The sequence below is a fragment of the Alkalispirochaeta americana genome (assembly GCF_900156105.1).
In the GTDB taxonomy this organism is placed as follows: Bacteria; Spirochaetota; Spirochaetia; order DSM-27196; family Alkalispirochaetaceae; genus Alkalispirochaeta; species Alkalispirochaeta americana.
Genome location: NZ_FTMS01000002.1, coordinates 57,672 through 275,921, shown reverse-complemented (window position 1 = coordinate 275,921; position 218,250 = coordinate 57,672). Strand labels below are relative to the sequence as shown.

Genomic DNA, 218,250 nt, shown 5'->3' with positions numbered 1-218,250 from the left:
AAAGGATTCTCTGCGCAGTCCAGGATTCTTTCGCCGATCGAACCCCACAAATCGGGTTCCCCAATCCCGGGAAATCATATCTTTCCCAAATAGGGTGTGCCGTCCTCGGGAGCCCGGGATGCCCCAGGCGTCCTAACGCCGCGCTCTGCGGAAATTTAGGAGCGCCAGCGAGTAAATTTTCCGTAGCAGCGCATTGTTATGCCTTTGCTCCCAAAATTACCTCTGCGAGCTCTCCGGCGATTTCCTCAATGCTCTGCAAAGAAGTGTTTAGCGCTACTTTATCCGCAAGTGCTGGGCTAAAATTAATAACTTCATTCTTTGTTATTTTGTGCCATATCGGCAATATCATTTTATGTCCATTCATTTCCCGCGCAACCATAGAGTCAAGCTCGTACTGTGTCCAATTCTTCGAGCAAAAAGCAGATGATAGAATCACTGTTCCAAATCTCGAGTTTACCAACCCTTGATCGATACTTTTTCGCAAGCTGTCACCAACTTTTAAAGTAAATTCGTCATACCATACTTTAACCCCAATATTTTCTAGCGTTTCAGCGAGCGGGCGAACAAATTCTTCCTTATCTTCTGATGCATGGGATATAAACAAGTCATATTTCACAATATTTGTATGCGAAATGTTTTGGGTGCTCGCCAACTCTTTCACAGAAGCAGCCATATTCGCAGTTTGATTGATCTCTGCTCGCAACCGGCGCTGATATTCAAGCTGCTCTCTCTGATGCCTCTTTTCTATATCTGCTAGTTTTTTCCTTTCTCTCTCATCGGCAACAGCTTGCTTTTTACGTTCCTTTTCCTCTTCCTTAAGAAGATCTTGCTTAGCCTTTAGCAACTGCCCTTCTTTGTCGGATAGCTTTTTATAAAGACCCGCTTTATTTACTTGTATCTTAGCTATTTCAGACTGCTTTCTTTGGACTTCAGCGCTTTTGCTTTTCAGAGTGCTATTACTAGTGCTTTTGGTAATGCTCCTTTCAATTTGTCCGATCCGATTCCCACAATCAGACTCCTTTTTTGTCTCCAAACTCATTTTGTGATGGAGATCTGATATTTCTTTTTGCAACCTAGCAATCAAACTTGAAATTGTTGAGATAGACATTCTTACTCCATTGCCTGTTTTAATCTTGCATAACGCTGGCTTAACCGGCAATGCCTGACCAGCGGAGCGGGGTGGCGCGGTTTGTGCATAAGCGAGCGAAGCGAGGTGCACAAACCGTGACAGAAGGCATTGTCCGGTTGAAGCTGTTGTTAGAACGCCCGTGACCCCCGATAGCATCCAACGAACACCAGGGGAAATCAGGCACCGCCTTGGTCCTTTCTGGTTCTGCATCTCTGAAAAGAAATCCTCTTTTCCAGATCCAGTGAAAATGATCCGGGTCCATTATCCGCCGAATATATCGATTTTTCCAGCAGAAAAGACTTTCTCGCTGACCAGATTGCCTTCACCGATCGCCCTTGAACAGGCGGTTTCAATCCCTGGATCGTGCAGCTTTCCGAATAACGAGTGCCGTCCTCGGGAGCCCAGGATGCCCCAGGCGTCCTAACGCCCGGCTCTAGGGCTGCATGGAGCGGAGCGTAATGCAGTCCCTAGCAGCCGCTTGTTAGATTTAATCGCTTGATCCATCCACGATAGCTTCATATTCAAATTCGTATTGTCCCGCTGGCAGTCTCTCTCCATAATCCGTGGACTTCATATGGATATTAAAATCGAATTTCGTGCCGGTACCACATCGTACAAAGTTATTCGGAGTACCAGTAGGAGAGTTGACTAGCCTTGCTTCAAGAATTGGCACCCCGTTCATTTCCGGCTCAAACCGACCGCTACAGGTAAATTTATATGCTGGCTCACTGAGTGTTACGTTCAATGTTCCTGTGGCCATATCTGCGTCACTTATTTCATCATCCTGATCTATTTGGCTTACTAAAGGCGTTTTTCTTGATCTCTGCCGCACAAATTCTCGAATTTCTTCAACTGCCTCAACATTGGCCGCCTCACCAGAGGTTTCACCTGAATATTCTAAAAATCTATCAGTTCGATAAAGCAAGAATCGCTGCCCTGTCTCTTCGAAAAACTCCTTCAATAACTCATATAGCGGGCCAATTGTTTTACCTGATGATTTTTCCCACCAATCCTCTTTTTGCTCAGAGGTTACAAATATAAGTGGCTTATTGGCCTCCTTTATGTGATCCATTACTTGGCGCCATATTATATAATCGCCATAAGGCTTAACCCCGTCTTTGGATGAATCTTTGTAGCCGGGTGGTATTTTGCTATCTTTCCTTCGCTTAGCCTCCTTCAGGACTTCAGGAAGCTTATCTTTCGAAAATGATGAGCCGACCTTTTCATCAAACAAATTGCAAATATTGTCTAATATCGGGTCATTAACTCTGTAATCAGGATATTTGTCTCTTATTTCTTGGACTTCTTTTATTGCACTTTCTGTCGCAGATTTTATAGCCTGTTCAAGCCGCTCTTCTAACTCATCCGGTATTATTCGGTTACTTTTAATTTTTTTAAGAGGCTCTTCGATAGATTTTTGGACTTCAGAAATATTTTTCTCTGCATCGTTAAATGCGCTATTTGATGAGAGTATGACGCTATTCCTATTTCTGAAAAACTCTTCCGCGACCTGATGGGGAATCCAAGCTCTACCGTCAAAGGAATTAATCGCAGCAAGCAATGTTTCCCTAGTGTCTTCGTGGTACCTATAAAGATCTAAAAGCACGTTCGTATCAACTGTTAGAATTCCCTCTTCCCATATTTTTCTAATATCGTCATCGCTTAGAGGGAAATACCACTTAAACAGTTCTTTCATAAAATCTCCGATATGTGGACAAATCTAACGTTTGCATAACCTGCGAGACGTAAGCTGGCGTGGTTTTTGCCCGGCGAAGCCGGAACAGCAAAAACCATGACAGTAGGCGAGTCAGGTTCATGTTTATGTTATAAACCGAAACCCAAACTCCCGCTCTTCTCGAAAGGCCGTGAATAATCCCGACCCCTAATTATTCATGAACCTCTGAATAAGTATTCGTCCAATCCGTGGCTATTGCCAGGCTGTCTTCGTTAATCTGCATGATTGATGCGAGAGTAAGATTTCAGACCCGAGCGATCAGCAGCAATGCCACAGATTGTACTTCTCGCGCTGCTGATCGCCCCCGCTTGCAGGGGAGAAGAGCCAGCTCTTAAACAACTAGAAGAATCCTCTTTAAAAACCATTCTCAAACATGCAGCTTCTGGTGCCGTCCAGAATGATACCCCAGCGTTTATAACGTTTGCATAACCTGCGAGACGTAAGCTGGCGTGGTTTTTGCCCGGCGAAGCCGGAACAGCAAAAACCATGACAGTAGGCGAGTCAGGTTCATGTTTATGTTATAAACCGAAACCCAAACTCCCGCTCTTCTCGAAAGGCCGTGAATAATCCCGACCCCTAATTATTCATGAACCTCTGAATAAGTATTCGTCCAATCCGTGGCTATTGCCAGGCTGTCTTCGTTAATCTGCATGATTGATGCGAGAGTAAGATTTCAGACCCGAGCGATCAGCAGCAATGCCACAGATTGTACTTCTCGCGCTGCTGATCGCCCCCGCTTGCAGGGGAGAAGAGCCAGCTCTTAAACAACTAGAAGAATCCTCTTTAAAAACCATTCTCAAACATGCAGCTTCTGGTGCCGTCCAGAATGATACCCCAGCGTTTATAACGCTGGCTTAACCGGCAATGCCTGACCAGCGGAGCGGGGTGGCGCGGTTTGTGCGCAAGCGAGCGAAGCGAGGTGCACAAACCGTGACAGAAGGCATTGTCCGGTTGAAGCTGTTGTTAGAACGCCCGTGACCCCCGATAGCATCCAACGAACACCAGGGGAAATCAGGCACCGCCTTGGTCCTTTCTGGTTCTGCATTTCTGAAAAGAAATCCTCTTTTCCAGATCCAGTAAAAATGATCCGGGTCCATTATCCGCCGAATATATCGATTTTTCCAGCAGAAAAGACTTTTTCGCTGACCAGATTGCCTTCACCGATCGCCCTTGAACAGGCGGTTTCAATCCCTGGATGATACAGCTTTCCGAATAACGAGTGCCGTCCTCGGGAGCCCAGGATGCCCCAGGCGTCCTAACAATAACTGGACTGGTCCAGGATAATGATTGGAACACTGCAAAACTATCCGCGTATGCAGAATCCTTTTTCAACAGGTTGCAGGCCAACTCCCCCCCTAACCAGGGATTAGGAATGGTCTCCCACGATCCCCGGGATGTTATACGGATACTTGTAAGCACCTTAGCCTCCTAATCCAGCCCATCAAAGGGGCTTCGGACTCCCGAGGGGCCCTTGTTGAGCACGTGGGTGTAGATCATCGTTGTCTTTACATCACTGTGCCCCAGAAGCTCCTGTACCGTTCTTATATCGTAGCCGTTCTCAAGAAGATGAGTCGCAAAGGAGTGGCGAAAGGTGTGGCAGGAAATGCGTTTTTTGAGCCCCGAGGCAATGACCGCCTGCTTTACTGCTCGTTGAACAAGCGATGGATCCAGATGATGGCGTCCTTCTTCGCCTGTAGCACTATTGCGCCATCGTCTTCGCTGGGGAAATACCCATTGCCAGTAAATCTCCTGGTCCGCCCTGGGATATTTTCGCTTCAGGGCCTCGGGCAGGGCAACACGCCCCCAACCATCGGCAAGGTCCTGGTTGTGCAGGGTTTCAACCCGGGCGATTTGTTTGTTCAGTGGTGATATCAGAGATTCCGGCAACATCGTTACACGGTCCTTCGCTCCCTTGCCGTTGCGGACCAGGATCTCCCGGCGGGCCATATCGATATCCTGGACCCGCAGACCGATCGATTCTGCCAGACGGAGCCCCGTTCCGTACATGAGGGCTGCCAGAAGCCACATATCTCCCGAGAGCATCGCCAATACTGTCTTGACTTCGCTTTTGCTCATGACAATGGGGAGGCGCTGTGGTTTTTGGGCGCGGACGACCGAGCCCAGATCACCAATCTCCCGCTCAAGAACGTGGCGAAAGAAGAAGAGCAGGGCCGACAGAGCCTGGTTTTGGGTAGAGGCGCTTACCTTTTTCTGAACAGCCAGGTGGGTGAGAAAGGCATTCACCTCCGAGGGGCCTGCTTTGTCCAGGGGGGGATTTGTCGCGGAATGCAAGAAACCGTTGGACCCATTGCAGGTACGATTCTTCTGTTCTGGGGCTGTAGTGGCGGGCCTGGATTGCGTCCCTGCATTGGCACAGGAGCTCTTTGTCGTTTTCCTGTCCGGAGCTGCCTGGGGAGGGGCCGGGTCGGTGCGTTTTTCCGTGGGGATATTCAGGAGATTCCGGTGCTCTGAAGAGCCCCGTAGCCCAGAGCTCTTCCAGAAGATGAGCGCTGTGGCGCTGTGTTCCGGGTACAAGCCAGATTCGATCTTCCTGTATCCACCGCCGCCCGGGAACCCGGCGAAGAGCGGTTATTATGCGCCGATCGTAGGGAACGGTTACAGCCAGGGTGCCCTGGGGGAGAACTCGGATTTCAACACCCATGGTTGGTAACCCTCGAAAATTCCATCAGGAAAATAATAGTGCTGTCACAGCAATCCTGCAACTCCTTTTATCTTGAATCTTTCAAATATAGAAGAAAAATTGCAGAGAAAGAGAAAAAAAGAATATTGGAACTTTGTGAGGATCTCTGATACAATCGGAAACCGCTATGACAGAAGCTGAATTTGATTCGTCCTTTGAGTCGCTGGTTCTCCCCTTTGCAAATGAACTTGCCCGGGAGGCTCAGCAAACGATCGTCATCACCCATAAAGAGAATCTCCCCCTTCCGGCTGTGCTTCATACAGCGGCGGGACGGCCTCCTGTGATCTATCATGCCGCCCGGGATGGTGCGGCTCTTCATGGTATTGTAACTCAGTTGGGGACTTTCGAACGGGTCCTTCATGCTCGCAGAGCAGGGGTCCAGCAGATTTTGCGTCGCGATCAGCGTTTTTACAACCGGTTTCAGGATTCCTGTTCCGCCAAGATATCCTCCATGCGTCAGGCCGGCATACCCGATGCCCGGATCGCTCCCATCGTGGAAGGCTGGTTTAACGGTCTGGTGAACAATCTCCTGGGTACGCCCCTGCACCTTCTGGTAGAGTTCTCCCTGGCCCGGCGATTCCCCGAGTTTGAGGAGTTGCAGCTTCAGGGGATGGATGGTCTCGTGCGCCAGAGCGTGCCTTTTGTCCGTGCTCTGCTGGAAGACAAAAACGTTCCGCCCTTTGTTTCCCAGGCCACGGCTGTGCTGGCTCTGGTCATGGCTCTGGCTTTGCGCGACCGGGCTCGGGAGCGTGGGGCCGATCAGAAATCTTTCGATCATGTGGCCGATTTCGGTGCCTCCCGCCCCCGGAAGGCTCAGGCTCAAGAGCTCCTTCAGGATCTGCGTGATCGGGTAGAGGGGCCTGCCGGTGTGGAATGGGAGTTGGTTCATTCCTGGGCAGCAACGCTTCGCCTGGAGGCCTTCTTCGAGACAGCCCCCGATCCGGCGCCTCCCCAGGGGGCGGGTTTTATTCCAGGATACCCCCCCGTGATCGTGGGGGAACTCCCGCCACAGGAAGATTCTCTTCAAGACGGGCAGGAGGACGACGCGCTTCTGGTGGAGGCTCTTGCATCGGCGTTGCGGTATTTCAAGGCGCTCTCCCAGGATCAAATCAAGCGGATCACTCTGGAGATGGCCGAGATCGGGTCCGCCGGTTTCAATCCCCGGGATACGTCCCGTCGCTATACCCTTCCGGCGATTCCCGGTACGGAGTTTACAGGCCAGGAGCTTCTGGCCTGGACCTACGCGGGGTTTCAGCTGGTGAACCCCGAGGTCGAGACGGGGCTTGATTTTTCCCGGGCTTATGAGCAGGCGCTAACTCTGGTGTAAGAGGGCAGCCAATCCTCCCTGGCGGAGCACGCGGCGCTTCACCGCCAGGGTCAGGGTTTCGGGGTTTGGTTCCACCAGGCTCAGGAACGTCTTTGCTCTGGTAATCCCGGTGTAGATCAGTTCCCGGGTGAGTATCTCCGCCGGGGTGTCGGGCAGGACCAGTACTGTATGGTCAAATTCGGATCCCTGGGATTTGTGCACCGTCATGGCGAAGGCTGTTTCTGTTTCCTGGAGTCGCGCAGGGAGAACCCACCGAAGTGTTCCTGGTTCGTCACCGGGGAAGGCCGCCCGGAGGGCTCCGGGAAGGTCCAGGACCAGACCGATGTCCCCGTTCATGAGCTGCAGGCGGTAATCGTTGCGTGTGATCATCAGGGGCTGGCCCGGGTACCAGGTCTGCTCTGCCGGGATCAACCCTTCCAGGACCAGTTCTTCCCGGACCCGTTGGTTAATCTGTTCGACTCCCCAGGGGCCCTGTCGGAGGGCACAGAGAATCTGGAATCTTCCTCGTTCTTCCAGAACTGTCAAAGCCCAGCGCTCCCAGGCCTCAAGCGGTGCATCCTGGGGAGGGCGGCTTTCGTTCATCCTGAGCAGGTAGGCTCCTGACGTTCGGCATATCCTCCGAAACTCCTCGTCGCGGTTGGTTCGGGGAACAATCCGATGGACCGTCTGATCTTCCTGATGGTTTTGCGGGAGTCTTCCTCCCCTGACCGAGGTGGCGTAGAGGCCGATTCCTCCCGTTGATGAGAAACGAAAGCTTTTTCGCAGCATGGTGATCTGCTGATCCAGGGGCGATCCCTCGGTGCTCTGCAGTGCTTCGGGCAGGGTAACGCCGGTGCTCTCCTGAATCCATCGGGCTGTCTCCGGGGTGTAGTATCCGTCTTCGGCCCGGGAGCAGAGGTCGGCCAGGACCGAGCCTGCCTCAACCGAGGCAAGCTGGTCCTTGTCTCCCAGCAGAATCAGCCGTGTCTCGGGGCGTAGCGCTTCAAAGAGGGCTGCCATGAGAGCCACGTCGACCATGGAGGCCTCATCCACGACGACCAGGTCTGCCGGCAGGGGAAGAATCGGGCCGTAGGCAGGCTGCCCCCTTCGTCCCATCCCAAGAAGCCGGTGAAGGGTGGTAACATTCCGGGGAATGGTCTCCCGGACGTCCTCGTCCAGATCTTCGAGACGGGAGTGGATCGATTCCTGGAGCCGCACTGCGGCTTTGCCCGTGGGGGCCGCCAGGCGTATCCGCAGAGGTCCTTCCAGAGCGTGAAGCAGGGCCAGAACCGAGAGGACCGTGGTGGTTTTTCCCGTTCCCGGACCGCCGGTTATTACGGAAAAGCGGTTTCGTGCTGCCACGGCAGCGGCAATTCGGGGCCAGTGCGTGTCATCTTCCTGAAAGAGGCCTTCCAGGCGGGGGCGTATCCGGGCAGGGTCCAGGGAAAGGGGCTCGGCCCGTTGGGCGATTCCCCGGAGAATCGCCTGTTCCTGCCGGTAAAACCGGCGGAGCGCCAGCCGGGGCGAGGGGCTTTCCAGAAATACCAGGGGAGATGTGCTCTCGGGGTCGGTGAGGGGGCTCTCCCGAAGTGCCCGGACCCATTCGTCCAGGTCGATCGTCCCGGGCAAGAGAAGGGGAATCGGTTCCTCCCGGGACGATTCGTCCCGGGAAAACAGGGCCTGTTCCGGCGCTGCAGCGGCTTCTTTCAGATCAAGGCAGCTGTGGCCTGCTCCGCTGGAGCAACTCACCAGGAGCGCCCCCAGGAGAACCAGGGGGTCTGCCTCAGGAGCTTCATCCCGGAGAAACTGCACAAAACTGCGGTCTATGTCTCGGATCATTCCAGCTGCCGCCCAGCGATCCAGGGCGTGGAGGAGGTCATTTTTACGCATCAATAGGGTGTCCTTCCCTGGGTATTTCCTTCTGTTGGCCCTGAAAGAGTTGGTCCAGTTCTTTCAGGAGAGCCAGATCGGGGGGATAGAAGAGAGCGCCCCGGGGTTCTCCCTCAAGGCCCCGCAAAAAGAGGTAGATCGCGCCACCCAGGTGGTCCTCGCAACGGTAGCCGGGCAGCCGTTGTTTCAGATGGCGGTGAAGTGCCAGATTATAGAGAGCCATCTGCACGTCGTAGCGTTTTGTGCAGAGTTCTTCCTCCAGGGCATCCCGGGAATAATCACGGTTCGCTTCTCCCAGGCGGTTCGATTTCCAGTCGGCCAGGTAGTACTTGCCCTGGTGGAAAAAGATCAGGTCAATAAAGCCCTTCATCATTCCCGAGAGCAGGCGCGGTGCCAGAGGAGGACGTTCCCGGTCTGGCAGGAAGCGCCGCTGGATCTCCCGGTCCAGCTGTTCCGTGGTGAGGCGCCGTGCCGGGAAGAGAAACTCCAGTTCTGCCTGATACACGGTGATGTCGGCCAGGGAGGGATTTCCGGGCAGGGGAAGAGTCACGGTAACGATCTTTCGGGTCCAGTCAGTCAAGGCGGGAGTCCACTCTTCCCACCCCCGGAGGAGACATTTTTCCTGCAGGGTTTCAAGCAGTTCCTGGGGGAGCTCGTCCCGACATCGGGAGAATCCGGCCTTTCCTGCCTCTTCCAGAGCCTCATGGAGGAGGGTTCCGGCCCGGGCTCCTGCGGGAAAAGCATGGAAGGCTGGGGTGCCGGGAGCTGCAACGGGAGCGTTGCGGGGCGAGGCCAGGTGAGGTTCTTCCTGGGCCAGGGCCTGAGCTGCCACTTCCGGTTCCCGGGGAAGGTCTTCGGCGGAGGTGATGTGCAAGGCTGAGTAGCTGGCAATCCACCAGGGGGTTCCCGCTTTTCGGTGGGCTCTGCGAGGTTCTCTGGCGGGTCCCTCTCCTCGGGCCGGCAGATGAAGCCGGCTCTCCTCCTCCGGGGGATCTGCTTCAGGGGGCAGGACGACCAGTTCTATCTCCCCGGGTGATTTGGCCAAGCTGGTGATGCCTTCCATCATGGCCTGGGCGTTTTCGGGCTCGTCTTCTCCCGAGATCAGGTAGCCTGCTCCTGTGGCGTGATTGGCCGGGCTCTTTCTATTTCCCGACGACACGGGAGCCAGGGCAGTGAAGGCGGCGATCCGCGAACGCGTGAGAGTGACGTAGAGAAGCCGCATTTCTTCGCTCAGAACTTCGCGGGCGTGCGCTTCCTGAGCTTTCGGGTAGTCTCCGGAGAGCTCGACCAGCGCCGTGTGATTCTCGTCGTGCCAGACCAGGGGGGTCAAAAGATGTTTTCGTCGTGGCCCCGGGGTGTGGGGCAGGCTCAGGAAGGGAGCGATCACCAGATTGTATTCGAGTCCTTTCGCCTTGAATATTGTCACGATCCGAAGGCACTCCTGATCGCTTTCCAGACGAAGAACCTGCTCGTTGCCGGGATTCTGAATGCGCTGGGCCAGGAGGCGGATCAGCTCTTGCCGGGTGTGAACGGTAGCGCTCATCTGATGGAGCCACTCTGCGCCATGGAGCAAGTTGGTGATCACTCTCTCGCCCCCGGGTGAGTCCCGGTGGCGCGCTGCCACGCCGTACTCCTGCAGGAGTCGCCGAATCGCCGGAAGGATTCCCTCCTGTTGCCATAATTCTCCGCAGGCGATAAACCGATCTGTGTCGTTTTGCCGCAGTAGATCTTCCCGGGCGGAACGTTCCAGTTCCTCCAGGGGAATGGCCATGGAGGATGTGGCCAGGGCCTCCCGAATACGGGTTTCTTCCCCCGGTGAGGCCAGGGCACGAAGCCAGATCAGGAGATCTTCTGCTTCGTGAGTTTGAAAAAGCGAACTTCGTTCCGATAGGTACACCGATGATATTCCCCGGTGCCGGAGTTCCTCCTGGATTGCCAGGGCTTCTTTGGCTGATCGTACCAGCACGGCCAGGTCCGAGGGTCTCACGGGGCGTTCCAGGGAGTTTTCCCTGATGATTCCCCGGGGGTGTCCCTGATCGTCCTGCGAGAGCCACCGGAAGATCTGTTCTGCTCCAATACGGGCTGCGGTGGATCGGAAGGCTTCAGTTCCCATGATTGAGTTGTCCGGGCCAACCTTGAAGGTCCAGATGGTGAGGGCCGGGACCGGAGTGCCGTCTATCAGAAAGATCGGCTCTTCTTCGGCCGATCGGTCGGGCCGGGCGCTGGCTGGCAGAAAGGGGATCTCCCCCTCGTCGCCGGAGCCGAAGAGAAATGCCCCTTGCCGGTGCGTGTCTGCTGTGGTAAAAACCCTGTTTACTGCCTGCACCATGGATTTCCGGGAGCGGTAGTTTGTGGTTAGAGCGTAATGACGGCCCGCTGTGGCACGGCGTGCTACAAGATAGGTAAAGATATCGGCGCCCCGGAAGCGGTAGATCGCCTGTTTGGGATCGCCTATCAGAAAGAGGCCCCGATCGGGACAGTTTTCGGCAACGCGGTATATCCTGTCAAAGATCTGGTATTGGGCTTGATCGGTATCCTGAAACTCGTCCACCAGGGCCACAGGAAACTGCGTGGCGATCCTCGTTGCCAGGCGGTCTGATCCTTCCCGTTCCCGGTCCAGCGCCCGGGCCAGGTGAAGCACCATGTCCTCAAAATCCAGAAGCGATCGTTGTTCCTTCATGCGCCGGTAGCGACGCCGGGTCTCCTCCAGGGCGTGCACGGTCAGGTTAGCCGCTTCGTGATGGAAGTGCTGATGATTCCGCTGATCCAGCTCTTCCAGGGCTTTGCCCAGGGTCAGGAGCGGCGAGGATTCAGGGATGGACCATCCTTTTTTGAGTTTGATTTTTTCCGGCGCCAGTTTCTTCATGAACGGGGGCGGATCTTCTGGCTGACCTTCTCTGGCCCAGCGAATGCATTCATCCAGGGCCTCCTGAAATTCTTCGGGTGTCCTGGCTTCCTTGAAATTTCTTTGGTTCAGCCCCTCCTGGATGTTCCGGAGATCCTCCAGGATCTCTTCTTCCTGTCCTCTCCAGTATTGCTGGAGATCTTCTCCTGCCTGGCGGTGCAGCCTGCGGGTCTCGAGGATACTCTGGAGTGTTTCCCGGGGATGCCGGGGAGTGCCCAGGGGGCTTCCTTCAAAGCATATTGTGGGAGAAACGATTCCCTTCAGGGGAGCCATAGCGTCTTCCAGAGCATCGGGGGTCAAGAATATTCCTTCCAGGGCTGCGGCTTCTTCCGTGGTGAGGCCGTAGAAGGTGGCCCGCCAGTAGTCCCGAACCGCCTGAGACCAGAGATCTGTCGGATCGGGGGTGATCTCCTGGTGAAAAGAGAGCCCGCTTTCGAAGGCGTTTTCCTTCAGTGTGCGTTGGCACCAGCTGTGAATTGTGAAGATCGCCGCCTGATCCATCTCTTCGGCGGCCTTTTCCAGCAGTCGGGCGGCCCAGGGATGTTCCTCGGGAGGGATCGAGTCGCGAAGTTCTTTCAGCAGGGGGTCCTGCGGGAGAGATGATTCCCGGTGAGGTCTGCGAAATACCTGGCCGGCTTCGACCAGGCGCGATCTGATCCTGTCGCGAAGCTCCATCGTTGCCGCCTCGGTGAAGGTCACCACCAGGATCTCCGAGGGAGCCAGGGGGCGTCCGAAGGAGGTTTTGCCCGTGCCGTGGCCCAGAATCAGCCGGGTATAGAGTTGGGCGATGGTATAGGTTTTGCCCGTGCCCGCGCCGGCTTCGATCAGACGGCTTCCCTTGAGGGGAAAGGTCATGGGGTTGAGTTGTTCCGGTTTCATCGGGGCCTTTTCTCCTTGGCGGGTAATTTCGCTGGTGACTTTGCCGGGGATCCTGCCGGAGGTTGTGAAGACGTGTGGTGATAGAGGGGAAAGTAGAGACGTCGGGCTGTCTCCGCAAAGGCCGGGGCCTGCCATATCTCCTGCCACGATGACCAGATTCGCTGGAGGCGGGTGCTCTGGTTGTATTCGTGGTCCAGGGAGGTTTTTTGCTGTGTTTTTATCCTCTTCAGGAGTGTTTCATCCCACAGGGGGGAGCCTGTGCTGTCGCAGGAGCAGTCCAGAGAGAACCAGGCGAAGGCTGTCGCCGGGGTTGCCGGCAGCGGCTGTGCAGTTGCCTCGTGCCAGAGCTCGAAGAGATCCTCAAGATAGCGGCAGGCTTCTTCCGGTGGCAGGGGGTGCAGGGTTACGGTGGTATGGAGCCCTGCCACGGTAGTGGTCATGGCCTCACCGGCGGCGTTGGCTGCCAGGTGTCCAGGCCAGTACGAGAGAAGCTTCTCTCTCCGGAGCCGCTCTGTTTCTGGTCCTTTGGAGTTCGTCAGGCGCGTGGGTGTCAGGATCAGGCGTTTCAGAAGGCCCCCGTCCATGGTAAAGACCGGAAAGATTTCTTCCTCCAGAATGACCTGGCCCCGGCCTAGGGTAATTCGGGCTCGGATGCTCCCGGGGAGGAGGTCGCTCTCTTCGGAAGGAAGTTCCTGGCGGTATCGGGAGATCATATCTTCGCCATCGGCGAGACAGGCCTCCTCCAGGGAACGGTGAAAGGGAGGAACCGGTGTCTTTCCTGCCAGGACCAGCCGGTTGAAGTGTTCCTGCGGCGTTTTGCCGGGGTCCAGGAGGATATCCTCGATTAGTTCCTGTTGAAGGTGCCACCGGTCCAGCCCGATTGCTGAAAAGGGTTCTTCCTGGGGAAGCTCCTTCGTGTCATGGCCGAAGGATGTCACATCCAGGCCCTCGCTGAAATAGACCTGGCAGGGCAGGCGGAGCAACTGCTGAAGGTCTCGCAGCGAGGGGGTGCGGGCTTCTCCGGAACGAAACAGCAGGGACGGCAGAGGTTTTTCTTCTTTCGGGGGATGCCACCATTCCCGGGCGTAGGTAAAGAGCTCTGTCCCTGGGTCCCTGTAGGCATTGCTAAAGGGCTGCAAGGGGTATTCCCTGGTGAGCGATGCAGAGACACCCGGGCTGGGCTCAGGAGATTCTGCCGGCGTCGGGCTCGTCCAGCCCCGATCCAGGTGGTCACGGAGGCGGCTCACCAGAATCGAGGGTGAGCGCAGACTGTTGTCCTGGATGCTCCGTCCTGCCCAGCTGATGTACAGGCGTTTTCGGGCCGAAAGCAGAGCCTCCAGAAAGAGGTAGCGGTCATCTTCCCGGCGTGATCGGTCTCCTGTTCGGGTGTTTCCCCGGAGTTGCATCAAGTCAAACCCCAGGGGCTGCTGCTGCCGGGGGTATTCCTTGTCGTTCATTCCCAGAAGGCAAATCATCTTGAAGGGAACCGCCCTCATGGGCATGAGGGTGGCAAAGTTTACGGCTCCTGCAAAAAATCGCTGTGTCAGGCCGGGCGTGTCCAGCCGTTCCATCCATCCCTGCCGGACTACAGTGAGAGGGATCTCTTCCTGGAACCCTCCCTGTCGGCAGGCTGCTTCCCAAAGGTGCAGTGCTCTTCCCAGGGCTTCCAGCGTTTCTTCTTCCCGGGGCTGACGGGGGCGGAAAAAGTCTTCCAGGAGTCCCCTCAGAAGTTCGCTCCATTCCTGGGGAGGGCGGGGGGTGGAGATGTCTTTTCTGAAACGATCCAGGCGCTCGATCAGGCGAGCCAGCTTTCCCAGGGACTCGGCTTCAAGGCCTGCTACTCCCTCGAACCCCGCAATCCCCTGCCAAAGCGAACGCTCCCCCGTGGCGTAGCCCAGAAGCATTCGCCGCAGCCCGAAACGCCAGGTATTCTGTTCGATGCGGTGGGGAATGTCGAACTGTTCCCGGTGGGCCCCGTCGATTCCCCAGCGGATGCCCGCCTCGCAGGCCCACTGCTCCAGGATCGAGAGGTCCTCCTCGTTCAGGCCGAAGGCTTCCCTGAGAGATGGGGTTTCCAGGAGTCCCAGGATCTCTTCCAGAGTGGCCCTGGACGAGGAAATGTCCAAAAGGGTTTCCAGGGCGCTCACCACGGGATCGGTGTCCCGCAGGGTTTGGTCTGAGATGGTGTAGGGGATCCGCCGCAGATCATCTCGCGAGTGCTGCCCGAAGACTGCCGATACGAGAGGCGCGTAGCTGGTAATATCGGGGACCATCACCATCACATCTCGGGGTTCCAGGTCAGGGTCCTCTTCAAAAGCCTCCAGCAGGTTGTCGTGGAGAATCTCGATTTCCCGCAGTGCGCTGTGGGCGTTGTGGAACGTGAGGGACTTGTCCGGGATCGACAGGGGATCCTGCCAGCGTTCCCGGGTCTCTTCCAGAGAGCGGAGTTCGAAGATGTCTTCCTGAAGCTGATGGAGAAGGCAGGATTCGCCGGGCGAGCGAAAGACTTCGGACTGTCCCGTCTCGTCCAGGGAGTCCAGCAGGCCGATGTAGTCGCGTCCCTGCATTCCCCAGGATATCAGGAGGGGATGACCATGAAAATGGAGGTCTTCTTCCTGGAGAGAGTCCCTGCCGGGTCGGCTCCGGCGCCGCTGCCGGGTGAGGATTCCCCGGGGTTCGCCGATCTCCGTCCAGTGGTACCGGCAGGGGTTGTGAACAAAGAGCAAAACCTGGCTGAAGCGACTTGCTGCTTGCAACGCTTCGATCACCGGTGCCGTGAGAGTGCTCATCCCGAAGGCGATGATCCGGGGGGGGAGGCCCTGTGGCGCCTCGCGGCATGTCCGGAGGTAATCCAGACATCGCTGGTGAATCGTGGCGCGGTCCGTGCCGTGGAGCTCCAGGGGCATATCCTCACAAAGACGTTGCCACAGGCGAGCCTGCCAGTGGTGCTCCTCGGGGAAGACTTCAGGTCCCTCCAGGCGCCCCTCCTGCCAGGCCGAGAGCCAGTCGGCCCGGTAGACCTGGTATTGATCAAGGAGGTCGGCTATTCGCAGGGCCAGCTCGTAGCGCCGCAGAAGATCGGCGGGATCGGCCAGAAAGCGCTGGAGTTCCGTGAAGGCCGGGTCCGGAAGGAGCTCGGGAAGAATCCGGAGTATGCGCCAGACCAGTAGTTCTTTATCGTAGGGGGAGATCGCCGGGACAGCCTCGTTTCCCGGCGTGGCGCGGTAGAGCCGCCACTGCAGGCGGGCCGGAAGGGTTATCTCCAACCCCATGGCCACGCCCGATTCGGCCAGGGCAAACTTCAGCCACTGACTGATGCCGTTGCTTTGAACCAGTATTGTCTCCGGTTCCAGAGGCGGGAGCGGGGCTTCGCTGATCCACTGCACCATGAGATCCCGCAGATCTTCCAGAAGGTTGCCGTGAATCACGTGGAATCCGGGAGAAATCCCTCGCCAGGGATACTCCGGGCTGGGGGGGGACGGCGTTGCCGGGTCTTTTTTGATCACAGATAGTACTCTACAGCCTTGGAAGGGTCTTCTCAAGGGAAGAATACTTCACGAGTTTCTTTCTTGAGGCTCCCCGGATGGATTATGATTCGGGGGTGTTGCATTTCAGGGGTTGGAGTGAAATCTCAAGGTCTGGTATTCTGGATCACCGAGAGGGAGAGTATAGGTTATGTTTATCAGGTTGCTGTTGCTGTTTACGGTGGTTCCTGTGGTGGAGCTCTATTTATTGATTCGTCTGGGAGCGAGCATTGGAGCAATTCCCACGGTGCTGCTGGTGATCGTTACAGGCATCCTGGGCGCACGTCTTGCCCGCTCCCAGGGGTTCTCGGTGCTTCAGAAGATCCGCGATAAAGCCTCCCGGGGGGAATCCCCCGCGTCGGAGATGATCGATGGTCTTTGTATTCTTGTGGCCGGAATCGTGCTTCTTACTCCGGGGATACTCACCGATCTGGCGGGTATGGTGTTGCTGATTCCCGCATCCCGGGCGGTGGTAAAGAGGGGGATCTCGCGTTACCTCGCCACGGCCGTAGCGGCGGCGGGAACGGTCTCGTTCACCAGCAGCTTTCATGATCCTCCAGGTTCCGGGTATTCCGGTGATCCCCGAGGTGCCCGGACCGAGCGTCCCGTTGGGCAGGGTGAGGCCACCTTTTTTCGAGATCATCCCCGGAGCGATTCCGGCGAAGGCGAAGACGGCAATAATGAAGGAGAAACACGAGAGTGACCGCACAGACCGATCTCTTCGCGCAGGAACTCTGCCGGTTTATTGATCGGGGAGCAACCAGCCTGCACAACGCCTGTTCCCTGGCCGATCACCTGGAGCATGCCGGTTTTACCCCTCTCGACGATACCCCCCTGAAACCGGGGGACACTCGCTATCTCAGGCGTGAAGGAGCTCTGCTGGCCTGCCGGGTTGGCACGGCACCGCTTCACCAGGGAGGGGTCGTGATCGCTGCGGCTCACACCGATAGCCCCGGACTGCACCTGAAACATCGTTCGGCCCGTCGGGCCGATGGGTTCCTGCAAGTACCGGTGGAGGTCTACGGTGCCCCCATCCTGGCAACCTGGCTTGATCGCGACCTGGCGTTGGCTGGCCGGATCGGCCACGATCCTGTAGACGGAAAAGCCCGGGGAGGGCTCTCGTTGATCTCACCATCGACAATCACGGCGGTGATCCCTAACCTGGCGATCCATTTAAATCGGGAGATCAACGACGGAGCCGTCTATAATCGTCAGGACCATCTCAAGGCTCTCTTCCTGGATGCCGCTTCCGATCAGGAACCAGAGGAGGCTCTGCTCGCTCTGGCTCTTGCCGGCACCGGCATTGATCCCGGGGTGGTTCGCGACGCAGAGCTGACTCTGGTTCCTGCCGAACCCTCCCGGGTTACTGCTCAGGGACTTCTCCTTGCTCCCCGGATCGATAACCTGGCGGGTTGTTTTTCCCTTCTTCAGGCTCTCCTGAGGGTCCAGGCGGCGGCCCAAACCCAGATGGCAATCTTCTACGATCACGAGGAGATCGGGAGTGTCACTGCCACCGGCGCGGCTGGAGCCATGACCGAGCATTTTCTGCGTCGCCTCTGCCGCCTGGCTCCGGGCGGAGAGATTTCGCTCGAGGATCTTCTGGCCAGGACGGTGTTGATCTCCAACGATGCTGCCCACGCCCGACATCCCAACTACCGGGACAAACACGACGACGGCTACGCGCCGGTTCTGGCGGGAGGTCCCGTGGTGAAGAAAAGTGCTATCCGACGCTACGCAAGCGAACTCCCCGTGACGAGCTGGATTGCCGGAGTGGCCCGACGGGCGGGTGTCCCCGTGCAGTACCTGCAAAACCGTTCCGATATTGCCGCCGGCTCCACGATCGGTCCGGCCGTGGCTTCGCGCCTGGCGATTCCCGGGGTTGATCTGGGAGTGCCCATTCTTGGCATGCATTCGATCCGGGAAACGGGAACGGTGGGCGACATAGAACAGATGACAGCTCTTATCGCTGGAACGTACAAGGAAGATCTGGATGAAATATTTGACTCTCCTTCGCCACGCTGAAGCTGAACGGGGAGGCCTGGCCTGTCCCGACGAGGCGCGCCCCCTTACGGAGGCAGGAATAGGTGATGCCCGGCACCTGGGAGGGGTGCTTCGCAATCTGGGGCCTCCGCCCCAGGCGGTTTATACCAGCAACGCCCTGCGGACCCGGGAAACCGTGGTCCATCTTCTGGCAGCCTGGCCCGGGATCTCGCTGGAGCCGGAGGCAGAACCGGATCTGTACCTGGCCGAGGCCTCCACAATCTGGGATGTGGCCTACTCGGCGTTGCTGCAGTGGGATCACGTCTGGATCTGCGCCCATAATCCGGGTATCACCGAGAGTGTGGAACACCTCTGCGGCAACCGGATCGAGCAGTTTCCTCCGGCGGGGGTGGTGCGAATGGTCTTCGAGGATCTCCTTCCCACGGGTACCAACGGTTCCCTCCTCCTGTATCACGCTCCTGATGTGGGGTGTGTCAGGAATCACTCCTCTCCTGGAGGTGTAGCATGATCGATATTGCAATTGTTCTGGTCGAACCCGCCCGGGGTGGAAACGTGGGGGCCTCGGCCCGAGCCATGAAAACCATGGGATTCACCGATCTGCGGGTGGTGGTGCCTCCGGAGCATTGCCAGGAACCGCTGCGCTCGTCGGTACGCACCAGCGAAGCCAAATCCTTTGCCCACGGTTCCACGGATATTCTCGATTCGGCGCGCCTTTTCCCCTCCCTGGAAGAGGCTCTGACCGATCGGGATCTGGTAGTTGGAACCACAGCGCGACGCCGGGGAAACCGGGACGATTATTATCCCCCGGCGGAACTTCGGGAGATGCTTTCCGAGGGAAAGCGGGGCGAGCGGATCGCTCTGGTCTTCGGCCGGGAAGAGAGCGGGCTCTCTAACCGGGAGCTTTCCTGTTGCCATGTTACTACGGCGATTCCCATGCGCGCCTCCTACCCGTCGCTCAATCTGTCCCAGGCGGTTATGGTCTACTGTTATGAGCTTTCGCCGCTCTGTTTTCAGGTTCACCAACCCCGGCAGGATGCAGACCAGCCAACCCTGGACGCGCTCTCGCGGAAAGCTGCGTCCACGCTTTGGCGCTTGGGTTTCGATCCAGGCAGGGCCGTCTCCCGGAGAATCATGGAACGTCTGGGGGCGCTCCAGCGGATCGACACCCATTTGGCGCTCTCGGTTATTAACGCGATCGACCAGCGCCTTCCTGGAGCGGACCATCGCTGCGGTGAAGGTCTCCCTGTTGAGGATGATCTTCCCGGGGAGTGATCTCCATCTCCTCCCGGGAAGAAAGACCGGTCCCGGGAACGCTGAGCGCCTCGGTTACGCCCTGCCAGATTCCCTGGGCCGGGAGATCGGCTGCGCAGATCAGGTTTTGTCCGGAAAAGAGGGGGTGGGGCATCGCCAGGTACCAGGAATGGAGGGCGATACTCCGGTCTCTCAGGGGGCGCCGCGCCCCGTAGCGGGCATCTCCCAGAACGAACCACCCCCGGTGGGCCAGTTGCGCGCGTATCTGGTGCTGACGGCCCGTGCCAAGCTCCACAAGGAGGATGGTGTGGTGGCGGGTGTTGCCGATTGTCTCGTAGCGCAGTGTCGAGAGTCGCCCCCCGGGGGTGCCTTGGGAAACTACCCGGGTATTTCCTTCCTTGCTTCCCTTCATTCCTCCAGGCAGAAGATAATCTTCCAGGACCCCCCCGGCCGGTTCGGGGGGCGTTGTTACAACAGCCAGATACCGTCGTTGGATCGCTCCCTCGGCCAGAGACTGGTGGATTCGCCTGAAAGATTCGGGCGTTCTTGCGAGAATCACAGCGCCGCTCACGGGCTGATCGATTCGGTGGACCGGCTGAAGGCCGGGATCTGCCAGGGCTTCCCGAAAGGTGGCTACCACTGTCTTCTGTCGGGTGTCTCTGGTCTGAACGGGCTCGCCAGCAGCTTTTGCGACAACAGCAAGCCATGAATCAAGATAAAGTAGGGTGCTCATGCGGGTCAGGAGTGTAGCGGGAAATCCCGCTATGATCCATAATAGGGGCGTGAGATGTGTTCATATTTCTGATATTCACCTTGATCTTGTGACCAGGACGCCCCAGGGGGTCCCCGTGTGGGATCATTTTTTCTGGGCTCGAAAAACGGCAAGAAACCTTAACCCCGATCTGGTGGTTATCACGGGGGATCTTGCTCTGGATCAGGGCTCGGAAGAGCTCTACCAGGAGCTTGCCTCTCATCTGGTTTTCCCTGGTGCCCAGGTATTGCTGTTGCCGGGAAACCACGACAAGCGGGAGTATTTCCAGGGAGCCTTTGGTCGGCGCTATGCTCTGGACCCCCGGTGGCCCCGGCTGGATCGGGTTGTGGAGATCGGCGGCCGCACCATGATCCTCCTGGACACCGCCGATGGCGAGATCTCCCGGGACACCCTGTCCTGGCTTGATTCCCTTCTGACGGCTTCCGCTGCGGCAGTCAAAAGGGGGGAGCAGAACGGTACGATCCTCATCTGGATGCACCATCCACCCCTGGGAGGGTTTAACACGTTCATGGATGCCAACTACCCCCTGCGAAACGGCCAGGAGCTGGTGTCGCTCCTCACGGGGTTCGCCGGGGTTCTCCGGTTCCACCTCTTCTGCGGTCACTATCACACCGATGACCAGCGTCACCAGGAAAATCTTACCCAGTATTCTACTCCCTCGACATGGATTCAACTGGATGCAACGACTCCTGATTTTTCCGTGTCCTCCAGGCTGGCGGGATTGCGTCTTGTCGATATCGATTCCTCCGGGACGGTGGAAACCCTGGTGATCGAACAGGCCTCGGAAACCTTGTCCAGTCCGGCCGATTCATGAATACTATCGCCGTGAGACCATCAATAGCGGCAATCCCGGCCGAGACACGGGTTCTTCCGGGGGCTCGCACCCTCCGTCTTGAGCGGGAAGGAGCCTCCCGGGCGGTTCTGGTCCTCCACGGTTTTACCGGCTACGTGGGAGAGATTCGTTTTCTGGCGGAACATCTGCATCAGGCGGGGTTCTCTGTGCTGGCACCCCGTCTTCCGGGCCACGGAACAAACAGCCGGGATTTTCGCGCCTCCGGCGGCAACGACTGGTGGCGGGCTTCCGTGGATGCCTATCTCGATGTGGCGTCTCGCTACGATCAGGTGATGGTGGTGGGGCTTTCCATGGGAGGGGTTCTCTCGGCCCTTCTGGCGGCCCAGTTCCCGTTGGCCCGGGCAGCCCTTCTGGCACCGGCCCTGGAGATTGCTCATCCCCTTGTCCCGCTGACACCCTTTCTGCGGCACCTTGTTCCTCCCTTGCGAAAGCCCGAAAAGGAACCCAGCGAAGACCCCGAACGGGAATATCTGGCCCGGGAGTACTGGAACTGGCAATGGCCTCGGGAAACCTCGGAGTTATACCGCCTGGTGAAATTGGGCCGAAGGGCTTTGGAGAAGATTACCTGTCCAACCCTCACGGTGGTCTCTGCCCAGGATGACACGGTTCCCCTGTCGGTTGCCGGGAGGATTGAGCGGTCCATCGCTGCAACGGAACGGCAGACCCTGGTTCTGGAGGAATCGGGCCATGTTATTACCGATGGTCCCGAAAAGGAAACGGTAGCCCGGGCGGTATCGGAGTGGTTCTTGCGCTGAACCTCGGGGCAAAAAAGGCCGATAGATAAGCTATGAAACGGATTATCCAGCCCCTTGTCCGAACCTGGGCGCCCTTTTGCATGACCTTCCTGATGCTTTTCACCCTTTCTGCCTTCTCTTCTGGGGCGGCAGAGATCTCCGGGGGGCGAACCCTGGTAAACGGTGAGCGACTGCTCTTCGGTTTTATCCTTCTTCCGCACCAGGCAGTGGAGGGGAGAGATCTCTCCCTGGAGGAGGACATTCTGATCCTTCTGAGGGATCACCGGAACTCCCTGCGCATGGTTGCTCCCGAAGGAATGGTTCCCATCCCTGATCAAAAGGGAGTTCTTCTGGGGTATTTCGCCGGCGATTCCTCGGCGGTCTCCTTCCGTGTTGCCCGGATCGATCTGGAGGAGGGGACGTTGCCGGTGCGGGTAGACCGTTCCCAGCTGGTAGAAACCGAGGGAGGTCGGCGGCTTCATCTCTCGCCCTGGGATATCCCCGCCTGGCCCGAAGCGATCTTTCCCGACGGGCTCGACGACGATTGGGAAGAGATCGCTCCGATTCGATCCTTTTCGGCGATTGCCCTTCCCGAACACCTGGAGATTCGCTCCGATCTGGTCGGCCTCGATCCAGGAAGCTTCTCAGCCCCCCCCGAGGGGAAACTCCTCGGCGTAGCGGGCGATGATATCGCCTCGGCCCGTTTCTGGCGCTTGGGGGGAACCATGATCCGCCACCTCTACAGCTATGAAGGCCGGGATTCCTGGTTTCTTGCCCTGCGGACCGAGGAACGAGTTCTGGATAACACGGGCTACCATTTTCAGATATCTCCCAATGCGGAGCTGGTGGTGCTGGTGGATGGTCGCAGCGGTCCAGTGGTGTATCGGCGTCAGGGGGAGCATCCCCAGTGGGCAGGGCAATACACCCTGAACAATCGTTTTGTGGAGATTCAGCTGGACCGCCGTCTCTTTAGTCAGGCCCTCGCCCAGGCAGGCGCCGAAGCAGGAGAGCCTCTCCGGGAACTTTCTCTGGTTACGTCCCACCGTACGCCATCCCGGGTGGAGCGCTTCTATCTCTCCCGCTTTCCCATTCCTCCGGGGTTGCGCGAGCGATGAGCCCCGGACCGAAGCGGCTGCCTGCGTCGTCGGCCCGAAAGTTTTTCTGCGGGAATTGCGGACGCGAGGTGGCTGAGGATGACACGATCTGTCGTCACTGCTCGGCGCTCTTTCGCGCCATCAAGTGCCCGCAGTGCGGCTATCGGGGCAAGCAACACCATTTTGCGCAGGGGTGCCCCCTGTGCGGATTTCTTGCTCCTCCGCCGGAAGAGCGGCGGGATCAGCCAGCAGGAAGATCATCAGGGAAGTCGCTTCTTGCGAAGGCTCGCCGGGTTCGTTCCCGACAGGCTTCGAACTGGCAGCCTCGAGGTGCCGGGAAGCCCCCTCCCGCCTGGGTTTTCTGGTTCTTCCTGGCCTCCCTGGTGGGAGGATTTCTGGTATTGAGCCTGCTTTATCTTTATATGTAGGCTTTTGTGGTGAACGTGCGCCGGTGCGCGGTTTATGCCGTTGGCCTGCCGAGGCGTTTTGTCAAGACAAAAAATCCTGCAGGAGCCGGCGACGAAGACTGGCCCGGAGGACCCTGGAGATATACACCGGAATGAACCACGTGGCGAGAGAGGGAATGACCAAGGCAATGAAACAGGGATCTGGCCCCTTCCTTTGTATGATGTTTCTCCTGATGTTCTTCCTGATGTTCCTGACACCGGGGGAGCGGATATCTTCCCAGGAGGTTCTTCAGCGCGGATTTCGGGCGTTGACCCTGGGGCTGCCCTTCGAGACGCTTCAGGATCGGCTGAAGGAGGACTCCTTCTTTTTCTACCGGGGCGAGCCCGATGTCTCGATGCACCTGACCAGTGGTGAGTATGTGATCGATGTCAGGGGCCGGCGCTATCTTGAACGGGGCCTCTTCCAGTTCCACCAGGGAGAGCTCTACATTATTACCCTCTACCCGAACCGTCAGCTTCTGGATTACTTCCAGATCTTCGAGCGACTGCGAAGCCGTTACGGGGAACCTCGGGATCTCGATAATCGTCGGGCGTTCTGGGAGGATGGAACCACCAGAATAGAGCTGGAGAGGCCGCTCATCGTGAGATATCTGGACCTGGAGCGGTTTCTGGAACGCCGTCAGGAGAGGCAAATCAGGGAGGCTTTGGAAGATGTTTCGCGGGAACAGTTTCTTGAATCCTTTTAGGAAAGGCCCTCTGGTTGTGGTCTGGGCGGGCTTTTTTCTCGGGTGCGGGCTTTTGTCCTGCAGCTCCGGTGAACCACCCCGGGTGGCACTCGATGTGGGGGGACACACCTTTCAGGTAGAGCTTGCCGAGACCGAAGAAACCCGGGCTCGAGGCCTTATGTTCCGGGAGAACCTTGAACCCGATCAGGGAATGCTCTTCGTCTTTCCCGATTCGTCGATCCGGGCCTTCTGGATGAAAGACACGCCCCTTCCCCTCTCGATCGCCTATATCTCCGCCCAGGGGGTGATTCTCGAGATCCGTCACATGGAGCCCTTTTCGCTGGAGCCGGTTCAGTCCCGATATCCCCTGCGATTTGCCCTGGAGGTGAACCAGGGACGCTTTGAAGAGCTGGGGATATCCCCGGGAGACCGGGTCGATCTGGCCCCCCTGGGCTTTTAAGGTTCCTTGTGCTCTTTGGAAGGGCCTGTCCCCGAGACGTTCTCCCCCGAGTGGTCAGTGCCGTGGGGTCTCAGCTCGGGGAAAAGTTCCAGCACGGGCGGTTCGGTATCCTCGGGGCTTTCAGGTTTATTCACCAGAATCTGGATGCGCCGCTCCAGTTTCTGCAACTCTCCCTCCAGGGAGCGGGCCAGGGTGAGGCCCTCCTCAAAGAGGGATGAGGCTTGATCGATGGGGATCGTGCCGTCCCGAAGCTTTTCGGCGATCTCCTCCAGCCGTTCCAGTCGTTCTTCAAAGGGTTTCATGGGTTCTTCCTTGTCATATCTTCTTCGGCTCTTTTTCGGAGCCGTCTTGCCGCCGCACCGTGACAGTGGCATCGTGAAATTGAAGGTCCAGCAGATCCTCGGAGATTCCTGCGGCCCGGGTGGTAATCTCCCCCGAGGAGTGGCCCCGGACAATCGCGTAGCCCCGTTGCAGGGGGATAAAGGGCGAGGAGCTCTCGACCCGCTCGCGGCTTATCGCCAGGCGGCGGTGCGTCTCGTCAAAACGTCTCTGCAACGCTCCCAGGAGGTTTTCCCGGGCTGAATCAACTCGTTGATACCAGGGTTGTACGTAGTTCCGGTAGCGGTAGCGAATTTCCTCGGTCGACACCCGTTCCAGGCGGCGTTCCAGCCCCTCCAGGCGCCCCAGGTACTCCCGAACCATGCTTTTCCCTGCCCCCCGCAGACGGTTCAGGATCTCTTCTTCGCCGGCACAGACCACCTCGGCTGCGGCCGAGGGAGTGGGGGCCCGGTAGTCGGCGGCAAAATCGGAAAGTGCCCAGTCTATCTCGTGACCCACAGCGGAAATAACCGGTAGCTCGCTGGCGGCGATCGCCAGAACTACCGATTCTTCGCTGAAGGGAAGCAGGTCCTCCAGTGAGCCCCCGCCCCGGGTTACCAGGATCACTTCTCCCAGGCGGTGGTGGTTGGCGTAGCCGATCATTCGTGCGATCTGTTCCGCTGCGGCTGCCCCCTGAACGGCGACAGGAAGAATCCGTACATCCACCCGGGCGCCCCGGCGTTGCAGAATCTGCAGGATGTCCCGGATCGCCGCCCCGCCGGGCGAGGTTACTACGGCCAGGCTCCGCGGAGCGTAGGGCAGGGGACGAGCGCGGTCGAAGAGGCCCCGGGATGCCATACGGCGTTTCCGCTCTTCCAGAAGAGCAAGGATTCGACCCTGACCGGCCCGGCTCATGCGCCGTATGATCAACTGGTAGGATCCTCGGGGGGGGTAGACGCTCACCGAGGCGGTAACCCGCACCAGATCCCCGTCGCGGGGGTCGAAATCAACCCGGCTGGCCGCTCCGCGAAAGAGCGCGCACTGGATCATGGCCGAATCATCCTTGAGCGAAAAATACCAGTGCCCCGATGAGGCAGGCCGGAAGTTTGATATCTCGCCCTCCACAGTTACCTCGGGGAAACGGTCCTCCAGGGTGAGCTTGATCGCCGCTGTCAGCTGGGAAACTTGCAGTACCGAGTTCCAGTTCTCATCGCTCATGGCTCAGGAGCTTATCTGACCCTCATGACACGCTCAACCCCTGTCGATACAGTAGGGAGGTATGGATCATCTCATTCTGGCTTTTCCACAGCTCTCGCCTTACCTTGACCAGGCCTTCCCGGGAGGAGTCACGCCCCGAGAGGAAGTGGTGGAGCGCCTTCTCGGGGTATCCCGGGGAACTGTTCCTGTAACGGTGGTATTCCCCGTCGGAGAAGAGTCCGGCAGGGAATGCTCCGATCAGGCGAAGGCGGTCTTTCCGGCCTCGTGGCACATCCTCCCCCTGGAAGACACCACTGCGGCGGGAGCCCTTGGGGCGATTGCCCGAGCCCTGCCTCCCGAGACGGAGCACCTTACATGGGTTGATGGTAATGCGCCGTTTTTCTCGCCAGCCCTCACGGGATATCTGCAAACCTTACACAGCCGCTCCTGGTGTGATTACACCTTTGGTGATGGTTTTCCTCAGGGGTACGCGCCTCAAATTATCCGGCGGGATACCTTGCCCGTTCTGGCAGCCCTGGCCGAGGGACGCGACCTGGTCTGGAGTAGCAGCGTTCTCTTCGATACGATCAGTCTCGATATCAACGCCTTCGACATAGAAACCGAAGCAGCCTGTGACGACTACGCCCTGCTGCGTCTCTCGCTTACTGTCGATTCCCGGGCAAACTATCTGCTCTGCTGCGCCCTGGCAAAGCGAGGCCTGGGAAAACCCTGGGATCCTTCCCGCAGTTTCGATCCCTTCAGGGAACGCTTCCCCGACGGAGAAGACCCCCTCTTGCAGTGTCTCAAAGAGGATCGGCTTTTGGGGAGAACCCTCCCCAGGTATATACAGATTCAGTTGACGACCCGCAGGGACCAGCAGCCCCTGTTTCTCCCTCCTGTGCCAGGGGCTCCCCCGGCAGGCGACCCTTCCGGAGAGAAGTCGAAAGAAAACCACCGGGATATGACCCCCGAAGCGTTCGGGGCCATCCTGGAGGACCTCTCCCGATTTTCCCCCGAAGCGGTCATATCCCTGGGATACTACGGAGAACCGGGGCTCTCGCCCCACCTGCCGCAGCTTCTGGATTCCCTCGCTCTGGTGCCCCGGGCCACGGTCTATCTGGAAACATCCGGCGTGGGTTGGAGTCAGGAGAACCGGGCTGCCTTGCTGGCCAGTCATGATCAACTGCAGGCAGTCATCGTCGAGGTGGATGCCGCTCGGGAGGAAACCTACCAGGCCCTGCGTGGCCAGGGGTGGGAGGAAGCCCGGGCCTTTATAGAGGAAATCCGTCACGTCCTTGCCGGGCGAATTCATATCCAGGCTACCCGCATGATCGAAAACGAGTGGGAGCTTCAGGAGTTTTTCCAGTATTGGCAGGATCAGACCGGCCTGCGACCCCTTATCCAGAAGTACAACTCCTGCGCCGGAGTGCTTCCGGAGCGTCGCGTGGCTGACCTCTCTCCACTCAAGAGAACTCCCTGCCGCCATCTGGAACGGGATCTGGTTATTCTTGCCGACGGCAGGGTTATTGGCTGCCTTCAGGATCTTCAGGCCAAATCCCTCCGGGGCATATGTCCCGGTGATTCCCTGGAAACGGTCTGGGAGCACGGCCGGGAGGATTATCGCCGCCACCTCAGTCAGGACTATCCCCAGCTATGCAGGAACTGTGATGAGTACTACACCATTAACGCGTGAACGGAAAATTCCTTATACCGTCGTAGGCCACCGGCGTCAAAAGGCGGACCCTTCTCTTCCGGCCCTGGTCCTTCTCAACAGAAGTTCCCGCCTGGTTCGGCGTGATTACATTGCTGCCATCGTCGAACAGGGATTCTCGGAAATTATCTCGGTGGAGCTGCGGGAGAACGCCTTTACCGTAGAATCCCTGAATATTGAGTTTCCGGCTGTCCGTTTTCTTCTTCTCGATACGCCCCTGAACCCCGGCGCGCAAATTAACCTGGCCCTGGGCCTGATTGTTGCCGAGACGGTTATGGTCATGTGGTCCACCATGGAACTGCCTGGAAATCTTCTGCGGGCCCGGGATTCCCTTTTGGCGGGAAAATCGCTCTGCCTTGCCCCATCCTTGAGAGGGGAGAGAGGCGAGCAGCTTCCCGTGGTCCAGGTCCCCGCTCTTCATCGGAGGGCTTTGCGGGTTATGACACTGCCCCTCCGGACAACTCCTCTAGCTACGCTCTTCCCCTTCGATTATGTAGGGCTCTACCACCGGCCCCGGTTTGAGAAGGCGGGAGGATTCGATGAAGAAATCGAGCGGCCCTTCTGGCAGTGTCTGGATCTGGGGTTCCGCATCGCTCTCTGGGGAGGGCAGATTCGTATCGACCCTACCTTCCGGATGAGCTATCGCAGCATGCCCGAGCCGGAAGACCAGACCGCAGGAGGTGGCTACGACCGCTTCTATGCCCGCAATCTGGCCGTTCGGTTGCGGGAGAAAGGGCCCTGCGTCTCGCCTCTCCAGGCGATTCCCTTCTCCCTGCGCAGCGGCTGCGGTCTGCTGGAAACGCTTCGGGTTTTCTCCGAAGCTTCCCGGTGGGTCGAGGAGAACCGGGAGCGGTTTGTCCGCGATGCCAGGACGGTAATTCGTGAGTGGAGCGTCGACCATGAGTAAGGAGACCATCACAGTTCCTGATGGAGGTATTTCCCCTGATGGAGGTGCTTCCCCTGATCCAGGCATCTCTCGCGACGAGAGGGTGATCCGAAAAAAGACAGCTGTATTCCTGCAAGTCCGCCTGGCCTCGTCACGACTGCCGGAAAAAGCGCTCCTTCCGCTGGCGGGAAAACCGGTGGTGCTCCACGCCATGGATTCGCTGCGGTCCCTTCCGGTGGAACAGTTCTGGCTGGTTACCGATGAAGAGAGCGCTCCGCTCCTGGAACCCTGGGCCCGGAAGGGGGGCTTTCGGGTCTTTGCGGGCGATGCCCGGGACGTGCTCCTCAGATTTTGCCAGGCCGCAGACCATACCGGAGCAGAGGTAATCCTCCGTGCTACGGGAGACAACCCCCTGGTCTCCCGGAAGGTCGCTCTGGGGGCCCTGGACCTCTTTTTCCAGGACCTCCCGGACTACGCTGCCCTGCGGGGGAGTCCCCTGGGCACAGGGGTTGAGGTGATACGCTCCGAAGCGCTGGACGATCTGCGCCGTTTTTCATCCTCTGCCTACGACCACGAACACGTAACTCCCGGGCTGTACGAAAATCCCCAGCGCTACCGTCTTTCCATTGAGGAAGTCCCCCGGCAGTGGCAGGCACCCTCCTGGCGTGTCACCCTGGATACCCCCGAGGATTATCAGGCTCTTCAGAGCATTTACGACGAGCTGTATCGAGGGTCTCCCATTGCCCTGGAAGATCTTCTTGCCTTTGGTTATAGCCGGGTGTGGTACAGTGCCTAGACAGATTCTTGTGGTTGTGGAACACCGGCGGGGCCACGGAACGGGCCACCTGCGGCGGTGCGCTGCCCTTTCGGCACATCTTGAGGGAGATATTTTCTGGTTGCTCCCGCAGAACAAAGGAGATGGCTGGTATACCCGTCAGGAGGTGTGTGAAATTCTGGCTCCCGCCGGGTCTCCCCGATGGGTAGAACACCCTCGGGGAACCTACGATCTGGTTCTGGTCGACTGCAGGTCTTTTTCCGGAGAGGACCTGAAGACGCTTCCCCCAGGGGCGGTGGTGATTGGCCTTGATGCGCCCCCTCCGCTACGGCGCTATGCTTCTTTTTTAGTTGATTCCTTGCCTGCTCCACCGGGAGCGCTCCCCGCCAATATTACCGATCCGGGGTTTCTGCCCCTTCCTGAGCGCCTCCGTCAGGACTGGCCCCGGGATATTTCCCGTATCCTGGTAGTTTTTGGCGGCGAACCCCGGGATGATCAGGTTCGAAGGGTGGCAGCTCGGGCTCTGATTGCTTGTCGACAGAGTGGCAGGCAAGACGTCGTGGTCGAGGCCATTCTCGGAGAGCCCGCACCGATGAGGGAGATCCCGCAGCAGATGCGGTCGGGAGAGGGCTCCTTTTCAGGAGTTCGGGAGATTCCCCTTTGCCAAAATCTGGCTGAGACCCTGGCAGATTACGATCTGGTTATTACCCATTTCGGGCTGCTCGCCTGGGAGGCCCTCTGGGCCAGGGTTCCCGTGGTCACCGTAAACCCCTCCAGGTATCATCGAAGTCTGTCCCGGAGAGCTGGCATTACCACAGCGCGCTCTTTGGGAGACCTCGCCCGACTGATCAAGCGGGAGTATCCCCGGATACTCCAATCCTCCCGGGCGGTTCGTCCCCGGGAAAAACGTTCCCTTCCAGAATTCCTGAATGCCCTTGTTTTGCCCGAACGGGTCACCAGTCCCTCGGAATCTTCCCGGGAGGGGCCACGCCAGCCGGCCCTCCAGCGTTTTTCCGATCGAACCTTCTTTCGGAACCTTCCGGACGGCCTGGTTTTTCTTCAAAATTTTGTTCCCCAGCAGATTGATTACAGCCGGGATTATTTTTTCTCTGAATACCAGGCGCAGTACGGTCGCACCTATCTGGAAGACTTCGACGCGATCGCCCGGATGGGCGATCGGCGAATCGCTGATATCCTGGGTCGTTGCCGATTTTCCTGGAAAGCTCCGAAACTCCTCGATATAGGCTGTGCCTTCGGCCCCTTTCTGGTAGCGGCTTCCCGGGCAGGATGTCGTGTTTTGGGTTTCGAGATTAATCGCGAGGCGGTTCGCCATATCAGGGATGAGCTGGGTCTGGAGGCTCACCAGGGTGATCTGATGCACCTGGAAGAAGTAGCACCCCAGGGCCCGTTTGACATCGTCACCCTCTGGTACGTTATTGAGCATATCCAGGATCTGGATCTGTTCCTGCAGAAGGTACACACCCTTTTGCGCCCCGGCGGTATTCTCGCCTTTTCGACACCCCACGGTCGGGGTATCTCGGCGCGACGGGATCGACGCGCCTTCTTGAGCAACAGTCCCCGGGACCATTATTCTGTCTGGGACATTTCCTCGGCCCGCCGTGTCCTGAAGAAATATGGCTTTTCCCTTCGGGCTCTTCGGGTTACCGGGCATCACCCGGAGCGATTTTCCCCCCGTCTGTCCCGACGGTGGTATCCGTTCCTTTCACGCGTGTCCCGGATTGCCCGCCTGGGGGACACCTTTGAGGTTATTGCAGAGCGTCTGTGAGCGCTGTGACATGCAAATTGACTGGGGAGTGGTGTTGGATATATGAAGAGTGCAAACAAGACAACCAGCCCCGGAGACGGCTCAGGCCAGCGAGCAGTCTTCATTCTTGGAGGGGGGACGATGCAACTGCCGGCCATAGCCGCCGCCCGGCGGCTGGGGTGTATCGTTCATGTGGCAGACGGAAATTCCTCATGTCCCGGCGCGTCCCGGGCTGACCGGTTCCATCACATCGACCTGAGGGATCAGGAGAATCTTGTGGCCTGCGCCAAAACGATTTCGGGTCTTCAGGGGGTTTTTACCGCCGGAACCGATTTTTCCACCTCCGTTGCAGCCGTGGCGGAAGCCATGGGTTTGCCGGGAATCTCTCCCCAGGTGAGTGAACAGGCCACGGACAAGGGAAGAATGAGGCGGGTTCTGGCCGATGCGGGTATTCCGGTACCCCGGTTTTTTACCATCGGGAGTTCCGGGGAGTGTCCTTCCCGGGGTGAAAGCCTGGACTTTCCCGTGGTGGTAAAGCCCGTGGATAATATGGGCGCCCGGGGGGTTATCCGGGTAGAGAGCCCCTCCGGGCTCGATCAGGCAGTATCCAGGGCTCGTGGCCTTTCCCGGCGGGGAACGGTGATTGTGGAAGAGTTTATCCAGGGCCAGGAATACAGTCTGGATGCGATTGTGGTGGATGGGGCAGTGCATATCACGGGAATCGCCGAGCGTCATATTTTCTTCCCTCCCTTTTTTGTGGAACTCGGCCATACCATCCCAGCCAAAATGACTCCCCGGGAAGAGCACGTTCTGAGCGAGACCTTTCGCGAAGCAATCGCAGCCTTGGGAATCACCCGTGGCGCTGCCAAAGGAGACATCTTCCTTGATACCCGGGGTGATGCACCCCGGGCCGTGGTGGGGGAGGTGGCGGCACGTCTCTCGGGGGGCTATATGTCAGGCTGGACGTATCCCCTGGCTACGGGAGTGCCTCTCTCGGAGATCGGGTTGAGGGTCGCCTTGGGAGAGTCTCCCGGCGAAAAGCTCTTTACCCCCTCGATATCACAGGTGGTGGCCGAGCGCGCCCTTATTTCCTGCCCTGGACAGGTAGTTTCCCTGACCCCTCCTGACCCTGCAAATCTTCCCCCCGGCGTGGAGGAACTCTTTCTCTGCTCTTCCCCGGGGGAACGGGTCGCTCCTCCTTCGAACAACGTTGAAAAGGTGGCCAACGCGATCGCCCGGGGTTGCGATGCCCGGGAAGCGGAAGAACGGGCCCTGACAGCGCTCGACCACATCGATCTCCATCTTGCTCCCGGTGACGAAGAAACTGAGGCTTTTCTTTTTACACCCTTCGGAGCAGGGGCTTTCCAGCGGTATCGCCTCAAGAATCTTCAGGCCGAAGAGGTCTCGCTCCAGGATATTCCCCTTTCCTGGTACAGCGGTGATGGCCGTGCCCTCTGCCGGGCCGTGGCGGCGGGTGAGCCTCTGCCAGTGATCCCTCTTCCGGAAAACCTGCGGTGGGAGCGTTGTTATCCGGTCCGGGAGGCCTGCATGGTTCTTGCTGACTGCCTCAAGAGGGGGCTGGTAACATTTGAGGGCCACAGGGGCGAGTCCCGGAATGGCGAAGGCCTTGCCAAAACAGGGGGTGCGGGACGTCTCTTCTGGAGTGCTTTCTCTGCAGCCGGTCGCCAGGGGGTCGTGTATCTCCTGGATTGTTTGCGAAGCGGCCGGATTCCCCGGGAGTTTTCCTCGTGAGGTTTCGGCACGGGGTCATGATGGTCCTTCTGGGAGCCTTTCTTCTGGGGGGAGGAGATCTCTTTTCCCCCGGAACCCGGTCCCTGAACGAGGCAGCCGCCGACTCCCGGACACATCGCGATTTTTCCCGTGAAGTCTCTCTGGAAGATCTTCTGGAACGGGTCTCGGCGCATCTTGAATGGGACCCCTATCGAGGGAGAGGCTCGATTGTTCGTGGAGGAAGGGCCCTTTCTTTCGGAGTAGGCGTCAACTACGCTGTGGAAAATTATTCTCGTCTTCATGCCGTGACTCCCCCTTTCAGAAGAGATGGTGCGCTTGTTTTCTCTGGAGGCTTTCTTGACCTGGCCTTGCGGGTTTTCCCGCCCCCCGACACACTTCGCAGTGTAGGGGCCATTTTTATCGATCCAGGTCACGGGGGGCGTGATCCCGGGGCTATCGGGCGTCACCAGTTTGGAACGGAACTGAGGGAGTTGCGAGAAAAGGATCTCGTTCTCGATGTGTCTCTGCAATTGAGAGATTTGCTGAAACAACGGTTTCCCGAGAAAAAAATTGTTCTCTCCCGGGATGATGATACCTACATTACCCTGGAGGACCGAACCGATCAAGCCAACGAGATCCCTTTGGCTCCCCACGAATCGGTTCTTTTTGTATCGATTCACGCCAATGCATCCCTGAACAGTCGTGCCAAGGGATTCGAGGTCTGGGTTCTTCCCCCCGAGTTCCGGCGCCGCGATCTGGTGAATCCCGAGCGGGTAGGCGTGGAGGACCCGGAGGTTCTCTCCATTCTGAACACCATGAGAGAGGAAGAAATTACCCTGGAGAGCGAACTCCTGGCACGAAACATCCTCTCCGGCCTCGATGCTGCTGTGGGAGAAGAGTCTCCCAACCGGGGAATTCGCGAAGAGAGCTGGTACGTGGTCCGCAACGCCCGAATGCCCTCGGTCCTGGTGGAGATCGGCTTTGTTACCAACCGTGAAGATTTCAAGCGCCTGGAAGATCCGGCCTACTTGCGACGGATTACACGAGGAATCTATACTGGCGTCTTGAACTTTATCGAGAACTTTGAAGAGGTGGGCCGTGATTAGGGTGCGGATAATGAACAGGATTGGTGCATGGTGGCAAAACAGGAAAGCCCTTGGGTATACTCTGGGAGGGGTGCTTCTTGTAATGCTTGTAGGAACACTCCTGGTTCTTGCCCTTGCGCCAGGGCCAAGGCGTCGCGTTGTGTTCTGGTTCCCCGATACCGCCGGAGCCCACGCGAATGCGGAGTGGCGGTATCTGCCCCGCAGAGAGACGCGCCGGGAGTTTCTGGAGCTCTATCTTGCAGAGATGCTCCTGGGGCCCGTCCGCATGGGGTCTGCTGCGCTGGTCCCTCGTGGCGTTGGTTTCCGGATTATCGCCCTGGGAGAGGAGGGCAGGCTCTTTTTGGACCTCTCGCCGGAAAATTTGATCGGCCGGGAAGAGGAAGTTGATATAAATCGTTTATTTGAACTTATTGAGAAAAATGTGTTGCATAATTTCAGGTTTGTGAAAAATATCATAATTACTGTTGGAGGTGATCTGCCGAATGTTCCCCGGTTTTCTTTCTCGCCGTTGACAAAGCAGAATGGCGCGTTATAATTTGATTGCAGTAACGTAATAACCCGGACTTATGAAGTAAAGGAGACATGGATGAGACGTTCCGTCCTATTCGTTTTAGTTTTTCTGCTGGTGTTGAGTGTCGTCGTCGCTGACGAGGCAGTTCTCGTTGATTTTGCTACGCTCACAGCGGATTACCCTGCCGACAATCCGCGTCACAACGAGCGGACTCTTGTGGACTACAGCATCGCCGCAGGGACCAGCTTCACGGAGGAGGAGAAAGCGGAGATGCGAATCTCTCTTGCTATCGACTCTTGGGAAGTCGACCTTGCTTCATCGTCCCGAAACGTGACGACCATAGGAGACAGCATGGTCCGTTCCGCTCCCGTTCGAGCCGGCGCAAGCCGTTACGAGGGTGAGACGGTCATGGGTGTGCGGGTGCGGTTCCCCACGGAACCCTTTAATTCCTGGGCGCTGATCCGGCCTCCTTTCGAGATTCCGGCTTTTGCAGATCTTGAGGTTGTCGATGACACAGGGCAGCTCGCAGTTCCCCAAGAGGAGCAGGGTCGCGGCCGAAAGTTTGATAACTTTGGCGTGGTCAAAAACGTGGGCGTCTTGCGGTCCGTTTCCATGAATGTTCACGGCCTGAACTTTCCTCATGCGATCGCCATCGTCCTCCAGGACGAGAACAACCGGGAGCATGAGATTCTGATGGGTAATCTGCAGTTCGACGGGTGGCGAACACTGGAGTGGAGAAACCCCAGTTATATCACCGAGGTTCGCAACCGCGAGGTTCGTACCATGCCGCTCTATCCCAACCTTTCCCCCATGCGTAAGCTCATTGGCATTCGGGTGTATCGGGACGCATCGCAGGTGGGGGGTGATTTCATCACCTACATCAAGGACATTTCGCTCACCTACGATCGGGCTGTGTTGCAGCTTGAACGGGATATCGATGACGAGGCTGTCTGGGGCATTCTGCAGGTCCGCGAAGAAGCTCGTCGTGATGCCGAACTGATACGCCTTGGCAATATTCAGGTCCTTCGGTACCTGGAGGATCGGAAGATGCACGATCCCGATGCCATCGATGGGTAACCGCTGGGCAGTGGGGTGAAACATAGTGGCCCTTCGATGGAAACATCGAAGGGCCTTTTTTCGCTTGACTGGCGTTTCCAAAAGCACGAGAATTAGGGCAATATGAGCGACTATCTTGATCCGACAAACGAAGAACTGCTGAAAGATTTCTTCGTAGAGGCTGAGGCACAGATCGAAGTACTGGAAGGAAACATTCTGGTGCTGGAAAACGATCCCTCAAACAGCGACTCGATTGACGAGCTCTTCCGGGCGGCCCATACCTTGAAAGGTGGCGCCGGTACTGTGCAAATGAATGAGCTCGCGGAGTTCACGCATCTGGTTGAAGATTGTCTGGATATTATCCGGGAGGGTAAAATCCGGATTCAGGAGTCCACCGTTGATACGCTCCTCATCGCAACCGACGTCATTAAGGCCATGTTGGAGGAGCGGCGTCACGGCAAAATCTATGCCGAGGATGTCTCAAAGATCGAGAAAGCTCTGCGGGACATTCTGAGCGAGGCTCAGAGTCCTGGCTCTGCCTCTGCTTCTTCCGGGAGCAGCACGGCTTCTGCTGATTCCGCAGGAACCAGCCAGCCAGAGGCGTCTTCGCTGCAAGCTCCTGGTGTCGATCCCGACGCCTTGTCGGAATACGAGCTCCTGGAGCTGAAAGAGGCTGCGCAAGGGAGCGATATCCTCTACGCTGTCCGGATAGTCTTTCGGGAAGATAACCCCATGAATACCGTGGGGGGTATCCACCTTTTTTCGGTGCTGAAAAGTTTTTCCACCGTCCTGAAAACCACACCGGACTTCGACGCGCTCTACCAGGATATGTTCCATCCTGTAGTAACCTACTACATTGCAACGTCGGTCGACCCCGAGTTGCATCGGAAAAAACTTGAAATATCCGATGTGACAGAGAAGGTCGAGTTCACGGAGGTTTCTGACTCATCAGCTTCTTCCGGCTATCAGGAGACTGCCATATCCGCCGTATCCAGTGCTGGATGGGGTGCTCTGGAGAGCGACGCCCCTGCGCAAACAGCACCGATCTCGCGCCAGCAAGGTTCTGAGCAGAAAGCTGATACACTCCCCGACTCGGAAGATGAGGCGCTGACCCTTCCGGGGCTTGCAGATAACGGGTCCGATGACCCGGCTTCGTCTCCCGACGCCCGAAAGAGGCAGCAGTCGGGGTCGGTTCTCCGCGTAGACAGTCGACGCATTGATAATCTGCTGAACCTTGTGAGTGAAACGGTTATCAACAAGGCTGCTTTTAACCAAATCAGTAATGATTTCGCCGATAACTTCTCAGCCTTTCAGGAAGCGGAGGGTCAATATCGCGAGCGTTTGAAGGAGCTTTTTGATTCTCTCCCCGACTACCTTGAGCAAATCCAGCACGGCCGGGTTGTGAAGGAAGTAAAATCCGAGATCAATGAGCGCTTTGCCGATCTCCCGAGCGTCTTTAACGAGTTCCAGGGCGACCTGAAAGGTTCTGTTGCCAAGTTTCGAAACGCCTCGCAAAACCTGGGGCGTATAGCAGGGGAGCTCCAGGAGGGAGTTATGCGAATCCGCATGGTCCCCATATCGCAGATTTTTTCCCGCTTTCCCCGGTTGGTGCGGGATCTCTCCCGGTCTCTAAAGAAAAAGATCGATCTTCAGATCGAGGGAGAAGACACAGAACTTGATAAGTCTGTGATTGAAGATCTCTTGGATCCGCTGATTCACTGCGTACGAAACAGTATAGATCACGGTGTCGAAGATCCTTCCTCGCGACGTGAGCGGGGGAAAGACGAGACAGGCACCGTTACCCTGCGCGCCAGCAACGAAGGCAACATGATTCTTATCGAAATTGTCGACGACGGCCGGGGAATCGATGTTGACGCTGTTCGACGCAAAGCGATTGATCGGGGCATAATCCATCCCAGCAAACAGCTCTCCGATGTGGAGGCTTTCAACCTGATCTTTGACCCCGGGTTTTCCACGGCTAAATCAGTAACGAATGTCTCGGGTCGGGGTGTTGGTCTGGACGTGGTCAAGCGGCAGATCGAAAAACTCAACGGAACGGTTACGGTATGGTCCGAGCACGGTCGCGGAACACGTTTCACGATCAAAATACCTCTTACCCTGGCGATCATTCAGGGGCTCCTGGTTCGGGTTGGCAAGGAGATGTACGCAATTCCCATAACGTCCGTCATAGACAGTCACCGGATTAAACCCTCGGAGATCAAAATGATCGATAACTACGAGGTCTTTAACGTCCGGGAAGATGTGGTCTCGCTTATCAGGTTGAGCAGGCTTTTCAGGATTCCTACAAATGAGAGTCCTGATTACCACTACGTGGTCATTGTGGGAACAAACGAACGCAAAATGGGACTCATCGTTGATTCCCTTATTGGCGAGGAAGACGTGGTGATCAAGCCCCTGCGGGATCACTTTACGAATTCCCCGGGCATTGCGGGGGCAAATATTACTGGTGACGGGAAGGTTTCGCTCATCATTGATGTCAGTCAGCTGCTGGAACTGGGTCTTCGCAGGGAGAAGGAAGAACGGGCCCAGCGGGAACTCAAAATTGGATCCTGACCGGAGAGGATAATGGCAACAACGAATACGATTGAAAAGTCTTCGAGTGAGAGCGATCAGAAACATTTGGCACAGGAAGTCATAGATTTCAAGATGGTCACCTTCACTCTGGGGGGGAAGGACTACGGCATCGATATCATGCGGGTGAAGGAAATTGCAAAATTCACCCAGTTTACCTATGTGCCAAATACCGCTCCCTATGTCCGTGGTGTCTACAACCTCCGGGGTGACATTATTTCCATCATCGACCTTCGGCTGATGTTCAATCTCCCGGCAGAGCAAAAGGCTGAAGACCAGGCTGAGAACGGCTTGATTCTCCGGCTGGAAACAAATATGTTGGGAGTCATCGTCGACTCGATCGACAAGGTCGTTGGAATATCTTCCGCTCAGGTTCAACCGCCTCATCCGATCTTTGGCGATATCAACATCAAGTTTATCAGCGGTGTTGCCGAGTACGATGGTCGTCTCTATATTATCCTCGATGTGGACAGGATTTTCAGCCGCGACGAGGAAGAGAGCCAATCAACCTCGGAGGAGCGTGCCTTTGCTGCGCCGGTCTCAAAATCTGCCCAATCCTTTCACCATCAAAAGAGTCCCCAAGGCTCGAGTGAAGATGGCAAAACAAGATCGGCCGATCAGATAACACGAGATTTTATTATCGAGGGGCTTCAGGCCTTTTCCAAGTTTTATGTTTCACCAGTCAACGAGCACTGGTTTTCCGGGCGCTTGAATGAATGGCAGGATTCACGAAAAGATCAAGGAAAGGATCCCCAACTTGCCGATCTTGAGGATTCGCTGGATTTTCTGAAGCCTTTCCATTCCCACCAGACCGGTGCCTTTTGGGATGACCGGTACATGGAGAAGCTGGCATCGGCGCTTCCTGAGGTGGAATCCTCAATTATACACGTCTGGAACCCAGGATGCGGAGATGGTCACGAGGCCTATAGTATTGCTGTGATGCTTCGGCGCCGCTACCCGGAGAGACAAATCAAAATTTGGGCTGGAGACACGGATCTGCTCAAGATATCCACGGCACCGAACCTCGTTTTTCCCCGCGAGAAGGCCCCCCAGAGCTGGGATGAGTATCTGATAAAAGGGAAAAACGGCTATACCCTGGCACCGGTGATCAAGGATATGATCCTCTTTGAGTTCAGTGACATGAAGAACGCTTCTGCCCTGCCAAAGATGGATTTCATCTTCTGTCGCGATGGGCTTTCCTTTTTGAGACCCGACGAACGAAAGAAGCAAATCGCTATCTTTGAAGAAACCATGAAGCCTGCGGGGTTGTTAATCCTGGGTGATAACGAAAACTTGTTGGAAGACGGTGCCTGGGAGCCGTCGGACGATTTTATCTCAATGTTCCGTTATAGGTAGGAGTAAATCATGCGAGTGGAATACATCAACCCTTTTGTTGAGTCGGCGTACAATATTCTTACGGAAGTGCTCAACGAGGAAGTCAAGCGGGGCGATTTGTATTTAAAAAATACCGCCATGCCAATGCTGGGTATTGCCGCGATTGTCGGTCTTGCGGGGGACGTGGAGGGGCGTGTTCTCTTTGACATGACCCACGACACGGGAATAAAAATTGCCTCCGCCATGCTCACCAGCATGGATATGGAGCCGGTAACCGAGATGAATGATATGGCTCGGGCGACCCTCACGGAGCTTGCAAATATGATTACCGGGCAAGCCGTGACAAAATTGCACAACCTGGGTTTCAAATTTGATCTCACGCCTCCGGCCATTTTTACCGGGGACAACATGACAGTCTCTGATCCAAGTTTTGAGGCTCTGATCGTTCCCATGGAGCTTCCCATGGGCAGGATCGAGATCAATGTAGCTGTCAGGGAGAGGACCTAACAATGAAAACAAAACAAGATTTTCCCAGCATCAATGAGCGCGAAGCGGCGGGGGTCAGTCCTGATGGAAAGCCCTATCGTGTGCTCATCGTTGATGACTCCATGTTTGTTACCAAACAGATTGGTCAGATCCTTACATCGGAGGGATTCGAGGTTGTTGCTTCGGCAGCCGACGGTGTCGAGGGAGTTGAGAAATACAAGGAACTCTATCCTAATATTGATCTTGTGACTATGGATATTACCATGCCAAAAATGGATGGAGTTACGGCTCTTGAAAAAATTATTGAGTTTGATGCAAACGCACGGGTTGTCATGATAAGCGCCCTTGGAAAACAGGATCTTGTGAAGAAATCCCTGCTGGTAGGGGCAAAGAACTATATTGTGAAGCCCCTTGACAGAAAAAAGGTTTTAGAACGAATCATCGCTTCCATCAGGTAGTTCTCCTCTTCTCGAACAGAGATTTCCTCTTTCCAACATTTCGGCTGAACGGGAGGGTGTGGTTCTTGGTTAGCCCGTCACTCGACGGGCACGGAATAGCAATGGTGCTTGACTGACCGAGACGTTTTGCGTATTCTTGTGGAGTACAATGTTTTAGGGGGTGTTCCGGATTCGATTGAGGTGGTCCCGTGTAACTCGTTGCAGGTGGAGCGTCATCTCCTGATTGACATTTTTTTATCTGCCGATGAAGCAGACTTTCTCCCTGTTGCTGCGTAAGTAGCTAGGGCGGGCGCGGGTTGCGCCGTTCTGAGCAGCCCGTTGCTTGACAGAAACCAGGACTTGCCACCGGTTGTTTCCGGCTGATCGGTGGGACTCTTTGTCGGAATAGAGTAGCGTAAGGTTTGTTCGAGCACCAAATACGTTACCGACACATTCAAGCACGAACTAAACCTGTAGAAGCGTTTTGCCGGCACCTTAAGACGCGGGTTCAACTCCCGCCACCTCCACTGTCCAAAACCGGAGAGCTTGACGCCACAACAGTGACGCCAGGCCCTCCGGTTTTTTTGTCTGAAAATTTCCCCCGTAATCCCGGTTACGACATTCTCGCCGGTTCTGTTGTCTCAACCGAGATAGTAGCCGTCTGGATTTTGAGGCCTCGCACCCGAAAAAGTTCCTGCACAGCTGAAGTTACGCTATTCCTGACCATAACGGTGTTGGGACGTTCAAACCACACTCCCAGAAGAATGGCCCAGCCATGAATGCTTTGCTCCTTTACCATGACAATCGGCTCGGGCTCTTCCAGAGCCAGGGCGCATTGGCGAGCTGAAACGCGAAGAGCCTCCAGAGACTTCTCGATCGATTGCGTGATTGGAATTGTTATTATGAAATCCAGCCGCCGGACAGGGAAGCGGGTTATATTGGTAATCGTCTGTTCAAGCAGGTTCTGGTTGGGTATTCTCAGAAGGACGTTATCAAAGGTTCTGATCTTTATCGAGAGCAGATCCACCGAATACACCGTGCCTACTTGGTCTCCCACCCGAAGAACGTCACCTATTTCGAAGTATCGCTCGGAAACAAGAAAAAAGCCGCTGATAATATTGCTCAGACTCGTCTGGCTCGCAATACCGATGGCAATACCCAGAACACCAGCTGCACCCAAAAGACCTGAAACACTCACCCCGGTAGCGTTCAGAACGCTCACAAAGAGGACAGCGGTTCCGGTATAGAGAAAAACTTTTCGGAAAATCTCTCTGGTCTGTTCACGAAGGCCCTTAGCAAAGCTGCGAAGGAGAATCTGCGAGACTATGCGGAGAAAAATGATTCCCAGAAGAAAGAAAAGGAAGCCAAGAACGATTTTTTCCCAATCAGCGGTAGTTCCCACAGAGAGGTTCCTGAAAAAACTGGGGAGAGCGCTCATACTGCCAGATCTCTCAGCCAGAGAAAGCTCTTGCGTATCAGATCCCCCGATGAGGGCTGTCGCTGCGAGGAACATTGTCTGGCCCCGCCTCGGCGAAGGGCCTTCCCATCCCCATAGGTTATCTGACTGAACTGATCAGCTCCCCGAAAGGCAACTTTCACATGATTGCTCACAATACCATCCTCGGCCTGAAACAGATCAAGATGAATAACGCGGAGCAGAAATCGCTCAAACCATAGAACCGAAGATGAATCATTAGAAATTGTCAGAGGTACCATGTACTGATCTGCCGGTTGATCTGGAACATCGAGTGGCGTAAAACGATGTTGGTACGCTGATTCGCCCGATTCAAAGGTTCCGAACCAGGTTCGTTTGAGTGGGGATGTGGGCAGATCCAGGAACGCCTCCCCTGAAAGAATCTGCTGGCCCAGAGGCGCTGTCACCACCTGTATCCAGAGGGGGAGAAAGACCTGATAGTGCACAGATGTTCCAGGAGCAAGGGCGATGGGATGGGCCGGGCGTAACAGGACTGGCTTATCATGAGTAGCAGGAAGAAAATGAGGAAAAGAATTACGCGCCGGAAGAATAACTCGATGCTCCGTGACCGTGTCAGTCAGGAGTATTCCCCGGTTTTCATATTCCAGATTCCAGTCTGTGAGGGTTCGTGTGCAGGTAATTCGCAAAGAACCCCAGGAGAATTCCCGTGACTCGTGATGGTCAAGATTGACCGGACCCCAGACACGCATTGCTCCCCCCAAACGGGGCAGTGCTACACTGCCAGAAGAATAAAAAAACCGGCCTGAGGCCGGTTTTGGGCGGTACTGGAGTTGAACCAGTGACCCCATGCATGTCAAGCATGTACTCTAACCAACTGAGCTAACCGCCCTTTGAAGATGGCTCATAATACGTGAAAATCCCCGGCTGTGTCAAGATATTTCCAGGGCTTTTGGTGACCTCTTCGGTCCTTGTTTTCAGGAGGTGCCATGCTTGAGGGCCAGCACTTCCTGCTGAAGCGCTTCGCTGGAGCAGGCCAGCGCACTTGTTCCAATCGCAAGGGTTTCCCCCTCAAGATTGCAGAAAGCACCTCCTGCCTCCCGCACGATCACGCCCAGAGGAGCAATATCCCAGGGTGACATGACGGGGTCGGTCATGATATCTATTGCGCCTCGCGCGAGGAGCATGTAGCCATAGGCATCGGCCCAGGTTCTGCCTGCCAGGCAGCGCTGTAACAAGGCGATGCTGAGTTCCGGATGGTGGTTATAAAGATCGACCGGGTCCGTGGTGGCGTACCAGGCATCTTTAAGGGTCGTGGTCGATGAGACTCTCACAGGCCGGCCTCGCTCGTCGTGGGCTCCATGCCCCAGGGCGGCGCTGACCATCTCTCCCGTAGCAGGAGCGTAGATCACTCCCACCACAGGCTCTCCCTCCCGCAAAAGCGCGATCAGTGTTGTGTAGAGAGGAACTCCCCGAATGAAGGTCTTTGTCCCGTCGATGGGATCTATCACCCACTGAAAGCCCTGGCCTCCCATGGTTCCGCCTTGTTCTTCCCCGAGGATCGCGTGATCTGGGAATCGTCGGGAAATCTCCTCCCGGATTGCCTCCTCCGTGGCCTTGTCGGCAATGGTAACAGGACTGTCGTCGCTTTTCTGTTCGACCGCCAAGTCCCGGCGGGCAAACCAGTCGAGGGAGACGCTTCCGCCGATTCGGGCAAGATTTCGTGCGAAGTCGAGGTACTCCAGGAGCTCGGCCTCGGGGTTTTTTTTATCAGGTTTGGCATTCATCGGCTATAGTCCCTTTCTGAGTTCGCGGTCCATCTCCCGCTTCTGATCCTTTGCTTTGAGCGATTCTCGTTTGTCGTAGAGCTTCTTGCCTTTACAGACACCGAGCGCCATTTTTATCAGCCCCTGTTTGAGATAGAACTCCAGAGGCACCAAGGTGAACCCCTTTTCATCGACGCGGCGGCGAAGCCGATCGAGTTCATCAGCGTGGCATAATAGTTTTCTTCGTCGAGTAGGGTCGTGATTGAAGAGATTCCCGTGGGTATATTCGGTGATATGGAGGCCCACGAGCCAGAGCTCGTTCTGTATGATGCGAGCATAGGCGTCGGCAAAAGAAAATTTTCCCCGCCGCATGGATTTTACCTCGGTCCCTTGCAGAATGATACCCACTTCCAGGGTGTCCTCTACCTGGTATTCATAAAATGCTCGACGATTCCGTGCGAGAGTTTTGCGTTCAGCCATTGTCGCTCCTGATGCAGTTGCGTTGCTCTCGGTCCTGTATCATGAAAACCGGAGGCCTGGGGAAAAAGATTTCCCGGGAAAAACATCCTTGGGGGGCCTTCATTGGCTTTCCTCAAGAAGGACCAGCCTGAAGCCCAGGAAGGGTGTTGCCCAGTCCGGCGGTTGGCTGCCTCGAACCACCGGGTCGAGGGTGGGGGAGTTTGCGAAACTTCCGCCCCGTACCGTGGCGTGATATCCCCGGGAAGGGGTAAGGGTCTGATCATTATTTCCGTACCAATCGCTGGTCCACTGCCAGAGAAACCCTCTCATTGAAACAAGCCCCAGGACCCCGGGAGGAGACCGGTGGAAGGACTCGAAGCTTCCTTCCCGTTGTGGTCGGGAGTTTGTGCCGGCGGGGGATTCTTCCTGGGAGCCGTTGAGAAATGCTGCGTATTCCCATTCTTCCGAGGAGGGCAGACGAACTGTCGCATGTGAAGGTATCTGACCCTCCTCACGGGCCCTGTCCTGAACCCATCGGGCAAAGGCCTCTGCTGCCGGACGAGGGACAAAGCGCAGGGGTTTCTCTGCTTCGGGTGGGCTCTGACGAACCGGAGCTGTGTGGACCCAATCGCGCCATGTTTCGGGCCAATCCTGCAAATACCCCGGATCGTCTCTGTTCTCGGGTGCCCACTGGGGATTCTCGGTGAGGAAACGGGCGAAATCTCTCCGGTTGACTAACCTGGTCTGTATCCAGAAGGAATCGGGAAAATCGATGACCTTCCCCGACGATCCTTCCTGGTGAAGTGGGTAGCCAGTTATGTAGGGGCCTGGGGGAACTTTGGAAAACGTAAGTTGTGCTGCTTCTCGGGTCTGGATGTCATGGGGGGGCCTCTTTTCCAGAAATCCCGAGGTGGCCAGTATGGTGGTGGAGCGATTATCCTCGCGTGTCCGGGACCACTCGGCGACGGCATTAGAGAAGGAGCTCTCCGACGTTGCCCGCAGAAGATCTTCAGGAAAGAGATCCTCAGCGAGGCGGTAAAATCCCTGATATTTATTATCAAGATGTATAAAAAATTGTACTGCCTTTGCCACGGAACCGCCGTGAAAAGAACCTCCGGGGTTTTGAATACGAAGTACGGCTCCCAGAAGATCGGCAATCTGATGGGGGCGGGCATGGGCAACGAGGTTCCGGAGATGTTCCGTCTCAAGCGGGGTGCCTTCGCCCTGAGGAGATCCCGGGGCATCAGGTGGGTCGAAGGAAAGAGCCGTCCAGAGTCGGCGTGCTCCGTCTCGTGCCACGGGAGGGTGCTGGAATTGCCCCCCGGGACCGGTACCCAGGGACCAGGCTGCAAAGTCGGCAACCGTTTCAGTCCGGATTTTGCCCCGGTCCGCCTTGGCAAAACGAACGGTCAGGGTGGTTCGTCGAGGAGCCACGAGACTTCCCAGACGACGACCGGAAATCGGGACGGTTTTTCGTACCGTTTCGAATCCCGCCAGTTCTGTGCGGATCTCCCTCTTTCCTGCGGGGAGAAACGTCTCAAGAGGTGCTTTCCCCTGAAGAAAACCGTCAATATATACCGAAGAGCCTGCCGGAACGGTCTCTACAGTCACCATGGAGCCATAGCGACGGAGCCCGGGGAAAAGCAGAAGAAAGAAGAGGAGCGTTACCAGGGCAAAAGCCCACATGAGGGGAACGTAAACCAGAGGTTTTACACCAAAAAGGGGAGGCAACGTAACAAAAACCGTTTTAAGCTCTTCTTCGGAGGTAATATTTTTCCAGGTGTTTTTCATATTCTTCCCATGTTCTGGTGCGGCTCGATTCAGGGCAGTTCCAGCTAGGGAGTATAGGTAGCCCCTTCGGGCGTGTCAACGAGCGATGTGCTTGTCAACCCTTCTATCGCGTGATAGCCTCCGTCCCATGCGTGCGTTCTCTCTCCGCTTGGTACAGTTTACGGAATATCTACTCACCCTGAGGGCTCGCAGAAAGGCAAAAAGTCGTCTGAAACAGGCTCGCAAGCATCCGGTTCGAGACTGGGTCGAGGCCTTCTTTCAAGCGGCGCTTCTTGTGCTGGTGATCAATCAGTTCTTTCTTCAGGCCTATCGAATTCCCTCGGGATCCATGATTCGCACCTTTATTGAAGGCGACAGAATTTTCGTCAACAAGATGCTCTATGGTCCGGAGCTCCTGCCGGGCCTTCAAAAATTACCCGGTCTTGTAAGGCCCCAGCGCAACGATGTGCTCATCTTTCTGAACCCCTCCTACATCAGTAGAGGAACACTCTTTACCATCGCACAGCGCACTATCTATATGTTGACGTTATCGCTGGTCGATATTGACCGGGATGCTATCAGCGACGAGGCCCGTGCGCAACTCTTGATCAAACGTGCCGTGGGAGTTGGCGGCGATCGGTTTCGCAACGATCTCTACGGAAACCTCCAGGTTCTCCCTCCCGGTGGGGACCGCTGGGTTCCCGAGGAGGAGTTTCAGGAACTCACGGGAAAGCATTACACCCTGCAACGCCTCCTGGATGATTCCGACTACGAGATACTCCACGAGGGAGCCCGGGCCCTGGCTTACAGAGATCTGAATATCTCCCTGTCAAGGAAAGAATCTGAGGCCCTGGCACGTCTTCAGCACAGAGGAATACGAGACCCCTTTGCGTTCGAGCTGGTTCGTCAGGGCACGCTTTTTTCGGCGGCACCTCACAACACCCGCTATCGTCAGCGCTATCAATTTATCGAGAATGGATGGTATGTGCCCCCGGAGCGCATTTTCGGCCTGGGAGACAACCGGGACAATTCCCGGGACGGGCGTTACTTTGGCCCGGTTCATGAAGAGAACGTTCTGGGCCGATCCATGGTTATTTACTGGCCACTCGACAGAATGGGGCGTATCCACTGAGGCCTTTCATGATTTCCCAGAGTTGGTACGGCTGGATTGTGAGCATCTGCTGTGAGCGTCTACTGTGAGCGATAGATCAAAACGCAAAGGTCTCCGGGGCATTCTGGTGTTGCATCTTCTCTTTGTGGTGGCGGTCTACGTGGGATTTCGATCCTATGGCCCGGCCTTGATATCCGTCCAGGGAACATCTCTTGCTCCACTTCTTGTCGAGGGAGATCTGGTGCTGGCTCACCGCGACACCAAGGTTCTTCAAAGAGGAACCCTTGTGTTTGCACGCGCACCGTTTCGGACAACACCTACCTTGCGGGAACGGATCGCCCGGTTTCGTAGCGATGGCCCCCGGGAACCCTATCCGCATCCTGTGGGTGGCCCGGTTTTGAGATTTGTGGCAGCCCTGCCCGGCGATCGTGTCATCTGGGATCATCAGGGGGTCTCTGTGGGATCCGCCCGATACACGATTCCCTACCTTCATCGTGATCTTCCTCATCGCCAGGAAGAGATCCTGGTTCAGGAGGGAGAGGTTTTCCTTCTCGCCCTGGAACCAGGAAGAGCCGATTCGCGGGTTGTCGGAGTGGTTTCTGAGGAGGATCTGCTGTTTCGCGTTCAGTCCATCGTATGGCCTCGGGAGCGCAGAAAGGTTCTGTATCCCCGGAAGGAGCAGCAGGCAGCAGAAAACCTCCCGGAGATGTAGCCATGAAACCACTTGAGATGTCTCCTGGTATTTCCGGTATTTCCGGTATTTCCCTGAGGGCACTATGCCGTTGAGGGCTTTGTGAACCTGATTGGTGGCCACCTCTATATCCATATCCCCTTTTGCAGATCCCGTTGCGATTACTGCGATTTCTATACCCGTTGTGGCGTCTCCGAAAAGCGTCAGAATGAGGTGGTGGAGGCAATTTCCCGTCAGGCTGAGGAACTCCTCCCGCTCCTTCTGGATGAAACCCCTTCGGATTACCCCCCCGGGCAGAACGGGCTACCCGGGCAGGACGGGCTGTCTGGCTCTGTCCCTGGTGCGTCTGCTCCGGATACACCCGCCTCGGGTGGCGCCCCTCTTGCCACGATGTATCTTGGCGGGGGCACGCCTTCTGCGCTGGTTCCCACAGCACGGAAGAAGCTCTTTGCCCTTGTGCGGCGTTTGGGTCTTGCCAAGGAGGCTACTCTGGAGGCAAACCCTGAAGACATAACGCCACAATTTCTGGAAGAAGCCAGCCAGGCAGGGATCAACCGCCTCTCTGTGGGAGTACAATCCCTTGACGCAGGGGCGCTTCAGCGAATCGGCCGGAAAATAGATCCCGACACTGTCCAGCGGGGTATCGATCTGGTGCACAATCACTGGCGAGATGCGGCAGGCAAACAGCGACGCTGGAGTGCTGATATCATCGCCGGAATCCCCGGCCGAAACAACAGCGCCTTGCAACAGGATCTTGAGGGGGTCCTTGCCGCCGGTGCGGATCATCTTTCGGTCTATGAACTCACCCTGGAACCGGAAACTCCCCTGGGTCGGGATCTTCGCCGGGGAACCTTCCGGACCGCTCCCGAGGAAGAGATTCTGGCGGAACGAGCCTTTCTGGATCACTTGTTGCGTGGTCGGGGGTTTTCCCGTTACGAGGTTTCAAGTTACGCCCTGCCTGATAGCGAGAGCCACCACAACTGTGCCTACTGGCAGATGAGACCTTACTTGGGGATCGGTCCTGGTGCGGTGGGAACCATCCTCTCGCCCTCACCACGCCGTCTTACCAATACCCGTGATCTGGCCCTCTACTGCTCTGATCCTTCCCGGGGACTGGAGATTGAAGAAATCTCCCCGACGGACTACCTCAAGGAGGTAATCATGATGGGCTTTCGCACGCGCCGGGGGATATCGCGCAGGACCTTCCTGGATCGCTTTGGGGCTCCCCTGGAATCGTTTATCCCCGAAACACTCGACCGCTGGAAGGTTCCCATCCCTGGGGCCAAAGAGGACCGCAAAGAAGGCGATGCAAGCGAAGGATGGTACCGCCTTGCCCCCCGGCACTGGATGCTTCTGGACACCTTTCTCAGGGAGGCCTTCCGGGAAATCAACGAGACCGGAAACGCTGCCCGATGAACCGCTGAAACCACACCCCCCGAAACTGCCAAAACCTTGACACCTCCGGGGTCAAGTGATAGTTTCCTTTCACCACTCCAGATACCCAGAGGAGATTTCATGTCCGGCCATAGTAAATGGGCCACAATACGGCACAAAAAAGGCGCGCAGGATGCAAAGCGCGGAAAAGTTTTCTCAAAGATAATCAAGGAAATAACCATCGCCGCGCGTCTCGGGGGTGGCGAACTCGAGAGCAATCCCCGCCTCCGCACGGCTATAACCAAAGCCAAGGGCGCCAACATGCCCAAGGACAACATAGACAGGGCGATAAAAAAAGGAACCGGCGAGCTTGGTGGAGCCGATTACGTGGAGCTCTCCTACGAGGGCTACGGACCCGGTGGGGTTGCGATCCTGATCGACGCCCTGACGGATAACAAGAACCGCACCGCTGCCGATGTTCGAAGCATTCTTGCCAAGAACGGGGGAAACCTGGGGGAAAACGGCTGTGTCTCCTACCTCTTTAACCGCAAGGGTGTTATCGCGTACAGCGCCGAGCGGTACAGCGAGGACGAAATCATGGAAGTGGCCCTTGAGGCCGGTGCCGACGACGTCGCCGACAGTGGCGGAACAATTGAGGTAACCACCGCTCCCGATGACTTCGAGGCGGTTCTGGAAGCTCTCGGCTCGGCAGGGTTTGAGCACGATATGGCAGAAATATCGCGGGTTCCCGATGCCACGGTCTCCCTTGATCCTGAGAAAACCCGGAAGGCCATCCGGCTGATAGAGCTTCTGGACGATCATGACGATGTCCAGGAGGTCGCTACCAACCTGGATATCCCCGACGATTTCGATCCCGAGGGCTGATGGCGGTAATCCTCGGCGTGGACCCGGGCCTTGCCTCGACGGGCTATGGAATTATCCGGGAAGCCGGGGGTCGTCTGGAATGTCTCGATTTCGGAGTGATCAAAACGTCGGCTCATGCTTCATCGGGTGAGCGTCTGGAAACCATATACTCTGTGCTTTCCGATCTTCTTCGGACCCACAGGCCGGACTATGCCGGGATTGAAGGGCTTTACTTCACAAAAAACGTCACCAGCGCCATTCCCGTGGCCCAGGCTCGGGGGGTGGTTCTTTTGGCGCTTGCCCAGTTTCGCCTTGATGCGCAGGAATACACCCCGCAACAGATCAAGCAAGCCGTTGTAGGAAACGGTCAAGCCGATAAGGAGCAGGTTATCCAGATGGTCCGCGTTATTCTGGGGCTAAAGGCCCCCCCTCGGCCTGACCATGCTGCTGACGCGCTTGCAGCCGCTGTTACACGCCTGCATAGTTGCTTTGGGAGGTGATCGATGTTTCATAGCCTGACAGGACGGATCTCGGGGCATCAGTTTCCGTTTCTCTTTCTGGAAACTGGCGGTATCGAGTGGGAACTTGAGGTGAGCGCCGCGACCTTCCAGGCGTCTCTGGCCGCAGAACGAAGTGAGCCCGTCCGACTCCTGGTGTACCTGCAAACTCGCGAAGATCTCTTGAAACTCTTCGGATTCTGGACCGATTCAGAGCGCCAGGCCTTTTTGCAACTCATCACCGTTCCCGGCATAGGACCGCGCCAGGCCCTGAAAATCCTCTCGGGAACTACCGTAACGCAGCTTACCCAGTTTCTGGAAGAAGAGGATCTTTCGTCCCTGACCCGAATTCCGGGACTGGGGACCAAAACGGCCCAGAAGATGATTCTCCAGTTGAAAGGGCATCTGGTCCGGGAGGAACCTTCCGGCAAGGCCTCTTCACCCGCTCCGGCAGGTCCCCTGGAAGAGCTGGCCACGGCACTGGTAGATATGGGCTACGATAAAGGGGCGGTTCGAAAGGTACTGGATCGTCTCTACGGGGAGCTAAAAAGCCTGTCACCCCCCGACGGGGAGTCTTCCCGGAAGGGGAGCGCCTCGGCTGTCACCGATCAGCAGGAACAGGAGCTGTTCCGCCGGGCCATCAGGGAGTTGAGTTCATGACATCCAACGACGAGCATCCTCTGCGACCCGACTTCGAAGAGCAGGACCACCGGGAAAACGAGCTGCGGCCACGGTTGCTGGAAGACTTTTTGGGTCAGGAGCAAATCAAGGCGAATCTGCGTGTTTTTATCCAGGCGGCCCGGGAGCGGCAGGAATCGCTGGACCATGTTTTCCTCTCGGGGCCGCCAGGGCTGGGAAAAACCACCCTGGCCAGCATCATCGCCCACGAGATGGGCGCCGACCTGCGGGTTACGGCGGCGCCGGCTCTGGAAAAGCCCAAGGATCTGGCCGGTATACTGACGTCACTCCAGGAGGGGACGGTCTTCTTTATCGACGAGATTCACCGACTGAAGAGCTCTCTGGAAGAGATGCTCTATGTGGCCATGGAGGACTACGAGATCGATTGGGTGATCGGGCAGGGGCCCAGCGCACGCACCCTGAGAGTTCCTCTGCCGCGTTTCACTCTGGTGGGAGCAACCACCAGGCCCGGCATGGTGGCAAGCCCCCTGTATACGCGCTTCGGAATCCCTGTCCGTCTGGATTACTATACTCAGGATGAGCTCGCGGCAATTATCCGCCGCACCTCGTCCATCCTGGAAATAGCTATTCGGGAAGAAGCGGTTCTTCTTCTTGCTGATACCTGCCGGGGAACCCCCCGGGTGGCAAACCGTCTGGTCCGGAGGATGCGCGACTTCGCCCAGATTCTGGGTGAGGGAGTAATTACCGGGGCTGTTGTCCGGGAGGGGATGGAACGGCTTAACATCGATCAGTACGGTCTCGAAGAGCAGGATCGGCAGATCCTTCGGGCTATCGTGGAAATGTATCAAGGCGGGCCTGTAGGAGCTGAGACGCTGGCTATATCGGTGGGGGAGGAGCTGGACTCCCTGGAAGTTTTTTACGAGCCCTTTCTTATCCAGCAGGGCCTTCTTCAGCGTACCGCCCGGGGCCGGATTGCCACGCCTCGAGCCTACGCTGTACTCGGGCTTCCAGGAGATGAAACAGGTGAAGACCAGCGATCTCTTTTTTGATTTACCCCAGGAACTGATCGCCCAGGAGCCGCCCCGGGAGCGGGGTGCGAGCCGCCTCTTTCTGGCTCACCGGGCAACAGGTGGTGTAGAGCATCGGGTCATGACCGATATCATCGACGCGGTAGCGCCCGGGACGGTGATGGTCTTCAACGATTCCCGTGTCCGTCGTGCCCGGGTCTATGCCAGGACGGTGGATACCGGTTCCAGCCAGGAATTTCTTCTGGTGGAGCCCCGCGGGGAAAATCGGTGGCTTGCGATCGGCCCCAACACAAAGAAGCAACGTCTGGGACGTGTCTTTCGCTTTGATCCCTCGGGGGTCACAGCACGGATCTCTTCTGTGGAACCACCCTACCGGGAACTCACCTTCTCGCAGCCTGTAACGGATCAGTGGCTTGAGGAGCACGGTCACATTCCGTTGCCCCCTTATATCCACCGGAGCGATTCCTCCGACGATGCCCAGCGATATCAGACGGTCTATGCCCGCACCGTGGGAAGCGTGGCGGCCCCCACGGCGGGGTTGCATTTTACCCGGGATATGCTCCAGGCCCTGGGGGATCGAGGGGTTGAGATCCACTTTGTTACCCTTCACGTGGGGATCGGCACCTTTCTTCCCGTAAGGACGGAGGTCCTTGAAGAGCACAAAATGCACAGTGAGCGCTACAGTGTCTCTCGGGAGACAGCCCGGGCGATCGGGAAGGCAAAGGACGAAGGACGGCCCGTCCTTGCTGTGGGAACCACGGCGGTGCGCACGCTGGAGTCTGCCTGGAACGAGGCTCTCCAGAGGGTGGAGGCGGGAGAAGACGAAACGGGAATTTTTATCTACCCCGGTTACCGATTCCGGGTGGTGGATCAGCTTTTTACCAATTTTCACACCCCCGGGAGCACCCTGCTGGCTCTGGTAAGCGCCTTTGCCACTCCTGAGGATATCAAAGAGTGGTACCGCCAGGCCGTGGAAGAACGATACCGCTTTTTTTCCTATGGCGACGCCATGCTGATCAGGTAAGGGGTGCCGCTACGATGCCGGTCAGTAGGTTGATTCGTCCATCGCTTCAAAAGCCGAGCGAACTTCAGCCACCCGGTCCAGGTGGCGTTCGATGATTCTGCCGTAATTCAGCGATCCCCTGCGTATCCGGTGGTGCTGGTCTTCCCAGTACTGGATGCGGTCCAGGCTGATGAAACGGATCGGTGCTGCTTCCTGACTCCATCGCTGGGCCTCATCCCAGTAGACCAGGGCGTAGCGAAAAAGTTCCTCGGCTCGCTCCAGACTCTCAAGATTTTGTCGTTGCCAGGGGGCGTTGTAAAAAAAAGCCTCGAATTTCATGTACTGTGTGCCCCATTGCAGGTACAGTTCAGTAAGTTTCAAGTTGATATGCATCGAGAAGAGGTAGCGATACCATTCCCACTCCCGCTCGTTAGAGATCCTTGCCAGGGCGTAGAGGGGATTTGCAAAATCGCTTCGCAGGGCCTGCTCCAGCCAGTAGATGTTTTCTGCGATTCGCTGGGGAGAGGCGTAGAAATGCTGATGATAGAGTCGGTATAACTGTTCCCGGTAGATCAAGCGGGACGAAGAGACCCCTGGAAAGGCCGGGGTCAGGAGAAAGACCCCCGCCAGGGTCCACAGGAGGAAAAGACGAGACCTCATAGTGCTCCTATCGGCATGCCTGGAGGGAAGCACAAGTGATGATTCGAGGGTCTTCACGGGAAACCAGGAGGATTCCTGTCTGTTTCAGGTTCTTCAGGTTCTTCAGGTTCTTCAGGTTCTTCAGGTTCTTCAGGGTCTTCAGGGTCTTCAGGGTCTTCAGGTTCCGCCTTCAGGTCTGTGCTCCTCCAGGGACAGGGCGGCCAGAACATCGTGGAAGATATCGTCTTCGCTCCGGTCTCCCGAGAGGGTATGGATTTTCATGTCGCCCCGCTGAACAGGAGGAAGAAGGGAAAAATCCCTGATAACCCGACGGTATCGAAGGGCAACCTGTTCCTGAATCTCCCGTGTTTCAAGGGAGTCCCGCTCTTCACGGAGCGATATCCTCCGGTGGGCCTCGTCCAGGGATGTGTCGATAAAAAAGAGGTGCTGCGGCAGGGGGAATCCTGCATTCAGCCGTTCCACGAGTCCGGTTTCTGCCAGGTATCCCTGATACGCCAACGAGGAGAAGAGGTATCGATCGCATACAACCACATGCCCTGCGGCCAGGCGGTCTTTTATTCCCTGGTTCGGTCGGAAAAGATGTTCGTTCCGGTCAGCCGCAAAGAGGAGCGCCAGAGTTTCGGGACGAACGTATTCAGGCCCTTTCAAGAGACGCCGAATGACGGTGCCTGTTGCAAAATCTGTGGGCTCACAGGTAAATTCAGCCTGACCTTCGCGGCCAAGATATTCGGTCAGACGTTGTGCCTGGGTTGTTGTCCCGGCCCCGTCAAGACCCTCGAAAACAATGAAATCCGGCCAGACATCTTCGGACCGGGAAAGGTGCGGCATCGTGCATGCTCCCTGGGTAATGTGATACCATGACTATACGGGATTGAGGAATGAACAGGAAGCAACTCACTCGAAACATTCTGCTCTTTCTCGTCATGTCCGCGGTAACGGCGTCCCTGGTTGCTGGGGTGTTCTGGCTCATCCCGCGCACCGAGGTTCGTCTTTTGGAAATTCGATCTCTTCTGGTGGAAGAGTTTGAGTCAGCGATCGCCCAGGACGTCTCCTGGGACTCGGTCAGCCCCTCGGTTTTGCGGGGAATCACACTCCACGGGGTGCGGCTTTCCGATGGAGCAGCCTCGGCCCAGGCTGTCTCTGTTGGCCTCAGCCTCCCCCATATTCTTCGTGGCGACAGGCACCGCATGATTCCTGAAGTCCGGCTCCGCTCGCCCCAGGTCAGGATTTCTACCCTGAAGGAGCAGGAGCAGTGGTTGCAGACGATCGCCTTCTTTCGCGGAGACGGTACGGGCCGCCGGGAAATAAAAATCTTTGTAGAACAGGGCTCGCTTCACCATGCCCTCTTTTTTCCTGATACAGCTCGTCAGGAATCGTTGCAGACGGTTCTCCTGGAGGGAGTCTCGGCCGAGGTGGAGCTTGGCCGGACTTCCCTGGAGGGATACCTCCGGGCAGAGAGCTCCCTGTTTACTGAAGTGCAGGGAGATCCCTTTGTGGTGCAGACCCGTCTTTCAGCAAGTTTTAGCGGAAGCAGGGCCGGTGATGTAGCAGGAGTTACCCTGGAGCTAGGCGCTATCGGCGGAAGCCACTTTACAACCCGGGATTTGACGCTCCGACTGGAACGACATGGCGATTCCCTCAGGGTAGAGCGAATACGAAGTCACGATGCTCTGGACATCATCGCGGAGATTGATCTGTCCCGGGAGACCCTTCAACTTCAGCTTCAAAGTGAAGGCTTTCTTCCCGCTTCACTGGTGCGATTTCATGGCCCCTGGAGTCCATGGAACGAGTGGCTGCGAAGTCCGGTAACAACCCGATCGTACGTAGTGTTCGATGGTCACGAGGGGTTTCAGGAGGCCCGGGGAGAGATCTCGGGAACCGTGCGACACAAAGCCCTGCCTGAGCCGCTACCCCTGGTGGCAACATTTCAACTCACACCGGACCTTCTGAAGCTTCCGTCGCTCACACTCCGGGGAACCCGGGGACGAGCGTATTTTTCCGGATCCTGGAGGCGTCACGCTCAGGCTCCCGACGGAAGAGTCAGTTTTTCCGGTTTCTCCTACGCAGGATCCCCGCTTTTGGACGGGACGGTCTCTGTGAGCGCCTCTTCCGATACCTTGGGGCTGAGCGCCGAAAAGCTTCAGGTCAACGGGCTCCCTTTCTATAATCTGGCAGGGCATCATTTGCGGAGGGGCCGCTATAACTCGCTGGATTTTGCTGTTTCTCTGGAAGAGGACGTTCCGGGACAACTTCGAGGCTCGGCGCGATACGCTGCCGGGGGAAATATCCTGGACGACATTACGGGAGAAATAGAACTCGATCAGGTAGATCTCCTGGGCCTGGTCTCGGCAGCCGAGGCGCTCCACCTGGAGCTTCCCTTTCCGCTCCCGCATTCCGCCCCTGGTGCTCCCGATTATCGTGCGAGTGGAACTGCCCGTTTCGACCGGCGGGAAGGGGATCTTTTGGTCCGCGTCCCGTATCTGTCAGTTTGGGACAAGGCTATTCCCCAGCGCCAGGGGGTTGTCTCGGCAACCTATCGGAATGGCCAGCTCTCTATAAGACAGTTCTATCTCCGGGAAGGGGACATTACCATTGCCGGGTCCGGTGATGTGGATCTCCTCAAGGGTGATGAGATTACTTTCTCGGTTGATTTCACCGTAAACGGGTTCCCCTATTTTCTGGACGGTATTTTCTTCTCTGAAGGCGTTCTGGAGCTGCGGGGGCCCCAGGGATTTTCTGCAACCCTGCGGCGCACCTCGGGAGGAGCCCTTTCTCTGACTGCACGCACTCGCAACACCCCCTTGCCCGTGGGGAATCTCCGGATGACTGCGGATTTCGAGGCGCTCTATTATAACAGGAGTGATTGGTACCTGACGATTCAGGATGCAGACCTTCGAAACCTCCCTCTGCCAAACCACCGCCTGGGCCGGGCAACCTTTGCAGCGGCCTTTCATCCCGAGACCTTTCATCTGGCCGTCACCGAACTGGATGATCAGGTGAGCACCCTGGCTGGTTCGATTCAGGCGCGATATCGCCTGGAACGGGATGATCTGGAAGTGTCGTTGACGGGAGGCTTTTCCGGGCTGGATTCCCCGGAACAGTACCGACTTGCCGCCCGTTACGCCGGGGAAAATATCGCTCTGGATCTTCGCTTCGCCGAGGCTCCAGCCAGACGGCTCTCACCCCAGGTTGAGGAGGGAAACCTGACCGGCACCGTTCAAATGGTGGGCGATCCCGGGGCTCCCGATTTTCGGGTTTTTCTGGAATCGGAGTCGCTCCTCGTGCGGGGTATTCCTCTGGCCTTCCGTTTTTTTGTCCAGGGTGATCAGGAACGTCTGCGGATGAACCAGGGAACATTCACCTACGGCACCACTCACCTTGAAATCCCTCAGGCTGTGTTAAACCGGAAGAGTGGGGCGATCGAGGGCGAACTCTACGCGCAAAGACGAAGACAGGAGCAAGAAGATCAGGAGATCGATCTCGTCTTTTCGGGTGAGACAGCTCCGCTGGAAGTACTTGAGCTCGATGTTCTTCGGGAGATGCCCCTCGATCTTGTTCTGACTCTGAAGCAGCCCGCAGGAGAGCCTCCCGTGGATCCTCGCTCCTTGCGGTATCGTCTTCTGCGAACCGCCGAAGAGACCCTCCTGGAGCGCCAGGACCGGGTCATTCGCATGCATCTCACCGACCAGGGAGAGATCGACTTCCTTGTGGCGGGAGACAGGCCCTTCCGGGGGCGGGCAAAAGGATTTGTCTCTCCCGAACGGATCGAGCTTACCATCTCGGATATCCACATCGAGATGGACCATCTCGCCTTGCCCCCGATTCTCCAGAGCTTCAATCTTGAACAGGGGACGATGAGGGGATCCCTGCGAGCGATTGGCCCCCCCGGTGATCCCGACCTGTTTGGAACGCTGGCAGTGCGGGATGCGAAAATTGCGACCCCCTTTTCTCCTGACTCCGTGGGTCCCTTGAATACCGTCCTTATCTTCGAGGGGAACCAGGTGCGAATGCAGCGCACTCAAACTCCCGCAGGACTGGCCTCGCTCTACGTCTCGGCTCAGATTCTTCTGAATAATCTGGACTTTGAGGAGTACCGGATCGATCTGGAGATACCGGGCGAGACTGGTGGCCGTGTGGCTGCCACCTTTGGGCCCATGCACGTCGATGGTTTTGCCCGGGGGTCCATGCGGGTGGCCGGGACACTCCAGGATCTGGATCTCACCGGTGCGGTGACGCTCTATGGAACGGAGCTTGCCGTGGCTGCCGATTTTGACCCCGAGTTGATGGAAGGCCCCCATATGACGACCGATCTGCGGATCAGCACAGGCAGGGGAGTCCGGTTCATCTGGCCTGATACGGATATCCCCATCCTGCGGAGCAATTTTGCTCTTGACCAGGGGGTTCAGCTCGTTCTTGATACCCGGGAGGGCGTCTTTTCCCTGATGGGTGTCATCGATATTCAGAGTGGCGATGTCCTCTATTTTGACCGGAGCTTTCTCTTGCGCGAAGGTTCTGTAGAGTTCAGAGAGAGCCACGTGGAGTTTGATCCCCGAATCACCCTGCGGGCAGAGCTGCGCGAGGCCACCCCGGAGGGCCCGGTGCGAATCTATCTCGTAGCCAATCGTCAGCGTTTGAGCGAGTTCAGCCCCCGTTTCGAGTCAAACCCGCCTCTGGATGGAGCCGAGATTGTAGCCATTCTCGGCGGCAATATCTTTCAGACCACGGGAGAGAGCGCTTCCAATGTACCCTCGGCGCTTCTTTCCACCACCGATCTGGTTACCCAGTTCGGGTTTTTTCGTCAGTTCGAAAACGCTGTCCGGGACAGGCTTGATCTGGATTTGTTTGCAATTCGAACCAGCGTGATCCAGAATATCCTTCTCACGGCGATCACGCCCGTTGAGGAGGAAGCCCTTCAAACGGCACCCACTCTGGGAACCTATCTCAATAATACGTCCATTTTCTTTGGTCGCTACATTGGCGATAGCGTCTTCGGCCAGACTGTTATCCAGATGCGGGCCCGGGACCCCGATATGTTTGGCGACAATCAGGGATTTCAGCGCGTCGGAGGGGTATTGATAGATTCAGAAATTAGTTTAGAATGGCAGACGCCATTTTTTATGCTGGAGTGGAATCTTGCTCCGCAGAATCCTGAGGAGCTCTTTGTAAGAGATAACACCTTCTCGTTTCTGTGGTCATTTTCATATTGATTATTTTTAGGGAGCATGAATGCGACTATTGCGCTGCGTCCTGCTGCTTTGTGTAGTTGGCGGGGTATTACAGGCTGAAGAATCCCCCGACTGGTATTTGAACGAACCGATTCGAGAAATCCGTTTCGAAGGGTTGCGAACGGTCACGGAGAATGAGCTCTTTCCTGTGATTGAGAGCTTCATCGATGAGCCTTTCACGGAACAGAAATTTCTGGAACTTCAACGGCGTCTCTACGCGATGGATCTCTTCGAGCAGATCATTCCGAATGCGGTCCGTCCCGAGGATCTGCCGGACGGACCCGAGGACGGAATGGTTCTGTCCTTTGATGTCCAGGAGCGCCCTGTTATAACAGCCATCCAGTTTTCGGGAAACAACCGTCTGGGGCGCAACCGGCTTCGCGACGTCATTCTCCTGAAGCAGGGTGATATGGTCACACGATCAAAGCTGCGGATGGACGAAGAGGCGATTCGCACCCTCTATCTCGAGCAGGGGTTTCCCAACGTCTCTGTTTCTTCGGAGTTTATCCAGGAAGATGAGGACGAAAACATTGTCCGTTTCACCATCGACGAAGGGGCTCAACTCTCGATTGAATCCATCCGCTTTGCAGGAAACCAGTTCGCCTCCGATACAAGCCTGCGCGGCGTCATGCAGCTGCGGGAACGAAGCATCTTTAACCGGGGCCTTTTTCAGGAGGCTCTCCTGGAGCAGGACAAAAACAGGATCCGCCGATTCTATTACGAGCAAGGATACATCGATGCAGAAGTTGTCGATGTGAGCAAGGATGTCCGCGAGGAGCCAGGAGAGAATCGAAGTTATCTCACCCTTACGGTGGGTGTCGACGAGGGCGCGCGGTACACCTTCGGGGGAATATCATTCCGGGGTAATACAATCTTTTCCGATGAGGATCTCGGCGGGCTTGTCCGGCTTGAGCCAGGAGATGTCCTGGATCTGGTCCGGTTCGAAGCTGACTATCAACGAGTGGCTGACCGGTACTACGAGAGCGGATATATTTTCAATCAAATAACCCGTCGCGAAATCCGGGATGAGGAGAGCAAAACCATCTCCTTTGAGGTGGTGATCGTGGAGCGCAACCGGGCACACATCGAAAATATCATCTTTCGGGGAAACGAAAAGACAAAAGACTTCGTTCTTGAACGGGAAATCCCCCTGGAGGTGGGGGACGTGTTTAGCGCCACCAAGATCCGCGAAGGGCTTCGAAACCTGGCAAACCTTCAGTATTTTTCAGCTATTGCCCCCGAGACGCCTGCGGGGAGTACCGAGGGGCTCATGGATCTCATTATCAACCTGGAGGAGGGGAGTACTGCCGATATCACCTTCGGTCTTGCCTTCGGTGGAAACCAGGATTTCCCTGTCTCTGCCCAGATTCAGTGGCAGGACCGCAACTTCCGGGGTCGCGGCCAGATTTTCGGGATCCAGGCCACAGCTTCACCGGTAAACCAGCGGGTAACTTTCAATTTTCGTGAACGCTGGCTCTTCGGACGGCGCTGGTCGGGGGGGCTTAATCTGAGCTTCGATCGATCCGTGATAAACAACGTTCCCCAGAACGCCCGGGCACCACTCTACGCCGATGGCGATGATGACGCTGTGCCCGATCCGTATAACCATGAAGACTATGTTTTTACCAAAGACGGTACCGATTTCAATGGTCGGACTTACAACGCTGGCGACCGCTTTCCGGGAACCCCTTCGTCCACGGCTGTTGGCAAGTACAACCTGGAAAACGAGTACGAATACCTGGGGGGGAGCACGCGCAACATTCCCTCGGAAAACCTCATGAGCTACGACGCCTACAACATCCGTCTGGGCGCCAATACCGGATACACTTTCCGCACTCCCCTGGGGCGATTTACCCCGCGCACCTCGATCAGTACGGGAATCCGCTACCTCACCTACGACGATTCGATCTATCGCCCTGCCAGCGATACCACCCGGGACAACCACGAGCGATGGCGGTTTATCAACACCTGGGGGCTTGGAGCCGCCCTGGACCGACGCGACTTTATCTACAGTCCCTCCAGCGGATACCGCCTGGATCAGCAGTTCAACTTTACCGGAGGGTTTCTGGGCGGTGAACGCCACTTCACACGCTCCGAAACCACCGCCGAGGTCTTCTTCACCCTCTGGGACGTCCCCCTGGGCGACTGGAACTGGAAGATGGTTCTGGGAATGCAGTCGAAACTCAGCTTTATCTTGCCCAACTTCCTCTATTCCGAGGGTGACGACAAGTATTTCAAGATCGAGCAGAGCGACACGCTCCGTCTGGACGGGATGTTCACCTCCCGGGGATGGTCCTTCCGTAGCGACGGTGCCACCACCTGGAATAACTGGGTCGAGTTGCGAATGCCCCTCTCGGAGCAGGTGATCTGGTGGGACACCTTCTTTGAAGCCGCTGTGATGAGAGAGTTCTCCTCAAACCTGGCCAACTGGGACGACCGGCAGCGCATGAGCGACATCGAGAAGCAGGACTGGCAGTTCACCATCGGCACGGGTATCCGCTTCGTTATTCCCCAGTTTCCTATCCGGCTCTACCTGGCAAAACGCTTCGAGTACGACGAGAACGGAAACATCGACTGGAAGACAGGAAACCTCTTCAACGGGGGAGATTCCGACAGCGGCCGGGGAGTCGATCTGGTCTTTACGATCGGGGCGGAGTTCTTCTAGGAACCCCTCCCCGAAGCAGGCGATGGATGCGAGACAGCATACACGATATACCTTTGAAGGAGCATGAGCGATGAAATACTATACTAGTCTTGGACAGACCGGCAGGATAATCCGGTTCCTCCTGGCGGGAGGAATCCTGCTCCTGGGAGGGGCCATTGTTTCGGCCCAGGGTATCTCCACGGTGGGGATCGTCAACATAAACCAGGTCTACAACTCCTTTTACCGCGATTCCCAGGCCGTGCGGGATCTGGAACGGCTTCGTCAGCAGTACCAGGAAGAAATTGACGAGCACTTTCTCGAGCTGGAGAGCCTGAAGGATCGCCATGTGAGCGCCCGGGAAGTAGGCAACCGGCGGCGGGCCGATCAACTGGAAGATCAGATTACCGAACTTCAGCGCTTTCTTGAGGACCTCACCCGCCGACGCCGTCAGCAGCTGGAGCACCGGCAGTCCCAGTTGCTCTCGGACGATTTTCTGCAACGCCTCCAAAACGCGATCCAGTATGTGGCGGAGACTGAAGGCTTCACCCTGATTCTTCGCTCTGATACGGAAGGCATCCAGTGGTGGTCTTCCGAAATCGATGTGAGCGATAAAGTCCTTCAACGGCTGATCAGAACCTCCAGCCGCTAAGGCATCGGACACCCCCATGTCTACCCCGATGTTGCGTCAATACGAGGCGCTCAAGTCTCGTCACCGCGACGCGATCCTTCTCTTCCGCCTGGGCGACTTCTATGAGATGTTTGGCTCCGATGCCCGGGAAGGAGCCCGACTCCTGGGTCTCACCCTGACCCAGCGCCAGGGGGTGCCCATGTGCGGGGTGCCTCACCACGCCTCCCGGGGCTATATCGGCCGGTTGCTCCGTCAGGGGAGAAAAGTGGCGATCTGCGAGCAGATCAGCCCTCCCGCCGATGGGAAAGGTCTGGCCGAGCGGGACGTGGTGGAGGTTCTTTCGCCGGGAGCGATCTTTGATCAAGATTATCTGGACCCCGATTCCAACAACTACCTGGTAGCTCTGGGAAAAGAGGGAGAGCATCTCTGTGTGGGCTGGTGTGATGTCTCCACGGGAGAACTCACTCTGGCAGCCTATCCTGCCCGGGATCAGGAATCGCTAATCCAGAGAGAGATTGCACGGCTCCATCCCCGGGAAATCCTGGTCCAGGAATCTCTCCTGGAGCATTCCCGTTACCTTTCCTCTTTGTCGGGCAACCCCGCAGGGGGGGCTTCAGGAAACGGCGGGGTCCAAGGGTGCCACGATGTGGTGGTAAACCGCATCCCCGACTGGGGATTCTCCCGCGAGTCTGCTCTGGAGCGGCTGTGTCTCGTCCTGGAGGTAGAAAACCTCCGAGGCTTCGGGTTTGATTCTTCCGATGCGGCGCTTCTTACGGGGGGCGCTCTCCTGGATTACCTTGAGGAAAACGCCCGCCACGTTTTGGGCCACCTCCACAACCTTCGTCGTCACCACGACGAGGATGTCCTTATCCTGGATGACGCCACCCTGAGGAATCTTGAAATTGTTGCCAACATGCACGACGGAGGACGGGCCTTCACACTCTTGAGCGTGCTCGATCAGACCCAGACCCCCATGGGAAGCCGCCTGCTTCGTCGTCGCCTCATTCTGCCAACCAGAAATCATCGTGAAATAGAAAAGCGCCTGGATCAGGTGGAGGAGTTGTACCACCGGCAACAGGATTTGCTCCGGTTGCGGGAGCTTCTGGATCAGGCCTATGACCTGGAACGGCTCACCTCCCGGCTGGGTGTGGAAAAAGCCCATCCCCGGGATGTGGAGGCTATCGCCGGAACAATCGGCGTTGCCGAAAACGTGGCAACAATTCTGCCTGACTGGTTTGGTCAGAACGCCGCATCGGGGCTCCTGGATTCTCCGGAAGGCTGGCAGAAGGCCCTGGACCTGAGGGATCGCATCGCCAGGGTTCTCCAGGATGATCCCCCGGTTTCCCTCACCGAAGGAGGAATAATTCGCGATGGTTATGATGCAACGCTGGATCGGTTGCGTCAGCTTCAGAGGGGAAGTCAGGAGGTTCTGGCGGCCTATTTGGAGGAACTGCGGAGCGAGACAGGACTGCAAGCCCTGAAGATCAAGTACAATCGTCTTTTGGGCCATTTCTTCGAAGTCCCCCGGTCCCAGGCAGAACGGGTTCCCCCGTTCTTTATCCGCCGACAGAGTCTGGCCAACGCCGAGCGGTATACCACCACCCGTCTCAGCGAACTCGAAGGGGAGATCAACAACGCCACCGAGGAGTCCGTGGCTCGGGAGCAGGCACTCTTTCTGGAACTGCGGGCCCAGGCGGCGCAGGAGATTCCCCTTCTGACAACCCTGGCAGATCACCTTGCCAGGGTTGATGTGGCGGCGGCCCTGGCAAGAGCCGCTACTTTGCAGGGATACCGGCGCCCCCGGCTGATCCAGGAGCCCGAGGTACACATTGCCGGGGGGCGGCACCCCGTGGTGGAAGCTCATCTTCCTGCAGGGGATTTCGTGGCCAACGATCTCGTGCTTGATCAGGAACAAACCCGCTTTGCCCTTATAACAGGGCCTAACATGGCGGGGAAATCCACGGTATTGCGGCAGACGGCGCTCATAACGCTCATGGCTCACGCCGGTAGTTTTGTGCCGGCTGAGACCGCTGAAATCGGCCTGACCGACCGTATTTACTGTCGGGTTGGTGCATCAGACAATATCGCCCGGGGTGAATCGACCTTCCTGGTGGAGATGAACGAAACCAGCAATATCCTGCGGAACGCCACCGAAGCAAGTCTGGTGATCATGGACGAGGTCGGGCGGGGCACCAGCACCCATGACGGCCTGGCTATAGCTTGGGCAGTCTGCGAGTATCTTCTGGAGAAAATTCGCTGTCGAACTCTTTTTGCAACTCATTATCATGAACTGTCAGGCCTTCAGGGGACTGGCTTCTCTCGCCTCACCATGGCTGTGCAGCACTCAGAGCGGCACATCGTCTTCCTGAAGAAGCTGCAGCCCGGTTCAGCCGATCGATCCTACGGAGTGGATGTGGCCCGCATGGCGGGTATCCCTGAGCAGGTTATCGAACGGGCCAGACAGCTCCTGGTTCACTTCGAGGGATTATCCCGGGATGCCCGGGACCGGGAGGGCGCCCCTCCCGCAGCATCTGCGCCCTTCAGTAATGATGCCGGGACAAAGACAGGAACTGGCCAGCCCCAGGATGAGCTCTTTTCTCCCCTGGACCTTGTGACGGCAGAACTCGCCGGACTGGATATTGACCAATGCACGCCGCGGGAAGCCCTGGATCTCCTGTACCGCTGGCAAACTGCTCTGGGTTCGGGAGAATAACCAGCATCGCGGGGAATCTTCGCGGCCCCTTGAAGCGCCAGGGTTCTTCAGGGCCTCCTGGAAGGTATGAAAAGCCTGTGTCCGCAGTCCTGGTTCACCCCGTTTCGAAACCTTCCGGCGATTCTGCGCACCGACTGTTGCGCCCTCTGCGGCACCACCACGCTGCTTCAGGAGAAATACGGCGGCTTTTGTGACAATTGCATAGCAGAAATATCGGGTGCCCCCGGGCCATTTCTCCTGGAATCTTCACCAAGAATCTGGGCCGCCCGGGAGTATTCCGGAGTCATTGCCCAGGCGATCGGGGTTCTCAAAAATCCTGGCCGGCGGGAGGTTGCCCCGGTTCTGGCCCGGATGCTCCTGGAACCGCTCTATCGGAACCTTCAAGAGAGCTGGAAGACCCGAGAGGCCCTGAGGATCGTTCCCGTTCCTGCCAATCGCTTCAAACAACGTTCTCGTGGATTCGATCAGGCGCAGCTCCTGGGGAGGGCTCTCTCACCCCGTCTGGATCGTCTGGTAGCGCGATCACACGGAACGGCCCAGAAGGTGCTCACTAAATCAGAGCGAGAGAAAAACGTTCACCATCAGTTCTTTCCCGCCCGGAAACACCACGGCAGCGTAATTCCTCAACAGGTTGTCCTGGTGGATGATGTGATAACCACCGGATCGACACTTCATCGGTGTGGCGAAATTCTTGTGAACCTGGGGGTCCGGGAATGGGCAGCCCTTCTTCTCGCAGCCCGGCTCTAACCCGCTCTGGTCCGTCCACCCCCTGGACTCTGTCGCCCGGTTGGCGCCCGGTTCCTGTACTTGACCATTGCGGGATTTCAGAATAGAGTAGCCACGACAGCTCACGGCGTGGACAGCAAAGAGTCGCTTCTGCCGGCTCTTTTTTTGTATACTGCCAGACGCAAGGAGCTCGTTGCCGGAACAGTCCTGGCAACACCTGAAGAGAGGAACTCATCATGCACAACCGGAAACCGGAAGGGCCCGTGGCCGACGCAGTCCGGGAGATCATTGAACCCCAGGGATATCGGTTGGTGTCCTTCTCGTCGGAAATGATCAGAAAGCGCCTTCACGTACATTGTGTGTTGCATCATCCTGAAGGGATCGTGCTCGATGCTCTGGCGAGTCTGCATCGCGCGCTGGAACCTCGTCTGGAGGTCCTGCTTGAGAGCAGAGACCTGCGGGTCGAGTTCAGCTCCCCGGGGATATCTCGGGTTTTGGCGAGTTTTCACGAGTTTGCCGTGTTTTGCGGCTGCCGGGTCCAGGTGCTTCCCCGGGAAGCGCCGGAATGGATCTCAGGGGTCATTGCATCAGCCGATGAGGCTGGCTGCGTGATTCGTACAGACGAAGGTCGGGATGAGACCTTTTCTCCTGAGATGATCACGAAAGCACGGTTGACTGAATAGAGGCGGGAGGAATAAATGGCGACAGGACTTGCGGATGCTATCCGCGCCGTGGTAAGCGACAAAGGTATTTCCGAAGAGCTGCTCATTGGTGTTATTGAGGATTTTCTCCTCGCTGCATATAAACGAAAATTCGGCCACGATGAGAACGCTGTGGTCCAGTTCAGCGATGATGGAGCTGAAGTAACGCTCTATGCTCAAAAGAAAATTGTCGAAGACCTTGAGGATGAAGTTACCGAGATACCCCTGGAAGAAGCCCTTCTTCTGAACGAAGAGTGTGAGGTCGGTGATGAGCTGCTCATAGAAATAAACCCCCAGGAGTTCGACCGTGTCGCTATTCAAACGGCAAAGCAGCGTGCCCGTCAGCGCATACGGGAAATCCAGAAGGACACCCTCTACTCCGAGTTCATAGATAAAGTGGGAGAACTCGTCATTGGCTACGTTCAGCGGGAACGCAACGGCAACGTTTTTATCGACCTCGGAAAAGCCGAAGGGATACTCCCCAAGCGATACCAGTCGCCACGGGAGATCTACCGCCCCAATGACCGGATTAAAGCGCTGATTGTGGATGTTGCAAAGAGTGGCACCGGTTTGCAAATTGCCCTGTCCCGGACACACACCGATTTGGTCAAGCGCATTTTCGAGATCGAGGTGCCCGAAATCTACGGAAAAACCGTGGAAATTGTCCGAATTGTCCGCGAAGCGGGGTATCGGACAAAAATCGCCGTCGCCTCCAATCGGGAAGACGTGGACCCCGTGGGAGCCTGTGTCGGACTCCGGGGGGTTCGGATACAGGCTATCGTCCGGGAGCTCGAGGGTGAAAAAATCGATATTCTTAAGTACGATTCAGACCCGCGAATGCTGATAAAAAACGCCCTGTCTCCTGCCGAGGTTTCCAACGTCATCGTTCTGGACGAGGCCCGTCGCCAGGCCCTCGCGATTGTTCCCGAGGATCAGCTCTCTCTGGCAATTGGCAAGCAGGGTCTCAACGTCCGTTTGGCGAATCGTTTGGCCGACTGGAACATAGACGTGAAAACCCCTGATCAGTTCGACGAGATGGATCTGGCCGCAGAATCAAAGCGGGCCATGTCCATGCTCTTTGGCGATAACGACGATATCGACAACGAGATAACCGATATTTCGGAGCTTCCCGGCATCAGCCACGAAATGGTGATCATTCTCAAGAAAAATGACCTCACCCTGATTGAGGAGGTTGTGGGACTCTCCCAGGAAGCCCTTCGCGATCTGGAGGGCATGACTCCCGAGATCGCTGAGGACTTGGGGAAGATTATCGCCGACAACGTGGAAATCGTTGAGCAGGACGCTTCCTACGACGCCTATGACGACGAGGCCGGTTATGACGACGATGATGACTATGAGGACGAAGAAGAAGAGCAAGACCGGGATGATAGCGACGATGAGTCTGACGAGGAAGAGGAGGGCGAGATCATTTCCTCGATTAGCGAGCTGCCCGGGATTACCGATGGTATCATCGAAAAACTTCGCATGGCAGGGATTGCAGAGCTTGAAGAACTCATAACGCTTGATCCCGCGACAATCGGATCGATAGAGGGCCTGGATTCGGAAGAGGCGGAGACAATCCGTATGATCCTTACCGAATTTGTGGAGATCGTAGAGCCCGAAGATGAGGCTGCTCTGGACGAGTAGGCCTGTTTACAGAGGGCCCGGGCATTCTGTACAATTAGGGAAAGGACGCATATGGCAGAGGAACAGGACAAGCAAAAACCGAAAGCAACACTGATTAAAAAGAAGCCCGAGAAGCCTGAATCACAGGCTGAAGCCTCCCCCGAGAAGAAAAAAGTTCGGGTGGTGGTGAAACGCAAGCAAAAGCCCAAGGAGGCTCCGGCAGCTTCCCAGGAGGCAGCCCGAACCACCTCTCCAGAAGCTGCTTCGAAACCGGCGCAGCCCGTTGCAGAGAAGGATCCGGGACAGCAAGCACGTCCTGAGCCCCCTGTTTCTGCCACGAAGAGTAGCGATGCTTCCGGGGGTTCCCCGAAGACAGAAAGCGCAGCCTCTGCCCAGGCTCCGGCCCAGGCAGACACGCCGACCCCTTCGTCGGTAAAACGCCCCTCTTCTCACGGCGAGACGCCTGGCGATTCCGCAGGCAGGGCGGAGCCAGCCGCACAAGCTTCCAGAAGTGAACCGGGAAAACCCGAGGCTCCATCACCACAGGCAGCAGGCGAAAAACCGGATGCTCCGGAAAGACCTGCCCCGGGAGCATCAGGCCAGCGTCCTGGCCCTCGTGATCAATCCCGCGATCAATCAGGCGACGGAGGCCCCCGCCGCCGACCTCCCCAGGGAGGGGACGATCGTTTTCGCCGGGGACCCCGCAGTGGCGGTCCCGGCGAAATGTCCGATGACCGTCGGCGTCCTGGTGGAGCTCCGTCAGGTCCCCGCTATGGCGGTGGCCGAGGCCCCGGTGGTGATACTCGCTATGGCGGTGGCCGAGGTCCCGGTGGCGACACTCGTTATGGTGGAGGCGGTCCGGGTGGGCCTTCCAGAGGTCCCGGCGGTCCCGGCGGCCCGTCAGGGGGCACCCGCTACGGTGGGGGTGGTCCTGGCGGACCCTCAAGAGGTCCCGGCGGCCCGGGTAGTGGTCCGCGCTACGGCGGAGGTGGCCCCGGTGGACCCTCAAGGGGACCAGGCGGTCCGGGAGGCGGTCCTCGCTATGGCGGCGGAGGCCGTGGTCCCGGTGGGCCCGGAGGTCCTCCTCGTGGTCCCGGTGGCCCGGGTGGAAGCCCCCGCTACGGTGGAGGCGGCCCCGGTGGGCCTGGAGGTCCCCCTCGCGGGCCCGGAGGTTCTCCCGAAACAGGGCGGCAACCGGGGAAGAAGTTCTACAAGAGCAAGAAAACCCGTGGCGGCGGATTCGATCGGGACGACCGGGTGCCCGAAAAAGAGTTGCGCTATAACCGCAAGAAACCTCCTGTAAAGGCGAATCCGGTACCAAAAGAGATCGATATCATGGAGGTCATCACCGTCAGCGAGCTGGCACGGAAGATGAATCTCAAAGCCAACGCCCTGATCGGGAAACTGATGAGCATGGGCATGATGGTGACGATAAACCAGCAGATCGACGCTGAAACTGCCGAGATCCTGGCCAGCGAGTACGGGTGTTCTGTCAGAATCGTCTCTCTCTACGACGAGACGATCATCGAAACAGAAAAAGACCGGCAGGAAGACTTGCGGCCGCGATCACCCATTGTGACGGTTATGGGACACGTCGATCACGGAAAAACGAAACTCCTTGACGCGATCCGCTCGGCCGATGTTGCCAGCGGAGAGCAGGGGGGTATTACTCAGCATATCGGTGCGTACCAGGTCGCCGTTGAAGAAGGAACTGTTACGTTCCTCGATACCCCCGGTCATGAGGCTTTTACACTCATGAGAGCCCGGGGTGCGCAGGTAACGGATATTGTTGTCCTGGTCGTTGCTGCAAACGACGGGGTTATGCCCCAGACAGTGGAAGCGATCGACCATGCAAAAGAGGCAAAGGTTCCGATCATCGTAGCGATCAACAAGGTTGATCTGCCCGAAGCGAATATTGACCGGGTGAAGCAGCAGCTTTCCGAGCACGGACTCATAGTAGAGGACTGGGGTGGCGAGATTCCCGCTGTAGAGGTTTCAGCTCTCAAGCGAGAGGGCATCGGAGATCTGCTCAGCACCCTTCTGGTTCAGGCTGAGATCATGGAACTCAAGGCAAACTTCAGCCGCGCTGCCGAAGGGAAAATAGTCGAGAGCAGGATCGATCCCGGCCGTGGCACGGTGGCGACGGTGCTTGTAGAAAATGGCACCCTTAAGGTGGGTGATTCCTTCGTAGCAGGCATCTACCCCGGAAAAATCCGGGCCATGTTTAACGATCGGGGCCAGAAAGTCGATCTTGCCGGTCCGGCCATGCCGGTAGAAATCATCGGCCTCGATGGGGTTCCCGATTCAGGCGATCCTTTCCAGGTGACCGACGGCGAGAAACTCGCTCGTCAGGTTAGCTCCAAACGCCAGGAGCTGAAACGTGTCGAGGCAGCCCGGAACGTCAAGAAAGTGACTCTGGACAACCTTTACGACAGTATTCAGGAAGGCGAGGTCCAGGAGCTGAAGGTCGTGATCAAGGGTGACGTTCACGGTTCCGTGGAGGCCCTGCAGAACGCTCTGGAGCGTCTCAGCACCCGGGAGGTCCGCCTTGTGGCGATTCACGCTGCGGCAGGGGCGATCAACGAGGGCGATGTTATGCTCGCCAGCGCCTCGAACGCCCTGGTTATCGGATTTCATGTCCGGCCAACCCCCCGGGCCATGGTAACAGCCGAGAAGGAAAAGGTAGAGATCCGAAAGTACAGCATCATCTACGATGCCGTAGAGGACATCCGCTCGGCCATGGAGGGCATGCTTGCGCCTGACCTCATGGAAGAGGTTTTGGGAACAGCCGAGGTCCGCGAGACCTTCAAGGTCCCCAAGATAGGGGTCGTTGCTGGTTGTTATATTACCAGTGGCAAGGTTACCCGCAACGCCAAGGTTCGAGTTTTCCGGGAGGAGATTCAACTCTACGAGAGCAAGGTTAATTCCCTGAAGCGCTTCAAAGATGACGTGCGAGAGGTTGATACCGGCTACGAATGTGGAATTGGTGTGGAAAAAATACAGGATATCAAGACAGGTGATATTCTCGAAGCATTTATTGTGAAAGAGGTTGCCAAAAAACTCTGATGGATGAAACCCGACATGCCCGGCTGGAATCCCGGATTCTCCAGGAACTGAGCACAATGCTCATGAAAGGGGAGATTAAGGACCACCGGGTCGATACCCTCGTCTCTTTCAGTTATATCAAGCTGGCAAAGGACGCGGCCACAGCACGCATCGGCGTCTCCACGATTCTTGACAACAAGAACCATGCGGCCCGGGCCGTGGAAGGGCTGAACTCCGCCGCTGGATATCTCCAGGGGCGGTTAGGAAAACTCTTGAAAACCCGCACGGCCCCGCTACTCCATTTCGTGGAGGATCACAGCCTGAAAGAAGCCCAGGATGTGATCAGCACTATCGATGCTGCGGTTCGAGCTGACCAGCAACTCTCGGGAGGGACATCTCCCGGCCAGAAAGACCATGACCAGCGGGATCCTGCTGCTGAACAAACCTCCGGGGATTAGCTCTGCCCGGGTTCTGGGGCCGCTGAAGCGCTGTTTTTCTCCGGGAAAAATCGGGCATACCGGGACACTGGACCCCTTTGCATCGGGGTTGCTGGTGGTGCTGGTGGGCTCCGGAACACGTCTCTCGAAATGGTTTACCGCGCTCGATAAGCAATACACGGCGATTCTCCGCTTTGGCGAGGAGACAGATACTCTGGATCCCGAGGGATCAGTTGTTGCCACAGCACCCATTCCGAAGGAATCGGAGGTGCGGGCCGTCCTGGATAGCTTTGTGGGAACCATTGAGCAAGTTCCTCCGGCGTACTCGGCAATTCACATCGATGGCAAACGGGCCTATGAACGAGCCCGTAAAGGCGAAGTTGTCGAAATTCCCTCCCGGTCCGTTACTGTAACAGATCTGTCAATCGATCCACTGGATCCCGACGCGGGGCGTTACCGCTTGCACGTCTCCTGTACAAGCGGGACATACATTCGGTCCCTGGCCAGGGATGTGGGGAGGGCAGCGGGATCGGTGGCCTCCCTGGAATCGCTTGAGCGAAGTGCTGTGGGGGCCTTCTCCCTGGACAATGCCCAGGGACGGCAAGAGATTCTGGATGCTCCGGATCCCGGAGCGTTTCTCCTGTCTGTTCCCGAGGCGTTCCCGTTGCTTCCCGGGACCAGGACAATGACAGTTCCCGAGAGTCTGGAAGATCCTCTGCGTGTAGGAACTCCCCTGAGCCGGCCCGTAATGAATCCGCTGGTAGGGGAGTTGCAGGATTTGGGGCTGGACGATGCCCCTGTTCTCCTGGTCTCTTCCCGGGGCAGGGAGCTTGCTCTCTGCGAGAAGGATCAAGGTCGATGGACCTACAGGGTGGTTTTTCCGGCATGATCGAGAGTCTGCGTTACTGGACTCATTTCGACGATCTCCCCCAGCCTCTCTCCGAAGACAGCCCCACCACTCTTGCCATGGGAGTCTTTGACGGAGTTCATCGGGGACACCAGGAGCTATTGCGACGGGTTATCGCCGAGGCGGAAAGGACACCTCGGGGAAGGGCGGGTGTTCTCACCTTCGAACCAAATCCGGCGGCCTTTCTCTTCCCTGATTCATTCCCTGGAGCACTCTCGCCCCTGTCAGAACGGATTGAGCAGTTTCGCCGGTTCCGATTCAAGGACGTGGTGGTGGTAGAGTTCTCGCGAAACTTCGCAGATCTTCCGGGAAAGATCTTTTTGGAGCGTTTTCTGGAAGTTTTTCCCCGTCTGGAAAGCGTTGTGGTAGGGTTTAACTTCCATCTTGGGCACAATCGCGATGTAAATTCCCGGGAACTCAGAACCTGGCTGCAGGGTCGGGGAATCAGGGTTGACATCGTTCCTGCCCTAAAAGATAATGAGGATTCGATTAGTAGTTCCCGTATTCGTCGTGCCGTCGCGGCTGGGGATCTTGACTTGGCAAGCCGGTTGCTCGGGCGCCCCTACTGCATTGCGGTTTCTGGAGTTGGGGGTATCAGGGCAGGATCGTCGGCGCAGTTATTCCCTCCTCCAGGCAGGTATCACTGCACCTTGGTGGGGGAGGACTCAAGCCGCGAGGGCATGATGGAGATATCCGAGAACGGGAATCTCTGGTGGGAACAGCAAATCGATCAAATACATTATGTGATCCCTAGGTGTGATCTCAAGGAGTAAAGGAAGATGCCAATCACAGCAGAGCAAAAGCGCGCACTTGTCGAGGAGTACGGCAAGGATCAGAAAGACACGGGAAATCCCGAGGTCCAGATCGCAATTCTCACAACCCGAATTCAGGAACTTACAGAGCATCTGAAGGTTCACAAGAAGGACCACCACACCCGACGAGGGCTGCTTAAGCTTGTAGGACAGCGTCGGCGACTCCTTCGATACCTGAAAGGAAAAGACCTGGAAGCGTATCGGGCATTGCTGGTAAAGCTTGGAATACGTAAGTAGTATCGCGCCTGCGTGCCGTCCCAAGGCACGCAGGACCATGTAAGGAAACAGTGTACATGCAAACAGTGACTATCCGAATTGGCGAGCAGGATCTTGTGCTGGAAACAGGACGGATGGCGAAGCAGGCAAATGGAGCAATTTTTGCTACCTATGCCGGAAGCGCCGTTCTTGCCACCGCAACCTGCTCCGATGAACCGAGGGAAGGGCTCGATTTTGTTCCCCTCTCGGTGGAGTATAACGAAAAATATTATGCTGCGGGCAAGATTCCCGGCGGTTTTCTGAAAAGAGAAGGGCGTCCCAAAGATAAGGAAGTGTTGGTCTGTCGCCTGATTGACCGCCCCATGCGCCCCCTTTTCTCCAAGAAGTTCATGCGGGAGCTTCAGATCGTTCCGACCACCGTTTCCGCCGACCGGGTAAACCCTCCCGATGTAGTGGCCATGGTGGCTGCCAGCACGGCGGTTCATATCAGCGATATCCCCTTTGATGGTCCCGTGGGGGCTGTCCGGGTCTGTTCGGTCCAGGGCGAGCTCATAATAAACCCCACCTTTGATCAAATTGCCGAATCCGAGCTGGAGATCATTGTAGCCGGAACCAAAGACGGAATCACCATGGTTGAGGGTGGTGCCCGGGAGGTCGGCGAAGAGCTCATGCTGGCAGCAATCGATAAAGCCCGGGAAGTCATCCTGGATATTTGTCGCGCCCAGGACGAGCTGCGGGATCTGATAGGGAAAGAAAAGCTTCCTCTCGTCGCTGACCCGCCTCCTCTGGCCATCGCCGATGATATCCGGGCCTTTGCAAAACCCCTCTACGAGGAGGCGTGCTTTGTTAAGGAGAAAATGGCCCGGCAGAAGGCCGTGAAAGCCGTAAAAGAGAAAAGCCTGGAACATTTTGCCGAAGCTCTGGGAGAGGAACTCCATCTGCAGCAGGCAAAATCTCTCCTGGGTGATATTCAGCAAGAGGTGGTTCGTCATTCAATTCTGGAGAAGAAGTACCGCAACGACGGTCGCTCTCTGGAAGACATCCGGCCAATCACCTGCGAGACCAACATCCTTCCCAGAACCCATGGAAGCGCTCTTTTTACCAGAGGCGAAACCCAGGCTTTGGCGGTGATAACGCTTGGAACGATGTACGACGAACAGATCATGGACGATATCGACGGTGATCGTCGCGAAAACTTCATGCTTCACTATAACTTTCCGCCCTTTTCGGTGGGAGAAACGGGCCGTTTGGGAACAGGCCGTCGCGAGATAGGTCATGGCCACTTGGCGCATCGGGCACTTGAGGGTGTTCTGCCAAAGAAAGAGGCCTTTCCCTATACCCTGCGTCTGGTGAGCGAAATTCTCGAGTCCAACGGATCTTCTTCCATGGCGACGGTATGCGCCGGCTCGCTGGCCATGATGTCTGCAGGAGTTCCCATCAAAAAACCTGTTGCCGGCATTGCCATGGGGCTTGTCACCGATGGTGATTCCTTTGCAGTTCTGAGCGATATTCTCGGGGACGAGGATCATCTGGGAGATATGGACTTTAAGGTTACCGGTACCGAAGAAGGCATCACGGCCTTTCAGATGGATATCAAGATCAAGAACGTCACTCCCGAGATCATGAAAGCCGCTCTTGATCAGGCCAGGCGGGGCCGGATGCATATCCTGGAGAAGATGGCCGAAGAAATCAACAGTCCCCAGGATGAGCTCTCGGAGCATGCTCCCCGGATCATTACTTTCAAGGTGGATCCCGATGAAATCGGTCTGCTCATTGGAAGCGGCGGAAAGACAGTGAAAGCCATTTCCGAGAAGTTTGGCGTTCAGGTGAACTTCGAAGATAGCGGAAGCGTCACAATCTATTCAAAAGATAAGGCTGCGGCCGATCAGGCAAAGGCTGCTTTCGAGCAACTTCTGGTTGAACCCGAAATCGGCGTGGTCTATCCCGGAATTGTGAAGCGCATCACTGATTTTGGCGCGTTCATCGAGTTCCTCCCGAGTCGCGAGGGGCTGTGCCATATCAGCAAGATGTCGGCCCAAAGAATCAACTCTGTCGAGGATGTTCTCTCCATGGGCCAGGAGGTCGATGTCAAGATTGTCGAGATCGACAAGATGGGCCGCGTCAACCTGAGTCTCATCTACGAAGGTATGAGCGAAGGATCCTCTTCTCACGGATCAGATCGCGGGCCTCGGCCTTCGGGAAACCGGGGAGGACGTGACGGTGGCAGTCGCGGGGGAAACCGGGATCGTGACAGGCGATGAGACTAAGCCCGTCCCGGTGCGCTGTACAGCGCACCGGGGATGCCTCCCGGAGTACGCTTCGCCAGGGGCCGCCGGTGCTGATCTGCGAGCATCCCTGAGCGAGCCCGTCTTGTTGCAACCGGGGGAGCGGAGCATGGTTCCCACGGGCGTGCGCCTTGAAATTCCTCGTGGATTTGAAGGCCAGGTCCGGCCCCGATCGGGCCTGGCGGCGCGACAAGGGATCACTGTGATTAACGCACCCGGAACAATTGACTGCGATTACCGGGGAGAGGTTATGGTTCCGCTGGTTAACCTGAGCGATCAGGAGTTCCGGATTGAGCCCGGTGATCGGATCGCACAGCTTGTCCTGGCTCCAGTGGTTCAGGCCGAATTCATAGTTGCCGAGGATCTTTCCGAGACCGGGCGTGGTAGCGGTGGATTTGGTTCCACCGGCGCTCGATGACCTTGCCCAGGCGCGGTGTCCCGGCGCTTGTGTTCCGATATATCGGGGGGGAGTTTTTTATATCCTTCCTGGTATGTTTCGCTTTTTTCTTTTTCATTTTCTTCGTCAATCAACTGCTTCTCCTGGCAGAAGATATCCTCCAGAAAGATGTCCCTCTTACCGATGTAGCCCTGCTTATTCTCTACTCCCTTCCCTCAATAATCGCAATTTCTGTCCCTTTTGCAACCCTGGTGGGCGTACTCATGACTGTGGGCCGCCTCTCCACAGACAATGAGATGGTGGCTTTTCAGGCGAGTGGCTTTTCTCTTGTTCGCATCTTCTTCCCGATTCTGGTGGCATCCCTTGTCCTCTCGGGGCTCTCCTTTGGTGTGAACGATTTTCTCCTTCCCCGGGGCACGCGGAATTTTGCCCGGCTCTATCGGGATCTGCTCTATTCTAATCCCGCCCTGGAACTCGAGCCTTTCTCGGTCAAACGCTATCAAAACGATACCCTCATAACAGGAGCCGTTTTCCCCGGAAGGATAGAAAATTTTGTCATTCTTGATACCGACGGTCAGGGGTTTCGCCGCGTTATAACGGCAGCAGAAGCACGCCTTGTACGCGAAGGCGACCTCAATTCAATAGGGCTCGAACTCACCGACGTTGTCACCCATTCTACCGAGGGAGGCATACGGCATAACTACAGCTTTGCCGAAACCCTGCGATATAATATCCTTCTGGAAGATATCACCGTGGCGATCCGGGCCCCCGGCCCCCGGGAGATGAGTGCCCGGACTGTGGCCGAGGAAATCCGGAAAAAGCAGGACGCTCTGGAACCGAGAATCAAGGAATGGCAAAAAGAAATAGCCCTTGAATCTCACGAGTTGGGTTTGCTGGCCCTGGATCAAAATCTTCGACATCCCGACGCCCCTCCGGTGGATAGAGCCTCTTTGAATCGACAGGCCCGTTCTGTCCTTCGAAGAATCGAGAGAAAGCCCCATGATCGCTCTCTGCAGATCCACCGTCTGGAATACTACAAGAAATTCAGTATACCCTTCGCATCGGTTTCCTTTGTCTTCCTTGCCTTTCCGCTGGGGCTCTTTAGCAAGCGGAGTGGAAGAAGTGTAGGATTCGGAATTGGCTTGCTGATCGCCACCGGATATTGGGCGCTGCTTATCGCGGGTCAAACTTTTGGAAGCCAGCGACCAGAGGTCTCTCCGCTTCTGGCCATGTGGCTTCCGAACGGCCTCTTCTTTGTTATTGGGGCAGTTCTCTTTTTCCGGAGGATGAACCGATGAAGATATTCAGTCGCTACCTTCTGCGGTGCTTTCTGTCAACACTGATTATCTCGCTCTCCTTCTTTGTCCTGATCGTTCAACTGGTCGAGCTCTTTGCAAATTTGGTGCAGTATCTGGATCTGGACGTTCCGCTGCGCGCAATCCTTCATGTCCAGGTGCTTTTTCTGCCCCAGGCGGTGATTTATGCTCTCCCCATGGCGCTCCTTTTTGCCGTTGCTTTCACCCTGGGCTCGCTCTACGCTCACAACGAACTTGTGGCTGTCTTTGGAGGAGGGCTCCCTCTCTGGAAGTTTACCCTTCCCCTGATCATCCTGGGAGTTGCTCTGAGCGCAGGACTCTTCTTTTTTACAGAACGGGTGGGTATCGAAAGCCTCCGAAGAAAAAACGAGCTCTCTCGGGAGCTTCTCCATGTCACACGAACCCACAGCAATACCGATATAACCTTACGCGACCCCCGGGGAAGATACATCTATTCTGCCGAGTACTATAATGATCGTACAAAATCGCTTTCCCGTGTCACCGTGGTTGAACGGGACCGGCAGGGGAAGTTTCAACGAAGAATCAGCGCGACCACGGGGCGATGGAACGGAGAGCACTGGATCTGGGAGGAGGGCGTTCTCTTTTCCCTCCAGGAATCAGAGTCTGGAGAGATTATAGAGGCAGAGCCCTTTGAGACGCTCTCGGAACCGGTTTTTGTTCAACCTCCCCAGAGTTTTCGCCGAATAACGCAGGACATCGACGAGATGGAACTGCGCGATGCCCGAGAGTGGGTCATAACGCTCCGCAATGCAGGCCAACCTTTCAGAAAAGCTCTCACCGACTATTATAGTCGCTATTCCTACGCCCTGACTCCCCTTGTTGTGGTCCTTCTCTCAAGCTCCCTGGGGGGGAAGTTTCGGAAAAACATTCTGCTCATGAGCCTCCTTGTCTCTTTAGTGGTAACTGTGGTCTACTACGTGTCGAGCATGATCCTGGGGCTCATGGCGGGAACCGGTCTTATCTCCCCTTTAGCAGGAGCCTGGGCAGGAGTGGGCCTCTTTGGCCTTCTGGGTGTTTTGCTCTTTCGCTTCGCGAAGACCTGAAGCGTTTCCTGAAAATCGATAATATCCGAGAGATACAGCTATGAAAATTTTTACTATTGATGCCAACGACAAGAATTGCGCCGCCCGCACCGGAACACTTCTGCTTCCCCACGGTCCTGTTTCTACCCCGGCGTTCATGCCCGTGGGTACGGCAGGAACGGTAAAAGCTGTCGATCATGATCAGCTCCACCAAATGGGATACCGCCTCATTCTTGCCAACACCTATCATCTCTTTCTCAGACCCGGGATGGATACAATTGGATCTTTCGGAGGCCTTCATACCTTCTCGAGCTGGAACCACAATATTCTTACCGATTCCGGGGGATACCAGATTTTTAGCCTGGCGCCTTTTCGCAAGATTACCGATGAAGGCGCCTCCTTTCGTTCTCATCTGGACGGCAGTCGCCATCTTCTCACACCGGAACGAACCGTTGACATCCAGGTGACAATTGGAAGCGACATCCAGATGGTTCTGGATGTCTGCACGGGCCCGGAGATTGATCATCGGGCCGCTCTGGAGGCTCTCACCACCACCACCACCTGGGCTGCCCGGGCGCGGCGTCGTTGGGAAGAGCAGCAGGAAGAAAGCGGCTACGCCGGAGCGCTTTTTGGAATCGTGCAAGGAAACTTTTTTCCTGATCTCCGAACCCAGGCGGTTCAACGCACGGAAGAACTTGATTTTCCCGGCCTTGCCCTGGGAGGGCTTTCCGTGGGAGAACCCTTTTCCACCTATTGCGACATTCTGGCTCACACAGCACCGCAGCTCCCCAGGGAGAAACCTCGTTACGTCATGGGGATAGGCACGCCTGAGTACATTCTGGCGGCGATTGAACAGGGCATTGATATGTTCGATTGTGTCTTCCCTACACGGGCGGCCCGAACGGGAACGCTCTTTACTACAGACGGACGGATTAACTTCAAAAGTGCTCGCTACGCCCGCACCATGGATTCTCCCGATCGACAGATCGATTCATTTGGCGGACGTCAATACAGTTTGGGATACTTGCGACACCTGACAAAATCGAATGAGATTCTCGGGTGCATGCTTGCCGCTCAGCACAACCTCCGCTTCATGAAATGGTTGGTTGATCAAAGTGCCCGGGCAATCCGGGAGGGGACTTTTCTGAGCTTCAAGAAGGATTTTCTGGAACGCTATACCGAGGGAACCAAAGCGGCGCGGGAGGCCTCTTCCCCGTGAAAGACCATCGCTCATCTCCCACCGGGCACCGTCACCATGTTGTATCAACAGCTATCGTCATGGCCTCCACCCTGGTTTCCCGGCTTCTGGGGTTTCTTCGGATCGCCGTGATAGGGGCTGTCTTTGGTGCTTCGGGTCAGGCTGATGTTCTGAACCTGGTGTTCAACATTCCAAACAACTTGAGAAAACTTCTCGCCGAAGGGGCTCTCTCGTCGGCCTTCCTTCCCGTACTCACCCGGACTCATCTGGAAGATGGTTCCGGTGCGAGTTCCCAAAAAATTGTTCGGCAGCTCCTGGGACTGCAGTTCGCCCTGCTTATTCCGCTTCTTCTTCTGGCGACAATCTTTGCTCAACCGATAGTTGATACTATTCTGGCCTTTCCTGAACCGGAGCGGCAGCTCCTGGCGGCCGATCTTTTCCGTTTCCTTATACACTACGTATTACTTGTTTCCATTGCGGCGGTGCTCATGGGAACGCTCAATTCCCATCAAAGCTTTCTCGTGCCTGCCCTGGCACCGTTGCTCTTTTCTTTCGCGGTCATTGGCGCGGTTCTTCTCTTCCATTCCCGTTGGGGAGTTTTTTCCATGGTCTTCGGAGTCCTCTTGGGAGGCTGTGGTCAGCTTCTGCTCCAGATCTATCCCGTGAAACGGCGGGGTTATTCCTTGAGGCCCCTTTTTTCCTTTGGAGACCCCCGATTCTCGCGGATCCTGCGGCACTGGATTCCCGTTGTTACCACAGCCAGCGTCTTTGCAGTGGATCAGCAGGTATCTCTCTTTTTTGCCAGTGGTCTGGCTGACGGTAGTGGCTCTGCCATGACAAATGCCCTGGTGTTTTGGCAACTTCCCTTTGGTATTTTCGGGGCTTCGATCACGACGGTTCTTTTTCCTCTCATGAGCCGCCAGGTTGCCCAAGGCGATATTTCCGCAGCGGGAAAAACTGTTTTCGGGGGCCTTCGGGCTCTGGCGTTGCTCCTTATTCCTGCCGGGGTGGGGCTGGCTCTTCTTGGTCGTCCTCTTATCGCGGTAGCCCTCCAGCGGGGAGCGTTTTCTGCTTCCGCTACCCATTTGGCCGCACGGGTTCTTGTGGGATACAGTCTGGGGCTCTTCAGTGTCGGGGCGTTCACCTTTCTGCAACGCTTTTTCTATGCCCTGGGTGAGTATCGGGTTCCCCTTTTCGTTGCGGGAGCTACCATGGCCGTTGATATTTTTCTCTGTCTCCTCTTGAAAGAGACCGTTCTGGCCGTAACGGGACTTGCTGTCGCAAATAGCATCGCCTTCACCTTCGGCCTGGTATTATTGGTGCTGGCCCTTCGGTCCCACATCGAGATATCTCCTTTGGTTGATCTCGGGATCGCAATCTTCAAAGCACTTCTGGCCTCCTCCGTAGCGGCAGGCACCGTCCTGACGGTGCGGTGGATACTTCATCTTCAGGGCCTGGGGGAGTGGTGGATCGAAGGAAGCAGCCTTTTTGCTCTTGCCTTGCTCTGTGCCGAAGCGCTTCCGGCACTGGCTGCTCTGGTGTTAACCTACCGGGTTCTTGGTATTTCTGTTCTCTCCCTTCTCCGGCGCAATTCTTCTGCGGTGATGGAAGCATGAAGAACAGCAACGGACTCGTTTAATCTCAAGGAGGTCTTGTGATTCCCTCAAAAAACAACACTCGCCCCGTTACATTTCCACTCACCATGACGGCCTGGATCGTCGTGGTTTTTATGTTTCTTCCCGTTATTCTTCTTGGTGAGGATTTCGACGAAGAACGACAACAGAAAGAGGAGGAGGCCGCGCCGCCCACAATCTCCCAAGCAGAAGAGTGGCGCGAAACCCTGCGCTTTGGTATTAACTCGGCTGTGGCAGAACTGATACCAACTCTTACCAGCAACAGAGAGGAGGAACTTGCTCCGGACGTGCTCGCCGTTTTTGAGACGAGCAATGATCCGGCCGTTCTTCGAAGTTCCGTCGATTATCTGCGACAACTGCAGATTGCGGGAGGCGAGGAGCGGGGATTTCAACTGATTCAGGAATACTACGACCGTTCTTCAGAGCTGATCACAATGGTCCTGGGATACCTTCGGGAAATCAAGGCGGAACCGGATCAAGCTGTTCGGGATATTCTGATCGAGATAAGCAGGATGATGCCTCCCTCACGGGCCGTTGCAGCGATCCGATACTATGCAACCGCCGAAGGAACAACAATCGAAGACTTGATCGATCTATACCAGGAACCGGGCCTTTCCGAGGACGCCCAGGGCCAGGTTCTGGTAGAGATAGGAACCCGTGGCGATGTCCGGGCCTTTGACTTTGTGGCCGATATCCTGGGGGATGACGAAGAAGCTACCACAGTCCTCCAGCGATTTGCCATCGACACCTTGGGAAAGCTGGGAGATGAACGGGCCATCCCAATCATCCTCCGGCAATTCTCCTCGCCTGATTCTCTTACCCGGGCCTACGCAGTGAACGCCCTGACAAATTTTGACACCCCTGAAACCGACCAGGCCCTTTTGGCTACCCTGCGGGATGAGTTCTGGAGGGTTAGGTTGGCTGCGCTGAAAACGGTGGCAGAGCGCTCCATGGCCGAGGCGCTTCCGGCGGTGCTCTTTATGGTCCGCCGGGACCCTGAACGACCTGTTCGTCTTGAGGCACTCCAGACAGCCGCTGCACTCAACGATCCCCAGGGGTGGGAACTGTTGTTAAACCGCCTGAAAGACCCTCGGGGAAACGAGGAAGAACGAGGTGTCATCGCCGACCTGGCGATCAGAAAAAACCTTCAAGACTCCATGGATGTTCTGAAAGAAGTCGTCCAGAAGGAGTGGGAACGGGAAAACAGCAGGATTCTCGATCGGATCGGGCGATCCGTCTCGGAGGGAGCAGACAGGGACCTGGCCCCTCTGGTGGAACTGCTTCTGAACCACCCCAATCCGATCATCCAGGTCTACGGGATGCGAGGCGTAGGCGAGAGCGGTCTTCGGCAGTTCGCCGAGGTGCTGACAGAGCGTAGAGGGGAAGGGAATCATCCCCTGGTTCGCCGCACCGCCGAAAATGCCCTGAACAAGCTCGGTCTGGACTAAAAAAAATCCCCGACAGCGATTCCTGGCTGGAATACGTTGCCGGGGACTTTCCAAGATTCCGGGGAGTTCTCTCCCCGGAGAAAAATCGCTCAATAATCTCAGAGCTGGTCCGATACCTCGATAGACTCGACCCGGAGGTGGTAGCGGCGCTCGTTGATCTCGAAGTCCAGCTCATCGCCGGCCTTGGACCGCAGAAGGCGATTCCCCAGAGGGGAGAGGTAGCTGATAACATTCCTGTTCGGATCTGATTCCCAAGGACCCAGGATGGTGTACTCCAGCTCTGTATCCTCCAGAAGATCCCGAAGCCGAACATGGGTTCCTACGGAAATCTCGTCGTTCTTGACCTCGGCAGGATCGATTTCCCGAGCCTGTTCCAGTTCACTCTTCAGCCGGGCCGCACGGTTGTTCAGGCTGTCCTGGCGCTCCATGGCTGCCTTGTATTCGGCATTTTCTTTAAGGTCTCCGTAGGAGCGGGCAACTTCGATCTCCTTCGAGTTCTGGGGAACTTCCACCTGCTGAAGATGGTTGTACTCGGCTTTCTTGGCCTCATGCATCGCCACCGTGCAGTAGAGAACCTTCCGTGTTGCTGCCTGATCGATTTCTCCCTCACCGTAAAAGTGGAAGTCGGGAAAGCGGTTCAGAACTCTCTGTTTCAGATCAATATTGATCTTGGGGTCCAGGTCCTTCACATCGGCGATCAAGGTGAAAATACGCGACACTGATTCTTCGTCAGACTCGTCTATGAAACGAGAGAGCCGCTTGTCCCGGAAGAGAAAGGAGTGGATCTGCTTGTTGATCTTCCGGTTCAGGCTGACTTCCTTGCGGTTGTCAATATCCCGAAAGGTCAGATCGTAGAGGTGAATCATGGAAAGGAGAATCTTCTCTTGTGTAACTCCCATTTCTTCAAACCAGGGGTCATCACCGCAGTGGCGGACCAGCCACACAAAAGTTTCTCGCATGCTTCGATAGTTTTCAAAAACCCGGGAGAAGAAATCCAGAACGATGGATCGTTTTCCGTGTCGCTCAAGTTCAAGCAGGACTTCGCGACTCAGGTAGTAGGGGAGCAGCTTTGCATAAACCTCAGCCCAGTTGTTGTCCACAGCCCGAAGATGCCCCAGGAAGCGCTTTTTCAGCCCCGTCGATTCAATTCGGGAGAACACCTCTTCGACGTTCTCTATTTGCTCGTAGGCCGAGAGAAAATCAAGCTCCAGATCCTGCTGAAGGAAGGGGTATTTTGTAACCAGATCCGTGAGAACGATCAGCGATGAGATGCTGTACTCGTTGGAACTGCCGCTGGACCGAATGGTGGCAGCGAAATAGTCAAACATTTCACGGAAAAACTCACTGTCGAGCCCTTCGGCCCCCTCTTCATCGACGTAGGCCAGAAACTCTTCCAGAGTCCGCACCCGGTCAAAGAAGGTCTTGTCGCCTTTAAACTTGTTGTAGGTCTTTTCCTCGAACGATACAGGTTGATCCCGGACGGTGAAATGATCGGCCTTATCCGGCAGCATTCCAAAGTCGGGGTTTGTTCGCAACTCCTCCCGTGCTTTGGTGCTCCAGGAGGTCCATTCCCCGGGGCTCAGGATGGAGGGAACCAGCTCTGCCTTTATTCGCTTGATATCGGCGGCGTTTCCCAGACTCCTGATGACTGTTTTAAGAGCCCATACGGGGTTCTTTTTCACCAGATTCTTTAGCTTGTCCCGCTTCCAGACCGCACGGAGAACCCAGATGTGCTCCTTGGGCAAGACATCCAGGGCATTCACCGCCATTTTCAGGGACATTCGGTGTCCCCGCTTCTTGGCAAAATCGATAGTGATATCGTCACCCTTGATCTCGCGAATGCGTCCTATCCCCCAGCTGCGGTGGAAGACAAAGTTCCCTGTGTCAAAAGCAATATGCTTCTCGAAATCCGCAATGGCCTCGTGAACAGGTCTCCAGCTTTGGTGGAGGTTGCTGATTCTGATGTATTCGGTCAGATTGCTGTGATCGCTATAGTGTTCTTCAAAGCAATGGATGATCTCCTTGCGAGCCCAGTGGTTTTTGGGGTCATAGCCCAGAACGCGCTTGAGGAGTTCAATGGCACGGGGCCAGTCCCCGCTTTCTTTCATGGGGGGGTAGAGGTCTTCCAGAAGCTGTATCGCCCGGTCGGTACTGATCTGCCGCGCAATTTTGGTTTCGGCGTGGTAGAAAAACTCCGTTTCATTGGGAGAGAGCACAACAAGCCGGTGCCATATGTCTTTTACGTTGGAGAAGTTTTTTTTCGTTATATACCGATGAAGAGCTTTCTTGTAGTAGCTTGTTGCCTGTTCAAGATCGCCGGCTTCTTCCTTCAGTTCGGCCAGACGCCGCACAATGTCAGCTTCTTCGTAATCAATCAGGATCAACCGTTCCCAGGTCTGGTGAAGCTTCTCGGTCTGGTTTTCATCGTGGTAGACCTCGGCCAAAATTCGAAGAGCCGTGCGGTTTTCTCCGAACTCCAGAATGCGGTTGCAGAGAAACTCTACGATGGTCCACTTGTGGTTATCCAGAAATATCTGGGTCAGCATAACCAGATTGGTATCGTTTACCGACTGACGCGAGGTATCAAGGACACCTGCGATATACAAGGCGATGATGCTATTTTTGGTGTGCTGCAAATGTTCCTCGCAGAGGGCACGAGCCTCCTCCTCAAGGTCGTTTTGCTGCATTTGCTCAATGATATCGTCCAGCTCGGTGAAGTTGCCGACGGTATAATTGTTGAGCGTCGCCCGGGTCCACTTCTCCTGATTGAGAAGTTCGTTTAGTTGCTGAATAAGATCAGGCATTGTACTGGTGGTAGACATTGGCATCGACACTCCGTATTTTCAGTAATACTTCTTCTACTTTCCCCTGCGATTCTTTTACCGCCACATAGTGATCGATTAACCAGAAGTAACGGTTGATCAATCGAGGTCGGATCAGATCCGCCTCACCGGTATTTTCTCGCAGCTCCCTTTCCAGCTCGTAGATCGACTGCTTCAGGCGGCCGAACTCGATAGACCGAAGCTCCCGTTTGACGGTGAGAACGCCGAATAAAAACCCGTAGACGGGAATCCACTCGAGAAGGGCTGGCCCTTCAATTCCGCGTTTCTCCACCGCGCGAACCAACCGCCGTATGAGTTCTGACTCAAGTCGTGCGATCTCGATCTTCTGCGCATTAACAAAAAAAGCCTCCCGAAAAAAAGCCTTCGCCGGCGCCGTCTCGTTGACGAGGGCCAGGACGTCAGCCAGTTCCGCAAGGATTTCCGCATCTTCCGGCCGTTCCGCTGTAGCAGCCTGCAGGAACCTCCGGGCCCGGTCGTAATCCCCGGCTCCCTTGTAGCACCGCGCGATGCGCACCAGCAGGTCCGCATCACGATTTGCAGCATCACGGTAGACCTCCCGGTAGAACTCCAGGGCTTGTCCGAAAACGTGTTGCCGGAAAGCGTTAATCACGAACTCCACAGGCCGGCCAATTCGTTGAACAAATCCAAGAAAAACAGCCCACTGAGCAAGCAGGTACTCTCCCCGCTCAAAAGGATCCGTCAAGGCAAGGACCCGCTCGTGGCGATCGTTCCAGAAATTCGTGTATTTCAACGATGCAACCACCTCGGTGTTCTCAAAGTCGATCGAGAGGGCCTGGTCAAGCCGCTCAAGCGCCTCCGTCAGTCGGTGTGTTGCAATGCAGGCCGCAGCGCTCTGCAAACATTCTGTTACCTCTTCGGTATGACTCTCCAAACTGCTTGCGTCCTTACTACACTGCGTTTGCCCCATTATATCACTATTCCGGGAAAGGTCAACGAACCCCCCTCCAGGGCTTCTTTTTGCCCCGCTTGTATTTGCGAAGAACCGCAATATAAGATAGTATAACGGGAATGAATAATTCTGTCATTACAGCACCGTCTATACTCGCTGCGGATTTCGCGGACGTGGCAGGCGGGCTTCGTCGTATCGAAGATGCTTGCGCTCAGTGGATTCACATGGATGTAATGGATGGGGATTTTGTTCCAAATATCAGCTTTGGCCCCAAGATGGTTCAGGATACCCGAGCCCGCACCTCCCTGCCTCTGGATGTTCATCTCATGGTGAACCAGCCTGAACGGTATATTGCCGAGTTCATAGCTGCCGGAGCCGATTATCTCACGGTACATCTGGAGTCAACCGTCCATGTCCATCGGGTTATCCAGTCAATCCGTCAGGATGGGGCTCGGCCTGGCCTGGCCATTGTGCCGTCGACTCCTGTCCGGGCTACGGAGGAACTCCTGGATGATATCGATCTGCTCCTGATCATGACTGTCAATCCCGGTTTCGGAGGACAGGCCCTCATCCCCCGGGGAATCGAAAAAGTAGCTCAGGCAGCACAGATCCGGAGTGACCGGGGCCTGTCGTTCAAAATCTCTGTCGATGGCGGGGTAAACCGTGAAACCGCGCGAGCCCTGAGAGAGGCCGGGGCAGACGTCCTGGTGTCGGGGTCTGCTTTTTTCAATTCCCCTGATCCTGCCCAGTATCTCAGGGATCTTTCCGGAAGGTAGGAGGGCGAGAGGGCCGGTCAACTTCTTCGGCCCTGCTAAACCTGTGCAAAGAAGGAGCCGAAGATAAAGACGGGAGAACGATCACGATGAAACAGTCAGTACGCCCCCTCTTTTCCGCTGCTCTCCTGTTTTTTATGATAGCGGCACCCCTCTTTTCTCTTTCTCCGGCGGAGGAAGCTTTCCAGGATGGCCTGGAGGCCTTTCGGAACAGTCGTTTCTCTCTGGCAGAGCGTCATTTTCAGGAGATCCTGAAGGCAACTGATGATGAGGACCTGGAAGCGAGTGCTCATTTCTGGATCGCCAAAACAACCATGGCCAAGCACCAGCTGGAGGAGGCTGAACGACATCTGGAGCATTTTCTGCAACATTATCCCCGTCATGCCATGGCAGCGGAAGCACGGTACCAGCAGGGAAGGCTTCTTTTTTTGCAAGACCACTTCGATGAGGCTATTCAGGCTCTGGGGCGCTTCATGGACCGCCACCCTGATTCTCCCTTTGTCGCAAATGCGGTATATTGGACGGGAGAAGCGTTATTTAATCTGGGGCGCCTTGACGAAGCTCGCCGCATCTTTCAGACCGTGCTTCGGGATCACCCCAGAAGCTTCCGTGTGGAGGCAGCCCGCTACCGGATCGCCGTGATCGAACTGACCTTCCGGGAGCACGAATTGCTGGAGCTGCTTCGGTGGAGTCATGAGGAGTATCTGCGTGCAGTGGATGAGTTTCAACGACAGGAGTCTGCGTACCGTGACGCCCTGGCATCGTACCGACGGCGCCTGCAAAACGCAGCGGATGCCGATCTTCAGGAGGAGTTGCTTCGCCTTAACACCGATATCCAGGTGCTCCAGGAGACCCTTCGCAGTCGTGATGCCCGAATTCGTCGCTTGGAAGAGCAGCTTACTACGTTGCGCTCCGAGACTGCCCGGCCCCGCTAAAGGAGTGGTAGCGGCGTTTCCCGGGAGGGCTTCGTGAAGCGCTCTACCAAAAATCTCGATGTTGCACAACGTCTGTATCGCCGGCGTCGCTATGCCCAGGTGATTACGTTGCTGGAGTCGCAGGTCTTTCTGTACCGGAATAACTACCGCTACTACTATCTCCTGGGCATGAGCTGTCTGTATACCGGTGATTACGCAGGAGCCTTCTCGTACGTGCAGCGGGCACTCGATATAGAGGAAGATCCCGAAGGCCTCCTTGGACTTGGAGCGATCCTTCTTCGCCGGCGACAAACGGACCAGGCCTTGCGGACCTATCTGGACTTGATCGACCTCGACCCCCATAACCGCCGGGGGCAACGGGCCCTCCAGTGGCTGCGAACCATGGAAGACCCCGATGATGTCCTTCAATGGTTTGAAGATCGCCGGATACAGAAGATTCTGCCCCGTCGGCCCATAGCGCTGCCAGCAGCTTTTTTCCCGGTTCTGCTTGCAACTGCCCTGGCTGTTCTGGTAGCAGCAGCCTTTTCTCAGGGAATACCCCAGCAGTTTTTTGCTGCTCCCGAGCCTCGAGCCGGATCTGAGCTGGTGCGTATTTCGGGACACGCCCCGGATCAACTCATTGATATCTCGGCCAGCGAGGCCCGATTTGATCTTACGCCACAGGAAGTGGAGGCGCTTTTTCGGCGGGTAGGGGATCTCTTCCAAAAAGGGCGCGATAACCTGGTGAGAAAAGAATTGAACCGCATTGCAGCGTCCAACGCAGCTCCCGGAATAAAAGCCCGGGCAGCAACGATTCGGGACTATCTGCAAAGACCGGATTTTTCTACCTTTCAGGACGGCTTCTCGTATACCGAGGCAGCCCGGGATCCTCGATTGCACGACCAGGTCTACGTTCGCTGGCAGGGCCGGGTTGCAAACCTTCATATTGGGGAGTCTCTCATCACCTTCGACCTCCTGGTGGGATACCACACGGGCCAGGTCCTGGAGGGAATAGTTCCGGTCTCTCTGGATTTTGCAGTGCTCCTGGAAAACAACGCCGCCGTGGAAATGATCGCGCTTCTCTCGGTCAAGCCTGATGGATCCTTTCACGCCCAGGCCTCATCAATCAGGATCCTCTCTCCCCGGGAGACCGCGTCCTGATGCGGGCCTTGCTTCAACGGGTCTCTCGGGCCTCGGTATCTTCCGGCGGGATCGTCACAGGAGAAATAAACCAGGGTTTGCTGGTTCTGTTGGGTGTCGCCTCGTCCGATACGGATCAAGAACTTCGCTACACGGCAGAAAAAATTCTGCACCTTCGAATCTTCGATGATGACCAGGGAAAGATGAACCGCTCTGTTCTTGACGTGGGAGGATCTATTCTGCTGGTTTCCCAATTTACGCTGTACGGATCAATCAAGAAAGGGCGGCGGCCAGGATTTCACGAGGCAGCTGAGCCGATCCGGGCAGAAACTCTCTATCAGGAGATTAGAAGCCAGCTTTCCCGGTTCGTTCCCGTTGAAACAGGGGCCTTTGGTCAAGTCATGGAGGTGGAGCTTGTCAACGATGGCCCCGTGACGATCATGATCGACAGCGCCGAGAAGTTCTCTGCCTGATCACGCCGTCTTCCACGAAGGGTAATCGCACACCGCCGGGTATCTCGACGCCCCGTTACTTCAAGACAGGAACAATCTCCGGGAGGACCTAGAGAAAAAGCTTCAGGTTCGAGAGGTAGTGTCTGGGATCAAAGGTATCGAAAAAGGGAGAAAGTGATTGCTCTTCGTGAAGATGCATGATGATTTCTGCACTCAAACGCGCCGATGAAACCACTTCAAGAAAGGGCATCGCTCCCTGCATCTCGACAGGCACATCAACAGAATCGGTGACAACCACTCGATCCAGCATGCCTCGATCATGCAAATCCTGGAGCCGCTCTGTGGCGGGATCCGAAAATACCGGGTGGACCACGGCAATATTGACAGTTTGTACGCCCCGGTGCTTCAGTTCCTGCACCAGGTTGAAAATACTTCCGCCGGTATCGATCATATCATCCACAATCCAGACCTCTTTCCCCTCAATGGGGGTATCGGTGAGGATGTTGATCGATTCAACGCTGTTGGTCTTGTCGTAGTTCCTCTGCTTGTGGGCTATCATCAGACGCGTTCCAAAGGCCCGGGCAAACTTGCGCGCCACGCTCTCGCCACCCGCATCGACAGAGCAAAAAAGCCAGTCATCCTTGACCGTTCCGTTAAGGACATCCATCTTCCGAATATAGTTATCGGTGATATACTCTTTCAGGAGAGGGCTGCCGGGAACGTCGTCAATCGCGCAGATGCAGGGATCCACCACGGTTTTTGATTTATCCGAGTGGAGCTGGTAGGTGATGATATGATCCACCCCAAGGCTGGCCAGCGTCTTGTAGTGTATCCAGAAGCCAACACTGTTCCTCCGGGTAGTCCGGTCGGAGCGGGAGCTGGTGCAGAAGGGTTCAAAGAGGGTGATTCTGCTGGGCTGAGCCCGGCGAATCGCGTCGATGGCGTGGTACATCTCCATCTTGTTCTGTTCAACTGAATAGCCACCGGAATTTCGCCCTGCCGAGGCAAAGAGCACCACATCCTTTCCGCGAATAGAGGTATGTACCTCTACCTCCATCTCTCCGTCAGCAAACGTGATCGTCCGAAGCTCACCTCGGACTCTCTTACTGTATCCTTTTCCGTAGAAGTCCGGAAACGTTTGCATCTCGTAAGCAACCCGGTCAGCGTAATCTTCCATACTACGCGTCGCGAAAATGACAAGTTCTCCCCGCATTGCTTAGGTATACTACGTTTCATCGGGGAAGGTCAAAACGTTCTTGCTTTCATCGCTGCGAAAAAAGCGATATACTCCTCGGGACGGTACTCATATATAGATAATCAGCTCTCAGGAGCACGCGAAACGAGGAAGATATGGCTGCACAGAAACCAACCGATTCGGAAAAAACCACTGCAATTGAGGCGGCCCGGCTACAGATCGAGAAACAATTCGGAAAAGGATCGATCATGAAGCTGGGAGAGAACAGGACACCCGCAGGAATAGCAACAATTCCCAGTGGATCCATCATTCTTGACGAGGCCCTTGGTCTGGGCGGGTATCCCCGCGGAAGAATTCTTGAGATCTATGGTCCGGAGTCATCGGGCAAGACCACCCTGGCCTTGCACGCAATCGCCGAAGCCCAGAAAAAGGGTGGGGTTGCCGCCTTCATTGACGCAGAACACGCCCTGGACCCAATCTATGCAAAGAACCTGGGCGTCGACACAGAGTCACTGTGGGTTTCCCAGCCCGATAACGGCGAACAGGCTCTGGAAATAGCCGAGGCTCTGGTCCGTAGCAAGGCTGTTGATATCATTGTGGTCGATTCGGTGGCAGCTCTCACGCCCAAAGCCGAGATCGAAGGAGACATGGGGGACAGCCATGTGGGACTTCAGGCGCGCCTCATGAGTCAGGCCTTGCGCAAGCTCACAGGGATCATCTCCAAATCCTCAACGGTGCTTATCTTTATCAACCAGATACGGATGAAGATCGGCGTTATGTTCGGAAACCCAGAAACCACTACCGGTGGCAACGCCCTGAAGTTTTACAGCTCCCTTCGCCTGGAGGTCCGCAGAATCGAGACAATCAGCAAGGGATCCGATGATGCCATTGGAAACCGGGTTCGCGTAAAGGTGGTAAAGAATAAAGTGGCGCCGCCTTTCCGGAAGGTGGAAATGGAGATAATCTTCGGGAAAGGCATCTCTGCAACGGCGAGCCTTCTCGACGCGGCCCTGAAATATGATCTGGTCCAGAAGAGTGGATCCTGGTATTCCTATGGAGACGACCGGATCGGCCAGGGTCGGGAGAATGCAAAACAGTTTCTCGATGACAACCCCGATATTGCTGAAGGGCTCGAGAAACAACTGCGGTCCATCATGTTTCCAGATACCTCGGCCTCGACCGAGACCGATTCAGCCCTTTCCTCGCAGGAGGATGGCTCTGTAGTTGCCGAAGCCCCGCCACAGGAAAAACCTGCGACCAAAAGCAGGAAAAGCGCAGCAAAAACGGACGATTCTTCGGATGAACTGTTCTGATTCCAGAGATGATTCCAGGGTAACGGGGTGGCTTGTCCTTTTGGGATTGGGAGCAAACACGCCGGGTCCGTGGGGAGGGCCCGAAGAAACGCTGGCTTGGGCCGTGTCCAAGCTGACCGGTCTCCTCAGGGAGGTCTCCTGCTCATCGGTCCATTATACCGCTCCGCTCCATTACAGCGACCAGCCTCATTATTTCAATCAGGTTCTTCGGGGGGTCAGCAGAATTGGTCCCCACGGGTTGCTTTACACCCTCCGCGACCTGGAAAAACAGGCGGGCCGGTGTCGGATCGGGGTGCAGCGTTTCGGGCCGCGCTCTCTCGATCTGGACATTCTTACCTTTGGCGACTACACCATTTCATCCGCCGATCTCCAGGTGCCACACCCGCGTATGCATGAGCGACGCTTTGTCCTTGAACCGCTTCGGGAAGTGGCTCCTCGCGCCCGAGATCCTCGGAACGGCGCCCCCTGGGCTTCCTATCTTCCCAAGGCAAGCTGAACAGCTGAACAAAGAGGCCTCGCCATATTGCATGGCGAGGGGGTGATTCGCGGCAGATTTCAGGAAAATTCTTTCTCTCGCATGAATAACCTCAACAAAGGTCTGGACCCTCTCGAGAGAGGGCCGTATACTGGGTCATCCATGGATCAAGACGAGTCGCAAACCACGGCCCACACTGTTCAGCTGGATCAGTTCGAGGGCCCGTTGGACCTCCTCATATTTCTGATACGAAAAAACGAGGTAAACATTTACGATATCCCGATTTCGCGGATCACCGAGCAGTATCTGGAGTACCTGAAGTATGCAACTCGGGTTGATCTGGAGAATGCGACAGATTTTTATGTGATGGCAGCAACCTTGTTGTACATAAAATCGCGCATGCTTCTACCGGTCTCGGAGACATCGGATGACGAAGAGATGGAGGATCCCCGCCAGGAACTGGTGGCCAAACTGATCGAGTACCAGCGCTTCCGGAAGCTGAGCGATCTCATGGGAGATCGGGAAGAAGAACTGGAATACACTCTGGAGAGGAAAAGCTCCCAAAACACTCTTCCCTTTGGAGAAGATGAGCCCCTCTGGGAGCAGCTTGACGTATGGGATCTGCTTAAAACCTTTTCCAAACTTATGAACAACCTGAGCGCCGATCACCTTGTGAGCCTTCACGAGGAAGTAACGGTGAACGAAAAGCTGACCTTGATCGACGAGCTCCTCGAGAGGCGGGGCGAGTTTTCCTTTACCGATCTGATCGGAACGACGAACTCCGTAATGGATATGGTTTGTGCTTTTATTGCGATCCTGGAATCAGCCCGACAACGAACGATCAGGATCTTGCAAAATAAAATGTTCGGCGACATTAAAATAGTCGCGGGGGTGCCACTCCAGGATTCTTCCCTCGAAGCGGAAAGCGATTGGGAAGATGAACATCCTGATGGTTAGGTCCGAGATCTGGTTCTGAGGTGTAGTGTGGATATGGAATCTGAAAAAGCCCTTATCGAAGCAATATTATTCCTTGAGGGAGATCCGATCGATGTGAAAACGATCGTGAAAATTTCAGGGCTTTCCCGTGAACAGGTGGAGCAGGTGGTGGAAATGATTCGCGAGGATTACACCGCCGATGATCGAGGCATGGAGTTGATTTCCATTGATGGAGCGCTCCAATTGGTGCCAAAGCGGGAATTATGGCCCCGATTGCGTGAACGCTTCGGGAAAAAGCGGGAAAATCGGCTCTCCCGGGCAGCCATGGAAACGCTTTCGATAATTGCTTATTCCCAGCCGATTACCCGGGGAGAAATAGAAACGCTGCGAGGAGTGGCTGCCGACACAATGATCCGGCAGCTTCTCGATCGCGGCCTTATCAAGGAAACGGGGCGAAAGGATGCTCCGGGACGTCCTGCCCAGTACGGCACGACACGACATTTTTTACAGCATTTTAATTTAGAGAGTATCGCGGATCTCCCGCGGCTCGATGAGATCGAACAGGAGCGATTTAGTCTCAATGGATAAGGCAGGACACAACACACGGCGTCTCACAATAGAGGCGATGCGGATCAATAGATATCTCGCTCTGGCAAACCAGGGTTCAAGGCGTTCCTGCGAAGACCTGATTCGCGCAGGCAGGGTTCAGGTGGATGGCGAAACGACAACAGATCTCTCCTGTCGGGTGGGGTCTGATTCAGTGGTGCGCGTGGACGGAAAGATCGTCTATCCCGATAAACAGACCATTGTCTACGCCTTGAACAAACCCGTGAGGGTTCTTTCAAGCGAAGCCGATCCACAAGGCCGGCCTCTGGCGATTGATTATGTACGCCCTCTCTATTCAGGGCATCTCTTCTCGATCGGCAGGCTGGATTTTCTCTCAAGTGGTCTACTTTTGTTTACAAACGACGGAGATCTGGCCCAGCGCCTCATGCGCCCCGAGGCAGGGATCGACCGGGTCTACACCGTCGAGACTGCTGCTCCCGTGCCCGACGAGATGCTGGAACAGTTCACCCGGGGAGTGGTGGTCGAGGGGATCCGGTACCGGTGCCGGGAATATCGCCGCCATGCCGCGCGTCGGGTCTCGGTCATTCTCCAGGAAGGAAAAAACCGGGAAATTCGCCGGGTTTTTGCGCATTTTCGTATAAAAGTCCACCGGATTTACCGGGTTCGCTACTGCTCGGTATCCCTGGGCTCGCTTCCTGAGGGAGAAGCTCGTCCCCTGACCGACGAGGAAGTCCGGCGTCTTCAGGTTCTTGCGAACAGGAAGGCCCAGCGGCAGAAACCGAAGCCTCAGGAGAAGCATCTCTCTCCAGAGAAACCATCACGAATGAAAACCGCCCGACAAGTAATTGTGCGGAGAAAAAAGATCGTTCACAAATCCTCATCGCCCGGGTCTGCACCCCGTTCGTCCGGCAGAAAGTCGTCCCGTACGGGCACTCCTTCCCAAGGCGGAAAAACCAGATACCGCAGAAAGGATGCTTCCCATGGTAGTCGCGATTGATGGCCCCGCCGGGACGGGTAAAAGCAGCGTCAGCCAAATGGTCGCCCGGTCGGCGGGATTTTTTCACCTTAACTCGGGGAAGTTCTACCGTGCGATCACCTGGAAAGCCCAGGAGCTCCAGTGCGAACTGTCCGACGAGGAGAGTGTCCTTGCCGTAGCCAGAAATATTTCCATTGTTCTGGAAGGCGATGCCTTTCTCCTCGACGGACACCTTCGGGATGAGGAGCTCCATACTCCCCGGGTCGATCAGGCTGTTGCGCCCGTCTCGGCCTTTCCCTCGGTTCGCCAGGAGGTAAACCTGCGCCTTAAGGAGATCGCCGGTACGCGGGATCTGGTCGTGGAGGGCCGTGACATGAGCACCGTGGTGTTCCCCGATGCCGAGGTGAAGGTTTTTCTCGACGCCGATCCGGCAGAGCGCGCCCGGCGGCGCTACGAACAGAACGGTCGACAGGGCGACCTGGAAGAACTTGAAAAGGCAATACGGGAACGAGATGCGATTGATCGGGCGAAAGAGACCGGCCGGCTTGCGCAGGCGCCCGATGCGGTTTACCTCGATACCACGCACTTGACCCTACGTCAAGTTTGTGACAGAGTTGTTGCCATTATTTACGACAAAACTAATCACGGCAGGAGTAACTAGGCAATCATGGCAGATAAGGAAGCACAATTCGCTGACTCCTCTTCGGCGGAGGCCCAGTCCCAAGAGATGCAAATGCAGTTCCTGGATGCACTGGACGCGCTGGAAGAGGGGCAACTCGTCGAAGGCACGGTCATTCAGATCAGTGGCGACGAGGTGTTCGTTGACATCGGGTACAAGGCCGAAGGCCGCATCCCCATGGAGGAATTCGAGACCGTACCCGACGTTGGCGGCACGGTGGAAGTTGTGCTTCTGCGGAAGGACATCCGGAACGGTGGCGTTGCGGTTTCGAAGAGAAAAGCCGATGAAAAACGGTTCTGGAAAGATCTGAAACAGGCCTTCGAGGAACGAATTCCTGTTTCAGGGAAAGTTGTTCGGTCGATCAAGGGGGGCTTCGAGGTTCGCCTTCAAGGGAACGTTCGAGGGTTCAACCCGATTTCCAAGATCGATATCCGGCGCGTCGACGATCCGGAAGAATACGTCGGCGTTGAAGACAATTTCTTCGTAGAGCGGATCTACAGCGACAACCGCGTCAACATCGTCCTCTCCCGCAGAGCATGGCTTGAACAGGAGACAGAGAAGAATCGAAACCACTTCTTCGAAACCGTAACAATCGGCGACGAAGTGGAGGGTGTCGTCAAGAGCTTTACCTCTTTCGGTGCCTTTATCGATCTGGGCGGGTTTGACGGCTTGTTGCACATCAACGACATGAGCTGGGGTCACGTGACGCGGCCCAAGGATTATGTCAAGAAGGGCGACTCGATCCGGCTCAAAGTCATCAAGATGGATCCCGACGAGCGGAAGATCAACCTGAGTTTGCGGCATATGACGCCCGATCCTTGGGAAACCTTCGAGGACCGTTATTGGGTCGATCAGGTGGTAAGTGGTAACGTCACCAAACTCACGGACTTCGGGGCCTTCATCGAGTTGGAAGAGGGCATCGAAGGCCTCGTCCACATCTCCGAAATGTCCTGGGTTCAGCGAATCAACCACCCCAAGGAAATCCTCCAGCCCGGCCAGGAAGTAGAGACCAAGATTCTCGATTACGACATTCAGTCGGGACGGGTATCGCTGGGACTCAAACAGGTTCTGGCAAATCCCTGGGACGATATCGATGCCCGGTATCCCGAGGGAATGCGCATCACCTCGGTGGTGAAAAAGATCACGGCCACCGGAGCGTTCCTTGAACTGGAGCCCGGTATCGATGCGTTTCTTCATGTCGATGACTTGAGCTGGACAAAGCGCTACAAAAATCCTGGTGCAGCAATTCAGGAAGGCCAGGAGCTTGAAGTGGTGGTGATCCTCTCGGATCCTGAAAACCAGAACATCCGGGTTGGTCTCAAACAGCTTGAGGATGATCCCTGGAATCAGCTTCGTGAGGCCTTTCCGCCACGCAGCATCATCGATGGAGAGATCACAAACATCACCGAGTTCGGAATTTTCGTCCGTGTCCAGGGTGGTGTCGAGGGTCTGATCAACAAGATGAACGTGGCCGATCCCCGACAGTTGAGCTACGAGGAAGCCGCCGAAAACTACAAAGTGGGCGATAGCGTCCGTTGTGTGGTCACAGAGGTTAATCCCTCCCGGCAGCGTCTCTCCCTCTCAATCCGGGAACTGCACCGTCAGGAACAGCGTCAGGAGCTGGAGAAATACATCCACGACGATGACGAAAACGCAACGGTGACACTTGGCGACATGCTGAAAGAGAAAAAGGACAACTGACCAGACGCAGCCTGGTCGACGAAGTGACATGAAACTGGCGCAGGTCGATCTCGAACGGTTTCAAACGCTCATAGAGATCAACGCCCTGATCAATTCGGATTTTTCCGATCTCAGGGCGGTGCTCAAGAGGATTGTCGAGTCTGCAACCAGGCTGACTGAAGGGGAGGCGTCGTCGCTTCTCCTGGTCAACTCCCAAAACAACCGACTCTATTTTGAAGTTGCCCTGGGTTCCAAAGGAGCCCAGGTGCAAAAATTTTCCCTGGAGATCGGCGAGGGCATTGCCGGATGGGTTGCCCAGCACAACAGGTCGCTCATTGTGAACGATACCGGCGACGATCCGCGTCATCGCCGGGATATCGCCCAGCAAATCGGCTACACCACCAACAGCATTCTGGCTGTTCCCATGCGCATTAAAGATCAGTGCGTCGGGGTGATCGAGATCCTCAATAAAAAAGGAAACAAACTCTTTGATCAGGACGACCTGGAGTGGCTGGAAATTTTTGCAAACCAGGCAGCCATGGCTGTTCAGAACGCCCGAACGTTCCAGAAAGTCCGGGATCAGGTTGACGTCCTGCGGGATCAGGTGAATACCGATCAGGGATACCACACGCTGGTCTGGAAAAGCCCGGAGATGGACGAACAACTAAGCCTGGTCGATCGAATCGCGCCTACTGACAGCACCGTTCTTATCCTGGGCGAAAGTGGCGTGGGGAAAGAGCTTATCGCCGAGCAGATTCATCTGCGATCGCAGCGGGCACAGCAACCGTTTATCCGGGTAAACTGCGCAGCCTTGCCGCCCACACTCCTGGAAAGCGAACTCTTTGGTCACGTCAAAGGAGCTTTCACCGACGCCGTATCGGACCGGCGGGGGCGCTTCGAAGTAGCTGACAAGGGAACGATCTTTCTCGATGAGATAGGCGACCTGCCATTGCTGCTTCAGGCAAAGATGCTTCGGGTTATCCAGGAAAAGACCTTTGAGCCTCTGGGCTCCAGCGAATCGATAACGGTTAATGTCCGAATCATTACCGCCACAAACAAGAAGATAGAGCAACTCGTCGAGTCAGGAGAGTTCCGCAGCGACCTCTACTACCGGCTGAACGTGCTGCCCCTCACCATTCCCCCCTTGCGGCAGCGTCGGGAAGATATTATCGAACTGGCCTATTTTTTTCTCCGTCGTTTTGTTCTGGAGACCAACAAAAGGATCAGTGGCTTTACCGATGAAGCCCTGGAGGCGTTGATCTCCTACGACTGGCCGGGAAACGTTCGCGAGTTGGAGAATGCGGTGGAGCGAGCCGTGGTGATCTGTCAGCAGGAAACAATTTATCCCGATGACCTTCTGCTGCGGGGCCACGACACCGCCGAACCCTCAAGATACCAGGGAAAGGGCCTCAAAACGGGGCTTACTCTTTTCAAGAAGCAGTTCATCCGGGCAGCACTGGAGCGAAACAGCTGGAACCATACCGCTACTGCCCAGGAACTGGGCATTCAGCGCTCCTATCTTTCGAAGCTCGTAAAAGATCTCGATCTGAAACGAAAAAACTGAATCAACTCATGAGGAGATACCCCGCCTATGGCAGATGACAAAAAAACGAATCGTGAAAAAGCTTCACTGTCCGAGACATTGAAGGTCTATCTTGGCTCTCACCGGAAACTGATCTTTGGTATTACCCTTGGCCTGATAGTTCTGGTTTTCGGTTCTGTGGTGGCCTACCAGATCCATCACAACCGGCAGGAGCAAGCCACACGCCAGGCAGAGGAGATCACCGAAGCGTGGATTTCCTGGCAGCAAGAGCGTGACGATCAGGCAGAAAGGGAAATCCGCGAAGCTATCGAAGCTGTTCGCTCGAGCTATCCCCGGAGCTACGGGGCGCTACGGGCCCTGCACGTATTGATGCTCATGGAGTGGGAGTTGGAACAGTTCTCGGAAGCGCGAAAAACGGGGCTCATGCTGGCTGATGGATTCCCCCGGAGTCATTTGGCAGGAGCTGCCCTGGCTTCGGCTGCCGCCGCCGCCGAGGAAGAGGGGGATCTCGAAGAGGCAAAAGCAATACTTCTTCGAATCGCCCGGGGAGAAGGAGCTCCCTCGGCAGAAACGGCCAGGGCGCTCTTCAATCTGGGACGCCTCTCGGAGGAGCTCAAAACCTACGATGATGCGCTGGATTTTTATAACCAGCTTGCCGGAGAACACCCCGAAAGCAATTGGACAAAACTTGCCAAGAACCGTATAATCTGGCTCACGAGTCAGGGAGGCTCTTCGAATACCTGACGGGTAGGTGGAGCGGCCCGAGAGGAGTTTTTATGGCGACAAAACGGGCCGCTTCAACACGTTTCCCCTTTTTTTGGGTTCCTATCGCCGCAGGTGTGATAGGACTCATCCTTCTTCTTCAGGCCACCACCACTGTTCTTGACCGTCTTGAACTGCGAGTCCAGGATGGCCATTTCGCCTTGAGGCAGGTCTTCCGGAGCGAGCGTGTTCAGGAAGGGGTGAGTCTGGTCGAACATAACCCCCATATTTCACCGGATATTCTTCTGGTGGGTATTGATCCCTCCACATTGGCCCGTTTTGGGAGATGGCCTTTCCCGCGGGGCCGTCATGCCGATCTGATTGACTCCTTCACCCGTGTTTCCAATCCTGATAATCGTGAGCGAGCCCTCTTTCTGGACTTGTTTTTTATTGAACCCAGCGAGAGTGCAGTGGACGATGCGTTGCTGCTTCGCTCGATCCAGAATAATGACCGGGTCTTTCTCGAAACGATCGTTGAGCGATCAGCTCCGCTTCAGGAGCATTATCAGGAGTATTTTGCCCGTCACGAGGCGCTCTTCCAGGCAGCGGGAAGGATCAAGAATGTCCAGGGAGACTGGAGCAGGATGCCATCCTTTTTTGGTATCCAGGCGCCGCTTCAACCCTACGCCCGGGCGGTGCGGGGCTACGGCCACGCGAATATCTGGGATGATCACGATGGAATCCTCCGTCGGCAACCAATGATTGCCCGCGTATCGGAACGGCTTGAGAGCTACCGATTTGATACGCTTCTGGAAGATTATGGCAGTCTCTCCCTTAACCCGGATGCCTTTGAACGCCTCATCTGGTTCGATCGTTCAGGGAACGATCACGATGTGGCCTTGCCCCTCTCGGAAGAGCGCCTGCGAGCGCTCCTGCACCGTCTGGACGCCGAAGCACCCCGGCTGCCGATTGACACAACCGGTGACGGCGATCTTGACGGTTACACCTTTCTGCTTCACCACCATCAGGAGCAGTTTATCCCTGCCATTACGCTGTCCCTGGCGCTGGAATATTTCAACAAATCTCTGGATGATATCCAGGTCCGCCTGGGAGAATCTATCGTTATCCCTGCGCCCCAGTCGTTCAACTCCCGGGAGGGAGTCTGGGAGCCCTACCGTATACAAACCCGGCCTCCCGTGATCGATGAAAACGGCCAGGAAATACAGGAGGCGCGGTACCGTCCTGTTGAAGAGATCGCCATCCCCATCGACGAAGATGGTGCCATGCGAATCAACTACATGGGACGTCGTTCCAGCCCCGCCCGGGACGGCTATCAGACCTTTCCCGTGCGGCCCTATCACGGATACGCCGGGCGCATCCCCGATCCTGATCCCCAGAGCTGGCCTGCAACACGGGCTGTGGAAAACAAGATTGTCATGGTGGGAGCTTTTGCCCAGGGCATGGCCGATGACGAAAAGATGACTCCCTACGGACTTATGTATGGTGTCGAAGTCCACGCAAACGCTCTGAATACCATTCTGATGGATCGTTTCATCTATCATCTCCCGGGGTGGGGGAATACTCTGATTCTGGCAGGAGGGGGCCTTCTTGTGGCGCTTCTGGCGGCATGGTTCTCCACTATCTGGGCCATGGCAGGGACCCTGGTGCTTCTCGTGGTTTTCTTCTTTTCCACAACGATCGCCTTTGATCTCAACTCGGTGGTGATTGCCTTTGCTGCGCCGGCCCTGACCATGGCGCTGTGCTTCGTATCAGTGGTGGTCTATCGCGTAACCCGGGAAGAACGGGACAAACGGCGCATTCGCGATGTCTTTGGCAAGTATGTCAGTCCGGCCGTGGTCTCCGAAATTCTCCAAAGCCCTCCCGAACTGGGAGGCGTGGACAAGGAGTTAACAGTTTTCTTCAGTGACATCCGGGGGTTTACGACTCTCTCGGAATCCCTTTCTCCTCAGGAACTGGTAAATCATTTGAACCTCTATCTGACCGCCATGACTGATACGATTCTTGCCTACCAGGGGACGCTGGATAAATATGTGGGCGATGAAATCATGTGTTTCTGGGGCGCCCCGCTTCCCCAGGAAGACCATGCCCTCCTGGCCTGCAAGTCAGCGCTCAAGCAGCTTCAGGTGCTCGATCAGATGAACAGCGAATGGCCTCCAGAGAAAAGAATAAATATCGGAATCGGGATAAACTCTGGCATTATGACGGTAGGAAACATGGGAAGCCTGGGGCGCATGAATTACACCCTGATGGGTGATAACGTAAACTTGGGGGCGCGCCTGGAGGGAACCAACAAGGAGTATGCCACGCGGGTCATAATAAGCGAGCACACCTACGGACTGGTCCGGGACAAAATAATTGCCCGGGAGCTTGACAATATCCGTGTAAAAGGGAAAAACAAGCCCGTGGTGATCTATGAGCTCATTGATGTTCCTGAAGGGCTTGATCCCGGGAGCGTGGTCTCTGGACGATCCTGATTCGCGGGGAACCCGATCGCCCGCGGGTTCCGGCCTTTCCGCCGCCACCGTGGCAGCGGTTCTCCTGGTGTGGCTGGGGGCAGGGTGGTTTGGTTCCTGCGGCCTGCCAACCACGGAGTATCTCGCGCCGCCCCGGGCTCCGGGAGCTGATTCGCCCGGAACTGACGGGACTATACTTTTTTTTAGTCATGATACCGATAATAACAATAATTTCTTTTTAGGCTACGATATCTGGTACAAACTCTATAACGAGTCAACGGGCACTATTGATTCCGACGAGGACTTTATAGAGCGCACGCCCAGACCTCCGGGGACGACCAGGCTCTCCCAGCGGGGATTTCGCCGGGCTGTGGCCTTGCGGCCCGGGAAAACCTACGACGATGACGCGGCCCACATAACGAAAGGTGATGTGAGCGGGAATTCCCGCTTCTATCTGGACCTGAGAGACCCCGATTTACGGGGTAATCAGGAGGGAGCTCTGGAACGGGAGACAGAGATCGAATTGCGTGGTGGCGATAGCGAGGGCCTGCTCGTGGCGAGGCTGCGGCGTCGTCATGTGCTGCGCCCCCAGGAGCTGGGGGGCGATATTACCGATCACGATACAGGTGCAGCGGGTTTCTGGAACGCTTCGCGTTACGCCGCCAGCGACCACGACGTGGGACAGGCCGTTGCCCAGACAGGAAACGCCGGGGACACGCTTTATCTCGTTATCTATGTAATCGCCCGGGGCAGGGATGCAAACTTTCAGCCCTTTTTCAGCGAGCCCCTGCGCATGGTCGACTACGGCGAGATTAAGCCAAAGGATTGACCAGGGATTGATCCGGATCAGGTATCCCCGGGATATCTGAAGAAGCCCACCAGAAACTTCCCATTTTTTCGCTTCTGTGGTACTAATGACTGCGTGACAACAGTAATTCTTGCCGTTGGACTCAGCTATGTTGTTATTGCTCTTGCTATAGCAATGGTCTATGTCTACGGCTTCAAACGACGGTTCGCAGGAAACTTCTGGGGCGCCCTGGTGGTAGCCATCATCGGCACCTTTGCAGGGGGCCTTGTGGATTATCTCTTCTCTGATATTATCCGGCACCTCAGCTCGGTCAACGGGATTCTGAATATTTTCCCTCCCATCATCGCGGCTACGATGGTTCTTTCTCTCTTTGCCTTCCTGAGCGAGAGAAAAGATCATTATGACTGAATTATCACCCGGATTTTTCTCCGGGGGGTGCTTTTGGGAGAAGATAAGGCGCCACAATGAAAATTTACGCACCAAAACAACTTCGTATAATGAATATTCTGTCTACTTGATTGTGATTGATGGTGAGGTAGTTGTTGCATCGAGGGTCTCGGGGCTGGTTTTGAAACCCCGGGGTGTTGGGTAATATGGATATGGCTGTACGTTAAAATAAAGGGAGCAAATCAGGATGAAGGAAAAATCAAGGAACACCACCGCAGATCTCCCTCTGGACCCTCAGACAGAGGAATGGATTGATCATGATGAAGGCCTTCTGTTCTCCCGGTACGCAGCGATTATCCGTCGCCTGCGGGCTCCCGATGGCTGCCCCTGGGACAGAGAGCAAACACTCCAAAGCTTGCGACGCTTTATTGTAGAAGAATCCTTTGAGGTGCTGGCAGCGATCAACGATGCCCTGGTCGATCAGGAAACTCCTGAATCACTCGAATTAGTGAGCGAAGAACTGGGCGATGTAATTTTGGTAACCATGCTTATGGCCGATGCCCTACACCGCCAGGGAGGACCCTCGTTCAGGGAGATCCTCCTGGAAAACGGAGCAAAACTTCTCCGCCGTCACCCCCACATTTTTGGCGCCGATGACGCTTCCGATGCCGCCCAGGTGGCCCTCCTTTGGAATAAAATAAAGGTTGAAGAGGAAAAGAAATCAGCCTGCGCCCTTGAAGTAAGCCCGGGCCTGCCTCCTCTGGAACGATCCTGGGAGATTCAGAAAAAAGCTGCCTCTGTGGGGTTTGATTGGGATAACCCTGCTCCGGTTATTGCAAAGATCCGGGAAGAGATCCTGGAGCTGGAAGAGGCTCTTGAGAAGGCTTCTGCGAAGGGATCTTCCTTCCGGGACAATTTGTCCATAGAATCCGAGGTGGGAGATCTCCTTTTTTCCGTTGTAAACCTTGCCCGGAAAACAAAGACCGACCCCTCGGTTGCTCTGGCTGGAACAAACGAGCGATTTCTTGCCCGCTTTTCCTGGATAAAGGAGCGCCTGTCCCGGGAGAATCGTTCCATGGAAGATTGCGACCTGGAGACACTTGATCTCCTCTGGGAAGAAGCAAAGAAAGAGAGCCCGCCCGAGTAACGCCCCTTGCACTCAGCGAGGTTCGGCATAATTCTCTTCGCGGCTTCGGTACCAGTCAAACAACGCTTCTCCCTGGGGGGCCAGAGATGCCAATCGACGCCCCCTGATGATTCCTCTCCCGCCACATTCCTTGAGGAGACGCCCGAAACCAGGAGCTTCCCTGGGCAATAAAACCTCTGCCTTCAGCGGCTCCTGGCCTCTGATAACCCCTCCTTCTCTTGCACAGCCCTCCAGGAATTGTTCCAGAACAGCCTGGCTGCTCCGGCTTTCAACCCAGACCAGAAAGAGCGCTGCATTATAGAGCTGCATGGGGGCAGGAATTCGCGACTCATTCTGAACGTGCCGGAGAGTAAGCGCTTTCAGGATTTTCAAACCCTCCGGGAGAAGCGATGAATCAAAGAGCCGATCAGAAAATTCCTCAAGTTGTACATTTTTTTGTAAATTGACCACCCCTATCTCGTCGAGGCTCTCGATTCCGATAGGAAGTGGTTGCCCAAAACTCATCTTTGGTTTGGGGTGATGCCCCAGAGAAAGTTCCACCGGAAGACCCAGGCGGTACCATAAGCGCTCGAACGTGCGAACCACCGCGAGGTGAGGCAGGAAAGCCGCGCTTCCTTGCTTGGTGTAAGCCAGGAGGAGTTGATGGCTACGCCCCTGCTCAGGGTCTGTTTTCGGAGCAATTGCCACGGCCTGTGCTTTTGGGGTTTCAGTATCTGGAACAGACACTGCTGCTGGTTCGGTTTCGGGCGATGCCAAATGAGCCACCTTTGTGTCGGTCCTGCAGACACCGCAGCGATCCTGGCAATCCGGGAGACACCGTTCTGTCAGGGTTGCCTTCCGCGCCCGCAAATGCTCCTTTTTGAGCCAGCCCGAAGAAATCCCCAGGTCGATCCTGTTCCAGGGGAGGGATTCATCAAGGGAAAAAGCCTGAACACCTCGATCGCTTCCGGGGACCTGAGAAACACACTCTTTCCAGATATCAAGACGCAAATAATCAGTCCACGCATCCAGGCGAGCCCCCTGGTTATGGGCGCTTTCGATCACCTCCCCTACCCGATCATCGCCTCTGGCAAGCACCCCCTCAAGCCAGGACATCCAGGGATCGTGCGCTTTCAGCTTGGTTCCCCGGGGCAGACCTGAACGAATTTCACGAAAAAGTTTTATCCCTTCTTCTGGATCGAGCTGGGCTTCCCATTGAAAGGGTGTGTGGGGTTTTGGAACAAAGGTTCCTACATTCACAATGTATTCCATCGGGACGGCCCTGCGTAGCTGGCAGACGTACTCTACGATCCCCTGGGCTTCCCGGGCTGGATCCGGACCAGGCAGGCCAATCATGAAATAGAGTTTTGCCCGTCTCCAACCCCTGGCTCGTGCCTCCCGGGCAATAGAAATAATTTTCTCCAGGGGGACCCGTTTGTTTGTCCAGGTCTGATGCTCCTCACCAGCACTCTCTACGGCAAAGGTAAGCCCGGCTCTACGGACAGTGCTCAGTTGCTCGAGAATAGGTAAGGTAAAAGAATCCACCCTGAGCGAAGGAAGTTGCAAACTTACCCCTAACCCCCTGTATCGGGAGTTCAGTGCGCCCATCATTTCCTGGAGAGGGCCATAATCCCCACTGCTGAGCGACGAAAGAGATATCTCCCGGTACCCCAGGGTATGAACAAGCCAATCAGCCTCACGGAGAATCTGCTCTATGCCTTTCATCCGATAGGGTCGGTAATAGACCCCGGCATGGCAAAATCGGCACCCCTGCGGACAGCCCCGCATAATCTCGACAACGCCGTGATCCTGCACAACAGGAATCGACGGCACGGGAAAACCCGCACCGAAAGCAGGAGGTGGTGTCACCGGTTTTGCAGAGAACGATCCTTCCTGAAGGGAAAATCCTCTCCAGAGAGCTCTCCTGGTGCCAGTTGTTTTCCCGGAGAACCAGACTGATTCTTCGCTCTGGAGGACATGGAGCAGATCATCTCGCGAGGCCCCGCTGCTTTTCAGGGTTGCCAGTTTTTCTGCTAACTCGATGAACCCCTCTTCGGCTTCCCCGATAAAAGCTCCTTCAATAAACCGCCCGTAAGGAGCAGGGTTGGTTGCGCCAGGCCCGCCAATCACAACCAGGGGGTTTCCCGCCCCCCGATTATGGTGGTGTAACGGAATATGACCCGACTTCAGAAGAGTCAGCAAATTCGTCGCCAAAAGCTCGTAGGAGAAGGAGACTGCCACCATATCACAGGAATTCAGGGGGCATCCCGTTTCCAGCGTGTAGAGAGGAATTTGACGCCGCTCAAGGGCAACCTCAAAATCGGGAGCGGGCACAAAAACACGCTCGCAGGATACCTGGGGGATTTGATTCAGAAGACCGTAGAGGATTTTGATAGCCGTATTGGACATGCCAATTTCATAAAGATCCGGAAAAGCCAGGGCGATCCGAAAGGGAGCGTCGGGTTTTTTTATGGAGCCAAACTCGCCTCCTATATATCGCCCAGGCTGTTCTGCCTCATTGAGCTCACGAAACAGATCCTGCTGGGGTTGTATTCTTCCGGCTCTCACCCTGACCTCCTGCCTCCGGATATGTGTCCTGGAGAGCTTCCTGAATTTATAAAATGAAAATTAACCATCAATACTGGTAGCGGTGTTGATAGACACTCATAACGATACCCAGGCCGATCAGAGCTGTCCAGAGTGAGGATCCGCCAAAGGAGAGCAAAAGCAGGGGGAGTCCGGTAACTGGCATGAGACCAATCGTCATACCGATGTTTACCAGAAAATGAAAAACCATCATCGCTACAATACCAGCCACAACAAGCGAAGAGAACCGATCGCGCGCCGAGACCATGACATAGAGGGACCGTATGACGATCACTACGAAGAGGAGAAAAACCACCGCAGCCCCGATGAACCCCCACTCCTCGGCAAGAATCGAAAAGATGAAATCTGTGCTCTGGGCTGGCAAATATTGATAGTGACTTTGGGTTCCTCTGAGAAAGCCTTTTCCGAAGAGCCCTCCCGACCCGACCGCCGTTATAGACTGAATAATATTCCATCCCGCTCCCTGGGGATCCACATAGGGGTTAACAAACACCACCAGGCGCATGATTTGATAATCTCGTAAAACCGTCCTGGCAAGATAGGAAATCGGGATCGATCCCATCACAAGAGAAAGGCTATAGTTTATCCAGAAGAACACCCTTTGTCGCGTTACATACAGGCCGATACTGCTTGCCAAAAGTGCGGCGAAGACTCCTCCCAGAAGGTAACGCATGAATCGGGTCTCGGTGAGGATGAGAATCGCCGCTGTGGGCCGTTCCATCACGTGTTGCACCCAGAACGGAACGACTGTAAAGAATCCTGCCAGACAAAAGAAAGCGGTTACATAACCCAGATGCATCAGTTTTGCGCCACTGAAAAAGGCAATCACCAGAAAGATTGGAAGGTACACCAGAGATGTCCCCAGATCAGGCTGCAGAAGCACCAGGAAGCTGGGCAGACTCGTCCAGAAAAGCCCTGTCAGGAAGGTTTGCACTCGTCGAACCTCTTTTTTCCGGTCCCCAAAGTACCGGGCCAAAAAAAGAATGAGAGCCAGTTTGGCAAACTCCGAAGGCTGTACCCCTGCTTGCCATACGCCGATCCAGCGTCGCGCCCCGCCAACCACACGACCAAAAAGAAGGGTTGCCATAAGCAGAAATAAAACCACGAAAAAATATGTGGGGGCCAGGCGATGATGCAGGCGATAATCAACAAAGGTAACGAGGAACATCAGAATCAACCCGGATACCGCCCAGAGGATCTGACGAAGGTACTCCCTGTTGGCAATCTCCCCTGTGGCCGTCACCCCGCTGGAGAAAACGAAGAGGATACCGATCACCAGAAGCAAGAGGGTAGCCACCACAATATATACATCCATTTCAAATATTGAGCGCGAACGCATCAGGCGACCTTCCTATTCAGATATGCCATCATCACATGTACCACAAGTAGCGGGGCCCCCGGCGCAGATCTGCCACTGCTTCTTCGTAATCAAGCCCCTTGAAATAGCCGTGAAAGATAATATTTGAAGCCTTTGGAGCCCACCATTCCCATTCGTTGGCTGCATCGACCATAACAACCACCACAATCTGCTCTTCCGGGGAAACATCCTCACCGTGGGGGCCGTAGGCTGCAAACCAGCTATGGTGACGCCCGGCAATACCAACTTGGCCGGTTCCTGTTTTCCCCGCCACGTCGACAGCGTTGGTTGTTATTACTACCTGGGCGGTTCCCTCGGTGATGACGGACCGCATCTGGGAGCGAACTTCCTGAAAGGTGGCCGCACTGATATCAGAAGAGCGTACTACTTCCGGTTGCTGTCGCTCGACCAGATTTCCCGTGAGGGGATCCCTGATTTCCCGAAGCAGGTGAGGCCGGTAGGTGACTCCGTCGTTCAGAATTGTTGCGACCATGGAGGCAACCTGGAGAGGTGTGACCTGCAAGTACCCCTGGCCGATGGAGAAATTCACCGTGTCTCCCCCGACCCACCGGGAATTTCGATTATGTTCCTTCCAGGCTGGCGAGGGGACAAGGCCGGGATTCTCTCCTCGCACGTCAATACCAGTAGCGGAGCCAAAGCCGAGACGGTAGGAATAGTCAATGATCTGATCTACCGAAAGATGGTGAGCGCCAATGGTGTAATAAAAAATATTGCATGATTGGGCCAGCGCCGAGGTGATATCTACCGCTCCGTGACCAGATTCCAGCCAGTCATGGAAAACCCGGTTTCCGTAGGGGAATTCTCCGGTGCACTCGATGGTCTCGTCGGAGGGAAAGGCCTCTTCTTCCATGATCGCGATGTTCATGAGGACTTTGAAAACCGAAGCCGGGGCCGCGGCGCTTTGAACCGGACGGTTCAGGAAAGGGGCCCGTCTGTCTCGAGAAAGCCTCCGAAACTCACCATCCCCCCCGGGACCGATAAAGAGATTCGGATCATAGCGCGGATAAGTAACCAGGGAGAGAATCTCCCCTGTGGCCGGCCTCATAACCACGGCAGAGCCGATTCGGGGGCCTAATGCCTCCTGAACCAGCTGCTGTAGCTTTGCGTCAATGGTGAGAACCAGGTTGGACCCCTGCTCGGGGAGACGCATCTCATCTCCGTCCCGAACATGGCGGCCCTTGGCATCAACCAGGCGAACTCGCCTGCCATCGGTTCCGCGCAGATACTGATCATAGCGTTGTTCGATCCCGCTTTTCCCGATGATACTTGACGACGTGTATCCCTCGTTAAAGAGAACTTGCAGTTCCTGGGGTGTGATGTCTCCTACATAGCCGATCACGTTGGATGCAAGAGGCCCCGCAGGATAGACGCGCTCAGGCTTGCTATACCAACTCACACCGGGAAAGGAATCAATTCGTTCGGCCACCAGGGTCAGCTCTTCCAGAGTGAGATTGCTGATTACTTCAACGGGAACAAAGAGACCTCTGGCGGCACTACGGTAGCGTTCCAGCACCTGCCCGGGATCTCTACCCAGGAGCCGTGCCAGTTCTTCTATGATGGTGGTTTGTTCTCCTCGCGGAAGGTCTGCTGGAACAATAGTTATGGCAAAGGAATTGCGGTTTGTTGCAAGGGGTTGATTGTAGTGGCGGTCGAAAATCTGCCCTCGTTGCGCGAAAACCGGTTCGCTGCGCTGTGCTGTGGCTTGGGCCCGGTGCAGATAGATATAGCCGTCCAGGACCTGCATCTGAAAAAGATGGAACAGGTAGAAGGCCGCGATGATTCCCAGGACCAGAGAGAAAGAGAAAAGACGCTGACGGCTGATTACCTGCTTATTGTCCATCCAAAATACCGTCCTTACCCCGAACGTGGCGAAAGGCGTCTCAGGATCATTCTGAGGACCATAAACACCGTGGGAGCAAAGAGGATGGTCAGAAAAAACTCCGTAAGGGTGGGCCAGGAGAAGATCCGGGGCGCCACGTGGTCGAGCCTCAGGATAAAACTCACCAGGAGCGTTGCACCGATTTTTATGGAGAAAGCAAGACCAGCCAGGGCCATGGGCATAACAAAGGCATCCCCACTGATGGATCCCTGGGTGAAACCCGCTACGGCGCTGTGGGCCAGGCGGATTGTCGCCGAAAAACCCGGGGGGGATGCCCCCAGGGCATCTTCAGCAAATCCCACAGCAAATCCGGCAATCTGCCCTCGTTGCACACCCTGGTGATGCGCGGAAAAGGTGAGAACCAGAAGGACCAGATCGGGACTGAACCCTGCCAGATAGAGCCCCGAGAACCAGGTGGTCTGGAGAACAACCAGCCCCGCCGCGATTGCAGCAAACCAGAGAGAGATCACAACTCCGTCCTCTCTGAGGGAGCGCCACCCTCGCTGGTCATTGAACCCCCTTCAGTATGCATGCTCTGTCCGGAACCGGATCGAGCCGTTATCACGAAAACATACTCAAGCTTGGAAAATTCAACCAGAGGTGTGACACTTATTTCCAGACTTGGTTCAAAGGAGAGAGCATCGACCCGCTCTACCCGACCTATGGGCAAACCTTCAGGAAAGATGGAGTTCAATCCGCTGGTTACAACCATATCCTGATACTGGATTTCATTTCGTGCACCTCGAGGAACATAATGCATAACCAGGGGGGTGTCCCTGTTTCCGCTTCCCTGGACCAACCCTTCGTGGCGGGATGTGTCAAGACGACCCGAGACATAGGACTCAGCCGAAAAGACGGGGAGCACCACCGAGGTATTCAGGGAAACCGATGCCACTTTTCCCGCCAATCCTTCCCGGCCGGAGACGATGGCTACAACGGTCTGGTCCGGCTCTATACCGTGGCGCCGCCCCCGGTTGATAGTAAAGGATGCGAAATACTGCGACGCTTCATGAGCGATAACCCTGGCTGAGACGACGGGAGCCTGGGCGCGGGCCGCAAAACCAAGCTGCTCCCGCAGACGGGCGTTCTCCCCTTCCAGTTGCTCCAGGCGTCCCCGCAGATTACGATACTCTTCAAGCTCGCCCAAAAGCAGCTCGTGCTCCCTTCTCAAGTCACGGAGCGTTCCCACGGCATGGAAGGTCCCGGATACTCCCCGGCCGATGGCGAAGGCTCCCTGCTGCAACCCCACCATAACCCCTCCCGCAAGACGGTCGGGACGAAAGGGAACATCTCCTACGTTCAGGGCAGCCAGAAAGATCCCCCCCGCCACCAGCCCGACGGTAGTAAGTGAGGTTCTTACGACAGGTTTCATGGTCGAGCTCTAGAGATTTGTGTAATCATTCGCCCCATTTCTGAGGTTTTTGTCATAATCGAAATACATTCCTGCCCCAATGGCTACACAGTTCATCGGATCCTCGGCACGAAACACGGGGACTCCTGTCTCGGCAGCGATCAGGACATCGAAGCCTTTCAGGAGGGAGCCCCCTCCGGTGAGGACGATCCCCCGCTCAATAATGTCAGCGGCCAGTTCGGGGGGGGTGAGACCCAAGGTGCGTTTAACTTCTTCCACGATGGCCGTAATCGGCTCTTGAAGGGCGTCCCGCACCTCTACGCTATCGATTTCCAGCCTTCGGGGAAGACCGGTGATCGCGTCGGTTCCTTTGATCTCCATCTTTTCGATCTTTTTGTCGGCCGTGGCGTTTCCGATCTGCTTCTTGAGGCCTTCGGCGGTTCCCTCTCCGATGATGAGGTTGTGCACCGTCCTTACGTGCTTGATGATGGACTCGTCGAACTCGTCTCCGCCAAGGCGAATTGCGTTGGTAACGACCATTCCCCCCAGGGATATAACCGATATTTCGCTGGTCCCGCCGCCGATATCACAAACCATGTGCCCGGCCGGTTCAAAAATGGGGATGTTCGCGCCGATCGCTGCAGCCAGAGATTCGTCAATAACACGAACCTCTCGAGCTCCGGCCTTTTCTGCGCTTTCCACAACAGCCCGTTTCTCTACATCGGTGATGCAGGAAGGAACCCCAATGACCATTCGTGGTTTAACAAACCAGCGACGCTGAAGAACTTTCGAGATAAAATACCGGATCATTTTCTCCGTAGTCTCGAGATCGGCGATGACTCCGTCCCGAAGCGGGCGAATTGCGATAATGTCGCCGGGTGTTTTCCAAAGCATTCGCTTGGCCTCTTCACCTACGGCAACAACTTTTTTGGTTCCCCGCTCAACGGCCACAACCGAGGGTTCACTGGCAACAATGCCCTTTCCCCGGATATATACAATTGTGTTGCACGTGCCAAGATCAATTCCGATATCAGTGGAAAAGGCGTTCAGAAAATTGTTTTTGCCCATGAAATTCAGTCCCCTCCAAGGTAGTGTTGCTAATATTCCTGCAAACGTTGAAAAGATTCAATATGATTAGGGTTCAATCGGAGGGCTTCCCTCCATTCGTAACGAGCTCGATCCCGGTGGCCCTCGGCCAGATGAATCTCGCCCAGTCGATATCTCGCCTCGGCAGAGGTGGGATTCAGCTGGAGCAACTCCTGGTACGTTTCCCGGGCCTTCTCGTACAGCTCCTGGTCTTTTCGAGAACTCCCCAAGGTTAGATAGGCATGCTGCCGAAGGACCGTATCGGTGTCTTCCGACAAAAGCCCCAGGAGTAGTTGTTCAGCTTCCTGGTGTCGCTCCTCCTCAACAAGAAGGTCAGCCAGCATTACCTGGTGAACAGGCTCCCGGGACTCCTGGAGGAGTTCCTGAAAATACCCGATTGCTTGCTCACGATGCTTCAACTCGCTGTGTGCAAGAGCCAGATACTCCAGAAGATCGCTCTTCCTGATTCCCCGGGCTCGGGCCTGTTCCAGCTCGGCAATAGCTGCATCGTAGAAGTAACCTCCCCGGTGGTAGTAGGCCTTCCCCAGAATGTATCTGATCTGCGGTTCAAAGGTAGAAGACGGGGTCAGCAAGGCCCGTCGCAGATCCTGCACGGCGGCAACCAGCAGCTCCTGCTTTTTCTCATTGTCCACCGTCTCCAGGGCCAGGTAAAAGCGGGAAAATCCCCGTAGCGAGAGCGGGAGCTCATCCAGGGGTCTGGCCTGGAGCTGAGCCGTAGAGAGGGCTGCAACTTTTTCGTAGTCCCCCGCCTGCCAGTATTCCACCGCCGAGAGTGCCCGATCTGTTTCTGTAAGTGGCAAAACAGGGGACCGCGCAACAACGAGAAAGGTCAAGCCTGTTCCCATAACAACCGCACCTAGCGCGACAATACCCACGGTGAAGATTCTTCTTCCGTGTCGGGAACGATAGGCGGGGACTCGGGACTGAGGTATTCTCATGCGCTTACTTCCTGTGGACAAAACTTCCTGTGGACAAGAGAAGAGGTTTTCCGCGTGCAGAGAGGCCGGTAAGCCGGATTCTGTCGTGGGTCACCATCTATCTACACAGACTATCTCCAGCCTGCTCCAGCAACCTACCCGCGGGCTCTGGACGAGCAGCCCACCCGCTGCTTGGTTTTGCTCCCGGCAAGGTTTACCATGACGCCTCCCGTTACCGGAAGACCGGTAGGCTCTTACCCCACCGTTTCACCCTTACCCCGATAGATCACTCGGACCAAACCGGGGCGGTCTTGTTTCTGTGGCACTTTCTCTTGTCGCCAGGGAAACCCTGGCGGCCGCCGGGAATTACCCGGTGCCGTGCTCTCCGGAGTCCGGACTTTCCTCCCGGCTGTCACAGACAGCCGGGCGATGACCTGGCCTCTCCACACTCGGAAAGAGCTGACTGACGTTTAGTCGTCCAGCTCTTCTTCGTCCTCTTCTTCGTCGAAGTCTTCTTCGTCTTCCAGAACCTCATCCTCTTCGTCAAGAAGCGAGTCGTCCTCCTCATCGAGGATCTCCTCTTCTTCGTCCTCGTCGTCGTCATCATCATCGGTCATGTGACTCATCACGCGACGATCGGCGGGTTCATAGCCGACCAGCTCGTCTTCGCCAAAGAGGTCCTCATCAAAATCATCATCCACCAGATCAGAAAGACCTTCCTCGTCGGAATCGGAAAATCCCGGTTCCTCGAACTCGTCGAGATCGTCACTAAAAAAGACAATCTTCGAGCAGTAGGGGCAGAACTGAATCTCGTTTCCCATGCGAACGTCGTTCACAAACTGATTTGGTAAAATCATCTGACATCCGTTGCATACACCGTTTCTGATTGGCACGATACCCTCACCGCCCTTGCTGCGAACGATGCGCTCGAACTTGAAGAGCAGATCTTCTCCCAAACCAGGAATCGTCTTTTGTTCCTGGTCCTGCAACTCTTCCAAAAGGCGATTACGTTCCTTTGTGTCAGAATCGATCTTTGCCCGTTCTGCTCCCAGGTCCTCTTCCTCAGCCTTGATCATTGTTTCTTCCCGTTCAAGGCGGAGCTTCTGTTCCTGGAGATCTTTTTCTTCACGCTGAAGATCCTTGCGATACTGCTGTTCCCGGTCCGAGGCGTCACGAATCTCTTTTTCCAGAGCATCGTATTCCCGTGCCGTGGTGATCTGGTCCATCTGGGATTCGTACTTTTCCCGGTCAGCTTCAGCTTCCTGCAAGCGCACCCGGAGATCAGCAACGCTTCTGCGGCATGTCTCATAGCGCTCATTTTTTTCAACAAAGGATTTTTTCAGCCTGCTCACCAGCTCCTTCTTCGTAGCCAGTGTTTTCGGCAATTCGTCTATCTCCCGCTGGACAGCAAACTTCTGGGAGAGAATATCCTGAAGGACCTTCAGTTTTTCGATCGTGTCTTCTATCGTTGTCATGGTCATCCTCTTATTTGGTCATTCTCTTAATTATCAAGATAATCTTTCAGCCGCCTGCTCCGTCGCGGATGGCGAAGGCGGCGAAGCGCCTTTGCTTCGATCTGCCGGATACGCTCCCGGGTCACGTTGAAGTAGAGTCCCACTTCCTCCAGCGTGAGTGAATAGCCGTCTTCAAGGCCGAAACGCATTTTTAACACTTCCTGCTCCCTCGGGGGAAGCGTGTCCAGGACTCCGCTCAGCTGCTCCTGGAGGAGAGTGAAAGCGGTCTGGTGCGCAGGATTCTCCACCTCCTTGTCCTCGATGAAATCTCCCAGAAGCGAGTCTTCTTCCTCGCCGATGGGGGTCTCAAGAGATATCGGCTCCCGTGCCACATTCTTGACTGATTTCACCCGGGGGACGGTCCAGCCGAGCCGTTCCGCAACCTCTTCGTCTGAAGGTTCTCTGCCCAGAACCTGCATGAGTTGACGCGATTCTCGCACAACTTTGTTGATTTGCTCAATCATGTGAACAGGAACCCGAATCGTACGAGCCTGATCGGAAATCGATCGGGTAATGGCCTGCCGTATCCACCAGGTGGCATAGGTAGAAAACTTGTAACCCTTGCGGTATTCAAACTTCTCTACTGCCTTGATCAACCCGATGTTTCCCTCCTGCACCAGGTCAAAAAAGTGCAACCCCCGATTAGTGTACTTCTTGGCGATACTGACAACCAGCCGAAGGTTTGCCTGGATAAGCTTATCCTTGGCGGTCTGCATCATGACGCGGCCGCGCTCTATTTCCTGGGCCATTTCAAGAATGTTGTCAATGGAGTTCTCGAAGGTGAACTCCAGTTCCCGGAGCTTTTTCTCCGTGACCTGGATCTGGCGGATCTTCTCTTTTATCTGATCCGCAGAAAGGCCCAACTCGTCTTCTATGGATGCCCGTTTGGAGGTTACTGCCAGACCTCTACCCAGGGTCCGCAGCTCCCGCATGTTGGAGACGCGCAGCCGCTTTTCTACACGGGCCTGTTCCTCGCGAAACCGATGGATGTGGCGGGACGCTCTGGCAAAACGATCACTGAAACGGATTATTTCGTCCTGGTGGATATCGACCTTTGAAAGCATGTCCAGAAGAACGTCCCTGCGACCCGCCAGTGCGTCGTCGCGGAGAATGTCGATTCCTTTTTCGTAGGTTTTTCGCTTCAGCTCTATGTAGGATCGGAGATCGCCCAGGACCTCTTTCATTGACTCCCGGTAGAACTGATTGAGACGCCGACGTTCCGCCAGATACTCGGAGATTTCCTTTTTTGAGAAACCCAGTTCACGAGGGTCCTCTTTTTTAAAAGTTCGTTCGGCCAGGTCGTGAAACTCGGGGATGATCATTCCGCTACAGCGGATAACACTCTTGATTATCCCCTCACCCTCCTCCATGCTTTTGGAGAGCTCTACCTCCTGCTCTGCCGTGAGAAGGTTTTCCCGACCGATCTCCCGCAGGTACAGCCGGATGGGGTCGTCTATTGCAGCGTCCTTGTCTCCTACGATGACCCGTTTCGTGCGATCGGGCGTCGCGACGGAATTAACAGGCGAATCGACAGCCTCTTCTTCGGTGCTGTCCTCGTCGTCGCTGTCGGATTCCTCCAGATCGCTCTCTTCATCGTCGGAATCAGAAGACTCATCTTCCGTGGCTTCCTCCAGAACAACATTGTGCTTCGCCAGAAGCGCCAGGACACCCTCGATTTTGTCAGAGTTCACTATCGATTCGGGCAAAAAATCGTGGACTTCATCGTAACTAATGGATGTCTTCGATTTTGCATAATCAATCAGACGTTCAACAGCAGGTTCATTTTGCAGATCAGTCATCAGACCTCGCCTTTACCTGTAACAATTCCTGATCAACAACTATCTTCTGTTCCAATAGGTGCCTCATCTTTTGCGGGTCGCTTGTTGTGACCGCCCGTATTGCAGATTCCAGTTCCCGTTGCTTTGCTTCAAGCTTTCGAACGTGAATGTTCCGAACCGCCCCGTCTATATCTTTCTCGCTCCATCCCTGATATTCCCCTGAAGTGAGGCGTAGCAGGACCTCTTCCCGGAGAGGATCCTCCTGAAGACGGTCAAGAACGCCCTGGGGAAGCGGCTCCTCATGGCGAAGGGAATCATCGGCCAGGAGAAAGAGACGTCGCGCATCAGGATCGCTCACGTCTTCAGAAGTGACCGACTGTCGCAGATATACAAAAAGCTCGCTCCGTTGCATACAGGCGAGCACCAGTGTGTAATCTCGACGCTGTTTTCGCTCTGTCGGCCCGGTGCCACGCTCCCCCACTTGCCCCTGTCCCCGACGATGCGAAGGGGCAGTATTCCCGGAGATCCACCGCTGCAGATCGGCGCGGATCGCTCCGGCAGAAACACGCACCACATGACTTGCCTGCTCAAGCATAGCTTCGCGACGAACCTCGGATTTTACCATGGTAATATACGGAAAGACTTTACGCAACAGCAAATCTCTGCTTCGATCGTTCTGGGGGTCAAAGTCCCGTGAAGCCATCGCAAGGAGATATTCAAAGGCAGGAACCCGATCCAGAGCCTTTTTTCTCAGCTCCTCAGCCCCTTCGGTGCGATATATATCAGCAGGGTCTCTTCCCGACTCCATAGAAAGAACATAACACCCGAGCTCCATCTTTTCCACAATCAGGGCAGCCCGAAAACTGGCCTCAATTCCTGCAGAGTCGGCGTCAAAAACCAGCACCACCTCATGAACCCAGCGCTTGAGAAGCCGGACCTGTTCTTCCGTGAGGGCCGTCCCCAGGGGAGCCACAACGTTTTTTATTCCGCTCTGGTGCAGAGCGATCACATCAGTATAGCCTTCAGCGATATAAACGCAGCGGGTTGATCTCAAGGTTTCCAGCGCCTGGGGCAAGCCGTAGAGGACCTGTTTCTTGTTATAGATCAGGGTATCGGGGCTGTTCATGTATTTTGCCCGATCCTCGGGGTTCATGGACCTCCCCCCAAAAGCTACCACTCGCCCCCGATTATCGGCGATGGGAAAGATGATACGGTCCCGAAACAGGGGGTACTGGCTGTGCTTTTTCGAGAAGAGTCCGCTTTTCTGGAGAAAATCCGGGCTGTATGATTTTGACCGTAAAAATCTGTATAACCAGCTTCGGGAATCGGGCGCATAACCCAGCTCGAAGGTTTTGCAAGCCTCCCCCCCGATCCCCCGCTCTTCCAGATAACGGGCTGCCGCAGCACCAGCAGGCTCGCCAAGAAGCCAGGAAAAGGTGCGAGTCACTCGCTTGTAGAGTTCGTAGAGGGCAACCCGATCTTTCTCCTGAGGATCGGGCTCCTCCTCTTCCGAGAGGGGAATCCCCGCCTTTTCTGCCAGGAAAGCCACAGTTTCAGGAAAGGAGATCCCCTCCATTTCAGCAATGAAACTGAAGAGATCCCCCCCTTTTTGGGTGGCAAAGCAGTAGTAAAAACCCTCCTGGGGTTTTACCGTGAAAGAGGGAGTCTTCTCCGTCTTGAAGGGGCTCAACCCCCACCAGCGGTCCCCCTTCTGCTTGAGTGAAGTATAGGCGCTTACCACCTCCACCAGGTCAAGGCGATCGCGTATCCGCTGGAGCAATTCCCGGGAATACTTCATCGTCACCGATTCAGGAGAAAATCAACACGACGGTTTTTCCATCGCTGCACCTCATCGTCGTGAGGAACCAGAGGGTCACTCCCTCCCCTCCCCTCGGCAGAGAGGAGCCGTGCAGGAACGCCTGCATCGATCAGGGCAGCTCGAACCTGAAGGGCCCGTTCGCGGGAGAGCGGAAGCAATTCCTGACGATGCTCCCGATCAGTTCCGCTCAAATTCACGGCATGGCCCTCTACAAGAATTGCGTAGTCGGGAAAACGACGCAGGATCTCGGCCAGACGATGAACAACAGCACGATTCTTTGCTCCTGTCTCGGAGTCAGGATCGAGATCAAGCGTTGCTGAATCAGGAGGAAAGATGATGCTTGGTATTTGAATGCGGTAGCCCGTTCCGAAACGCTCCAGGAGGATATCTACCAGAAGAACTCCTTCCACCACCCGAGTATTCCCAAGAACATCGGCAACCTCCAGGCGCCAGGGGTATTCCTCAGCAGACATGACAACCTCACCGTTGCGAGCTCTTCCGTCCCAGCGAACTCTCCCGGGGGGGGCTCCGCGCCCGCCCACATCGTAGAAGAACTCACCGGCTGGATCAAAAATTTCCAGCATCCAGTACTGGATCGGGCTCTTGTCGTCGGCAAGAATTTCAAAAGACACGATATCATCAACACCATCACCATCGGGAGAAAAGGGCTGAGGGGATACCTCTACGACAACCTCAGGAGGCGTTTTGTCGAGCAGGACCGGTGGTGATGTTGCCTTTACTTTTGGGCCATGGCGATAGACTGCTTCGAGTCTGGCTACATAGGACGCATCGGCTGCAATCGTTCCGCTTCGATGGTCGGTTCCATCCCAGACGATCGGCCCAGGCGGATCTTCATGGTCTCCCTCCTGGAAAAACAACCGTTCACTCTGGCCCTCTTCATCCTGAGAAGCAACAACCTCCAGAGACCATCGAAGAAGCCCTTCCTCTACAGGAAGCACGGGAGTAAAGACAACTTGATTCGTTGATGGCGATTCGGGCGAGAACGCCCCCGCGCTGATGCGGACAAAGCCACTCACGGGCCTCGTATCTACCTGAAAGGAAACCCTGTCGGAACGTCCCAGGTTCCCTGCTTCATCCTCTGCCTCCAGCACAATCTCGTAGTGACCATCGGGAAGGATTGTGCCGTCCTGGGCACGGGGAGTCCAGATATATTCTCCCAGGGATGGATCCGGGAGCCGGGCGTCTATTTCCCGGCCTCCCTCCCGGGCATCTTCCCGATTTTTGCGGAAAAGACGATACCGGGCCGTTGATGCGCCCTCCAGGGAGGGAGTCAAAATCAGTTCATCCTGCCGCCCGTCGCCATCGGGAGAGACAATCTCGGGTTGTGCCTGGAAAGAGACCTTCGGTGGATCGGTCTTTAATCGAAAGGGCACCGATTCTGTTCGAAGAACGCCCCGCTGGGGAATGGAGACTTCCAGAAGCGCGTAATAGAATCCATCGGGAGCGGGCATCCCCTGATCGGTTCTGCCATCCCATAAAATCTGGGGCGGCACAGGAAGAGATCCGGAAAAGCGCCGGATCTCCTGACCCGTCTCGAGGGAGTGAACCTCCACTGAGAACTCTCCTCCCTGGTCGAGTCCGGGCGAATCAGCCAGAATCAGGGGCATCACATCAAACCGGCCGTTTCCGGTCGGGCCGAAAACAGAACGGGCCGGCGCAAGAGCCACTCCTCCCAAACGTTCCAGAACGGTCAGAGACTGATCCTGGGAGACGCCAGTGTTTCCCGCCCGATCACGGGCGTAGAGGCGGAGTGTATAATCCTGAGGGGGCAGAAACTCACCTGCCTGGGTAAGCAGATCCCAGTAATAGCGCTCGGGCGGAACCTGCCAGGATCGGATGAGAAGAGGCTCTCCTTCTCCCTGGGGGGAGCGGGGAATGGCATAGAGTTCCGTTACCACCGCTGTGTCATCCCCTTCGAGATAGAACGTAACGATCCCCTGTTCCTCGGGCTGAACCCTGAGGCGATCAAGGGCAAAACCTGCTGCGGGAGGGACTGTGTCCACTATGATGGAATCAGAGACGTACTCCGCCTGGACTCCGCTCCGGTAGTAGCTGTATCCCTGAACCGTATAAATGCCATCGGCGGGAAAGGCCTCTGCCCCCAGGCGGATCTCTTCCGGCGGCAAATCAATACCGCTCCACCGGGCAGTAACCGTCCCTTCTTCGTCCACTACACGAATTGACCATTCCCGGAGACCGATCACTGGCTCAAGACGAGGGGTCAGGAGAATTTCACTCCGCAACCCTCCTCCCGAAGGAGAGACGATCGTATCAGAGAGGGCAACCGTAAAGCGTGGCCGCATCGACTGAAGAAAGATCGGCGGCGTTATTGCCGTTCCCTCATTGCCCAGAGCATCGGAGGCTGAAACATGTATCCGGTAGGATCCTTCGGGAATCCGGTGGCCCTCCCGATCGGTCCCCGCCCAGCGGATTGCAAGGGAATGATCCCCGTTGGCCCTCCCGGGCTCTCCCGTAAGGGGAAGTATCTTTCGTCCCGCCTCGTCGATTACATGGACCGAGAGGCGCTCCACGTCCTGATAGCGAAGGACAACATCGATCTCCTCCTGGGGTGCCACCAGGATCTCTTCCTCCCCGACCCCGGTATCATCGGAAAGAGCCGCGTCGGAAGAATAAAAAAAGCGTTTCTCCCCTCGGGATGACCCGTCCAGCGAAACCGGCACAATGGATCCTTCCACGCGGGGCGGTGTGCTGTCCACCCGGATAACCCAGGGGGAGAGCTCGGTTACATTTCCCGAGCGATCCTCAGCCAGAACCTCCAGATAATAGATACCATCGGGGACATCGTCATAGACATTCCAATGGATGGATCCGGAAATTCTCCGTGGCCACAAATCCGATGTAAGCCGTTCCGTGACCGTCCCTGTGGGAACCGTCGAAACCAGGGGAGTAAGGGTCCATTGCCGCAGGATCGCTCCCTCCTGATCAACCAGCAAAGAGCGGACTTCCCGGATTCCCCGGCTATCCTTTGCCCTGATGGAGAGGGACAGTTCGGCATTTCTGCCTCGGGAAGAGAGTGCTATCTCCCGATTACCTTCTTCCCGAGGGGATTCCATCAGAGCTGTCACTCGGGGAGGAGTCAAATCGGTCGTATCAAAGCCCACATCAAGCTCGGCGCCAAGAAGGACATTGCCATCACGGTCAGGCTGAATTACACCATACACACGGGGTTCAGGTGGTGCGCTGGAAGATCCCCGGCCCAGAGGAAAGGACATGCCCAGAGAAAATCCGGGCCACAGCGCCCCCTCGTCCTCACCCAGAGTTCCTCTCCACCCGATGTGTGCTGTGGCACCGCCAGAAAACACCAGGGCGGCGCCCAGATCGAAGCCGATCCCTCCAAAAGCTGGAGCACGGATCGCACCGGAAAGATCAAGTGTGATCTCCTCGGACTCCACCGCACGGGCACGGAACCCCACCAGGGGGGTGAAGGCAGGAATCAGAGGATCGTAGGAATCCCGGGCAGCAGCCAGGCCGATATTCAGGAGAGCCGCATGGAGGTCCACTCGGGAAACATCGCGAAAAACTCCCAGATCATAGCGCAGGCCAAGGTCAATTCCTGCTCCGACATTGGTCCCGTCATCGGAATCAGCTACCACAATTCCGCCGCCGGCACCGCCCATGAGGCGGCTTCCCAAGGGACGGGCCAAAGAGAGAACGCTTCGCAGATGATACCCCGTGTCATCGGCAAGAAAGGAGCCTCCTCCGTTCCAGACGGCCCGGCGACCTGGCACAACCGTAGCAATAGCGCCCCCGATCCGTTCGGTTCCTGCTGTAACACCGCCTCCCACGGCAAGACGTGCTTCCTGGGCCAGGCCGTGCAGGTGAGGTAAAGAAAGTCCGCTCAGGGGATTGGATTGACGATACTGACCTGCCAGAGGAACCCCCACCGACGAGGGATGCCAGAGGGTCCAGGCCTGATCAGCGGCAGGATCCTGGCCATCGGCGAAGAGAAGGTCAGAGCCGACCCAGAAGAGGCATCCCAAGACAAGCGCCAGGCGAAGAAACAACCGGGGTAACCTCATGAGATCCCGCCCTTCCGGCCTGATATCCTCTGGCGGGATTGGCTGTGACCAGACTCACTGAGGTTGGTTCGTTGGCCCTGACGGGGACGGTGGGCACTTTCCATCAGAGATTCCATTTCCTCGATAGAGTGAACGGCAAAGAGTCTTCGTTCAAGGCGTAGAAGAAAATCTGCCAGCACCGGTTCGATTATTTCCTCCTGGGTCCTCAAATGCTTCATCAACGCCAGAGATTCCTCGTGGGAAACAGAAAAAAATTCAACATCAGACATCTACGGTCGCTCCCTCCCGAGCAAGAAAAACAGTCAGATCCTTCCCTTGAAGACCTGCAGCATACTGTCGGGCAGCCTGGAGATTCTGTTCCAGCTTGCGGTCGCTGTACCGGGGTTCATGATGGAACAGGTACAACGTTTTTGTTTGCCAGGCCTTGGCAAAATCCACCGCCAGGCTGAAAGACGAATGGCCCCAGTTTATCTTTTCGATCGCCTCGTCGAGGGTATACTGAGCATCAAGGATCATAGCGTCAATACCCGAAAAGAACTCTTTGTTGTCCTGGTTCTGGAGGAAATACTCGCCGGTTAACTCCACATCGGTCACGTAGGCGAAGGCCTTGCCCCGGTAGTCCACGCGATATCCAAAGGCGCGTCCCGGGTGGTTCAGTTCCCGCCACCGCAGGCGCGCTCCATAGAGCTGAATTCCCCGGGCATCCAGTTTGTGAAAGATCAGATGAGGAGTCATGGCTCCTGCCATGGTAACGGGGAAATAGGGATCTCTCATCTGGTTGCGCACGATAGTTTCCAGGTCATCCCGGGGGCTGTAAAAATGAATGGTCACGGAAGGATCATAGGCCGAAAGAAAAAAGGGAAGCCCCTGGATATGATCAAAGTGAAAATGGGTAAAAAAGATATGCACCTCCCTCAGGGGGTGCTCCAGGTAGTGATGGCCCAGGTTTATGATGCCCGTTCCCGCGTCAAAGACAATCTGCCGATCCTCATCAAGCTCAAGCTGGACGCAGGCGGTGTTTCCGCTGGTCGTCCCGAAAAGCCACGCCGGAAGAGAGGCAAGAAAGCGCTCCCGGGATTCGGCCGAAACAAGATCCACGGGACGAACACGCTGAATGACCGTAGCGATCTTGCTTTGAACCGCTGCGGGTGTCAGTGCAGTGGGGTGGGAGCCCCGGCTACCCCAAACGGTGAAACGCATTATTTCCTCCCTGCCCCTGACTCGGAACGGGGGCGTGTAACAGGCTGTTCACGCTGACGTTCTCGCAACGACCGTTTCTCTGCACGGAGAGAAACCCGCCGTCCGATACCTATGCCCGGACAGGATTCCGCCTCCTGATTCCAGCCCTGGGGTTCTTCCAGAATATGTCGCCACAGCGGATAGGTGCGACACTGGAGAGGGCGCGCTTCGTACACGAGGCAGCCTCCGTCACGCCAGAAAACGCAATCGTGGTTGGGCTGTTCTCGCAGCGAAAGCTGATCCATTGCTCCCAGGGGAACCCAACGGCAATGTTGCTCCACCACCTGATCCTGTTCTTCTCCGAGAAACGAGGCCAGCCGTTCCAGGTCCCGGGGTGAGAGAAAAACAAACCCTTCCTCGTAGCGACAACAGATTCCACACTGGGTGCAAAAAAAACGCTTCTCCATCGTCTGCAATGATACCACAAAGGGGAAAAAAAAATCCCTCTTGCCGTGAAGAACTCCACGATAAGAAGGATTTTTGCTTGGGGAGTGAAGGATTCGAACCTTCGAAGGCTTAGCCAACAGATTTACAGTCTGCCCCCTTTGACCGCTCGGGAAACTCCCCGTTCCTGATGTCGGGCAGACCATAGCATACCCCGGAAAAGTGTGTCAACTCTTCCAGGGATCTTCGGAGACGATCCTCAGCAGATAATGTCCCTGGAAATGGCCCCCGCAAACCAATCAGATCCCTGTTGCACCAGAATATTCCGCCCCATGGATCCGGCAGTTCTATTCTTCTGGAAGGATCTCCCCCCGGACAAGAATCTCCACCCGACGGTTGCGATCCTGCTCGGCAGGGAGGCGGGTTACGGGACGGTTCGCTGCGTACCAGAGCGGAGTGACGTGCTCCGGCTCTATCCAGGAGGCCTCCTGGAGAATTGCCTGTTTTGTGTTGTGCGCACGATTTCGGGAGAGCTCCTCTCTTCCCGTTTCTGTTCCCGCGAGAGCACAATGCCCTTCGATGGTGATTGCCAGGTTCGTAATTGGTCTCAGGGTCGCAACAAACTGCGAAATCTCGTCGCGGGCTTTTTGGGTCACGAGGGGGCTGTCGGGAGTGAAATAGATTACCGTATCCCGGGAGACTGGAATCGGCTCGGGGGGGGGCGCTTCACCGGATTCACCGGGTTCGGAATCAGAAGGAAGGCCGGAAACGTCTGGAGGCGCGATCTCTTCCGGGACGGTATCATCCGGGGGAGGATCCAGCGACTCGGCCACGGGTGCCGAGTGTTCCGGCTCCCTCGCGGAATCAGAAACATCCCGGGAGGAAACTGCCTCAGGGATTTGCCCGGCCCTGCCCGGGGGAGGCGTAACAGAGGATTCCTTGAAGGGTGATACCAGAAAAAAACCCGCTATTCCCAGCAGGAGCAACACCGCCAGAAGGAACAACACCATGAACACTCGCCCCTTCCGGGGTGGAGAGATGTATTTTCGCAGGTCCAGAGATGCTTCCTGGCGATCCCCCCGGGACTGGAGAACGATTCCGGCCCGACGAAGGCCGTCAAAGTCACAGGAGACAGTGAATCTGGGCTCTCCCTTGGGTTGCCGGGGAAGATTATCAAGAAAGAACTCCCGGAGCAGAAGAGGTTCTGCATCACAAACCACGAAGAGCCGCACCCGGGCCTGACGCTGATTATCCACCAGGGTAGTCAGCCGGAGCGAACGGGAACACCGTCCCTGATCAAGAGGGACCAGGGGCTCTAATCGCCTTCGCTCGATTTCAACAGCGAGATATGGAACTTTGCCGTCAGAAGAACTTCCCACGACGCCCCTCCTTGCCCTTTCTTCCCCGATACCTCAAGTTCCCCGATACCTCAAGACCGACCTAGAAGGTGTGCCCGACCCCCACAGACAGATAAAAACGAGGCCCCCAGGTGATATCCCACTGCCTGTTTCCTCCGAAGGGCTGGCTCATGAACCCCATATCCACATAGGGTATCGCCCCCGAGGGGAAATGGTATTGCACCTCCATGGTTCCGTTCAGACCCACTCCCCGGGGATCGTCGCTGACTTCCTCGATGGTGGTGCGCCGATATCCAAACTCCAGCCCCGGTCTCAGGGAGAATGTCTCAGTGACAAAGTACCTCGCCCGCAGGGCGCCCCCAAACTCGGTAGTATCAAAACTGTTTCCCTTGAACTCACTGTCCCTAAACTCGCCCCGGGTGGTTGCTACGTACATTCCCACGGAAAGTTGTGGAACGATGTACATATCCAGATGTCCTCGAAGCAGCACATTGTTATCGGCTTCCATGTTTTCGTTGTCGATCTTGATATCACCTGGAAACCAGCGCCCTCCTGAAAACCCCACCTCTCCGGTGGCCTCCCTCGGAGAGGGGACAACAAAAGACGGGAAGAGGAAAAAGGAAAGGAACATAAAAGAAAGAAGACTCAAAAATGGAGCGGGACTTTTTCTGCCCGTCCTTTCGTCAACACCTGTCATGGCAACACCTCCCGTTTCATAATAGGGGAAGTAGGGAGGCGATCACAAGTGCAACCGCCTCCCGAAACGGGAGAAAAGGAAAACCTGGCTAGAAGATCAGATGAGCAAGACCTGCAATAACAGGGAGAGTAATAACAGTACGAAGCAGGAAAATGACGAAGAGATCAACTGCATTGACAGGAATGCGGCTTCCCAGAAGAAGAGCTCCCACCTCGGAAAGATAAATCAGCTGGGTCACCGAGAGAGCGGCAATGATAAACCGTGTCATCTCGCTCTCGATTGACATAGCAAGAATGGCAGGAATAAACATGTCGGCAAAGCCCACGACCATGGTTTCCGACGCCGCTGCTGCTTCGGGGACAGCCAGCAGATTGAGAAGCGGGATAAAGGGCATCCCCAGAATGGTAAAGAGGCTGGTGGTTTCGGCGATGATCAGTGCCACCGTTCCCAGAGCCATCACCACAGGGAGGACGCCAAAGACCATGTCCACGGCATTTTTTGCCCCCTCCGATGCCTCCCGGCGCAACGAGACCACCGTGTCAGCCTTCTTCACCGCCAGGGCCAGCCCCCAAGAGAAGACCGTTTTTCCCTGGGGAATTACCTCGGCATCCTGATCAGGCTCTGCACCATCGATGTAGATGTCTTTTTTCCATCGCAGGGGCGGTATGCGGGGCATGATAACAGCGGCGACAAGTCCAGCCACACAGATCGTGCCGTAGAAGGGAAGAAAGAGGTGCTCCAGATTGACCTGGGCCAGAACAACCAGACTGAAAGTGATGGAAACCGCCGAAAAGGTGGTGCCCACCACCGCAGCCTCACGCTGGGTATAAAAGGAACTCTCGTACTGCTTGCTGGTCAGGAGGATTCCCACGCTTCCGTCACCAAGCCAGGAAGCGGTACAGTCGATGGCGGAACGGCCGGGCAAATTGAAGAGAGGTCTCATGACTTTACTCAGGAGCGTCCCGAAGAGTTCCAGAAGGCCGAAGTTCAGAAGTAACGGTAGCAAAAGACCGGCAAAAAAGAAGACTGCAAAGAGGGTCGGCAAGAGTTCATAGAGAACCAGCCCGCCTGTGTCGCCGCTCCAGATTGCCTCGGGGCCCAGCTCGAAAAAGGTGCTTATAATCGCCAGCCCCCCGATGAGGCGTATTGCCACCCAGAGGGGGGACGGGTTCAGAAGGCGGTCCAGAAAGGGGCTTCGTTCAAGAAAGGCTGGTTTTATCAATTTTGTGGCCACCGTTGCCACCGCCATAATGGCGATGATTGCCGTTACCAGAGGAACCAGGAGATCCCCCATGACCGCTTTCAGGGCATTTGCCAGGATCGCCACGGGGATGGTGATATCGCCGGCAAACCGGATCGGTGCCATAAAAAGAAAGACTCCCGCCGCTGAGGGAAGAAGGAAGATCCAGAAGTTCTTTTGCTTCCAGAGAGAGGTGTTGGTTGTTTCCGGTGTATTCATCATCCCGGGAAATTACACGAAAAGGGGGCTGGATGCATAGAGGCTGCATAGAAGGTGTATATCAGCCTCATAACTTTCCGCGACGATACTTGATGAAATCGATGAAAACCCGGACTTCCCGGATCTCCTGGGGCGACAGGTCGGCCAGAAGAGCTTCTGTCTGCGGAGCCTCCTCTTTTGACAGAGAGCGCCCTGTCCCTGATCGGTGAAGAATTACCGATGCAACCGTTCCGGTGAAAGCCGCCAGGGCACCCACGCCGGTAATCATGAGAAGAATGGCAACAACCCGCCCCAGGGAACTCTCGGGAGAAAGATCGCCGTATCCAACGGTAGTAACGGTAACTACAGTCCACCAGAGGGCGTCGGAGAAGGATGTCATGCTGTTTCCCCGCTCCACCAGGTAAATCGAGACAGATCCCAGGGCGATCACTCCGAAGAGAATAGCCACCACGTAGGTGAGGACGTGGGATGTAAAGTAGTTCGATATGCGTCGTCGTGCCCGCATGGCCAGAGAAACCAGCCGGAGAAGCCGAACGAGACGGACTGCCCGGAGGGCGCGAAACTGGTAGACGGGAAGAATGGAGATCAGGTCAATCAGATGACTTCGTATATACTGTTTCTTGTCAGACGAGAGAAGCAGTCCTGTCAGGTAGTCCAGGGAAAAAAAGATGACGATTGTTGTATCGATCACGAACAAGGCCGGGTTCCGGGATATGGAAACGCGCCCCAGAAGATCAAGAGCAACCAGAGCGGCCGCGATCACGGCTACTCCTGGCTCAAGAAAGCGAAGGATCGGCCCTGCGACAAGACCCCATCGCAGGGCTGGCCCGGTCTGTTTGCTGGCTTCCTCTGGCATAGCCCCATGATAGGCTATCCTGCCAGAAGGTGAAAGGATCTGACCGAAAAGCTCCGCCTATTCCCACTCGATTGTGGCGGGAGGTTTTCCGGAACAGTCGTAGACCACCCTCCCCACCTGGGGTATCCCGTTGGTGATCGCGGCTGAAACGGTTCTGAGGAAGGCAGGCTCAAAGCCGTAGACGTCGGCGGTCATCCCGTCTGTGGAGGTTACCGCCCGCAGGGCTACCACGTTTCCATAGGCCCGACTGTCACCGGCAACACCCACGGACTGGATTGGCAGGAGCACAGCAAAGGCCTGCCAGATTGCATCGTAGAGACCGGCCGTCCGCAGTTCCCTGATGAAAATTGCGTCGGCCTCGCGGAGAATATCGCAACGCTCCCGGGTGACCTCTCCCAGCACACGAACGCCCAGGCCCGGACCAGGGAAAGGATGGCGACCAACGATCTCTTCGGGCAATCCCAGAAGACGGCCCAGGTCCCGGACCTCGTCCTTGTAGAGAGCTGCCAGGGGCTCCAGAATGAGTCCGGCCTCACGCTTCTTTTTGACCAAAGGGCTTGCCACGTTGTGATGGCTCTTGATCGATTTCGCCTTGCCTCCACTTCCGTGGCCACTCTCGATAAGATCGGTATAAAGCGTGCCCTGGGCGAGCAGGTAGTCCCCCGAGAGCCTGGAAGCAATCTCTTCCTCCTGAACCGAGATAAAGAGGTCTCCGATGATGTGGCGCTTCTTTTCGGGATCCGTTACACCGGCGAGAGCGGAAAGAAAGCGCTCTTCTGCATCGATCAGGTAGAGGTTTCGGGCCCCCAACTTTCGCAGGGCAGCCCCGATTTCTACCGATTCATCCTTCCTCATCAGTCCCGTATCGATGTACATGAGATGGACCTGCTCTGGAGGGAAGGTCTGAAGGAGGAGAGCTGCCACGACCGACGAATCGACACCACCTGAAATAAGGAGGAGGATCGGCTTATCCCCGGCCTGACCACGCAGCTCCTCCTGGAGCTGTCCAAGATAGTTCTCCACGGACCACTGGCGGCGAGCCTGACAGACTCCTGCGGCGAAGTTATCCAGAATTTGTATTCCCTGTTCCGAGTGGGTCACCTCGGGGTGGAACTGCAAGCCCACGAAGGAGCATTCCGGGATGGTGACAATAGCCGTTACCCCGTGGGAGGTGGTGGCGATCTCCCGGGCGCCCGGGGGCAGACGACGGATCGCATCGCCATGGCTCATCCAGGAGGTAAACCGCCGACTCACGCCGGAGGTGATCTCGTGGTTTGTTACGACCTCCACAGGAGCAGGGCCATACTCTCGCGTCTCGGCACGGCTGATTTCTCCGCCCTGGAGGTGCGCCGTTACGTGGAGACCGTAACAGATTCCCAGAAGGGGAAGCCCCTGGGAGTAGATACGCCTGTCGGGAAGGGGCGGATCGTCATCGTGGATAGATGAGGGAGAGCCCGAGAGGATAATTCCCCTCACCCCTTCGTCGAGCCATTCTTCTACCGGCGCGGTACCGGCCACGATCTGCGCAAAGATTCCCTGCTCGCGAATGCGGCGTCCGATAAGGTGCGTGGTCTGGCTTCCAAAATCCAGGATAACGATCCTGTCGGTGCCGGAGGGCGGCGTCAGAGCCGATCCTGTAGTCATACCTTTTCTCCCCATAGTGATCGTCGAACAATCGTTTGATTCCGCTGGTAACCGACGGAGACAATACTGATCGGCACTTCCAGGTAATCTTCGATGAAGGTAATATAATCCCGAGCCTCCCGGGGCAGATCCTCAAAGGATGAGGCCTCTCCCAGGGGGCGTTGCCAGCCGGGAAGACTTTTTGTCACGGGCCGGGCCCGTTCCAGAAGCGGGATTGAGGCAGGAAAATAATCCAGCGTTTGATCGTCGGTCTCGTAGCCGATACAGGCCGTTACTGTTTCCAGAGTGTCATAAACATCCAGATGGGTCAGGGCCAGGCTGGTAATCCCGTTGGTCCGGCAGGCGTAGCGGAGCGCCACAAGATCGAGATATCCGATTCGGCGGGGACGGCCTGTGGTTACCCCGTATTCGCGGCCCAATTCCCGAATGTGGGTCTCGAGTCCGTCCTGGTTGCGCCCGTCGAACTCGCTGGGAAAGGGGCCGTTCCCCACCCGGGTGCTGTAGGCCTTGAAGACACCCAGAACGTGATCGATATCACCCGGGCCAAGGGATGCTCCGCTGAGGGCACCCCCGGAACAGGAGGCTCCGCTCGAGACGTAGGGATAGGTTCCCAGATCGATGTCCAGAAGAGCGCCCTGGGCCCCTTCGAGAAGGACTTTTTCTTCTTCCCGGGGTGCTCCAGTGTGAATATAGGATGCCAGATCGACCATCAGGGGCAGGAGCCGATCTTTCCAGAGGGCCAGAAAATCCTGATCTTCCTGTGTCAGGGAGGCGATGTGTCGGGGCCAGGCCAGATCGGCCAGACGGACCCCGTCACGGTATGCCTTATGCGCGTAGGCGACCCCGATACCCCGACCGGTGGTACCGATAGGGTTTTCCCGCTCTTCTTCCCGCCGGAGATCCTCCTGGCGATGGCTTGGAAGAACCAGATGGGCCCTGTCGGAAATCAGAACCCGACCCTTCCAGGAAACGCCTTGCTTCTCCAGCTCCTCCAGCTCCGCAAAGAGCGCCTCGGGATCTATCACCATCCCCGTTCCGAGAATGACCACCGTGTCAGGGTAGATGATTCCCGACGGAACAAGGTGAAGCTTGTACGTCTTGTCCCCATGGACAATGGTATGGCCAGCGTTGGCGCCACCGGAAAACCGTACAACTTTCTGTACTTCCGAAGAAAGATAATCAACGATCTTTCCCTTGCCCTCATCTCCCCATTGCGCACCGATTACTACAACGTTCAAATTGTCAACTCCGGGAATAATTTTCCGGCTGGCGAGTCATGGAAACATCGTGGACGTGACTCTCCGCCAGGCCAGCAGCGGTAATCTTAACGAAGTTCCGATATTCCCGCAATTGCATCAGGTCGGCACATCCGCAATAGCCCATTCCCTTTCGGAGTCCCGTAACGAGCTGGTGCAGGTAGGGCTTGAGTTCTCCCTTGTAGGGAACCCGTCCTTCCACACCTTCCGGAACTGGCTCTTCACCCTCGGCCACATTATAGCGGTCGGCCCCGCCCTTTTTCATGGCTGCCACAGATCCCATGCCTCGATAGGCCTTGAAGATCCTGCCCTCGTAGAGAAACTCCTTGCCCGGAGACTCCTTGAGCCCTGCAAAAAGCCCTCCCACCATCACCACATGGGCGCCGCCGGCGATCGCCTTGGTGATATCACCGGAATACTTCACTCCACCGTCGGCAATGACGGGGACATTGTACTCCCGGGCCACCTCCACGGCGTCCATCACAGCAGAAAGCTGGGGAACGCCAATTCCGGCAACTATTCGGGTGGTACAGATGGAGCCAGGCCCCACTCCAACTTTGATAATGTCTGCTCCGGCCTCAATGAGACGCCGGGTTCCGGCACCGGTGGCCACGTTGCCACCCACTACAGGAAGTTCAGGATGACGGCTTTTTATGAGTTTGATCGTATCCACCACGTTTTGGGAATCACCGTGAGCAGTATCGACTACCACAAAATCAACCCGGGCCTCGAAAAGCGGTCCCAGGCGAGTCTCCACATCGGAGGGGGCCACGGCAGCGCCAACCAGAAGTTTTCCCGAAGCGTCTGTTGCCGCCTGAGGGAAAAGGCTGTGCTTTTCCATGTCTTTCACCGTGATCAGCCCCGTAAGATGCCCCTCTTCGTCCACCACGGGGAGTTTCTCGATCTTGTGCTGGTTGAACTTGGCTTTTGCACTGGCAAGAGAGGGGCGCCCCACTTCCACAACAGGGTCTCTGGTCATGACCTCTTCCACCAGTTGCGTGTTATCGGGAGCAAAGCGCAGGTCGCGGCTGGTGATGATTCCCACAAGACGCTCGCCCTCGATCACGGGAAGTCCGGAGATGCAGTAGAAGTCGACGATCTCCCGGATTTCTCCGATGGTCTGCCTGGGACCTACTGTGACGGGGTTCTCAATGATCCAGTTCAGGTGGCGTTTTACCGCACTTACCTGGCGAACCTGCTCTTCGGGAGGCATGTTTCGATGGATTACTCCCACACCACCCTCAAGAGCCAGGGCAATTGCCAGGTCCTGTTCCGTAACGGTATCCATGGCAGCGGCCATGATGGGAATATTCAGATGTATTCCGGGAGTGAGAGATACCCCGGTATCGGTATCCCCGGGCACGACCGAGGAAAAGCCGGGTTGCAGAAGAACATCGTCGTAGCTGTACTTTTCGGCGAACATGGGGGTCCGCCCGGTATTGTTTAAAGCGTCCATACACTACTATGCAAAAAAACGGAGCCGTTGTCCACAGGGTGAAATCGTTCTTCCCGGTTTGGGACCGTTGTCCACGGGAAGGCAGGTGTGGCACAATGGAGCGGTGAAAGAAACAACTCTTTTCCCCCTGGCCCTCTGCCTTCTTGGGGGCCTTGCACTTTTTTCCTGTACCGAAGTTCAAGAGTCCTCGGCCATCCCCCACCGCACCGAGGTAACGCTCCCGGGCGCAGCACCGGGCATTATCCTGGCCAGGGAAGAAACCCGGGCTGTTTCCATCCAAACCGAAGATGAAGACGTGGGGCTCCGGGTAAACCTCTCCGACGAATACCTGCTGATTTCAACCCACAATGTGAGTCTCACCATGAGCGAGCCCGATGAGCAGATTGTGGTGGTAAAACGGCGGGACGATCCTTCGGACCGGGTGCGACTCCTGGTGGCAATCTTTGATCCTCTGAGGAACATCTATCGCGTATCCTGGGAAGGGGTGACCGAGGCCACGGGTATGCGCTCTTTCTCGGTATCCACCATGGATCTGACGGGCGACCACCAGGAGGAGATTATTGGAACAGGCATTGATCCGGCAGGCAAGCAGACCATAAACGTCTTTCGTCAGGAGCCACGGGAACGTGGCCAGAGAGACCTTCTGTTTCGGGAAATCTTCAGCGGCACCACCGACGGAAGCATCGAAATCGCCGATCGTCGCCGTTCCGACGCCTACCGGACACTCCAGAGCACGGGCGAGAGCTTTCCTATTCTTCTCTTTCAAAGAAATGACCAAACCGAAGATCCTCACGATCTGATTCGGTCCGAATACCGATGGAACGCTGAGTCCGGGCAGTATCACCTGGCCCATCAGGAGGAACTGCCGGGAGTGCAGGCGGAACAGGCCCAACTACGCGAACTCTACGATGCGGATACGGCGGGAATGGAGCAATTTCTGAGCGGCCCCTGGTTTCGCAGCACCGAAAGCGCGGCTGGTTCCCCGGCGGAGCTTGCTTTTTTTGATACGGCAAACCAGCGGGTAAGCCTCTTTCACTCCGACGCTCAGGAGCAATACGAATGGGTGAACTCGTATAAAGCAATCTACCAGAGCGGTCCGGGGCTCCTTATGAATCTGCGCAATGCCGTACTTCGTACCGTGAGAAGACAGATCGCTGTAACCGTCCTGGGGACCGATACCATCCGAATTAACGTGGATGGCGCTGAATACTGGAATGGCCAGTACCAGCGGATGACCCCCGGCATCCAGGAGGGCACGGTCCGAAACCACCGGGTCTCCCGGCCGGACTTCATACTCCAGGGGGTCTACCGAAACGAGAACCACCAGGAGATCCTCTTTGACGCACCCCATTTTCGCTTCCGATCGGACCGCTTTGACTGGCGAGGAGGATTTAACCTGATGCAACCCGGGAGTCCCCTGCTGGAACTCAAGATTGTCGAAGCCACGGGAGACGCCTCTGCCGATGTGCTGTCTCCCGAAACCGGGGAACGGACCGCTTCCAGGGTGAACGGATCGTTCAACCAGCGCTATCGCCTGGAATACAGCGAAGAGCGCTCCGAAGACAGAGTGGTTCGGAGAATTCACATGACGCCAGTCGTTTTTACCGTGGACGGTCTGGTTGAGACAGGAGCCGCTCCGGTGGTCCTGGAACAGGTGGAGGAATTCCTGGAGGAAGCAAGCTGAGCAACTGCTCAAGCGAGCAAGATCAAGAGGAAAGAGTCAAGAGCAAGAGAAGCGAATCAGGGAACCAGGGGATCAGGGTTTGAAGACCAGGAAGCCCTCTATGCCTTCTTCCTTGAGGGCCACCACTGTTTCCTGGGCATCAGCCGGGAGGTATCCCTCGGGGAGAGTGACGATCACCCGGTAAAACCGGCCGGATCCGGTCTCGGCGGTCTCTATGGTTCCCGAAAACCCCAGGGCAGTGATGTCCCGCAACATGTACGATGCGTTCTCACGATCCCGGAAGCTTCCTGTCTGGATACCCATCAGTGGCGAAGCAGCACGGCCCTCCTCCGGTTTTTCCCCGGCAGGCCGGTCTTCCCCGGGAGGGGCGTCCCCGGGAGCACCTGGTTCCGGGCGACGATCGGCCATGGAAAAGCCTGCAGAACCCTCCTGAAAGATACGGCTCGGCAAGGGAGCCGCCACGACTGACCTCCTGCCCCCGCGAGAATCGACAAGGCGGTCTTCGGGAGAGAGTCCAAAGTGTTCAGCCAGGTCCCGGCGACTTCGTTCCAGAAGCTCCGCATCCTCAAGAACTCTGGCGATGTCGAACAAAAGGAAAAGTGCTTCGGGCTCGTTTTTCTGATCGGCCAGGGCGATCGCATGAGCCAGGGCTGTTTCGGTATCGCCGGCCAGAAAATAGGCCCTGCCGCGCAAGATGGCCCCTGCCCGCTGGAGACTGCGGTCTTCCGAAGAGGCTATCATCCGGGAAAGAATCTGAATCGCGCTCTCGGCCTCGCCCAGCTCCAGCAAGACCCCTCCGTAGCGCAGGGCAGCCTCGGCGAAATCGGGAATGCGCTCCAAGGCCTCCCGATACCATCGGGCGGCACTGGAAAAGCGGTGAGAGAGCTCGTAGACCTGAGCTGTCTCGAACAGGGCCTGGCCCTTCTCCCGGGGATCGTCTATCCCGGCAAGGCGGTCCTTCAGGGGCTCCAGAGCCTCTTCCAGGGATGACGCTCTCTCAAGAATGGCCTGAAGGGTCTCAGACCAGGATGAGCGTTCCCGGGCATCCACTCCCGGATGAGCCAGATGGGACAAAATCAGGACAAGTCCCACAAAGGCGCACCGCCTCCAGGGGAACCGCCCTTCTGGACCGATCCTGATGGTGCCGGCTGTTCTGCCCGATCCCGCTACGGTCATGACCCCCCCGGCAGACTGCGCTTCTTTGCAGTCTTCGCTGCCTTGGCCGCTTCCCTGGCCTGACGGCGCTCCTCCTTGCGAGATGCCGTGAGGGCTTTCTTCTGGTTCCGGATTTCCCGCTGCTCCTGCCGCTCCCGGCGACGCTCGCTCCTGTCCCTGGTTTTGCGGGATGTGGTGAACATCACAGCCGGAATGGTAAGGACAACACCGAGAAAAAACGCAAAGAAGAGGCTCAAAAAGACCGGGACATCCTGATACAGAACAAATCCCAGGGAGATGTCAGCAGTATGATCCAGATTGAGCCCGACAAAGGCAAGAACACATCCCAGGAGGACAAGATACAGTAACAGTTTCCAGGGCATAGACGATTCCTTCCGTTGCTTCAGTATATCACAGAATCCCCCGGGCCTTCTGACCCTGGGGGGATTCTTCCGGGGGGCGTGCCTAATCAGTGACGGAAACTTCGCTGTCCCGTGAAGACCATGGTGGCGCCGAAGTGGTTGCACGCTTCTATCACTTCGTGGTCCCGCAGGGCTCCTCCGGGCTGGAGGATCGCCGAGACCCCTTCGCGCAGCCCCACCTCAGCGCCATCGCGGAAGGGGAAGAAGGCGTCGGAGATCATGGTAGACCCCGGCAGTCCTCCCTGCTGTTCCCTGGCGGCCCGATGAAAGGGCTCCTGTTCCTCAGGCGAAGCAAGCTCCTCGATCCCCTTCCCCGTTTCCTCCAGGCACAACCGGTCGGCCAGTTTCCAGCAGGCCTTTTCCCGGGCGATCCGGGCAACGCCTACCCGATCCTGCTCGCCTGTGCCGATAGCCACGGTGGCCTCATCTTTTACGTATATTACGGAATTGCTGGTAACTCCGCTTTCTACAAGCCACCCGAAGCGCATGTCCCGGCGCTCTGCCTCGGTGGGCTCTCGTTCGATCCTGTAGGAGGTTCCCTGGTGCTCGGCCCGGGCAGGAAGAAGTTCTTCGTCGGGCATGAGTTTGGGTACAAAGGACCACTGCGCCACCAGCCCCCCATCGATGAGGCTCTTGAAATCAACAAACCGGTCTCCCACGTACTCCTGAAGACGAGCCATGTTTCCTACCCGGAGCACCCGAAGGTTCTTTTTTGTTGCGAAGACCTCCAGCGCTCCGGCGCTGAACTCGGGGGCCACCACTACCTCGGCGTAGTATGCGGCGATCGCCTGGGCCGTCTCCCGATCCACCTCGCCGTTCAGGGCTACGGCTCCTCCAAAAGCAGCTATCCGATCTGCCATGAGGGCCCGCTGGTACGCCTCGGCCAGGGAGCTTCCCAGAGCAACCCCGCTGGGATTGTTGTGTTTTACAATCACACAGGCAGGACGATCGGTAAAGTAGCGAAGGATGTTCAGCGCTGCGTCCACATCGGTGATATTGATCTTGCCGGGGTGCTTCCCGCTTTGCAGCAAATCCACCTCCGAGGCAAGCCCTCGACCCGGGGCTATCTGGTGCACCTGGCCCAGGACAAGGTTTCCGTTCACCGGGCGGTAGAGAGCTGCCTGCTGATCGGGATTCTCGCCATAACGCAACCCCTGGCGCTCACCGGCAACATCCCATGTCACCTTGCGGTAGGAGAGAGTCTGTCGCTCCGAGCCGGACCCGAAGGATATTTCCAGATCCTCGGGGAACCCGTCGGTATTGATGGTACGATACATACTGCGGCTCATGGTCACGCCTCCTTGGGGGAAATGTCGGTACAGGACTGGTCCGTATAGAGCGATGCCAGGTCTCCTGCATCGGCCGCCCGGGCCAGTTCCCGGGCGATAGCCGCTTCGTAGCGAGCTGTACAGGAAAAAACCTTTACTGCCTGGGCCAGACGAAACTTCAGCGATGTCGTTCCCTGGCCTTGACGGAGCTCCTGAAGCACCAGGGGATAATCCCGGGCACTGCAGACCGGAAGAACCCGAAGGAAGTTCTTTGCCGAGGCCCGGAGCATGGTGGGCCCCCCGATATCGATATGGGTACGAAGGTCTTCCAGGGTTACTCCCTCCCGGGCAGCGGTTTCCTCAAAGGGATAGAGGGAGCAGACCGTGAGATCGAAGGGGACCGATCCGGTTCGGGCCAGGTCGGCCTGATGGTCCTCGTTGTGAGATTCGCTGAGAAGGCTCAGGTAGACCCGATAGTCCAGGGTTTTCACCAGGCCCCCCTGCATTTCGGGCTGCCCCGTATACTCCGTGATGGATCTCACCAGGCCGGGGTCCCGGTCCCGCGCCAGTTTTTGAAGGAGCGTGAAGGTGCCCCCCGTGGAATAGATCACCAGATCGGGGATCTCCTGCCAGAGTCCCTCCACAAAGGCTTCGAGCCCCTCCTTGTCGGCCACGCTGATCAAGGCAGTCTTCAGGGGGACGCGATCGGTAACGGTTGTAACACGATTAAGATTCATGGGGTTTCTCCAGGGGCGGACGCCCGCGCTCTACATACGCGTAGGCGTCGTGGTTGTGAATACTTTCCTGGTTCAGCGCCTCTACGCAGAACCAGGGAAACCGGAACCGCTCTTCCACAGCGGTGGTAACCTCCCGGACCAGATCTTCCACAAATACCGGATGATCGTAGGCCTGTTCCGTAACAAACTTTTCGTCCACCCGTTTCAAGAGGGTGTAGAGTCCCGCCGATGCGCAGGATTCGATCAGCTCGATCAGGTCTTCCATCCAGAAGAAATCCTGCACCTCGGCCGTGACGGTACAGGTGCCCCGCTGGTTGTGAGCCCCCCGGGAGCTGATCTCGCGGCTGCAGGGACAGAGGGTAGTCACCGGAACAGCCACGGAAACAAAAAATTGCCGTCCCTGGGCACTCACACTGCCGCTGAAGCCGCAACGGTAATTCATCAGGCTGGGCTGCCGGCTCACGGGAGCTTGTTTTTCCATGAAATAGGGAAAATGAAGCTCCCCGAAGGCTCTCTCCGCATCCAGATACTGCCGCACCTCCTGGAGCATGTCCAGGAACCGGGGCATGCGGATCTCCCCGGCGTAGCGTTGAAAGACTTCAACGAAGCGGCTCATGTGGGTTCCCTTGTAGTCGTGGGGGAGGCTTGCGTAGAGGGCCAGATCAGCCACGGTGTGCTGCGTTCGGTGATCCCTGTCCAGAACCGTCACGGGGTGCGAGATGTTTCGGACGCCTACTTTCTGGAGGGGAATGCGGCGGGTGTCATTCTGGTTCTGGACGTCTACCACTCAGGATGTCCCCGTGGCCCGCCGTGCCTCGGCAGCACAGACGGTGTTGTGGAGAAGCATGGTCCGCGTCATGGGGCCCACGCCCCCGGGAACGGGAGTAATAGCCGAGGCTTTCTCCAGAAGATCCTGATACGCAGCGTCTCCCACCAGACGGTACCCACGCTTTGCCTGGGGGTCCTCTACCCGGTTCACGCCCACATCGATCACCACCGCTCCCGGTTTGATCATGTCAGCCGTGAGGAACTCGGGAGAACCCATGGCGGCTATCACGATATCGGCCCCTGCCGTAAGGCGGGCGATATCGCGGGTTCGGGAATGGCAGACCGTTACGGTGGCGTTTCCTCCGGGACGTTTGAGCGCCAGAAGCACCGAGAGGGGCTTGCCCACAATGTTGCTGCGGCCAATGATCACCACCTCTTTTCCTGCCGGGTCGTGACCCGAACGCTGGAGCATTTCCACCACACCCTGGGGTGTACAAGGAAGGAGGGCCGGAAGCCCCAAGAGCATCCTGCCCAACGAGAGGGGGTGAAACCCGTCCACATCTTTTGCAGGGTCGATGCGCTGGAGCACGCAATCGGCGTCTATGTGATCGGGCAGCGGAAGCTGGACCAGTATTCCGTCCACCTGATCGTCATTGTTCAGACGATCCACCAGCGCAAGGAGCTCTTCCTGAGTGGTTTCCCGGGGAAGGCGGAGATCGAAACTGCCAATACCGATCTTCTCGCAATCCCGCTCCTTGGCGGTCACGTAGGAGAGGCTTGCCGGATCGTCTCCCACAAGAACCACAGCGAGCCCCGGCTTGCTTCCCCGGGCTGTCAGGGCCGCCACGCGGGGTTCCAGCTCCTGGCGAATGTCGGCGGCGATCTTTTTGCCGTCTATGATCTGTGCTTTCATGATCGGCCTATTGTAGCGGAAACGCCCCGTGTTGTCAGGGTCTTTTCTGCGTGATAGTATCGGACTGTGATTTTTACCAGTCGACAAAGACAGCCACAGTGGGCTCTCGCTCTGGTCCTGACCGCAGCCCTGACCGCGTTGGGACCTCTCGGTTCGGCCTGTGCCCAGGATGAAGACGAAGACTTTCAGCCCACCTACGGGCGCGGGGACCAGATGATCTCCATGAACCTGGGGTTGTTTATTCCCCTCTTTTTTGCCGGCGGCCCCGATGGAATCAAGGACGCCAACTTGACCCTGGGCGGAACAGGCCACCTCATGTGGAGCGGGTTTCTCACCAACGAGATCGCCCTGGGGGGAGAGCTGGGGGGAATGTTCGCCTATACGCCCAACCGGAACGCCCTGTACATGATTCCCCTGGCCATGCGGCTTACCTATTTTTTCAGGGCCTACCCCTTTGAGTTCCCCCTCTCTATTGCGGCGGGGATGAACTTCAGCCGCTTCGACGGGGCTTTCAAGATTGATCCGATCGTGATGCCCGGCGTGGGGGCCTACTGGAACATGAACCCCGAGTGGGCCTTCGGGGTGGATCTCCGCTATTGGTGGGTGCCCCAGTTTTACAACCACGTGTCGGATGTCGACAACGAGGACAATCGTTTCGGGAACTTTATGTCCACCACCATGTCCATTCTCTACCGGTTTTAGGAGAAGACGCTTTATGCACTCTATAAACAATCCCACACAGAAGAGACATGCCCTTTCCCTCATGGCGGGCCGCAGAGTTCTTTCTCTCGGGGCGCTCCTGGCTGCCCTGATCCTGATTCTGGGCGGCTGCACCCGGGGGGAGACGGGGATCTTTGCCGATATCGAGCAGGAGGTGAAGATCAGGTCCAACAACCTGGTGGATAACACCTTTATCGCCAGCATGGCCGCCTCGGAGGACTACTTCTACGCCGTGGCGGGCACGGGGCTCTTCCGGCGCCCCATAAGCGGCAATACCTGGCGCCGGGTCAGCCCCAAAGACAGGCAAGCCTCGTCGGTGGCAGTGATTAAGAATGATGATGATGCCTACGAGGTCTACGTGATTCTCTCGAAGGATGGCAAGAATACTACTTTACGGAAAGCCACAGAGGATCTAGAGGGAGAACTTTCGTCCTGGGAGACCATTCTCGGGAGCGGCTCTTATCTGCCTGTTCCCAGCGATGTAGACAAGAAACTCTCCAGACTCACGGGGGTGGCCGCTATCGACCGCTCCAGCGACGACACGCCCGACACGCTGATCATCACCATGCGACAGGAGGGTGACAAGAAGCAACGCTACTTGGCAGTGAACCCGCAAGCGGCTGATCCTGAGAACAGGCTCATCCGCTTTGTCGGGTACGAAAATCCAGGGGACGATCTGATCCCAAGCACGCGCCCTCCAGGGAAGGCCTTTCTGGCGGATGACTACCTCTGGATCGCCAGAAACGGCCTTTGGTGGATCTCTTTAACAGACTTGAATGATGATACTTCTGATATCAAAGAAATAAGGGAGATAAAAGCCCCGCCAGCAAACCTGGGGGCCGTGGAGCCGGTAACCCACAATGACAATACCTTCCTCGTGGCGGCGACGCTCACGGGCAGGCTCTATAAATCACCGAACCTGGCAGGTGCTGATGACCCAGGAACCTGGGATAAGGACAGCTGGGGAACCTACTTTGGCTCCCGCAGCAGGGCCTTCGCGAGCCTCCTCTGGCTTCCAGATCGAGGAATATTCCTGGCAGGAACGATCAGCAACGAGAAGCCCAGCTGGGACCGCAACGGCTACTACCACGCCCGCCCAACCATAGACGGCGATGATTTCACCGGAGTCAGCTGGACCTCGGGCCGCGATATCAGCCGGAGTTACGGCTCGGCAGAGCTCTCCTCGGCTGCCGTGACGGGACTTATGGAACTGGGAGGGCTGGTCTTTGCCCTGACCGATAACACCGGCCTCTGGAGCACCTCCAGCTATAACACCGGAACATCCCCCACCTGGGTCTGGGAATAGCCCCCCCCGAAGAGCCGAAGGGGTACAAAAAAAGACCGCCTCTTGGGGCGGTCTTTTTTTGTTCATCTTCTGAAGGCCTTGCCTCAGGGCAACCCGTGGAGCACGGCACGAACCCGCTCGTCGGGGTACTGCCGGTCTATCTCCTCGGGAAGAAGCCCCACCAGCTCGTGGCTCAAGTAATGAATCCAGTGATCCTCTTCGGGTGAGTGAATCTCGTGTTTCCGGCAGTAGTAATCGGGCTGGATCGGCTGTTTTTCATCCACGTAGTGGCGAATCTTGTAATCGTGAACGGCGATCTTCACATCGGAACGGGGCAAACCCTTCTGGAGGATCACCTCCACCAGATGATTCACGGTCCGACCCGTATCAAAAATATCGTCGATCACCAGGATTCGATCGCCCGAACGCAGATGCTCGGGGCTGTAGGTCCAGCCGTCCACGCTGACCCGCTCCTGCTCGCGGATATCGGTGTAGGAACGAGCCACCACGGCGGCGTAAAAGACCGGCCGCTGTCCTCGCCGGACAAACTTGAAGTACTCGCTGATCACGTTCCCCATGTAGGCACCGCCCCGGAGACTCACGTAGATCACATCGGGAATAAACCCTTCCTTGCAAATCTGCTGGGCCAGAACGATCGCGTTGTTCCTGACCGTATCGTAGGAGATAAATTGCTTGCTGCTCATTGCTGAATTCCAATCTCGACAGTTTTGTCGTCACGCAGGAGTGAGAGGGTAACCTCGCGGCCGCCCTCATTGATCGCTCGATAGAAGTCAACCATGGAGGTTGTCTCCCGGCCATTTATACCAAGAAGGATATCCCCCACCCGGAGGCCTCCCGCAGCGGCCGGTGTTCGCCGCTCCACGGTGCTCACCAGAAGCCCCCGGGTCTCGCTGGAGAGGTCGAGATCGGAGCGCACCTCTTCGGTGAGGGGATACACCGAAAATCCCGGCCAAAGCCTGCGGTTCAACTCGGCTATCTCCTGATCCGATTCGCGCTCGGCTATCAGAACGTCCAGCCCCAGAGCCTCGCCGTAACGAATCACCGAGAAAGATGCTGCCTCTCCCACGGGCAACTCCCCCACCTCCAGGACCAGCTGGTCCGAATCACCGATAGGCACGCCGTTGAGGGCTACCACAAAATCTCCCGGCAGGAGACCTCCTTTTTGGGCAGGAGAGTCACGGAAGACGTGATGAACCAGCGCTCCCCGCCTGTTCGGCAGAGCCAGGGATTCGGCAACCTGCGCTGTGACAGAGCGGATACTCACTCCGAGCCAGCCGTAGCGGACCGCCCCGATCTCGATAAAGTCATCGATCGCACGCACCACATTATTGATCGGTATGGAGAAACCCAGCCCCATGCTTCCGCCTGTTTGGGAGGTGATCCAGGTATTGATCCCCACCACCTCGCCCCGGAGGTTCACCAGGGCCCCGCCGCTGTTGCCCCGGTTAATAGCTGCATCGGTCTGGATAAAATCGCTGATGTTCCCGATAGGGCCACCGCGCCGGTTCACAGCGCTCACAATGCCGGCTGTGACGGTGGACTGAAACCCGAAGGGGCTGCCAATTGCCAGAACCCAGTCGCCCACCTGCAGGGTATCGGAATCGCCCAGGGAAGCCAGAGGGATTTCCCGGGAAGCAGTAAAGGAGAGGAGCGCCAGGTCTTTGCGGGTATCGGTTCCCACGATTCGGGCGGTGTATTCCTCATCGTCGGTGGTCGTAATAATTATCTGGTCGGCCTGTCCCACCACGTGTTCGTTGGTGAGAACGTAATAGAGATCGCCCTGGCGGCGCACCACTACGCCCGAACCAATGCCCTGGGTACGAAAACTTCGCTCCCCCTCCTGGTCGTGGCTCTCTTCCTCCAGATAGGGATCGCCAAAGAAAAAATCGAACCAGGGGGCATCGTCTCCCTGGGGCATCGCCCTGGTGCGGACCTCTTCCACGTCGATTCGCACCACCGAAGGGCTGGCCACACGAGCCACGAGGCGAAAACTCTCCTGCAGCGCCTGGGGATCTGCCTGGGCCAGACGATCCCGGTCCCGGGCTGCGATCACGCCTCCCCGGTTTCCGTTGGTGGAACAGGAGAAGAGCACTGCCCCCAGGATCAGGCCCAGCAAAAGCCCCGTCAGGAGCAGGTTCGCCACAAAGAGCCGTCGGGGAGAAATGTGTATTTTCATAGACCCGCCTCGTTCTCCAGGGACGGCACGTCCTCCGAGGGGCGTCGGGTGAGAACCTCCACGCCCTCCTGCAGGATCGCCAGGGTATGCTCGAAATGGGCCGAGACCTTCCGATCCTCCGTAACCACCGTCCAGTCGTCGTCCAGCAGATCAACCTCGTCAACACCCAGGTTCACCATGGGTTCGATGGCGATAACCATGCCTGGCCGAAGCCGCGGATTTGGGCCCCGTCCCACGTAATTCGGGATCTGGGGATCCTCGTGAATCTCCAGACCCACCCCATGGCCACAATAGGGCCGGACCACGCCGTAATTGTGGGCTTTCACAGTCTTGTAGATGGCCCGGGAGATATCATTCACCCGTTTTCCCCGGCGGGCCGCCTCGATCCCTCGCTCCAGGGCTTCCCGGGTCACGCGGAGAAGCTCTTCCACGGCAGGGTCCACAGTACCCACCGGGACTGTCACGGCGGAGTCGCTAAAAAAACCCTCGTAGTCTATGCCGCAATCGATGCTCACCACGTCACCTTCCACCAGGCGACGTGCTCCGGGGATTCCGTGAATCACCTCGTCGTTCACCGAGGTGCAGAGCGCACCGGGAAACCCCTGATACCCCAGAAAGGCAGGTCGTCCTCCCAGAGCCTGGATCTCTCGCTGGGCTATGAGGTCCAGTTCTCCTGTGGAGATGCCCGGCACCACCTGAAGCTGAATTTTCTCCAGCACCGTTGCCAGGAGTCGGCAGGAAGCACGGATTCCGGCGATCTCTTTTGCTGTCTTGATACGAATCATCGAAGAGGAGCGTAGCACGTTCAATCCCGGGGCGCAAGAAGTGCGCGGTAGCTGTAAAGGGATTCCTCGTCGGGAGTTAGGCTGATTGCCCGGTCTGTCAGACGACGGGCGTCCCTGGGGCGGTCCTCCAGGCGGGCCTGTTCTGCCTGGAGCAACAGGATCCGGGCTTCAATCGCTCCACGCACCGCAGGGGGAATCGACGCGTCGTCGAACCAGCGGCGAAAGCGCTGAATCGCCTCGCGAGCTTCCTCAAGGGAAGAATGCCGGAGCGCAAAAAGCGACTCGTTCCAGTGGGCCGCCCAGACCGAGACGCTGTCTCTCCCGGCGGTCATGCCCCCGCCGGCAGAACCATCGGTTTCTCCCGCCTGCACCACACGATCGCCCACCTCCGGAAAAAGGTACGGCACCACAGCCCGCGCCCGCGCCAGGTCTCCCTGATCACCAAACTCGATGAGATGAAGCGCCGCTGCCCAGGAGGCCCGATGTGGTTCATAGCGCCGGCGCAACTCCGCCAGCCCCGATGCATCGCCCCGGAGCAGCAGGTGACGAGCCAGAACCCCCGCCACCTCGAGTGCTTCGGGACGCCAACTCAGATAGCTCCAGAGCTCCTTCTCCCGCCGTTCCGGCGGAGCCAGGGAAAGAGATCTTTTCCCATCGGTGCTTCTGCCTGCGCTATCTGCATGGTGATATTCCGTCAGACGGTATCGCGCCAGATGGGAAAGGAGCCACAAGGGGGGATTCTCCCGGAGCTTCTGTTCATCGAGTGTGGCCAGAAGCTCTCCTGCCCGAAGCCATTCACCACGACCCGCCAGAAGCGAGGCCCAGAGAAAGCGGTAGTCAGGGTTTTCGCCGTGGTACGCGCTTCCCCGTTCCAGAACCGCATCGGGCCGGGATCTCCCCTGACGGGCCAAAATAATCGCTTCGTTCAGAAAAGGAATCGGAGAGAAGGCAGGCTCCACCGTCTGGAGTTCCCGGTACAGCGCAAGAGCCTTCTCGATCTGGCCCTGCCGCGCATGGGCATCAGCTTGAATCAGGAGCATCCCCGGGAGCACCGCTTCCCGGGGAGGAAGAGCCCGGAGCTCCCGGAAGAGCCAGGTGTCATCTCCAAGCCAGGCCGAGAGGAAGATCGCTGCCCGATGATCCACAGGAACGGTTCCCTGGGGGGAGCGTGCAAACTCCCGAAAGGCCACAGCTCCCCGTCGGGCTCGGGAAAGATCCCCCGCCGCGGCTGCTGCAAGGGCACTGTTTCGGGCAAAGGCCGCTACCCCCGTGGCCTCCCAGGCCTTCCACAGCGAGGAAGGTGCAGGATCATCGAGAGCCCCGGTGACGCTCCTGATCAACGGGGCTTCGGGATGATCATCGGCCAGTTCCAGCAAAGCAGCCCGGGACCGGTCGGGTCGATCGGGGTCGAGGACAGAGAGGATTTGAAGGATCTGAAGTTCTTCTCCGAGAGGCCCCTGGATTCGCAGGTACTCCCGTGCGCCCTGATAGTCGCCCCGGCGGACCGCTGCGTAGCTTCCTATTTTTCGCCAGATCAGGTCCCGGGGAAAGGACGAAACCGCCGCCGCTGCCAGATCATCCAGGGTCCGCCAGCGTTCAGCTTCCGGCTGCCGCCAGGCCAGGCGAAAGAGCTTGTGCCAATCCCGGGATGACCGGGCAAAGCGAGCCGCCTCGCGCAGGACCTCCTGGTACGTCTCGTCGTGGCGTCCATCCCGGTCCAGGCGCTCTGCCCGTGTCAAAGCCTGGTCGAACGCCCGGGTTCGGCGGAGATTCGTCAGGGAGCGGGTTATAACCAGCGTCGACCCCAGGGCCAGAAGAAGTGCAGCGCCCAGAAAGACCAGACGCCACCCCCGGGAACCCCGGAAAAGTCCCCGCACTGCTACCCCTTGCTCTGCAGATCCCGGCGGATACCGTCGAGAACACCGTTAATAAAGCGGTAGGCCTCGTCCGTGGATAGCTCTTTTGCAAGCTCCACAGCCTCGTCTATGGTAATCTGGGCAGGAAGATCGGGCTGGTACATGAGACAATAGGTGCTCATTCGAAGAATCGCCAGATCAACCTTGGCCAGCCGATCGATATCCCAGTTGGTAAGATGTTCTGAAATCGCTTGATCCACCGGGGCGAGATTCTCCAGTGTTCCCTGGAGAATCATCCGGGGAAAGGCGAGATCATCTTCACGGGAAGGGTCTGACCAGGAAAACTGCAGCAACACCGGGAGATCGCTGACCCCTGTATCCCAGCTGTAGAGAGCCTGAACCACCAGTCGCCGGGACTTTCTTCTGGATGCCATAGCTACCAGTCCAAGTGCTCGGGGAAACGGCGAATTTCAGCCTCTTCCATCAGTTCTTCCAGAGTTGTCTGGATCGAATCCTGAAAGAGGTCCTGCTGGCGTTGAGAGAGGATATATCCCCTGATCTGATCGCGAACCGTCATGGTCTCTCCCGGCAGGAGCGGGTCATCGAGCTGAAGCAACCGGGGACTGCGCCGGTCGGTGATCCGCACAATGTGGAGCCCCACGTTGCTTTCCAGCACACCCGAGACGTCACCCTCTTCCAGATCCAGGAGGGTTTCCACAAAAGAGCGGCCCAGGCGACGCCGGGCCTCTTCGTCACCCCGGACGAGATAGCCAAAATCCCCCCCCGAAAAACTGGTATCATCCAGAGAAGCCCTCATCTGAGCCTGGAAGGTAGTCGTGCCACGCTCAATATTGCGGGAAATCTCGGCGGCCCGCCTTCTGGCTGCCTGTTGCGCCGCAGTGTCACGGTTCCGCAGGTCAAAAAAGAGATGTTCGAAACGGGCCATGGCAGGATTAGTGAACTGCTGTGCGTTTTCTTCGTAGACCTGGCGGATTTCGCGGGCGGTGGGTTCCGGGATGGTTCCGAAGGATTCCCGGGCCCGTTCCATGATGAAGCGCTCCTGAATCAGCCGGGTGCGAAGCTCTTCCAGGTAGGCTTCCCAGGTCATTCCCATTTGATCACGCACCAGACGACGAAAGTCGGACTCGCTCACGGGACGGTCCAGTTGCTGCCGTTGCAGCTGGACAGCTTGTTGCACTTCCTCGTCGGTGACCCGGATCTGGGCGCGCTCTGCGGCCTGGCGGATCAGGACGTCGCCGATCTGCGCCTCCAGAACCTCTTCCCGGTTTTCCCGGGAGAGTGTTCGGCCCAGCTGCCGCTCCAGAAGCTCCGTCTGCTGCCGAATCTCCCGCTGGCCAATATTTACCGTTTTGGTAAGCCGCACGATTGCCACGGGCCGATCCAGGATCTGGGCTGCCGCTTCAGGGACACCAGCCGTTCCAAGTAGAGCCAGTGTGAGGAGAAGAAAAAGTCCCCCTCCAGCAAGCCTGTTATTTCTCTTTTTCGCTATTTTTTGTATCATACAAACCCTTACCTTCCACATTACCACGTATAGCCTTGCCAAGACCAGAGCACCCGGAAGCACTCGGGCCAATCCAGGCTTGAGCATATCAGGCGCAACAGAAGGGCACTATATCACAGGAACCCCTTCAGAGCGCATGCGAGAGTCCTAATTCCTGTTGTATTTTTCTCACACCCGCCAGGCGGGGATCCAGCGACAGGCCCCGTTGCACATTGCGCAGAGCCCCGCGGCGATCGGCTTTCTTGAGACACATCTCCGCCGCGATGCGGTAGAGGAAGGCTCTGTCTTTTCTGGAAAAATCCCAGTCCACAGCCTGATAGAGGCAGGAGAGAACGGTGTCAGGATCCTCCATGGAAGGCAATCGAAAGCACAGAACGTGTCGAAGATGATCGAAGACATCAGCCATAAAATGGCGGAAATAGGGCTTGTGCTGCTCAAACCGAACGATCGCTGCGAAGAGTTCAAACGCCCGGAGATACTCCTCACGGCTTTCGTATTCTTCAGCAAGAAGGAACGCGCAATCCATGAAATCTTCCCGATCGAGATATCGGGCCAGGTCAAAATCTCCCGTGGCCAGAAAGACACTATAAATCTGGAGCGCCTCTTCGGGGTTATCATGAAGCAGATCGTAGAAAATCAGCCGAGCCTGCGATCGGGGGTCATCCCGTCGCTGGCGAAGAAAGTCAGGGTAATTGAACTCCTGCCGCTCTTCCCGGCGGCAATATCCCCGCAGCCGGTCGTACTCCGCCCGTCGATGGGGATTGCCCAAGGTCTCCCAGGCAGCGACAAGCTCCTTGATGCGCTCCACACTCTGAACTGCACCGTTGTGCAGATCAGGGTGGGCTGCCTTCACCTCCCGGCGGTAGGCCCGGCGAACTTCCTTTGGCGTTGCATCGGGCGAGACGCCCAGGACAGAATAGTGATCCTTCACCGGTCACTCTTTCACCGGTCGATTTTCAGGCGGCGAACCACCTGATCCGCCTCCTCCCGGGAGCGAAGAATTTCCGAAAAGCGGAGAAAGAGCCCCTCCCGTTCCATGAAATCCATCAAACGCGAAAGTCCCCGCTGGGCCCCGAAGGGCGCGTTGACCACGAAGGCAAAGCTTTTCTTTCCCAGAAGATTTCCCGCCTGAGAGAGGAACTCCCCGATCCGGGAATCGATCCGCCCCCGAAAGGGGGACGTAACCGATGTACCCAGGACCAGATAATCGTAGACGGTCAATTTGGTATTCCGCGACTGATCGCCGTCGATCAGCGTGACGGCATGCCCCTGTCGCTCCAGAGAATCAGCTACTCCCTGAGCCAGGTCCCGTACCTTGTTCCTCTTCGCTCCGGCAAAAAAGACTACCGCTACCCGCACAGATTGTTACTCGCTCTCGGCAGGGGCTGACTCTTCGTCAAGAACCCACCACTCGACCGAATCCCCACGCTGCGCCTCAAGCCGCCGGGCGGCAGCTTCCACGTCTCCCCCGTCGGGGGTGCGGTTCACCCAGGCAAGCCCCAGGGAGCTGACCAGAAAGAGCGTTGCCAGAATACTGGTAATCCGGGTCAGAATATTTCCGCTCCGGTTTCCCACCTGAGAGGCTCCGCCTCCGCCAAAGATCCCGCCGAGACCGTCACCGCCCTCTTCCTGAACAAGAATGATCAGAATAAGCAGCAGAGCGCTCACAACGAAGATAATCATCAAAAGAATACCAAGAAACCCCATCAATACCTCACCTGTCGAATTGTGCTATGGGAACAAACGTCTCCGTCTTCAAGGATGCACCACCGACAAGGGCTCCGTCAATATTGTCACGGCCCATTAAGCCCTTAACATTGTCCGGTTTTACCGATCCACCGTACTGAATGACCATTTTCCCGGCTTCATCGGCTCCGTAGAGGGTGGCAACGAAGTCCCGGATTGTCTTGTGGACCGCATCGGCGTCGTCGGGGGTTGCTGTTTTTCCCGTTCCGATAGCCCACACGGGCTCATAGGCGATCGTTACCTTGTCCAGTTGATCTGCCGTGATTCCCTTGAGGCCTTCCCTCATCTGGGTCTCTACAACCTCATCGACCCGGTTGGCTTCACGCTCTTCCAGAGTCTCTCCCACGCAGAGAATAACTTCCAGACCTTCCTGAAGGGCCAGATGAACCTTCTGGTTGATCAGGGCATCGCTTTCACCGTAGCTGTGGCGTCGCTCGGAATGGCCCAGAATAACCACAGACACGCCCAGGTCCTTCAGCATCAGGGGAGAGATCTCGCCTGTATGAGCTCCGCTGGTAGCAGGCGCCATGTTCTGAGCTCCCAGGAGAATATTGCTTCCCTGAAGAACTGCCCCAACCGTCTCGAGAGCCGTAAAGGGCGGAGCCACCATCAGCTTGTGGGGAACGCCGGCAAGCTCGTTTTTCATAGCCTGAGCCAGAGCACCCGCTTCGGCCCGATTCATGTGCATCTTCCAGTTTCCTGCGATAAAAGGTGTTCGCATAGGGTTAATCCTTTTTTGTCAGTCTGTTGTATCGGGCCGCAAACCGCACCGCAATGCGGATACGGTGCGGCCAGAAAAATCAGTCTTGGAGAGCTACGATTCCGGGAAGCGTTTTGCCTTCCAGAAACTCCAGAGAAGCGCCGCCGCCGGTAGAGACGTGACTCAACTTGTCAGCAATTCCGAACTTGTTGGCCGCAGCGACGCTGTCTCCGCCACCAACAACGGTAATGGCACCGGACTGGGCGATCGCTTCGGCCACCACCCGGGTTCCCGTGGCAAAGGCCTCAAACTCGAAGACCCCCATGGGGCCGTTCCAGACAATTGTCTTTGCCGTACCAATCGCCCTGGTGCAAGCTTCGATCGTTTTGGGTCCGATATCAAGGCCCATCAGATCAGCCGGCAAGTCCACGCCGTCGATCTGACGGGGCGCAGCTTCGGCGTCGAACTCGACGGCCGCCACATGATCAAGAGGAAGGATGACCTGGACTCCCTTGGCTTTGGCTGCCGCGAGAAAACTTTTGGCGGTATCGATAAAATCCTCTTCCACCAGGCTCTTGCCGATCTCGTGACCTTGCGCCCTGAGGAAGGTATACGCCATACCTCCGCCGATAATCATGGCAGCGCAGTTGGGGACCAGGCTTTCCAGGACCGCGATCTTTGAAGAAACCTTGGCTCCACCGATGACTGCCACCATGGGCTTTTCGGGGCTCTCCAGGACGGGCTGGAAGAAGGAAATCTCCTTCTCGATGAGAAGACCGGCGCAGGAAGGCAGAAAGCGGGTAACTCCCTCGGTAGAAGCATGGGCGCGATGAGCGGTTCCGAAGGCGTCGTTCACAAAGACATCTCCCAGGTCCGCCAGATTTTTTGCAAAATCCAGGTCGTTCCCGGTCTCTTCCTTGTAGAAACGGACGTTCTCGAGGAGCATCACCTGCCCGGCTTCAAGAGCCCGGGCCTGTTTCGTCACAGTATCGCCAATAACATCATCGGCCATTGTCACAGGAGTCCCCAGGAGCTCGCCCAGCCGTGCTGCCACCGGGGCGAGGCTAAACTCCGGTGCGCGGGCACCTTTGGGCCGTCCCAGGTGGCTCATGAGAATCAGGGATGCTCCCTGTTCAAGAATGTACTTGATTGTGGGAAGTGCGGCGGTGATTCGCGTATCGTCGGTTATCACTCCGTCTTTCAGGGGAACGTTGAAGTCCGCCCGCATCAGAACCCGTTTCCCTGCCAGGTCGGCGTTTTTCACGGTACGTAATGCCATGGTTTTCTCCTTCAGGATGTACCAGTTGTGCTAGAAATGAAAAGGGCCCGGCTGATCTCTCAGGAACCGGGCCCAGGATGTGTTGTGGATCAGACGAGCTTCTGAGCGAGCTCGACAACGCGGCAGGAGTAACCCCACTCGTTATCGTACCAGCTGAAGACTTTCGCCGTCTTGCCGTTCACCATGGTGCTCTGGGCATCGAAGATCGAGCTGTGCTCGTTGTGGATGATGTCCGCCGACACGATGGGATCCTCGGTGTACTCCAGAATGCCCTTCATGGGGCCTTCGGCGGCTTTCTTCATTGCAGCATTGATCTGCTCTACCGTAGCCTCTTTCTTGAGGTTTACCACCAGGTCCACGATGGATCCCGTGGGAGTGGGGACACGCATGGCACCGCCGTCGAGCTTGCCGTTCAGCGCGGGCAGAACCTTACCCACAGCCCGGGCTGCACCGGTGGTGGTGGGGATGATGGACATGGCACCGCTGCGGGCGCGACGAAGATCCTTGTGAGGACCATCGAGCATCATCTGATCGTTGGTATAGCTGTGAACGGTGGTCATGAAACCGCTCTCGATACCGAACTCCTCGTCCAGAACCTTGGCAATCGGGGCCAGACAGTTGGTGGTGCAGCTTGCGTTGGATACGCAGGTGTCTTCCGGCTTGAGATCATCGTCGTTTACACCGAGTACAACCATGCGGTCGATAGCGTCCTTGGAAGGAACACAGAGAATGACCTTTTTTGCAGGATACTTGGCGTTCTTGATGTGATCGCCGTAGCCACCACGCTCGCCCTCACGGGTTACAAAGACACCGGTGGACTCGATCACCACGTCCGGAGCGGCTCCCCAGGAAATATCCTTGGGGTTCCGATCGGCACAGACCTTGTAGGATTTTCCGTTCACGATGAGGTTTTCAGCATCGTACGAAACGGTGCCGTCGAACTTTCCCTGAGTGGAATCGTACTTCAGCAGGTGGGCCAGAGTTTTTGTGTCGGTCAGATCGTTGATAGCAACAACGTCCACGCCCCGCTCAAGGGCGATCTTGAAGACGTTCCGGCCGATACGGCCAAATCCATTAATCGCAATTTTCATATTTTCCTCCTGATGCAGGTTTGCTTTTCAGTCAAGGTGACTATAGAAAAAGATTTATCGAATGTCAATCGAAGCGGAGCAGGAAGACCCGGCAGAAACGGAGGAACCCTCCCGGCCACCCCGATCAGCGCAACCGGAAGAGACGTTGCAGAAGCTCCGGCGAGAGGAATCTATCGACCCGGGAGGGGGGAGCCTCCTGCGTCGGGAGAAACCTTCCGGGGGGGGCTTCTTCAGATTCGCCCTCCTTGCCCGGACGAACCAGCGCCCCCGGAACAAGGGCATCCACCCCTCCCTGGGGGCGGCTGTAGCGCGCCTCGGCCAGGAGATCGTCCACAGCAAGGACCCGGGCGGTTCCCAGAAGGGCTCCCCGGGAGGAGGATTCCCGAAGTTCCAGAATTGAATCCGGCTCGATCCCGTCGGCAGCGCCCAATGATACAAGAATCAGATCTCCCCGGCGCTGCAGAACCTCTCCGGCAGGAAGAACCACAGCACCTAGAGCCGCAACAAGATCCCGCAAGGCCCTGTCGATTCGATCTACCCCATCACGGGTGAAGACAGCGGAGAACAGCTCGTTTCCCGTGGATTGCTCCAGCAGAACCGCCTCCAGAGAGACCGTTTCCCGAGAGAGATCCGTCGTCAGAAGCAACACCAGCTCGGCCCCCTGCTCTCTGGCTATAACCAGGGTTTCCACGGGAGTCCTGCCCGCAGGGACGACATTCCGGAGGGAGATGTTTTCGTTCATGGCCAAAAGAGCCCCGGCGTACTCGCCGATGTGCCGGCTTGCTTCGGGCTCTCCAGTTTCGCGGGTCTGGCCGTGGTGGATCGCCAGAGATACACGCCGCCGGGGTGCGGTAAACTGGTCAACATGCCATCGGCGGGCTACAGAATCCCGGAGAAGCCGCTCAAAGATCTCAATCCGGTCCGCCAGGAGACGGGCTTCTCTCTGATCACTCTCATCGCCGTGGGTGGAAACAATTTCCAGCTCCTGGAGAAAGCGGCCCCGAAACCCCTGTTTCCGGTACAACTCAGCCAGACTGAGGCGCAATTCCCGATGAAAAGGGTTGAGCTGGAGGCCCCGCCGGAAATGGCGTTCGGCCTGACGGTGGAGAAAGCGTTCCTGGAATTCCTGTCCCGACCGGAGATACACCTCAGCGGCACTGTGACGTCGGGGACTATCCAGGGGTTCCTCTGCCAGAAGGGTGTTTTCCAGAGCGATACGACTCAGCTCGTAATCGGGACGAAGACGCTGCGCCCGTTCCCAGCTGCGGTAGGCCGTCTCCAGATCTCCCTGACGGGCTGCCAAAACGCCCCGGGCGTACCAAATTCGGGGCTGCTCCGGATCAAGAGAAAGGAGGTGCTCGTAGTGCTCCCGAGCACCCTCCATATCTCCCTGTCCCAGAGCGGTTTGGGCAAGCACCAGCCATCCTTCCTGAAGTTCGGGGGCCAGGCCAACGGCGCTCCTGCCGTGAAAGAGAGCCTCCTCATAACGCCCCTGATCCAGAAAAAACCGGGCAGCCAGGAGCTGCACCGAGGGATCCTCGCCGTGATACTGCAACGCCCGCGAGAGGTACCGACGGACTGCTACGGCGTCTTCCCGAGCCAGGGAGGCTTCCAGAAGCGCTGTCAGGAGGAGCCTGCTCTCGGGAAACCGCCGTTCCAGGGATCGCAACTCCGAAAGATCCTGCGAAGCCTTCCCCTCGGCGAGATCCAGCAGGGCCATTCCGATGAGGGCCTCCTCCTGATAGGGCTGCCGGGCCAGGACGGCCCGATACCGTTCGCGGGCCTGATCAAGGCGGTCCGTCAGAACCAGAACCTTCGCTTCCAGAAGATCGAGTGCCACTCCGGGATAGCGCAGACGCCGAGCCTCCTGGAGGTGATCCTCTGCCTGTCGATAGTCTTCAAGCCAGAAAAGCGCCTCGCCCAATCCCATCCGGGCAGCTCCGTACCGGGGATTTGCTTCCAGGGCCTTCCGGAACAGGTCTGCCGCAGCCAGGATCTCATCGCGCTCGTAGTAGATCACCCCCCGCCGCAGCGCTTCACGGCCCCGATGGACCTGCTCCGGCGGGGTTTCAGCCAGGATGTTCTCGCCGATCCAGAGCGCCGGGACCAGAAAGAGGACCAGGAAGAGCGGGAAGCAGACCCTCTTCGGCTGCCTCTTAACGCTCGTCATTGCGGGGAGCCTCGTCGGGTTTCACCATCACTTTTATCGTTTTAATTTTGTGACCATCCATGTCCTGAACGATAAAATCGATATTGTCGTGGGAGACTTTCTCAAACTTGACCGGTATCTTCCCGAAGAGATCAAAGACGAACCCCCCCAGGGTATCGTAGTCATCATCTGGCAGAGTAATCCCCAGGGTCTCCTCCATATCTTCCAGGTTGATCCGGGCATCACAGAGGTACGTATGGTTTCCCAGCTCCAGGAGGTCTTCCCGCTCGTTATCGAACTCGTCCTGGATATCTCCCACAATTTCTTCAATGATGTCTTCCATGCAAACCAGGCCTGAGACACCGCCGTACTCATCCACGGCAACGGCGATATGAACGCGCCGGCGCTTCATCTCCCGCAAAAGGCCGTCCAGACGCTTGCTTTCGGGAACAAAAAAGGGCTTTCGCAGAAGCGTGTCCATCCGTATTGTCTCGCCGTTTGTCAGATACTGGAGCAAATCCTTGGCGTAGAGCATTCCCACCACGTTATCGATGGTGTCCTTGTAGACGGGAAATCGGGAGTGTCCTGTTTCGGCGATTCTGGAGACAAGCTCCTCTGTAGGGAGATCGATACTGAGAAAAACCGAATCGATCCTGGGAACCATCACCTCCCGCACCGTGGTGTCGGCCAGGCCATGAATACCCTTGATCATTTCCCTCGTCTCCTGATGGAGCGGGGTTCTCAGGGCATCGTCCTCGGCCAGGAAGGATCGCAGCACTTTAGAGACGAAGGTCGGGCGTTTCAAAAGAGCGTCTCCGGAATTTCGCACACCAGTTTCTCCTGAAGTTGTAGCATTGGTTCCCGGGAAAAATCCCGTGTTTCGTGGGTATGTCCGGCAAGGTGCAGCAGTGCGTGGACCGTTACCCGACGCAGCTCTTCCTCCAGGGGGACGGAAAATCTTCGGGCCTGGCGCTCCACATAGGGAAGGTCTATTACCACATCGCCCAGGGCCGGAGCGGGCCCCGAAAGCTCCTGATCGCCCCCGGAGGGAGGAAAACCGACTTCACCGGAAGGATCGCCGCCATCAAAATCGTCCCCACCGAAGGAGAGCACATCGGTGGGCTCGTCCAGCGATCGGTACTGCCTGTTGAGATCTTGCATAAAGGAATCATCGGTGAGCAGAAAAGACACCTCCCGCCCCGTCAGTTCCAGCCGTTTCAGCACCAGGAGAACGTAGCGCTCCAGAGCTGGTATCCAGGGTGGCGGCTCCAGATTCTCCGTGCGTATATCGACGCCAGTTTCCGAACTGGCCTGGTCCGGGTCAGGATCTTTCTTCATCGTAGGCCTTGATAATATTCTGGACCAGGACACTGCGAACCACGTCCTCCCGTCCAAGATGAATTACAGAAATATCGTCCAGGTCTTTGAGTATCCCCGCCGCGTGAAGGAGCCCCGACTGGACCCGGCGCGGCAGATCCACCTGGGTTACATCACCGGTTATGGCGGCGCAGGTATTTTCCCCGAGCCGGGTGAGAAACATTTTCATCTGCTCCCGGGTCGTGTTCTGGGCCTCGTCGAGGATCACGTAGCAATCTCTCAGACTGCGGCCCCGCATATATGCCAGAGGAGCAATCTCGATCATGTTCTGCTCTTCCAGACGCCGCAACAGGTCCGCCGGAATCAGATCCTCGATAGCGTCGTAGAGAGGCCTCAGGTAGGGACTGATCTTCTGAGTCAAGTCGCCCGGCAGAAAACCAAGGCTCTCGCCCGCCTCGACCACAGGACGCGTCAGAACCAGCTTGCGTTTTTGCTTCGAAAGCAGCTCCCGAAGGGCGTGGGCAACGGCAAGATAGGTTTTGCCGGTACCGGCGGGGCCGATCAGAAAAGAGAGGCTTTTTTTCTGAAGGCTTTCCATAACCCGCGCTTGTCCGGCTGTCCTGGGAAAGACTCTGGACCTGGCCAGAGGAATCTCCAGGGAGACCTTGCGCATACCCTCCAGGCCAGCCTGGTCGTTTTTGTCGAGATTGCGGTGGATCGCATCGATTAAACCGGCATCGGGCTCGTGGCCACACCGGCTCTGTTCCTGGAGCTCGCTCAGGAGCGAGACGAAGCGCTTTTGCATCGTCTCATCGGGACTATCAAGGATCATCTCGTTCCCGCGAACCCGCACAGGCGCGGCAAAGAGGTGTTCCAAATGACGAATGTTCCTGTCGTTTGCTCCGCATATTTTTTGCAACATTGCACCGTCCGAGAGGACCAGCGCGGTAGTATCTGACAATCCATCTCCTCTGCTGTGTAAGTATAGGGACACCTCTCGGATGTGGTCAAGCAAAACCCGGGGCCACCTTATTTCTCCCGGGGCTTTTCCTCGGGTCTCCCCGAGACCCCACGAAGCTAGTCGACAAAATCGATCTCTCCATCTTCGATGCGTATGTTTCTCTTTATCTCCGGCACGGGACGCCATCGAAAGAAAATAGTCACCACGCTTCGCCATTCGTAGCGGGACTGCCCCCCCACCGTTTCCAGCTCGGGTCGCCCGGAATAGCCAAACTCCAGCTCCCAATCCTCAAGATCGTGAATAGCAGAAATGCTCAAGGAATCGATCTTGAAGGCAGTCTCTTCCCGGGCCTCCCGATCAAAGAGGCTCAGACTGTCGGCAAGATCGGAAAGCACATTTCGACGAGGCCGCTCCACTTCGTCAGCCAGGGAGGGAACATACTGATAGAGAAGATCGTTGCGGCTTCGTGCGGCTATGCGAAAATCCAGAAACCGGTGTATGGAGAAGGTTGCTCCGTAGTCGATCAGGAGACTGCTTGAAGTATAACGCTGCAAATCGATATCCAGAGTCACCCTTCCGTCCAGAGTCAGATCTACCCTGCGATGCCACCATTGCACCTGCTGCTTGCCCCGAAGGTCCACGGTCAGGCGGGTCCAGTGAAAATCATCGCTCTGATCAGAGACCCAGCCCTGGAGAGGGTCAAAATCATAGCCTACAGTCCGTCGGCCGGTAAGTTGAGTCTGCAATGGTCCCAGCCGAAGTGTGCTGCGCGAGAGGACCAGCTCGGTCCTGTCCGGGTCGTGCTCAAGGCGTTGCTCCAGCCGGAGCGATTGGTCCGGAAAATAAAGGGTGTGATTCTGAACGAAGTTATCAGCCTTCCACCGATCATTCCGCTCCCGATAGCCCCCGGACAAACGGGTAGTCAAAAACCCCCTCTCCAGTCTCAGCTCGCCCAGATAGGTCCTGTCCCGGGGAGGCAGGTCCGACGTAGCTGTCAGGGTTTGAGTCCCCGACCAGACCTTCCACTGAAGCAGGGCCCTGGTCTGGTGGCGAGTAATATCGGAGCTGTCCCAGCGACCCCATCGACCGCGGTAGACGGGGTCACCCGAAGAATCGAGCTCGGAAAAACGATGGTCGTACATTCGTGAGGAAAGGGAATAGCGCAGGGAGCTGCTCTCCAGGCTTTCGTAGCCCCGCAGGGGGAAAAGATCGATCTGGCTTGCTTGGGTGGCGGTGAAACTCCGGCCCCGGTAGGTGTTGAGTTCCTGGCGGTTCCGCTCGGCATCGCTCATGTCACCCATAATTTCCAGCGACTGGTGGCGCTGATCGGCCGAGAGGGTTGTGTTCAGGGTGACGATACGATCCCGGGACCGGGCGTTCAGGACAAGCCGCCCCTGGTTGCGGATTTGCACGGTGCGGTAATGCCAGTCCAACCCCACGTCTTCCGCCGTGTCCCAGGCCCCGCTATCGGTGAAGAGATCCTGTCGAACCGTGGGGTTCAACCGGTATGTAAGGGTAATTTCTCCGGCCGAGGCATCCCTGATACCTCTCATGGAACCAATTCTGTCGGGAAGGCGAAAATCCTCGTCATCCCGGGGATCAGGTTCTTCCCTCTCCTCTTCCCAGGGGGGCCTCAAGGCAGGAGCGCGGTCCTGCGGGCTCTTTTCCTGCCTTTCCTCTTCTGCGTCAGTCGAAGGGGTTCTTTCCCGAAGGCTTCCCTCGCGGAGTCGGAAGAGCTCCCCCTCCACGGTCAGACCCAGATCGGGAAACGTAACGGACTGGGGATAAAAAAACTGCTCCTCGGGACTCTTATCACTCTGGGGACGAAGAACCGCCTCGGGCAGATCCTTGTCGGCCTTGCTTCGCCAGGCGACACGAGCCCGGGCAGGAGAAATCGAGAGAGATCGAACCCAGGGGCGAAGATGACTCACCGAGGGGTTCCAGGTGAGGTCTGCGTTCCAGTTTATGGAATTCACCGTGGCACTCTCCGATGTGTTGTCTTCAGAGGAGGGGCTCAGAAAAGCTCCCCAGTCGATTTTCTCGCTCCGATCATGAAAGTCCCGGTGGAACTCTGTATCTGAAAGCATCATCATATCAAGATTGAACCGGACCGTTCCCGCAACTCCCTGGAGATGAACCTTGGATTCGTAGCGGAAGGGCACGGGAACTCCCAGAAAAAACCCTTGATTCCAGTGCTGCCGGGCTTCGCCCTCTTCTACGTAGTAGCTTGAGTAGCGGCCGTTTTCAAAATAGATGTTTCGCGACATACCCAAACCCAGCCGCCAGTCAAAACGGGAAAGAGGGCCCAGTTTGGGCATCGATGCAGCCACGCCCAGATATCCTCCGAGACGTGTATAGAGATCGGCCATAACTTTCAGCATCCAGTCCGGACGGGTCTCTTCCTCGGGTGGTGAGTCGGGGATTCGGAGGAAAAGCCCCTGTCTCTCGCGTTGCGAGTCCCGAGGAGCTTCGGTGAGACTCATGATCGAAAAGGGGGCATCGCTCTCTTCCCGCTCGCCATAGAAGTAGGTGGTGGTAAAAATAAAGGACCCCTCCCGAGTGCGGGACCCCGCCACGGGATGAAAAAAAAGCTTGTCTCCAGGAAGAAAAAAATAGGGAAAATAGAACATGGGAACTCGCCCCACATGGAGGACGGCGTGGCGCAACCCCCATTCACCGGGAGCAAAGATCCAGATCCGGTCGGCCTTGAGGCTCCAGTTGGGTGGGTCTGCCCGCGATGAGGTAATCGTCCCTCCCTCGACAACCAGAATATCCCCGGGGGAGCGAGAGATCTTCTCACCTTGTACAAAAAAAGTTACATCTTTTTGGTCGACCTCCTGGATTGACTCGGTTACCCCCTGGATAAAGACACCTTCCCAGGTGTCGATCTGGAAAAGCACCGAATCACCCCGGAATCGCTCGTCCCCGTCCTCGCGCTGGACCGTGTAGACAACATTTCCACGAGCGTTCAAGAGGGATTGATCCGTATTGATGAGAATCTCCTCGGCCTCTATGGAATGAAACACACCTTTCTCTTCCACGGTCAGCAACACCCCGCCCGACAAACGAAGGGTTCGCTCGTCCACCTGCTCCATGTCAAAGAATCGTGTTCCCCGGGCCCGCTGAATGCGGAGAACCGATCCGGCAGAATCGGTCTGTGTCGGTTCGGCGGGGCTTCGCCGGACCTGGTAATGCTGGAGTATCCGGTCTTCAATCTGCCGCCGGGATCCCCGGGTGCTGAGTCCCAGCGTTGAGGCCCAGTCGAGAAGCTCCCCCTGTTCAGCGGTCTCCAGATCCTGAAGAAGCGTTCTTTTCAGCAGCGGAGGGAGATCTTCCTCCGCTGCGTCACGCGGTGTTTCGGGAGACCCTTCGGCCACGGGGGGATATCCGGTTTCGGTCACTTCCTCTGCATCGACAATTGCCCCCGGATTAACGAGCGCACACAGAGCGGTCAACACAATGAAGAAGATGACCGGGCGAAGCATCAGGAGACAAGCTTCCCCTGTTCCCGACGAGCCAGGGCCTCGGCGATGAACCGGCCTGTGTGAGAACCGCCCTTTCTGGAGACTTCTTCGGGGGTTCCCGTGGCAACCACCTGGCCTCCCCGGTTTCCTCCTTCCGGGCCCAAGTCGATCAGGTGATCGGCCTGAAGAATGACGTCCAGATTATGCTCGATCAGAATTACGGTGTTTCCTTTATCAATCAGGAGATTCAGCACTTCCAGAAGCTTTTCCACATCGGCAAAATGGAGGCCCGTGGTGGGTTCATCCAGAATATAGAGCGTTTTTCCGGTACTTCGCTTGCTCAGTTCCAGGGAAAGCTTCACCCGCTGGGCTTCTCCCCCGGACAGAGTGAGCGCGCTTTGGCCAAGTTTGATATAATCAAGGCCAACGTCACAGAGGGTATCCAAACGCCGTTTGATCTGGGGAATTGCCGAGAAAAAATCACGCCCCTCGTCAATGGTCATTTCCAGCACATCATGGATATTTTTTCCCTTGTACCGGATGTCCAGGGTTTCCCGGGTAAAGCGTTTTCCGTGACATACATCGCAGGTGACATAGACATCGGGGAGAAAATGCATCTCGATCTTGATCGTTCCCGCCCCCTGGCAATGCTCACAGCGACCACCTTTGACATTGAAGGAAAACCGCCCGGCCTTGTAGCCCCGCGCCTTGCTCTCGGGTAATTCTGCAAAGAGTTCTCTGATCGGGGTAAAGAGCCCCACGTAGGTGGCGGGGTTGGAACGGGGAGTCCGGCCAATGGGGCTCTGATCGATATCGATGATCTTGTCGATCTCCTCCCAGCCCTCCAGGCTCTCGTAGGCCCCTTCCCGATGCTGTCCGCCCCGCCGGTTCACACGGTTCTGCAGGGCAGGACAAAGAATGTCCGAGAGAAGCGTGCTCTTTCCGGATCCTGAAACTCCGGTGATGACGTTCATCGCTCCTAAAAGAAATTCTGCCGAGATTCCCTGAAGGTTGTGTTCCCGGGCTCCTCCTATGCGGATTACGCCCCCCGTTCCCGGACGACGTTCTTCCGGGACGGCCAGACTCTTTGCTCCCGAGAGGTATGGTCCTGTGACGCTGCGGGGATTATCCATGAGCTCCCGAGGAGTCCCCTCTGCCACGATTTCACCGCCGTGAACTCCGGCGCCGGGACCCAGGTCAACAACGTGATCTGCGGCAAGAAGGGTCTGTTCGTCGTGCTCCACCACCAAAAGCGTATTTCCAAGATCACGCAGGTGCAGGAGAGTTTTGAGAAGGCGTTCATTATCGCGTTGGTGAAGGCCGATGGTGGGTTCATCGAGAACATAGAGCACTCCCATAAGTTGCGACCCGATCTGCGTCGCCAGGCGAATACGCTGAGCCTCACCTCCCGAGAGGGTTGCCGCGTTTCGATCCAGGGTGAGGTACTCCAGCCCCACACTTTGCATGAAGGACAACCGCGCCCGGATCTCCTTCAGAATCTCGGCAGAGATCTTGCTTTCGTTTTCTGTGAGTTCCAGGGAATCAAAGAAGTCGATCGCCTCCGTCACGGAGAGCGCCGCAATCTGCTGAATGCTCTTTCTGTTAACCAGTACCGCCAGGGACTCCGGCCGCAACCGCTGACCATGGCATTCGTGACAGATCCGCTCGGTCATAAAGGACTCGAACCACTCGCGCATCTGTGTGGATGCTGTTTCCCGGTAGCGGCGTTCCAGGTCGGGAATAATCCCCGGGAACTGGCGGTGATATTCGACACTCCCTTCGTCACCAGGTTTCTCGTAGGTATAGCGCAGGCGTTCCGTAGTGCCGTAGAGAATCTGCTCCATGATCTCCGGTGGAATCGTCTCCAGGGGCTGGTTCAGGTAGAACCCCAATACCTCGGCCAGAGCCTGAAAGCGGGTACGGTACCAGCGGGCCTTCGGATTATAGGGTTTTATCCCATGCTCATCGAAGGAGAGACTTTTGTCAGGCATAATGAGATCAGGATCAAACTCTTTCGTTACCCCCAGACCGGAACAGGCTTCACAGGCTCCGAAGGGGCTGTTAAAAGAGAAGAGTCGCGGTTCCAGTTCGGGAAAGGTTACGGTGCTGTCGGGATAGGCGTAGTGTTGCGAGAAAGACTTCTCATGATTTTGCCCTTCCTCATCTTCATAGAGAATAATCACCGTTCCCCCGGCCGCATCCAGAGCCGATTCCAGGGATTCCACAATCCGCTCCCGCTGTTCGGGGCGTATCTTTACCCGATCAACCACGATTTCAATTGAGTGAGCCCGCTTTTTATCCAGCTGAATATCCTCATCGAGGGAGATGATCTCCCCATCAATGCGGACCCTGATAAAACCACTTCGGCGCGCATCGTCGAGGACCCGCTGGTGGATGCCTTTACGCCCTCGCACAACCGGAGCAAGAATTACAAGGCGGGTTTCCTGGGGCAACGCCAGAATACGATCAATGATCTCGTCAACGGTTTGCTTCTCTACCCGTTTCCCGCTTCGAGGATCATGGGGGATGCCGATGCGGGCAAAGAGAAGTCGATAATAGTCCCAGATCTCCGTTACTGTTCCCACCGTTGACCGAGGGTTCCGGTTTGTTGTCTTTTGCTCAATAGAGATGGCCGGCGACAACCCCTCAATGTAATCTACCTCGGGCTTGTCCATTCGTCCCAGAAATTGCCGGGCATAGGCCGAGAGGGACTCCACATAGCGCCGTTGCCCCTCGGCAAAAATCGTGTCAAAAGCCAGCGAAGACTTGCCCGAGCCACTCATGCCCGACACTACGATGAGAGAATCCCTGGGAAGGGAAACGTCGATATTTTTGAGGTTGTGTTCCCGCGCGCCTTTTACAAAGATCCTGTTCATAATCGTTAACAGTAAACCTACCCCATGGAGGAGGTCATGGCAATTAGGACGGGTAATCTTGCGGATCTTGAGTCCGCACAAATCCTGTAGATCCTATAGAGCCTGCAGGGCCTGTAGATCCTGTAGAGCTGCCCTCAAAGACCGGGCAGACTCGGCTCCTCGGGAATCACTCGATGCATCCAGGGATTCAGCCAGAAGCGAGAGAATCTCGCGGAATTTCGAGGTTTCAAGAAAACCCTCTACTTCGGGATAGGCCTGCGCCACCAGGAAAAATTGCTTCAGCGTGGTGAACTCAAAATCATACCGTCGATCGATAATTGCATCCACGGCCCTGCTGGCCACAATAACAGCGGCAAACAGGAGATGCTCCACAGCCAGATCGATATCCCCCGGCTGCGATGACTCCAGAAGGTCCGCCCCCCGCAGTCGGTGCGCCTCCGAGACCTGGGGGTGGTGGAGCCGGTAGAGCACAAGAACCCGGTCAAGACCACTTCGATACAGAAGATTTCTCATGGCGTCACGCTGACCCTCGTCGATCGTGCGGGAGAATACCGGATCGTCCCGAAGGATGTCCAGGAGCTGCTCCTCCCGAAGAAGACGGGCCTCTTCTCCGTCGAGATAGCTGTATATTTCGACCAGTTCCAAACGGAGACGTATGTGTTCTTCCGGGATCGAAAGATGGCGGCTCATCTCCAGAGCCTGCCGGAAAGAGCGTATAGCCAGATCCCGGTCGCCCGCCGCTTGATGAACCCGGGCAATTCCTGCGTGGGCTTCCGGAAAGAGGGGGTGTTTGGCCAGGGCCTGCCCGTAATGCTCCAGCGCCCGGGCATAGGATCTGCTTCGGTAATAGCGCTCGGCGATTTCGTAGAGAACCCAGGGCGGCCTGCCATGCTCTTCAGAAACTGCAGGGAAGGAAAAGACCCCCAGGAACAGAAAAAACAGGATAATTGACGTCCCAGGGGATCGCCTGCTGCTCCAGGAGACAGCCTGACCCATTCCGGCATTCACGAGAGAAACGATCCTCATACAGGGTATATCGGCAGAAAAGAGAGAGAACAGAAGGGGACGGATCAGCACAGCCTCCGATCCATCCCCCAGGGGTGGTCTTCGTTCGTTAGCCCACGAGCCCGAGCATAAAAACCATGACAAAAAGCGCCACAGTCTCTACCAAACCAAGGACAAGCAGGTAGTTACCGAAACCTTTGCCGGTTTCAGCCAGGGCATCGGAAGCAACAGCACCAGCCTTTCCCTGGTACCAGGCAGAGAATCCCATGGCGATACCACCGGGAATACCCGCGCCGATGAGCAACCACGGATCCGCCCCCGCCGCTGCAGCTGCTGCCAAAGCGTTCATGAGGATGAGACCGTAGATCGTCTGCGTGAGCGGTGCACCAACGAAGGCGATCAAAAGAAAGGGAGCAGGCTTGTTCTGAATGAAGGCCTTTTTCCACGCTCCAACAGCTGCCATACCCGCCGTTCCTGCACCCAGGGCGGAACCCATCGCTGCAAAGGCAAGAGCCGATCCGACTCCAATTTCACCAATATTCATGCGTCACATCTCCTTGTTGAATGAATCCTAACGCGTTTTGAACGGGGTGTACTCCACCCCGGTCCATTCCATTCCTAAATGCCCGGAAAACTCGAGCATATTCAACCGTACACCGTGAACGACCACAGAGAGAGCCCCCATAGCCAGGTTCAGGGTGTGTCCCAGGAACAATATCAGCACAGCAGCTACGATGCCGCCGACACCGCCAAGACCTTCCGCGACTCCTCCTGCCATGCTGTTGAACGCTTCGGCTATTGCCAGCGTTGCCAGTCCTACTGCAAAGAGCCGGATGTAGGAAATGATATCCGAGAATGCGCTGATACTATCAAGTATGGTAGTAATGATTCCAGCGACTCCCCGCCCTACTCCTGACAGAAAACCCTTGCCCTCCTGCTGCTCCCCGAAGATGATGACCGCAGCGAGTCCTCCCGCTATGAGAGGGAGCGCAAAATCGGGCATGGGGTATTTCTCGGGATCGATCACCAGCTGCAACACCAGGTAGTAGAGCCCCAGCACCATGGAGAGCCAGCCCAGTTGCGCCAGAGCAGCAATACGCGGGCGCTCCCGGAGTCCACGAAGGAACTTCCAGATATGAGCTATCGAGAGATGCACCGTTCCGATGATGAAACACATATACTGGATCATCTCTGTACTGGTCTCGCTATCGATCGAGATGCCAGGGATAACAAGAGAACGGAACACCGGCAGGTTGTTGAAGGGAGCATAGCCGAACCAGTTGCCGGTAATCGCCCCCCAGACCACCGTGGCAGAACTCAGGACGATCATAAGGATCGAACCGTTCCCAAGAGGCCGTCCGGCAGCACGCGCCTTCAGCGCAGTATAGATCGTCCCTCCCAGAAGGATAGCTCCGTACCCGGCATCCCCGATGATCATCGCGAAAAAGACCACGAAGAACAGGAGAAAAAAGAAGGAAATATCCAGCTCGCGATATCCGGGAACGGTCCCCAGCAGGTCAAAGACGGGCTGGATAATCCGGACAGGCTTGGGATTTCGCAACTGCGTGGGAACGTGCTCGTCCTTCGAGGGATCACGCACCACTACTCCCCAGCCATTCTCCTTGGCCGCAGATGTGACCGCATCGACCTGATCGAAGGGGACAAAACCGGTAATCCACTCCAGGGCCCGATCGTGTTCCATGGTCTGGGCCACCCGGGCAAACTCGAGATCCTGCTCCAGTTGCTCCTGAGCAGCCAGCAGGAGAGGAAGATCCTTCTGACGGGCTTCCGCTTCAGCATCGATCTCCGCCATCTCCCGATCCAGCTCGGTCAGGGCTTCCCTGATCTCCCCAGTGGAGCGATCAGGAAGCGGCACCCCGGCCAGGCCTTCAGGAAAGCGGTCCGACCCGAGAGCGACGGCTACAGCCCGCACAAGGCGCTTGTTCTGACTCAACACCGTGACGTTGGGCAGCTCCGAAAGAATTTCCCGGGCTTTATCGGCAGGAGCCTCGAAAAGGCGCACCTCCACTCCCCGGTCCCGCAAATCTGCAAAGACCTGGGGATCCAGCTCTCCCCACGGCTCCAGGCGCTCAAGTTCCCGCTGAAGACGATCCTGCTCGTCTTCCAGTTGAGCCCGCCGGTCTGCAGATTCAATCAGTTCCTGGGCAATATCCAGGGCAGGGTCCACCGCCGCATCTCCCTGGTGAAGAGCCTCAGCCGCTTTGGGCCTGGCCTCCGGCGACGGGATGATCGAGATGGCACGATCGATATGATTTTTCTGTTCTCTCAGCTGATCTCCGGAATCGACGTCGGTTCGATCTGTAAAGACATGAACCACTCCGAGGTCACGCAAGGCCTGGAGTGTTTCCGTGCGGGCAGAGCGAATCGTTATAACGGAGATCTTCTTCATCTGTGTTATCATGATGCCGCCTTTAGAAGATTGCGCTTTGCAATCTTGCCGCGAACAACGGCAGCAGTTTGCTGATCCCCAAGGTAAATCTGGATCATCCGGATATTATCCTTGGTCTCGGGAATCTTTACCTTTTCAAAGAGGTTCACCCGTTGTGTGGTTGTTCGAAGTTCTTCGCTCAAGAGCCGCAACTGTTCCTTGAGAAGAAGGAGCTTCGCCTCCACCTCCAGCATGGAACGAAGCATTTTGACTCCCTGATCAACCCACAGCGGCGTCGTGACAAGATCCCAACGCCGGTCAACAAACTGCAGATCCTCAAAAACCGGAATATCGATTCCCGCGATATTCCCCTGGGAGGTCTCGATCCGTTCTACCTCCGCGTAGGGAGTAAGATCCAGACCGTCAGCGTAGACTCCTACCCAACGATCCAGATCTTTCCGGATCTGTTCTTTCTCCCGGACCAGGACGTCGTATTCCTGCTCAGCCTGGCGGATTACCATCTGGAGCTGCTGCTTCTTCAACTGCAGCGTCGGCAGATAGCGTTGAAACCGCTTGAGCGCGTCCTTTTGTTTCTTCAGTTCGTTTTTGGTCAGCTTGACCATCAGGCTGTCGCCTCCCGGGCCGAACCGGCGCTGTCAGCCGGCCAGAACTTCTTGATCAGCTCTGTTTTCAACCCCGTCTCCTGGGGCTCAAAGCACTGGGCAAGAATGTCCCACCCTCGATCCAGCGCCTCTTCCAGGGGAATGTTCACCGAAAGGTCCATCATGGTGCGCTCGAAGATCTCGCCGAACTTCAGGAGCTTATCGTCCCAGGAAGACATGTGAAATCCCATGGACTTCTTCTCCTGGCTTTCCTTGTAGTTTGCATAGAGCTTGATCATGCCGTCCATGAGCGCACGGTGGTCATCGCGAGTATTGTCGTTCACCAGCTGCTTGAGCCTGGAAAGCGATCCAAAGGGCTCGATCCGTCCGTTTCTCAGATAGTACTGCCCCTCGGTGATGTAACCGGTGTTGTCGGGAACGGGGTGAGTTACATCGTCGCCCGGCATCGAGGTGACCCCCAGAATGGTGATCGAACCGGCGCCCTCGAAGTCTACAGCCTTCTCGTAGCGCGCCGCCAGCTGACTGTAGAGATCCCCCGGGTATCCCCGGTTGGAGGGAACCTGTTCCTGGGTGATGGCGATCTCTTTCATGGCGTCGGCGAAGTTGGTCATATCCGTAAGGAGCACCAGAACCCGTTTTCCCTTCAGGGCAAACTTCTCGGCTACGGCCAGGCTCACATCGGGAACCAGCAAGGCCTCAACGATGGGATCGCTGGCGGTATGAACAAAGAAGATCGTTCTCGAGAGGGCTCCGCCCTCTTCCAGGGTATCCCTGAAAAAGAGGTAGTCATCGTACTTGAGACCGATCCCTCCCAGAATAATCACATCGACCTCGGCCTGCATGGCGATTCGCGCCAGGAGCGGGTTGTAGGGCTCACCGGAGACACTGAAGATCGGCAGCTTCTGACTCTCCACCAGGGTGTTGAAGAGATCGATCATGGGGATACCTGTTCGGATCATGTTCCTGGGGATAATTCGCTTTGCCGGGTTCACCGAAGGCCCCCCGATCTCGATCAGTCCCTCGGTCAGCTCAGGACCGTTATCCCGAGGCTGACCCGAACCGTTAAAAACACGTCCCAGAAGGTTGTCCGAGAAAGAAACCTGCATGGGATGACCCGTAAAACGGACCTCGTCACCCGTGGAGATCCCCCGACCTCCCGCGTAGACCTGGAGGCTTACCTCGTCACCGCGCATCCGGATAACCTCAGCGAGAGATTCCCCGTAGCGGGTGGAGACCATCGCCAACTCACCGTAGCGCACGCCCTCGGCTTTCACGGAGATGACGTTTCCGACGATTGATTCAATCCTGCTGTATACTTTACGCATATTTCCCCCGATTCCGGTACACTTCCTGCGCCTTGGGCTCAAGTTCTGAAGAAACGGTGGAGAAGAGATCCCTCATTTCCTGTTCCAGGTTCTTGAACGCATCGGATTGCCATTCGGCGCTGTTGTAGTCGATAAACTTCTGCCTCAACTTGTAGAAAAAGTCCCTGGCCTCATCTTTGCTCTCGATAACGATCTTGCTACCAATGATATGGAAGACCAGATCAAAGATATGCCGCTGCCGCTCGGTGCTGACCGAGGAATCGACGGGGTCGAAAGCGTTCTGCTGAAGGTAAACTGCATCGAGGAAGTCCCCCTTCAGGAAGAGGATATAGTCGTCCACGGCGGTTCCTTCTTCTCCGACGACCTTCATCATCTGCCCTACCTCATCGCCCCGGAAGAGGACGTTTCGAGCGTACTCGGTCATACCGGGATCGACAATTCCCCGGTATTTGCTCCAGCTGTCCAGGGGATCAATGGCGGGGTATTTCCGTGCATCGGAACGACCCCGGGAAAGTCCGTGAAAAGCGCCTACTACTTTCAGGGTAGCCTGGGTGACAGGCTCCTCGAAGTTACCACCGGCAGGACTTACCGTTCCGCCGATGGTGACAGACCCGGTTGATCCGTTCTTGAGGCGCACCAGTCCTGCCCGCTCGTAGAAGGCTGCGATAACCGACTCAAGGTATGCAGGAAAGGCTTCCTCGCCGGGGATCTCCTCGAGACGACCCGACATCTCACGCATGGCCTGGGCCCAGCGGCTGGTGGAATCGGCCAGAAGAAGAACGTTCAGGCCCATCTGCCGGTAGTACTCGGCGATGGTTACGGCCGTATACACCGAGGCTTCCCGGGCAGCAACGGGCATGGAGCTGGTGTTACAGATAATAACTGTCCGTTCCATGAGAGATTTCCCCGTGCGGGGGTCTGTCAACTCAGGGAACTCCCGAAGGGTCTCTACAACCTCACCGGCCCTCTCGCCGCAGGCGGCGATGATAACCACGTCGACCTCGGCATGACGACTGGTTATCTGCTGGAGCACGGTCTTGCCCGCTCCAAAGGGGCCGGGGATACAGTATGTACCACCCCGGGCGACAGGCAGGAAGGTATCAACAATCCGCAAGGTAGTAACCATGGGCTCTTCAGGACGAAGCCGTTCGGCGTAGGCATCGATGGCTCGTTTTACGGGCCACTGAAAGACCATGGTGACTTCGTGGAGATTGCCCTTGCTGTCCTTGAGAGTGGCCACAGTCTGGTCTACGGTGTAATCTCCCGCCTCGGCGATCGTTTCCACCGTGTAGGTATCGAACATTCCCAGGGGCACCATGATCCAGTGCTCAAAGATACCCTCGGGGACGTGACCCAGCTGATCACCCCGCAGGACAGTGTCACCCGGTTTTGCCGTGGGAGTAAAACTCCATGTTTTATCGCGAGGAAGGGCCTGCAGATAGAGTCCCCGCTCCAGAAAGAAGCCCGACTGCTCTGCGAGTTCCGGCAGGGGATTCTGGAGCCCGTCGACGATTGTCGTGAGCAATCCCGGCCCGAGTTCAACCGCCAGGAGCTCCTGGGTAAACTCGACAGCATCTCCTACGGCGACTCCTTTGGTCACTTCAAAAACCTGAAGCTCCGCCTGGTTCCCCCGAATCCGGATCACCTCTGCCTTGAGCCGTTTGTCATCAACGACGATGTATCCAACTTCGTTCAGCGATACATCGCCCTCGACGACAACGCTCACCATATTTCCATTAATGGCGACTACTTTTCCTGTTGTCATGTGGCTATCTCCATGAGTGAGTGTGCAACAGTCTCGTACTGGCGGTCGTATTCCTCACCGCCCCGAGAGCTGTCAGCCAGGCGGGCGCGCCGGGCAGCAAGCTGCAGTTTCAAATGGTATACAACCAGTTGTTCCCTATCAAAATGATGCCCGCATTCAAGATCTTCGGCCACTTGCCAGAGCCATCGCATAAGGGCATTTTCCATTTTCAGCGGAGTATCTTCGTTCACGATTGAACGGGTTCGCTCCGCCATGGATGCATCAATTCCTTCGGGACGAGGCAGGCGATCTGCCTCCCACCCAAGATTCTGGGCACGAAGCTGCGCTGCGTGGCAGCGAAACTCCCTCACGGCCCTGTTCCACCGCTCGAGCACTCCTTCAGCAGGCGTGTCCAGGGTCTCAGGCAACAATCTTGCGGAGGCTATGTATTCCAGATCCTCCGGTGTTGCCTCAACCCGACACATCTCCAAAAAGTTCTCTTCCGAGAGAAACGGCGCCTCCTCAAACCGCACCGCTGGGAGTGATGCGACGGTGTAGTAATAACGATTCACCGCTCTTTCTCCCTTACTCGCCAGCGTTGCGCATGAGCTCGGTCAGACGCGGGTTCAGATAGGCCGCCAGAAGGTCCGTAAGTGTTCCGTCGGTCACATCGTAAAACGCAGCACCCTCTTTCACACCGATTCGGAATCCGGCAGAGACGGCACGGCTGGGCAGAATTTCCACGCCTTCAGCCAGGGTTTTGCCCAAGCGGGAGCGAAGATCCTTCTCCAGACGGTCCCGATCTGCCTCAGGAACAAGCACGGTCAGATCATTTTTATCTGCCGCATGCCATTTTTCCACCAGGGAGGCGATCATGGTGGCTACGGCTTCCGGAGAGAGCGCTTCGGCCACCGTGTCTTTTGCCACCTTCTCGAAGAGTGCGGTGAGCTCTTTCTGAACCGACAAAAGAAGGTCCCGACCAGCCTGCTGCAAGGCCGCTTCCCCAGCACTCTGCATCCGGGCCGTCTCTTGTTCAGCGTCCTTGATGATCTGTGCAGCCTCGGCTTTGGCCTTCTTGAGATGAGCCTGAGCCTGTTTTTCAGCGTGCTCAATGATCGAGTGCGCTCGTTCTTCTGCGCCCTTCACACCCTCATCGTGGATCTTTGCAATGATGTCCTGTAACTGAGTTTCCATGTATCTCCCTTTACATTAAACGTGCTGTTCCTGATGTGCGAACATTGTACAATTGATAAAGTCGATTTAGCAAGTGTAATGTTCACGAAATAGATAAATCTCCAACGATTTTAAAGAGATCGCCGTCGCGAACAACTTCCAGGGACCTGTCCCCGAAGAGTTCAGGCAGGAGCTCCCTGATGCGGGTTACAACGTATTCCCGAATCTGCTCTACCTGATTATCGGGGACTTGAGCCAGTGTTGCAAGCCGTACTTCCACCACATAGCCCCGACCGTGATCGCTTCCATAACCTGCGGAAAAGGACGCTCCCAGACTGAAAAGCCCTTCGTCCTGAGGGTTTCCGAAGGTCCCTGATGCCGGGCGGGCCGGATGGAGCGGATAGGTTTCACCCCAGCCTTCTTCCAGCTCCAGATCAATACGATCAAACATGATCTTAAGTTTCTTCTCAAAGAGGCGAACCCGATGATCGCGAAAACTCATTGTGCTGATGCTCCTCTCACTACCATTCCAACTCGACCCATCCCGTCCCGGGGTGTGTTACCAGACTATGCATCGCCACGACCAGGGAAAAGACAGATCCCTCTGTCGTGGTTTCAAAGGAACTGCCCGAGAACTCGGGCGCAGTGCTCCTGGAGATTTTTTCCGGAGCATACACGGTGACACGTGCACGCTGACCGGCAAAGAGCCCTTCCAGCAGAGCTTGTTGCTCGGGATCTGATTCTTCGGGACCCGTGGCCAAAGGTATTCGCACACCACTGCCTGAAGGGGCATCGGAGGAAGAGAAAAAAACCAGAGGAGCTCCCCCGGCGGTTCCCCATAGGCCCTTGAGGCTCTCGACGGACCCCGCTCGATATTGAACCTCCACGATTACTGCCTCGGAAGTGCGGTCTATTGAATAATGTGCTACCCGCACATCGGGGTAAAGACCTGCGGTCTCTTCCACATCGCGACGAGATACGGGAATGGCCCGTTCAGGAGAGTCGGGATCAAAGACACCCAGGTCCCACATGGCAGGGTTGATTCGATATCGCAGGACAAGCCCCAGATCATCACCCCGTCGGAGATCCAGCTCGGTCTCTACGGAGAGACAGGAAGCGAGTGAGACCGTTAGCACCACCAGGAGCGCCACAAGAAAGACTCCCCGCGAAAGAAGTCCCGGAGAACCCGGCAGACGAAGCGGCCTGCTCCGGAAAAAACTTGTTCGGAGAAGCTGAAGATGCCCAAAGGGAGCTGCAATTTTTTTCACCCTCTCATCCTACTCTGGAGTCATTGAGAAACTCAACCACCGTTTTCCCAAATCCTCCATCTTCAGGAAGGGCAAAGCGATATCTGTGGACTTCACGGCGCTCCTCCAGATACTCGTGCACACCCTTCTGAAGAACCCCCGTGCCTGTACCGTGAATAATCGAAAGCACCGGAACACCGTGCATCACCGAGGCGTCGACCGATCGCTCCAGCTCTTCCAGGGCAGCGGCAAGTCGATAGCCGCGAAGATCCAGCTCCAGCGCAGCCGGCGGCGCTGGCCGGGAGGAGCCGGCAGAAACAACGGGCCGGGACGGCGCCCTGCCTGCCTTGCAAGCCTCCTCTTCCAGTTCTTCCAGGGGCACAGTCATGCGAATCGCTCCGAATTGCACCTCGGCACGCCCCTTTCGAACCCGAAGAATCACTCCGGAACGGCCTGTTTTCCTGTGACGCACAGACGCCCCAGCCTCGGCCGTTTCAAGGGAAGCTCCGATACCGCGCAGGCCGGAAGAGTCCTCCCCGGAAACAGCCTCTTCCGCTTCGGCGGCGGTGGCCTTCTTGAGATCAGCCAGTTCTTCCAGCGCTCCCTGGGCACGGCGAATCTGATCTTTCTCCAGTTTTCCGCCGGCCTCCCGGACACTGCGGATCTCGGCCTCCACCCGGCGCCGCGCCTCATCCAGGGCTCGACTGATTTCCCGAAGGCCCTCTTTTTTCAGCAGACGTTCCTGCTCCTGGTAGTATTCCCGGGTCCGGGCGGCCTGGTCCCGTTCCTGCACCAGCTCCTCCTGAAGCCGGGCGACATTCTGTCGCTCCTGATTCAAGCGTTCCTCTTCCCGGGTCAGGCGCTGGATGATCTCGGTAACGCTATTGTGGTGAGCACTGTGATAGGCCGCCGCTTTTTCGACAATCTCCGGAAGGAGACCCTGCTCCCGAGCCGCATCGATGGCATGACTCCCTCCAGGACGGCCGGGAATCACCCGGTAGGTGGGACGATGGGACTCTTCATCAAAGGCCATGGCGGCGTTCACCGCTCCCTGGCGGGTGTAGCCGTAATGCTTCAATATTGTCTGGTGGGTGGTTGCCAGAATCGTGCTGCCCCGTTCCATGAGATGATCCACAATCGCCATGGAGAGGGCAGCCCCCTCTTCGGGGTCGGTTCCCGAACCAAGTTCGTCCAGCAGAATCAGGCTCTGCTCATCAGCCTGACGGGCGATCTCCCCCAGAGTACGCAGATGAGCCGAAAAGGTGGACAGCGACTCATCCAGGGACTGTTCGTCGCCGATATCCACCCCAATCCACCGAAAAAAGGGAAGAGAACTCCCTTCCGCCACAGGAATCGGCACCCCGCAGTGGCTCATAAGAACCAGAAGACCCAGTGTTTTCAGGAAAACTGTTTTTCCTCCTGTGTTGGGACCACTCAGAACCATGAGCCGTGTGGAGGAGTCGAAGGTTATATCCAGGGGAACACAGGCTTTTCCCAACAAGGGATGGCGCGCCTGAATCAGGTGAAGCTGCTCCCCCCTCGAAACAATTCGTCCTGAAAGGGCCATCCCGTAGCGGGCGCGAGCCAGGAGGCAATCGGCAGCAACAACCTGCCCGTAGAGCTCGTACAGTTCCTCCCGGCAGGACCGGGCCTCTTCGGAGATCTCCCGAAGAACGCGACGAACCTCGCGGATGATATCATTCTGGGTCCTCACCAGCCGATTGTTAAGATCCACCAGTTCCGGAGGCTCCACAAAAAGCGTCTCACCACTTCCCGACGATTCATGGATAATGCCCTCCACCCGCCCCCTGAAGTCAGAAATTAAAGGAAGGACCGTTCGACCGTCACGGAGGGTAGCTCGATCCTCCCGGTAGATATCCCGGGAAGATCGAAGGATTGCCTCAGAGCTTCGGTGCAGATCCTGATGAAGCCCCGTGATCTGACGGCGCAAGGCCACGATCTCGGGAACAGCCTCCTCTTTTATCTCCCCCTCACCGGTAAGAAGGGAGCGAAGGGTTCCGTGGAGGGCCCGGCCTCCCTGAAGGCGTGCCGAGCGCCCTTCAGGGAGATACCCCTCCTCCTCGCCGGCACGAAAAAACCTGCGGAAATCCTGAGCTGTCTCCAGAAGATGGCGAAGCGCTACCAGCTGCTCCAGCTCAAGCACCGTTCCCCGGCGGGAGAGAAGCGTGAAAATCTCTTCAAGAGGAGGTACATCGCCGCCTGGAGCGGGAACACCTGCCTCCAAAGCCTGGAGAATCGATCGCACATCGTCAGCTAGACGATCCAGCGAAAGGAGATCGTCCTCAGGCTCCAGGGAGGCCATGGCCAAACGCCCTTCCTCGGTGGCGGTCAAGGCAGCCAGGGCTGGCCGTATCCTGTCGAACTCCAGGGCAGTCAGGGCGGTCATCGATTCTCCTCCAGTATATTCATGGCCAGGCGTTGATAGGAATCATAGCGCTCCCGGGCAATGGCTCCTTCTGCCAGAGCCTTCAGGACAGAACAATCCGGTTCGTGCAGATGGGTGCAACCCGGCATGCGACAATGAGGAAGAAACGGCAGAAAGTCCCGATATCCGGCAGCAATTTCGCTGCAATCGTAACCCAGAAGATCAAACTCGCGGACCCCCGGTGTGTCGATGTACATGGCCCCCCCAGCGCGGGAATCCAGAGAGACCACCTGCTTTGCCAGGGTGGTGGTATGGCGACCCCGTTGATACTTGGTGGAGGTATCCCCGGTGGCCAGGTTTGCCTCGGGGATCAGACTATTCACCAGGGAAGATTTACCAACCCCGGATCGACCCACAAGAACGCTCACAGCTCTGGCCGTATCCTTCCGGAAAGCAGGAAGGTCCCCCTCATGGTGAATCCGCCGGGCAGCTTCGCCAGCGATCGTGCGGTAAAGAGGGTAGCCGAGATCTCCCAGGATCGACAGATGCCGCTCCACCTCGGGAGGAACAGCTTTATCGGCCTTGTTCAGAATCACCGCTGCGGGAATGCCCGCCAGCTCCGCCATAACCAGAACACGATCCACAAAGTTAGGACGGTAGGGAGGATCTTCCGGCGCGGCAACCACGAAAACCGTATCCACATTAGCAGCGATAGCCTGCATTTTGCGGCGCTTTCTATTCCAGCGATGCACCACGTTGCGCCGTTCCTGACGTTCCAGAATCCGCACTCCCCCTTCCTCTTCAACCAGGGTCACCAGGTCTCCCGGTGCGAGCGGGTTTGCCTCGGAGATATCCGTGCCGGGCAAGACCTTTCCCTTGATGCGAACGTTCTCACAGATCCGGCCTTCAAGAGTTCGGAGATTGTAAATATTGTTCGCCCCCCACATGACGATTGCTGAAAGACTCACGGGGAGAGGACCTCTCCGGCGGTAGGGAGGAAGGCGAGGTTTCGCACCCTGTAGCGTCCATCAATACAGGAATAACGAGGAGACAGGGGAGATGTATGGAAGAGGAAGGGCTTGTCCTCCGAAGCAGGAGAGCCTCCCTGGCGAAGCCCCGGCGGATAGACCGCAGCGATCCGCTGGACTACTCCCTCCAGAGAATCAACCACTGCTACAGAGGGCCCCAGAATCTGTGAAAAGAGGTGCCGGTAGCGCACAAAATGCGTACAAGCCAAAACAACGGTATCCACATCATTGGCCAGACAGGGCACTACCTCTTCCTCAATAACCCGGGCCACCCCGTCCTCGCCAGAACAGAAGGACTCCTCGGCGGCTTGTACCAGCCCGGGAAGGCCCAGGCGCGAGACTCGGCAATACCGGGCGAAGGTCTTGACCAGACCGTCTGTGTAGGGATCCTTTGTGGTTTGCAGCGTTGCCAGGAGCGCCAGATGGCCGCTGCGAGTTCTGGCGGCAGCAGGTTTTACGGCTGGCACCACCCCCACAAAGGGATGCGGGTAGGTTCTCCGCAACGCCTCCAGGGCAACCACTGAAGCAGTGTTGCACGCTACCACGATGACCTGGGGGGAGATTTCTTCCCTTAAAACCGCTCCGACCAGGGCAACAAGACGATCCCGGACATTCCGGGGAGATCGGCTTCCGTAGGGAAAGAAGGCCGTGTCGGCCACATAACAACAGGGGACGCCGGGAAAGCGGCTCTGGAACTCCTCCAGATACACAAGCCCCCCCACGCCTGAATCAAGAAACAGAACCATACCGGCAAACCACCTGGAGAGTATCAGATTGAACCGCCCCGCCCCGAAGGGAACCCGGGCGATGGCATCCCTGGCAGCAACGTCCCGAGAGGATGCGCTTCGGGTCAGGAAAAGAGATCATCGAAGGCTTTCCGTGTCGATGGTTTCGACTCACCCCCCGGGGAAGATTTCTTCGAAGCAGCCCCCCCGCCTCCCGGAGCACCCAGACGAAAATAATCGCAAAAATTGGCGCGTTCCTTGTCAAAGACCTGCTCAGAAACCGTTTCCCGACAATCCCAGTGCGAGCCGGGGCTATAGTACTCGCAGTTCCTGCAACACCGAACCGGCTGGAAACAGCGAGGACATTCCTCGCTGCGGTTGAGGGGAATATTCGGGGGAAAATCAGCGCTGCATCGAAAACATCGAGCCATCACAGGATTGTAACTTTCCCGCACCGGTTGTGCAAGTTCCCCTCCTCTTCGTAGAATGCCGGGGTGTTTGAACAAAAGGTTGATCAGGACACGTTTTTGACCCTCCTGGGCGAGACAGCCTCGGTGATAGAGCATCTCAACGGCCGGGGAGCTACCTTCCGGGATCTTGACCTGCGGGCAAGGCATCTGCGATGGGCCGCCTTCTCGGGGGCAACCTTTCGCAACTGCGATTTTCGCGATACCACGTGGGATTGCGTTTTTGCTGACTTTGCCGTATTTGAGGATTGCCGCTTTGACGAGAGTCATCTCATGGATTCCGTCTTCGCCGGAAGCCGCCTTACGCGATGCGCTTTCACGGGGGCAACGGCCGATATGTGCAATTTTAACGCCATTGCAGCCCAGTCAACGGATTTCAGCGACTGCTCCCTGCGGCGAAGTCGCTTCATCAACGCCCGCCTGCGGGAGGTCAAGTTTGCCAACTGTGATCTCAAGGACGCCCTCTTCCAGTTCTCCGAGCGCCAGGAGGTTTCCTTCAAATTTTCCAACCACGAGGAGGCTTGTTTTTGAGCACCCCCGATGTTTTACCGGCTTCCGACGAGGACCCTTGCGGCAAAGGAGGAAAACTCCCGGGCTTGCGGGTCATTCCCTATTTCAGCCCCATCAGCCGCACCAATTGCTACATAGTAGCCGGGAGGAACGCCTCCGAGGCGATTCTGCTGGATCCGGTTCATCTGGATAACGAACTCTACTCGCTCCTGCTCCAGCACAATCTCACGGTCCGGTGGGTTCTCGTAACTCACCCCGAGGCTTACATGCGCCATGCCCTGCGCACCCTCTGCCGGATCTACTCCTACCAGCTCATCGCCGGAGCGAGCGATATGTTTGGCATTACCTGTGAGCATCTGGTGCCGGAAGAGGTGAACCGCCTCCTGATCGGAGGGCTCCAGGTACAGGCCCTGCCCGTTCTCCCCCACTCTACCAGCTCCTATATGTACCGGGTGGGAGAGCTTCTTTTCACCGGAACCATTGTCCATGCCGGAACCCTGGGCGAGACAGCCTCGGCCTACAACGAGGAACTTCTGGTGGCAACCATGAAGGACATGATCTTCACCATCCCCGAGGCGGAGCGGGAAATGCTTCTTCTTCCTGCGGTAGGCCCCCCCTCCACGGTCCGGGCCGAACGACACCTGAGCCCGTACTATCGGGACCATAGCGAACGGGCCTGACCAGGAAAGCCGGCGAAAACACGACCGAAGACACCCAAGCGATGCGCCCGGGAGAGTTACCCCCGGGAAGGCCCCTTCCCCGAAAGAATCCTCAAAACCTCCCGAAACCGTTCAGGCACAGGGGCAATATAGGGCGTCACGCCCCCCTCAGGCTCCGGAGAGAGCTCAAGGAGACGGGCATGCAACATCAGGGTCGCCTGAGGCAGCTGCCTGTCCGGGCGTGCATAGAGCGGGTCCCCCAGAATGGGGTTTCCCAGAGAAGCCAGGTGAACCCGAAGCTGATGGGTCCGGCCCGTGGAGGGTTTCAGCAATACCAGGGTATGCTGAGGAAACCGGCGCAGAACCTGAAACGCAGTGTGAGCCGGCTTGCCTGCACCGGGGGTGACGGCAAAACGACGCCGATGGTTCGGATCCCGCCCCAGGGGAGAATCGATAATACCCTGGTTCTGGCGGATCGCACCCCGGGTAATGGCCAGATACAGCTTCTTGACGCTCCCTGCCATGAATTGATCCACCAGGTACTGGTGGGTCTCCAAAGTTTTGGCGACAATCATCACACCGCTGGTATCCTTGTCCAGACGGTGAACGATACCAGGCCTCAGATCACCTTCCTGATCACTTTCCTGATCGGCCTCCTGATCACTTTCGTCTGAAATCTCCTCACCGGACGCTCCCTCGGGAATGTTCCTCAGGGCCTGAAAAAAAGGATCGTCCCGGTAGCGCCATAGCAAACCGTTCACGAGCGTGCCATCGGGATTCCCCGCTCCGGGATGAACCACAAGCCCTTGAGGCTTATCAATCACCAGGAAAGAGCGTCCCTCGTGAATAAGGGGAAAATCCACAGGCTGAGGAATCGCCTTGGGCAGGCCGACAGCCTCCAGAGACCCCTCGACGATATCTCCCGGTAAAACTCGTGTGGAGAGTTTTGCCGGCTTCCCGTTACAGCGCAGATCGCGAACTCTCTGCTTCAACTGACTCCGTCGACAAAGATCTGCCTCATCGGCAAGAAATTGATCAAGCCGCCTTCCTCCGGGAATCGTCTCGGGGATGGAATAGTGAAAATGATAGATATTCATGAAATGTTTTACTCTCTCCTTGCGGCGGCAGCCTTCCGCTCACGTCTTCCCAGGATATAATCTGCCACGGCCACTCCGACGCTGATTATCCCTGCAGAAATAAGAAGCCCCACCCGCTCCTCCTGGTTATACTGGGATCCAGTGCGGGTGGAAAAGAAAAAGGGAGCATATTCCTGGGAGAACTGTCCTTCTTCAAGACTTTTGACAGCAAACCTTCCCAATTGCAACCCGATCCCGCTCAGGATCACCGCCAACGGGAAGGAGCCAATCGCCACAATTTCCCCTCTCCGAAGATCGCGGGCCCAGTCGGGGAACTCTTCCCGTTCGTAGGGAAGCGGTGGGGAATCGTCATCCGAAAGAGACGATCCGGCCACGGCAACCGCAAGAGCGGGGGGGACGAAGGGCCGGGGAAACGCCAGGATCAGCAGAACCCAGGCGACAAATATGGCAAACCTGCCTTCCCTCTTCATGGAAGCTCCTTCATGGACCAGCCTTCATGACAAGCGGTTTCCAAAGAGAGCTGTCCCCACCCTGACCAGGGTGGAACCCTCCCGGATCGCCCATTCCAGATCCCCGCTCATACCCATGGAAAGGTCTGGCACGGCACGCCCCAATTCCCCCTCCAGGCGATCCCGGTAGTCCCGAAGCTGTGCAAAGGCCCTTCGCAGGGGAGTTTCCTCCGCTGTATACGGAGCGATTGTCATCAGTCCCTGCAGGCTGATGCGGGGAGACGCTTCTATGGCCAGAGCCACCTGCAAAAGGTCACCGAACCCTTGAACTCCCTCCTTGGAAGGCTCTCCCGAGGTGTTTACCTCAAGAAACGCCCCGATCTCCCGCCCTTCCTCTTCCAGCCGGGAAGCCAGGGCATCCACAGTGCGCACGGCATCGATGGACTGCACCGCATGGTAGAGCTGCGCTGCGTCGCGAGCCTTGTTTCGCTGCAAGTGTCCTATAAGGTGCACCTCTGCCGAGGGAGGAAAGAGCGCGTGCTTGGCCTTGGTCTCCTGGATACGGCTCTCACCAAAGAGCCGGAGCCCCAACCGAAGAGCTTCCTCAAGGAGTTCCGGAGGCTGGCGCTTTGTAACTGCCATAAGGCGCACCGAATCCCGGGAACGGCCAGAGCGCAGGCAGGCCGATTGAATCCGCTCTTCTATAACAGCAAGGTTATCGGCAAGATTACCGGCACGATTATCCGCTACGATCGACATATACCGGGAAGTGTAGCATACCCCCCGTGATATTGACGAGAGGACGCGCGATGTATACCTTTTCCCAAGGAATTATGGAGAACATGAAAGAAACAACCTGGTCAGAGCGTCAGTCCTCAACGTGGCGCACAAAACGTGGTCTTGCAGAGATGCTCAAGGGAGGCGTCATCATGGACGTCACCAACGCTACCCAGGCGAAAATCGCCGCCGATGCCGGTGCCCAGGCGGTGATGGCCCTGGAGCGCGTCCCCGCTGACATTAGAGCCCACGGCGGAGTCGCCCGGATGAGCGATCCCGCCATGATCGAAGAGATCCAGAAAGCCGTTTCCATTCCGGTCATGGCCAAATGCAGGATCGGACACATCGTGGAAGCCCGGATGCTTCAAGCCATGGGAATCGACTTCATCGACGAGAGCGAAGTCCTTACCCCCGCCGATGACACCTATCACGTGGACAAGCACCAGTTCGCTGCACCCTTCGTCTGCGGATGCCGCAACCTGGGCGAGGCCCTGCGGAGAATCGGCGAAGGGGCGGCCTTGATCCGAACCAAGGGCGAGGCAGGAACGGGCGATGTCGTTGAGGCAGTGCGACACTTGCGCACCCTTCTAGGAGATATCCGGGCGCTCCAGAACTGCCCCCCCGAGGAGCTCATGACGCGGGCCAAGGATCTGGGAGCCCCCTTCGACCTGGTACAGGAAGTGGCCCGCACAGGAAAACTGCCGGTGCCCAACTTCTCGGCTGGCGGCGTTGCCACCCCCGCCGATGCAGCACTCATGGTGCACCTGGGAGCAGAAGCGGTCTTTGTCGGGTCAGGCGTGTTCAAATCGGATGATCCCGAGCGCCGAGCCCGGGCTATCGTCGACGCCGTGGCCTGCTACGATGATCCCGCCAAGCTGGTAGAGCTATCGCGCTCCCTGGGAGAGGCGATGACGGGGATTAACGTTTCAACCATGCCCGAGGGCGAACGGATCGCCGGACGAGGCTGGTAATAACTGTGAGCAGTTCCTTTCGGAGTCTTCCCCAGGGCGATCCCGTTGGTGTGATCGCCCTTCAGGGGGGATATGATCGCCACCGTGAGATGCTCTCCCGCTTGGGAGCAGCATCCCGGCCGGTGCGCAACCCCGGGGACATGGCGGGACTGGCAGGGCTCATCATCCCCGGGGGTGAGAGCACAACCATCGGGATGCTCATGGAGAGATTCGGACTTCTTGGTGAAATTCGCAATTCCGCCCGGAGAGGACTGCCCCTCATGGGAACCTGTGCAGGGGCTATTCTTCTGGCAAAAACCATCGAAGACAGCAATCAGCCCCGGCTGGGACTGATGGACATCACCCTGCGGCGCAACGCCTACGGCCGTCAGATCGAGAGCTTTGAGGCCCCCCTCGGGGGACCCCTGAGCGAGTTCCGCAGCTCTGCCTTTCCCAGCTCTGTTGCAACCCTGCCCCACCACCATCCCCTGGTGGGGGTTTTTATCCGCGCTCCCCGCATCATCGCCCAGGGGCCCCAGGTGGAGACCCTGGCTTTCCTGGAGTCCTCCTCCCGCGAGGGATCCCCGCAGGAAGAGGCCGTTGCTGTACGCCAGGGCAACCTCCTGGCACTCTCCTTTCACCCGGAGCTCACCGAGGACACGCGGGTTCACGAACTCTTTCTGGAGGTCTGCCAGAAGGCCGCATCCTGCGTGGCCTGATTGCACGATCGCACCTCTTTTTGCTTCGATCTTCTGCGCTCACCGGGTACGTCCGAGATTGTAGGAAACAAGTCCCTCCAAGGCCTCACGGCCCTCCGCAGAAAACCCGGCAGAAAGAGACAGCCTTTCGACAATCTCCAGAGATTCCTCCCGGTCCCGGGCAACCTGTTCCTCCACGACATCCATCACTCCCTCCTCGTGAAGGGCTTGTCGGACCTTCTCAACCTCCTCAGGTCCGATCTGATCTGATCCGAAATAGTCGCGAAGCGGGTGATCCTGCGGCAGACGCCGAAAAAGTTCCTCTCGGAAAAGTGTTTTTTTATTTTCCCGGATATCGCTTCCCAGGGGCTTTCCGATCAACTGGGAATCACCAAAAATCCCCAGTTGATCGTCGCGGATCTGGAAAATCCGCCCCTGGCTCTCGCCAAAACGCTGGAGAAGCTGAACCACCCGATCGGGCTGTCCTGCCAGACGAGCGCCAATCATCATGGGCAAGCTGAAGGTGTAGCGGCCCGTTTTACCGGTATAGACTTCCAGAATTTTCTCCGGCTCCGCCTGAGACACCGCCCCGTGATGAACATCCTGCATCTGAGCCAACCCTACTGCCACGATCTCCCGGGAGATCATCGATACCAGCTCAACCCGGGTCTCGGGAATAACCTCCAGACCCGAGATGATCTGCATCGCCAGAAAGGCAGCAACATCGCCCGCACAAATTCCCTGGGCCACACCGTAATGCTCACCTTCCGTCGAGAGTACCTCGGGGCGCTTCCCAAAGAGATGCTCCTCGTACTGAGCGTGCACGGCGGGAGCTCCCCGACGAGTTTTATCCTGGTCCATGATATCGTCGTGGATCAAAAGAAAGGCCTGAAGAAGTTCCATGGCCACTCCTGCCTGGAGGCAAGCCGACGGCAGAGGGTCTTCGCGGGAGAAGAGTCGGAAGGTAAAAGGGACCAACGCGCCCCGCAAGAGCTTTCCTCGAAGGGTAAAATCCCGGAGGCGACATCGCAAATCCTCACCCCAGGGGTGGAAGGTCAGGATCTGCCCAGCCTGGGTATCGAAATAGCTCTCAAGAGCAGACCCGATGGACGCGACATGGTCGCCCAGAAGTTGATTCACACAAATATCCTTTCCCGGCGGCTCAATACCAACCAGCAATCATGCCTGGCGCCGCCTGCCCGGTCGGCATGATTACAACCTTCGATAAAAATATATCATCATTCCCTTTTCCAGGCCATGCGAAAAGTAAAAATATCTGCCATAAAAAAGCAAAGACAAAAAATTCGGTCTGATCGCGGAAAAAAAAGACTCATTTTCCAATCACGAGGGTCGATATTGCCATTTTCCCGTAGAAAAATGGCAACAAAATCTGAAAACTCCCTTGACTTGTCCCGGAAAAGGTAAAATACTTGATTTCTATTGTTGACATGATCGGCCGGTGGAGTGATCGACTGCTGGAGATGATCGACGGCGAAAACCAGGAGGAAGGCATGAACCAAAAAAACGGTGCGCAAATCATCGTAGACATGATCCACCATCACGGAGTGGAGTATATTTTCGGCTATCCCGGAGGTGCGGCAATCCCCATCTTTGACGCTCTGGTAGATTCTCCGGTCAAGTTCGTCCTAAGCCGTCACGAACAGGGCGCGACTCACATGGCCGATGGCTATGCCCGGGCAACAGGCAAGCCCGCTGTCGTTCTGGTAACTTCCGGACCGGGAGCAACCAACACGATCACCGGAATTCTTACGGCCCAAATGGATTCAGTTCCCATGGTAGTCATATCAGGCCAACAAACCACCTGGAACCTTGGCCTGGATGCGTTCCAGGAGGCCGACGTATCGGGAATCTCCTACCCCGTGGTAAAACATTCCTACCTCGTCAAGGATGTCCATGATATCCCCCGGGTTATGAAAGAAGCCTTCCATATCTGCCAGACCGGACGCCCCGGCCCCGTCCTTATTGATATGCCCAAGGATATATCCAGTGCCATCTTCCAGGATGAACCGGAATACGGAGGAACCGTGAACATTCGGGGGTACTCTCTGCCTCAGGAAGGAACTCCCGAGGAAATCGAGCAGGCCGTACGGATGATCGAACGGTCTCGGAGACCTGTTCTTCTCGTCGGCCACGGTGCAATCATATCGGGAGCCGGAAAAGAGCTGATCTACCTGGCCGAGAAAATGCAGATCCCCGCAGTAAACACTCTCCTGGGCAAGGGCGGCTTCCCCGAAACACATCCCCTCTCTTTGGGAATGCTGGGCATGCACGGTACGGCCTACGCAAATCGCGCCGTGGAACACTGCGACTTGATCGTCTCGGTGGGCTCCCGTTGGGACGACAGGATTGTGGGGGATCCGGGAAAGTTCTGTCGCGATGCTGAAAAAATCCATATCGACATCGATTCCTCGGAGTTCAACAAGACCCTTCAGATGGATCTGGCAATCGAGGGCGACGCCGCTACCGTGGTGGAACAGATTGCATCGAGAGTCCAGCCAGGCGATACCGCCGACTGGCTCGCCCAGATCGAGCTGTGGCGCCGGGAATACCCCCTGAAGTTCAAGAAAAGCGGGAAACTCCGGGCAGAACACGTAATCGACGAAATATACCGCCAGACCGACGGCCAGGCCTACGTCTCTACCGATGTGGGGCAACACCAGATGTGGGCGGCCCAACACTATCTGATCAGCCACCGCTATCAGTGGCTCTCCAGCGGGGGGGCCGGAACCATGGGGTTCGGACTTCCGGCCGCGATCGGTGCGCAGTTCGCACACCCCGAGGCACGGGTCGTAGCCTTTGTGGGAGACGGAGGATTCCAGATGACCATGCCCGAGCTGGCCACGGCGATGATTCACAAACTCCCTATCAAAATTGTGGTCATCAATAACTCCTATCTTGGCATGGTTCGCCAGTGGCAGGAACTCTTTTTTGATAACCGCCTCTCCGGTGTTGATATGGAAGGAAATCCGGACTTCGTGAAACTGGCCGAGAGTTTTGGTGTGAATGGATACCGGATTCGACGGGGTGCCGACGTAAAGCGGGTCATTGCAGCCGCCCTGGCCTACAACGACGGGCCTTGCCTGATCGATGCCGAAGTTCTCAAGGAAGACAATGTCTACCCGATGATACCCGCCGGAGCGGGCTACTCGGAGATGCTGGTAGAAGCGCCAACGAAAAAACTTGCCAAACCTGTGGGGAGCACCTGATGAAGAACACTACATCTCACATCGACACAATTCTGGATCGAACCAAGGGAGAACGGAAGCACACGATCAGCGTTCTCGTGGCAAACCGGCCGGGAGCGCTTATACGAATATCCCTGGTCTTTGCCCGGCGGGGTTACAACATCGACAGTCTCGTGGTTTCACCGTCGAGCAACCCCGAATACTCCATGATGAACATCGTTGCATCGGGAGATGAGAAGACTCTGGACCAGATCCTGAAGCAACTGAACAAGCTTATCGATGTGGTCCACGCCTCGGACAGGACCGGCGAGGATATCATCCAGCGAGAGCTGGCCTTGATCAAAATTGCCTGCACAGCACCGGCGCGATCGGAAATCCTTCAACTCGCCCGGGCCTTGCAGTGTGATATTGTGGATATCGGTGAGGCCGTAATAACCCTGGAGATCACCGGTTCATCCGACGAGGTTGACAACGCCACACGCGTTCTCAACAGCTACGAGATCATCGAACTGGTACGAACGGGCAAGGTTCTCATGGTTCGAGGTGACCAGCACACAGCCTAGGCGCCACGCGGCCCGGGGTTTGCCACGGGCCGGAGCACCACACCCGCTGGAATACCACACGGCCAGGAAGGCCGGGAGGAATAGAAACGATGCAGCAGAAAAAAAATCTCTTTAACACCGTCTGGGATCTCCACAAAGTGGGAACCCTGGAATCAGGGCAGGATCAGATCTTCATCGGTCTGCACCTGATCCACGAGGTCACCTCTCCTCAAGCGTTCCAAATGCTGGAAGAGCGGGGGCTTTCGGTCCTCCACCCGGAAAGAACCTTTGCCACGGTGGATCACATTGTCCCCACGGCAAATCAGGAACGCCCCTTCAAGGACCGCCTGGCCGAAGAGATGATGCAAGCCCTGGAGAAGAACACCGAAAAACACGGAATCGAGTTTTTCGGCCTCAATACCGACGATCAGGGCATTGTCCACATCATCGGCCCCGAACTGGGCCTCACCCAGCCGGGAATGACCATTGCCTGCGGAGACAGCCACACCTCAACCCACGGAGCCTTCGGAGCAATCGCCTTCGGGATCGGCACCTCTCAAATCCGGGATGTCCTGGCAACCCAGACCATGGCTCTGAGCAGACCCAAAGTACGCAAGATCAACGTTACGGGCTCCCTGCAACCCGGAGTGTACGCCAAGGATATCATCCTGCGAATCATCGCCGATCTGGGGGTAAACGGCGGCATCGGCTACGCCTACGAGTACAACGGCGAGGCAATCCGGCAACTCTCCATGGAAGAGCGGATGACGATCTGCAACATGAGTATTGAGGGAGGAGCTCGCGTGGGCTACATCAATCCCGATGAGACCACCTTTGCCTATCTTCAGGGCCGCCGCTACGCCCCCCAGGGCGAATCCTTCGAGCGTGCAAAAGAGTACTGGCAACAGATTGCCAGTGGTCCCGACGCGGAATACGACGATGTCTACGAGCTTGACGCAACCTCACTGAAGCCCATGGTTACCTGGGGCATAACCCCGGGCCAGGCAATTCCTGTAGATGGCAGAATGCCCACCTTGAAAGACATCCCCCAGGACGATCGCGATATCGCAGAAAAGGCCCTGGGTCATATGGGCTTTGCCGAACGCGACCCCATTCTGGGCAAGAAGATAGACGTTGCCTTCATCGGGAGTTGCACCAACGGGCGAATCAGCGATCTCCGCGAGGCAGCCCGCCTTGTCCAGGGACGCACCGTAGCAAAATCGGTGCGAGCCATGGTGGTGCCCGGTTCAAAACGGGTTGCTCTCCAGGCCGAACGGGAGGGGCTTCACACAATTTTCCAAGAGGCTGGCTTTGATTGGCGTGGCGCAGGTTGCTCCATGTGCCTTGCCATGAACCCCGACAAACTCGAGGGTCGCGAACTCTCCGCCTCAAGCTCGAACAGAAACTTTGTGGGCCGCCAGGGGTCTCCCAAAGGACGGACGCTTTTAATGAGTCCTGCCATGGTTGCCCTTGCGGCGATCGAGGGGGAAGTGGTAGACGTGAGAGACTATGCACCCCAGGCCGTCGGGCCGAAGGCGTAATGGCAGAAGGCGAGGAGACCATGAACGAGATGAAACAAGCGATCAAACACGTGACAGGCCGGGCCGTGGTTGTCCGGGGCAACGATATCGACACGGACCAGATCATTCCGGCCCGCTTCATGAAAGTGGTGACCTTCGACGGCTTGGGTCAGTACGCATTCTACGACCTTCGCTACGACGAAGGGGGAACCACGAAACCTCACCCCTTTAATGAAGAGCGTTTCTCGGGGGCAGAAATACTTCTGGCAAACAAGAACTTCGGTTGCGGCTCATCCCGCGAACATGCTCCCCAGGCGCTCATGCGTGCAGGAATACGAGCCATTGTGGGAGAGTCCTTCGCAGAAATCTTTGCCGGAAACTGCACCGCCCTGGGCGTCCCGGCAGTTACCCTGGAGAGCTCCGCCATGGCCGAACTGATGCGCTGCATCGAGGAGGATGCGTCCCTGCGGGTGGAGATGGATCTTCCGGCCGGCGAAGTTCGCTGCGGGGGGAAAACCTTCACCTTTTCCATGCATCCTGCCTACCGCAGCGCCTTCATCGCGGGGAGCTGGGATTCCACATCTGTTCTGCTTTCTCATGCAGAGCAGATAGAAGACACAGCCCGGCGCCTGCCCTATCTGGCTGAGTTCCCGGCGTAAGACGCTTTAGACCAAAATCGCCCCGGCTGCACCCTCACACGGGGGGGCAAGCACGGGGCGACTCGGCACGGGAGGACCAAAAGATTCCCTATTCGTTCTCCCGCTTGTTGCGGATAATCCGCGCCCAGGCGTCCTTCAGAGTGACCGATCTGTTGAAAACCGGCATCTCTCCCTGACCATCCCGGATATCACGACAAAAATATCCCATGCGGAGGAACTGCACCGACCTTCCCGGCTCTATCTGTGCAAGAGCAGGCTCCACATAGCCCTGGCTCACTTGAAGAGAACGGGGATTCAGGGCTTCCGTGAAATCCTCGACCTCCTCGGGATTCTCCCGGTCAAAAAGGGTCTCGTAGAGTCGAATCTCCGCGGGAACCGCCTCGGCTGCCGAGACCCAGTGAATCGTCCCCTTCACCTTCCGTCCGTCGGGAGTATCGCCGCCCCTGCTCTCGGGATCGTAGGTACAGTGGATCTCCCGGAGAACCCCCGCTTCGTCGCGCACCACGTCCTGGCACGTGACATAGTAGGCAAACTTCAGGCGCACTTCCCTGCCCGGCCCCAGACGAAACCACTTACGGGGCGGATCATCCATGTAGTCTTCCCGCTCCACGTATAATTCCCCTGAAAAGGGAAGGCGCCGCTTCTCTCCCTCGGGATCGTCGGGGCTGGTGGATGCGTCGAAATAATCGACCGTACCCTGAGGCCAATTCGTGATAACCAGCTTTACAGGATCCACCACGCCCATGTAGCGAGGTGCCCGGGCATTCAAATCTTCCCGGAGGGAAAATTCCAGAAGAGCCAGATCCACGGTGCTGTTGGTCTTGGAGACACCAATACGTGCGCAGAAATCCTTGATCGCCTGCGGCGTATACCCACGACGCCGCAACCCGCAGATCGTCGGCATGCGCGGATCATCCCACCCGTCCACGTGCTGTTCCTGGACCAGCCGAAGGAGCTTGCGCTTGCTCATAACTGTCCAGGTCAGGTTCAGACGGGCAAACTCGATTTGTCTGGGCCGGTGCGGAACGGGCAAGGTCTCCAGGAGCCAATCATAGAGAGGCCGATGATTCTCAAACTCCAGAGTACAGATGGAATGGGTGATTCCTTCCAGGGCATCGGACTGGCCGTGGGCAAAATCGTAGGTGGGGTAAATACACCAGGTATCACCCGTGCGGTGATGATGGACATGCCGTATCCGGTACAAAGCGGGGTCTCTCATGTTGATATTGGGGTGAGCCATATCAATTTTGGCACGCAGAATGCAGTGGCCATCGGGAAACTCCCCCTGCCGCATTCGGCGAAACATATCGAGGCTCTCCTCCCGGGGGCGATCCCTCCAGGGGCTGTTTTTTCCCGGTTCCGTGGGCGTTCCCCGGTACAAACGGATTTCCTCTGCCGAGAGCTCATCCACATAGGCGTGGCCCTGGCCAATGAGCCACTCGGCCCACTGGTAGAGTTGTTCAAAATAATCAGAGGCAAAAAACAACCGGTCTTCCCAGTCAAAACCGAGCCAGCCGATATCCTCCATAATGGAATCGACAAACTCCGTATCCTCTTTAACGGGGTTTGTGTCGTCAAAACGGAGATTGCACAGCCCCTTGTATTCCTGGGCGATACCAAAATTGAGGATGATCGATTTGGCGTGACCGATATGGAGGTATCCGTTTGGCTCGGGGGGAAATCGTGTGTGCACCACACTCTGCATCTGGCCGCTGCGAAGATCGTCGTTGATAATTGTGCGAATAAAATCAGTGCCGCCGGTGGAATCACCATCGGCGATTGAATCGGCGTTACCAATACATTCTGAGGGTTCCCGGGGGGAATCCTTTGGGGAATCAATCATGGCAGGTCTCTCTCCTGAAAAAATAATACCGCCACAGGGCCGGTTTTCCTTCAATCGGGCATCGATAGCGTAACGTTACTCTGACCGACCTCTTTTAGCGCTGAAAAGTATGCCGATCGTACCCCCACATGTGCCGGGGGGGATTGATGAACTCTATGTAGGTTCGATCAGGCTCGACGCTCAGGTGGACATCAGCAAAATCGCAGAGACGGCTTGAGAAATCAGCGGTCTGTTCCTCGGGAAGCCCCAGGCTCTTGAGCTGCATGATGCAGGTGGGATCTGAAGTTCCTCCGAAGGAAAGATCCTGACAATCTTCAAGATGAACCATCACGTACGATTCGGGTTTTCCCAACATCTCCGACACCGTTGTGGAGGCAGCAAGGAGCACCCCGGAGCGGTCCTCTGCGGGAATGGTCTGGTTAGTAGTAATATGTAAAACGGGCATCGACAACTCTCCTCCTGGCGGGCTAGTTTACTCCGTCCAGGCAAGATATGATAGCCCGGGACGGGCCTCTGCGGGAAGCATCGGCGAAAAGAAGACACTCTTATCGCTAATACGCCATTTTTCGCAAATACAAAGGCCTCTTGACGAGGAACCGCCTGCCACCGTACCTTTCCGGGTATCATGCAAACGAGCACCGTCGCACCTCCGGTAACTCTCTATCATATCTCGTTGTGTGATGGAACAGCCCTCTTTCTTCATCCTTTCATGAAACGGGGGGCGCTTCTGCAGGTAACCTCAGCGACCCCGGTGGAGGGCCTCTTCGGCGCCGAACCTCGGGTGGAAGCCCTCACCCTGTTGAGAAATGAACTATACCGCAAAATAGAAGAAGACGTGCGGGACTGGATTAACGAGAAACGCTTCATTCCCCGCTTTCTCATCGCCTCGGGGGCGTTCCTGGTGGTCTTCTTTTTTCTGGCTCTGGTTGTCCATACCCCCATACCTTTGGTCGACGAATTACTGGGCAGCACAGCCGCAGGAGTAATAACCTTTCTTGCCGTGGGCCGTCAGTTCGAGCGTTCCCGAAGCGCTTCCCGACGAAGGCTCTCCCTCCGGGCAAAGATAGACGGTGTTGTTTTTCAGGAAGATCCCTTTGTTCAACGCCTGGAACTGGTCGTGCGAAGGCTGGAACGGTCAGAGCCTACCCTGGACTCTGTTATCGGCGGGGAAGATACCCGCCTGCTCTGGGAGGAGCACCCCGACCACGCAGCACGGGTGGTGGAGCTTCTGCGCCTGCAAATCACACAAAAACCCTACCGCATTCTCTCGAAAGCAATGAAACAGGGCAACCTTCCCGGGAATCTGGCCCAGGCCGTTGAGGAGGGGCTTCTTCATCCCGTGGTTGTCCTCCTCTATCACGAAATGCGCCGTACTGCGCCCCGCTAGCCCTTTTCCCTTCACCCTCCTGTCCTGGCCTCTGGTCGCCTCCGCCCCCCGCCACAAGAAGGAATCCTTGCTGTAAAACCAGCGTGATGATCCTCTTATTTGCGCCGTACCACGAGCATAGTCAGGTCGTCGTACTGCTCATCCTCACGAAGGTGTGAAAAGGTGCGGTACGGGTCGCGTTCCGAGGAGGATTTCTCCTCCGGGGAACCTCCCTCCTCGGAAGGGCTATCCTCGGGATGACCAAAATATTCCCGGTACTGCAGAAAGTGCTTCTCCAGAAACTGGTCCACCAGGCGGTCCACCCTCACCCGGTCCCGGGGCCCGGCAGCAGGATCCCGGTAGAGGCGAAATATTTTTTCCGCTGCGATAACCGCCAAAGTAAGATCCTTGCCCCCAGGATCGCAGGTGCTGAAATCAAACTCCAGCACCTCCCCTTCCAGAGGATTCAGAATCTTTTCCAGCCGGTAACGCCCCCCCGTCTGAACCGCCACGATAATGTCGTGGATTCTCTGGATCGTGAACTCCTCACCATCATGACCAAGCCCCAGATCCTGGGGAACCAGGTTTTTGTCGATCATATCCTGAGTAACCACCATGGGCTGAAACAGCTTGTTCCGCAAAAGGCGTTTTGCTTCCTCGACTCCATCGGTAAAAAGAAGCAGCACGTCTCCCGAGGAGACGGTTTTCATCTCCTGGGGGAAGGTCACAGGCATATCGTCGCTACTGAACATTCCCGAGGCGGGTCCACCGGGGATAGCCAGCTGGTCTACGGTTCGGGAAGCCTCGCGATAAATGTGAAGCTGGTTGTCGCCAGCGTTGGCCGTATAGAAAGCCCCCGTCTTTACGTCCAGGATCCCCGCTGTAAGGGCGGCAAAACGTCCTTTGAACTGCTGGGCAGCCACTACATCATTCACCCGGAGAACCATTGAAGAAAGATCAAGGCCTGGACTCTTGACGGTCCAGCCACGGAAATAGTTCTGGAACACCGTTGCTACCTGCACCATGATCAACGCTGCGGGGATTCCCTTTCCCGCCACGTCGCATTTTATCATGGCGTAAAAGCGATCGCTCAGTTTCTGATAGGTGAAATAGTCTCCCGAAACACCCTTGGCTCCCTCGTAATAGCCGAAAAAATACGCCCCCGGAACATCCATCTCGCCGTAGGAGTGTTTCACATCATCCGAGAGACGTTTCAGCGGGATAAAGGCCTTCTGTGTCTCCTTTCCGAAGAGCAAGTCCTTGTTTGCCTCGGCTGCCTTGACCAGCCCCTGGGTCATGGTGTTTATGGAGTCGGCCAGAACCTTCAGTTCGTCCCGACCTTTCAAGGAGAGCCGGGTCTCCTTCAGCGAAGCCTTATCCTCGGTCTCGGTAATTATCTCCACCAGATTCACCAGCTTTGTGATTGGAATAACAATGACCGTCGCCAAGATATAAGCACCCAGGATTCCCAGAGCCACGGCGACTCCCGCCACTACCAGAGCAGCAATCACCAGCTGCCGCTGGGTGGCTGCCATCTCGTCCAGGATGGGCTGGGTCGTCACGGCAACACGAATCGTTCCCCGGTAGTAATCCCGGAATGATGCGTCAGCCCCGGGCACGATCTCCAGGACCGGACGGTAGAAAACAAAGGTTGTCTGGTCACTGCTGATACGTTCGGGATCAAAGACCGGGTAACTTCGGGTAGGCCCGGCCAGATCAGCCAGTCGTGCCCGGGCCCGCTGCAACAATTCGTTACGAACCTGGTCTATTCGGGCAATTTCATCTTCGCCAGCTCCGCGAAGGATCATCTGCTGGGCCTGACGGGACAGCTCTTCCAGCTCCCCCGGGATTTCTCCCAACTCCCGATGAGCCTCCCCGTTTAACTGGACCGCCAGATCCTCCACCAGGGGAGATATCTCGTCAGTTATCTTCGAGACTCCTACAATATAATCATCGGTGTCCACCCGATCACCGGCGGTAATCTTGGGGTCACTCGTGGCAAAGACGGTTTCGTTGTTTCCCAGATCATCCAGGCCGGTTATCGTCACATAGAGGGATTCGCCCATGGCTTCCCCCTGCTCGGTCAGGTTCTGAAGCTGATCCAGGTTAAGCTGGGGGTTTTGAAGGGCTGGCCGAGCCCCTGTTACCTGCCCTTCCAAAAGCAGTTCTATCCGTTCCTGCAACCCTCCCACAAGAATCCCCTCCTGGCGGATGCGAACGGTGCGGATCAAGGAGACCGAAACTCCCAGCACAACGCTCGCTACCAGAAGAACCACAAAGAAGGCGAACTTGATTCTCAAGCCGATTCCCTGAACTTTCATACGCTGTGCCCTTTCCGAAACAGAAATCAAATCATCCACGGCCCTGCCGGTAACAAGCGAACGAGCCTCCCGGTTGAGCCGCGTAATCTCCCGACCTATAAAATAGAGGCGGACCAGGGAAATTACCATCAGCAGCCCTGCCGCCAGGAGCATTGCTCCGTAGACAAGATCCTGGGAAGTCCATGGATAGCGGGAAGCTTCCTGGTGGGTAAAGCCCTGCCTGGATCGGGGGCGGAAGTCGCCAAATTGAATAACCCCCTGGGGAGTGAAGCGCAGAGGCTCCGCTGCGAAGGTGATTCCCCGCTCGGCGTGAACAAGCCCGAGGCGATACTCTCCGGTGGCAACATCGCCCAGACGGACCTCTTCGATTGTCCTGTCGTCACGAAGAATAAAATCATCCTGCCAGAGATTAAACTCGTAATCGTATGGGGGGGTCCCGTCACGGTCCAGGATAACCTGGCGAATCGTGCCGTTGGTCTGAAAGCCTCTTCCCAGAATCACAAGACTGGGACGTCCCAGGCGATCCCGCTCCAGGGTGGCCCCGAATATTCGTGTCGAGGGAATCGCCTTGTTGGTGCGTAGCGGCAGAGCCCGGCTGGGGCCCACATTGCCCACTGAATCGAGGGCCGCCACCGTAAGAAGCCACAACCCGTCGGGGACATTGCTCCGGCGAAGAGAAGGCACTCCCGTTGTAACCCGAGGCTGGAGCGGAAGGGAAGGAATCTCCTCCAGTACTGCATCGGGATTGGAGGAGAGATAGTCCAGACGAACGCTGTATCCTCCCAGATACTCCTCATCCTCAGGAGGGAGCCAGCCCACTTCGAAGGTATTCGCAGTGAGATATCCCTTCTCGTCCAAAGTCGGCGGGGGAAAGACCACCGGACCCGGCGGGGTCGTATCACGAAAGTAGTCGATCCGGGTTGGCTCTGACCAGTTTCCGGCGAAATCGGTCGCCCTCACCCGGAGATACCACGTTCCATCCTGGTCAGCCGCAACGCGAATGCTCCGATCGGGGACTCGCTGCATTATCTCCTTGGGAACGTCCACATCAGGCTCCTGCGACCACGCCCAGGAATAGCCCCTGATTCCCGAAGCATCGGGCGGATCCTGGACATTCACAGTAATGCCAGAACGGGAACTTCGCTCGCCTGCCCGGAAGTTTGAAGCAAGCAACGTCGGTGGATTCACATGCTGATCAGGCTCTTTGTACACCACCGAAGCCCCCCAGCGCCCGGACCGCCGTTGCCAGATCAGATGGAGCTGATCCTGATAGCGAAGAGCCTCGGCAAATGAAGCTTCTCCCACGGCAGGACTCACCGTTTCGGATTCCCAGCGGAACCGGCCGGGCCGTCCCAGAACGATTCGGCTGTTCCCGGAAGGGCTGGTAAACCAGACCAGAACCGGCTCATCTCCATCAAAGGTGAGGCGGGGCGAACGGGCAGCCTCAAACCGGCCCGTCACCTCTTCAAGGAACCCCGTGGGCTCCCCGTCGGGATGAAAGGTTTGAAGGTATATCTGGGGGTTCCCCGTCTGGAAACGCCGTTCCCAGGTCAGGTACAACTCGCCTGTGACGGGATGCACGGCCAGGTGGGGGCGCTGGTTGTCATAGAGATCGGGGTTATCGGTTTGGGCAGTATCAAAAAAGGTTGTGATCCTTCCCCGGGATACCCAGCTCTCGCCCCCGTCGCGGCTCTCTGCCATATAGAGCTGGTAAGTACTCCGTTCGGAGATGTTCAATCCCTGGTAGACAACAAAGTCTCTCTCCTCTGTTGCTCCGTGGCTCGGCAGAAAGGAAAGGCCCGTGGCAGAATCCCTGTCCAGAGGGCGGGCATCACTCCATGCCAAACCGTCACGGGAGGTGAGATAGACAATCTGCTGGCGTCCATCCAGATTTCTGTTAACGAAGAGCGTGACAGACCCGTCAGACATCTCTGTCAGAGAGGGTGCCACGTTGGTCCGTTCCGTCGATACACTGTGGACTTCCTGGAAAGAGGCCCCCTCATCAAGGGATCGAAAGATGAGAGTCTCCTCGGCCGAAGCAGTGATCGCCACGTAGATGATATTGTCCCCGGAAACTACAGCAGAGTAGATCATGGGCACAGCAGAACCACTAAAGGGGAACGGCCCCAGTCGTTGCTCCCGCCGACCCCACTCTCGCCCGTCCCGGGAATAAAGAACAGAGAGATACATCTCCCCCTGATCGCCATTGGCATCAGGCCGCAACACCTGCTGATACAAAACGAGCAGCTGGCTATCCGTGGCCAGTATCCGGGGATAGTGGGAGTTGTCGTCGGTCAGCGCCCGGGGTTGCTCAAAATATTGCGTAATCTGGGCAGCAACAGAGAAGGGTTGTACGCTGGCTCCCGCCAGAATCAGCAGGAACATCGCCGGTAGGGATCGGGAGAATCTCATATTCCAAGGCGTAAGCCAATCCTCCTGCGCAAGTCAACCAAGGGAGGGTACCCCTGGTTTTCCGGGTTGGACAAGAGGCGCTCCGTGATTGCCAGGGCTTGCACAACCTGTCCCTGCTGAAACAGCGTCTCTGCCCGGCGATACTGCTGCTCATCGGCCGTGGAGAGTGCCGCCGTGGCCCTCCCTCCCAGACGAATACGCAACTCATCCAGGAGGAACCGCACATCGCGATTATCGGGGTGCAGATTCACAGCGTCCTCAAGAAGCGAGACCGCCACCACCACCTGATCCCGGGATCCCCGGGCAAGACGTTGCGCCTCACCATAGAGTTGGCGGGCCCGGGCTATCCGTTGCTGGTCTGCCGGATCCGGCCGGAGATTCAGGGCAATCTCCAGGCGGCGAAGTTGCGTCTGGAGCCCCGGATAATTGGGGTTGATCTCGGCGAGGACCTCCAGCTCGCTGTAGACTTCCAGGGGCCCCGCCTGATCAAGGCGAGCCAGAGCCTGGTTGTAGCGGGTTGCAAAGATATCTTCGAACTCATCGGCATCACGAAGCTGGACGATTCGCAGCTCCAAGATACGGGCATCCCAGTTAAGAGGACGCACATCCCGGACATTTCTGAGATTCTCGATGGAACGATCGAAGAGCCGGTCGGCATCTTCCTTACGGCCCTGACGAAAGAGAAGAACTCCCCGGTTGTAGTCTTCCCGGGCAAGACTGAGATAGTTTCCCAAAACGGGATAGAGAGGATCCGTAGGAGAAAGTTCCCGTCCCTCTTCAAGGCTGAGCGCGGCCGTTGCAAGGATCAGAAGACGGTCGATTTCGCTATTGGACTCGATATTCGTCTGTTCCCAGGTCTGTTGTGCCTGAATGAGGGTATCCCGGGCAGCTACATATTCATCCTGGCTGTATTGCGCCTCGGCCCGGGTCAGAAGCTCACGCACACGCTGAACCACCAGAACGTTCTCAAGCTCAAGCAATTCCTGACCCACCGCAGCAATCTCCTGGTCCGCAGTAGTCCTGAGAGCATCCTGTTCCCGAAGCTCCAGAGAATCAAAGAAAGCATCGCGGGCAGCCTCCCAGTTTCTCCGGGCCGCATCAATCTGCATGGCTGCGATGGCGGCCCGGGCGTCGGCTATGCGGGAAAACCCTTCTGACTCCTGGATTCGGGCTTCGGCGATCAGTTGCTCAGCTTCTTCGAAACGTTCTCCACCTTGGGCCGCGAGGTCGTCCAGATCCTGTCGCAGAACCGTCAGGCGCAGGAGCTCTGATTGGACAGGGGCACTGCCACTGACGTACTCCCGATCACCCTCCAGTCCCTCCCGGGCACGCTCCACCTCTTCCCGGGCCCTGGCCAGAACTCCCTCCAGGATCTCCAGGCGCTGCGCCGCCTCGTCGGGGTAACGGGCTATACGAACCGCCTCACCGGGCGCTTCGTCGGGAAGATCCTCCTCCAGGGGCTCCTCCACGCCTTCCAGCAGGAGCGATGTCTCGGCAAGAACATCCCGGGATCGGGCAATAACCAGGGGAACCTCGGCGGTCTCAAGGAGCGAAACCTCCACGGCCAGACGTTGCGTCTTCGAGACCATCCCTTCCAGACGACGGGCTGCCTCATCGAGAACTTCCTCCAGAGGGGAATGATCCATCTGGGCCAGATAATCCTCTGGAAACTGCCCGATCGTCTCAACCCGGTTTTTCCAGGCCTCCTCCTGCCCTGTCAGACGATCCACTACTTCCTGGATCTCCTCTTTACGGGATCGCAGCAACTCTGCCAAAGCCCGATCATCCTCCCGGATCACCGGAAGATTTTGAAGCGTCCCGGCCAAATCAGCCAGATAGCGGGCGCTCTCTTTCCTGAACCGGGCTGTCAGAGGTGGCCCCGCCTCTCGGGACGGGCGGTCAGCAATGATCTCGCGAGCAGGCTGATCCGGTTCGAAGAGGCCAATCCGCACCTCCTCGAGCCGCTCCCAAGCCAGAGCAGCCTCTGCAGCCAGTTGATAGGCTTCAATCGCCTGGGGTAGTTCATCGCGCCCCAAAAAGTCATTCCCTTCCCCATACGCTTCCAGGGCCTGCTCCCGGCTCATGCGGGAAGCCTCAACCAGGGGCGCATCGTAGAATTCCGTCATGACCGCCACCAGCCCCTCCTGATTCCTCAAGTCAGGACGCCCCCGCAGAAAGATATCCTGAAAATTGAGATACCAGTCCACAGGATCATCAGGAAACTGTAGGGCCACCTGGGAACGCAGGACAAGGACATCCTGCGACAGAGACCGGGCCCGCTCAAGCACCCCGTGGAGCTCCTGGCCTTGGGCAAGATACTCGGCAAAAAAGTCAGCCTCCAGCGGCACCGGCCCCTCGGAAGCAGCCGCCGTCAGGGGGAGTGATACCTGGGTGTACACATCTATCAGCCCCAGAAAGTTCCCGCCCGCCTCATCGAGACGAACCAGTGCTCTATCGACCTGGTTTACGAAAATATCGCTGTATCCCCGCCCCTCAAAGCGATCCCGCTGAAGATCACCCAGGGACAGGTAAATTCTGGCGGCCTCGGCGTGACGCCCCGCCTGGAAGAGTTCCCGTGCCTCGCTCATGGCCTGATCCACCAGGTTCCGGTCGTAGGCAAGCTGGGCTATAACCCTGGCGTCCTCAACTTGTTGAAGCACTCGGGCATTGGGAAACTCGTCAAGCTGTTCCATTCTGTCAATTATATCAAGGGTTCTGGCAATATCATCGGGATTATCAATCAGGTTCTGGATCAGAAGCTCGAAAAGAACATTGTATTCACCCCGGATACCCCGGATTGCGCGCATCAGCGCTTCGGCTTCTACAATTCGCTCGGGATCATCCCGAATGGTCTGCTCCAGGAGGAGAATCGCGTCGTTGATTCTGTTCTCGGCCACCAGCCCCCGGGCACGACGAACCGGGTCCTCCCTGCGTCCCGACGCGGGGAGAGAAACCGAGATAAGTAGCAACAGAAGAACCGCCGGAAGGCGGCGCAGAATCAACTTTTTCATTCTCCCCTGCGAATAATTCTACCACGCCTCGGGGTTATGGTTCTATGAAAGCAAACCGATACCCTATATAGAATAATCGGCCAGAGAGCGGTACAATGTATATCAGAATGGCTCAGGAACGTCGATTTACCGCAGTTCTGCTCCTCTTTGTCGTGGCCACGGTGCTGGTCGTGCCGGCTTTTGCATCCGGTGTGTCCGAAGACTCCTTCCACGACTGGTACGGCGATATCCACGAGCAGGTCGGCGGCGAATCGGTACAGAACACGGGACTCACCGTTTTTCCTACCCTGATGATCCCCATGGGAGGAGAACAGGAGGGCATGGGAACAGCCTATACCGCCGTGAGCCGCGATGCATCCTTCCTGGAGGCAAATCCCGCAGCCAGCTCCCGCCTTGAAAAAACCGAGGCAGCAGTCTTCCATAACAACCTCATCGCCGATACCAATATGGAGGGAGCAGTCTATACCAGCCGTCGCGAGAACCTGGGGTACGGCGTTGGAGCAAAGCACCTCCACGTTCCCTTCACCAGCTACGACGACTACGGAGGTCAGCTCGGGACGGCCCGGTACAGCGAGACCGTGGTGGCGGGGAACGTCTCCTACAACTTTTTCAGCGGTTTCTATTTCAGCGGTATCTCCCTGGGAGCAAACGTAAAAGCAGCCTACCGTCATATTCCTGATCGTATCGCTCCGGGCCAGTCCGCCGCGGGCGTTATGACCGACCTGGGCATTCTGACGCGATTCCACTTTCTCAAACCCTATTCATCGCAGGAACCAAACTTCTCTCTAGGGACAGCTATCAAGAATCTGGGACCGCCCGTGCTGGACGAACCGCTTCCCACGGTCTGGTCCACAGGAATCTCCTGGGCTCCCCTGCGGCCCTTGCTCCTTGCTGCCGACATTCACGTCCCCATCATGCCTTTCTCTGATCAGCCTCCGCCCGACCCGAGCTACGCCGTCGGAGCCGCCCTGACCGTGACCGATTTTTTCGTTCTTCGTTCAGGATTCCTGCTTATGGGAGGAAACCCCCGCCTTACCATGGGAAGCGGCATCCAGATCCAGGAGATGACCATCACCGTAAACTACACCCTGGACATGACCACCCAACTCTCCGCCTTCGATCGCTTCAGCATCCAGGCAGCCTTCTCCCTGGGTGATCGAGGCCGAGGCGATCGGCGTGATCAGGTGCGGACACTCTACCTGGACTCGTTGCAACACTTTGCCGTGGGGGAGCTGGAAGAAGCGATTTATCTTAACCGGCAAGCCCTTGCCCTGGACCCATCCTTCGAACCGGCCCGGGAAACCCTGGCCATGGCAGCCCGTATGCTCGATCTCCAGAATCGCATGGAATCGATCCGTCTTGATGAGGATCGGCTCAGACCCGACGAGAGGCTTCGTGAATGACCCGAAGCGCCGCCAGGGCATCGGCTGCCGTTGAGCGCGAACGCTCCAGCCGCCCTTCGGCCAGAGCAACGGCCTCGTTCATCATCCCCAGGAAATAGCCCGTCGGCTCGGGGACAAGACGGGGCACGTCCTGGAGCGAGCGATAGGAACTGTAGTGGGGACTGATCTCGCTCCTGCTCCAGGAAAAAATCCCGTTGCCAACCCGAATTTCCCCGGAGGAGAAGCTCAACCTGATCTCCAGGTGGAGATAATCCCGCTCGGCCCCGATCTCAAGCACCACGGGCAGACCCTGTTTCTTTAGGACCCCATGAATAAAGACCGACGATCGGCATCCTCGCATGTTCCCAACCCTCCGGCGCACCCGAAGAGTGTCGTCGGTCAGGTAGTGGATCGCGTCGATCAGATGTGTTCCATCGTGGTGCAGAACACGGTGGTGGGGTTTGTTTTTCCCGAAGTAGAGAGTAGCTGTTATACCCAGAAGAGATCCCAGGGCGTGAGAGCGCATGGCCTGGCGCACCAGCTCGTAATCGCGGGAGAAGCGCCGCTCGTGGTTTACCAGGATTTTCAGCCCCCCCTGTTTCTCGATTCTGGCTATGCGCCGGGCCGAGGCCATGGTATGGGCAAGAGGCTTTTCACAGACCACCAGGGGGATCCCCTCGCGGGCTGCCATGGCAACGTACATCTCGTGGGTATCGGGGTGGGTTGCAACGACCAGTATCTCCGGAGCCGTGGTGCGGATCATCTCCAGCGCATCGGAGAAGACGGGAGCACCCCAACGCCGGGAAAAGAGGCGGCGCCGCTCTTCATCGCGATCCATACCCCCGACAATGGCACAACGGCCGGTAGCAACCAGCGCCCCGGCATGGGTACAGGGCTTTTCCCGTAAGGGATCCTCCTCCAGAAGGGATGCGATCCGTCCCGTCCCAACGATCGCTGCAGAGATCATCCCGTCGGGGGTCATTCTTCCGTCTGGGGGCATCCGATCCCCTCTTCCTGCGGAAAAAGCCGGACATCCGAAACAGACATCCCCGCGTCCCGGGCGGCCTGGAGACCGGAATCACTGTCTTCGAAGACGTGACACCGGACAGGATCAACTCCAAGCCTCCGGGCACACTCCAGGAAAATATCGGGGGCCGGCTTTGCGTGATCCACATCATCGGAAGTCACCACGGTTTGAACCAGGGAGGCAAAGCCTGTTGAACGAAGCGTCACCGAGGTCACAGCCCGGCACTCGTTGGTGGCGATTCCGATGGGAAGCTCTCCAGCATACCGGCAGAGGATGCGTGCGACCCCACCGATGGGCTTGACCTCCTTGATTTTCTGCAGATAGGCCCGGTCCTTGGCAACAGCCAGCGCCATCGGTGAAAAGCTTCTGCTGAAACGCTGGTTCAGGGCGTCCACGATTGCCACAGAAGAGAGCCCCCCCAACTGTTGGAACAGCTCCTTCTCCAGGGGTATCCCCTCGTTTCGCAGAATCTCACGCCATGCTTCAAAGTGTATGGGCATGGTATCCAGAAGCGTACCGTCAAGATCGAAAATAAGCGCCCTGGTCCGGTCATCAGGAGTAAAACTCATGAAACAAAACGCCCCCTCTCGATAATTCGTTGGGTTGAGCCGTCCTGAAGCGTTGCCCTCACCTCCATAGCTTCGGTGCCAATCATGAAATCCAGGTGCTGCCTGCTTCGGTTCGCACCAATTTCATCGAGGGTCTTGTCGTCCAGAACCGTTCCCCCTTCAATACAGGAGGGATACGCAAAACCCAAGGCAAAATGACAGGCAGCATTCTCGTCCAAAAGGATATTGTCAAAGAGCAACCCCGATTGAAAAATCGGCCCCCTGGAATCAACCAGAGCAATCTCGCCCATGAAGGAACTCCCCCGGTCAACCTCCAGAAACTCCCGGAGCGCTTCCTTCCCCGAAGACGCTCCGAAGTTCACTACCTTGCCCTGGTCGAACTCCATCCAGGCGTCACGAACCATGGTTCCCATAACCCGCACGGGGCGTGATATCGCGGCGCGCCCCCGGGTTTGCCGATAATCAGGGGTGGTAAAGACCTCCTCCGTGGGGAGGTTTGGAGAAAACTCGATACCCTCGCTGGTCCGGGCACCGCCCCCCTTCCAACGCGCCCGGGAACTCAACCCAACGGTGAGATCTGTGCCTGCGCCGGAAAAATGGAGCTCCCGAATCTTCAACTCGGTCATGGTCCGGGCCCGCTCGGCCAGAAAAGCACCATGATCTTTCCAGAAGCGGGCCGGATCGTCGGCATCGAGACGAAGGATCGGAACAAAGGCCTCCCAGAGCGCATGAAGAGCTTCCTCTCCCGGGGGCATATTCAGGACAGCCCCGGCCCATTTCGGCGATGGGACCGCCATAACGGTCCACTGGGTCTCGTCGTTACTGAGGCCCCGCCGCAGTTCAGCGTCGGTCTCGCTCAAGGCACGGGTGATCGCACCCATCCGGCCGGTATCAGCCCCATCCAGCACCGAGGGATCCACGGGTGATTTGATAGAGAGAAGTGCCCAACGATCCCGGAGAAGCTCCTTGTTGCGACTTTCCCGGTAGGAGGGAACGAAGGAGAGATGGTCCTGGCCGGAAAAATCAAGCCGGGTTCGAAGCAGCCTGGACGATTCGGTCCAAAGATCCACATAGGAAGCGCCCCGCTGATAGGCCAGAGAAGCCACCACTACGGCAGCGTCGAGATTTTCAGGTTCAACCTTTATCGCCAGGGGCTGGCCCTGTTGGAGGTTAACCCCCGCCAAGGCTACATGAGCAAATCGCTCCAAGTATTTTTCAATTTCCATGACGAAGAATTGTATCACAATATCGCCTGCATAGCACCCCGGTGAGCGCCCGGCCCGGCGCCCGGAGGTGCGCTACGAAAGGAGACGGACCCGGCTGAAAATATAGGCCAAACTATCCTGTTTTATCGGGATTCGCTGAAAGGGTGTTCCCTTCAGGGGTTCAGGAGGATACTCACGATACCGCTGGTATCGCTGCTTCCTGGTGGTATCCGCCCAGTAAACGAGACGGAGATTGCCGCCCTCGATCTCAAGGCAGGTCATGCCCTGCTTCCCCAGAACGTTTCCGGAATTAAACATACAGGGAACAAGCAGTCGCTCCTCGTAGAGACTCGCATGGGAAGCATCTCTTTTTTCCACCTCCTGGATATTCAGAAGATCTTCCTTGAGTTGGTCAATGCGGTCCTCGATGGCAGATTGATCCGGGCTTTCAGGATAGGCCCGACAGAGAGCTTCGATTTCAAAGAGGACGGAGTCAGTTTTCCCCATGGATTCAAAGAGCGGACGATGGGTATGGCCGATAAAGACCAGAATATTTCGCTCTGCGGCAAAACGGTACGCCCTTCGTTCCACCAGAAACCGTCGCCGGCTGTCGTCGGCCACGGGAGGCGTGCTCACATGAAGAGGATTGGCCAGATAGCGCAAAAGAAGCCGGGCGATATTGTTGTGTTTCTGGTACCACCGGTTTGTCTGATGTCCGTGAAAAATGAAGATTGTTCCGCAGGCATGGGCAAGGCGCACTCCCTGAAAGATCGGTTCCATAAAGGTTTCGGGCCAGTTTTCCCGTCCCAGCACGCCCAGGCCGGTCACGGCAGGACCGCCCTCAAGCAGCTCCAGGTCGTGGTTGCCCACAATACGGGTCAACCCGCCCCGGTCCGCAACGGCGCGAAAGGCCAGGTATACGTCTTTCCAACGGTTTACAATGCTTCTCATGCTGAAGCGCTGTAAATCTTCCACATCACCATTCAGAATGAGATGATGTCCTCTGGCGGCGTAGTAGTCCTTGAGAACCGTAGAAAAGAGTTCCCCGTTGTGTCGAAAATCGTCGTTCCGGCCACCGTTTCCCATGTGAAGATCGCTAAAGACCACCAACCGGTCTCCGTCGGAAATTTTGCGAAGCGGCGAATGGTCGTAAATCTCCTGCAGATCTTTCTGATGTCCCTGGCCCTGGTCTCTTTGACTGGAACTGTCTGTTGCCATAGCTCTCCTCGCAAGTTCTTGCGTACTCTTCATCTCCTGTGCGGGAACCCCGGGTGACTACCCTGGGTGGCGCCAGGCCTTCCGAAGCTCTCTTGCCGCCCTGGTTACAGATCGTCGAAGCCGTGCATCGCCAGGCCCACACGCCACCAACGTGCAGACCGTCAACATGCAGACCGTCAATACACAGACCGTCAAAGACCAAAGACAGATCGCGAAAAACTGACAAGATGCTCTCTCCTTGGTATAGTTTATCAGGGAGATAGAATGCAACCGGATTACGTATCATACGAGCCGAAACAACGGGAGGAGTTCCTCTCGCAAATTGGAAACTTTTCGCCCAACGAGCGAGACGTTTTTCACAGACTCTGCAAGAACTGGCAACCCCGCATCTCCTATGAGAAATTCTCACGTCTCCTGGGGAGCTCTTCGGGCGGAGGGGCCGGTGACCTGGCATCACTCATGACAAAGCTCCAGCGGGGTGGCTGGGGCATCCTGCGGAGCAAAATCGCCGAAGGCAACCGATCCCGCGACGCAATCATTCTCACGGACCAGCGTTCTCCCCGATTCTACTGCGAACTGGCCGACGAGTACTTCACAGACATGCTTGAATCGATCGTGAATCCTCTTCCCCTGATATCGATCATCGAGAAAGCTCAAGGGACCATCCCGCCGGCATCAATTCTTCTCGTGGAGGCCGATCAGCTCGCTGCGGTGATCAGCGGGAAAGGGCCCCACACGGAAAAGACGGGGATCCTGGAGGAACAGCCCCTGGCCGTGCAAAGCTTCGACAACGACCGTCTTCTGATTACCCGCAAAAATCTCCGGTCCTTCGGTAATATGGCAATTCTCAAGCTGCGCTACTACCTGACAAACACGACGCTCCTGGGTCTCATGGCAAAACTGCAGGACACCAGCCTGATTCTGCTGAAAAAGAGTTGCTCCGGGAAAGATGGAGCGTTCTGGCTGGCCTTGACCAAAACAATAATGGCTCATAAGAACGATATTGACAGCCTCCGCAATGTGGGGATTGAGAAAACCTTCTACCATGCGGCGTGGCTTCTCAAAAATCTCATAGAGTCACAGATTGCTGAGGCGGAAGAGCGCAAGCGACGCCAGGAAGAAGAAAACCTGGATCTGGAAGCTATTGCCCACGCTGTAAAAGAAACCCCGGAAAAACTCCTGCCCCAGGCGTCTCTCACGGCCATGCTGGAAAGCCAGCGCGAGAAGTATGATTCCGAGATCGGGCGCTTCAAGGAGAAGTTTTTCGAACGCTATGTTACTCCCGAGCCGTCAAGAAAACTTCCCGCAGTTCTTCAGCTTGATGATAACTTCATCCACCGGGACAATCTCTACCCCCTCTTCCTGGAACATTTCCGGATAGCCGAGATGGAGCTCCCTGCCTATTTTGTACATCTCATGGAACACTCCCTGCGAACGGGCAACCGGAACCAGGACCCTACTTTTTTCACTCTGGAGAGCTTTGAGCAGGCCCTGCAGGAGCAGATTCGGTCGTACAGCACGTTTCTGCCGGAACTCATCGGGAAGCCCGTTCTTCTGGCCGAGGGGATCATCCATCACACAAAACTGACCAGGCAAACCATAACTCCCGCTGAGCTGCGACAACAGCTCTCTCTCTATTTTGATACCGAAACCCTCCGCCCCCTGCCGTTGCGGGAATGGTTTGGACTCCGCCTAGTGGATATCTTTGACAGGGCCTTCGCTCGTCTGCCGGTCTGGCACCGCCTTTGGTTGCGGATGAGCGGAAAATACGAGTCCTTTCGGGGCCGCTTCCTGAAACAAACAGAACACACAAAACCGCTTCGATCCTTCCGGGACACACCTCACCACCAGGAACGGTCCCGACACGACAGGGATCAGGAGCACCTCTCCGGAAAAGGATCCACCCCGGGACGAGGGGAAAGCTCCTCCCGAAGCACATCCCCCCAGGGAAGAACCCGGGGTCAAAAAGGAAGCGCTGCAACGAAGTCCCAGCGGGCCTATAACAGAAAACAAGTGGAGAGCGCCTGGAAAGAGTTTGGAAGCACCCTCAAGAAGAACGACTAGCCACTAAGCAGCTCCAGATCTTCCTGGCCGGATTGGTACTCCAGAATTGCCGAGAAGATTGAGCCGAAAACCAGGGGAAAGACCACGTTGTGAAAGTAGGCTCTCTGGGCGATCGCCGTTTTTTCCTCTTCGTACTGCCTCAGGAGGTTCTCCCGGGCCAGGGCAACGTGCCGGTCGTAGGAGGCGAACGGTAGATCGTCCTCGCCCGTAGCAGTCCGGTGGTTTATTGTGTCCTGATACCGACCCAGGAGCGTAAAAATTTCAAACAAGGACAGCTCCTGACCCAGCTCTTTCTCCAAGGCTTGCCTGTCATTGTCCAGCCGCCCCAGCAATTCCGAGAATCGCTGGGGATACATTATTTCGTAGGCCTCGCTTCGTCGCAAGATGACTCCCTGATGGGCCAGGGCCTCTTCGATCGCCTCGATCACATGGCGGTTTCCCCGATAATACTTGAGTATGGAGAGAATGCGTTTCGCCCCGAAACGGCCGTGGGCGAGCAGCGCCAACACTTGCTCCGCCATCTGCTCGGGCAAGGAGGGGTTCACCTGTATGCTGCAGGTCTCGTAGGCCGCCCCCCCCTTCTCCCGGAGGCGAACCTGACGAACCGAGAAAAGTTCATCCCAGGTGATTGTGCCATAGCGGCTCCCCAGGGCCCGGGCCTCCCGGCAAAAGCGATTTCGATACTCCTCGAGAAAGCCGTGAGAGTTCAGGATTTCGTAATATGCCTGGGAAATCCGCAAGCCCCCCACGGGGGCAGTGCTTTCCATTCGCTTTGCATCGATCACGGGCATTCCGATAACATCCCACTGGCGGGCCCCGTCGGGCCCGAAGTTCCCGATAGTAACCTCGCCAAGATTCGCCCCGACCCGGATGCGAATCTGGAACATGGCACTCAGAGGGTTTGCCACAGCGTCGTCGCTCCGCAGGCGCTCCATGATGGCGAAAGCCCGGCTCAGGGCCTGACGGTCGGTCTCGTTGTGATAATCTTCAAGAAACCGGTCGTCGGCGCTGTTGAAGCGAAGACTCACCCGCTGCATCTCCACGCAGGTAAAAAAGAGCTCCTTCGCCATGTAGAGGCGGATCTCGTCGGGATCTGCCGTCTTGCGTACCACCGGGTCTATAAGCCCTCCGAAGTGGAACATCAGGGAATCGCCCTCGATCTTGTTCAGATACCCTCCGTGTTTGCGCAGAACACCGTTAAAAGCCGTGTACAGCCCGTTGAGAACTTCCTGATTTTCCTTGGGGGTCAGAAACTTGGAGAGAAAGGTGTAATCGGCGATATCGATGAACCCCACCCCAACTTCAACCTCTTCGCTCTCCTGAGGGATTTCTCCCACTTCCAGAATCGCATCCACCAGTTGCCGGGGAAGATAAAAATCCTCAATCTGTTCCCTCAGGGTTCTTTTCATACCTATGATGCTAATCCGCCTGAGAGCCTGGCGCAATAACAGATTCCGGAAAATCGGGAAGGAGAGCAAGAAAATCTTCCTCGGTGATCACAGGAACCCCCAGTTCCCGGGCCCGCCGGGCCTTGGCCGAGGTAGAGTCGGGACTGTTCGTGACGAGTCGGGAGAGACCGGCCGCAACGGAACTGCGTGACTCGCCTCCCCAGCGACGAACCAGCTTTTCTGCATCGCTTCGCTTCAGCCGATTGAGCGTACCGGTAAAGCAGAAGGTCATCCCCTTCAGGGGAAGCTCTCCGGCTGCGTCAGCGGACGCCCCCTCCTCCAGGATGAGCGTCCCCGTGGCAAGAAGACGATCCATCTCATCCCGAACGGCTCCAAGACCCTCAAGTATCGCCCGGGCTGTTGTTTCGGCAATTCCCTCGGCCCGTGAAAGATCATCCACCGTGGCCGCCCGTATTTTTTCGAGAGTGTCAAAGCCCGCGTCGACCACCTTCTGCATCTTGAGTTCGGCTATGCCAGCGATATCAAAACCGGCCACAAACCGAGCCAGCGGCACGGGGTTGGCCCGGCGCAGGTTCTCCAGGGCCTTGGAAGCACTCACCTCTCCCATACCAGGAAAGGTTGACAGATCCTGCACGGAAAGCCCGTAGAGATCCGCGATCTCGCGGACCAGACCCGTTTCGAAAAGTTTCCCCAGCAGGACATCGCCAAAATCGCGGACCTCCAGGACATCGATCCATTTCTGCAGGCGCCGAAAGGCCCGGCGCGGGCACCGCAGGTTTGGGCAGTAGAGGCGTTTCCCTTCGTTCACCGTGGCCGTTCCGCAGACCCGGCAGTACTCGGGAGGGGTAATGTCCCGGGTCTCTTCGGTGTGCCGAACAAGACGCTCGATTTTTGGAATAATATCACCCCGTTTCGAGATAATTACTTCACTGCCGATCCTGAGTTCCATCGAGGCTATCAGCTCGGGGTGCACCAGACTGGCCCGGCGCACCGTCGTGCCCGCCAGCAGGACCGGATCAACCAGAGCCACGGGAGTGTACAGGTGCCCCGATTCGCTCCATTCGACATCACGCAGAATGGTGAGGGCTTCTTCGGCGGAAAACTTGAAAGCGATCTGCTTTTGAGGACGGGCCCGCTTCATATCCTCGCGATCAACCTGGGGTCCCTTGATCACGAGCCCGTCGATATCATAGCCCAGGGAGGAGCGCTTCTCTATTACCAGGTCTCGATAATGGATTACCTCTTCGGGCGTTTCCAGAACCACCTGGGGAACCAGATCGAAGCCCATACGCCGGAGCCAGTCTGTTTTCCCGATTTCATCGGAGAAAGCCCGTTCCTCCTCCAGAGATATGGCGTCGTAGCAGAGAATGCGCAGGTGTTCGCTACCTGCTCCGTCCTTGCGCCGCATGATACCGTTTGCAGCGTTCCGGCAGTTTGCTTTTTCCTGATAATAGTGGCGATGAACCCGGTGCTCCATGATGATCTCGCCCCGCACAGCGCCGGAAAAGATCTCGGGAAGCTCCTGGGGAACTCCCTGCATGGCCCGGACGTTCCTGGTGATATCGTCCCCAATACGACCGTCCCCCCGGGTTACTCCATGGATAAAGCGACCTTGGTGATACTGGAGCTCGATACTGGCTCCGTCCAGTTTATATTGAACAATGTAGCGGGGATGGGCGATTTTTTTTGCCCACCGGAGAAACTGCTCCGGCGACGAGGCTTTATCCTGGCTCCCCATGGGGATAAGGTGTTCCCGTTTTGTGTGATCTTCGTTGCTGTCTTTGCCGACCCGGTTCAGGACCGGATGATCGGGGGCCAGCTCTGTGAGCTCATCCCACAGCGTATCGAACTCGATGTCCGATATTTCAGGCTGGTGGTTGTAATATTTGTCCTGGTGATACGCAATGAGCTCTGCCAACTGATCTATACGGTTTTGCATGACCGGTCAAATATAGCCCGAAGAATCCAAAAAAGGCACCCCGGTCCCGGATCTCTTTCCCGGACGCATAAATACAACATGGATACCGGCAGAAGACAAAAAAAGGGTCTGCGGGGAAAGGAGGTGAACCCCGCAGACCGTAACGTGCTGACTCACCCTGTATAACAACCCAGGCGCAGAGAGGTAACACAAGAAAGAATTATTTTTTTCTTTCTCCGCGATAATCCTCCTTCTTCGAGCCGATCTGCTTCAGATATTCCTGGTACCCCGCGCCCGCATGGTAGGAAGATCGCACCAGGGGGCCGGCGTCACAAAAACGGAACCCTCTGGCCAGAGCCTGATCGCGCAGGAGGGAAAACTCCTGGGGCGTCCAGTATCGCTGAACCGGCAGGTGCCTCCTGGTGGGTTGTAGATACTGTCCCAAATTCAGGATCGTCACACCCTGCTTCAGCAAGTCTTCCATAGCGACAAGGACCTCCTCTTCCGTTTCTCCCAGCCCCAGCATGAGGCTTGACTTCAGGGCCTGGAGGGGGGCCAGATCCCGGGCGGCAGCCAGAACACCCAAAGACCGATCGTAATCGCTGCGGGAACGAACCTGTGGCGAAAGACGCCGCACCGTCTCCAGATTATGGCCCAACACCTCGGGCCGGGACTCCAGAACCACCTTCAGAGCATCCCGGTTTCCCTGAAAGTCCCCCGCAAGCAGCTCCACCGCACAGCCGGGAGCGGCCTCGCGGATCGCCTCAACGGTCTGCGCCATCACCAGGGCGCCGCCATCAGGGAGATCGTCACGGTTGACCATGGTGATCACAGCGTGGACCAGTCCCATTTTTGCCACCGATTCGGCCACTCGCCGGGGTTCTCCCTGATCGACAGCGATGGGGGCTCCCGTTTTCACCGCACAAAAGCGGCAGCGCCGGGTACAGATTTGCCCCAAAATCATGAAGGTCGCCGTCTTGTGCTGTCCCCAGCACTCGTGAATATTTGGGCAGCGAGCTTCTTCGCAGACTGTAGTAAGCCGCTCTTCCCTCATTAACCGCTTGAGATAGCGGAAGTTCTCCGTCGTATTTAGCTGGATTTTAAGCCAGTCAGGTTTTCTTTCGCAGGAATCGCTCATACCCGAAGGATACTGATTTGTTGACTTCCTGGGAAGGAATCTCCCCGGTGGTGAGAGGAAAGATAATAAAGGAAATCTCCTCATCAGAAGACCAGATCGGGAACCCGGGCACGCGTCGGGACAAGGCTGTCCCAGACTCGGGACAAGCCTGGCCCAGACTATTGACAGTCTTGTAACACGAAAACTACTGTAGCATGATGAAAATACGATACAACGCGCCGGTGACGCTCTCCTTTGCCTTGTGCGCTTCCTTGGTACTGTTGCTCAATCAAACAGTTTTCCCCGGTCTGACTCAATCTTTTTTCCTGGTCCATGCCCGGATGAACCCGGGCAGTGTCGTCGATTATCTGCGCCTCTTCACCCACGTAATCGGTCACTCCAACTGGGGCCATCTGATGGGAAATTTTTCCTTCATCCTGCTCCTGGGGCCGATCCTGGAGGAAAAATACGGTTCCACGAGCCTCTTCATCATGATGGCTATTACCGCCGTCGTTACGGGGTTGCTGAATGTGCTCTTTCTGCCCACGGCGTTGCTTGGGGCAAGCGGCATTGTCTTCATGATGATTCTCCTGATCTCTTTCACTAATATCCGTCAAGGGGAGATCCCCCTCACCTTTATCCTGATCGTGGTACTCTTCCTGACCCAGGAGATCGCCAACTCCCTCCGGCAGGATACTGTCTCCCAGTTCGCCCATATCGCAGGGGGTGTCATTGGAAGTCTCTTCGGATTTCTTCAGTCCCACCGTCGTCGGGGCCGGTAACAGGAGGGAAGCATTGTGGATACCCATCTCACGGACCGCATCAACCAGCTCCAGGCCCGACTCCGCGAGGTAGAACTCCTCGTGGCTGATCCGGATTTACACAGGGATCAAAAACGGGCCATAGAAATCATGAGGGAACACTCGCGCCTCGCGGCGATCAGTTCTTCCTGGGGACGTTTACAGCAGATCTCCCGGGAGATCCAGGAGAACGAACTTCTGATCCAGGAAGAGAAGGACCAGGAGCTGCGAAGCATGGCCGAAGAGGAACTTTCAACACTTCAGGAGCAGGCCAGGAGCGCCGAACGGGAGCTGAAGGTCCTGCTGGTTCCGCCGGACCCCCTGGACGAGAAGAATACAATTCTCGAGATTCGCGCAGGAACAGGTGGTGACGAAGCGTCTCTCTTCGCCTCGGACCTCTACCGGATGTACGCCCGATACGCCGAGAACCGGGGGTGGAAAATCGAGGTCCTTGAGACAAACGCCACCGAGGTGGGGGGCTTCAAGGAGATCATCTTCTCCGTGACAGGAGCCCAGGTCTACAGTCACTTGAAGTACGAAAGTGGCGTGCATCGGGTCCAGCGCATCCCCACCACCGAATCGGGAGGGCGAATCCACACATCGGCAGTCACCGTGGCAGTACTTCCCGAGGCCGAAGAGACCGATATCCAGATACGTCAGGAAGAACTGAAGATTGACGTCTTTCGATCCTCCGGTCCCGGAGGGCAAAGCGTAAACACCACCGATTCGGCGGTACGCATAACGCACCTGCCCACGGGAATGGTGGTCATCTGTCAGGATGAGAAGAGCCAGCTCAAAAACAAGGCCAAGGCCATGCGCGTTCTCAAGGCCAGACTCTTTGAACAGGAAGAGGCCAAGCGCCAGAACGAGATGGCCCAGAACCGCCGGAACCAGATCGGAAGCGGCGACCGCAGTGAACGGATACGCACCTACAATTTCCCCCAGAACAGGCTGAGCGACCACAGAATAAATCTCACCTTGTATAAACTTGATCACATTCTGGAAGGTGATCTTTCGGAAGTAATAGAATCGCTCCAGTTGCACACCATGGAAGAGGAGTTGTCATCCTGACCGTACGGGATATCATCTCGGAAAGCGTGAAACAGCTCCAGGGAATCAGCGAATCCCCCTGGCTTGACTCACTTCTGCTCCTGGAGCATGCCACGGGGCGTCCCCGGGAGGATCTGCTGGCGGAGCTGGGCGACCCGGCGGAAAAGGCGCTGAAGCCCTCCTGGATCGATTCGTTCATGAAATGTACCAAAAGGCGTTCCTCGGGCATCCCCGTGGCGTATATTATTGGCAGGAAAGACTTCCGGGGATTATCCTTTGCCGTGGGCCCTGGAGTCCTGGTCCCTCGTCCCGAGACAGAGCTCCTCGTAGAGGAGGCGGTGCGAATGATCAAGAACAGTCAGAATGTCGTTCGGTACCACGATTGTTGCACCGGTTCAGGCTGTGTAGTTATCGCCGTGACAGCAGAATGTTCTGCCCTGGGGGTCAGGCTCATCCCCAGCTTTTCCGATATTGAGGAGGAGGCCCTGACATGGGCCCGCCGAAACGCCCGGGACCTCCTGGGTGATGAACCAGCCATTCGGTCCTGGCGCGGGTCATGGCTGGAAGGACTCGATGAACCGGTTGATCTTGTTACCGCGAACCCCCCCTACCTTACCCGGGAAGAGACCAGAAAAGTCCTTTCCCGAGGCTGGGGGGAGCCCCGGCAAGCCCTGGCAGCAGGAGACGACGGCCTTGAGGCGTACCGGGAACTTGTTCCCCAGGCGGCCAGCATCATTGCCCCCCGGGGAGAGCTTCTTATGGAGTGCGGTTCGGGCCAGGGCGAGGCGATCCGAGAAATATGCCAGCGCCATGGCTTCGACAAGGTAGAGATAATCCCCGATTACGCCGGTCACGACCGGGTGATCCGGGCCCGGCAGAAGATCGCCCCCACAAATCACAGAGGACGGGAAAGAAACTGACGAGATGATCACAACAATTGCGGAACTGCAAGAGATCACATCCTCCTACCGCGCTCCGGAACAAGAACGCATCCTGGAAGCCGCCCGGCTGGCAGAAGAACTCCACCAGGGGCAATTACGGGATTCAGGCGAGCCCTATTTTATCCATCCCCTGCAAGTAGCAGAGATTCTCATTAGCTTGAACATGGATGCTGCAACGATCATCGCGGCGCTGCTCCACGATGTCCTGGAAGATACCCACATGACCCGCAACGAGCTTCGGCGCTCCTTTGGACGCGAGGTAGAGAGCCTTGTCCAGGGCGTGACCAAGATCGCCATGGTGAACGCCCAGAACCGCAACGTCCAGGCATCGGAGACGATCCGCAAGATGCTCCTGGCCATGGTCAAGGATGTGCGGGTCATTCTGATTAAACTGGCAGACAAGCTCCACAATATGCGGACCCTGGGCTACAAACAAGGCCCCCGGCAACGAGAAATCGCCCAGGAAACCCTTGATATCTACGCCCCCCTTTCGGAACGCCTGGGGATAAGCTGGATGAAGGATGAACTGGAAGACCTCTCTCTGAAACACCTCCATCCAGAGATCTATCAGTCGATCAAAACCTGGGTGTCAGACAAACGAAACAACCGCACGGCCTACCTGGAGCGGGTCAAGGCCGCCGTATTGAAAGCCGCCCGGGAGGAGGCTGTGCCCGTTACCGTGGAAACCCGGGCAAAGCATTTTTACAGCATTTACCAGAAGATGAAACGTTTCGGGAAAGATATCGACGAGATCTACGACCTTCTGGGGATCCGGATTCTCTGCGACAGCACGACCCATTGTTACCAGATTCTGGGGATGGTCCACCGGTTGTGGCCCCCTATCGCCCGTCGTTTCAAAGACTACATCGCCATGCCCAAGGCGAACCAGTACCAGAGCCTCCACACAGCGGTCCTTGGATTTCAGGGTCGGGTGATCGAGTTTCAGATCCGGACCCAGGAGATGCACCGCACCGCCGAATACGGGATCGCGGCACACTGGGTTTACAAGGAAGGCTCAGGCCGAAACCAGAACCGCCCTGTGGAGCTGGAGATCATGAATCGCGTAAAGACCTTGCGTGACTCCCGAATTACATCAAACGAGTTCCTGGAAGAGATCAAGCGAGAAATCCTGCGTGATTCGATCTACGTCTTTACCCCCAAGGGTGACGCAATCCAGCTTCCCAAGGGAGCTACACCGATCGACTTTGCCTACCACATCCATACCGAAGTTGGCCACCATGTGGCGGGAGCCAAGGCAGATGGATCGATCATTCCGCTGAGACAGCCCCTGAAAAATACCCAGGTAATTGAAATCATTACCAACCCCAACGCCCACCCGCACCTGAACTGGCTCCGTTATGCCAGGACATCCCGGGCACGCAGCAAAATACGGGCCTGGCTCAACAAGCACGATGAGCATCTGATTATCAACCAGAGCATCGTGGCCCGCAAGGTTCCCCACCTCCAGGAAGGTGCTTCTCAAGGCCCCCAGAAAGGCCGGCAGGAACGCCACCGGGGCCAACAGCGGAAACTCTCGCCGGAGACATCGCAAATCCTTGATCAGCACAAGGTAGAGATCAGAGTCGGGAAAGAGAAGAATCTCCTCATTCATTTTGCCCAGTGCTGCTCTCCCCGCACCGGCGACGATATCGTAGGGTATGTCTCCCGTGGCCGGGGAATCATTATTCACAAACGCAGTTGCCGAAGCCTCCAAAGCATTCCCGATGTGGATGAACGGCTCATCGAAGTAGAGTGGGAGACGGTATCACCCAAATCGACTCATCGGTTTCGGGTGATCGCCCGAAAAACCAACGATCTCTTCAGCGAGATCGAGGGGGCGGTGCGCAAAGTCCAGGGCCACCTGATCCAGGGAAAGATCGATGAAGAGCCCTCGGGAAATCTGGAAGCAATCTTTACTCTGGAGGTAGAACGCCACCAGGACCTGAAAAAGGTAGTCAAGTGCATTCGTGCTGTACCCGCTGTGATGAGCCTCAAGGATCTCACCGAGGAATAGGAGCGCCTCGACTATAGCTCGCGGACCAGACCGGATACCTGGCCCGGTATCTTCCCCTGGGAGAAATCCACGGATGGGGCAGATATAATATTTCTTGCCCCGCCGGCCCTCAGGGTCTATCTTTTCACCATGGCCACGATAACATTCAAGGGAAACCCCACAACAACCTCGGGAGTCCTGCCGGCCCCGGGGACGGAAGCGCCTGATTTCTGCCTCACCGACGAAACACTCCAGGACAAGACTCTGGGCGATTTCGCCGGCAGGAAGAAGATACTGAACATTGTTCCGAGCCTGGACACGGGTGTTTGTGCAGCCAGTGCCCGGAAATTCGACAAAGAGATGGCAAAGAGACCCCAGGCAGTGTGCCTTACCATCAGCAGGGATCTCCCCTTTGCCGCAACCCGGTTTTGCAAAACCGAAGGAGTCTCCAATGTAATCACTCTGAGCGACCTGAGGGACCACTCCTTCGGCAGGGACTACGGCTGCGAGATTCTGGACGGACCCTTCGCCGGGCTTCTCAGCAGGGCCCTGGTAGTGCTGGACGAGGAAAACCGGGTGATCTACTGTGAACAGGTACCGGAAATAGCACAAGAGCCGGATTACAGGAAAGCCCTGCAAGCCCTTGGCTGATACCCCTGCCCCGGGGATCTCTGCAACGCATTGACACCGCCCCCCCCGATGGCTACCATCCTGCTCCGTGGGGGCAACAATAAAAGATGTGGCACGCCAAGCCGGGGTGAGCACCGCCACGGTATCGCGGGTTGTAAATAACGATCACCGGATTTCACCTGCCACACGCCAGCGTGTACTCGATGCGGTTTCGTTGCTGAATTACAAGGTCAACACCGTGGCCCGAAGCCTCAAATCCAAACGGACCCTCTCGGTGGGCCTGATCGCTCCGGAGATCGATAACGCGTTCTTCATGCGTGTAGCCCGGGGTGTCGAGGACCGCCTGGGCGAAGAAGGCTATTCCATGATCGTGGTCAACGCCCGGGAAAGTGAGTTGCGCGAAGAGGCTGCTCTGGAACTTCTTCTGGAAAAACAGGTGGATGGGATCATCGCCATTCCCAGTGGAAACAAAGGCGACCACCTGGCACTTGCCCTGCAGGCCCGGGTTCCTCTGGTTCTGGCGGACCGGCTGGTGGACAATTTCACCACCGACGCGGTTCTGGTAGACAACAAGGACGCAACCTGCCGGGCCATCAGCCGCCTGGCAGCTCGAGGCCACCGGTCCTTTGGATTTATCGGCGGGCAATCCCATATCTTCACCGCCCGGGAACGCTATCAGG

Annotated in this window: 181 protein-coding genes, 2 tRNA genes and 2 other RNA genes (1 of these 185 cut by a window edge); 89 read left to right on the top strand and 96 right to left on the bottom strand. The window is 56.7% G+C overall.

Features of this window, described 5'->3' with window-relative positions:
• Positions 1–196: 196 nt before the first annotated feature.
• The 4 genes from BW950_RS02855 to BW950_RS15440 all read right to left on the bottom strand — a co-directional run bounded on the left by BW950_RS02855 (position 197) and on the right by BW950_RS15440 (position 5,526).
• Positions 197–1,108: a toll/interleukin-1 receptor domain-containing protein gene (locus BW950_RS02855; protein ID WP_076487766.1), complete on the bottom strand. Its 912-nt coding sequence runs from the start codon at positions 1,106–1,108 to the stop codon at positions 197–199.
• A 508-nt stretch (positions 1,109–1,616) separates the two neighbouring features.
• Positions 1,617–2,825 carry a PIN domain-containing protein gene (locus tag BW950_RS02850; protein ID WP_076487765.1) on the bottom strand — a complete coding sequence of 403 codons (1,209 nt, stop codon included), beginning with the start codon at positions 2,823–2,825 and terminating at the stop codon, positions 1,617–1,619.
• A gap of 1,467 nt (positions 2,826–4,292) precedes the next feature.
• The gene (locus BW950_RS02845; RefSeq protein ID WP_268759552.1) at positions 4,293–5,108 is read right to left on the bottom strand and encodes an integron integrase; all 816 of its coding nucleotides are present in this window, start codon (positions 5,106–5,108) and stop codon (positions 4,293–4,295) included.
• Positions 5,005–5,526, bottom strand: coding sequence for a phage integrase N-terminal SAM-like domain-containing protein (locus BW950_RS15440; protein WP_143559100.1), 522 nt, complete (start codon positions 5,524–5,526; stop codon positions 5,005–5,007). The genes BW950_RS02845 and BW950_RS15440 overlap by 104 nt, the downstream gene beginning before the upstream one ends.
• Before the next feature lie 166 nt (positions 5,527–5,692).
• Here BW950_RS15440 and BW950_RS02840 point away from each other — a divergent pair, with 166 nt between their 5' ends.
• Positions 5,693–6,892 carry a hypothetical protein gene (locus BW950_RS02840; RefSeq protein WP_076487764.1) on the top strand — a complete coding sequence of 400 codons (1,200 nt, stop codon included), beginning with the start codon at positions 5,693–5,695 and terminating at the stop codon, positions 6,890–6,892.
• Here BW950_RS02840 and recD read toward each other — a convergent pair.
• The 3 genes from recD to recC are packed head-to-tail and all read right to left on the bottom strand — an operon-like array spanning position 6,878 to position 16,051.
• Entirely contained in the window at positions 6,878–8,761 is a 1,884-nt protein-coding gene (recD, locus tag BW950_RS02835; RefSeq protein WP_076487763.1) for an exodeoxyribonuclease V subunit alpha, read from the bottom strand. The genes BW950_RS02840 and recD overlap by 15 nt on opposite strands.
• A complete protein-coding gene (gene recB / locus BW950_RS02830; RefSeq protein ID WP_076487762.1) occupies positions 8,754–12,545 on the bottom strand; it encodes an exodeoxyribonuclease V subunit beta in 3,792 nt (1,263 codons plus the stop codon). Before recB ends, recD begins: the two co-directional genes overlap by 8 nt.
• Positions 12,542–16,051: an exodeoxyribonuclease V subunit gamma gene (gene recC / locus BW950_RS02825; protein ID WP_143559099.1), complete on the bottom strand. Its 3,510-nt coding sequence runs from the start codon at positions 16,049–16,051 to the stop codon at positions 12,542–12,544. Before recC ends, recB begins: the two co-directional genes overlap by 4 nt.
• Positions 16,052–16,220: 169 nt before the next feature.
• Here recC and BW950_RS02820 point away from each other — a divergent pair, with 169 nt between their 5' ends.
• Genes BW950_RS02820 through BW950_RS02805 form a run of 4 tightly spaced genes read left to right on the top strand, consistent with a single transcriptional unit; the run spans position 16,221 to position 19,342 of the window.
• A complete protein-coding gene (locus BW950_RS02820) occupies positions 16,221–16,772 on the top strand; it encodes an FxsA family protein (protein WP_076487761.1) in 552 nt (183 codons plus the stop codon).
• Positions 16,769–18,091, top strand: coding sequence for a M18 family aminopeptidase (locus tag BW950_RS02815; protein ID WP_076487760.1), 1,323 nt, complete (start codon positions 16,769–16,771; stop codon positions 18,089–18,091). The genes BW950_RS02820 and BW950_RS02815 overlap by 4 nt, the downstream gene beginning before the upstream one ends.
• A complete protein-coding gene (locus BW950_RS02810; RefSeq protein ID WP_076487759.1) occupies positions 18,060–18,578 on the top strand; it encodes a SixA phosphatase family protein in 519 nt (172 codons plus the stop codon). The genes BW950_RS02815 and BW950_RS02810 overlap by 32 nt, the downstream gene beginning before the upstream one ends.
• The gene (locus tag BW950_RS02805) at positions 18,575–19,342 is read left to right on the top strand and encodes a tRNA/rRNA methyltransferase (RefSeq protein ID WP_083943666.1); all 768 of its coding nucleotides are present in this window, start codon (positions 18,575–18,577) and stop codon (positions 19,340–19,342) included. The genes BW950_RS02810 and BW950_RS02805 overlap by 4 nt, the downstream gene beginning before the upstream one ends.
• On the opposite strand, the gene BW950_RS02800 is transcribed toward BW950_RS02805, so the two are convergent.
• Positions 19,257–20,054, bottom strand: coding sequence for an RluA family pseudouridine synthase (locus BW950_RS02800; protein WP_076487758.1), 798 nt, complete (start codon positions 20,052–20,054; stop codon positions 19,257–19,259). The two genes, BW950_RS02805 and BW950_RS02800, sit on opposite strands and share 86 nt — an antisense overlap.
• Positions 20,055–20,085: 31 nt before the next feature.
• Between BW950_RS02800 and BW950_RS02795 the strand changes: the two genes are divergently transcribed.
• The 6 genes from BW950_RS02795 (at position 20,086) to BW950_RS02770 (ending at position 24,366) form a co-directional block, all read left to right on the top strand.
• Positions 20,086–20,907 (top strand): metallophosphoesterase family protein, encoded by an 822-nt coding sequence (locus BW950_RS02795; RefSeq protein ID WP_076487757.1) that lies wholly within the window; start codon positions 20,086–20,088, stop codon positions 20,905–20,907.
• Positions 20,908–20,918: 11 nt separating this feature from the next.
• A complete protein-coding gene (locus BW950_RS02790) occupies positions 20,919–21,701 on the top strand; it encodes an alpha/beta hydrolase (protein WP_159438704.1) in 783 nt (260 codons plus the stop codon).
• Positions 21,702–21,733: 32 nt separating this feature from the next.
• The gene (locus BW950_RS02785) at positions 21,734–22,795 is read left to right on the top strand and encodes a hypothetical protein (RefSeq protein ID WP_076487756.1); all 1,062 of its coding nucleotides are present in this window, start codon (positions 21,734–21,736) and stop codon (positions 22,793–22,795) included.
• 68 nt (positions 22,796–22,863) lie between these two features.
• Positions 22,864–23,202 (top strand): hypothetical protein, encoded by a 339-nt coding sequence (locus BW950_RS02780; RefSeq protein ID WP_143559098.1) that lies wholly within the window; start codon positions 22,864–22,866, stop codon positions 23,200–23,202.
• 131 nt (positions 23,203–23,333) lie between these two features.
• Positions 23,334–23,927: a hypothetical protein gene (locus tag BW950_RS02775; protein ID WP_076487754.1), complete on the top strand. Its 594-nt coding sequence runs from the start codon at positions 23,334–23,336 to the stop codon at positions 23,925–23,927.
• On the top strand, positions 23,914–24,366 hold the full coding sequence (locus BW950_RS02770; protein ID WP_234969010.1) for a DUF192 domain-containing protein: 453 nt from the start codon (positions 23,914–23,916) through the stop codon (positions 24,364–24,366). Before BW950_RS02775 ends, BW950_RS02770 begins: the two co-directional genes overlap by 14 nt.
• Here the strand turns inward: BW950_RS02770 and xseB are convergent.
• Together xseB and xseA are read right to left on the bottom strand one after the other, a co-directional pair.
• Positions 24,363–24,668 (bottom strand): exodeoxyribonuclease VII small subunit, encoded by a 306-nt coding sequence (gene xseB, locus BW950_RS02765; protein ID WP_083943662.1) that lies wholly within the window; start codon positions 24,666–24,668, stop codon positions 24,363–24,365. The two genes, BW950_RS02770 and xseB, sit on opposite strands and share 4 nt — an antisense overlap.
• 13 nt (positions 24,669–24,681) lie before the next feature.
• Positions 24,682–25,902 carry an exodeoxyribonuclease VII large subunit gene (gene xseA, locus BW950_RS02760; protein ID WP_076487753.1) on the bottom strand — a complete coding sequence of 407 codons (1,221 nt, stop codon included), beginning with the start codon at positions 25,900–25,902 and terminating at the stop codon, positions 24,682–24,684.
• A gap of 61 nt (positions 25,903–25,963) precedes the next feature.
• Between xseA and BW950_RS02755 the strand changes: the two genes are divergently transcribed.
• The 13 genes from BW950_RS02755 (at position 25,964) to ssrA (ending at position 40,802) form a co-directional block, all read left to right on the top strand.
• Entirely contained in the window at positions 25,964–27,574 is a 1,611-nt protein-coding gene (locus tag BW950_RS02755) for a spiro-SPASM protein (RefSeq protein WP_076487752.1), read from the top strand.
• The gene (locus tag BW950_RS02750) at positions 27,549–28,499 is read left to right on the top strand and encodes a hypothetical protein (protein WP_076487751.1); all 951 of its coding nucleotides are present in this window, start codon (positions 27,549–27,551) and stop codon (positions 28,497–28,499) included. The genes BW950_RS02755 and BW950_RS02750 overlap by 26 nt, the downstream gene beginning before the upstream one ends.
• Entirely contained in the window at positions 28,492–29,274 is a 783-nt protein-coding gene (locus BW950_RS02745) for a cytidylyltransferase domain-containing protein (RefSeq protein ID WP_083943661.1), read from the top strand. The genes BW950_RS02750 and BW950_RS02745 overlap by 8 nt, the downstream gene beginning before the upstream one ends.
• A complete protein-coding gene (locus BW950_RS02740) occupies positions 29,267–31,039 on the top strand; it encodes a class I SAM-dependent methyltransferase (RefSeq protein WP_076487750.1) in 1,773 nt (590 codons plus the stop codon). The genes BW950_RS02745 and BW950_RS02740 overlap by 8 nt, the downstream gene beginning before the upstream one ends.
• A 42-nt stretch (positions 31,040–31,081) precedes the next feature.
• On the top strand, positions 31,082–32,770 hold the full coding sequence (locus BW950_RS02735; protein ID WP_076487749.1) for an ATP-grasp domain-containing protein: 1,689 nt from the start codon (positions 31,082–31,084) through the stop codon (positions 32,768–32,770).
• The gene (locus tag BW950_RS02730; protein WP_083943660.1) at positions 32,767–33,855 is read left to right on the top strand and encodes an N-acetylmuramoyl-L-alanine amidase family protein; all 1,089 of its coding nucleotides are present in this window, start codon (positions 32,767–32,769) and stop codon (positions 33,853–33,855) included. Before BW950_RS02735 ends, BW950_RS02730 begins: the two co-directional genes overlap by 4 nt.
• Before the next feature lie 10 nt (positions 33,856–33,865).
• Positions 33,866–34,390, top strand: coding sequence for a hypothetical protein (locus BW950_RS02725; protein WP_143559097.1), 525 nt, complete (start codon positions 33,866–33,868; stop codon positions 34,388–34,390).
• A 51-nt stretch (positions 34,391–34,441) separates the two neighbouring features.
• The gene (locus BW950_RS02720) at positions 34,442–35,443 is read left to right on the top strand and encodes a flagellar filament outer layer protein FlaA (RefSeq protein ID WP_076487747.1); all 1,002 of its coding nucleotides are present in this window, start codon (positions 34,442–34,444) and stop codon (positions 35,441–35,443) included.
• A 102-nt stretch (positions 35,444–35,545) separates the two neighbouring features.
• The gene (locus BW950_RS02715) at positions 35,546–37,996 is read left to right on the top strand and encodes a chemotaxis protein CheA (RefSeq protein WP_076487746.1); all 2,451 of its coding nucleotides are present in this window, start codon (positions 35,546–35,548) and stop codon (positions 37,994–37,996) included.
• Positions 37,997–38,008: 12 nt separating this feature from the next.
• Complete coding sequence (locus BW950_RS02710) at positions 38,009–39,370, top strand: chemotaxis protein CheW (RefSeq protein WP_076487745.1); 1,362 nt, start codon at positions 38,009–38,011, stop codon at positions 39,368–39,370.
• A 9-nt stretch (positions 39,371–39,379) separates the two neighbouring features.
• Positions 39,380–39,856 (top strand): chemotaxis protein CheX, encoded by a 477-nt coding sequence (locus BW950_RS02705; RefSeq protein ID WP_076487744.1) that lies wholly within the window; start codon positions 39,380–39,382, stop codon positions 39,854–39,856.
• 2 nt (positions 39,857–39,858) lie between these two features.
• Positions 39,859–40,293, top strand: a complete 435-nt coding sequence (locus tag BW950_RS02700; protein WP_076487743.1) for a response regulator — start codon at positions 39,859–39,861, stop codon at positions 40,291–40,293.
• Between the two features lie 156 nt (positions 40,294–40,449).
• Positions 40,450–40,802: a transfer-messenger RNA gene (ssrA, locus tag BW950_RS02695) on the top strand.
• Positions 40,803–40,885: 83 nt separating this feature from the next.
• On the opposite strand, the gene BW950_RS02690 is transcribed toward ssrA, so the two are convergent.
• The 6 genes from BW950_RS02690 to BW950_RS02665 form a co-directional block, all read right to left on the bottom strand.
• A complete protein-coding gene (locus BW950_RS02690; protein WP_076487742.1) occupies positions 40,886–41,710 on the bottom strand; it encodes a mechanosensitive ion channel family protein in 825 nt (274 codons plus the stop codon).
• Entirely contained in the window at positions 41,707–42,456 is a 750-nt protein-coding gene (locus tag BW950_RS02685) for a DUF432 domain-containing protein (protein WP_076487741.1), read from the bottom strand. The genes BW950_RS02690 and BW950_RS02685 overlap by 4 nt, the downstream gene beginning before the upstream one ends.
• Before the next feature lie 66 nt (positions 42,457–42,522).
• Positions 42,523–42,596, bottom strand: a tRNA-Val gene (locus tag BW950_RS02680).
• 85 nt (positions 42,597–42,681) lie between these two features.
• Entirely contained in the window at positions 42,682–43,491 is an 810-nt protein-coding gene (locus BW950_RS02675) for an inositol monophosphatase family protein (RefSeq protein ID WP_076487740.1), read from the bottom strand.
• Positions 43,492–43,494: 3 nt separating this feature from the next.
• A complete protein-coding gene (smpB, locus tag BW950_RS02670) occupies positions 43,495–43,950 on the bottom strand; it encodes an SsrA-binding protein SmpB (RefSeq protein ID WP_076487739.1) in 456 nt (151 codons plus the stop codon).
• Positions 43,951–44,049: 99 nt separating this feature from the next.
• Positions 44,050–45,720 (bottom strand): SUMF1/EgtB/PvdO family nonheme iron enzyme, encoded by a 1,671-nt coding sequence (locus tag BW950_RS02665; RefSeq protein WP_076487738.1) that lies wholly within the window; start codon positions 45,718–45,720, stop codon positions 44,050–44,052.
• A 127-nt stretch (positions 45,721–45,847) separates the two neighbouring features.
• On the opposite strand from BW950_RS02665, the gene BW950_RS02660 reads away from it, so the two are divergent.
• The 8 genes from BW950_RS02660 to queA all read left to right on the top strand — a co-directional run bounded on the left by BW950_RS02660 (position 45,848) and on the right by queA (position 52,927).
• A complete protein-coding gene (locus BW950_RS02660) occupies positions 45,848–46,831 on the top strand; it encodes a S26 family signal peptidase (RefSeq protein WP_076487737.1) in 984 nt (327 codons plus the stop codon).
• A gap of 64 nt (positions 46,832–46,895) precedes the next feature.
• Complete coding sequence (locus BW950_RS02655) at positions 46,896–47,522, top strand: S26 family signal peptidase (protein WP_076487736.1); 627 nt, start codon at positions 46,896–46,898, stop codon at positions 47,520–47,522.
• Positions 47,523–47,603: 81 nt separating this feature from the next.
• On the top strand, positions 47,604–48,917 hold the full coding sequence (locus BW950_RS02650) for a coproporphyrinogen-III oxidase family protein (protein ID WP_076487735.1): 1,314 nt from the start codon (positions 47,604–47,606) through the stop codon (positions 48,915–48,917).
• A 99-nt stretch (positions 48,918–49,016) separates the two neighbouring features.
• Positions 49,017–49,760, top strand: coding sequence for a YebC/PmpR family DNA-binding transcriptional regulator (locus tag BW950_RS02645; RefSeq protein ID WP_076487734.1), 744 nt, complete (start codon positions 49,017–49,019; stop codon positions 49,758–49,760).
• Entirely contained in the window at positions 49,760–50,239 is a 480-nt protein-coding gene (gene ruvC / locus BW950_RS02640; RefSeq protein ID WP_076487733.1) for a crossover junction endodeoxyribonuclease RuvC, read from the top strand. The genes BW950_RS02645 and ruvC overlap by 1 nt, the downstream gene beginning before the upstream one ends.
• A 3-nt stretch (positions 50,240–50,242) precedes the next feature.
• Positions 50,243–50,896, top strand: a complete 654-nt coding sequence (gene ruvA, locus BW950_RS02635) for a Holliday junction branch migration protein RuvA (RefSeq protein ID WP_076487732.1) — start codon at positions 50,243–50,245, stop codon at positions 50,894–50,896.
• Positions 50,893–51,924: a Holliday junction branch migration DNA helicase RuvB gene (gene ruvB, locus BW950_RS02630; RefSeq protein WP_076487731.1), complete on the top strand. Its 1,032-nt coding sequence runs from the start codon at positions 50,893–50,895 to the stop codon at positions 51,922–51,924. The genes ruvA and ruvB overlap by 4 nt, the downstream gene beginning before the upstream one ends.
• A complete protein-coding gene (gene queA, locus BW950_RS02625) occupies positions 51,899–52,927 on the top strand; it encodes a tRNA preQ1(34) S-adenosylmethionine ribosyltransferase-isomerase QueA (protein WP_076487785.1) in 1,029 nt (342 codons plus the stop codon). Before ruvB ends, queA begins: the two co-directional genes overlap by 26 nt.
• A 21-nt stretch (positions 52,928–52,948) precedes the next feature.
• Here queA and BW950_RS02620 read toward each other — a convergent pair whose 3' ends face one another.
• Positions 52,949–53,566 (bottom strand): DUF8513 domain-containing protein, encoded by a 618-nt coding sequence (locus tag BW950_RS02620; RefSeq protein WP_076487730.1) that lies wholly within the window; start codon positions 53,564–53,566, stop codon positions 52,949–52,951.
• A gap of 156 nt (positions 53,567–53,722) precedes the next feature.
• Complete coding sequence (gene tmk, locus BW950_RS02615; RefSeq protein ID WP_076487729.1) at positions 53,723–54,394, bottom strand: dTMP kinase; 672 nt, start codon at positions 54,392–54,394, stop codon at positions 53,723–53,725.
• A gap of 50 nt (positions 54,395–54,444) precedes the next feature.
• Here tmk and BW950_RS02610 point away from each other — a divergent pair, with 50 nt between their 5' ends.
• From BW950_RS02610 to BW950_RS02520, 20 genes are all read left to right on the top strand, one after another.
• On the top strand, positions 54,445–58,773 hold the full coding sequence (locus BW950_RS02610; RefSeq protein WP_076487728.1) for a translocation/assembly module TamB domain-containing protein: 4,329 nt from the start codon (positions 54,445–54,447) through the stop codon (positions 58,771–58,773).
• A 19-nt stretch (positions 58,774–58,792) separates the two neighbouring features.
• The gene (bamA, locus tag BW950_RS02605; RefSeq protein ID WP_076487727.1) at positions 58,793–61,456 is read left to right on the top strand and encodes an outer membrane protein assembly factor BamA; all 2,664 of its coding nucleotides are present in this window, start codon (positions 58,793–58,795) and stop codon (positions 61,454–61,456) included.
• Positions 61,457–61,526: 70 nt separating this feature from the next.
• A complete protein-coding gene (locus BW950_RS02600) occupies positions 61,527–62,084 on the top strand; it encodes an OmpH/Skp family outer membrane protein (protein WP_076487726.1) in 558 nt (185 codons plus the stop codon).
• 16 nt (positions 62,085–62,100) lie between these two features.
• Positions 62,101–64,776, top strand: coding sequence for a DNA mismatch repair protein MutS (gene mutS, locus BW950_RS02595; RefSeq protein ID WP_076487725.1), 2,676 nt, complete (start codon positions 62,101–62,103; stop codon positions 64,774–64,776).
• 66 nt (positions 64,777–64,842) lie between these two features.
• Complete coding sequence (locus BW950_RS02590; RefSeq protein ID WP_076487724.1) at positions 64,843–65,523, top strand: ComF family protein; 681 nt, start codon at positions 64,843–64,845, stop codon at positions 65,521–65,523.
• A 215-nt stretch (positions 65,524–65,738) separates the two neighbouring features.
• Complete coding sequence (locus BW950_RS02585) at positions 65,739–66,185, top strand: LSm family protein (RefSeq protein ID WP_076487723.1); 447 nt, start codon at positions 65,739–65,741, stop codon at positions 66,183–66,185.
• Between the two features lie 15 nt (positions 66,186–66,200).
• Positions 66,201–67,850, top strand: coding sequence for a transcription termination factor NusA (gene nusA, locus BW950_RS02580; protein ID WP_076487722.1), 1,650 nt, complete (start codon positions 66,201–66,203; stop codon positions 67,848–67,850).
• A 544-nt stretch (positions 67,851–68,394) separates the two neighbouring features.
• The gene (locus tag BW950_RS15640) at positions 68,395–69,132 is read left to right on the top strand and encodes a hypothetical protein (RefSeq protein ID WP_438938427.1); all 738 of its coding nucleotides are present in this window, start codon (positions 68,395–68,397) and stop codon (positions 69,130–69,132) included.
• Positions 69,087–70,895, top strand: coding sequence for a translation initiation factor IF-2 (gene infB / locus BW950_RS15635; protein WP_438938426.1), 1,809 nt, complete (start codon positions 69,087–69,089; stop codon positions 70,893–70,895). The genes BW950_RS15640 and infB overlap by 46 nt, the downstream gene beginning before the upstream one ends.
• Positions 70,895–71,332: a 30S ribosome-binding factor RbfA gene (gene rbfA / locus BW950_RS02570; protein WP_076487720.1), complete on the top strand. Its 438-nt coding sequence runs from the start codon at positions 70,895–70,897 to the stop codon at positions 71,330–71,332. Before infB ends, rbfA begins: the two co-directional genes overlap by 1 nt.
• Positions 71,289–72,200 carry a tRNA pseudouridine(55) synthase TruB gene (gene truB / locus BW950_RS02565; protein ID WP_076487719.1) on the top strand — a complete coding sequence of 304 codons (912 nt, stop codon included), beginning with the start codon at positions 71,289–71,291 and terminating at the stop codon, positions 72,198–72,200. The genes rbfA and truB overlap by 44 nt, the downstream gene beginning before the upstream one ends.
• Positions 72,170–72,991, top strand: a complete 822-nt coding sequence (locus BW950_RS02560; protein ID WP_083943656.1) for a hypothetical protein — start codon at positions 72,170–72,172, stop codon at positions 72,989–72,991. Before truB ends, BW950_RS02560 begins: the two co-directional genes overlap by 31 nt.
• 6 nt (positions 72,992–72,997) lie before the next feature.
• Positions 72,998–73,267 (top strand): 30S ribosomal protein S15, encoded by a 270-nt coding sequence (rpsO, locus tag BW950_RS02555; protein ID WP_076487717.1) that lies wholly within the window; start codon positions 72,998–73,000, stop codon positions 73,265–73,267.
• A 56-nt stretch (positions 73,268–73,323) separates the two neighbouring features.
• Positions 73,324–75,507 carry a polyribonucleotide nucleotidyltransferase gene (gene pnp / locus BW950_RS02550; protein WP_076487716.1) on the top strand — a complete coding sequence of 728 codons (2,184 nt, stop codon included), beginning with the start codon at positions 73,324–73,326 and terminating at the stop codon, positions 75,505–75,507.
• Positions 75,508–75,523: 16 nt separating this feature from the next.
• Positions 75,524–75,949 carry a dUTP diphosphatase gene (gene dut / locus BW950_RS02545; RefSeq protein ID WP_076487715.1) on the top strand — a complete coding sequence of 142 codons (426 nt, stop codon included), beginning with the start codon at positions 75,524–75,526 and terminating at the stop codon, positions 75,947–75,949.
• Positions 75,946–77,226, top strand: coding sequence for an LptF/LptG family permease (locus tag BW950_RS02540; RefSeq protein WP_076487714.1), 1,281 nt, complete (start codon positions 75,946–75,948; stop codon positions 77,224–77,226). The genes dut and BW950_RS02540 overlap by 4 nt, the downstream gene beginning before the upstream one ends.
• A complete protein-coding gene (locus tag BW950_RS02535) occupies positions 77,223–78,308 on the top strand; it encodes an LptF/LptG family permease (protein ID WP_076487713.1) in 1,086 nt (361 codons plus the stop codon). Before BW950_RS02540 ends, BW950_RS02535 begins: the two co-directional genes overlap by 4 nt.
• A gap of 46 nt (positions 78,309–78,354) precedes the next feature.
• A complete protein-coding gene (gene tgt / locus BW950_RS02530) occupies positions 78,355–79,506 on the top strand; it encodes a tRNA guanosine(34) transglycosylase Tgt (protein ID WP_499697497.1) in 1,152 nt (383 codons plus the stop codon).
• Positions 79,503–81,101: a murein biosynthesis integral membrane protein MurJ gene (murJ, locus tag BW950_RS02525; protein ID WP_094336433.1), complete on the top strand. Its 1,599-nt coding sequence runs from the start codon at positions 79,503–79,505 to the stop codon at positions 81,099–81,101. The genes tgt and murJ overlap by 4 nt, the downstream gene beginning before the upstream one ends.
• Positions 81,102–81,139: 38 nt before the next feature.
• Entirely contained in the window at positions 81,140–82,567 is a 1,428-nt protein-coding gene (locus tag BW950_RS02520; protein WP_076487711.1) for a HEAT repeat domain-containing protein, read from the top strand.
• A 98-nt stretch (positions 82,568–82,665) separates the two neighbouring features.
• On the opposite strand, the gene greA is transcribed toward BW950_RS02520, so the two are convergent.
• The gene (gene greA, locus BW950_RS02515; RefSeq protein WP_234969009.1) at positions 82,666–85,389 is read right to left on the bottom strand and encodes a transcription elongation factor GreA; all 2,724 of its coding nucleotides are present in this window, start codon (positions 85,387–85,389) and stop codon (positions 82,666–82,668) included.
• On the bottom strand, positions 85,364–86,302 hold the full coding sequence (locus BW950_RS02510; RefSeq protein ID WP_234969008.1) for a tetratricopeptide repeat protein: 939 nt from the start codon (positions 86,300–86,302) through the stop codon (positions 85,364–85,366). Before BW950_RS02510 ends, greA begins: the two co-directional genes overlap by 26 nt.
• A gap of 137 nt (positions 86,303–86,439) precedes the next feature.
• On the opposite strand from BW950_RS02510, the gene rpe reads away from it, so the two are divergent.
• From rpe to dtd, 4 genes are all read left to right on the top strand, one after another.
• Positions 86,440–87,096, top strand: coding sequence for a ribulose-phosphate 3-epimerase (gene rpe, locus BW950_RS02505; RefSeq protein ID WP_076487709.1), 657 nt, complete (start codon positions 86,440–86,442; stop codon positions 87,094–87,096).
• A gap of 86 nt (positions 87,097–87,182) precedes the next feature.
• Positions 87,183–88,028: a tetratricopeptide repeat protein gene (locus BW950_RS02500; RefSeq protein WP_076487708.1), complete on the top strand. Its 846-nt coding sequence runs from the start codon at positions 87,183–87,185 to the stop codon at positions 88,026–88,028.
• Between the two features lie 33 nt (positions 88,029–88,061).
• On the top strand, positions 88,062–89,168 hold the full coding sequence (locus BW950_RS02495; RefSeq protein WP_076487707.1) for a DUF8514 domain-containing protein: 1,107 nt from the start codon (positions 88,062–88,064) through the stop codon (positions 89,166–89,168).
• Complete coding sequence (dtd, locus tag BW950_RS02490) at positions 89,168–89,620, top strand: D-aminoacyl-tRNA deacylase (RefSeq protein WP_076487706.1); 453 nt, start codon at positions 89,168–89,170, stop codon at positions 89,618–89,620. Before BW950_RS02495 ends, dtd begins: the two co-directional genes overlap by 1 nt.
• A gap of 88 nt (positions 89,621–89,708) precedes the next feature.
• Here the strand turns inward: dtd and BW950_RS02485 are convergent, their stop codons facing one another.
• Positions 89,709–90,812: a ribose-phosphate diphosphokinase gene (locus BW950_RS02485; protein ID WP_076487705.1), complete on the bottom strand. Its 1,104-nt coding sequence runs from the start codon at positions 90,810–90,812 to the stop codon at positions 89,709–89,711.
• Between the two features lie 137 nt (positions 90,813–90,949).
• On the opposite strand from BW950_RS02485, the gene recA reads away from it, so the two are divergent.
• The 13 genes from recA to mazG all read left to right on the top strand — a co-directional run bounded on the left by recA (position 90,950) and on the right by mazG (position 104,481).
• Positions 90,950–92,107 carry a recombinase RecA gene (gene recA, locus BW950_RS02480; protein ID WP_076487704.1) on the top strand — a complete coding sequence of 386 codons (1,158 nt, stop codon included), beginning with the start codon at positions 90,950–90,952 and terminating at the stop codon, positions 92,105–92,107.
• On the top strand, positions 92,094–92,603 hold the full coding sequence (gene folK / locus BW950_RS02475) for a 2-amino-4-hydroxy-6-hydroxymethyldihydropteridine diphosphokinase (RefSeq protein WP_076487703.1): 510 nt from the start codon (positions 92,094–92,096) through the stop codon (positions 92,601–92,603). The genes recA and folK overlap by 14 nt, the downstream gene beginning before the upstream one ends.
• A gap of 81 nt (positions 92,604–92,684) precedes the next feature.
• Entirely contained in the window at positions 92,685–93,539 is an 855-nt protein-coding gene (locus BW950_RS02470; RefSeq protein WP_499697495.1) for a segregation and condensation protein A, read from the top strand.
• Between the two features lie 33 nt (positions 93,540–93,572).
• Positions 93,573–94,106, top strand: a complete 534-nt coding sequence (scpB, locus tag BW950_RS02465) for an SMC-Scp complex subunit ScpB (RefSeq protein WP_076487702.1) — start codon at positions 93,573–93,575, stop codon at positions 94,104–94,106.
• Positions 94,099–95,082 carry a pseudouridine synthase gene (locus BW950_RS02460; protein WP_076487701.1) on the top strand — a complete coding sequence of 328 codons (984 nt, stop codon included), beginning with the start codon at positions 94,099–94,101 and terminating at the stop codon, positions 95,080–95,082. The genes scpB and BW950_RS02460 overlap by 8 nt, the downstream gene beginning before the upstream one ends.
• Complete coding sequence (gene cmk / locus BW950_RS15280) at positions 95,066–95,722, top strand: (d)CMP kinase (RefSeq protein WP_234969007.1); 657 nt, start codon at positions 95,066–95,068, stop codon at positions 95,720–95,722. Before BW950_RS02460 ends, cmk begins: the two co-directional genes overlap by 17 nt.
• 6 nt (positions 95,723–95,728) lie before the next feature.
• Positions 95,729–97,441 (top strand): 30S ribosomal protein S1, encoded by a 1,713-nt coding sequence (gene rpsA / locus BW950_RS02455; protein ID WP_234969006.1) that lies wholly within the window; start codon positions 95,729–95,731, stop codon positions 97,439–97,441.
• 28 nt (positions 97,442–97,469) lie between these two features.
• Positions 97,470–98,984: a sigma-54-dependent Fis family transcriptional regulator gene (locus BW950_RS02450; protein WP_076487700.1), complete on the top strand. Its 1,515-nt coding sequence runs from the start codon at positions 97,470–97,472 to the stop codon at positions 98,982–98,984.
• Positions 98,985–99,011: 27 nt separating this feature from the next.
• Positions 99,012–99,707 (top strand): tetratricopeptide repeat protein, encoded by a 696-nt coding sequence (locus tag BW950_RS02445; protein ID WP_076487699.1) that lies wholly within the window; start codon positions 99,012–99,014, stop codon positions 99,705–99,707.
• Positions 99,708–99,739: 32 nt separating this feature from the next.
• The gene (locus BW950_RS02440; RefSeq protein WP_076487698.1) at positions 99,740–102,160 is read left to right on the top strand and encodes an adenylate/guanylate cyclase domain-containing protein; all 2,421 of its coding nucleotides are present in this window, start codon (positions 99,740–99,742) and stop codon (positions 102,158–102,160) included.
• Entirely contained in the window at positions 102,099–102,968 is an 870-nt protein-coding gene (locus BW950_RS02435; RefSeq protein WP_143559096.1) for a hypothetical protein, read from the top strand. The genes BW950_RS02440 and BW950_RS02435 overlap by 62 nt, the downstream gene beginning before the upstream one ends.
• Before the next feature lie 93 nt (positions 102,969–103,061).
• Entirely contained in the window at positions 103,062–103,355 is a 294-nt protein-coding gene (locus BW950_RS02430) for a hypothetical protein (protein ID WP_083943654.1), read from the top strand.
• Positions 103,356–103,581: 226 nt separating this feature from the next.
• On the top strand, positions 103,582–104,481 hold the full coding sequence (mazG, locus tag BW950_RS02425) for a nucleoside triphosphate pyrophosphohydrolase (protein WP_083943653.1): 900 nt from the start codon (positions 103,582–103,584) through the stop codon (positions 104,479–104,481).
• Between the two features lie 12 nt (positions 104,482–104,493).
• Here mazG and BW950_RS02420 read toward each other — a convergent pair whose 3' ends face one another.
• The 23 genes from BW950_RS02420 to guaB all read right to left on the bottom strand — a co-directional run bounded on the left by BW950_RS02420 (position 104,494) and on the right by guaB (position 133,187).
• Entirely contained in the window at positions 104,494–107,028 is a 2,535-nt protein-coding gene (locus tag BW950_RS02420; RefSeq protein ID WP_076487696.1) for a TIGR03936 family radical SAM-associated protein, read from the bottom strand.
• Positions 107,029–107,095: 67 nt separating this feature from the next.
• On the bottom strand, positions 107,096–108,382 hold the full coding sequence (gene rodA / locus BW950_RS02415) for a rod shape-determining protein RodA (RefSeq protein ID WP_234969005.1): 1,287 nt from the start codon (positions 108,380–108,382) through the stop codon (positions 107,096–107,098).
• A 55-nt stretch (positions 108,383–108,437) separates the two neighbouring features.
• The gene (gene mrdA / locus BW950_RS02410) at positions 108,438–110,285 is read right to left on the bottom strand and encodes a penicillin-binding protein 2 (RefSeq protein ID WP_076487694.1); all 1,848 of its coding nucleotides are present in this window, start codon (positions 110,283–110,285) and stop codon (positions 108,438–108,440) included.
• 14 nt (positions 110,286–110,299) lie between these two features.
• A complete protein-coding gene (gene mreD / locus BW950_RS02405; protein WP_076487693.1) occupies positions 110,300–110,794 on the bottom strand; it encodes a rod shape-determining protein MreD in 495 nt (164 codons plus the stop codon).
• Positions 110,791–111,696 (bottom strand): rod shape-determining protein MreC, encoded by a 906-nt coding sequence (mreC, locus tag BW950_RS02400; RefSeq protein ID WP_076487692.1) that lies wholly within the window; start codon positions 111,694–111,696, stop codon positions 110,791–110,793. The genes mreD and mreC overlap by 4 nt, the downstream gene beginning before the upstream one ends.
• A 9-nt stretch (positions 111,697–111,705) precedes the next feature.
• Positions 111,706–112,743 carry a rod shape-determining protein gene (locus BW950_RS02395; protein ID WP_076487691.1) on the bottom strand — a complete coding sequence of 346 codons (1,038 nt, stop codon included), beginning with the start codon at positions 112,741–112,743 and terminating at the stop codon, positions 111,706–111,708.
• A 29-nt stretch (positions 112,744–112,772) separates the two neighbouring features.
• Positions 112,773–113,720 carry a tetratricopeptide repeat protein gene (locus BW950_RS02390; protein WP_076487690.1) on the bottom strand — a complete coding sequence of 316 codons (948 nt, stop codon included), beginning with the start codon at positions 113,718–113,720 and terminating at the stop codon, positions 112,773–112,775.
• Positions 113,721–113,773: 53 nt separating this feature from the next.
• Positions 113,774–114,145: RNase P RNA component class A (rnpB, locus tag BW950_RS02385), an RNA gene on the bottom strand.
• 24 nt (positions 114,146–114,169) lie between these two features.
• A complete protein-coding gene (locus BW950_RS02380) occupies positions 114,170–115,174 on the bottom strand; it encodes a zinc ribbon domain-containing protein (RefSeq protein WP_234969004.1) in 1,005 nt (334 codons plus the stop codon).
• 26 nt (positions 115,175–115,200) lie between these two features.
• Entirely contained in the window at positions 115,201–117,012 is a 1,812-nt protein-coding gene (gene rpoD / locus BW950_RS02375) for an RNA polymerase sigma factor RpoD (RefSeq protein ID WP_076487688.1), read from the bottom strand.
• Entirely contained in the window at positions 117,005–118,789 is a 1,785-nt protein-coding gene (dnaG, locus tag BW950_RS02370; RefSeq protein WP_076487687.1) for a DNA primase, read from the bottom strand. Before dnaG ends, rpoD begins: the two co-directional genes overlap by 8 nt.
• Before the next feature lie 2 nt (positions 118,790–118,791).
• Positions 118,792–122,871, bottom strand: a complete 4,080-nt coding sequence (locus BW950_RS02365) for an OmpA family protein (RefSeq protein ID WP_076487686.1) — start codon at positions 122,869–122,871, stop codon at positions 118,792–118,794.
• The gene (locus BW950_RS02360; RefSeq protein ID WP_076487685.1) at positions 122,868–123,140 is read right to left on the bottom strand and encodes a hypothetical protein; all 273 of its coding nucleotides are present in this window, start codon (positions 123,138–123,140) and stop codon (positions 122,868–122,870) included. Before BW950_RS02360 ends, BW950_RS02365 begins: the two co-directional genes overlap by 4 nt.
• The gene (locus BW950_RS02355; protein ID WP_076487684.1) at positions 123,133–124,071 is read right to left on the bottom strand and encodes an MBL fold metallo-hydrolase; all 939 of its coding nucleotides are present in this window, start codon (positions 124,069–124,071) and stop codon (positions 123,133–123,135) included. Before BW950_RS02355 ends, BW950_RS02360 begins: the two co-directional genes overlap by 8 nt.
• A complete protein-coding gene (locus BW950_RS02350; protein WP_076487779.1) occupies positions 124,071–124,517 on the bottom strand; it encodes a YkgJ family cysteine cluster protein in 447 nt (148 codons plus the stop codon). Before BW950_RS02350 ends, BW950_RS02355 begins: the two co-directional genes overlap by 1 nt.
• Positions 124,518–124,595: 78 nt before the next feature.
• Positions 124,596–124,677: transfer RNA gene (locus BW950_RS02345), tRNA-Tyr, on the bottom strand.
• A 164-nt stretch (positions 124,678–124,841) separates the two neighbouring features.
• Positions 124,842–125,873, bottom strand: a complete 1,032-nt coding sequence (locus tag BW950_RS02340; protein ID WP_076487683.1) for an OmpA family protein — start codon at positions 125,871–125,873, stop codon at positions 124,842–124,844.
• Between the two features lie 61 nt (positions 125,874–125,934).
• Positions 125,935–126,417, bottom strand: a complete 483-nt coding sequence (locus BW950_RS02335) for a hypothetical protein (RefSeq protein WP_143559095.1) — start codon at positions 126,415–126,417, stop codon at positions 125,935–125,937.
• Between the two features lie 220 nt (positions 126,418–126,637).
• Positions 126,638–128,011, bottom strand: coding sequence for a YjiH family protein (locus tag BW950_RS02330; RefSeq protein ID WP_076487681.1), 1,374 nt, complete (start codon positions 128,009–128,011; stop codon positions 126,638–126,640).
• Positions 128,012–128,075: 64 nt separating this feature from the next.
• A complete protein-coding gene (locus BW950_RS02325; protein ID WP_076487680.1) occupies positions 128,076–128,864 on the bottom strand; it encodes a potassium channel family protein in 789 nt (262 codons plus the stop codon).
• 57 nt (positions 128,865–128,921) lie between these two features.
• Positions 128,922–130,508 (bottom strand): glutamine-hydrolyzing GMP synthase, encoded by a 1,587-nt coding sequence (guaA, locus tag BW950_RS02320; protein ID WP_076487679.1) that lies wholly within the window; start codon positions 130,506–130,508, stop codon positions 128,922–128,924.
• Positions 130,505–131,746 (bottom strand): adenylosuccinate synthase, encoded by a 1,242-nt coding sequence (purA, locus tag BW950_RS02315; protein ID WP_076487678.1) that lies wholly within the window; start codon positions 131,744–131,746, stop codon positions 130,505–130,507. The genes guaA and purA overlap by 4 nt, the downstream gene beginning before the upstream one ends.
• Before the next feature lie 4 nt (positions 131,747–131,750).
• On the bottom strand, positions 131,751–133,187 hold the full coding sequence (gene guaB, locus BW950_RS02310; RefSeq protein ID WP_076487677.1) for an IMP dehydrogenase: 1,437 nt from the start codon (positions 133,185–133,187) through the stop codon (positions 131,751–131,753).
• A gap of 136 nt (positions 133,188–133,323) precedes the next feature.
• Between guaB and BW950_RS02305 the strand changes: the two genes are divergently transcribed.
• Positions 133,324–134,904, top strand: coding sequence for a pallilysin-related adhesin (locus tag BW950_RS02305; RefSeq protein WP_076487676.1), 1,581 nt, complete (start codon positions 133,324–133,326; stop codon positions 134,902–134,904).
• Between the two features lie 72 nt (positions 134,905–134,976).
• Here the strand turns inward: BW950_RS02305 and BW950_RS02300 are convergent, their stop codons facing one another.
• The 6 genes from BW950_RS02300 to folD all read right to left on the bottom strand — a co-directional run bounded on the left by BW950_RS02300 (position 134,977) and on the right by folD (position 140,167).
• Positions 134,977–136,080: a tetratricopeptide repeat protein gene (locus BW950_RS02300; RefSeq protein WP_076487675.1), complete on the bottom strand. Its 1,104-nt coding sequence runs from the start codon at positions 136,078–136,080 to the stop codon at positions 134,977–134,979.
• Entirely contained in the window at positions 136,077–136,442 is a 366-nt protein-coding gene (locus BW950_RS02295; RefSeq protein WP_076487674.1) for a hypothetical protein, read from the bottom strand. The genes BW950_RS02300 and BW950_RS02295 overlap by 4 nt, the downstream gene beginning before the upstream one ends.
• A gap of 86 nt (positions 136,443–136,528) precedes the next feature.
• The gene (locus tag BW950_RS02290; RefSeq protein WP_076487673.1) at positions 136,529–137,770 is read right to left on the bottom strand and encodes an IMP cyclohydrolase; all 1,242 of its coding nucleotides are present in this window, start codon (positions 137,768–137,770) and stop codon (positions 136,529–136,531) included.
• A gap of 2 nt (positions 137,771–137,772) precedes the next feature.
• Positions 137,773–138,486, bottom strand: a complete 714-nt coding sequence (locus BW950_RS02285) for a hypothetical protein (RefSeq protein ID WP_076487672.1) — start codon at positions 138,484–138,486, stop codon at positions 137,773–137,775.
• Positions 138,476–139,273 carry a GTP cyclohydrolase FolE2 gene (gene folE2, locus BW950_RS02280; RefSeq protein ID WP_076487671.1) on the bottom strand — a complete coding sequence of 266 codons (798 nt, stop codon included), beginning with the start codon at positions 139,271–139,273 and terminating at the stop codon, positions 138,476–138,478. The genes BW950_RS02285 and folE2 overlap by 11 nt, the downstream gene beginning before the upstream one ends.
• Positions 139,274–140,167 (bottom strand): bifunctional methylenetetrahydrofolate dehydrogenase/methenyltetrahydrofolate cyclohydrolase FolD, encoded by an 894-nt coding sequence (folD, locus tag BW950_RS02275; RefSeq protein WP_076487670.1) that lies wholly within the window; start codon positions 140,165–140,167, stop codon positions 139,274–139,276.
• Between the two features lie 66 nt (positions 140,168–140,233).
• Between folD and BW950_RS02270 the strand changes: the two genes are divergently transcribed.
• On the top strand, positions 140,234–140,869 hold the full coding sequence (locus BW950_RS02270; RefSeq protein WP_076487669.1) for a TP0733 family outer membrane beta-barrel protein: 636 nt from the start codon (positions 140,234–140,236) through the stop codon (positions 140,867–140,869).
• Between the two features lie 13 nt (positions 140,870–140,882).
• Entirely contained in the window at positions 140,883–142,193 is a 1,311-nt protein-coding gene (locus BW950_RS02265) for a hypothetical protein (RefSeq protein ID WP_076487668.1), read from the top strand.
• An 83-nt stretch (positions 142,194–142,276) separates the two neighbouring features.
• On the opposite strand, the gene BW950_RS02260 is transcribed toward BW950_RS02265, so the two are convergent.
• The 31 genes from BW950_RS02260 to murI all read right to left on the bottom strand — a co-directional run bounded on the left by BW950_RS02260 (position 142,277) and on the right by murI (position 177,781).
• Positions 142,277–142,876: a phosphoribosyltransferase gene (locus BW950_RS02260; protein WP_076487667.1), complete on the bottom strand. Its 600-nt coding sequence runs from the start codon at positions 142,874–142,876 to the stop codon at positions 142,277–142,279.
• On the bottom strand, positions 142,873–144,369 hold the full coding sequence (locus tag BW950_RS02255) for a Do family serine endopeptidase (RefSeq protein ID WP_076487666.1): 1,497 nt from the start codon (positions 144,367–144,369) through the stop codon (positions 142,873–142,875). The genes BW950_RS02260 and BW950_RS02255 overlap by 4 nt, the downstream gene beginning before the upstream one ends.
• Positions 144,366–145,154, bottom strand: coding sequence for a type I methionyl aminopeptidase (map, locus tag BW950_RS02250; RefSeq protein ID WP_076487665.1), 789 nt, complete (start codon positions 145,152–145,154; stop codon positions 144,366–144,368). The genes BW950_RS02255 and map overlap by 4 nt, the downstream gene beginning before the upstream one ends.
• A 20-nt stretch (positions 145,155–145,174) precedes the next feature.
• Complete coding sequence (locus tag BW950_RS02245; RefSeq protein ID WP_076487664.1) at positions 145,175–147,031, bottom strand: hypothetical protein; 1,857 nt, start codon at positions 147,029–147,031, stop codon at positions 145,175–145,177.
• Positions 147,032–147,033: 2 nt separating this feature from the next.
• A complete protein-coding gene (nusB, locus tag BW950_RS02240; protein WP_076487663.1) occupies positions 147,034–147,444 on the bottom strand; it encodes a transcription antitermination factor NusB in 411 nt (136 codons plus the stop codon).
• Positions 147,445–147,446: 2 nt separating this feature from the next.
• Entirely contained in the window at positions 147,447–148,532 is a 1,086-nt protein-coding gene (locus BW950_RS02235; protein ID WP_076487662.1) for a peptidyl-prolyl cis-trans isomerase, read from the bottom strand.
• Positions 148,533–148,659: 127 nt separating this feature from the next.
• Positions 148,660–149,463 (bottom strand): J domain-containing protein, encoded by an 804-nt coding sequence (locus tag BW950_RS02230; protein ID WP_076487661.1) that lies wholly within the window; start codon positions 149,461–149,463, stop codon positions 148,660–148,662.
• A gap of 11 nt (positions 149,464–149,474) precedes the next feature.
• Positions 149,475–149,891: a flavodoxin family protein gene (locus BW950_RS02225; protein WP_076487660.1), complete on the bottom strand. Its 417-nt coding sequence runs from the start codon at positions 149,889–149,891 to the stop codon at positions 149,475–149,477.
• Between the two features lie 6 nt (positions 149,892–149,897).
• The gene (gene secG / locus BW950_RS02220; protein ID WP_076487659.1) at positions 149,898–150,239 is read right to left on the bottom strand and encodes a preprotein translocase subunit SecG; all 342 of its coding nucleotides are present in this window, start codon (positions 150,237–150,239) and stop codon (positions 149,898–149,900) included.
• A 7-nt stretch (positions 150,240–150,246) separates the two neighbouring features.
• Positions 150,247–150,999: a triose-phosphate isomerase gene (gene tpiA / locus BW950_RS02215; RefSeq protein ID WP_076487658.1), complete on the bottom strand. Its 753-nt coding sequence runs from the start codon at positions 150,997–150,999 to the stop codon at positions 150,247–150,249.
• A 79-nt stretch (positions 151,000–151,078) separates the two neighbouring features.
• Positions 151,079–152,257 (bottom strand): phosphoglycerate kinase, encoded by a 1,179-nt coding sequence (locus tag BW950_RS02210; RefSeq protein ID WP_076487657.1) that lies wholly within the window; start codon positions 152,255–152,257, stop codon positions 151,079–151,081.
• A gap of 89 nt (positions 152,258–152,346) precedes the next feature.
• Positions 152,347–153,348 (bottom strand): type I glyceraldehyde-3-phosphate dehydrogenase, encoded by a 1,002-nt coding sequence (gap, locus tag BW950_RS02205; RefSeq protein ID WP_076487656.1) that lies wholly within the window; start codon positions 153,346–153,348, stop codon positions 152,347–152,349.
• A gap of 124 nt (positions 153,349–153,472) precedes the next feature.
• Positions 153,473–155,518: a tetratricopeptide repeat protein gene (locus BW950_RS02200; RefSeq protein WP_076487655.1), complete on the bottom strand. Its 2,046-nt coding sequence runs from the start codon at positions 155,516–155,518 to the stop codon at positions 153,473–153,475.
• Positions 155,505–156,326 (bottom strand): hemolysin family protein, encoded by an 822-nt coding sequence (locus tag BW950_RS02195; RefSeq protein WP_499697493.1) that lies wholly within the window; start codon positions 156,324–156,326, stop codon positions 155,505–155,507. Before BW950_RS02195 ends, BW950_RS02200 begins: the two co-directional genes overlap by 14 nt.
• Positions 156,299–156,835, bottom strand: coding sequence for an rRNA maturation RNase YbeY (gene ybeY / locus BW950_RS02190; protein ID WP_076487654.1), 537 nt, complete (start codon positions 156,833–156,835; stop codon positions 156,299–156,301). The genes BW950_RS02195 and ybeY overlap by 28 nt, the downstream gene beginning before the upstream one ends.
• Complete coding sequence (locus BW950_RS02185; protein WP_234969003.1) at positions 156,819–157,775, bottom strand: PhoH family protein; 957 nt, start codon at positions 157,773–157,775, stop codon at positions 156,819–156,821. Before BW950_RS02185 ends, ybeY begins: the two co-directional genes overlap by 17 nt.
• 116 nt (positions 157,776–157,891) lie before the next feature.
• Entirely contained in the window at positions 157,892–161,260 is a 3,369-nt protein-coding gene (locus BW950_RS02180; RefSeq protein WP_076487653.1) for an LPS-assembly protein LptD, read from the bottom strand.
• Entirely contained in the window at positions 161,260–164,115 is a 2,856-nt protein-coding gene (uvrA, locus tag BW950_RS02175; protein WP_076487652.1) for an excinuclease ABC subunit UvrA, read from the bottom strand. The genes BW950_RS02180 and uvrA overlap by 1 nt, the downstream gene beginning before the upstream one ends.
• A 93-nt stretch (positions 164,116–164,208) precedes the next feature.
• A complete protein-coding gene (locus BW950_RS02170) occupies positions 164,209–165,123 on the bottom strand; it encodes a tetratricopeptide repeat protein (RefSeq protein WP_143559093.1) in 915 nt (304 codons plus the stop codon).
• Positions 165,124–165,229: 106 nt separating this feature from the next.
• On the bottom strand, positions 165,230–165,664 hold the full coding sequence (locus BW950_RS02165) for an ATP synthase subunit C-like protein (RefSeq protein ID WP_076487650.1): 435 nt from the start codon (positions 165,662–165,664) through the stop codon (positions 165,230–165,232).
• 27 nt (positions 165,665–165,691) lie between these two features.
• On the bottom strand, positions 165,692–167,542 hold the full coding sequence (locus tag BW950_RS02160) for a V-type ATP synthase subunit I (protein ID WP_076487649.1): 1,851 nt from the start codon (positions 167,540–167,542) through the stop codon (positions 165,692–165,694).
• Complete coding sequence (locus BW950_RS02155; protein ID WP_076487648.1) at positions 167,539–168,132, bottom strand: V-type ATP synthase subunit D; 594 nt, start codon at positions 168,130–168,132, stop codon at positions 167,539–167,541. The genes BW950_RS02160 and BW950_RS02155 overlap by 4 nt, the downstream gene beginning before the upstream one ends.
• A complete protein-coding gene (locus BW950_RS02150; RefSeq protein ID WP_076487647.1) occupies positions 168,132–169,457 on the bottom strand; it encodes a V-type ATP synthase subunit B in 1,326 nt (441 codons plus the stop codon). Before BW950_RS02150 ends, BW950_RS02155 begins: the two co-directional genes overlap by 1 nt.
• Positions 169,450–171,222, bottom strand: coding sequence for a V-type ATP synthase subunit A (locus tag BW950_RS02145; RefSeq protein WP_076487646.1), 1,773 nt, complete (start codon positions 171,220–171,222; stop codon positions 169,450–169,452). The genes BW950_RS02150 and BW950_RS02145 overlap by 8 nt, the downstream gene beginning before the upstream one ends.
• Entirely contained in the window at positions 171,219–171,773 is a 555-nt protein-coding gene (locus BW950_RS02140) for a hypothetical protein (RefSeq protein WP_076487645.1), read from the bottom strand. The genes BW950_RS02145 and BW950_RS02140 overlap by 4 nt, the downstream gene beginning before the upstream one ends.
• Positions 171,774–171,786: 13 nt before the next feature.
• Positions 171,787–172,395 carry a hypothetical protein gene (locus tag BW950_RS02135; protein ID WP_076487644.1) on the bottom strand — a complete coding sequence of 203 codons (609 nt, stop codon included), beginning with the start codon at positions 172,393–172,395 and terminating at the stop codon, positions 171,787–171,789.
• A gap of 82 nt (positions 172,396–172,477) precedes the next feature.
• On the bottom strand, positions 172,478–172,876 hold the full coding sequence (locus tag BW950_RS02130; RefSeq protein ID WP_076487643.1) for a hypothetical protein: 399 nt from the start codon (positions 172,874–172,876) through the stop codon (positions 172,478–172,480).
• Positions 172,877–172,895: 19 nt separating this feature from the next.
• Positions 172,896–173,642, bottom strand: coding sequence for a hypothetical protein (locus BW950_RS02125; protein ID WP_076487642.1), 747 nt, complete (start codon positions 173,640–173,642; stop codon positions 172,896–172,898).
• Between the two features lie 4 nt (positions 173,643–173,646).
• Positions 173,647–176,028, bottom strand: coding sequence for an endonuclease MutS2 (locus BW950_RS02120; RefSeq protein ID WP_076487641.1), 2,382 nt, complete (start codon positions 176,026–176,028; stop codon positions 173,647–173,649).
• Positions 176,025–176,975 (bottom strand): ribosome small subunit-dependent GTPase A, encoded by a 951-nt coding sequence (gene rsgA, locus BW950_RS02115; RefSeq protein ID WP_143559091.1) that lies wholly within the window; start codon positions 176,973–176,975, stop codon positions 176,025–176,027. The genes BW950_RS02120 and rsgA overlap by 4 nt, the downstream gene beginning before the upstream one ends.
• The gene (gene murI, locus BW950_RS02110) at positions 176,972–177,781 is read right to left on the bottom strand and encodes a glutamate racemase (protein WP_076487639.1); all 810 of its coding nucleotides are present in this window, start codon (positions 177,779–177,781) and stop codon (positions 176,972–176,974) included. The genes rsgA and murI overlap by 4 nt, the downstream gene beginning before the upstream one ends.
• Before the next feature lie 473 nt (positions 177,782–178,254).
• Between murI and BW950_RS02100 the strand changes: the two genes are divergently transcribed.
• Both BW950_RS02100 and BW950_RS02095 read left to right on the top strand, forming a co-directional pair.
• Positions 178,255–178,758: a pentapeptide repeat-containing protein gene (locus BW950_RS02100; RefSeq protein WP_076487638.1), complete on the top strand. Its 504-nt coding sequence runs from the start codon at positions 178,255–178,257 to the stop codon at positions 178,756–178,758.
• Entirely contained in the window at positions 178,755–179,417 is a 663-nt protein-coding gene (locus BW950_RS02095) for an MBL fold metallo-hydrolase (RefSeq protein ID WP_143559090.1), read from the top strand. The genes BW950_RS02100 and BW950_RS02095 overlap by 4 nt, the downstream gene beginning before the upstream one ends.
• A gap of 56 nt (positions 179,418–179,473) precedes the next feature.
• Here BW950_RS02095 and BW950_RS02090 read toward each other — a convergent pair whose 3' ends face one another.
• Genes BW950_RS02090 through BW950_RS02080 form a run of 3 tightly spaced genes read right to left on the bottom strand, consistent with a single transcriptional unit; the run spans position 179,474 to position 181,701 of the window.
• Entirely contained in the window at positions 179,474–180,493 is a 1,020-nt protein-coding gene (locus tag BW950_RS02090) for an RluA family pseudouridine synthase (protein WP_076487636.1), read from the bottom strand.
• A gap of 8 nt (positions 180,494–180,501) precedes the next feature.
• Positions 180,502–180,963 (bottom strand): DUF8521 domain-containing protein, encoded by a 462-nt coding sequence (locus BW950_RS02085; protein ID WP_076487635.1) that lies wholly within the window; start codon positions 180,961–180,963, stop codon positions 180,502–180,504.
• Between the two features lie 24 nt (positions 180,964–180,987).
• A complete protein-coding gene (locus BW950_RS02080; RefSeq protein WP_076487634.1) occupies positions 180,988–181,701 on the bottom strand; it encodes a YggS family pyridoxal phosphate-dependent enzyme in 714 nt (237 codons plus the stop codon).
• A gap of 83 nt (positions 181,702–181,784) precedes the next feature.
• Here BW950_RS02080 and pdxS point away from each other — a divergent pair, with 83 nt between their 5' ends.
• A complete protein-coding gene (gene pdxS, locus BW950_RS02075) occupies positions 181,785–182,690 on the top strand; it encodes a pyridoxal 5'-phosphate synthase lyase subunit PdxS (RefSeq protein WP_076487775.1) in 906 nt (301 codons plus the stop codon).
• Between the two features lie 5 nt (positions 182,691–182,695).
• Entirely contained in the window at positions 182,696–183,388 is a 693-nt protein-coding gene (gene pdxT / locus BW950_RS02070) for a pyridoxal 5'-phosphate synthase glutaminase subunit PdxT (RefSeq protein ID WP_076487633.1), read from the top strand.
• Positions 183,389–183,427: 39 nt separating this feature from the next.
• Here the strand turns inward: pdxT and BW950_RS02065 are convergent, their stop codons facing one another.
• On the bottom strand, positions 183,428–184,507 hold the full coding sequence (locus tag BW950_RS02065) for a polyprenyl synthetase family protein (protein WP_076487632.1): 1,080 nt from the start codon (positions 184,505–184,507) through the stop codon (positions 183,428–183,430).
• A 290-nt stretch (positions 184,508–184,797) separates the two neighbouring features.
• Here BW950_RS02065 and ilvB point away from each other — a divergent pair, with 290 nt between their 5' ends.
• The 4 genes from ilvB (at position 184,798) to leuD (ending at position 189,294) form a co-directional block, all read left to right on the top strand.
• The gene (gene ilvB, locus BW950_RS02055) at positions 184,798–186,594 is read left to right on the top strand and encodes a biosynthetic-type acetolactate synthase large subunit (RefSeq protein WP_234969002.1); all 1,797 of its coding nucleotides are present in this window, start codon (positions 184,798–184,800) and stop codon (positions 186,592–186,594) included.
• A complete protein-coding gene (ilvN, locus tag BW950_RS02050) occupies positions 186,594–187,136 on the top strand; it encodes an acetolactate synthase small subunit (RefSeq protein ID WP_076487629.1) in 543 nt (180 codons plus the stop codon). The genes ilvB and ilvN overlap by 1 nt, the downstream gene beginning before the upstream one ends.
• A gap of 89 nt (positions 187,137–187,225) precedes the next feature.
• Positions 187,226–188,656 (top strand): 3-isopropylmalate dehydratase large subunit, encoded by a 1,431-nt coding sequence (gene leuC, locus BW950_RS02045; RefSeq protein WP_076487628.1) that lies wholly within the window; start codon positions 187,226–187,228, stop codon positions 188,654–188,656.
• Complete coding sequence (leuD, locus tag BW950_RS02040) at positions 188,656–189,294, top strand: 3-isopropylmalate dehydratase small subunit (RefSeq protein WP_234969001.1); 639 nt, start codon at positions 188,656–188,658, stop codon at positions 189,292–189,294. Before leuC ends, leuD begins: the two co-directional genes overlap by 1 nt.
• Before the next feature lie 88 nt (positions 189,295–189,382).
• Here the strand turns inward: leuD and BW950_RS02035 are convergent, their stop codons facing one another.
• Together BW950_RS02035 and BW950_RS02030 are read right to left on the bottom strand one after the other, a co-directional pair.
• Complete coding sequence (locus tag BW950_RS02035) at positions 189,383–191,137, bottom strand: glutamine--tRNA ligase/YqeY domain fusion protein (protein WP_083943647.1); 1,755 nt, start codon at positions 191,135–191,137, stop codon at positions 189,383–189,385.
• 94 nt (positions 191,138–191,231) lie between these two features.
• Complete coding sequence (locus BW950_RS02030; protein ID WP_076487627.1) at positions 191,232–191,582, bottom strand: phenylpyruvate tautomerase MIF-related protein; 351 nt, start codon at positions 191,580–191,582, stop codon at positions 191,232–191,234.
• 180 nt (positions 191,583–191,762) lie between these two features.
• Here BW950_RS02030 and BW950_RS02025 point away from each other — a divergent pair, with 180 nt between their 5' ends.
• Positions 191,763–192,524, top strand: a complete 762-nt coding sequence (locus BW950_RS02025) for a hypothetical protein (RefSeq protein ID WP_076487626.1) — start codon at positions 191,763–191,765, stop codon at positions 192,522–192,524.
• Between the two features lie 95 nt (positions 192,525–192,619).
• Here BW950_RS02025 and BW950_RS02020 read toward each other — a convergent pair whose 3' ends face one another.
• Together BW950_RS02020 and BW950_RS02015 are read right to left on the bottom strand one after the other, a co-directional pair.
• On the bottom strand, positions 192,620–197,209 hold the full coding sequence (locus BW950_RS02020) for a SpoIIE family protein phosphatase (RefSeq protein ID WP_234969000.1): 4,590 nt from the start codon (positions 197,207–197,209) through the stop codon (positions 192,620–192,622).
• 23 nt (positions 197,210–197,232) lie between these two features.
• Positions 197,233–200,247, bottom strand: coding sequence for a hypothetical protein (locus BW950_RS02015; RefSeq protein WP_076487624.1), 3,015 nt, complete (start codon positions 200,245–200,247; stop codon positions 197,233–197,235).
• A 95-nt stretch (positions 200,248–200,342) separates the two neighbouring features.
• Here BW950_RS02015 and BW950_RS02010 point away from each other — a divergent pair, with 95 nt between their 5' ends.
• The gene (locus BW950_RS02010; protein ID WP_083943646.1) at positions 200,343–201,650 is read left to right on the top strand and encodes a UPF0164 family protein; all 1,308 of its coding nucleotides are present in this window, start codon (positions 200,343–200,345) and stop codon (positions 201,648–201,650) included.
• Here BW950_RS02010 and BW950_RS02005 read toward each other — a convergent pair.
• The 4 genes from BW950_RS02005 to BW950_RS01990 form a co-directional block, all read right to left on the bottom strand.
• On the bottom strand, positions 201,622–202,629 hold the full coding sequence (locus BW950_RS02005) for a Gfo/Idh/MocA family protein (RefSeq protein WP_083943645.1): 1,008 nt from the start codon (positions 202,627–202,629) through the stop codon (positions 201,622–201,624). The two genes, BW950_RS02010 and BW950_RS02005, sit on opposite strands and share 29 nt — an antisense overlap.
• Entirely contained in the window at positions 202,608–203,225 is a 618-nt protein-coding gene (locus BW950_RS02000; RefSeq protein ID WP_076487622.1) for an HAD family hydrolase, read from the bottom strand. Before BW950_RS02000 ends, BW950_RS02005 begins: the two co-directional genes overlap by 22 nt.
• The gene (locus tag BW950_RS01995; RefSeq protein ID WP_076487621.1) at positions 203,222–204,451 is read right to left on the bottom strand and encodes an aminopeptidase; all 1,230 of its coding nucleotides are present in this window, start codon (positions 204,449–204,451) and stop codon (positions 203,222–203,224) included. Before BW950_RS01995 ends, BW950_RS02000 begins: the two co-directional genes overlap by 4 nt.
• 72 nt (positions 204,452–204,523) lie before the next feature.
• Positions 204,524–205,648, bottom strand: coding sequence for a metallophosphoesterase (locus BW950_RS01990; protein WP_076487620.1), 1,125 nt, complete (start codon positions 205,646–205,648; stop codon positions 204,524–204,526).
• Positions 205,649–205,912: 264 nt separating this feature from the next.
• Here BW950_RS01990 and BW950_RS01985 point away from each other — a divergent pair, with 264 nt between their 5' ends.
• Entirely contained in the window at positions 205,913–207,712 is a 1,800-nt protein-coding gene (locus BW950_RS01985; RefSeq protein ID WP_076487619.1) for a hypothetical protein, read from the top strand.
• On the opposite strand, the gene BW950_RS01980 is transcribed toward BW950_RS01985, so the two are convergent.
• The 3 genes from BW950_RS01980 to lipA all read right to left on the bottom strand — a co-directional run bounded on the left by BW950_RS01980 (position 207,709) and on the right by lipA (position 212,177).
• Positions 207,709–209,121 carry an adenylate/guanylate cyclase domain-containing protein gene (locus BW950_RS01980; protein ID WP_076487618.1) on the bottom strand — a complete coding sequence of 471 codons (1,413 nt, stop codon included), beginning with the start codon at positions 209,119–209,121 and terminating at the stop codon, positions 207,709–207,711. The genes BW950_RS01985 and BW950_RS01980 overlap by 4 nt on opposite strands.
• A 10-nt stretch (positions 209,122–209,131) precedes the next feature.
• The gene (gene ligA, locus BW950_RS01975) at positions 209,132–211,060 is read right to left on the bottom strand and encodes an NAD-dependent DNA ligase LigA (protein ID WP_076487617.1); all 1,929 of its coding nucleotides are present in this window, start codon (positions 211,058–211,060) and stop codon (positions 209,132–209,134) included.
• Positions 211,061–211,259: 199 nt separating this feature from the next.
• Complete coding sequence (gene lipA / locus BW950_RS01970) at positions 211,260–212,177, bottom strand: lipoyl synthase (protein ID WP_076487616.1); 918 nt, start codon at positions 212,175–212,177, stop codon at positions 211,260–211,262.
• A 194-nt stretch (positions 212,178–212,371) separates the two neighbouring features.
• Here lipA and BW950_RS01965 point away from each other — a divergent pair, with 194 nt between their 5' ends.
• The 6 genes from BW950_RS01965 to BW950_RS01940 all read left to right on the top strand — a co-directional run.
• Positions 212,372–212,938, top strand: a complete 567-nt coding sequence (locus BW950_RS01965; protein WP_499697492.1) for a rhomboid family intramembrane serine protease — start codon at positions 212,372–212,374, stop codon at positions 212,936–212,938.
• Positions 212,939–212,953: 15 nt separating this feature from the next.
• Positions 212,954–214,027 carry a peptide chain release factor 1 gene (prfA, locus tag BW950_RS01960; RefSeq protein ID WP_076487615.1) on the top strand — a complete coding sequence of 358 codons (1,074 nt, stop codon included), beginning with the start codon at positions 212,954–212,956 and terminating at the stop codon, positions 214,025–214,027.
• A gap of 26 nt (positions 214,028–214,053) precedes the next feature.
• Complete coding sequence (gene prmC / locus BW950_RS01955) at positions 214,054–214,926, top strand: peptide chain release factor N(5)-glutamine methyltransferase (RefSeq protein WP_159438703.1); 873 nt, start codon at positions 214,054–214,056, stop codon at positions 214,924–214,926.
• Positions 214,927–214,930: 4 nt separating this feature from the next.
• On the top strand, positions 214,931–216,961 hold the full coding sequence (locus BW950_RS01950) for a RelA/SpoT family protein (protein WP_076487613.1): 2,031 nt from the start codon (positions 214,931–214,933) through the stop codon (positions 216,959–216,961).
• Positions 216,962–217,090: 129 nt separating this feature from the next.
• Positions 217,091–217,591, top strand: a complete 501-nt coding sequence (tpx, locus tag BW950_RS01945; RefSeq protein WP_076487612.1) for a thiol peroxidase — start codon at positions 217,091–217,093, stop codon at positions 217,589–217,591.
• 88 nt (positions 217,592–217,679) lie between these two features.
• Positions 217,680–218,250, top strand: partial view of a LacI family DNA-binding transcriptional regulator gene (locus tag BW950_RS01940; protein ID WP_159438702.1) — the 5' portion only. Its footprint extends 419 nt past the window's final position; 571 of the gene's 990 nt are visible here — the first part of the coding sequence; the start codon lies at positions 217,680–217,682; the stop codon falls past the right edge of the window.

Excerpts from the sequence above, each read along its gene's own strand:
- leuC (WP_076487628.1), top strand. The coding sequence starts at position 187,226 with ATGCAGCAGAAAAAAAATCTCTTTAACACCGTCTGGGATCTCCACAAA.
- BW950_RS02145 (WP_076487646.1), bottom strand. The coding sequence starts at position 171,222 with ATGACAACAGGAAAAGTAGTCGCCATTAATGGAAATATGGTGAGCGTT.
- ruvA (WP_076487732.1), top strand. The coding sequence starts at position 50,243 with ATGTTTCATAGCCTGACAGGACGGATCTCGGGGCATCAGTTTCCGTTT.
- BW950_RS02300 (WP_076487675.1), bottom strand. The coding sequence starts at position 136,080 with ATGACCGTAGCGGGATCGGGCAGAACAGCCGGCACCATCAGGATCGGT.
- nusA (WP_076487722.1), top strand. The coding sequence starts at position 66,201 with ATGGCGACAGGACTTGCGGATGCTATCCGCGCCGTGGTAAGCGACAAA.
- BW950_RS02255 (WP_076487666.1), bottom strand. The coding sequence starts at position 144,369 with ATGAAAATACACATTTCTCCCCGACGGCTCTTTGTGGCGAACCTGCTC.
- pnp (WP_076487716.1), top strand. The coding sequence starts at position 73,324 with ATGCAAACAGTGACTATCCGAATTGGCGAGCAGGATCTTGTGCTGGAA.
- BW950_RS02180 (WP_076487653.1), bottom strand. The coding sequence starts at position 161,260 with ATGCTTCGCCCGGTCATCTTCTTCATTGTGTTGACCGCTCTGTGTGCG.
- BW950_RS02855 (WP_076487766.1), bottom strand. The coding sequence starts at position 1,108 with ATGTCTATCTCAACAATTTCAAGTTTGATTGCTAGGTTGCAAAAAGAA.
- BW950_RS02745 (WP_083943661.1), top strand. The coding sequence starts at position 28,492 with ATGAGTAAGGAGACCATCACAGTTCCTGATGGAGGTATTTCCCCTGAT.
- leuD (WP_234969001.1), top strand. The coding sequence starts at position 188,656 with ATGGCAGAAGGCGAGGAGACCATGAACGAGATGAAACAAGCGATCAAA.
- mrdA (WP_076487694.1), bottom strand. The coding sequence starts at position 110,285 with ATGGACAATAAGCAGGTAATCAGCCGTCAGCGTCTTTTCTCTTTCTCT.
- folK (WP_076487703.1), top strand. The coding sequence starts at position 92,094 with ATGAACTGTTCTGATTCCAGAGATGATTCCAGGGTAACGGGGTGGCTT.
- BW950_RS02685 (WP_076487741.1), bottom strand. The coding sequence starts at position 42,456 with ATGCGTGTCTGGGGTCCGGTCAATCTTGACCATCACGAGTCACGGGAA.
- BW950_RS02160 (WP_076487649.1), bottom strand. The coding sequence starts at position 167,542 with ATGATAACACAGATGAAGAAGATCTCCGTTATAACGATTCGCTCTGCC.
- recB (WP_076487762.1), bottom strand. The coding sequence starts at position 12,545 with ATGAAACCGGAACAACTCAACCCCATGACCTTTCCCCTCAAGGGAAGC.
- BW950_RS02030 (WP_076487627.1), bottom strand. The coding sequence starts at position 191,582 with ATGCCCGTTTTACATATTACTACTAACCAGACCATTCCCGCAGAGGAC.
- mutS (WP_076487725.1), top strand. The coding sequence starts at position 62,101 with ATGTCTACCCCGATGTTGCGTCAATACGAGGCGCTCAAGTCTCGTCAC.
- BW950_RS02355 (WP_076487684.1), bottom strand. The coding sequence starts at position 124,071 with ATGCGTTTCACCGTTTGGGGTAGCCGGGGCTCCCACCCCACTGCACTG.
- uvrA (WP_076487652.1), bottom strand. The coding sequence starts at position 164,115 with ATGAACAGGATCTTTGTAAAAGGCGCGCGGGAACACAACCTCAAAAAT.
- BW950_RS02130 (WP_076487643.1), bottom strand. The coding sequence starts at position 172,876 with ATGAGTTTTCGCGATCATCGGGTTCGCCTCTTTGAGAAGAAACTTAAG.
- xseB (WP_083943662.1), bottom strand. The coding sequence starts at position 24,668 with ATGAAACCCTTTGAAGAACGACTGGAACGGCTGGAGGAGATCGCCGAA.
- BW950_RS01985 (WP_076487619.1), top strand. The coding sequence starts at position 205,913 with ATGCAACCGGATTACGTATCATACGAGCCGAAACAACGGGAGGAGTTC.
- BW950_RS02150 (WP_076487647.1), bottom strand. The coding sequence starts at position 169,457 with ATGCGTAAAGTATACAGCAGGATTGAATCAATCGTCGGAAACGTCATC.
- rpe (WP_076487709.1), top strand. The coding sequence starts at position 86,440 with ATGAATAATTCTGTCATTACAGCACCGTCTATACTCGCTGCGGATTTC.
- BW950_RS01995 (WP_076487621.1), bottom strand. The coding sequence starts at position 204,451 with ATGGAAATTGAAAAATACTTGGAGCGATTTGCTCATGTAGCCTTGGCG.
- BW950_RS02795 (WP_076487757.1), top strand. The coding sequence starts at position 20,086 with ATGATCCATAATAGGGGCGTGAGATGTGTTCATATTTCTGATATTCAC.
- BW950_RS02710 (WP_076487745.1), top strand. The coding sequence starts at position 38,009 with ATGGCAACAACGAATACGATTGAAAAGTCTTCGAGTGAGAGCGATCAG.
- BW950_RS02540 (WP_076487714.1), top strand. The coding sequence starts at position 75,946 with ATGACCTTGCCCAGGCGCGGTGTCCCGGCGCTTGTGTTCCGATATATC.
- BW950_RS02720 (WP_076487747.1), top strand. The coding sequence starts at position 34,442 with ATGAGACGTTCCGTCCTATTCGTTTTAGTTTTTCTGCTGGTGTTGAGT.
- tpx (WP_076487612.1), top strand. The coding sequence starts at position 217,091 with ATGGCCACGATAACATTCAAGGGAAACCCCACAACAACCTCGGGAGTC.
- BW950_RS02705 (WP_076487744.1), top strand. The coding sequence starts at position 39,380 with ATGCGAGTGGAATACATCAACCCTTTTGTTGAGTCGGCGTACAATATT.
- BW950_RS02200 (WP_076487655.1), bottom strand. The coding sequence starts at position 155,518 with ATGACGAGCGTTAAGAGGCAGCCGAAGAGGGTCTGCTTCCCGCTCTTC.
- BW950_RS02235 (WP_076487662.1), bottom strand. The coding sequence starts at position 148,532 with ATGATACAAAAAATAGCGAAAAAGAGAAATAACAGGCTTGCTGGAGGG.
- BW950_RS02085 (WP_076487635.1), bottom strand. The coding sequence starts at position 180,963 with ATGAAGAGGGAAGGCAGGTTTGCCATATTTGTCGCCTGGGTTCTGCTG.
- rpsO (WP_076487717.1), top strand. The coding sequence starts at position 72,998 with ATGCCAATCACAGCAGAGCAAAAGCGCGCACTTGTCGAGGAGTACGGC.
- mreC (WP_076487692.1), bottom strand. The coding sequence starts at position 111,696 with ATGAAACCTGTCGTAAGAACCTCACTTACTACCGTCGGGCTGGTGGCG.
- BW950_RS02435 (WP_143559096.1), top strand. The coding sequence starts at position 102,099 with ATGAGCTCATTGATGTTCCTGAAGGGCTTGATCCCGGGAGCGTGGTCT.
- BW950_RS02015 (WP_076487624.1), bottom strand. The coding sequence starts at position 200,247 with ATGAAAAAGTTGATTCTGCGCCGCCTTCCGGCGGTTCTTCTGTTGCTA.
- bamA (WP_076487727.1), top strand. The coding sequence starts at position 58,793 with ATGCGACTATTGCGCTGCGTCCTGCTGCTTTGTGTAGTTGGCGGGGTA.
- BW950_RS02585 (WP_076487723.1), top strand. The coding sequence starts at position 65,739 with ATGCACAACCGGAAACCGGAAGGGCCCGTGGCCGACGCAGTCCGGGAG.
- BW950_RS02560 (WP_083943656.1), top strand. The coding sequence starts at position 72,170 with ATGGACCTACAGGGTGGTTTTTCCGGCATGATCGAGAGTCTGCGTTAC.
- BW950_RS02470 (WP_499697495.1), top strand. The coding sequence starts at position 92,685 with ATGAATAACCTCAACAAAGGTCTGGACCCTCTCGAGAGAGGGCCGTAT.
- BW950_RS02210 (WP_076487657.1), bottom strand. The coding sequence starts at position 152,257 with ATGGCATTACGTACCGTGAAAAACGCCGACCTGGCAGGGAAACGGGTT.
- BW950_RS02715 (WP_076487746.1), top strand. The coding sequence starts at position 35,546 with ATGAGCGACTATCTTGATCCGACAAACGAAGAACTGCTGAAAGATTTC.
- mazG (WP_083943653.1), top strand. The coding sequence starts at position 103,582 with ATGAAGGAAAAATCAAGGAACACCACCGCAGATCTCCCTCTGGACCCT.
- BW950_RS01965 (WP_499697492.1), top strand. The coding sequence starts at position 212,372 with ATGATGAAAATACGATACAACGCGCCGGTGACGCTCTCCTTTGCCTTG.
- BW950_RS02775 (WP_076487754.1), top strand. The coding sequence starts at position 23,334 with ATGAACCACGTGGCGAGAGAGGGAATGACCAAGGCAATGAAACAGGGA.
- BW950_RS02445 (WP_076487699.1), top strand. The coding sequence starts at position 99,012 with ATGGCAGATGACAAAAAAACGAATCGTGAAAAAGCTTCACTGTCCGAG.
- BW950_RS02440 (WP_076487698.1), top strand. The coding sequence starts at position 99,740 with ATGGCGACAAAACGGGCCGCTTCAACACGTTTCCCCTTTTTTTGGGTT.
- BW950_RS02660 (WP_076487737.1), top strand. The coding sequence starts at position 45,848 with ATGCGTGCGTTCTCTCTCCGCTTGGTACAGTTTACGGAATATCTACTC.
- BW950_RS02025 (WP_076487626.1), top strand. The coding sequence starts at position 191,763 with ATGCAAACGAGCACCGTCGCACCTCCGGTAACTCTCTATCATATCTCG.
- folD (WP_076487670.1), bottom strand. The coding sequence starts at position 140,167 with ATGAAAGCACAGATCATAGACGGCAAAAAGATCGCCGCCGACATTCGC.
- dtd (WP_076487706.1), top strand. The coding sequence starts at position 89,168 with ATGCGGGCCTTGCTTCAACGGGTCTCTCGGGCCTCGGTATCTTCCGGC.
- map (WP_076487665.1), bottom strand. The coding sequence starts at position 145,154 with ATGATTCGTATCAAGACAGCAAAAGAGATCGCCGGAATCCGTGCTTCC.
- rodA (WP_234969005.1), bottom strand. The coding sequence starts at position 108,382 with ATGGATGTATATATTGTGGTGGCTACCCTCTTGCTTCTGGTGATCGGT.
- BW950_RS02675 (WP_076487740.1), bottom strand. The coding sequence starts at position 43,491 with ATGAATGCCAAACCTGATAAAAAAAACCCCGAGGCCGAGCTCCTGGAG.
- secG (WP_076487659.1), bottom strand. The coding sequence starts at position 150,239 with ATGGGGTTTCTTGGTATTCTTTTGATGATTATCTTCGTTGTGAGCGCT.
- murI (WP_076487639.1), bottom strand. The coding sequence starts at position 177,781 with ATGGTTCTGTTTCTTGATTCAGGCGTGGGGGGGCTTGTGTATCTGGAG.
- BW950_RS02285 (WP_076487672.1), bottom strand. The coding sequence starts at position 138,486 with ATGAATCTTAATCGTGTTACAACCGTTACCGATCGCGTCCCCCTGAAG.
- BW950_RS02690 (WP_076487742.1), bottom strand. The coding sequence starts at position 41,710 with ATGAGCGCTCTCCCCAGTTTTTTCAGGAACCTCTCTGTGGGAACTACC.
- BW950_RS02120 (WP_076487641.1), bottom strand. The coding sequence starts at position 176,028 with ATGACCGCCCTGACTGCCCTGGAGTTCGACAGGATACGGCCAGCCCTG.
- BW950_RS15440 (WP_143559100.1), bottom strand. The coding sequence starts at position 5,526 with ATGGGTGTTGAAATCCGAGTTCTCCCCCAGGGCACCCTGGCTGTAACC.
- BW950_RS02755 (WP_076487752.1), top strand. The coding sequence starts at position 25,964 with ATGGATCATCTCATTCTGGCTTTTCCACAGCTCTCGCCTTACCTTGAC.
- BW950_RS02590 (WP_076487724.1), top strand. The coding sequence starts at position 64,843 with ATGAAAAGCCTGTGTCCGCAGTCCTGGTTCACCCCGTTTCGAAACCTT.
- recA (WP_076487704.1), top strand. The coding sequence starts at position 90,950 with ATGGCTGCACAGAAACCAACCGATTCGGAAAAAACCACTGCAATTGAG.
- BW950_RS15640 (WP_438938427.1), top strand. The coding sequence starts at position 68,395 with ATGCTCCGGAAAGACCTGCCCCGGGAGCATCAGGCCAGCGTCCTGGCC.
- BW950_RS02850 (WP_076487765.1), bottom strand. The coding sequence starts at position 2,825 with ATGAAAGAACTGTTTAAGTGGTATTTCCCTCTAAGCGATGACGATATT.
- ligA (WP_076487617.1), bottom strand. The coding sequence starts at position 211,060 with ATGCAAAACCGTATAGATCAGTTGGCAGAGCTCATTGCGTATCACCAG.
- cmk (WP_234969007.1), top strand. The coding sequence starts at position 95,066 with ATGGTAGTCGCGATTGATGGCCCCGCCGGGACGGGTAAAAGCAGCGTC.
- rpsA (WP_234969006.1), top strand. The coding sequence starts at position 95,729 with ATGGCAGATAAGGAAGCACAATTCGCTGACTCCTCTTCGGCGGAGGCC.
- rbfA (WP_076487720.1), top strand. The coding sequence starts at position 70,895 with ATGGATGAAACCCGACATGCCCGGCTGGAATCCCGGATTCTCCAGGAA.
- BW950_RS01980 (WP_076487618.1), bottom strand. The coding sequence starts at position 209,121 with ATGAAAAGAACCCTGAGGGAACAGATTGAGGATTTTTATCTTCCCCGG.
- recD (WP_076487763.1), bottom strand. The coding sequence starts at position 8,761 with ATGCGTAAAAATGACCTCCTCCACGCCCTGGATCGCTGGGCGGCAGCT.
- BW950_RS02380 (WP_234969004.1), bottom strand. The coding sequence starts at position 115,174 with ATGACAACGATAGAAGACACGATCGAAAAACTGAAGGTCCTTCAGGAT.
- guaB (WP_076487677.1), bottom strand. The coding sequence starts at position 133,187 with ATGTTCGCCGAAAAGTACAGCTACGACGATGTTCTTCTGCAACCCGGC.
- BW950_RS02165 (WP_076487650.1), bottom strand. The coding sequence starts at position 165,664 with ATGAATATTGGTGAAATTGGAGTCGGATCGGCTCTTGCCTTTGCAGCG.
- BW950_RS02750 (WP_076487751.1), top strand. The coding sequence starts at position 27,549 with ATGAGTACTACACCATTAACGCGTGAACGGAAAATTCCTTATACCGTC.
- BW950_RS02735 (WP_076487749.1), top strand. The coding sequence starts at position 31,082 with ATGAAGAGTGCAAACAAGACAACCAGCCCCGGAGACGGCTCAGGCCAG.
- ilvN (WP_076487629.1), top strand. The coding sequence starts at position 186,594 with ATGAAGAACACTACATCTCACATCGACACAATTCTGGATCGAACCAAG.
- BW950_RS02350 (WP_076487779.1), bottom strand. The coding sequence starts at position 124,517 with ATGGAGAAGCGTTTTTTTTGCACCCAGTGTGGAATCTGTTGTCGCTAC.
- tmk (WP_076487729.1), bottom strand. The coding sequence starts at position 54,394 with ATGCCGCACCTTTCCCGGTCCGAAGATGTCTGGCCGGATTTCATTGTT.
- pdxS (WP_076487775.1), top strand. The coding sequence starts at position 181,785 with ATGAAAGAAACAACCTGGTCAGAGCGTCAGTCCTCAACGTGGCGCACA.
- BW950_RS02450 (WP_076487700.1), top strand. The coding sequence starts at position 97,470 with ATGAAACTGGCGCAGGTCGATCTCGAACGGTTTCAAACGCTCATAGAG.
- truB (WP_076487719.1), top strand. The coding sequence starts at position 71,289 with ATGACCAGCGGGATCCTGCTGCTGAACAAACCTCCGGGGATTAGCTCT.
- BW950_RS02840 (WP_076487764.1), top strand. The coding sequence starts at position 5,693 with ATGACAGAAGCTGAATTTGATTCGTCCTTTGAGTCGCTGGTTCTCCCC.
- BW950_RS02035 (WP_083943647.1), bottom strand. The coding sequence starts at position 191,137 with ATGATTGATTCCCCAAAGGATTCCCCCCGGGAACCCTCAGAATGTATT.
- BW950_RS02265 (WP_076487668.1), top strand. The coding sequence starts at position 140,883 with ATGCACTCTATAAACAATCCCACACAGAAGAGACATGCCCTTTCCCTC.
- guaA (WP_076487679.1), bottom strand. The coding sequence starts at position 130,508 with ATGACTACAGGATCGGCTCTGACGCCGCCCTCCGGCACCGACAGGATC.
- BW950_RS02395 (WP_076487691.1), bottom strand. The coding sequence starts at position 112,743 with ATGGGCAAAAACAATTTTCTGAACGCCTTTTCCACTGATATCGGAATT.
- nusB (WP_076487663.1), bottom strand. The coding sequence starts at position 147,444 with ATGGCATCCAGAAGAAAGTCCCGGCGACTGGTGGTTCAGGCTCTCTAC.
- BW950_RS02325 (WP_076487680.1), bottom strand. The coding sequence starts at position 128,864 with ATGCCAGAGGAAGCCAGCAAACAGACCGGGCCAGCCCTGCGATGGGGT.
- BW950_RS01990 (WP_076487620.1), bottom strand. The coding sequence starts at position 205,648 with ATGGCAACAGACAGTTCCAGTCAAAGAGACCAGGGCCAGGGACATCAG.
- BW950_RS02090 (WP_076487636.1), bottom strand. The coding sequence starts at position 180,493 with ATGAATATCTATCATTTTCACTATTCCATCCCCGAGACGATTCCCGGA.
- BW950_RS02535 (WP_076487713.1), top strand. The coding sequence starts at position 77,223 with ATGAAGATATTCAGTCGCTACCTTCTGCGGTGCTTTCTGTCAACACTG.
- BW950_RS02485 (WP_076487705.1), bottom strand. The coding sequence starts at position 90,812 with ATGCGGGGAGAACTTGTCATTTTCGCGACGCGTAGTATGGAAGATTAC.
- xseA (WP_076487753.1), bottom strand. The coding sequence starts at position 25,902 with ATGAGCGATGAGAACTGGAACTCGGTACTGCAAGTTTCCCAGCTGACA.
- BW950_RS02700 (WP_076487743.1), top strand. The coding sequence starts at position 39,859 with ATGAAAACAAAACAAGATTTTCCCAGCATCAATGAGCGCGAAGCGGCG.
- ybeY (WP_076487654.1), bottom strand. The coding sequence starts at position 156,835 with ATGAAGAAAGATCCTGACCCGGACCAGGCCAGTTCGGAAACTGGCGTC.
- BW950_RS02665 (WP_076487738.1), bottom strand. The coding sequence starts at position 45,720 with ATGAAAAACACCTGGAAAAATATTACCTCCGAAGAAGAGCTTAAAACG.
- BW950_RS02360 (WP_076487685.1), bottom strand. The coding sequence starts at position 123,140 with ATGTCTGATGTTGAATTTTTTTCTGTTTCCCACGAGGAATCTCTGGCG.
- BW950_RS02365 (WP_076487686.1), bottom strand. The coding sequence starts at position 122,871 with ATGAGGTTACCCCGGTTGTTTCTTCGCCTGGCGCTTGTCTTGGGATGC.
- BW950_RS02600 (WP_076487726.1), top strand. The coding sequence starts at position 61,527 with ATGAAATACTATACTAGTCTTGGACAGACCGGCAGGATAATCCGGTTC.
- smpB (WP_076487739.1), bottom strand. The coding sequence starts at position 43,950 with ATGGCTGAACGCAAAACTCTCGCACGGAATCGTCGAGCATTTTATGAA.
- BW950_RS02620 (WP_076487730.1), bottom strand. The coding sequence starts at position 53,566 with ATGAGGTCTCGTCTTTTCCTCCTGTGGACCCTGGCGGGGGTCTTTCTC.
- BW950_RS02005 (WP_083943645.1), bottom strand. The coding sequence starts at position 202,629 with ATGCCCCCAGACGGAAGAATGACCCCCGACGGGATGATCTCTGCAGCG.
- BW950_RS02330 (WP_076487681.1), bottom strand. The coding sequence starts at position 128,011 with ATGATGAATACACCGGAAACAACCAACACCTCTCTCTGGAAGCAAAAG.
- BW950_RS02610 (WP_076487728.1), top strand. The coding sequence starts at position 54,445 with ATGAACAGGAAGCAACTCACTCGAAACATTCTGCTCTTTCTCGTCATG.
- BW950_RS02810 (WP_076487759.1), top strand. The coding sequence starts at position 18,060 with ATGAAATATTTGACTCTCCTTCGCCACGCTGAAGCTGAACGGGGAGGC.
- BW950_RS02500 (WP_076487708.1), top strand. The coding sequence starts at position 87,183 with ATGAAACAGTCAGTACGCCCCCTCTTTTCCGCTGCTCTCCTGTTTTTT.
- BW950_RS02000 (WP_076487622.1), bottom strand. The coding sequence starts at position 203,225 with ATGAGTTTTACTCCTGATGACCGGACCAGGGCGCTTATTTTCGATCTT.
- BW950_RS02290 (WP_076487673.1), bottom strand. The coding sequence starts at position 137,770 with ATGAGCCGCAGTATGTATCGTACCATCAATACCGACGGGTTCCCCGAG.
- tpiA (WP_076487658.1), bottom strand. The coding sequence starts at position 150,999 with ATGCGAACACCTTTTATCGCAGGAAACTGGAAGATGCACATGAATCGG.
- rpoD (WP_076487688.1), bottom strand. The coding sequence starts at position 117,012 with ATGACTGATCTGCAAAATGAACCTGCTGTTGAACGTCTGATTGATTAT.
- ruvB (WP_076487731.1), top strand. The coding sequence starts at position 50,893 with ATGACATCCAACGACGAGCATCCTCTGCGACCCGACTTCGAAGAGCAG.
- dnaG (WP_076487687.1), bottom strand. The coding sequence starts at position 118,789 with ATGAAGTATTCCCGGGAATTGCTCCAGCGGATACGCGATCGCCTTGAC.
- BW950_RS02020 (WP_234969000.1), bottom strand. The coding sequence starts at position 197,209 with ATGTTCCTGCTGATTCTGGCGGGAGCCAGCGTACAACCCTTCTCTGTT.
- BW950_RS02080 (WP_076487634.1), bottom strand. The coding sequence starts at position 181,701 with ATGTCGATCGTAGCGGATAATCGTGCCGGTAATCTTGCCGATAACCTT.
- scpB (WP_076487702.1), top strand. The coding sequence starts at position 93,573 with ATGGAATCTGAAAAAGCCCTTATCGAAGCAATATTATTCCTTGAGGGA.
- BW950_RS02820 (WP_076487761.1), top strand. The coding sequence starts at position 16,221 with ATGTTTATCAGGTTGCTGTTGCTGTTTACGGTGGTTCCTGTGGTGGAG.
- greA (WP_234969009.1), bottom strand. The coding sequence starts at position 85,389 with ATGTCTACCACCAGTACAATGCCTGATCTTATTCAGCAACTAAACGAA.
- BW950_RS02805 (WP_083943666.1), top strand. The coding sequence starts at position 18,575 with ATGATCGATATTGCAATTGTTCTGGTCGAACCCGCCCGGGGTGGAAAC.
- BW950_RS02460 (WP_076487701.1), top strand. The coding sequence starts at position 94,099 with ATGGATAAGGCAGGACACAACACACGGCGTCTCACAATAGAGGCGATG.
- BW950_RS02390 (WP_076487690.1), bottom strand. The coding sequence starts at position 113,720 with ATGAGAATACCTCAGTCCCGAGTCCCCGCCTATCGTTCCCGACACGGA.
- gap (WP_076487656.1), bottom strand. The coding sequence starts at position 153,348 with ATGAAAATTGCGATTAATGGATTTGGCCGTATCGGCCGGAACGTCTTC.
- BW950_RS02260 (WP_076487667.1), bottom strand. The coding sequence starts at position 142,876 with ATGAGCAGCAAGCAATTTATCTCCTACGATACGGTCAGGAACAACGCG.
- BW950_RS02155 (WP_076487648.1), bottom strand. The coding sequence starts at position 168,132 with ATGGTCAAGCTGACCAAAAACGAACTGAAGAAACAAAAGGACGCGCTC.
- BW950_RS02645 (WP_076487734.1), top strand. The coding sequence starts at position 49,017 with ATGTCCGGCCATAGTAAATGGGCCACAATACGGCACAAAAAAGGCGCG.
- BW950_RS02725 (WP_143559097.1), top strand. The coding sequence starts at position 33,866 with ATGAACAGGATTGGTGCATGGTGGCAAAACAGGAAAGCCCTTGGGTAT.
- ruvC (WP_076487733.1), top strand. The coding sequence starts at position 49,760 with ATGGCGGTAATCCTCGGCGTGGACCCGGGCCTTGCCTCGACGGGCTAT.
- BW950_RS02785 (WP_076487756.1), top strand. The coding sequence starts at position 21,734 with ATGAAACGGATTATCCAGCCCCTTGTCCGAACCTGGGCGCCCTTTTGC.
- BW950_RS02295 (WP_076487674.1), bottom strand. The coding sequence starts at position 136,442 with ATGCCCTGGAAACTGTTACTGTATCTTGTCCTCCTGGGATGTGTTCTT.
- BW950_RS02010 (WP_083943646.1), top strand. The coding sequence starts at position 200,343 with ATGTATATCAGAATGGCTCAGGAACGTCGATTTACCGCAGTTCTGCTC.
- BW950_RS02800 (WP_076487758.1), bottom strand. The coding sequence starts at position 20,054 with ATGAGCACCCTACTTTATCTTGATTCATGGCTTGCTGTTGTCGCAAAA.
- lipA (WP_076487616.1), bottom strand. The coding sequence starts at position 212,177 with ATGAGCGATTCCTGCGAAAGAAAACCTGACTGGCTTAAAATCCAGCTA.
- BW950_RS01950 (WP_076487613.1), top strand. The coding sequence starts at position 214,931 with ATGATCACAACAATTGCGGAACTGCAAGAGATCACATCCTCCTACCGC.
- BW950_RS02135 (WP_076487644.1), bottom strand. The coding sequence starts at position 172,395 with ATGGAAACTCAGTTACAGGACATCATTGCAAAGATCCACGATGAGGGT.